Origin of the sequence: Clostridium aceticum, from assembly GCF_001042715.1 — a bacterium.
GTDB classification, from domain to species: Bacteria; Bacillota; Clostridia; order Peptostreptococcales; family Natronincolaceae; genus Andreesenella; species Andreesenella acetica.
This window is the reverse complement of sequence record NZ_CP009687.1, coordinates 1,153,428-1,384,113: the sequence shown is the minus strand read 5'-3', so window position 1 is coordinate 1,384,113 and position 230,686 is coordinate 1,153,428. Positions and strand designations below refer to the sequence as shown.

The following is a 230,686-nucleotide window of genomic DNA, read 5'->3' as shown; positions in this document are numbered from 1 at the left end:
AACTAAATCTTCAGCCCCCGCCAAAATAAATCCATCAATTCCCTGCACAATAAAAGTATCAATAGCATTCATGATTCTCATAGTATCCGCCTGTGCGTCAGTAATCAGAAGATTGATTCCCAGCTCCTCTGCTGCATCTTTAGCACCGATAATAAATGCTTGAATATACTCAGTATTAGCGTGTTTTACAATCATTCCGATGGTTTTTTGGTCTCCATTATTAGCGATATTCACTTGCTCTTCTTCATCAGCATCATTACTCCCTGTATTTTGGTTGCTACATCCAACAAATACCACAAGTGACATCATCAAAACTACCATAAGAAACAACTGCCATTTTGATTTTTTCATTACATACTCTCCCCCTTGATTTTTAAAATTTCCTGCATGATACACTCTATATTACACATTGCTGTAATATAACAAAAAAACCTTGTGGTATAGTACCACATTATAGACTGTTGGAACCACCAGCCAATTTTCGTAAATTTTCTTTGTACATGATCCAAGTATTAAGTTTATTTTTACCTAAATCCAGCATGATAGCGACAAAGATCAATAACCCCTTAGTTGCACTGACCAAATTAACATTGACACCCCTTAACGTCAGGGAATTATCTATCATTCCCAAGAGCAGAGCCCCACCCAACATACCGATAGGTTTACCTCTTCCACCCTGAAAGCTAGAACCCCCAAGGATAGCCCCGGCAAATGCCATCATTACCATACCTGTGCCCATGCTGTTAGAAACTGCATTTTGTCTACCAGCAGCAATCAGTCCAGCAAATGCTGCCAAAAGTCCAGCTATCACGAAGGCTGTTATAATTACCCGATCTGTATTAATGCCAGAAATGTAAGAAGCCTGTCGGTTGCCACCAGTAAGCATGAACTTTCGCCCAAAAATTGTCTTATAAAATATAAATTCAAAAACTAAGAAAATCAATATAAATGAAATAGCTGCTACAGGGAACATATCTCTGATCCTACCTCTACCTAAAAAGGTATAAGTGGAGTTAAGACCAGATATTGAGAATGGAAGCATAAACAAAATCAACCCTCGCATTACGATCTGAGAGGATAGGGTAAGTAGAAATGAGTTTGTTTTCAGTTTTGCCACACATACTCCATTGAAAAATCCCATAGCTGCCCCAATCGCCAGGGTAAGCAGTATACAAAGAAAAGGATTCATTTCCGTTAAAGAAGTAGCCAGAAGTATGGTCAATCCAGGAGCAAATGCTAACGTTGCGTCTATAGATAGATCCAATTCTCCCACCATCATCACGATTCCTTGAGCTAGAACAAGTATCCCCATCAAGGATGATTGGAATAATATATTGATTTGATTTCTTGCTGTAAAAAATGAAGGCGTTGCAATGGCATTATAGGTGAAGAATAATATTATTAATAACCATACCAAATTATCTAAAACAAACAATTGAAATTTTGTAATAGGTTTCATCTAATGACGCACCTCTCTATCTTGAATTATTTCTCCCTGCATTGAGCGATAAATATCTTGTTCATCAAATTCACTACGATTATACCTGGCCATAATTCTCCCCTGATATACCACAAATATCTTATCACAAATCTTGATGAGATCATCCACACCGGGAGAAGTTATCAAGACACAGGAATCTTTACGCATTTCTTCATTAATCGTATTTAAAATACTTTCTTTCGCTTCGATGTCTACTCCTCTTGTTGGCTCGTCTAGCAAGCACACCCTTGGTGCCCTCGCCATAACTTTGCCTACTAGAACCTTTTGTTTATTTCCACCACTCAGTTGATTGATTTCTTGATCACGTGAGAAAGCTTTGACACTTAAAGTACTCATCAACGCATCGGACTTTGGATTTTCTAAAGTGTTTAAAATAATCCCAAACTTGCTAAGCTGGGGCAAAATATTGATGGTTAGATTTTTCTTAATGGAAGCTATAGGAATTAGCCCTTCTGCTTCTCGCTCCTCCGCTAGGTATAGTATGCCGTCTCTGCTGGCGGCTGCAGGAGATTTATAGCTCTTTTTCATTCCCTGAAGTAAGATGCATCCCTTGTCATGGGTATCAATCCCTACTATACTTTTGAACAATTCTGTTCTGCCACTTCCCCTTAGTCCAGCTAACCCAACAATTTCACCTTTATGTAGCTGTAGATGAATATCTTCAAACCTTCCGTAACTGGTAAAGTCTTTTAATTCGAATATCACTTCATCGCAGATCATGTGGGACTTATCCTCCATGATTAAAGCATCGTAATTGGTATTCCCTACAATTAGGGCTGCTAATGTTTTTAAGTCTAGATCACTACATGGAGCACAACCCACGCTGTGTCCATCCCGCAACACAGTAACCCTATCGCATACCTCTAACAATTCCTCCGTGTGATGGGAGATAAAGATTACAGTTTTCCCTGCGGCTATCCTTTCTCTAATAATTCTATAAAGAATTTTTTTTTCGTTTTGATTTAAAGAGGCGGAAACTTCATCCATAATGATGATATTTGCATCTTCAACATAACAAGATTTGATTACAAGCAATAACTGCCTTTCACTGATAGAAAGGTCCTTCGCCTTCAAATAAACTTCAATAGGAAATTTAGCATCCTGCAAAATTTTTTTAGCCATTTCATCCATCAATTTCCAATTGATGACTCCTTTGCTGTTCATATATTTTGGCATAAATAAATTTTCAGTAACACTGCTTTCCTCGTTGACTTGAGGCTCTTGGGTTATAATAGAAATATTCAGTTTTTTTGCCTCAATTGGCGACAGGGCTCGATAACTATGGCCATTGACAAGAATCTCACCTTGACTGGGGGGGATAATACCTGAAATAATTCCCACCAAAGTAGATTTGCCGGCTCCATTTTTCCCAATAAGACCATGCACTTCTCCTTTTTTTACTGATAAGTTTACATCTTCCAATGCCACAGTGCCAGCATACAATTTTGTGATGTGTTTCAATTCCAGTGCTATATCGCTTTCTTCAAACGAAGTTGCTTCTGTCATCTACTATTTCCCTCCTTTCATTTACACTGCTGCTGCGATTTACAACTCCAATATTAGTACTCCAAGTTATTTTTCCACACGCAACCTTATAGAATCTCGGTGTGCATATAAGCCCTCTATTTCAGCAAAGTGCATGCAAGGAACAGCTAGATTTTTACATCCTTCCTGAGAAACGAATTGATGAAACGAAGTTTTAATAAAGGTTCCTACCCACACACCACTGGCAAAACGTGCGGTTGACATGGTAGGCAAAATATGGTTTGTCCCAGAAACGAAATCACCAAGTGCCACAGATGCATAGTGACCAACAAACAGAGATCCGTAGTTTAACAGTTTCTGGGCAACTTCTCTCTCATTAGCTACATGAACCTCTAAGTGTTCTGGTGCTATTTCATTTGACATCTTAATGGCTTCTTCTATATTGTCCACAAGGAAAATATCACCATTATCCAACCAAGCTTGATGAGCTATTTGTCCCGTAGGCAGTGTTGGAATCAATCTTTCTAATTCAGTCATGGATTTTTCAATAATTTCTTCACTTGTACTGACAAGAATGGACTTTGCATTAGGATCATGCTCTGCTTGAGCTAATAGGTCAATGGCAATAAAAGTGGGATTGGCGGTTTCATCAGCTATGATTAAAACTTCACTAGGTCCTGCTAAACTATCGATTCCCACATCTCCTAAGACTTGTCTTTTCGCTTCTGTCACATATTTGTTACCAGGCCCAACAATTAGGTCCACCTTGGTCACTGTTTCTGTTCCATAGGCATATGCGGCAATCGCCTGTGCACCACCCATACAATAAATTTCATCAGCTCCAGCGATGTCCATAGCCACTAAAACAGTAGGATGGATCATGCCAAATCCAGCAAAAGGCGGAGAACAAGCTGCCACATGCTTCACTCCAGCTACCTTTGCCACGATTACACTCATTAACGCCGAACTTGGCAGTGGATAGCGACCACTGGGAATATAACACCCACATTTTTCTACAGGAATAAGCCTATGACCGATCTCTAACCCACCGATTTCACTCATTAGATTTAATGGCTGTATACATTTCAGTTGTTCCTCTGCAAAGTACTTGATTTGTTTTGCAGCAAATTTAATGTGTAGGATAGTTTCCTCAGAAACTTGTTCATATGCTTTTTCAATTTGCCAACCCTCCACCTTGACTTTTTCAATGTCTATACCATCAAATTTTTTTGTCAAAGCTATCAAAGTTTCGTCACCATGCTGACGCACCTCGTCAATAATATCTGCTACGATATTGGTCAAATCCTTGGATCTTTCATAAGTTTTCTTATCCGCCTTTTTAATTACTTTCATTTCATTTATCCTTTCTTACACAGTCTTTTTGTATACAAACTTGTTTACAACATGTCGTGAAAAGCATTATATCTTAAAACGTATCCTCCACAAACCATTAAGGTTAGAATTTCTAAAATTGTAAAAATTGTTACTTTTTAGACAATAATGGTAATATGATATCATCCTCAAACTAATCTGTCAACAAAAAACGCCATAATTCTTGTTTTTGTGAAATCATCTGTTAAACTAGCATCTTTGGAAAAGTGATGTTACTATACATTATGTATTAAGAGTATTTTTCTGGTAGGTACTGAAAGTCAAGTAAACAAAAAAAAGTCGCAAAAATGCGACTCTCTTAATCCTCCAGTGACTGGATCTTTGAAAATTGGTGAAAACAGTTCCTGCCACAGTCCACTTTTTAATATTCTTCTTCATTATCATCACCTCATGATATACTTATAGATATATCATATGCTCATAAGTCATATATATTCAAGGGACGACCGTTTAATCTGCTTCATTTTGAAGCTGTGCTTTAAAATTTTGATCAACCTTATCTTCAAACAACAAGACATGCTATACTTGTTGTTTGAACAATACAGCACGTCTACCTTTTCTTAAACTTTCATCAATACTTTTATCACTATTATTTTTCTATAGACTTCCTGCTTTTATTTTATTACCAATATCTTTTGCCTTGCTTAGGGCTTCTTGTCCTTCTAAACTCGGGATTAACTGCGAAGTAATTTTAATATCATCTCCATGTTTAGCACGGACACAGCTTAAAGCACAGTTCTCTCCCTCACCACATAGGTAACAAGGTGTTGCCCCCTCCACGATAATGCTATCTACGAGTTCCATACCGTGATAAGCATTGAGGAAGGTGCTCAAAGATTGAATTGCAAATTGTCCATGACCTTCTCCACTAACTATAACAGCGATAAGTTTTTTTGCCTTTATTTTTACACCATTATGACGAAGAGCAAACCACCTCTCCAAAAAACTATGTGTTAAAGCATTAATTCCAAATGCTGCTCCATAATAAGTTGGAAATCCTAAAATAATTAATTCTGTATCTAATAGCATACTTTCAAGTTTATTCCAATCATCATTTTGCACACAACTGTTTGTTTTAACACATCCTCTACAACCCAAACAGGGCTTAATTGTTAAATTCCTTAGATTAATTATATTTTCTCCTTGTTGAGCATTGTTCAAAATGTCACTTAATATCTCCTTGGTATAGCTTTTAGGATTTGGAGATCCATTGATTGCAAGAATTTTCATTTCTTTTCCCCCTTCAATTATTTATCTAACTTAATAGTACACATTATCTATCAAAACTTCTGTAAAATATTTTACAAAAACATAAAAAAGTTGCCTTAATAGACAACCTATAATTAATTACTTATTAAATATTTCTTTCATTTTATATCAATGTGCTTTTTCCCATTCTAAACATTTTCAACATAGAAATTTTTCTTAATAAGGCTACTATTTAAAATGAAAAAAAATCGCTTATTTACTCTAATAACACCTTCTCTCTTTAACTCATTAATAGTATTTGTAACCATTACTCTTGAGGCATTCACAAGATTGGCTAAATCCTGATGATTTAATAAAAGGTTTATTCTTATTCCCTCTGGAGTCATCTCTCCATACTCTCTAGCTAATCGAATCAATACATCTAGCACTCGTCCTTTAACATCTTGAAAAGCCAAAGTAGCCATCTGTTCAGTATAATTATTCAATTTATCTCCTAAGAGTTTTATGATTTTTAATGAAATCATAGGATCTTTCAAGAGTTCAGGAAGATCTTTTTTATTACAAGTACATACAAAGGTATTTTCCAAAGCTTTAGCATTCATCGTGTGCTGAATATCATCAAAAATTGTATTTTCACCAAAAATATCATTTTCTTGTAGTATACCTAAACTTACTTCTTTTCCTTTTTCTGAAACTTTATATAGTAACACTATGCCTGACTTAATAAGGTAAATGGTATCTGCTGGATCGCCTTCAAAAAAAACCATTTCACCTTTTAAATATGTTTTTCCGTGGGCTAATTTCATAATTTCATGTTTTTCTTCAGGACTAAGAGACTGAAACAATTCTAAATCCTTCATACATTTGATTTTCTCATTCATTTTCTCACCCCAAAACATCCAATTTTTTAAGCTTCACTGTTTATGGTCTTTACAATTATTTTAGCAAACCATCACAAGATTTGCACTATAAAAATATTTGTTTTATTATGAAAAGCATGATAAAAAATGGATTAAGTAATTCTTACCAATTTATTTCCAAACCTACTCCAACTTCTTTTATAGGTATAAATTTGTGTATTGCTGCCCTAACATCGAACAAAGTACAATGACAGGGATATAGATCCTTCAAGTTGTTCTTCATCAGAAAATCAATTGTCTTATGGACCTGTTCGTTAAACTTCAAGTAAATGAAATCTCCTTATAACGCCTAATACGCTACGATCTTCACATACTTTTTTGCATACTTAAATAATATTACATATTCCACTATAAGAACATCCTGTAATAATATAGATACCTTTTTCACTTTTATATACTATTGCTGTATCATCTAATACATAATCATCAACTGCAATTTCATCAACGATTTGCTTTCCACTCAAGTTTCCATGAACAGTCATTACACATTTCAAGGGACTGTCGAGGGGACGGCAACAATACTGAAAATCAAGTAAACGCAAAAAAAGCTCCTAGTTACACCTGTATTGCTATTCTTCATAACAAATGATGGGAGTTCCCTCCACTATATTATCAAAAATTGTTTTAGCTAAATATAATGGAGCATTTACACAGCCATGGCTTCCATTTCTCTTATAGATCTCTCCTCCAAAAGAGTATCTCCAACTTGCGTCGTGTATTCCTATATTTCCGTTAAAAGGCATCCAATAAGTTACCTTAACTTCATAATTTGCTCCCGTTAAGGTTGATTCTTTTTGTTTATAGTTAAGCATATAGACCCCAGTCCTAGTAGCATTTCCTCTATTTGGATTCCCCGTTACTACAGCACCTTGAGTTATGAGCTTACCATTTTTATAAAACCATAAATGTTGCCATGTTATATTGATTTCTATATAAGTGTCCCCTATGTCATCTTTGCCCCTGGATAAAGCCTTTTGGGTATATATAGGTTCTTTTTTAGTTACTTCACCAAGCTTTATATTTTCTAGCAATGCTTCTACTTCAGCAATACGGTTAATTTTCCATCCATAAAAGCCATCCTTAACTTCTACTATTTTATTTGTGGAGGTTTTAAATTCTCTTGCTACACCAACTGTATCATATTTCTTACTCAGTCTTTGTACATATTCTAATACTGCTTTTTCACTTATTACCACTTCCAAATCTTCGTCAACGCTAAGCCATTGATTTATTATATCTCCATCTAATATCTCATTTTCATCTCCAAATATATAGGTGATTTTTGTTGATATATATTTATTTAGTAAATTCCTAGTTTCCAAAGCCTTATCAGAGCTTAAAGTGTACTTTGGATCGTCGTAACATAGATTTTCATTTAAGTTTAATTTTGTTTTTCCCTTTAATATACTCATTCCAATAGCTTTTCTCAATCTATCTTTGTTCACCCTGTTTCCATATACTTCTTTAATCATTTCATATGACCCATTGGAATAACTAAAACTTACATTCTGAGGTTCTATAATGTCTTTATTTAAACAATTTAATTTACTTATTCTATTCTCTAAATTATCTTTATTATAAATGAATAAATCATCTACATAATACTTTTGGTTCTTCAATAATGAACTTATCCATCTAAATGAACTCTGTAGATAATAAATTTTAGAAATGCTACTCTTTTCATTGTATCGCATTCCCATATCCTGTGCTGTTATTTCTTCGATTTCCATGTTTCGTTCAATTAACTGTAACTTATAATCTTTAGTATAACTTCTCATTATCTCTTCTAGATCATCATGTGCCTTTAATGAAACATCTACTCCATTTATTATTGTATTGAAAAAGAAATGATTCGTAAAATATAATGCAATAAATAAATATACTAGTAAAATTGAAGCTATTAAAATAATAATATTTCCTATAACCTTATAATTAAAAAGGTTTCTTATATTAATATTCTTCATAGAGATTTTTACCTTCCATCAATTATACATTTTATTTAGATACAACAATTAATCTATAATATGTTTGTATTTTGACTTTAAGACTTAACTATAAGGTAATAATCTTTCTAGTAAAGTTAGTTTACTTCTATTTCAGTTTCTTCCTCTTCTTCTAAAGCCCACTTTAAAGCGCGATTTACGGCTCTTTTCCAACCTTTATACATTTTTTCTCTTTCCATTTCCTCCATAGAAGGGTAAAAAGTATTGTCAACCTTCCACTTATAGGCAATTTCCTCTTTATCTTTCCAAAACCCTACCGCTAAACCTGCAAGGTAAGCTGCTCCCAGGGCTGTTGTTTCCGTTACTTCTGGTCGCTCTACTTTTACACCCAATAGGTCCGACTGAAACTGCATTAAGAAGTTGTTACTAACAGCACCTCCATCCACCTTTAAGGTTTGTAGTTGAATTCCTGAATCCTCCTGCATTGCCTCTAAAACATCCCTTGTTTGGTAAGCAATAGCTTCTAATGTAGCTCTTATAATATGTTCCGCTTTAGCACCCCTTGTTAACCCAACAATGGTTCCTCTAGCATACATATCCCAATAGGGAGCACCCATACCTGTAAAGGCTGGCACTACATATACTCCATTAGAGTTTTTTACTTTTGTAGCTAGATACTCAGTATCTTCAGCATCTCGGATGAGTCTTAATTCATCCCTTAACCACTGTACGGCTGCCCCTGCCACAAATATACTTCCTTCTAAAGCATATTCTACTTTCCCATCTACCCCCCATGCCAAGGTAGTCAGTAACCCGTTATTGGAGGGAACATGTTTTTCCCCTGTATTCATCAGCATAAAGCATCCTGTGCCATAGGTATTTTTTGTCATGCCAGGTTGGAAACATGCCTGACCAAATAGTGCTGCCTGCTGATCTCCTGCTGCACCAGCGATTGGAATATCTGCACCCCCAAAGGTTTGGTGATCAGTATAACCATATACCATACTAGAGGGTTTTACCTCTGGCAACATAGATGCAGGAATGTTTAATTCCTTTAATATTTTTTCATCCCACTTCAGTTCTTTAATATTATATAACATTGTTCGAGAAGCATTGGAATAGTCTGTTACATGTACCTTTCCCCTGGTTAAATTCCATATCAACCAAGTATCAACAGTCCCAAACAACAGCTCTCCTTTTTCAGCTTTTTCTCTAGCCCCTTCTACATGATCTAAAATCCATTTAATTTTCGTTCCCGAAAAATAAGCATCTACAACTAGGCCTGTATAATTTCTAATATATTCTTCCATGCCTTTTTTCTTTAATTCATCACATAGGTTTGCGGTTCTCCTACACTGCCATACAATAGCATTATGAATAGGTTTTCCTGTAGCTTTATCCCATACAATCGTTGTCTCCCTTTGATTGGTAATACCGATAGCTGCTATTTCATGAGGTAGTATTCCTGTTTTTTCTAAAACCTCTCTGGCTACACCACTTTGTGTTCCCCATATTTCCATTGGATCATGTTCTACCCATCCAGCCTTGGGATAAAATTGTGTAAATTCCTTTTGTGCTATCCCTATAATTTTTCCATTATGATCAAATAGTATAGCTCTAGAACTGGTTGTTCCCTGATCTAAGGCCATGATATATTTTTTCAAAGTAAACCCTCCTTTGTCATCTCCACTGCTTAGTTTTTATATCTTAACCGCCTATCAGCGCTGGTAAACCAATTCTACCCCAACCTGTTAAGGAAGTAAATAAATTTTGGCCCAAAATCTCTTGCAGGGTTCACGGCAAACAAAGAAAAGAGCCTATCTTTTCCTTGATTTTAAAAATCAGTTTAAGACAGCTCTTTTTAATAGTTTTCTATAATTCTTTTTAAATAGGTTCCCACTATGTCGGAAAATTTCTCTATATTTCTAGTATATACAAAATCTTTCCCATAAATTAGTTTTTCCGCCTGAAGTTCCTCTTCTTTTCCTGTAAATACACCAAAAAGTAAAATGCCATTTTTTCTAGCCTTTCTTACCTCAAGTGCTGTATCTTTTATTGCCGTCATTCCTTTATAGAATGCTTCTCCTCTTATGGTTCTTATATTATCGTTTGAAATTTTTACATCATTGGGTTTTCCATCACTTAAAACGATTAGTATTTTATTTTCTTCACTTCTATTTAACAAACCTTGAGATACCGCCTGAATGGCCAGCCCATCTCTATTGTTTCCAGCAGAAAAGTATTCAAATATATTTTGATTTTCACTTCGTGGAGAAGTATAGTCTCTAAATCTTCTAAGAATGGTATAGTCTAAAAAATTACAAAAGCTCATTACTCTATTTGGAATTCCTGCGAGGGTTAATGCCTCTGATATAATATATCCTTGAGAAGCCACTTTTCCTTGTCGTGCTATTTGAGAACCACTTGCATCTAGTAAAATATCTACCACATATCCACCTTTTTGATTGTCTATTACTTTTGTAAATACTTTTGGTTTTTCACTTCTTCCAATTCTCCAAAGTTTATTTACAGCCAATACCCCATTATCAGAAGGAACGATTGTCTTTTCTTGCTCTGCTGTTAATGTTTTTATGATTACTTCTTTTAGCTTTATAATGTTTCTTTTATGCACTTTTATATTGTCTCTAAACTCAGACAAGTTTTTTTCCTTTTGCCTTGTCACATATTTTATTTGAAATTTATTATCGGTGGGAGATCGTAGAACCCCTTCTGTAAAATGAACTCTACACCCTTCATGTACATTTCTACAGACTTTTTTCTCAATTTTCTTTTGCTCTTCTTTTGTAACAAAGGATTTACCATGATAATGTTCTATTTTTTTATAAATTTTCTCCACCATTTCTTGATCGATGGATAGAACTCTGTTTTCATTTGGATTGGTAGGAACCTCCTGCTTTAAGTCTCCTATCGACTCTATTAAAAGAGAAGATTGCATTCCATCTACTACATCTGAGATGGCAGTATCTTCTTCATATAATTCTTCATACATAAAAGAAGTGAAGCTTTGCTCTTTTGTAGATTCTTCTTTATACCCTTCTTCTAATTCATTTTCTTCTTCCATTTCATATAAAAAAGTTTGATTTTCTAACATCTCTTTGAAATGTGCAAGATATAAAGCATCTATATTTTCTAAAAGTGCTAAAGTATCCTCTACATCTTTACACTTTTTTATATCTGAAAGTAACTTTTTTACTTTTATATCAAAACTCGCATGCTTTCCCATTTGTTCTAATACAAGGGCATACTTTACTTTTTCCATAAAAGTGTTTAGTTTTATTTTAAAATACCGCTCAAGTAGATCGTCTAGTCCTTTCTTCCTTATATCTTCTATTCCAGGTCTTTCCTTTATAAGCTTTTCCTCAACCATTACGTCAGCACACATCTCCACAAGAGGAACAATCAAGTCTTGATCTGCCCCTTTTTGTATTCTGTGTTTTAAATATTTTTTTATCATATTCCAGTCTATGTATTTTCTTCTAGCGCCTGCCTTAGCAGCATAATACACAGCTAAATCTTTAGAGGTCTTTGTAAACTTTTCTAATTCATCTAACTCCTGATCATAATCTCCACATATGGTCCACATGAGATTTGTAAGCCTATTTTCAAAGTCATATTCTCCATATATCCAATTCATAATATTCCCCCATTAACTAGATGGAAAAACATCTTTTGCTTCCCACTTTTCCGGTATTCTAGTTCTTATTACATCCTCTACAATTTCTTTTTCAAACTGATCAAAGGTTTTCCCTGTTACGCCCATATTTATTGCAAGTCTAGGCTTAAGCCCTCGCTTTACGGTTTTAATACTGGCTATTATTCCTCTTAAATCCACAGCTTTTGTAGATATTTCAGAGTTCTGTGCTTTTGTTTGAAGATCTAAAAATATTCCTGCAAACTGGTTTAATTTATCTTCATAAGCATCTTGAAACTCTAATTTTAGTATGGTCATTAGTTTTTCTTCTTCTACTTGTGGTATGTCTACTACCATAAACCTGGAAACCAATGCTTCATTTAATTCTTTCGTTCCTGCATACTCATAATTCATTGTTCCAATAAATCTTGTTGCCTCATGAAGCTTAATTTTTTCATAGCCTGGAACATCTATGATCTTTCTATAGTCTAGTGCCGAGTGCAATACAACAATGGCATCATTTTTTGCCATATTAATTTCATCAAATACACCAAATCCCCCATAGGTTGCACATTCATAAACTGCACCTCTTCTTAACCTTACCTCATTGTCTATAAAAGTATCGGTTCCTATAAGGCTCGAACTGTCTGTATTGACATGAAAAGATACATTCCATTGAGGTCTTGCAAATATAGCACATAAGTTGTCTGAAAGGACATTTTTTCCTGTTGCTTTTGGTCCTGAGAGCAAGATATTTTCTCCTTCTAAAATTGCAGCAATACACATCGACCATATTTCTTTTCCATAAAAGAAATTTCTTGGATCAGGAATTCTATCCTTTACCGTTTCGTCTATCTGATAATACTTTCTGAAATAAAGTACATCTTGTATCAACTTTTCTTCTATCCCGTGTTTTCTTAAAAAATCAAATATATCCATAGCAGTCCACCCTTTATATTTGTTAATTTTTTGCTTATCTCTAGTACTTTTAAAGCCACTTTACATTTTCAAAATCAAAAAAACATTTTACTTACTTCCTATTTTAAAAAATGCATTTTTTTAAGAAACCCATCTAAAATTAATAGCTAAGGCAAATTCATAAAAGAATTCTTTCTATCTTTTATTGGAGTTTATAGAAATACAACATACAGTATCATCACTTAATTTACTTACCTAACAATGTTCTTATTAATATTATTACCACTATTGTTAGGGGTTGAAACTTATTTATATTACTCAAAAAATATTCCATCTGTAGTGTTTTTTTATCTATATATAGTATATCATACTCTAGTTACAGAATACATCAGTGATAATTGTTGTCATTATTATTTAGTATTATTTTAATTGATAAGATTTTATGGATTGTCGATGTTAACACAAATGATAAATTGATATTCTTTACTTAATTATTAAATGCAAGGTCTATCCTAATTTAAAACAAAATAATTTTAGAAAGAATAATTTGTTTGCAGTGTAATTATCCTTGGATAAAAACAATTCTAGAAAAAAAACAAGAAATTATGTACAATAGAAAAGCGGGCTTTTTAATGATAAAAGAAAAGAGGTACGTTTATGGTTATAGAAGATATAAAGGATATACAATTTTATAAAACTTTATTGGCTATTGCTCTCCCAATTGCACTACAAAATCTTATTTCTTCCTCTCTCAACTTGGTGGATACTATAATGATCGGAAAAGTAGGAGAGATAGAAATTGCAGCAGTAGGTCTAGCCAATCAGTTCTTTTTCATATTTGTTCTTCTTCTATTTGGAATCAATAGCGGCTCATCTATTTTTATTTCTCAATTTTGGGGTAAAAAGGATGTAGCAAATATAAGAAGAGTTTTGGGAATTGCTTTAGTATTTGGCGGAATTATTAGTCTTATTTTTGCAGGTTTTGCTTTATTCCTACCACAAATGGTTTTAAAGTTTTTTACAAAAGATGTACAGACAATTGCATTAGGCAGCACTTATTTATCTGTAGTATCTTTAAGCTATTTGGCTACTGCCGTAAGCTTCTCCTATTCTTTTGGTGCTAGAAGTATTGGTGAAGCTAAGCTTCCCATGATTATCAGTAGTATTTCTTTAGTTGCAAATACTATTTTAAACTATTTATTTATATTTGGTATGGGTTTCATTCCTCCGATGGGGGTAAAGGGAGCGGCCTTTGCTACATTATTATCTAGAATTATAGAAATGTTTTTACTTCTATGGATTATTTACTATAAAGAACATCCATTAGCTGGGAAAGTAAAAGAGATGCTGGATCTATCTAAGAGTTTTCTTAGAAATTTTTTCAAAACTACGTCTCCGGTTATTTTAAATGAAGGTTTTTGGTCACTAGGGATGACCATGTATTTGGCAGCCTATGCAAGAATCAGTACTGAGGCGGTTGCAGCAGTTCATATTTCCAGCACAGTACAAAATCTTTTTATGGTGATTGCCTTTGGTATCGCCAATGCTTGTACCATCATGATTGGAAATGAAATTGGTGCTAATCATCAGGAGAAGGCCATATCCTATGCTAAAAAGTTTTCCATTTTAGGGGTGCTCATTGGATTATTCATCGGAATTACTTTATTCCTGTCAACCCCCTTTATAGTATCTTTCTTCAATATTTCAGATGTAGTACGTCACAGTGCAATTCAAATTTTGACGGTCTTCTCTGTAGTAATGAGTGCCAAGGTCTTTAATGCTATATTAGTTGTTGGTATTCTTAGAGGCGGTGGAGACACAAAGTTTTCTTTATTTTTAGAAATGGGAAGTGTGTGGCTAATTGGTGTACCTCTAGCCTTTTTAGGAGCTTTAGTATTGAAGCTGCCAGTGTATTGGGTGGTAGCTCTAGTATCTCTCGAGGAAATCGTCAAGGCCCTTATTGGTATCCCAAGAGTAATCTCTAAAAAATGGGTCCGCAATATTATTGAAGAGATGTAGCAAAACTTTTTTTCAAGAATTAAAGTCCATATATATGACTGAAAGCCGCACAAAGTGCGGCTTTTAAACTATGCTTGTTTCTTTATGCACTACTTGTTCTCAGTTGGAATATAAATCTCACTAACAGAGTTTTCATTATATGGTCCCAAATACTGGTCACCATAATACTCAAAATTAAAATTACCTGGTAATTTATATGCAGTTGCTGGTAACCACTCTTCATATATGTATCGGTAGGTGTGTCCTACTTGATTGGCTAATCCTTTATGTCTAAATTTCAGGTAGGTTTGAGCCGGAATGGTTTTAGCTGTCAATTGAATAGGGATGAATTCAAGTTTTTCAACTGCTACTGCTACATAAAAATATATGCTGTCATTATCTTGATCTGGGAACCAAAATTGCATCTGATAAAATTCCAAGGGTTCTTTCACATTTGGAATAACAGAAAGATTTTGTGTTAATAAAGACCAATGCTCCGTCAAATCATTCCCCATGGATAAATCATAGTAAAAGGGGATTCCCACCAGCTTTATTTCATCCAAAAACACAACTTCTGGTTCTTTATCTAAGGCATGTTCAAATTCTTTAAATTTATTTTCAGTTATCGGTTGAAGTAGCAATTGTCTATTAATAGTACCTTCTTTGCGAACTTCCGAAGGGTTTTTATGAAGAATTTTGTAAAAAGCTCTTGTATAAGCTTCTGAACTTCCAAAACCGTATTCAAGTGCTAAATCAATAATACGCATATCCGTTTCAATAAGTTCTGCAACCGATTCAGTAATTTTTCTAGCCAATATATATGATTTTGGTGAATAACCCGTGATAGATTTAAACAACCTACAATAGTAATAGAAAGAAAAACCTAGTTCCTTAGATACATCTAAAACAGATAGCTTTGATTTGAGGTTATTTTCTATTATTTGTATAGATGATAAAATAAGCTCTCTATTATTCATACTAGGTTTCTCCTTAGAAATTAAAATAATTACTCCAATCAAAATCAGCGGAATCTTCAATGCAACTCGGTAAACCCTCACACCACTCCGGTAAAGCTGCCTCCCTTACTACATCAGAGCATGGATAATATGGCTTAATATCAAGAATTGGTGTTCCATCCTCTGCATCAATATAGGAAGTATATATGATTCCTTGATCATAATCAATACCTTTAACGTCAATAATGCTCATACAAATTGGATTGGGCCTAAGTGGTGATCTAGTTGCAAATATTCCTATGTTATCCGGGCCTTTCTTATATGGCTTTTCTACGGTGGTAATTTTACGGCATTCAAGATTATCCACCTGATCTGCCCACCAAAGGACAAGCAAGTGACTAAATCCATTTATCCCTGTCAGTGCTTCTTTATAGGTTTCATCAATCTTAATTTCAAAGCTATGCTTGTTATTAATTTTACCTATTAATTTTAATTCCATCATAAACTGCCTCCTTCATTAATTAATTGATACAGTTATATTATAGAATATTACCCAAAGCTATACTTGATTGAATTTGCTTATAATAAATGAAAATTTGATATTATTTGCTTAGTTGTTAAAGTGCATCCTCAGTTTGTAAAGTAAAGTTCTTATATTTCATATAGAGTATTTATAAAAAATAGATATTTAGCTTACCTTCATGGTATTGTGCAGAGATTATTTCTTTCGATTGGAGTTTCGTTGGTAGTATAAAGCTTCTTCTCTCATTCTTAACGGATATAGTGACCTCATCACCTTTTTGAGAAAGTTTTAATTCCCTTTTATCAACAAAAGGCATATTTATCGCTAGCTTATACCCTTTATCCTCCTTTTCAACTGTAAATATTTTATCTTGAAAAAGAACATTTTCTGGGTTGACATCTCCATAAATTTTATCTCCAACCCTTTTAAGCATTTCATATTTTCTCAGTTCATTATCCATTAATTGTAATTTAAAAACTGGAATTCCTTTAAAACTATCACAAAGATCCTCTATACTTTCTTTTTGGATATCCGCCCAACTTTTAAAATATCCCTCGAGAGAATCTTTTGAAAAAATCTTGTTTATGATTATTGCATCAACATTATAATCAAACAGGTGAAGATATGAAAAACTTCTCTTTGCCTCTTTGACTACTATTTTTTCTGGCGTGGTAACGATTCTTATGCTGACTATATCCTTATCTAGCATAAGATTGTGAAGCTCATTGATCTTAGAATATAGTCTTTCAATATCATCAAAAGCAGCATCTGTAGGCAGGGGTATTTTCATCGTTGCTTCAATTATAGGTTTTGTTAGCTTTGCACCTTTTCTTTTAATGGGGAAAATTTTTTCCATCCACCATTTAAACAAATCTGGAAACTTCAACAACGACATAGTTTCTCCTGTAGGTGCACAATCGACTATTAGCACATCGTATTTTCCTTCATCATATATGTCCTTAACTTTTATTAATGCCAACAATTCTTCAAAACCTGGAAATACTAATAATTCTTCACTTTCTATCGTTTTTTCTGACTTTATGGTCATTAGATTTTCAAAGTAGGCTTTTAAGTTTCCCCAAGCTTTTTCATTTTCTAATATAGCGTCTATTTCCATGGCATACAGATTTTTATCTATTTCCAAAGGATGGTTATACAATTTCATATCAAATGAATCTCCTAGACTATGGGCTTGGTCTGTACTTACTACCAATACCTTCTTACCTTCATTAGCTATTTTGCAAGCTGTAGCTGCAGCTATACTTGTTTTTCCGACTCCGCCTTTTCCTGTATATAATATTATCCTCATATAATCCCCTCCCATCTACTTAGTAAAATCTATATCAACTCTTTTAATTGACCCCTTACTTTCTTTTTTTTCCACGTCATCCTTCATCATTTCAAATACAACATCCTTTAACAGATTGAGTGCATCCTTTTCAAATTCTTCTAAGTTTTTTCTTAAATCATTTGGTAATATTTCCTTTAGAGCTTCATATTTATATTTTTCAGCCTTTATCATCTTTTTAAGAAATTTTTTATTCATTACAAACACCTTCTTCTCCCTCAAAATCAATGCTTAGTACGCCATTATTTAGTTTTGCAGAAGCGATTGAATATTTTTTGATTATGTGGGGTATGGGGATATTTCTTTTAAAATTCCCTATTTTCACTATAATGTCTGTACCTGATTCAAAAAGATCAAAATCCTTTTTATCAGCAAATGGTACATATATATCAAGGCGATATCCCTTTTCTGTTTTTTCAAAGGTCTCATTTACTGTTGTTTTCAAAACCTTGAATATATTTATATCTTCTAAGGAATCCCTCATAATCCGCTCTAAAGCATGAATTCCGTTTATATCTACTTCATACCACTTTATTTTATAGATTGGTATATTGGAAAAGGTTGCGTTTATTTCATCTAAATAACTTTTTTGAATCTGCTTCCATTGATCAAAAAAGCTATTATCGATCTCCTCTGGTATTATTCTGTTAATATATACTCCGTCAACATTAAAGTTGTATAGGTTTAAATACATATAGCTTCTCTTACTTTCCTCCACCACCATTTTTTCTGGTATTGTAACAAGCCTTACACTACAGACCTCTCTATCCTTTAACAGACTTTGCAATTTTCCAAGCTTGACATATAGTTTTTCAATATCATTCAACGCTTTTCCATCAGGCATTTCTAACTTAAACGCTAGTTTGGAAACAGGCCTTAGTATTTTCATAGCAACTTTGCCAATTGGAAATAACTTTTCCATATACCATGAAAAAAGTTCCGGGAATTTTAATAAGGAAAGAGTTTCACCAGTAGGTGCACAATCGACTATTATTAAGTCATAAATTTTTTCATCATATAATTCCTTAATCTTAAGTAGCGAAAATAATTCTTCAATACCTGGAAAAACCACCATATCCTCCAGCACTTCTTGATCCTCTTCACTTCCATGAGGAATCATCTTTTTAAAAGCTTCAGCAATATTTCCATAATGCTTAGTCATCTCATAATTCGAATCAATTTCTAAAGCCCAAAGATTGCTTAATATCCTTACAGGTTCTTCTTTTATTTCCTTCATAAATATATCACTTAAGTTATGTGCCATATCTGTACTTACTATTAATGTTTTTTTACCTTCTTTGGCAGCTTTAACTGCATGAGCTGCTGATATAGTTGTTTTTCCTACGCCACCCTTACCTGTAAAAATTATGATCCTTCCCATAATACCCCTCCTTTAATTCTTTTTATGAATAGTTCTTTCATAGAAGTATTCTTTTAAAAAAATAACTTAGTTTGCCTAAGCTATTCTATAAAAATTCGTTTCACTTTCTTCACTGAACTTTCTTCATCCTTTGTGGGATATTTCTCCTGCTTTAGTGCAGAAAAAATCTTATTAACTATATTTATAGCCATAACCTTTTCCTCTTCTGTTAATGCTTTCAAGACTTTTTCAACATAATGTTCTATTATCTTTTTTTCACGGTCTATAAATTCACTGGCTTTGCTGGTTAAAACAATATTTACAACTCTCCTGTCTTCTTCATCTCTTTTTCTTTCCACCATCAGCTTCTTCTCTAATCTACCTACCACACCAGTTGTTGTATTTAGAGGAGCACAGATGTATTCTGATATCTCAGTCATGTTTGCACTTTTCTTCCTGTAAAGAAATATAAGCACCAGTAGTTCGTTTTTGGAGTAATCTAAAAATGCACTACTCCATTGATCTGGAAAAAATAAAAGTTTTATCTCATCCATATAATCAAAAATTATTGACTCAAAGTTGACCCCTTCATTATGTTTCATAAAAAATCTCCTCAAAATAGTTCTATGTCTGAAGTATATTTTAATTCTATAACAGAAGTTTTTTTCTGTCAATAGAAGCTTATAATTTTTTTTAAAGTAACGCTTTTATCAAAAATACACATAAGTAATCTCCTAAATTCTTATACTTTATTTGTTATAAATAGGTGAAGCGGCAACTGCTTTTTCTTCTTTAGGACCTTGCTTTCTTCCAATCAGTAACATACTGAGGATAATCAAAAATCCTCCGCCCCATTGGGCATAGCTTATCGTTTCTTTCAAAAGAACCAGCGACAGGAGCATGGAGGTCAAAGGAATCATTCCTGAAAAAGCGGCAGCCGTATAAACATCGCAGCGTTTGATACCTGCATAGAAAAACACAAAGGCCAAAGCTGTTACAATCAAGCCGTACCACACCAAAGCAAACCATTCCTTCAGCCCGATCATTTGTAACGCTGCGAAAGACTGTTCCCCAAAAGCTGGTATGATGGATAAGGCAAAAGCGATTGCGGATACCAACAAGGTTTGTACCATCGGATGAATTTGTATATCTGTATCATACTGTTTCTTGGCTCTGTGTCTTCTTGAAATGATGTTAAAGATAGACTCACTTGCCGCAGCACAGAGAATAAGCACATTTCCTCCAATATGTTGTGTAGAGAACTGAACAGAAGACAGGTTAACTTTTTGTAATAGAACAATGCCCAAAACGCTACAGATAATGCCAAGTGTCGCCCAACCTGTAAGTTTTTCTCTAAGAACAAAGAAGGCTAGAATAGATGTAATCGCAGGCGTGGTTCCGGTTAGGATTCCCGCCTCCACGGTACTTGTTAAGCCCACTCCCAACAGCAGGAATGTACGGAATAAAAAGATTCCAAAGAGGGCTTGCAATATCAGCATTTTCCAATCATTTTTTTTGAGCAGGTGGATTGTGGTTACTGTTTTCCTATAATAGAATGGCGATAAGCACAACAGCATAATTCCTAAACTGACGGCGGTTACTGTAAAATTCCTTAACTTTTCTGAAAGGATATATCCTGTAATTACCGAAGTTCCCGCCAAAGAAAAAGCAAGTAACAGATATATTTTCCCCTTAATATTTTTCATTTACTGATCTCCTTCCATGGTATTGTAATAAATCTAATATTTGCTATAATTATATCGTGGAAACTGGATTGTTTTAAGTGCCACTTTGGCTATATTTTCAGAGAGCCAGTTAAAGGAGGAACTATGTGGGGAATTGAATTACAAAAGAAGAGTAAAATCAGTCTAGCACGCCAGATTTTTTTATCACTAAAACAGCGTATCCTCACGGGAGAGATTGCCCAAGGGGAAGAGCTTCCCTCCACACGAGAATTGGCAAAGGGCTTAGGTGTTTCTCGCAATACCGTTTGTGATGCGTATGATATGCTTTTGACGGAGGGTTTTATTGTCAGTCGGCAGGGGGCGCTATCCCGCGTTGCAGAAGGGTTACATATTGTACAAAAAGAAGTTGTGTCTCTAAAGGAACATAAAAAAGAACATGTTCCTGTTCGATGGGATTTCAAAACAGGTCAGCCGGATTTATCTCTCTTCCCATGGCCGCTATGGAGTCAAATGATTCGTCATGCAACCAACACTCTGTCTGCCCAACAATTGGAGTACAGTGGTCCTAAAGGCTATGAGCCTTTGTGTCAAGAAATTGCCCATTGGCTCATGCGCAATAGGAGTATCGATGTAAACCCAGAAGATATATTCATTACATCAGGTGCGACACAGGCGTTTCATTTACTCGTGGATATTCTTTACAAAGAGGACTATGCTTTCGCCTTGGAAAACCCCTCTCACCCGGGAATCCACACAGTACTTCAGGATAGAGGGCATCTATTGCAATGGATGCCGGTGGACCAGCAAGGTGCAAACATTTCATGTATTAGAGACAAAGACATTTCTGCAGTTTATGTTACCCCTTCCCATCAGTTTCCGTTGGGTGGTATTTTACCTGCCACACGTCGTGCCGCATTGATACGCCTTGCATCTGAAAAAGATTTTTATGTCATTGAAGACGATTATGACAGCGAATTCCGCTATTCCGGTGCTCCTGTCAGCCCTATCTATTCCATGGATTCTTCGCGGGTAGTTTATGTGGGAACTTTCAGCAAAACACTTTTCCCTTCTCTTCGGATAGGGTTCACGATACTGCCCAAGCCTTTGCAAGCCAAGTGGAAACATTACAGAAATTTTATGGATGTACAAAACCCTGTTTTAGAACAAGTTGCTCTGACTGAATTCCTGCGCAAACGAAAGATGGATAAACATATTCAGCATATGCGGCGAATATATGCTGAAAAACGAAATGTCCTATTGAATGCCGTAGAACATTCCTTTTGCAATGCTGTACAGTTTTGGGGAGATGCCTCAGGCTTACATGTGGCACTTCAATTTCCGGGGATGGAATTCACAAAGGAATTTATGTTAAGTTGCCAAAATGCAGGTATAAGAATACAAGCTGTATCACAGTATTGCTCTGTACAAAATAATCATACAGATAAACTCCTGATGGGCTATGGACATTTAAACAATACACAGATTCGTAAGGGAGTTAAGGCCCTATTTCAATTGATTGCAGAAAATAGCAGTCAAGGTTTAGCGTTGAAATGATTTCATTGTCAATAACCCCGTCCCCTTGACATATTGCAAAGCCTTTCCTTTTATGTGGCAATTTTTGCGTAATGATACGTTTGCTGTGCATATCCTTCAATAAAGTCCTTTATTTCTAACCAATTCATAACCCGAGTTATCCCTGAAGATAAAGGTCCTTTATTATAATAACAGTCGATCAATAGTACTTTGAACCCATATTCTGCAAGCTGTACTGCATTTTCATATCGATCCTCGATGAAAACATCACATGCCAATTCCTGAGCTTTGGCAACTTTGTCATGTTTACCTAACAAGGATAAAGTATCCAATGGTACACCATGCTGAGATAGCCACTTTTCAGTAACATCTTTCATCTTTTTTTGTCTAGCTGTGACAAAGTGAATTTCATGTTTTTCATACAGCTTAGTTAGAACTTCCTTAACGCCCCTCCTTATTTTTGCTTCTTCATGAATTACCTCTCCATATAAGTTGTAGAATTCATCATAGATTTCACTCTTAATTCCTAATACTTTATGAATATCGTAAACTTTTACATCTTTAGGTGTGACTTTAGTATTAAAATAATCATTTGCTCGGGGAATCCAGTCATAAGCTTCTGTAATCGTTCCATCAATATCAATACATAAACTTAATTTTTTCACCACATATTCCTCCTCTGTCTTTTCTATACTTGATTTAATGAAAATATAATTATCAGTAACATCTATTGAGAGGATATCTTAAGAGAAAAACAGTTTCTTCACGCTTATTTTCTATTATTTTCATTGTCTATTACAGAATATCAGCTTATAGGGGTTTTAAAATTATGAAACTGTAAAGTATTTGTTAAAAAGGGATTAAAAAAACTCACTTCTTTTGAAACTACAAATTCACATTGAGTCCTAACATTTTTTTGATTCAGGATGAGAATTTTTCAAGTAACCAATGCAAAATTATTATTTTATAAAAATAAGAACGCTTATCATAACGCAAAGTTAACAGAATTTTTTAAAACTTTACATAGTTTTAAAATGGAATTAATGTTTATATTTGGTAAATGGTGTATATTTTGAATAGGTATTTCTATTAGGAGAAAACCAACAGTAAACGAAGAGCTTTAAAAAACAAAATCAAATAATTTAAAGGAGGATTTACATGATGAATCTAAGAAAAGCACTACCAATATTAATACTAGTTTTAGTATTAATAGCAAGCATGACCACGACCGCCATGGCTTCACAAAATGTTAGGATAGTAATTGATGGCAGCAACATCAAATCAGATGTCGCTCCAGTAATTGAAAATGGTCGTACATTAGTACCAGCTAAAGTAATATTTGAAAATCTGGGTGCTAAAGTAAATTGGAATGCCAACAAAAAAGAGGTTACAGTTACAACTGCTGCAACGGATGTAAGTCTTGTGATTGACTCTAAGACTGCAAAAATTGATGGTAAAAATGTTACATTAGATGTTCCAGCTAGAATCATAAATGGTAGAACCTTTATACCATTGAAGTTTATTGCTGATGCTGTAGGAGCAAAGGTTAGCTGGAATGCAGGTACTAGTACTGTAGACATTAAGTATTTTACAGATATGCAAGGGACTGTAAAAATAGGTGGTTCTACTACACTACAACCTATCTCCCAAGCAGCAGCTGATGTATTGATGAAAAAAAATCCAGGAAAATTATCTGTAACAGTAACAGGTGGTGGCTCAGGCAATGGGGTTAAAGGTGGTGCAAGTGGTGAGTATAATATCGGAAATGTTTCTAGAGAAATTAAAGACGCTGAAAAAACAGAATACCGTGATCTACAAGATTTTCAAATTGGTAGTGATGGAATAGCAATAATAATACATAAAAATAATAGTGTAAAGAACCTTACTAAACAACAAGTTTTCGATATTTTTACTGGTAAGATTAAAAACTGGAGTGAAGTAGGTGGAAGTAATGCACCAATTTTTGTCCAAACCCGTGAAGCTGGCTCTGGTACATTGGGGGCATTTGTTGAATTAGCATTAGATCCTATTCAAAAGGATCAACAAGTAGTTGTAACTGCCACTCCACACAGCTCTAACCCAGGAGTAAAGCAAGCAGTTGCAAAAGAGGTAAATGCTATTGGATTCCTTTCATTTGGTCATATTGATAATAGTATTAAAACACTATCTATTGATGGAGTGGAACCTACTGTTGCAAATGCACTTAACAAGAAATATCCAATTGTCCGTCCTCTAGTTGTTTGTACTAAAGGAAGACCAAGCGGTGCTACTGCAAAACTCATTGATTTCTTTACTTCTCCTGAAGGCAAGAAAATAATAGATAAGGAAGATTTTATTAGTTTACCATAATCGTAATATCCGGACTACTGATAAAGAAAAATTTAGTTAATATTAACCACCAGGGACTGATAAAACAATGTAGTATCATTATTGTCCGTGGTGGTTTCATACTTGTGGGGGTGAAAATTTGGAAAAGATACAGCAATATGATGTTAGCGAATCTTATCATTACGGAAGAAAAGCAAGAGCCTACAAAATCAATAGAATTAAAGAAAAGATATGTGAGAAACTAATTCTCTTATTTACTATGCTTAGTGCAACAATGATCATTTTTATTTTTACTTTTATTCTTCAAAAATCATGGAATGTATTTATGGTTAATGGCATTGGATTTCTAACGCAATCTGGTTTTGACCAACAAATTATAACTGCCTTTAATTCATTGGCTAGCGAGCGTTATTGGGAATTTGGATTGCGTAATCTAGTAGTAGGTACATTAACCACTACCTTGGGAGCATTATGTATTGCAGTTCCTATGGGGGTAGGTACAGCTATTGTAATTAGCGAAATGTTAAAGGGATGGCAGAAAACCTTTATGATATCAGTAGTACGATTACTGGCTGCTATTCCTTCGGTTATTTTCGGATTCATTGGGCTCATGTTAGTAGTTCCTTATATCCGAGATACATTTATTACTGTCGATATGCAAATTGATTATTTAGAGTACTTCCAACTCAGTGGTAGAAGTATGCTTGCGGGTATCTTGGTACTAGCTTTTATGATTATACCAATCATTGTTGCCCTTTCAGTAGATGCAATCAATGCAGTGCCTAGAAAATATAGGGAGGCTGCTTTATCCCTTGGTTTATCAAACTGGAGAACTCTTATAAAGGTTGTGTTGCCAACAGCAAAATCTGGTATAATCGCAGGTATTATACTAGGAACTGGGAGAGGAATTGGAGAAGCCATTGCTTTATCTATGGTCAGTGGGAGCATAGGAGTATTGCCTAATCCTACCCATGGGGGTGTATTCTTTTTGACACCGGTACTCCCTTTAGCATCAGCGATTGTAAATAAATCAGAGGCTATATCAGTGCCCAGTATTGAATCAGCATTATTTGGGTGTGGTGTGGTGCTTCTAATTACAACTACACTACTTAGTGTTTCAGCAAGAACTGTAGAAAAAATCGTGCGAAGGAGGCAGGGACTTGTTTAGTAAGGGAGATGCTAAAGACTATTTTCAACAAAGCTTTGTTTGGTTATCAGCAATTATTGTAGTTGGAGGTTGCTTTGGGATTATTTTATTTTTATTTGTAAATGGTTATAGGACAATTAGCTTTGAATTTTTAACAACAGATCCAGGAGCTACTGCTGTAGACATATCTAGAGCAGGGGGAATCTTGACACCAATGGTAGGAACCTTTATTGTTACAATCTTTGGATCACTATTGGCTTTACCATGGGCACTAGCAACAGCCATTTATTTATCAGAATATGCAAAGACCAGCCCAATAAACTATTACTTTAAAATAGCTATTGATATTCTGGCAGGAATACCAACAATTGTAATTGCCATATTTGGTGTTGCGGTGTTTACTATCCCATCCTTAGGTTTCTTAAGTTCAATGGTGGAGGGAGTTCAAGGTGTAACAAGAGCCTTTGGTAAATCATTTTTTGTTTGTAGTATAGCCATGGCAATTATGATACTTCCTTTTGTTATAAAGACATGCGAAGAGGCTATAAAATCTGTTCCTAAATCCTATAGAGAGGCTTCTTTAGCTCTTGGAACTACGAAATGGGATACGATTATGAATGTGGTATTACCCTCCTCAGTAAATGGCATAATAACAGCAGTCATTTTAGGTATGGGAAGAATCATTGGTGATACTGCCATCGTATGGCTATTACTAGGTGGGACACTTCGTATGACTGGAAATCAACCATGGTGGCAGATGCAAAACTGGATGAGTACCCTTAAAAATACAGGGTCAACTTTAACAACTTATATTTATTTTAACTCTCCTGCTGGGGAAGGAGATATGCCTGAACTGGCTTATGCTGCGGCAATTGTATTGATTGTAATTATTGTACTATTAAATGCCTTAACAGCTTTTATTGGTAAAAGAAATATGACATTGAAGGAGGAGGATTAGCATGGGGGAAGCATCACTAAATACAGTCAAGAATCCTTCAAAAAAAGAGGTTCATCCCGAAAATTATGATTCTATTATTTCTATTCAGCAATACAATGCCTGGTACGGAAATAACCAGGCACTTTATAATGTAAATATGAACATTAAAAAAAATGCTATCACAGCATTTATCGGACCATCAGGATGTGGTAAAACCACTCTACTTCGTTCAATTAATAGAATGAATGATATCATCAGTAGTTTCAAATTCACTGGCAGAATAACCATGAATGATATGGACTTAACCTCTAATAAAGCAGACTTATTGGAGATTAGAAGAAAAATAGGCATGGTTTTTCAGGAACCAAATCCATTTCCAATGTCTGTATATGAAAATATGAAATTGCCGATTCTAGAAAACATGAAGAATATAGGTAAGACCAAAATAGAAAGCATCGTTGCTCAAAAACTTCAGGATGCTGTCCTTTATGATGAGGTGATGGAAAGACTCCATAAATCAGCTTTAAAACTATCAGGAGGGCAACAACAAAGACTATGTATTGCTAGAGCTCTTACGATTGATCCTGATGTTATACTATTTGATGAACCTTGCTCTGCCCTAGACCCAATTGCTACTTTTAAAATTGAAGACCTACTTATGGTGTTAAAACAAAAATATACAATTGTCATTGTTACACATAATATGGAGCAGGCTCGTAGAATTGCAGATGAAGTAGCTTTCTTCTATAAAGGAGAGGTAATAGAAAAGGGTCCAAGTAAAAAAATATTCACAGCACCTGATACAGAACTTTTAGAGTGGTATTTAGCTGGAAGGTTTTAATTGAAGAATCCATTTTATAAAACAACAAAAATTATTATAGAAAAACTTATTTGTTTAATTAAAATTAACAAAGGGAGGCAGCTTATCTTAAATAGCCTCCCTCAATATATCCCTATTTGACTTTTTTTCTAGCAGATCTTACCAAACAAAGCGTCCCCATAACGCTAAGTCATTTTTTCACCAATTTGTTTAGTATTCTACTTTTCCTTTAGCCTAAAAGGAACAGTCCTTATAGCTGAAATGATAGTAATCATTGTAAACACTCCTATATCCACTATTATCAGATATTCAAATATAAGTGAAATAATCGAATAGATTATAAAAATAATAGTGGCAATACAAAAGACCCTAAGATGTTTGTATGCAAAAGCCCTTCGTTCCTCCCTTGTCGCTTCTTGAGCCTCTTTATAGGTTACGTAGTTTATATAGTAGACCCTCTCTGTTTTATAAATCATCAAAAATAAGCTGATAATATACAAATGTATAAAGTAAAAGCAAAAGAATGTTACTACCTTTGAACTAAGATTTAAATTTAGCCTTATTTGTAGTACACTAAATAAGCCCGTAATCACTAATAATGAAAGAATCCAACCAACCAATAGTTTATAGGATTTTTCCAAATTCTTGTTATCTTTATTCTGTTGCAACTTGCTAGTCTCCTCTCAACTTATTTTTCCCGAGCCAGGGGGACGTTTAGCCAGTCCGAGCCAGGGGGACGTTTTGTTTGACTTGTCTCTATTAAGCTTTTTCTATGATGTTTCTAGCAATGCCCAATACCCTTTCAAGTTGCCTAATGCTGGCTCCTGTTTCATTTTTTATTCTGCTTAAAACGTTATTTCTTGTTTTTATCTCCATCATTGGTAATTTTTCTATCTCCATGATTTCTAAAATTATTTGTCTTAAATTATCATCAGTATATCTTTTCTTCTCCGCATAATCTAAGCATTTATCGTAATTTTTGGGGTTGTTAAATTCTATAAAACTTTCGGTATTGATAAAGTATCCTTTAAGAATATCCTTATCTGCTATAGTGTTTTTATTAATTAAATAATCATTATAACCTCCATTCCGCCGCTACCGCTGGCGGCACAAATAGTAATGAAAAAATGGTGCGCGGCTTTCACCAATTTGTTATTATTCTTTTAAGAGAGAAGATATACTACAAAGCACGGCGGGGTGAGTCGTAGATTACTCCTCAGTTCAAAACAGTATTATAACCAGTGTAAGAGCCATCTTTCAAGCACAGATAAGTGGTTCTATTAGACCGCACGCTAATAATTGTTTTAATTCTTACGTTAAATGTGCGATGGTTCAGTCAATGTCTTCCTCCATATTAATTATAAAAGGAGGCTATGCCGTGAAAGTTGTTTACCCTATCTGTTGTGGCGTCGATGTGCATAAGACTTTTCTCGTTGCCACACTCATTACTTCTCAAGGAATAACTCCCTATTATTCCAAGAAAAGATTCTCCACCTTTAACAACTCCATTCTTCAATTCAAGCAGTGGTTGATTGATAACAACTGCTATGATGTGTGCATGGAATCTACTGGAAAGTATTGGGTTCCTGTCTACAATCTTTTGGAAGATACTATCCGTATCACTATTGCCAACCCCAAATGGGTGAAGGCTGTAAAAGGTAACAAGGATGATAAAAAAGATTCTAAGTGGATTGGTGATCTTTTTCGCCTTGGTTTAGTCCCTGGGAGTTTTATTCCTGATAAACCAATACGTATTCTTCGTGAATACACTCGCTATCGGTCTAAACTTGTTTCTTGTAGAAGCAGTGAAAAGAACCGTTTTCAGAATGCGTTCACTGTTTGCAATGTAGCCATTGATGCTGTCGTTTCTGACATGTTTGGCAAATCTGCCACTTCTATCACGGACTATCTCATTTCCTCTGATACTTTCGATCCAGAATACTGTACTTCTCTTCTTCAAAAATCATTAAAGAAAAAAGCAGATACTGTAGTTGAATCTATTGAAGGATATCAAATGACTCAGGCTCAAAAAGAGCGTATGCTTATGGTTCGTTCCCATCTTGACTACGTAGCTAATTCCATCGCTGAACTGGATGAAAGGCTTGACAAGTTGGTTGAACCTTATGAAGATGTCATTAACCTTCTCTGTACCATCCCCGGAGTTAACAGAGCATCTGCAATCACCATTATCTCCGAGATAGGTACAGATATGTCTCAATTTACCAACTCCAAGCGTTTGTGCTGCTGGGCGGGCCTAACGCCTGGCAATAATGAATCTGCTGGTAAGAAGAAATCTGTCCGCATTACACGTGCCGGTGTATACCTCAAACCTGCATTGGTACAAGTTGCCCATGCAGCCGTGAAATCCGACAAGGCTCCTTACTACAAAATCAAGTACGAACGCATTTCTAAAAGGAGAGGTAAAAAAAGAGCAATTATTGCTATCGCAAGGATGATACTCACAGCCATCTACAATATGTTTGTTACTGGCGAAGTATGGAATCCAAGCGACCTGTATAAAATTGATATGCCACATGAAATGGTGGAAAAACAAAAGCTCAAAGCTGTTAAGCAAGCAGCAAAACTTCTAATTTCTCTTGGCCTAATAAAAGAAGGTGATATTTCTGTGGCTTAAATTAAAGCTTTATTTTTTGAGGTCTTAAAAGACCTTTATTAAGCGTGCCCTTTTTTACTTTGAGCTACGTTATTTTTCACGCTAACTACTCCATCTATAATCCTTAATATTCTTGACAATACCTGCTTTTAAAGGATTTTGGTATATATATCTTGTAACTGTCAGCAGGTGGTTATCATTGTTAACAGGCTCACTTTGATGCCTGTTTTGGAATAAATGGTCTGTTCTTCCATGTGTACTATTATGATATTAGCATATCCCACGGCAATTCTTGTAATAAAATTCCCTATTTCCTCTTTACCCCTTTTAAAAGCATGTGTACATGATTAGTCATTAAGCAATATGCCAATAAAGAAACTTCACTTTATTTCTTTAGCTAATTCAATATAATGCAAAAATTTTTTACGATTATTTTGTGTCAAAAATATATCTCTTTTATCTATCCCTTTAAGCATTATATGATATATCCCTATTTCACTTTTTTCTCTAACATATCTTGGCATTTTTACCACCTCGATTAATTCTAACAGGGGAGTATTGATAAGTATTGATAAGTCTTGATAAGTCTTGATAAGTCAAACAAAGCGTCCCCATGACTTCAGTTGCTGCGGTACTAGTCATGCATTATATTTCTATTAATCTATCAACATACTTAATTATAGATTTTGTGATGCTTAAACATTCCTCTACCTCTTCTTTTGAAACTATCATAGGGTCCTCAGCAGGATACCTTGTTTCAATATAAAAAGTATTTATAAAGGCACAATCTTTTACATAATCTTTAAAGTTTTTATCATAGTCCGATGCTTTTTTACAGAGTTTTACTAAACTATGTCCCTCTTGCAAAACTCCAGTTTGAGCAATTAAATATCCTTTTAAGTATTTTTCTATTGCTTGCTGACAATGAAAACATACAATACCTAGATCAGCATCATGTTTATAAAGTATTTCGGCACTATTTAAGTCCTTAAGAGCCATCTTAAACCAATCAATATATCTTTTTGTATCAACCACTTATACTCACTCCTGTTCTTAATATAACATTGGCAAATGTAGAATGATCATTCTTATATTTTTCCCATTCATCTAGAGTATAAATAACTATATCGATATCTATATCTATATCTATTTTCAGAAGAATTTCTTGCATCAATTTCCTCTTGTTATTTGTATTTACGACAATGCAGAGATCTATATCGCTTTTTTTAGAAACAACTCCCTTGGCATAAGAACCAAATAATATTATGTCTTCTGCCTGAAGAATACTATTTATTTGATTTCTAATTTTCTCTATTTCTTTGTAATCAACAGTCATCTAAATACACCTCAGCTACCAATTTGAAAATTATCAAAGTTTTTATATCTATATTATAACTCTATATTGATTGCATCTGACAAAAATTAGAAAAATATTTTCAGCCTCTATCTCTCTAAAACTTCTTTAGTATTCATTTTTCTCCATTGACTTCATGAGTCTAAAGTAGACATACAGTTAATTAACTATACAGAAAGATTCTTCAAAGTCATTTTTGCTCCAGTTTGCTTAGTATTCTACTTTTCTTTTAGCCTAAAAGGAACAGTCCTTTTATATTGATTTTGAAAAAGGTGTCTATTCTTCCATTTTTATTCTATCATGTGCCTAAACAGATAACAAGTAAAGCGTCACCTAGCATCTTGTTCTTTTGAATTAGGTCTGTTATTTTCTTCTTATTCTTATTTAGTTCTTCATCAGTCTTTACAGTTATATAAGTCAGAGGGACATTTTATTTGACTTGTCTCTATTAAGCTTTTTGTATGATGTTTCTACCAATGCCCAATACCCTTTCAAGTTGCCTAATGCTGGCTCCTGTTTCATTTTTTATTCTGCTTAAAAAGTTATTTCTTCTTTTTATCTCCATCAGTGGTAATTTTTCTATCTCCATGATTTCTAAAATTATTTGTCTTAAATTATCATCAGTATATCTTTTCTTCTCCTCATAATCTAAACATTTATCGTAATTTTGGGGGTTGTTAAATTCTATAAAACTTTCGGTATTAATAAAGTATCCTTTAAGAATATCCTTATCTATAATAGTATCTATGATAGTATTTTTATTAATCAAATAATCATTATCACCTCTATCTATAATCCTTAATATTCTTGATAATACCTGCTTTTAGAGGATTTTGGTATATATATCTTGTAACTGTCAGCAGGTGGTTATCATTGTTAACAGGCTCATTTTGATACTTGTTTTGGAATAAATGGCCTGTTCTTCCATGTGTACTATTATGATATTAGCATATCCCACGGCAATTCTTCTAATAAAATTCCCTATTTCCTCTTTACCCCTTTTAAAAGCATGTGTACATGATTAGTCATTAAGCAATATGCCAATGAAGAAACTTCACTTTTCAACGGTTTTTTTGCCTTTTTAGAGAAAGGTCGCATACGGGAACATGTTAATCGGTGTTCCCATTCCTGTATTCGGGCAATACCTGTTCTACGAATACCTCTACAAGCTCAGGATCAAACTGTGTCCCTGCATTCTTTTTCAGTTCTGCAACTGCATCTTCGTTTGACATAGCAGGGCGATAACTTCTATCACTGGTCATAGCATCATAAGCATCCGCGAGGGCACAAATTCTAGATGGCAGAGGAATTGAACCTCCTTTTAGGCCTTTTGGATAGCCTTTACCATCCCACCTCTCATGATGGTATAGCACGTGCTCAGCCATCTCAGACATGTCATTCACTGCGCTTAAAACCCGATAACCAATTTCAGCATGTCGACAGATTTCTTTGTATTCACTTTCTGTCAACTTATCTGGTTTGTTCAAGATATCATCAGCAATAGCAATTTTACCAATATCATGAAATAGACCTAATGCTTTTAATCTATTTATGTCATATTCCCCCATTTTTAAAGCATCTCCAATAGCAATACATAGCTGCGATACTCTTTCAGAGTGAGCTTTTTCTCTGGGACTTTTTGCATTAATCGTTGTGATAATATTATCAATAACTCTTCCTCTGACACTCGGACTTTCAAAAAGTTTATTATTGTACATGTAATCTTCGGCTTTCTTAAGTACCAAAGCTAATGATTCAGTAGAATCTATCTTGGTTTCGCAGCCAAATGAGATAGAAATTTCTATGTCTCTTACCTGTTCCTTTTTAAGGTTTGTCTGCAGTCTTTTAATGAGTTCCTTAGCTTCTGAAGCATCCGTTTTTGGTAACAGGACAGCAATTTCATCCCCTCCGACTCTTGCGACAATGTCATCCGCTCTAAAACTGTCTTTCAGGATTTTTGTCGCTTTCACCAGGAGCTCATCGCCTACAGAATGTCCGAAGGTATCATTTATCAGCTTCAAACCATTCACATCTCCCATGATAATACTAATGGGCAGATTTCTTTCGGTGTCAATCCTTTCCATCTCCACCTCAAAAAATCTTCGGTTATACAACCTTGTCAAATGGTCATGGAAACTCAGATATTTGATTTCATCCTGGCTCCTTTTCTTCTCAGTAAAGTCCCTGAATACCAAAACCACTCCACGAATATTGCCACTCTCATCTTTAATTGGCGCGGCACTGTCCTCAATTGGTCTTTCTGTGCCATCCTTTGAAATCAGCATGGTATGGTTAGCCATTTCAACAGTCTCTCCTGTTTCAAGTACTCTTTTCACAGGATTTTCACACGGCTCACGAGTAAATTCATTCATGATATAAAACACTTCTTCTATGGGTTTACCAACGGCTTCTTCTTGTGTCCAGCCAGTAAGTTGCTCTGAAACCTTGTTCATAATTAGTACATTACCTTTAATATCTGTCGAAATTACTCCATCACCTATAGAGATCAAAGTAGTTTTAAACTTCTCCTTCTCATTAAACAAATTAAATTCCATTTCTTTTAATTCCGTAATGTTTATATGTGTTCCAACTGTTAGGTTTGATAAGTTTCCATCAGTATTCTTAAGTGTCTGACCTCTCGACCATATCCAAAGCCAACTTCCATTAGCATGTTTCATACGGTAATAGTTTTCATACATCCCCACTGATCCATTCTTTAAGTATTCCATGAATATTGAAAATGCCTTGTCTCGATCATCCGGATGCAACAATTCCACCCATACTTCATTAATATTAGCTGTTCCGTCCATTATATAGTCTGACACATTTCGACCAAGCATTTCAAAATATTCTTTAGTACACCAGAGATACTTTTTTTTGTTACTATATTCCCAGACCCCTGTATTAGATACCGAAATAACTGAACGATATCTTGATTCGCTCGCTAGTAAAGATTCCTCTGTCCGCTTGCGCTCGGTGATGTCGCGGACTATGGCTAACACGCTGTTTTCAGTGCTGTAAACTATTCTGCTTTCGAAATATTCGATTTCATCCCCTATAGTCAGGCTGTACTCATATACTTGAGTCTCACCTGTTTTTAGTACAATATCCAGTTTTTCAAGAGTAATAGCAGCTAATTCAACAGGCAAAACTTCCGTTACGTGCTTATGGAGAAATCCTTCTTCCGATACCAAAATCTTATCCAAATTGCTGTTGTGAAAATCCATAAAAAAGCCCTCGTTATTAAATACAAACAGCAAGTCTGGTATTCCCTCCAGCAAGGCATGGTTTCGGGATTCACTTTCTTTAAGAATATCCTCAGTAATCAGCAAATCCTTATTTTTTTCTTCTAATGATCTAACAGCTTTTATTATATTAAACAGGACGACAATAATAATTATTGTTAATAATACTAACGCTATTATCCGAAGATTTGTTCTTGTTCTATAACTACCTAAAAATTCCTCAATATCTGTTTGAACAGATACAAATAGTAAGTGTTCTCCTACAAAAGAAAAACTCCTTATTTTTTCGGCTTCATCTATAAAACTTTTATTTCTATCGGAAAAAGGTTTGCCTCTTTCTATAACAGGGCTTAATCTTTCAACAGGAATTGAAATATCAAGTTCTAATTCATTTTCATCATAGATGCCGCTATATATAATGCCATTATAATCTGCCATAAATAGTAAAGATTTTTTTCCTATATTTAATTCCTGAAAAATATCAGTAAAGTAATATGGATTTAATGAAGCAAGTAAAACACCTTCAAATTCTCCATTTTCATTTTCTAAGCGCAGACTAATCGGAATATACCATTTTCCCGTTACTCTTCCTAATAGTGGTCTGTTCATTTTAATAGACAAATCTTCATTAGCTTTATGATAAATAAAAAAATCTCTATCTCCACTGTATGTTGGTATGAATTCTTTTTGATTTGTTACCTTTACATTTCCATCAGAGTCTATTATAGATATAAGATTAAACAAATCGGGTCTTGACACAACTATATTTTCTAAAATTTTCTGTATTTCTTCAACATTTGCTCTGTATTCATAATTTCTTAGTGAAAAAAACTGACTCTCTACATGCCACAATACACCCGATACATGTTTTTCCAAAACTAATGTAAGATTCTCATTATTATTAATAGCATTTTTAAACTCGGTTTCTTTTTCATTCCGAATGGCCACTATAGTCATAACCCATGTTACTAGAAGAATAGCTATTACAAAAATAATAAAACTTCTTACAATAGTTTTGCTAAGAATCAATTTCTTTTTCACCGCTACTCCTCCATTCTAAATGAGTATTCCTGGACTGATTATACCGGGCTAGCCCAAAGTATTTCACTTTACGTTACTTTCTTTTCGTCAGTGTTTCTTTTGTACCGACCATCTTCCAACTTCTCTGTGTCTTTAGATATATACCCCGCCTAGACGAGATACACCAAGAATTTTCCCTTACCAGCATAAGACTTGTACTCGGCGTTCAGTTAGGTCCTATTTTTCAGTGGCTTCTTTTGTTGTTTTGTAATCCATGGACCCACTTTCTTCATTAAATAATACATGCTATATATTATAATCGTCAAATCCAACAAAAACAATTAAAACTGGTATTTCTTATAGCTGCGAGCTCTACACCTATGAAAAGTCAAACGATTATTACCCACACTCCCGGCTTATACCAGCAATCACTGATGAAAATACTGAATAACATACTCCCAAAATTGAAGCAAGCGACCCCTAGATAATCTCCGGGAATCGCTTGTTTCAAGGCTTTTCAGAACAAAATAAAACCACCTGCTGATAAAACTTTTTATCAATAGATGGTAGATTATTTGGTGGAGGCGAGGAGTGGTGGGTGAAATTCACTAATTTTGTTATTCCTCTATCTTTTTGTTATGGATTTGTATCTTATTCGGCATCTTAATGAATCTGTCTTTATATACTTATCACTTCTTCTTTTTGGGCTTCGGCATAGGTAGTTCTTCACAAGTTTTGATAATAAATTCCCTCAAAGACTCTCTCTCGTCTAAAAAATCAATAACAAAATGAGGTTTTGCACCTGGGTATGGTGATGCTTCTTTTGTGCTCAATAAAGATGCTCCTGCTACTGTTTTTTTTACAAAAAATTGATTGTTGCATATAAGACCTAAAATTTTACCGTTACAGTAGATTCCATATTCACCAAACATCTTTTTATATGTAATACTACCAGCATCGCTAATTTGCTCGCACACATACTCTACAAAATTTAATGTTGATGCCATAAATACCCTGATTTCTAAAACCGTAACATAGCATAACATTACGATTTTTCACTTTGTGTACTAAACAAAGCGGTGGTATAACAGGATTCAACCACTAGGGTATCACCTCACATTTATAAATCTCGCAGAGCCTTTATTGCATTTTAACAATAAAGTACAACAAGATTACAACTGTTAGTGGTCCCTGATTTATTTCTACCATCAAAGCCTTTCCTTTTAGGTGTACTTTGGCAGTTTTATAAACTAAATATCCATTAAACGATCCCTAGTATTTGTTTTCTCTGCTGCAACCACAAATCAGGTTTTTCACCTACCTTTCGTTTTATAATTTTATTAATCATCGCTTATTTTCCCAAAGCTAGGGGGATATAAGAATTTTTTATAATCATTTTGTGTCAAAAATATATCTCTTTTATCTATCCCTCTAAACATTGCATGATATATATCCCTATTTGGCTTTTTTCTCTAGAAAATATTTGCATTTTTATCACTTCAATTAATTTTAATATTAGAATATTGATAAGTCAAATAAAACATCTCCATGACTTATTGCATAAGACCAAACCTTTAAAACAACACACTTTTTTTAGTCATGAATATTATTTACTGAGAATGACTATAACACGCAAAGGAGTGAAAAAAATGCATCAAAGACCTCACGTTAACATCGTTATCATACCAGGAGATACTCTTTTTTTTCTAGCAAGAATTTTTAATGTATCCATCCAAGAAATTTTGATAGCTAATCCTGGAATTATCAATCCTAATATCCTTTATCCGGGGCAAATTGTCACTATCCCTTCAGCGGCACCAATACCACCTAATCCTGGCTTTGCCCGGGCACAATATCTTGTAAGGTTGGGAGATACCCTCTTTTCTATTGCTCGCCGCTTCGGTCTGACGGTAGAATTATTATGGGCCCAAAACCCTCAAATCTTCGATCCTTTCCTTATTTTTGTGAACCAGGTTATAAATTTAGTGATAACCCCACCCTTGCCGCCACCGCTACCACTAAATATGATTCAAATATATGTTTCGGTAGGTGAAACCCTAATCAGTATTGCTAGACGTACTGGTGTTAGTCTGCAGGCTATCATCGCTGCTAATCCTCAGATTATTAACCCGAACATTATCTTCGTTGGTCAAATAATCAACGTACCACTCAGGTAAAAACCATATTAAGTCAGTATTTTGATAATAACTTTATATTAGGTTACAAATCTATACTTTTCCCATTTCCTTAAAGTGCTATCATGAAATAAGCGATAATACACAGAAAAAGCTGCTTCAAATGCAGCTTTTATACTTTTGTGGATTTAAATTGCATAAGAAAAAAATACAAAAGACCGTATCAAGTCAATTGACTCAATACGGTCGAAAGTTTCACTGGTGGAGGCGAGGGGACACCTTAGTCCATTGTTTCCAATGGTGCTGACTATATCTTGAACTTCCTTTGAAGTTCTCTGGCGTGTTATAGAAGATATAATGTAAGGGGATACACACCTATCTGGAGTATTCCTCTTCTGTTGGGGAAATGTCCCCAATCAAAACTTCTATCCTAGTACTCCATATCTTACGATTTAGGAGCCTATGAGTCGATACAGGGCTTTGGGATTTCTCCCTTTACCCCTCGGTATTGCCGTCGTCTTTACGTTACGGTTTCACCGATGTAAACCAGATTTTCACTTGTAGATCACTCCACAAGGCGACTCTTTTTGAATCGAACCTCTGTCCGAAGGCCCTTTACCTTCAGCTTCTACGAGCGTAGTTACTGTTTTAATTCTCGTCTCCTCTATCGTCCAGCAACATACTATAGATTCGACCAGCCCTAATTATACAACTTAAGGTCAAGGCATCCCTTAAGACGTTCCCCGCTAAGATGACGTTTCTAGCTAGACTGCGGGTGGTCTAGTAGAAACGAGCAGTTTTACTAAGCTGCTAAAACGTAATTATCGTTTGCTAGTCCAACATACTGAAATCTAAATTAGTTATAATTTCAGCTAAAGAAATATTTTTGTTAATACAATACTCTTTAATATCGCCCCACCAACCATCATAAGCGCCAGTATTTAAATATATCTTTTCTATTTCATCCCAGTCTTTTTCTATATAACACATTTTATATTTAATTAAAATAGCTAAATGCTCTTTAAGATCATTAAATGCTATTCTAGATACTTTTTGTATCTCACTTGCTGGCACTTTAAATTCTATTGCACCAACTATTTTCTCTTTTTCAACTCTTTCGCATACAATTGCCAATATAGCTCTGGTTCCGTGTGGTAGTTGCTTTAAATTCTCAGCAAAAACATTTATTTGCTTTATAGTTTCCAGTAACTCTTCTTGATCTTGTCCCCATGCAAAATATTCATTCATACCATTTAATGTCTTTGGCATGCTTATTATATCTTCCTTAGCATAATCTTTTATACTTTCAGCGATTTTCGTTTCAATATCTGTAAACTTTCTCTCATGATTTTTCTTCATTTCTCTTAATTTTTCTACTGTATATTTGTAAACATCGTTAGTTATCTTATGATGTTTATGGCACATAAGCATTAAATTTTCAAACTTTCTTCTATCTTCATTTGATTGATTTTTATTAAATCTTTCTCCACCTGGCATTGCCCCCTCTATATGACATACTTCTCCTATAAAAACACCATTCTCATCGATCATTAGTTGTGGACATCCAGTAAAAGCACATTTGTTTCCAGACTTAAGATATAGTTCTCTCAGTGTATCTGGTGTAGGTTTTAATCTTTTTACTTTTTCCGACATTATTTCCTCCTAGCTTGTATTTAGAATTCTAAAATTAATCACGGTTATTATATTGTCCTGGTTATAAATTTTTAATAAGTATCTATATTTCTTCTACTGTCAACATAGTCAGAGATAATTAAGAGATAATTAAAAACTTATTAGGGCTTCCATAAGTCAATAACATTTATGTCTTTACTGTCAGGCTTATTAGCATCCGCAAGCTCATCTACCTGAACATTTACAGGAAAATCAAGTGCTAAACCGCTACATATACATTGTCCTTGTGATAAAATTGGTATCATCTCTTGTTTAGACTTATCTAAAAAGGAAACAGACTTCCTTATAGTGAATAAATCTTCCTCGTTTACTAGTCGGTGAATGAAATAGTTATGTAGCTGCGATACCAAAGTTGCCGAAATATCCGATGGCCTTTGACTCGCTATAGTAATGAAACATCCAAACTTTCTTCCTTCTTTAATAATTTCTTCAAAAACCTCTAATCGATAATCCTTCCATGAAGCACTTTCTCTGTTTGAGTTCTCAGAAAGTATATTGTGTGCTTCATCAATAATTAGGTGAAGACTCTTACTTCCCTTAGGTGCCTCTTTTTGGTTATCATATGCTTCTTTACAAATAAGTAATGGTATTATTTTTTTCATATGTATATTACAATTAGATATAGAAACTACTTGAATAGCCATCTCATCTTGTATCTCATCTTTAAATTCAAGAACTCTAGAAATTTCATTAATTCTCTTCTCTGACCTCTTTATCATAGGAGAAATATGTTCATCATTGCTATATCCTTTTAGCAGCTCATAGACATGCTTATAATTTAGTACAATATCAAATAGAACTAAAGGATCAAGAGACTGACACTCTATTGGATCGAAAATATCAACACAACCAAGATCTTCAATCTTAGCCTTTATATAATCTTCCAGTAGTTCAATCGTATTAAAATATTGACCGCCTTCCCGATTATATAAACAAGCACCTACACTATGGTGTTCTATATCATCAAAAATCCTTTCATAATCATATGCATTACCACCATAAATTTTTTGTAAGACATTAGTAGTTTCAGTCTTAACCTTATTAAACTTAGAGGGATTTTCATGAATAACCCTAATTACATCAGTAAAACTAAAAGAACGAATTTTATAGAACTTATAGCTTTTTAACACTCTCTCAAGAAAAGGGCGTTGGGTTTTATCTGTAGCATCAAGTATTATCGACCAGAATACTGAATCTTCAATAACACTTCTTGGCAAAGGATATTTATCCCCAGTATTTGATCTCGTGTCTAGTCTATAAACCTTTTTTTGGATCACTAAAACTGCCTCCGAGGTATATTCATCATTGAAATCAATAAGGAGAAATTTGCTTTTTTCATAATTCAATCCTGATTTGAATAACTCAGTATATACCTTTGCCAAAGTATTTGACTTTCCACTACCGGTATTTCCGAATATACCGATATGACTAGCAAATAGTTTCTGAAGACTAAGGGCTAGCTTATAGTTATCATAGCCTGAGATATTACCAATCCTAATAACAGGCTCCATATCTTTTGTAAAGCAAAATATTTTTTGAACTTCATCTTCTTGCAACACATACACGTAGTTTGATATCATCGGCGTTTCATAGACACCTTTAACGAAAGCCTTATTCTGACTGAAATGTCCAAGTATCTTAACGTCTAATATCCTAGAGTAAGTATCCGTATGCTTACTATATGAATCAACATTCTTTATTTCTTTTATGTACTCACCTTCAATAACTGCAATAATTTCAGTATAACCTTTAAGTATTTTCACGTAATTTCCAACAGCAATATTCTTTATAACTTTTCCATTATATAAGAGTCTAGCTGTATTTTTTTCCTCATATACCTTTACTTTAGTACTAATTCCAATAACATCAATGACTTCACCTATTAATAAAATATCGTTCATACTTAACCCCCAAACAGGATAGAGGTAAACTCATTTAAATCAATATTTTTGTTTTGGCAATAAATATAAAAGACATTGTAATGATCTTTAAACATTTCTTTAAAGTCCCTAAGAGAACGCTCATTATATATAAAAATATACATTATCATTGAAGGATTAGCTAAGGCTCTCTTTGTAATGCTGTAGATATGCTCATCTTTAAATGAGAATCCAAATACAAAGAGAACTGAAGTATTCTTTTCTAATTCATTTGAGTACATTCTTAACAAGTCATAGTAAACATTTGCAAGTAGTGTTTCTTCGAATTTTTTCTTAGTGGGATTAATAATATGCAATTTTTGATATGCTTCAGTAAATTTATTAACCTGTTCAACCAATTCTCCACTAAATTCAGTACCTAGCATATTAATTAGATCAACGGACTCATTAATACTAGTAGTGGCTGAAGATTTATCATACTTAAAATCTGAATTTTCAAATACCATGGCGCATTCTTCAATCACACTCAAATAGTTCGCTGGGTCTGTTTTATATACAATTTCATCACATTCCTTAGACCAACTTAATGATCCATGTAATTTAAATAGGTTAACTGTAGGTATTTGAGATTCTCTCTCTGTATTCTGAACAATTTGTTTCACTATTTTATTATAATTTTGAGTAGAAAACGTTGGTACTAACCTACCTGCAAATCCATCATTATAATAAATCTTATTTTTTTCTAGAGACAACTCAAAAAACATATCGTAGTTTGTTGTAAATAAATTAATACGTTTTAGTAAGTTCTTATCATTTCTATTAGATAATAATGCTGCTAGTTTTAAAATAAATATATTCGAATTTTCAAAAGAGCATTTGCTTTCTATGTCTTCTTTATGGGGATAGATACTATTTCTGAAAAAATCATATAAGATCAACGATTCAATTGCAATTCTATTATTATCATTATCTTTATTGGTTAAGGCATTTTGCTCGATAAGAGTCTCTAAATTTCCTAAAGTCCTAAGTCTTTCATAACAATAACCAGAACCAATTAGAAAATTTACATTACACGATTCAAATAGGTTTTTGATTACCTTATTTATGTCCTCCTTCTCATATGTTTGTATACCCCTGAAACCTTCACAATAAATTTGCACAATTCCTTCATCTTCTACCGTCTCCTCTACAACATCGAATAGTTCTATCACTTCACTTTGATCAACAACTTCCATCACTTCACCTCTTTCAGCCTATAGATTATATTTTTATCTATAAAATCATCTAATTTTTATCAAATACTTAGGCTTAATACTTTTTACTTGGGTTGATTCATAGACTCTATGCAATTTATCCATCTTAGAGTATTGTTTGTAGCCAATAGGAGCTACTGATATTTAAAGTGAGTCCCCAAAAGCTGCAACCACTTCATCGCTATCTCTATTTGTTATAGATTTACCCATCGCTTGACTTATAATATCAAGTAGAGCCTTGGCCCGATATATAAGAAACTCTTGGAAATTATCTGATCTTATTGAAGATATATGTATTAAGTGGCTAGCTACATGTATATCTAATTGTGTTCCTGATACACGATTATTCTTTTCTATTTGCATCAAGTAATGGCTTGGAGCACTACCACCTAAAATACGGTTTGTGCGAGCAAATAATGGAGTCTTATTAACAATAGAGTTCCATTTTTCTTTAGGTATATTATTATCTTCGCAATAAGCCCGTGGAAATATATGGTGTATATCAGTATTCTCATCGAGGAACACTGTAAAATCCATAGCACTACCACTAATAAAATCTAGAGCACCCGCTCCAAGAATTAAAGCCATTACTCCTTTATATGCAGCACTTAGTCTAGATTGTAAAGTCAGTAATCTAGTTGGATTAAAATATGCCCTACTAACAGTTTCAGGTGGGTTCCCATTATCTTCTATCCACGACATTAACCCAACAACATCATTAGCATATCTTGTTTCATTTGCACCACCATACATTTCACCAAAGACACCACACCAATACCACCTAGCAATCTTTTCTTTAATAGTGTTATCTTTTGTTTTATCTCCAAGTAATGCAAAAATAACTGCCATTGGGATTAATTGAGTACTATATGGTAAGTCCCTTGCAGAAAAGATCCTCTGTTCCTTTAAAAAAGTAGCAGCTTTTAAGAACCCGCTAGATAATTGATCAGCGTATTGAAGATAATCTGGTAAGGTTAAAGCTAAAACATCCTTTCTTTTACAGCTAACAGCCTCTCCACCATTTTTCTTCACATAATAACGACTTAAAAGAGTAATGGCTGTTAGGAAGTCTGTTGAAGAAACAACTGATAAAACAGCTTGATTGAGGTTATTAACAGAGAGTGCTGATTTATTAATAAATTCTTCTTTTCTTTTTTCCCAGTCTTTCCTCAATTCAAAGTTATCTGCGGCAAAAGTAGCTGTTATTAACTCAAAGACTGTCAGAGATACACCACCTGTATTTACATTTTCAAATACTTGGCATACAGCTTCTTTCGGAGTCGATTTATCAAGTGTGATTACTGGTACCTTATATGTTTGTATTGGTACCAAAACATTAGCAATAAAACGCCCATATCTTTGTAGCACATCTGGTGCATATTGATGGTATACCTGATATTCATTCTGCCAGGTATTACATTTGATTAGATCATATACAATATTAAGAGGGAACATATGATTTTTAAATTCATTTTCTCGTGTACTTAAATCAAGGTCTATCTTTCTACCAAAATCAGACCTAATCATTTTGTCTTCAGGAATAGAATAAATAGCGTCAACTCTATCTGTTGTACTATTTAGACACATATCAATATTAAGATAATAATATCTTTTAATAGGTTTATTTTTATCTGTTTTTGTATTAATAGCCTCCCTGCAGTACATTGCACCAAATATTGATGTCAATCTTTGTTGTCCATCTAATACAAGAATTTCAGGTTTCACAGTTGCAGATGCACCTGTGAAAGGTCGGTATTTAAATCTCACACTATCTCCACCATACTCTAAAAACATTAGTGCCTCTACAGGGTATGAGTTAGAGATGCTGGCAACTAACGCTTTAATTCTATTATCATCCCATACCCACCCCCTCTGAAAATCTGGTAATTGATTGTTTCCATTGGCAATAGATTTAAGGATATCTGAGACATTTGTATCATTAGATTTAAATGAACTTGGCATATGCTCCCTCCTATTAGATTGATACTCTCGTATGTAACAGCTTCTTAATTAACGTATGGAAGTATGATCCTGATCCTTTTTGGAACTTATCATTCATCTATGTATGACTTGTTAGTAATTACCATTTATAATAATTAGACAAATTTTTTATAATTCCTTTATCTGAATTTGTCGAATTCTTTAAAAGTGTCTTCTAATACTTTTTAGATAGCATCTTAATCATATAAATTGATTTGTATTAAATTATTAGAAGTCATACAAAGGATTTTACCTAAAACCGTAGAAATATTTAATAATAAATAGATTGCATTCGTCTATTATGTCTAGCTTGTCTCAAATTAATTATATATGGAAGTGATAATTGTGAAAAATGGGCCTGTATTTAGTAATATCTCTATGATTAATAGATGCTTTAATGAACTAGGTAGCCCCTTACATTATAGCTTAATTATTGATTATTTACGCATTAATTGGGCAAACGGTAGAGGGATACATGAAGAGGATGCTATCAATTACTTGAATCTTGCCTTAAAAGCCGGGCATTATTATGAGGAAGTAGAGCGGCAACACTATCAACGTAGAAGTATGCATTTCGATAAACTTCATGATCTATTTGATACTTTACAAACAACCTGTATTCCCACTCAATATTTGGGTAGAAAATCACCCTATAACCTACAGGAAATAAATATGGATCCTAGGTTTGGTGTAGTAACTACGGATCAGAATCAAACTTTCATCTTACTAAGTGAATGGAATTTGCTCAACGATTTAGTAGTGAGATTTTTAAACAAGCAACCTTTAGTAAAGGCTACTATATTAACAATAACTCAACTAATTAAGGAAGAGTATCAAATTGAAGATTCTAATGCATTCTTTTTTCCTCATATAGATAATCGTTTTAAAGTCAATAAGAAAGGTCTTGTTTCACTAAGTGAGTTAGGATACGTTAATAAGGAAGATAAAATACCATCTCAAATCACTCACTTTATTAGAGAAGAAGTTGCTCTTTGTACCCCACGAATACTAAAACTGCTAGCTAGTAGATTAGGTGAAGAAGTTCGAATAAGAGATATTATTAAATCAGTTTTTGCTATAGAGGTTCATCAACCTTCTTTTTCGGCATATTTCGAAGTAGTTAGAGAGCACTTAAAATCCTATAATCATGTGTTTTTGGTACCTACTGAAGATAAGTTAATTTATTTACCAGAAGAAGCTTCTCCAGATAGCATTGAAAAATTTAGTTATCATGGAAAAACAGACGTGAAATTCATCGAAGATCTAATAAGGGGAAATTTATCTCGCCAAAAAACAAAAGAAATTTCATTATTTAAAATAGGTAATTCCTCTAATAAAGAGTCTAACTATGATAAAGATACATTAAGCTATACTTTACGCTATTACGATAGAATACAAGAAACCTTAGAATCTCACTATTTTAGTCAATGGATTCAAGATAGACGTTTAGAAGTAGTCTTAGTTAATAAAGATGATAGAATATCTCTTATCTTCTTTCATGATGAAGCAAAAAATATCTTATATGGACCACACTTAGAGGAGTTCATGAGTGATTATGCACTACAACCTGGTCAAAAGCTCAATTTTAACATGGAAAACAATGTTTTGCTTCTAACAATTGGGGAAGTAGATCTTAAAGCTGCTTCTTCGCAGGAAAGATATATTGATATTTCACGTCTAGCTGAAGAAAACATAGGTTCAAAAAAAACAATTGTACAGCTAATATCAGAAGCATTAATTTATCATCCCTCTGGATTACACGTTTCGGAGATTATAAAATATGTTTTGAAAGATTTCCCATATGCTGAAAGTAGTGTTAGTAGTACGTTGTCCACTTATCCATTTTTTCAAAAAGATTCTAATCGTAATGGTTTTTGGTATTTCAATCCCTTAAAGTGGAAAAAGAAGCTATCATTACAGGATAATACTGATAACAAGGCACCTACTAATACATATAACGATAGTCATAATAATAGTGGTACCAACAAATCTAGTGAAGCTGACAAAATACCTTTTCTAGAATTAGAAGAAACATATAGAAAACTAGCTATATACTCAAAAAATAATAGACGTAGAATAAAAAATGAATATTTTTATTTATGGGATAAAAAAGATTTTCTATTAACAGCCTTAGAATATTATGCCTATGCTATTTACATATTGGCTAAAAAATATTCCACTGATTGTATTAGCACAATGGATTTAATTCAAGAATCCTATTTTGCACTGGATAAAGCTTATGATAATTATAATCCAGAAAAAAGTGCAAGCTTTTATCATTATTCACTTAATTACGTCCATCAAAGATTTCAGCGTTATGTTAATTCTACTGACAATATAATTAGAATACCTGATCATAGAGTAGCAGAGCTAAAAAAGATATCTAAAAAGTATGAACTGGCCTTACTAAAAGGTCAAAAGTACGAAATAGAAAATGACGAAAAAGATTTATTATTATGGACCGTCAATTATATTAGCCTTGATCAGCTTTATGGATATTATAATTTACAGGGGGAATTCTCAGAAATAGATGAGATTCATCGGATAGTTTGTTATCGCCCTTTTCTTAATCCTTTAGAGTTTAACCAATGTTTCCGATATGAACATATAGACTTACTTAGAATGGAAGAACCAGAATTTATACCCAGCACCAATTATCTCTATGAAGATACCTATAATATATCAAACGACTTAGTTGATGAATTGTTTAATTATATTTCAGAAAGTGAAAAAGGATTCTCCAGTATTTCTGGATTAGATGTTTTAAAATTAAGATGTGGTTTTAACGAGGCAAATAGACGTTATACCCTCGAAGAAATAGGAAACCTATATGGAGTAACTCGTGAAAGAATAAGACAAATAGAGCAAAAAGTATTAAAGAAGGCCAGAGTTTATTTAAAAAAGCAAAAATATTTTTAGTATAATCCCAGTTTACTTACTTTGCACTGGGATTATACTAGATAGGTTAGCTATATTAGAAATACGCTAAATCCTCTTCTCCTGGCAAAGGATTTATCATCCTTCTGTCCAATAGTTGATTATTCCATTCACAGGAAGTTTCTGATATAAAGCAACAGGCATGACAAGCTGCCCCATTTATAGAGGTATGAAATTGAATATCTCCATCAACGCATAAAGGATCCGAAGAACAATATTCCATTTTATTTAATGCCTTTTCAAAAATATGAATTAATTTTTCTTCTTTAGTTAACTCTATCAATCCTCCTAGGCTACCTTCTGAGTCAGATGAAGACGTATAAATTAATACACCCATCATATTATCCCCACAATACAGCCTCTCTCGAAGTGAGGTTGTTGCATAGCCAGAATGAATCGCAAATTCTTTTATCATCATGTGGGCAAAGGTATGAATTAGAATATGTCTAGGTAATAATAAACGTTTCTCATAGCCATATATTTCTCTTTGTTTATTGTATCTTTGTATTATTTTATGCGCCTCTTCTTTTACTCTCTTATTTGATTCCCATTTCACTATGGATTCTCTACGAAATTCAAAAAACACTCCTTCACCTATTACTTCAATGGCTGGTAGCCATTCCTTCTTTTTCTTCATAATTGGCAGCATTTCTGGAGTTTCTTCTGAGAAAGGATCAGGATAATAAAGCCGTGTAAACCCTTGTAGTACTCTTACTTCCCTCAGCTTGTCTATTCTTAATAACGTGGAAAAGCTGCCCTTCATACTAATAGGCAATTTAATTTCTTTTGATAAGAATCCGGTGTTATGTCTATCATCGACTTCTTTATTTTTGAAAGTTGCCCATTCTTGTCTTCTTATTCTGTCATAGTTTAGTGCTTCTTCTTCATTATGATATATCCTCATGACTTTTTCATAAAGGGCTTCTTCTATATTAAACATTATACAAACCATATTTTTAATATTTTCTTCATTATCCCCTCTTTGAACAATATTATCTATCAATTGCCTCGATTGTTCTACTTGAAAAAACAATTCATCCCTTTCATCTAATAGCGGTATAGAAATAGCGCTTGCTACAATAGGTGTAAATACATCTGATGCTGATCGCAACGAAGTTTTCACTTGTCCCTCTTTACAGAATTCTCGATCCCCTAACCAAGGTCTCTCACCTGTACATTTTGGTAACACCTGTTTTAATTCATTCTGCTGCATTATTTTTCCTAAATTAGTTTGTCTATTACACTTAACACATCTAACAGTAATATCGGAAAGTGAGCCAGTTTCTCCCCTTGATTCATATTTCAATATTGGTTTCTCACAAGGTATACCTTTATGTACCCACTCTATCCATGGGAAATCACTAATATGTCCTTTATCGCATACAACAATAAAACGAGCTGGATAAAGTTTTATTTCTACTTTTCTTTCTTTTTCACAGTAATAACAAGTCCTCCTAACAAAAGGACTCATCATGCCACAACTTGGGCAAATTCTCCATTGAGGAAAGGGAATACCCTTTACTTTAAGCTTATCTGAGACTCCCCCAATTAATTTTAAATGATTAATTTTTAAATATCTTTGAAGCCTTTCCTCGTATATAACATTCTCATATGGGATATCCCATTGATCTGCTGAAACAATCATGACACTATCTTCTATTAAATCTACAATCGATCCAGGAGCATAGTAACTAATTAGTTGTGAGGGGCGTAACTTCCCAAGTTCTTTAGTCATAATAATTCACCTCTATTACTGGTATTTCAGGTTCTACATTTCTTAAAGAAGTAAGTGCTGGCCGTGCATCTTGTCTTTTTATTACATCATGAAATTGTTTTAACAAATAATATTTTTGATATTTTTTATGACTATAGGCTAAACTGTCATGTTCATTAGTTCTAGTCTCCCACCAATCCAGCATTTCTTTTATTTCTCCCCTTATTTCTTCTCCTCTAATTTCCTGTGTCTTGCTTCCTCTATCTACAACAAATTCTATTGCTTCTTCTATAATATTGTCAATTTGAAATCTTATTGCTGCTGTTTCTTCTGCTAAATCAGGATGATGTTGTCGCAGAAGACCGATTATTAAACCTTCTAATCCTCTATCTCTTGTACCTTGAGCAAAAGTTGTAACACTTGTAGCCTCTACATACCGATACATAGCTTGATGAAATCCTTTAAATCTCTCAAAGTGCGATAAATCTCTAGAGCGTAGGGAGTTAAAAAGCGTTAGCACTAAACCAGGGTACTTTCTACCCACTCTGCTTGTTGCTTGTATATATTCTGAAGCTGTTTTAGGTTGATTGTGCATAACCATTAAACCCAATCTTTCTACATCAACTCCCACTGATATCATATTAGTAGCTAACACTACATCAAGAGCTTGTCCTTCTTCTACACCTTGCTCCATTCTTGCTAATAATTTAGGTATATCCGACGCTTGCATTCTACTAGTCATTTCTTCAGTCCTTAGGGTGCTCCAGTCTTGTTTTTGTTGTGATACTAACTTCAGTCGAATCGGTATCTCATCCTTTAACAACATAGAAGTTCCTGACAAATCTTTTATCGTATTAAAGTATCCCAAAATGCTCCAATAAGGATCCAAGTAATTACGCTTCTTTATATTTCTAACAATAGCTAACAGTGCAGCATAAGTATATACAGAATGTATTTTTCCACTTACTCCAGGTGAACACACTCCTATATAGAGCCTGCCTGGTTTTTCTGTGATAGGTATCTCATAAGAAAAAAAGGTATCACGTGCATCTAATACAGGTAGTGGAAATTGAGAAGCTTCTCTTCCAAATAACCTTCTTATTTGTTCATCAGCTCCTTTAATAGTTGCTGTTGAAGCAATAATTTTAGGTCCTATCTTTTTTTCATTATGTTTACGTTGACATAAGAAGTCTACAGCTATTTCATATAAACCTGTTAAAGAACCTAAAGGTCCACTAATAAGATGGAGTTCATCTTGAATGATTAAGTCTGGTGGTAGCAGATTCTTAATCTTTTTTGTCTTAATACCTCCTCTATGTGAGGAGGGAAAACTTTTTTCATTTACAAATCCTTGTAATGGGCTATAATGAGTTTTTCGACCAAATAGTTCTCGTATATCTTTCCCCCAAGCAATTTGAGCAATTTTATCTACAGTACCAATAAGAAGAGTAGGTACATATCTATATATAGCTTCGTCAACTGTTAATGCAGGAATCCCCTCATTAGAAGAAAATGGACATTTCCGATTTCCACATATAGTTATCTGATTATACTGCTGTATATCATAGTTATTAACAGTTAAAGATTCTCCACACCAAGGGCAATGTTGTAATTGCATTGGATTTCCTTGTAGAACTGTATTTCCTTCACGAATTTCAGTAAGCTTCTCCAAGGCATCGGTTAGTTTATTAGGGGTAGAAGCTTGTCCAATCCATAGTCCTATTCTAAAGGGCTCCAGCCCCCAAGTTTCTTCATTTTTTTTACGAATTACTTCTGCAGCACATATCATAGCAGTGGCCCTCTGAAATTGCTGTATAGTTAATAATCTCAAAGTGTAACGCATCATAATACATACACCAGAGTAAGTTTCCGGCTGATTCCAAATCCCCTTTAATCTTCTCAAGCCCATTGTATAAGCTGAAATTCCTAGGTAAGCCTCAGTTTTTCCACCACCAGTTGGAAACCACAATAAATCTACAATTTCCCTATCTACACTTTCCAAATCAGATACACCACTAATATTCATTAATATGAAAGCAATTTGAAACAACCTCCATTCTCCCTGTGGCAACTCATGTGTTCTTTCACCAGTATTTCTATAATGATTTGCTACTTTACTTTGAGCTCTTTGCAATGCCATTACCTCATTGGCAAATTGGAAAGCTCGTAGGCATTCCTCACTGTTTTTTAATATATCTATCCCCTTTTTAATTCTACTTATAATTTTACTTACTTTTGCACTATTTTCATTAGCTATTTGATGAAGATGATGAGGTAATGAAGAAATTGTTTTTACTTGTTCTACCAACCACTTTTCATAGACCGAAGGAACATAAGAGAGTTTTTCTATTAAATCTTCTTTATTCATTTTAGCAATTTCCATCATTTCATAAGTAATGTTAGAAATTCTACGATGTTCTACAATAGGCAATTCATAATTAGGTAACCAATCGCTTTCTACATAACATTTGTCACCATCACATCTATAGTTTGTGCTTACTCCATGACCTATAGCATACTCTTGAACATATTTGTAAAATAATTCATCTTGATAATTTGATTCATCTGCTTTATTTAATATAGATAGAGCATATTTTTTATCAAAGGAAACACTAACAAAGGTTTGAAACATTACCTCACTTTGTAAGGGATAAGAATCTCTTTTATATCTATTCATGAGGAATACACTAACATGGTATACACGATTCTTTTCTTTAACTTTACAATTTAGCATTCCAGGCTCATGTAGATTAATTTTTTTATTATTTTTAGGAGTAAAAACTAAGCGTTCATTAATTGGAATTCGTTGATTGTTTTCATCGTACATTCCCCAGCTTACTTTAAGCTCAATAGGCACCAATTTTTTCATTTGGAAACTAAAACCCATAGTTGAGGGCCTAAAAGGGTTTCGATTAGAGATAATTTCATCCAAATTTTCTCCTTCAATTAGCTCTTTAGTATTTACTTCATGCTCCTGCTCATTAATAATTTCAAACGTAGAGCCAAAAGGAGCTAATTTTCCACCTAGATAAAACGACATTGGGGCTTTACTAGTATCTAATTTTTCTTTTTCTTCAAATGGACCTATAAGCATCTTTCTTAGTTCACTAACGATTTCATTTCTTTGACTTCTATAAGCATCAAAATCAATTTTCTTTGCTTCTGTCTCCGCTTCATTATATTCTTGACTAATCATTTTGTTCTTAACAAGTCCAATAAAATCATTATCTAATTGAAAAATATCAGGGTGCTTTATTATCCATTTTTCAATTGTTAATTTTTTAAGATATAATTTAGGTAAGCTAGTAATCACTTCTTCTATTGGAATCTTTTCTGCTCCTGTATTAACTAAAAATTCATATAACTGTTTAGGACCTTCCTTCAAGAGATTTCCCCCCTTATTTATATGATATTAATTCATTTTATTGTTTGCTTTTTTAGTTTGATCCTTCTGCGACGCCAGCGTTGCTTGCCTAACCTTATCGACTGCGCCGTCAGCTTTGATGACTAGGTATATAATACCTAATCCTAAAACTAATATTAAGATTGTGCTTATGATGCTAATAACTTCTAGTAGAGGAATTAAGATTATAAATTGCCTCCTATTCTATAAAGTATAATATTTATTTCTGTATAAGTACTACAATTCCTCTATAGAAAGAAAAATAGACGGGGTTGGTCCGTCTATTCCTTTTTTAAGTTAAAACTATAAATCTATACTGTAAAATGATGTATACCCTTTTAGCAGTATGGCGCTGCTTATGAGGTGCCCTTATGTCATCGGTTAACCACTTAATTACTAAGTCCCTATATGGCGAAAGTTTGCCAGATCTGATTTGTTTAGGCCGAATTTCTATGTTGAAGTTATCCTGCTCAACGTACTTTTTTACGGTTTCAAAGTCATGTCCTGTAATATTTGCTATTTTTCTTAAACTTTTCCCTTCAAATTTCTTCAAATATTTGATACGATATATTTGCTCCATTGTTAGCATCTCCTTATTCCCCTTTTCAGTTTGGTCACTAAAAAGGATAGTATTTTTTAGGGGTGCTTGCAATGGAGTTCTTCCATTTTTTGCAGGGATTTTTAACTTCCGCTGTGCTTGGTTTCTATTCTACCAAAAACAAAATAATACAAAATAAAAGTACTTACCTCTTGATATATGTTTCATCACTGTAATTGTTCATAGTACTATTAACAATTAATACAAATTTACTCTTCATCCCCCAAACAACCCTAGAAATCAATACAGAAATTAATTCTTACCAAAGGCAAAAAAAAAACAAAACGACCAGAGCCCAAAAGAATATCGGGGTCTAGTCGCTTAATTGATTTCTTATTATTTCCGCTGTCTTCGTGGAAGGGAGCATATCAATACAGAGATTGACCTTTATGTGATTATTTCTACAAATTGATTGGGTATATTCTTTCTTTAAATGTGTCCCAGACAGATAACACTAACTTTTATTCCTTGCATTTCTTACAGTATGTTTTTGTATAAGTGTTTTCTTTTGTTCTTAAAGGAGGTTTAGTACTACTATAATATTCTGTGATACGAACGACTTTCCCTTCTCCACATTTACATTTACCTATTTCTTCTTGTCTCTCGTCATCTAATTCCCAGCCTGAACTCATAAAATCACCTCTCTTAATTAATTTCTTGATAAGCTTATTAAATTTCTTAAGCTATTCAACACCAATCCACCATTTCCCTCTATATTCCAACAAAGTAATTTAAATATTTTATACCACCCACTCTACCAGTTACCCCTATATTGTGAACTTCTAATTAAATGAAAACTAGCGGATCGACCCCTGTACAACACAGCTTTATCCTTTTTTTAACCAATTTAATCATCCCTATTATTAAAGTCAACATGTTGGATGTTCAAATGCTCACATTAATTTCTGTATACTTTCATGTATGTCAATAAGATTGTCAATTGTCCAAAGATGTACTTCTTGTTCAATTCCGTTTATAAAGTGTGATACCGAGTTAGTATACTGTCCACTAGTAATAATAACACCAGCATCTATATGCTCTATTACCATCGAGCCCACTAACTGTCTAATAGTTGAAATTGAAACTTTTGAAGTAGTCCTATATTTCTTAACCTCTATCATAATTCTTTTCCCTGTTGGCGTATATAACATAAAATCATACCCAGAATCTCTGTAGTTTGTATTCATCTCAACATTTAACCCATTGGAACAAAATAAATTATAAACTAATTTTTCAAATTGAATTGGATCAATACTATCCAAATAGTTTGGTTCCCGTACTGCTCTTTCCAATATTATTGAATGTTCATTTGGATTAGAGAAGTCTTCATTCTTCACTTCCGATAAGCTTAAATATCTTTCAATATTAAATAAAATTACATTTATATCTTCACTTTGTCTAATATATGTTAAATTTTTCAAGTCATAAGGAATATCTCTATAGTCACCTATTAGAATAATCTTTTTATTTTTACCTAGTGCATAGCCCAATTCAAACATAATTTCTGAATCTCTTTTATCAATAAAACAAATAAAAAGATCACAACCATCAATTAATACTGTTGAAGATGAGAATGTACTTTCTGATGACTTATCAAATTCTTTTTTTAATATTTTTATATTTGTATCAATATAATAATCATATATTCGACTTGTTAGGTGTTCAATCTCTATACAATTAGAGGAATATGATATATAAATTTTATTCATTTTATCTCCTCCTTTGCATTGGAAATAGCCCAAAATTCATACAAAGCTGCTAACTTTAGCTGTTCATCTTCAGCTGTATCAGCACCATAAATTGTAAAAGTATTTAAAAGTTCACAACATTCATTGAATCTTATTTCTAAAATGTTGCTAATTTTGTCTTTAACCCTATTTGTTATTTCTTCCTTTTTGTCATCAAATACACCATTACAAACATTTAGGTGGGGTCTATTAATTACAACAGACCATCCTCTACATGTTTTATGTATCCAAACTGATGGATGCACCTTATACTGACTTCCTACACATTCAAAAATAATATTTAACAAGTCCTTTATTTCATTGCCTTTTAAAGGTAATGCACCCAATTCTGGATTGATTAATGATTCCATATCATATATAAATAATTGCCCTATATCAGATAATCTTTTAAGTGATTCTATAACTAATGTTACAAAACAGTTTGGATGTAATTCGTGAGCAACATTAGTACATGTTATAAAATCAAACTTTTGACTGGGTTCTAATATATTTGTAAACTTAGATAAATCACCATGATTAAAATTATAATCCTTAAAATCTAAGTTACCAGCAATCCTAGAAGCTACTTTTGTAAAACCCACGTTTATATCATATCCATCATAAACAATTTTTTTTCGATTCTCATCAGATAAGTTTTCTTTTAATTGCGATATAATTTGACCTTTGCCACATGCTAGATCTAACCATGTTATTTGTCTAACTTGAGGGTTCTGTAATGTTGTGTTTAGAAGTGTTATTGCAGATTGATGTTGGGGAAGAATTCTCTGTAATTCTAAAGTTGCATCAGAATCAGATATAATAGTCATTATCTTTACCTCCATTATTATCATTTTGCATTTTTATACAAAATCGAAATCTTTAATTAGTTATTTGATTTATAATTCAACATAATTTTGTATTTTCCTTTAAAAACATATAGTTCACTTACTATATCTTCCCTTTAAGAATAGTGTAAGGGCAAAAAAAGCACCTATCCTAAGATAGATGCCTTCCTCATTCCCTATATATCCCCCACACACACCAACAACCTCAATAAGACTATATCTCCTCTACACCTCTTGAAACCACTACCTCACTTTTAGCCTATATATATCCTTACCACACACTCCACACGGCTCATATGAGGAAACATTCCCACAAAATGTTAACGCTAAAAAGTATGCACCGTAAATCCAAAAAAAAATTTCGGTGCATTTTCGGTGCAAACAATTTAGCGTAATTGAAGCTTTTTTCTGTTTTTCAACTATCAAAATTTACCTCGAAAACACTAAAAGCCCCTGAAATCAAGGGCTTTAGATTGTATCAATATTAAGTTCTTATTTGGTGGAGGCGAGGGGACACCTTATTCCATTGTTTCCAATGGTGCTGACTATATCTTGAACTTCTTTTAAAGTTCTCTGGCGTGTTATAGAAGGCGAATTATTGTTTTGTTCCTTCCATCCTAGTACTCCATATCCTTCGATTTAGGAGCCTATGAGTCGATACAGGGCTTTGGGATTTCTCCCTTTACCCCTCGGTATTGCCGTCGTCTTTACGTTACGGTTTCACCGATGTAAGCCAGATTTTCACTTGTAGATCACTCCACAAGGCGACTCTTTCTGAATCGAACCCCTGTCCGAAGGCCCTTTACCTTCAGCTTCTACGAGCGTAGTTACTGTTTTAGATCTCGTCTCCTCTATCGTCCAGCAACATACTATAGATTCGACCAGCCCTAATTATACAACTTAAGGTCAAGGCATCCCTTAAGACGTTCCCCGCTAAGATGACGTTTCTAGCTAGACTGCGGGAGGTCTAGTAGAAACGAGCAGTTTTACTAAGCTGCTAAAACGTAATTATCGTTTGCGTTTATATTTATTGCCCAGTTTTTGGCGTGTTACCAAGCAAAACACGGCTCGCTACTAAAGACTCCAAACCCCCGTCGAAACCTGTACGCCCCCTTATATATAGAACAAAAACTATTGTTTTTGTCTTTCACGTAATACTTTTTGTATCCTTCTGTCGGCGTCTTTCTTGGCTATGTCTTGGCGTTTGTCATATTGTGCTTTACCTCTAGCTACTCCTAATGCTATTTTTACCCTTCCGTTGCTTAAATATGCACTTAAAGGAACCAGTGTAAAACCTTTCTGCTGAATATACCCAATCAGTTTTTGTATTTCCCTTTTATGCAGCAAAAGCTTTCTTATTCTAAGGGGATCTACGTTAAAGATATTTCCCTTTTCATAAGGGCTTATATGCACATTATACAGGAAAACTTCACTGTTTTCAACTCTGGCATATCCATCACGAATATTCATTTTTCCTAAGCGAATGGATTTTACTTCTGTACCCTTCAGTTCAATCCCAGCTTCGTAGGTTTCTTCTATAAAATAATCGTGTCTTGCTTTGTTATTGGTGGCTAAAACCTTTCGGCCTTCCTTGCTCATGGCTTTCACCCTTTTAATCATTTTTTAAAACAGTAAATAACTTTACTGCTGAATGTTCATTATATCATAACAATAATATCATGACAATAGGTTGTTTTTGGAAAAGCAATTATTTCTTCTTGATAAAAATCATAGAAAGTTATATCCTATAAGTCAAGGGTATATAATAAATAAAGTATTTTAGGGAGGTAGTCCTTTATGCCCGTCACCTACGGTTTTATTATCCTTATTTTTTTAGGCTTTATTGTAGAAATCTTATCTATTGCACTAAAGGTCACTGGTTTAGATATAGAGAAGGCTCGATTTCAGGTGGTATCCATCATCACTCATACAGGCTTCACCACTAGGGAGTCAGAGCTGATTACCCAACACCCTATTCGAAGGAAGATTGCTATGGGTTTGATGTTGATTAGCTATGTGGGAGCGGCTATTTTGATCAGTATTATTGTCAATGCTTTTAGAACCCAACAAGCTTTTCTGTATTTTCTCTTATATTCGGCTTTAGGCTTACTAATCATTAGGTTTCTTGTTAGAAGAAAATATCTAGTAAACAAGTTTGAGAGTTTTCTAGAAAAGTTTCTACGACATCGTATGAAGGTAAACTCCAAGTACAGATCAGTGGAGGAGGTTCTTCGTCTAAATGATGAGTATGGTGTAGTAGATTTTGTTATCGAAGAAGGTCATAGCTTAGTGGGTACCTCCTTGGTTACAGCAAAATTAAAGGAAAATCATATTCAAGTTTTAAATATTGATCGAGGCTCTTATATCATCCATTTTCCTAAGAGTGATTTTATTTTTGCCATAGGAGACAAAGTCTTAGTTTATGGTGAAGTTGAGAAAATCAATGAATTTATTCTAAGTCAAAAATTCAACCGTTTTGACCAATAATAGACCACACTCCTGTGGTCTACTATTGGTTGAAGTATTATTAACCTTACTCTTCCTCTACCAAACTAAAGTCAATTTCCCTCTGTTTAATATCTACCCTAGCAACTTCAATAGTGACTACATCCCCTATTCTAAATATCCGCTTTTTTCTCTCTCCAATTAAGAGATGCTTTTCACTGTCATAGGTATAGTAATCATCTACTAAAGAACTGAGGCGAATCATACCCTCTATAGTGTTATCCAGCTCAACAAATATTCCAAAAGAAGTTACACCAGATATAATCCCTTCAAAAACTTCACCAACTCGCTGTGCCATATACTCTGCTTTTTTCAAGTCTACAGTTTCTCTTTCTGCTTCATCTGCTATAGCTTCTCTTAAAGAAGACTGTTCTGATATATAAGCTGCTGCAGCTTTTAATTTTTGGTGACGATCTTCTGTCATTTTTCCCTGCAAATGTTCTTTGATGATCCTATGAATCGCTAAATCAGGATACCTTCTGATTGGAGAAGTAAAATGACAGTAATATTTTGCTGCAAGACCAAAGTGTCCTAGGTTATCTGAAGTATATCTAGCTTTTTTCAGTGATCGTAACATCAAAGTACTAATCACAGTTTCTTCTTTTTGACCTTTTATTTTATTTAGAAGATCTTGAAGCATTTTAGGATGTATTTCATTGGCCATTCCCTTTAAGTGATAACCAAAGTTATGGACAAATTTGTTAAACTCCTCTAGTCTCTCCACGTTGGGTTCCTCATGAACACGATATACAAAGGGACTGTTTAACCAGTAAAAATGCTCTGCTATGGTTTCGTTACATACCAACATAAATTCTTCTATAACGCGGTTTGCAATCCTGCGTTCATATTTTTTCACATCAATAGGTCTTCCTTTTGGATCTAAAACTACTTTTGCTTCATCAAAATCAAAGTCGATGGCACCACGACTTTCTCTTCTTTCCCTTAAAATCTTGGACAAATCTTCCATTCTTTTAAAGTCGTCTACCACATGCTGATACTTTTCAATAAGAGCCTTATCTTGATGTTCCAATATATCCGAAACATCTTCATAGATCATCCGCTCATTGATATTAATGACACTTTCCATAATCTCATGACTCACAACCTTGCCATCTCGATCAATCTCCATCAGCACCGACATAGTCAGTCGATCTACCCTAGGATTTAAACTACATATGCCATTGGATAGTTTCTTAGGGAGCATAGGAATAACACGATCCACTAAGTATACGCTGGTAGCTCTTTTCAGGGCTTCTTTATCCAACTCGCTTCCTTCTCTAACATAGTGGGCTACGTCTGCGATATGCACACCAAGTCTATAATTGCCGTTGTCAAGTACTTCTACTGATACAGCATCATCTAGGTCTTTCGCATCTGCTCCGTCAATGGTAACCATCTGTAAGTCTCTTAAATCTCTTCTTCTTGCTATTTCTTCTTCTGTAGCTACTTCTGGAACACCTTCGATTTCTCTTTCTACTTCCTCAGGAAACTCTGGTGTTAACTTAAACTTTCTCATAATCGATAAAATATCTGTTCCTGTGTCATGTTGATTTCCTAATATTTCTATAACCTTCCCCTCAGGATTTCTCCTTTTTTCAGGCCACTCTGTAATCTCACAGACAACTTTATCTCCTTGTTTGGCACCATTTTTATCGCCTTTGGAGATAAATACATCTACGTTAATTTTGTTATCATCTGGTACTACAAAACCAAAACTTTTACTATCCTCATAGGTACCCACAATCTCTTTGTTAGCCCGCACCAGTATTCTTATGACTTCTCCTTCTGCTCTTTTAGTACTGGTGTTGATTTGATTGACTCTTGCTATGACCCGGTCTTGATGCATAGCACCATTCATTAAATTAGAGGGGATAAATACATCCTCAACCCCTACTGTATCAGATATAATAAATCCAAAACCTTTGGTATGGCCTTGAAGTCTTCCCACAATAAGGCCCATTCTTTCTGGAACCCCATATCTTTTTTTCCTGGTTTTTATGATGAGGCCCTCTGCCACCATTTCTTCTAGTAGATTTGAAAACATTGTTTTTTGATTGGTACCTATCTCTAAGACCTCCAGCAATTCCTCCTCTAGCATTGGATTATAGGCTGAAGTTTTCATAAACTCAACGATTTTTTCTTTAATGATCAATACAATCCCTCCTGTTTATTCATGATGAAGGTGAACGCTAGTTATATCTATTATTGTCCACTTTATGATGAAATATGAAAAAACTTAGTAATTAAGTAAATAATGATAAGTAATAAACTGTATAACTTTATTTATTATGTACAATAATGGTATACCTATATAAAACTTTTTCTTACTTTGCTTATGATGAAAAGTAACCATGCCTATTAAAATCCCTATTGCTCCACCTAATAATGCCATAATCATAAAAGTAAGTTCTTGTATACGCCACTGATTCTTTTTTGCCTTTGCCTTATCTACACCCATCAGTATCATTCCAACGATATTAATGCATAGCAAATAGACATTGTAGGTTTTGAATATAGCAGGGTACTGGTTGAAAATCTCAGCTATAAAACTCATGCTTCTTTCCTCCCTTTATCATAAGTTGCTAAAAAGTTCATGTTATATACATACCCTAAAAAATGGTATAATAAAACCCCTAATCCGTAGGATTAAGGGTTTTTTCATTCTACTCAAAGAATTTAAGTAACAGACCACCAAACTGCACAAATAGTGGAGCAAATACAACGGATACGATTGTCATTAACTTAATTAAGATATTGATAGATGGTCCAGATGTATCTTTGAAAGGATCTCCTACAGTATCCCCAACAACTGCTGCTTTATGAGGCTCGCTTCCTTTACCACCGTGGTTACCTTCTTCAATGTACTTTTTAGCATTATCCCATGCACCACCGGCATTTGCCATCATGATAGCTAATAATACCCCAGCCACCAAGGCACCTGCTAATAATCCACCAACTGCTTCAGCACCTAATAAGACTCCAGTTGCAATTGGTGCAACTACTGCTAAAACACCAGGTACAACCATCTCTCTTAATGCTGCTGCTGTACTGATATCTACACAAGTAGCATATTCTGGCTTTGCTTTACCTTCCATGATACCAGGGATTTCTCTGAATTGTCTTCTAACTTCTTCAATCATTTCAAAAGCTGCTTTACCAACCGCCTCCATTGTTAAAGCAGAGAATAAGAAAGGTAGCATACCACCAATCAGCATTCCAGCTATAACACTCGGACTAGTTAAGTTAATAATATCTAATTCAACCGCTGCTGTATATGTAGCAAATAACGCTAACGCTGTTAATGCAGCTGAACCGATAGCAAAACCTTTTCCTATAGCAGCTGTTGTGTTACCTACAGAATCTAATTTGTCTGTAATTTTTCTAACTTCCTTAGGAAGCTCACACATTTCAGCAATACCACCAGCATTATCAGCAATAGGTCCATAAGCATCAACTGCGATGGTCATTCCAGCAGTAGCCAACATACCTACAGCTGCTAGTGCAATACCGTATAACCCAGCCACACCAAAAGCAATTAATATACCTGCTGCAATTAATAAAATTGGCCATGCAGTAGAAAGCATACCTACAGCAAGTCCACTAATAATTGTGGTAGCAGGACCTGTTTCTGATTGTTGAGCAATTTTTTGAACATGTTTGAAATCTCCAGAAGTATAAACTTCTGTAATTTGTCCAATAAGTAAACCTACAATTAAACCTGATACAATAGCTAAAAATCCTGTAATATTTCCTAATAAATATCTACTTAAAAAGAAAGCAACTGCTACAGTAATAACACCACTTACCCATGTACCTGTTTTTAAGGCCTTATGTGGGTCGGCATTTTCATCACCTTTAACAAAAAAAGTTCCTATAATGGAAGCAATAATTCCTACAGCTGATAATAATAATGGAAATAGTGCACCATTGATACCGTACACCAATAGTCCTAGTGCAATCGCTGAAATAATAGAACCTACATAAGATTCGAATAAATCCGCTCCCATACCAGCAACATCACCAACATTGTCCCCAACATTGTCGGCAATAACAGCTGGGTTTCTTGGATCATCTTCAGGAATACCTGCTTCTACCTTACCAACTAAGTCTGCCCCTACGTCAGCAGCCTTTGTGTAGATTCCCCCACCTACACGACCAAATAACGCAATGGATGATGCTCCTAAAGCAAAGCCTGTGATGATTTCAGCAGCTTCTACATTAGATGTCATGTTGGATAAAATAATAAATAATCCCCCTACGCCTAAAAGGCCTAAACCTACAACAGACATCCCCATAACAGCACCGCCAGAAAAAGCAACACTTAAAGCTTTGTTCATTCCACCCTCTTTTGCTGCATTGGCTGTTCTTACATTGGCCTTGGTTGCTACTTGCATTCCAAAGAATCCAGCCAAACCAGAGAACAATGCACCTACAACAAAACAGACAGCTGTCCAAACATTGATACCTACAGCCAGTACCACTGCTAATATAACAGCAAAAATTACTAGCGTTTTATATTCACGTGTTAAAAAAGCCATCGCCCCTTCATGAATATATGAGGATATTTCCTTCATTCTTTCTGTTCCAACCTCTACGCTGTTGATCCTACCTGCAAGTACATAAGCGAAGATTAACGCTATAATACCTACAATTGGTGCTAAAACAAATAAACCCATTTTACGTACTCCTCCTTTTATTCAGTTTTATTAATAAGTAAATAATTACTGTATTGCCACCAATAAAATAGCTACAATAATAAATAGTGCAGCACCAATAGCTGTCACTTTACTTAACATACCTTCATATCCTCTACTCTGTTTTCCCCATAACTGTTCTGCTCCACCTGAAATCGAACCAGAAAGCCCTGCACTTTTGCCAGATTGTAATAATATACTACCAATCAACACAAGGCTGGTAATTAATTGAAGAACCATAAGTACTATTCTCATTTGCTTTTCCACCTCCTATGCTTGTAATTGACATAGATATTGTAACATAGCACCTCTTTAAAATCAACCAAATTCTTTCAATATAAAAGAAATAAGAGGGTATTTCACTCTTATTTCTTTTATTATTATTGGTATTTATTGTATTTTTATACTTGATATGATTTTCATTTACTTCTTTATATTGTAAAATACTTCTTCTCCTAGATACTGTGCAGTATCTCCCAAAATATCTTGAATTCTTAGAAGTTGATTGTATTTCGCTACACGGTCAGTTCTTGCAGGCGCCCCTGTTTTGATTTGACCTGCATTTACAGCAACAGCGATATCTGCAATAGTAGCATCCTCACTTTCCCCTGAACGATGGGAAATAACTGCTGTATAGCCTGCTCGCTTTGCCATTTCGATAGCATCTAATGTTTCTGTAATGGTACCAATTTGATTTAACTTGATTAAAATAGCATTAGCTGTTGAAGACTTGATACCTTTTTTCAATCTTGTTGTATTGGTTACAAACAGGTCATCACCAACAATTTGAATTTTGTCTCCCAATCTTTCTGTCATAAGCTTCCATCCATCCCAATCATCTTCACTCAAACCATCTTCTATAGATATAATTGGATATTTGCCTACTAGTTCTTCATAGAAATCTACCATTTCCTCAGCTGTTTTGGTCACACCTTCTCCAGATAACTTATATACTTTTTCCTTCTCATCATATACTTCTGTAGCAGCTACGTCTAAAGCCAACTTAATCTGCTCTCCTGGCTTATAACCAGCAGCCTCAATAGCTTCAATGATGATTTTTAATGCTGCTTCGTTGGACTCAAGATTTGGAGCGAATCCACCTTCATCACCCACACCAGTAGCTAAACCTTTTTCTTTAAGAACTGCTTTAAGATTGTGATAGATTTCTACACACATTCTCATACCTTCTCCATAGCTTTCAGCACCTACAGGCATAATCATAAACTCTTGAATATCTACATTATTATCAGCATGCGCTCCACCGTTTAAGATATTCATCATTGGTACAGGCAGTTGTTTTGCATTGACTCCGCCTAAGTATTGGAATAAAGGAAGTCCCAGTTCTTCAGCTGCTGCCTTTGCCACTGCCATAGAAACCGCTAAGATCGCATTGGCACCTAATTTTCCTTTGTTTTCTGTTCCATCTAAGTCCATCATAATTTGGTCAATAAGTACTTGGTCTAAGGCATCTGCACCAACTAGTTCTGGTGCAATAATATCATTTACATTTTCTACTGCTTTTAAAACACCTTTGCCTAAAAATCTTTTCTTATCACCGTCTCTTAATTCTACTGCCTCAAAAGCCCCAGTAGACGCTCCTGATGGCACAATAGCACTACCCATTACACCACTTTCTAAATATACTTCTACCTCTACGGTTGGATTACCTCTAGAATCAAGTACTTCTCTTGCATAAACATCACTAATAATTGTCATGTTTTTCTCTCCTTTCAGTGTTGAAGTTTATTTTAATATTAAGGTATTTCCAGTCATTTCTATTGGCTGCTCCAGCCCCATTAATTCTAATAATGTAGGAGCTATATCACATAGTTTGCCATCTTCCCTTAATTTTACACCACCATGGCCGATTAAAATTAATGGAACAGGATTAGTGGTATGCGCCGTAACAGGCGTACCATTCACCTCATCAATTAACTCCTCTGAATTACCATGATCAGAAGTTACAATGGCACTACCGCCTTTTTCTAAGATTTTTTCCACAATTCTTCCTAGACAGTCATCTACCTTTTCTAATGCCTTGATGACAGCCTCCACAATTCCTGTATGTCCTACCATGTCTGGATTAGCATAGTTTAAAACAATCAGATCATATTGATCCTTATCCAGTTCTTTGAGAAGTTCTTCTGTTACCTCTTCTGCACTCATCTCTGGTTTTAAGTCATAGGTAGCTACCTGTGGTGATTGAATAAGTTTTCGATCTTCTCCTGGATTCGCTGTCTCAACCCCACCGTTGAAAAAGTAGGTTACATGGGCATACTTTTCTGTCTCTGCGATTCTTAGCTGCTTTAAGCCCTTTGCACTTACATACTCTCCTAATGTATTGACAAAACTTTGTGGTTTATAGGCAATATTTACATTTTCAATGCTTTTATCATATAAAGTCATTGTCACATAATACAACGAAAAAAAGCCTTTGTCTCTAACAAATCCATCGAAATCTTTATCCATCAAAGCTCTTGTCATTTGTCTTGCTCTATCCGGTCTGAAGTTGAAGAAGATAATACTATCATTTTCTTCAATTGTATCAATCAATCCTTCTGCATCAGGTATCACCGTAGGAAGAACAAATTCATCTGTTTCTTCTAGAGCATAAGCCATTTCTACAGCAGCTACAGGATTCTCAGCCAATCTACCTTTACCAACTGTCAATGCATCATAGGCTAACTTCGTTCTTTCCCATCTTTTATCACGATCCATAGCATAGTATCTACCAGAAATAGTAGCTATTCTTCCTACACCTATTTCCTTCATTTTCTCTACTAGCTCTTCAATAAATCCTTTTGCACTTTGAGGTGGGGTATCCCTACCGTCTAAGAAGCAATGTACATAGACTTTTTCAAGACCTTGTTTTTTTGCCATTTCCAGCAGTGCATAGAGGTGTTCAGTATGACTGTGTACCCCCCCATCAGAAACCAAGCCCATGAGATGCAATTTTTTATCGTTGCGTTTCGCATGGGAAATAGCATCGAGAAGATTTTGATTTTTTAAAAAATCCCCTTCTCTTATTTCCTTGGAAATTCTCGTTAACTCTTGATAAACAATTCTTCCCGCACCAATGTTTAAGTGTCCTACCTCAGAATTTCCCATTTGTCCTTCCGGTAGTCCCACCGCCATGCCGCTGGCTTCGATCTGAGTGTGAGGATAATTGTTGATAAATTTATTAAAATTAGGTAAATTAGCTGACTTGATTGCATTCCCTAAAGTTTTTTCCCTTATGCCGAAGCCGTCTAAAATAATCAGTGCTACGGGTTTTTTCATAATAATCTTCCTTTCATAATCAGTTGCAATACAATGCAGTTAGGAGATTAAAAATTTACAATTGCTAAAAATTCTTCCGCCTTTAAACTAGCTCCTCCTACTAAAGCACCATCTATATCCTCTTGATTCATGATTTCTGTTGCATTAGCAGCTTTCACGCTGCCGCCGTATTGAATCGGTATGATTTCTGAGGTTTCTTCCCCGTATTTTTCCTTCAAAACCTCACGAATATATGAAATTACTGCATTAGCATCCTCAGGAGAAGCTGTTTTTCCTGTGCCTATCGCCCAAATAGGCTCATAAGCCAGCACGATCTTTTCTACTTGGCTTTTTTCAATGTTTTCAAGAGCTTTTAAGGTTTGATTTTTTACAATTTCATAGGTTTTTTCAGACTCTCTTTCCTCCAAAGTTTCTCCTACACATAAAATAGGAATCAAACCCTTCTCTAAAGCCTTCTTCACCTTTTTATTTACCGTTTCATCGGTTTCGTTAAAGTACTGTCTTCTCTCCGAATGTCCAATAATAACATAATCAACACCATGATCCTTTAGCATATCTGCTGATGTTTCTCCTGTATATGCCCCATAATCCTCCCAGTGCATATTTTGTGCTCCTAAAGCTATATTAGAACCTTCTAGTGCTTTTTTTACCTCTCCTAAAACTGTAAAGGGGCAGCAAAGAACCACTTTAACATCTGTTTTTGCTACTTCTCCCTTAAGCTCTTTTACAAGGGCTACTGCATCATCTATGGTATTATGCATTTTCCAGTTGCCAGCTATAATTGGTATTCTCATAGGAAGATCTCCTCTCTATTTGTTTTCTAAAACATCAATCCCAGGTAAAATCTTTCCTTCTAAAAATTCTAAAGAAGCACCCCCACCAGTGGAAATATGGGTCATTTTATCAGCAAAACCTAGTTGTTCTACAGCTGCAGCACTATCTCCACCACCTATGATGGTGGTAGCATTACTTTGGGCTAATGCCTTTGCAACTTCTTTTGTTCCTATGGCAAAAGCTGGCATTTCAAAAACTCCCATTGGACCATTCCAGATTACTGTTTTTGCATTTTTCACTTTATCCCTGAAGAGTGCTATGGTTTTTTCTCCAATATCTAGTCCCATAACATCTTCATCTATGTTATCAATAGTTACCGTCTTGTACTCTGCATCCGCCTTAAACTCCTTTGCCACCACTGTATCCACAGGTAAAAGCAATTCTACATTCTTTTCCTTTGCCTTATTGATAAGGTCAAGAGCTAGCTGTAATTTATCCTCTTCTAAAAGAGACTTTCCTATTTGGTGACCCTGTGCCTTGAAAAAGGTATAGGCCATGCCACCACCAATCAATAGGGTATCTACTTTATCAATTAAGTTTTCAATCACACCAATTTTATCTGAAACTTTTGCTCCACCTAATATGGCTATAAAAGGTCTTTCAGGGTTTTCCAATGCTTTACCCATAAAGTTTAATTCTTTCTCGATAAGGTAACCCATAGCAGATGGTAAAAAATCTGCAACACCAGCAGTAGAGCTGTGGGCACGATGGGCTGTGCCAAAGGCATCGTTCACAAACAGATCTCCTAAAGAAGCTAATTCCTTAGAAAAATCTGCATTATTTTTTTCTTCTTCTTTTCTATAACGAACATTTTGTAGAAGCATTACTTCTCCAGCCTTTAAATTAGCAGCTAGTTCTTTCGTCTTTTCTCCTACAACTACATCGTCGTCAGCAAAAATAACATCCTTGTTGATTAATTCACTGATTCTTGTAGCTACAGGTGCTAAGGAGTATTTAGGATTTGCTTCCCCTTTTGGTCTTCCTAGGTGAGACATTAGGATAACAGCTGCGCCCTGATCCACTAGATACTGAATCGTTGGCAATGCAGCACGAATTCTAATATCATCTGTAATCTTTCCTTCACCATCCATGGGAACATTAAAGTCACATCTTACTAATACTTTCTTTCCTTCAACAGCTAAGTTTTCTACTGTTTTTTTATTAAGCAAGGACATGTATACCCCTCCTGGTTTTTGAATTAAAATTGAGGTTGAGTTAAATATTTATATCATTAGCGTTAACTTAAGCCATAATTTGTCATCCTGAGTGGAGCAAAGTGGAGATGACAGTTCAAGAGAATTTTGGTAGTAATTGTATTAAATTAACGCCTATGATATTAATTAACTACTATACAGGATGTAACACAATAGGTTACATCCTGTATAGGCTTGTCTTTATAATTATCAAGTGCTCTTGAGTTTATTATAAACCTTTGCTTACAATGTAGGAAACAAGGTCTACTACTCTTACAGAGTATCCCCACTCATTGTCATACCATGATACAACCTTCACTAAGGTACCCTCCATTACCATAGTAGATAAACCGTCAATAATAGAAGAGTTTGGATCTTGTCTGTAATCCATAGAAACCAATGGTTCTTCAGAGAACTCTAAAATTCCTTTTAATTCTCCTGCTGCTGCTGCTTTAAATGCTGCATTTACTTCTTCTGCAGTTGTACTCTTATCTAATTCAGCAACTAAATCTACCACTGATACTGTAGGTGTTGGTACTCTCATCGCCATACCGCTTAACTTACCCTTTAGTTGTGGTAATACTAGTGCCACTGCCTCTGCTGCACCTGTTGTAGTTGGTATAATAGATTGACCAGCAGCTCTTGCACGTCTTAAGTCTTCATGAGGTAAGTCAAGAATTTTTTGGTCATTTGTGTAAGCATGAATAGTTGTCATTAGCCCTTTTTTGATGCCAAACTTTTCATCAAGAATTTTAGCAAAAGGAGCTAAACAGTTTGTTGTACAAGAAGCATTTGAAATAATGTGATGGTTAGCTGGATCATATTTTTCTTCGTTTACACCCATTACTATCGTGATATCTTCTTTTTTAGCAGGTGCAGTAATTACTACCTTCTTTGCTCCAGCTGTAATATGTTTTTGTGCTTTGTCTTTACTTCTGAAGATTCCAGTTGCTTCTATTACTATGTCTACCCCTATTTTGCCCCATGGTAGGTTTTCAGGATCTCTTTCAGCGAAGATTTTTATTTCTTTACCGTTTACAACAATAGCATCTTCCTTTGCTTCTATCGTTCCATTAAATTTGCCATATAAACTATCATATCTAAGTAAATGGGCTAAAGTATTAGGATCTGTTAAATCATTGATGGCCACAATCTCCCAATCTCTTTTTTCCTCTAAAGCTGCTTTAAATGCATTTCTCCCAATTCTTCCAAAACCATTAATAGCTACTTTCACACTCATTCTTATTACCTCCTAGATTAATTTTTTCTTATAAAAGTTTATCATATATTAAACTTAATATTTGACTTTTCAAGTTGGATTATTACTATTTCCTGAAGTATTCTAATATTTTTGTAGTATTTCTACAGCCGCTGCCTCATCAGTAACTAAAATCATTGATTTTTTTAGCTTCGAGACGGCTACAATTGCCTCTGCTTTACTTTTTCCTCCTGCAACCCCTATAACGGTAGAGATTTTTTCAAAATCCTTAAAGCTGATACCAATTGTCTGCATTTCATAAATGATTTTTCCTTCTCTTGTAAAGTAGTAACCAAAAGCCTCTGCAACTGCCTTTAAATCCTTCAACTTATCAATGACATCTTTAGGAAGTTCTCTACGTTCTGCCATTCTATCTGCACGCCCAATCCCAAAGACCAACAAGTTTACAGATTTAATAATATTGGTAACTTTTTGAATTTCAGGATCTTTTAGAACGCTCTCTAATGCCTGCTGTCCTAATGTATCGGAAGCGTGCAAAAGTTGATACTGACACTTTAATCTTCTTGCTATCTCAGCAGTGATGGTATTGGCTTGCTTTTCAACTTCTCTGCCTATGCCGCCACGGGCAGGAACTACAATAATATTATTGCATTTGGTAGGCTTGGTTATTCCCTTAGCAACTGCTACCATTGTACCTCCACCAGTAATACCGATGATGCTATTGTCTTTTATATTGTTTTCTATTGCATGGGCAGCAACAATGCCCATATCAGCTGATACATACTGGTTTTCAGTAATATCTCCTGGCACAATATTTACTTGGAAAATCTCTAATTTCTTTTTTAACTTTTCCTCTAGATGCTTGATCCCATGTATTTTATATATGTATTCCTGCAGACTATTTATAATATGCTCCCCATCTAAGGTTAATGACATACCTGCCGCTGTCACTTCAATCAGCCCTTGATTCTTTAAAAGATCTACCTCTGTTCTGATAATTCTCTCTCCGATACCTAGTTTATTGGCTAAGCCTCTGCGTCCTATTGGTTGCATTTCATAAATATTCCTTAAAATGCTATAGCGTTTTTCTAAGATGGTCAAAACTTCCGGTACAATTTTTTTTTGTAAGTCAATAATATTCTGCATAATCATCCTTCTTTCTAATCAGGACTTTTTACGTCCCTCTAAAACTTATTATGTCCCTATGACCATAAAAAAATAACGCCAATTACAGGTAAATTATATAGCATAATGTGGCATTAATCAATCCTTTTTTTAATAATTCCTAGAAGAAATACTAAAAATCAACTGATTGCCCTATACTTCAAGTATAGGGCAATCAGTTGGAGACTCTATTTTATTGGTACCTTTTTCTTTTGGAAGAAGAAGCGATTCGCATATCTTCTCTATATTTTGCAACAGTTCTTCTAGAAATTACAATACCTCTTTCACCTAAAAGCTTGGCAATCTTGTCATCACTCCAAGGCTTGCAAGGATTTTCCGCATCAATGATTTCCCTCATATGGTTTTTGATACTCTCAGCAGAAATCCCATCTCCGTCTGAGCTTCCTACGCCACTGGAAAAGAAATATTTGAGTTCAAATACGCCTATAGGTGTATCTACATATTTTCCATTTGTAGCACGACTTACGGTAGACTCATGAACTTCGATTTCCTCTGCAATTTCCTTCAATGTCAAAGGTCTAAGGTGTTTTTTTCCATGTTCAAAAAAGTTTTTTTGCTTTTTAATAATTACTTCTACTACTTTATAGATTGTCTGCCTTCTTTGCTCAATACTTCTAATCAGCCAAACGGCAGAGTTAAGTTTATCATTTAAAAACTTAGCTGCATCGGTATCCCCACCCTCCGAAGCAATTAGCTTTCTATAGTCTTCTCTAATTGTTAAAGAAGGAAGATTTTTATCATTTAACATGATAATATATTCGTTTCCGATTTTTTTAATAGCCGCGTCTGGAACAATATAGTTATTACTTACAGAAGCAAACTTTCTACCAGGCTTTGGTTCTAGGGTTCTTATCAAGTCACAGATTTCCTGTACTTCCCCTGCATCTACACCCAGTTGTTTTGCAACATAAGGATATTTATTTTGTGCAACTTCTTCTAGGTATTCTTCTACAACCCTATAAACATTTTTATTGGTTATACCTAATTGCCGCAACTGAATTAACAAACACTCTTTTAAGTTTCTTGCAGCTACCCCTGGTGGGTCAAAAGTCTGTATAATTGCCAGTATATTTTCTACAGGATCTATCTCTTGGTTTAACTCCTTAGCAATTTCTTCGACAGTTCCGATCAAATAACCATTGTCATTTAAATTATCTATAATGTATTCACCAATTTCTTTATATCTATAGTCTAGAACTGCAATATTATACTGGAATAAAAGATGTTCTTGAAGCGTTGTATTTGAAGAAACAATATTTTCATAATTAAACTGATTATCTTCATTATAACTAGGTTTACTATATTCATAATTGTTAAAATCTTCCAAATATTCTTTCCAGTTGATTTTTTCTTCCATTTGTCTTTCTCTTTCAACTGTGTAGCTATCTTCTTTCAATGGAGGGGTAATTTCTAAAACGGGATTCACTTCAACCTGATGTTGAATATATTGATCTAGTTCAAAGGTTGCTAATTGAAGAATCTTTATGGCTTGTTTAAGCTGAGGTGTCATGATTAGTTTTTGAGACTGCTCTAGATGTAAATTATACCCCATCTTCATGATATCCACCCTTTCATTTAAGTCTATAGTCTCATTATATCACTAAAGGGTGATAAAATCAAAGGTATATATATAAACTTGGCATAAAATTTGCATAAAAAAAGCCTCAGAATCATCTGAGACTTTTTTCAAAGATATACCTACTAACAGTCACTTTTTTCCTTTGCCACAAAGCCCGTTTCCTGAAGCAGTGCTATTGCATCATTTACCTTTGCTTCATTTACCATTAAGATGGGTCCTGTACAGCCCATACCGCTTTCTGCATAAATCCCTTTTTTCCATAGGGCCTTTACTGCGTCTTCTAGGTCCATAATATCAATTCCTGATATGGAACCTGTTACGACTTCTTTTGGTGGTGCTGTTACTTCTTCCTCTGTTTCTTTTGCTTTTTTGTTGTCTTTTGTTAGGCTTTTTAATATTTCATCAAGCTTTGCCTTCTTGGCTGCTTGGAATTCTTCTTTGGCTACTTCTTTTAGGTTGCCCTTTACTAGTTCTGCTGCATATTGAAGGGCATTGGCGACTACTGGTACGCCGGAGGCTCTTGATAGGATCAGGATGGTTCTTTCTTGTCCTTCTCCTATTCCTGGACCATAACCATAGCCGATGGATTCGTAGTCTCCTCCTGTTGTAAAGGCGGAGAATACTTTCATTAATACGTTACCGCTTAGGGTGTCTTGTACCATGATGTCTGGTGTTCCTGCTAATAGGTCGTTACCTCTCATGATACAGCCTCCGTCACTTCGCATGGATTCTGTCAGGTTGATGGCATAACCGTTGGATTTTAGTTCTTTTAGGGCTTTTTCTACTTGTCTTGCTCCGTCTACGTTTAGAATTCCTACGGTTGGGTTTTTAATGCCGTTTGCCTTTGCTGCTATGATGCCGTAAAGGGCATTTTTTACCATGGCTTCTGTTCTATGGGGTGAGGATGTACCGGTGGTGGTGGCGATAAACATTTCTTTGCCTTTTCCGGGTGTAATCACCTTGCCTACTGTGGATACGCCTATAGGGAAGTTGTAGTGCATGGTTACGCAGCCGTCTATTTCGCCACTGTCCAGTAGTTCTTCCATTTTTTTGTGGGCTTCTTCTTCTGTGTTGGCTTCGTATTGTACTAGATGGCTTTCTACTTTAGGGCCTATTAAAACTATTTGATAGCCTGTTGAGGATTTTGCTGCCATTTGGGCTGCTTTTACTAGGTTTTCTACCCCATGTTCACTGCCTAAAGTGGTTAAGCCTACTCTGATTTTTTTTCCAAATTCGCCGGTTTCTATGGCATCGGCTATGTTGTTGAATACTTTGCCGATCATTTGTTTTACTGCTTTGTTTTCTGACATTGTATTCACTCCTTATTCTCCTAATAAGTGTGTGGCGAAGTTTCTCATGGCTTCTGCTATCATATTTTTTACTTCGCCTTCTGATACGCCTACTGTCGCCTCACCTTGCCCGTTGTTTTGTTCCATTACTATGGAAACGCCGTCAAATTGGTTGGTCATTCTTCCTAGGAATAAGCTACCTTTTCCTACGATCATTGCGCGGTTGATTTCTTTGTTTAGGAAGGCTTCTCTGGCATGGCCTATATAGGGTACACCGCTCGGGATATGTCCTTGGGTTGGTGCCCACCCTGGCATACCGTGTTTTTCGCCAAAGGTTGCTACTTCTTTTCTGTCTAGTTCTCCTCGTTTTACTCCTAGGGCTGCGATCATTTTGTAGTTGGCTTCTGGTACGTCTCCTGCTCCTGCTGGTTTGGTGACGTCTGGGTTTTGCATTTCTACGGAGTATTTGTCGATATCGGTAATTTTTAAGCCCCCACGGTCTAGTGGTGCTGTGATTAATGAGGTAATTACTGCTTGTGGTGAGGAGCCTGTTCCTACGGTGTGTCTTCCTAGTAGGTCTGTTCTTAGGATTGGGTTGATGCCATCGTTTTTACTTACGAGTACGGCAAAGCCTCCTATGATGTCTTCTAGGATTGGCATGTCTTTTTTTACATGGTCTTTTCCGTTCATGCCTAGTTTTGCTGTTGCTCCACCGGCTACGATGACTACGTTCTCAAAGACTCCTGCTTTTACTAGGGCTGCTGCTTCGATTAGTGCATGGGTTGGTGCTGCACAGAAGCCTCTTGTATCTGAACCTGTAGCGTTTACTGCTTCTGCCATTTCTGCTATGGATTTTGCAAAGTTTCCGCCGCCTCTTTGGTTCATGTCGCCGCAGGCTTCTTCTGAACATTCTATAACATAGTCTATTGTGCTTGCTTCGATGTTGTTTTTGTCTAATAGATGTAGGAAGGCTAGTACACCTGACGCCTTTGCTACTAGGTTTTCGTACATGATGTGGGCGTTTAGGTTGGTGTCTAGTTCATGGGCTCTTTTTACGCAGCCTATTAATTGATTTTCATGGTAGATGGCTTCTGCATGAAATTCTTTAATGGCTTTGTTAATTTCTTCTATGTCATTGCCTTCTTTTAGCTTCGCTATTAGGCTTTCCTTCATAAGGGGATGTTTTTTTAGTTCTTCTCTTACTTTTGTTGTAAAGTTTTTTTCTAGCATTACTAGGTCAAAGGCGTCTACGATCTTTAGTAAGGCGATGAATTCTGCCTGTGGCATAATTTCGCCGAATTTACCGTAACGGTCAGCTCCCTCAACTGCTTTATCATACCATGGCATGTCATAGTTTTTTAGTTCTTCGGGTTTTAGTTTTCCGATGTATACTTGGTTTGGTGGGTAGTTGACTACCGCTTCATAGCTTCTTAGATGATTAGGTAGTTTTTGTAGGTACTCAGAATTAGGATTAGATTGTTTTTCTGTTGTTTGTGTTGTTCCGTTGTGCATGATCATATCTGGTGTATGCATTAAAACATAGGATGATCCTTTTACTACTGCATAGGACATTGTTCGCACCTCCGTGGTATTTTTTAAAAACTACTTCTATTTAATCACATATTAACTAAATTTGCCAGCTGTTTAACCAGCTGGCAAATTTCATTAGTCTTCAAAAACAGTTTGTCCGTCTACTTCTGTAGTTAAAGCCTGTAAAGATTTTTCCACTAGTTTTCTTCTTAATACCTTTTCTTCTTTTTCCCCCAATGCAGGGTTTCCTAATGGATAAGGTATAGCCACCGCTGGAATAATTCTATTGGCACCAACTGTAAGTGAAATCGGCACTACTGTACAAATGTGAACTACTGGAATGCCAGTTCTTTCTATTTCTTTTACCATCGTTGCACCGCAACGTGTACAGGTACCTCATGTTGAGGTTAGGATAACTGCATCCACACCATCAGCCACTAATTCTTTTGCAATTTCCGCTGCAAAAGCTTTAGAATTTGCTACTGATGTACCATTTCCTACAGTACTGTAGAAATATCTATATAATTCTCCAATTTGACCTTCTTTTTCAAGGTCTCTTAATACATCAACTGGTACGACTCTATCAGGGTTATTATTTGCATAAACAGGATCGTAACCACCATGTGCTGTTTCATGATCAGCAGCTGTTAGCTCTGAAAAATTTGCAATATCATATTTACCATATTTTGAAGCACTTGAAGATTCTACTCTGTCTGGATTACCCTTTGGCACGATACCTCCAGAAGTCACTAGAGCAATTTTTGCTTTAGATAAGTCTTTAATAGCTGCTCCTGGTTCTACTCTATCAAAATCAGGCATTGGATATTCAGTGATATATTCCTCACCTTTAAGTTTTTTCATCAACATATTTACAGCTCTTGTAGAACCTTTTTCTTCAGCAAAATAATTTTTTCTAATGCCTCTTGACATATACTTATCTTCTGCCGGAGAACCTACTTCTTCACCCTTCATTAATTTTAGAGCAAGGTTCGTCATATCTGGAACTGCTTTCCGCATAGCTGCTGCTGAGTTTCCAGTTTCTATGATATAAACACTTTTTTTGTACATATCAGCTCCAGGGTTTTCTATATACATACCTGTTAATACAGGAATTCCCAGCTGATCTTGTACTGCTTTAGCTATTGTACCGCAAGCAACACCATATCTTCCAGCATTAAATGCAGGACCTGCTATGAATAAATCAGGGTTATACTTTTTAATCATTTCAATGATTTCAGTTTGTGCTTTCTCAACGTTTTCATTGAAATAAGAGTCACCGCATACAACTGTTGCTACGATTTCTGCTTCTTCTTTAAAGGCTGTATTAAAGGCCATACCCGGTCCTATAGCTTCTTCCTTCACTTCTGGTTGAATATCAGCTTTTTCTTCACCACCAACTCCAGCGAAGAATTGATTGATATAATGAACGACTCTTTTTTTACTCATATTTTCCCCCCTCTCTAAATTTTAACGGGATAGTTTATTTATTAGTCGTTGAATTTACAAAATTCATTTCTGATATTGCTCATTTCTTCGATGATTTCATCAACATTTAATACCATTTCCATCATGCCTACTTGTTCATCATAAACCTCAGCATCTACTTCGTCTTTGAATTGTGGTTCAACTACATGAAATACTCTAAGCCCTAACTGGACTCCTGCCAATGGACCCGCAAAGGTTGGATCACCTGCTGTTACAGTTTCAGCAGCAAGACCTGCTGCTTCTGCTTCCGCAGCTCCTAAAAGCACTACCATATTTTCTGCTCCGTGCTTTTCAGTTAAATCCTTTACTCTTTGTTGGTTTTCTAAGTCCATTGCTCCTGCAGCGGTTCAGACAAAACATTCAGTAGATGAGAACACTACTTCTGCTCCTGTACCCTTTAGGCATTCTTCGATGGCTGGACCAGGAATACCGTCTCTATCGCCAACAATGATGACTTTTTTATTATCATAAAATCCCATTGATATCATCCTTTCTGTGTAATTTTTTATTTGATCTATTTATGAACTCAATAATTTGAGAAGTATTAATAACCTTTTGCTGTTAATTTTCCAAAACCTGTTTCGTTAGTTGCACCAGTGATAGCTTGAATTTCTACCTCAATACTGCCATCTTCTCTTAAGCTACCTGCAAACCCTCCTGCAATAACATCAACATAATCTGTTACACCGATAATTCTTTTCATTGGAGGTAATACAATTGTTTCATTGGCGTTACCATTGGTTACTACTGCATCAGCTTTTGCATCAGCATCTGCTAAAGATTGAGACGCACCGTCTCTACCTGCATATTCATCCGTTACAATAACAGTTTTGACACCTTGATTCTCAATTTTCTTGCAGTTCATGATTAAGTCAGTATCAGGGTTACCAAAACCTTCTTGAGAAACAATAACACCATCTAATCCTAAATATTTACATAACTTTGCTGTCCAGTTAGAAGATCTCTCTTTGTCAGCAAGATAAACGTTTTCGTTGGTAATAATTACGCCAACAAAGTTGATTTCTTTCCCATGTTTTTCATAAAGGTCATTGATAATAGAATTATTTTGATGCACATAGGTTGGGTTTTTGTCACAAGCAGATACACAGTTACCGCTGATAATAGCTCCATCCATAATTTCTGTTGGATAAAGTATAGTAGGTACAATTTTCTTTGCATCTACGCCATATACATAGGTATCATGTAATAAACCTTGTGTTTGAAGCATATATACATATCCTACCTTTGGTAAATCAGGATATTTCTTCACTGACTCTAAAATAGGCTCTGTTTCAAAAGATTTAATTTCATCCGGCTCAATATTTTTAGCAAATTCGCCAAGATATTGTGCAGCCTTTAATCCTATCATTCTCACAGCTGCTTCATGGTCATATTGGTTAATACCTTCTGCAGGCTCAGCTACGATAACAATGTTATGCAGCTTAGAAAATGGAGTGTATTCAGCTCCTGGTCCTGTCATGTCGATAATTCCCTCTTGGAAACCAACGATTTTACCAGCAGTAACAACAGCAACGTTCTTTAATGCATGCGTACGACCAGTTCCAACTGTCTCAACTTTACTTAACACTCCAGGGAATATTCCACCCGGCCCCTCTACTTTAACTCTTGGCTCTATTACGTCTTTTACAGGAGTAATTCTTATTTCTTCACCTGGGTGAGCTAATTCAACATCTAAACTCTTGATGTGTTCGCTTCCACCAACTGCGCTTAATAGTTCCTCTTTGTTAATAAACAGAGTAGAATTTTCTACTTTAGTAGCTTGACCAAATTGTACATCTTTAATGAATATGTTTCCTAACTCTAATCGCACAAGCTTCACCTCCCTTTATTTATGGGTGGCCTGTAGCCAAAAAAATTACGTTACTGCTACAGGCCAAAATAACAGTGACATACTATACGTGTCTTTTAACCATTGCTTCGATATTTTCCCTTGTAGCATCGTCTTTAGTTACTTCTTCTATTTTTTCTCCACCCTTATAGATAGCGATTGTAGGTAGACCTAAAACTTTTTGTTTAATAGCTAATCTTCTAGCTTGTGTTGTATTTAATTTTACAAATTTTACCTTATCACCATAAACTCCTTCTAATTCCTCGATATCTGGTAATAATGCTTTGCATGGTTCACAACCATCGCTCCAAAAGTCTACTAATACGGTTTCTGATGCCTCTAATACTTCTTTGTCAAAAGTGTCTTTATCAACGGATAGCATTTTTTCACCTCCTTAAAAATAAACTTTATTCATGGAAAGTATGTTCAATATATTTTTCTGCTTGGATAGCTGCAATCGCTCCATCGGATACTGCTGTAACCACCTGTCTTAAGGATTTTACTCTACAGTCCCCTGCTGCAAACACACCTGGAATCTTAGTCTTCATATTATCATCTGTGATTAAGTAACCTGTTTCATCCATTTCTAATAAACCTTTAAATAAATCTGTTTGTGGAAGATAGCCAACAAAGACAAAGATACCAAATGTTCCATCTTCTTCATCTGCATGATATTCTGTTAATTCTCCACTCTTAACATTTTTAAATACAGCAGATTCTACCACGCCATCTCCTTTGACTTCCTCAATAACAGTGTCCCACATAAATTCCATTTTAGGGTTTTTAAAAGCTTTTTCTTGAATAGATTTTGCAGCCCTTAGTTCATCTCTTCTATGAACAATGGTAACTTTTCTTGCAAACTTCGTAAGGTACATTGCTTCCTCTACAGCTGAATCCCCTCCACCTATTACAAATACTTCAAAATCTGTAAAGAAGTCAGCATCGCAGGTAGCACAGTAGGACACGCCTTTACCCGTTAGTTCCTTTTCTCCTGGTACACCCATTGGTCTTGGTATCGCTCCTGGAGCTGCAATAATTGTTCTTGCCTGATAGGTTTCTTTCTCACCTACTAAAACTTTGATTTTTTCCTCTGTTTTTATTTCTTTGATGGTATCTTTTTTTATTTCTGCACCAAACTCTTTACATTGTTCCACCATTCTAGCAATCAAGCTTGGTCCTGTAGCGCTTTCAATAGATCCAGGATAATTAGCTACCTCATGGGTTGTAACAATTTGACCACCAGTTTTATCTTTTTCCAAAATTAATGTGGACATTTTCCCTCTTGAAGCGTATAACCCCGCAGACAATCCTGCTGGACCTGCTCCTATAATCACTACATCATAAATTTTTTCCATCTATCTCACTCCTTATTATTTTTAGGGCTTGTACTTTTAACTTACCCGATTCTGCTTATATTTAACATTGAGTTATACTTTGCATAGCACTATCCAATAGCCTACAATCAACTTCCTTAAAGTCTTCTAAAATACTTTCAGACCATGTGGGAGGTTTTTTCATTTCTATAAATTTTTCTGCTGTATGAATACTTTCTTCTATAATCATTAAGGAATCCATATTCATCTCTTTTTGTATATCTGAGATCAAAACACTCTTGTAAGGCGTCTCATTAGGTTTTATGCTGCCTGACAGAGGGTGGGTCAGTAAGTCATGTCCTTTATGTACCCAATCTCTAACAGTTACTAAAACTTCCATATAGGTTCCTTCGATAAAAATTATTTTATAAGCATTACGATACTTTTCCCAGGTTTTAGAATTGTTGGTAATTATAACTGGTTTCAAGAGTCTACCTCCATTTAACACACGTTTATATGAATTCAATTTATTTTATGTAAAAATGTTTATTTCATGTAGTAAGAATCAAAATAATCGCGTTTAAATTTTATACATGTTTAGCGTTATGTAAAACAAAAACAGAAATAATTTATATGCATGCCTATGCGATAAATTACCTCTGTTCATTAACCTGAGAGTTTCCTTCTAAATTTATAGAAATTGCTCCTTCGGTGCTATATCAGCTTTCCAGAGAACTGTCCAAATACGGTCCTTTTGCCTGAGATATTCACTAAAAATGGCGAATTTTCAGCTTGTTCCTTCGGCGCCTAAAGAATTTTTTTAAAAACAGATTCTTTAGATCTCTCCCGCACTTTTCTTCCAGTACTTATTTATTGATTTTTTTAATACTTTGTTAATGTGCAATCAATTTTGTCTATCTAGGTTCATTATAATGGGAAAGCGTTTCTTTGGCAACAGTTTTTTCAAAAAAATTGTATTATTTTTAACAACTAATTTGAAAAAACATCAAAAACATTAAAACTTCAACATGGATATTAATAAAGATTGTTTATTGAAAATATTTTATATTATTTTGTAAATACGAGAATTACTTATGATAAAAAATTGCTAAAGTGCCCGGACCAGCATGGGTTCCTATGGTACACCCTATCTCTGTCATAATGATCTCTTTAGGCTTCAGCTCACTAAGCACCATCTTTTTAAGTTCTTCCGCCTTTTCAGGATTATTAGCATGAGCTATTGAAACAGTTTTATTTGTAAAATCTCCACCTCTCTCTTTGGATAATTCTATCATCTTACTGATGACTTTCTTACTACCTCTAACCTTATCCAACGGCTCCACTAATCCTTCCACAACTGTTAGGATGGGTTTTACATTAAGTATTGTTGCAATGGTAGCCTTCATTGGATTCAACCTTCCACCTTTTTTTAAATATTCCAATGTATCTACAGTAAAAATATGATCAACTTTTGATTTCATCTCTTCTAGTGTATCAAGGATTTCTTTTCTTGATTTACCTTCTTCTACCATTTTTACGGCTTCATATACATAGAAACCTCCCCCAAAACATAGACTCATGGTATCAAATACATCGATTTTGTCATTTTCTAACTCCTTTTTGGCCAATACTGCTGCTTGATGGGTGCCACTGGCTTTGGAGGAGCCGTTGATACAGATAATTTCTTTCTCTTGCTTTAGCACTTCCTTAAAAGCTTCCATAAAAGTATTTGGAGAAATTTGAGAAGTTTTAGGCAGCTCCTTTACTTCTGTCAACTTTTTATAAAACTCCGCCCCCGTCAGATCTACACCATCACGATACTCCCCGTCTTCAAAGTGGATAGTCAATGGAATTACAAGAATATTATACTTGTCTACTAAGTCTTTGGGTACATCCGTCATACTATCGGTAATAATTTGAATACGCTTCATCTTAAACCTCCCTTTGACGATTTGATAATTTACCTTAACCATACATTATGGTTTACTTAATTTATTCCATAAAAACAGGATATTACCTTCTATTTTATGGGATAATTTTTAATCTAATTTTTCTATCTCATCCCTGGATAATCCCATTGCCTTAAAACTTCATAAATAGCAATAGCAACTGAATTGGATAGATTTAATGAACGAGCTTTTTCTATATTTAGCATAGGAATTCTTATGCAGGTTTCTTTATTTGCTGCAAGGATTGTTTTCGGAATCCCAGCAGTTTCCTTACCAAACATCACATATGCCTCTTCTTCATAGGCTATGTCGCTGTGTCTTTTTTCAGCCTTTGTGGTAGCATAATAGATTCTAGCACCAGGGTTTTTTTCAACAAACTCTTCATAATTGTTATAGTATCTAAAATCCAATAGGTCCCAATAATCTAGTCCTGCCCTTTTTACAGCTTTTTCATCTAATGAAAATCCAATGGGACCAATTACATGTAATACAGAGTTTGTGATTACACAAGTCCTTGCAATATTTCCTGTGTTCTGTGGAATTTCTGGTTCTAATAATACAATATGTAATGTCATTTTTCTTCCTCCCGTTAACTTTAATAGATTCATCTTGATGTTTTTATGTTTTAATTTCTAAAGTCCATCTACTGCTGTATATTTTTATCCTATCATTTGAATTATATCAAAAATTAATTTCTTTTATCACTATTATTTTCCGTGAATTGTTGGTCTGAAATACATTCATAGATATACACCGTAAATTTTAGTAGGCTAAGAACTACATTTGCAGCCCAGGTTTTTTGGGGAAACCGTAGACCCTGTATATTAAAGCTTTACTCCCTAGACTAAGATTCTCAAAAACTGCTTTGCTACCTTCTTACACAACAAAAGAAAGTGTATAATCTACACTTTCTTTTATTATATATAACATACACTCTATATAGTATATCAATGCTTCAATACTTTTTACTTTCTTTCCTTAAATATCAAGGAAATATCAAGGAAATATCAAGGATTATAGGCCTATAAGTCTCTCTGCTTTTCTTCCCTTGCCTTTTGGCATGTACTCAACCTTTTTAAGCATGTTTTTTTATTACCTATAGTCATCTTATATTGAATCTTAAACACTTACTTCTTATTCTAGGATTCCTACTTCTTTGTAGTACCTAATTGCACCATCATGCAGCGGAAGTCCTGCTAAATCTGTAACTGCATCTTCGATAGTTAAGTCTTTCAATGCATTATTGGATTGTTTTAAAGTATCTATGTTTTCCCAGAAGGATTTTGTTAAGTCATATACTACATCCTCTGAAAGGTCTGCAGTTGTAAACATTGCCATCTTTATTGCAGTAGTTGTTATGTCTTCTTCTTGTCCATCATAAGTTCCTGCTGGAATAACGTATTTAGCATACCAAGGATACTTTGCTTGTAATTTAGTAATTACATCCTCTTCAATTGAAACCAGCTTACCACCTGCTGTAGTAGTAATTTCTGTCACAGCAGCAGTAGGTAGTCCAGCCATGATCCAAGCACCATCTAATTGTCTATTTCTCATAAGATCAATGGCTTCAGTAAAACCAATAAATTGCACTTTTAATCCATCAGGATAATTAACACCTGCTTCTGTTAAATGAAGATTTGTTTCTACTTCTGTAGTACTTCCTGGAGCACCGGAAGCAAAGTTTTTCCCTGCTATATCCTTCAAACTATTAATATTTGATTCTTCTCTTACAACCACTTGATTTGGATTGTAATATAGTCCAGAAATTACTCTTAGTTTTTCATTGGGTCTTCCTTCAAAAGTAGCTTCTCCTTTATAAGACTGATACATCACACTAGTAACAGCCATACTTACTTGAGCTTCCCCACTTTGTAATAGGTTTAAGTTATCGATACCCCCGTTAGAAGCTTGTGCGTTAGCTCTTACATAGTCTAAATCATTGCTCCATAAGTTCGCTATAGATGAGCCTAATGGATAAAGTGCTCCCGTAGTTGCTGCAGTTGGAATATTAATTGTTACTGTTTCTTTTTCACCAGCCTCATTTTCAGCCATATTTTCATTTGTTTTTGTAGTACATCCTGATAAAATCATTAAAGATGCTAAGATTAATAATAATACTTTCTTCATTTAACATTTCCCCCTATTTCATTTAATTTATATTCTATATCATAGGCGTTAACTTAATCCAATTATTACTAAAACCCCTCTGGGTTTGTCATCCTGAGCATAGCGAAGGATCTTAGAATAACGAAGAATTTTAAGATCCTTCGACTTCCCTTTGCTCCTTCAGGATGACAAATCATGGCTTAAGTTAACGCTAATGTACTCTATATAGACATGCTCTTTTAAACTTTAGTAGGTAACAGCTACCTTATGTAGCTCTTAGTTCTAAAGGAAATCGTAGAACATCTATATTAAAGTTTAGTTTTTACTATATTAAACTGTTAAAGCATGCTCTTTACTTCTCATTTGTATAACAGTGATGGTTATTAATAGTATCATTCCTAAAATATCTGTCTGTAACTTTGGATCAATCGCTAAAAGCCCAACAATAATAAGTAAGACTCTAGTAATCCTAGAACATTCTTTAATCAACACTCCTTCTGTACCTGCTGCTAAACAAATCACCCCAATAGAAGCAGTAATTAATGTTCTAATCGTCAATAACAAAGATACATTCTCAACACTGCCAAACAATAAAAGAGGATTATTTAAGAAAAAGAAAGGAAGAATAAATCCCGTAATACCTAACTTGATAGCAATCAATGATGTCTTTGTTTGGTTAGATTTTGCTATACCTGCTGCTACATAAGAACTCATAGCCACTGGTGGCGTAATGTTAGATAAACAAGCATAGATTAGACAAAACATATGTGCAGCCATTGGTGTCGCACCTACATTGATCAGTACAGGTACTGCTACTGCTGCCACAATAACATATGCGGCTACGCCTGGAACCCCCATGCCTAAAATTATGCTCATAATCATTACCATAAATCCACCTAAGAAAAGTTGTCCTTCCCCTACAACTTCTAAAACCACATAACCAAAGTTTAGTCCCAAGCTAGTTAAAGAAACCGTTCCAATAATAAGACCAATCAATACACATGATACACCTACTCCAATAGCACCTCTGGCTCCTTCTGCTGTGGCTACTATAATGGTCTTTAAATCCATTCTAGTTTCTTTTCTAAAGGAAGATGATATTAATGTAGAGAAGATAGCAGCAACTGCTGCAAACAGTGGTGTATATCCCAACATCATCATTCCCATTAAAATCACCAGAGGGATAATTAAATGACCTCTTTCTTTTATCACATCTAAAGCAATTGGTATATTTTCTTTTGAAAGACCTTTCAGTCCTAGTTTTTTTGCTTCAAAGTGAACAGAAACTAGAATACCTAAGTAATATAAAAAAGCTGGTAAAAAGGCAGCAAGCATCACTTGCGTATAATTTATTCCTAAAAATTCCGCCATGACAAATCCTACAGCACCCATAATCGGTGGGGCAAATTGTCCTCCAGTAGATGCTACTGCCTCTACTGCTGCTGCAAACTCAGCTTTGTATCCTGTTCTTTTCATTAGGGGTATTGTAATAGTACCAGTGGTGGCCACATTAGCAATAGCACTGCCATTCATCATTCCCAAAAGAGCACTTGCAAGTACCGCAACCTTTGCTGGACCTCCCGGAGAACGTCCTACCAAAGTTAGTGCAATATCATTAATAAACTGGCTAAAACCGCTATACTTTAAAAAACTTCCAAAAATAACAAAGGTAAATATATAGGTAGCACTAACACCTATCCCTACACCAAAGATTCCTTGACTTCCCCAAAACATATGGCTCAACACTCTTCTTAAGGTAAATCCAGAATGTCCTAAGGGACCTGAGACAAATTTTCCAAACCAATTAAACAATAAAAAAATTACTGCTAAAACAGCTAAATTTTTACTTGTTCTTCTTCCTGCCTCTAGTACTACGATCATACCTATCCCTGCTATAATTAAATCAGTCTCATTTAAAAAACCACCTGACATAGCTACCCTCGGATAGTTTAAAATCAAATAGCCAAAAACAAATACAGTTAAAAGTATTAACAAAACATCTTGAACAGGTGGAAAATTTCTTATCCTTTTCTCTGCACTATAAGCTGGATAAAATAAAAAAGTAAATAGTAATAAGAACATCGCATGATAAGCTCTTAAGGTAATGGCATCCATCACCCCTAAAGTATTAAAATATAGCTGGAAAGCTGTCCATCCTACTAAAAGGATCACTACACCTATACTTAAAAAACCATCGTAATTTCTAATGCGCATATCCGCATCTTTTTCCTCTAATAGCTCCTGAGCATCTTTTTCTATCTCATTGAAGTCTTTATTCGCTTGTTGGCTCAAGAAGAATCCATCCTTTCTTTGTTTATAAGTTATGAATTATACTTTCTTTAATAGATATTTACATCATCCCCCCTTTTAGATGTCTCCCAAATATAAAAAAAACAAACTATTCTCCCCCACTGGAGCGAATAATCTGTTCGCGGTACCATCCAAATTTATATCTCATTTATATAACGGCATTTAACCGGCTGGGCTTAGTCTCCTTAGATTTCAGCCTGCAACTCCAGGGTGTATTCAACAACCATAGTCTATGGGTTTTCACCTTTCCCCACTCTCTTTAAGACATCTGTATTTGTTTACTTATCCCTATCACTGTTTTTAGATTATTTAATTTTATGTAATTTAAGTATCAATAAACTAAATTCGATTTTAATTTATTAATACTTATTTTAATTTATTAATACTTAAATTATCATGTTTTTTGAATCTTGTCAATAATAATAACAAAATTTCTTCAAAGTTGAAGTATCATATCAATATCTATTATACATTACTTTCTATAAAAATAATAAATGAACTACAATTCAGGAGAAGCTTTTACTCTCCCTAAATTGTAGTTCATTTTACTTTGAGGGTATCTTGCTTGATCTTTTTCCTATACAAACATTTTATCAGTATACTGAAAGCCAAAATATAGTATTTATCTTTATTGTCCTAAAACTTTGATGCAATTTTCTATCAAAGAATTTTGCTATACAGCACATAGTATGCAGCAGTCTAACAAGGCGCTAAATACAATGGATTCGTGTGTTTCTGTATAAAAATTCAAAGCAACTCTAATACTATTATGAAAGCATATTATGTCATTTATTTGGAGAGTAAAGATGAGAATGCCTAAAAAACCGAAAAAAGTAACAGCCATGGAGAATCAAAGCACAAACACTAATAATAAAAGTAAATATTCAACAACACTGCCTTCTCAACTCCTTGAAATGAGTATCTTTCCAAATATTGATAAAAATTTCGAATTTTTAAATAGTCTTATTGGAAAGGATATAGGTCTTATTGAAGGAAAGTATGCGGTTTTAAATGGCAAAGTACAAATAGGCGTGGTTTACATAGCCAGCATCACCGACAACCAATTAGTGAGCAGACAAGTCATAGAACCTCTTCTTCGGGGAGAATTTGGTTTAAATACGGACTTCGATGATATCCTTACACAAATACAATCAAAGTTTATCTATACATCAGATATAGAAAGAACCACTGAAATGAAACAGATTGTAGATAATCTTTTCATCGGATCAACGGTGCTTTTCGTTGATGGGATAGCTACTGCTTTTATTATAGGAAGCCGTAAAATAGAACAACGTCCTATAGAAAAACCTGATAATGAAGTAGTGGTATTTGGAGCAAAGGAGTCCTTTATAGAAGATCTACAAACCAATATCAGTATGGTTATTAAAAGACTTCCAACTCCTGATCTATGTTTTGAAAGCTTTACGATAGGTACCCTCTCTCGTACAGAAGTAAAGTTGCTATGGATGAAAGATATTGCTAATACAACAATTGTTGAGGAAGCTAGACAGCGTTTAAAAAGTATAGAGATAGATATGATCAATGATTTAGGGGCTTTAGCAGAATTGATAGAAGATAAACCCTTATCTATCTTTCCTAAATGGAGACAAACCCAACGTCCTGATATGGTAGCAAAATCCCTGTCAGACGGGTACTTTGCTATTCTATGTAATAATACCCCTTTTGTCCTTATAGGACCAGGATTGTTTTGGGATAATTTTAAAACAATGGATGATTATACTGAAGGAAGTATTGTTTCTTCTTATTTAAGAAGTACCCGGTATATAGCTTTTTTATTATCTATAATTGTTTCACCTTTATATCTGTCATTCGTAGCCTATAATCATGCCATCGTACCTCCTCCCCTTGCCATAAATATAGCGGCAGGAAGGGAAGGTGTCCCCTTACCTTCTGTTGTAGAGCTGCTGATCCTGTCATTTGCCATTACCGTCATCCGTGAGGCATCTATACGTATGTCAGGGGCAGTGGGTTTTTTCATAGGGGTGTTGGCAGCTTTGGTGATAGGAGATGCTGCTGTGACTGCTGGTTATGTAAGTTCCTCGGTTATTATCGTAGTGGCTATTTCAGCCATATCAGCCTATGCCATTGCCACCACAGTTATGGTAATACCCTCAAGGCTGATCAATCTTTTTCTCATTCTACTGGCGGGATTATTTGGCATGTTTGGATTAATTAGTGGTATTGCCATTATCCTTTGGCACGCAGTATCTCTAGAATCCTTTGGTGTCCCTTATTTATATCCTTTAGTACCCTTTGACCTTGAAGGCATGAAGGATACTTTTATACGTGCCCCTATAAGGGTTCTAAAAAAACGCTTAAACATGTTGGCTCCTTATAACCCCACCAGAATAAATAATAAGAAGCATGAGGGAGAATGATCATTTATGCCAGAGAATATCAAACTTACAAGAGAGCAAGTTATTTTTTTATGTTTTATTGGGGTTATAGGCAATATCGTATACAGCCATACATGGATTGATGATTATGTAGATAGATCTGCCTGGGTAGCAGGTTTATTGGGGGCTTTATTAATCATCCCTTTTGCAATGTGGATTTTATATCTTAGTAACCGCTATCCCCAAAGTACGATTTTCGATATTTTAGAAAGAGGATTGGGAAAGTTTTTAGCCAAGACTGTGAGTATAGCATTTATTTTAGTAAATATTGCAGTAGCAGTTGCACAGCTAAATATGTTTACACAAATGCTTAATGTGTTTTTCTTACAGTATACCCCTGTTTGGGTTACCATGATGTTATTAGTATTACTTGGGGCAATGTTTTCATATGGTGAAATTCAATCCTTTGCAAGATTGACTGAAATACTAGCTGTATTAGGTGTTGTTAATTATTTTGCTGCCTTTATCTTTGCATTTCCAAATTTTTTTAAAATCGAATATATTATTCCTGTATTTAATATGCCCTTCACTGGGTTCTTGAAAGGAACCCTATTTATGATAGGAGCCGCATCTGAATGTTTACTGATTTTAATGATTTTAGTACGCTTTATACCTAGTCCTGCAAAACACTACATGTGGGTTGTACAGGGAATAGCCCTAAGTGCTGTTGTTATTTCTTCAGCAATATTCGTAATCATAGGAGTGATGAGCCCTGAACTTGCAAAAGGTGTAGCATTTGGAGGAGTGAATGCAGCTAGAATTATAAAAATGGGAAATTTTTTGCAGGGATTAGAAATATTTATTTTCGCAAGCTATCAAATTATTGCTATTGGTAAAATCACAATGTGTATATACTGTGCATGGACATCTGCAAAAAAAATTTACAACAAAAAACCCCTGTTATTGTTGTTCATAACAGCCATCATGACATTTATCCCTGCAGTATGGTTAAGTTCCTATAATAAGGCCTATTTCCTTGCAGTCCTGTTGGCAAACTATATCATTTTACCCTTTTCTGTGTTTGTCCTGCTTCTTACTTCTATTAGCATATTTAGGACAAGGTCTTCCATTGAAAAATTCAAAGGATGATCAAGTATAGAATTTCCTATGGATTATAAAAAAACAAAAGAACTGAAAGGGTTTAATTATGAAGAAAAAACATACTTTTTTAGCACTGCTTATATTCTTTCTACTCATCTTACAAGGTTGCTGGGATTATATAGAATATGAAAATATGATACAGCTCGCCACTTTGGGGATTGATTATAATAAAGATTCCAATGAAATTACAGTAACAATTCAATATATTCCTATAACAAAACAAGACAGCAATGAAGAAGCCTCCCAAGGTTCTTCGACACAAAACGGTGTTATCTATTCAATTACAGATAACACAATATTTGGTGCTTTATCAAAACTTAGAGATAGAACTTCTAAGTATTTATTTTGGGGTTATTTAAAAGTCATTGTTGTTGGTGAAGAAGCAGCAAAGCATATTATGGTGGATTTAATAGAGTTCTTCAACCGCACACCAGCTATACGAGATACTACCTATCTTGTCATCGCATCAGGCAAAGCTGAGGACACAATCAATACCTTTGACGTTAATCACCCAATACCCTCCAGTGAACAAATCTATAATTCAATTGTTCTCTCCAAGGACACAGGTGTCATCTTCCCTGTTTCAATCCAAGATTTTACAGCGATGCTGGCTGTCCCTGGAATACAAGCTACAGCACCACGTATCATTACAGTCGATCCCAAACTACAGTTGGAGAAAAACGAAGCAGCTCAAAGACCCTCAAATCTTGCTGTTTTTAAAAAAGGTGAATTTGTAGGATGGCTTAATGAAAAAGAAAGTTTTGGATTTTCGTGGATCACAGGAAAGGATACCCGTGCTTACAAAGTATCCGAAGAATCAAATACCACTGATCTACAGGATATACTCTATTACCATATAGATAGATCAAACAGCAAAGTAAGTGCTGAAATAGACAATGGCAAACCAGTTATCAATATTGCAGTAAAAGTAAATGCTGAATTAAGAAAGTATTATAGTAGCAAAGGTTCCAATATATTGCTGCCTGAAGACATCAATATCATGGAAATGAAACTTTCCGAAAGCATACATTCAGATATCGAAGCTGCGTTAAAAAAGAGTCAAAAAGAGCTTCAATCAGATATATTTGGATTTGGTTTTGCCTTTTATAGAAAGCATACAAGATTATGGCAAACTGAACTTGAGGATCAATGGGAGGATGTTTTCCCTGACATTGATGTAAATGTCAAAGTAGATGCAAAAGTAGAAAATACTGATCAAAATATAAGAAGCTTAATAATAAAATAATCAACGCCTCCAGCTAAGGCTAAACATCGGGGAAGCAGAGGTATTAAGATGACAACATTCCTTTGGATAGGATATTTATTTATAGTAGATACTATAGATAAACAACATCAGGACTTAATTTTGATATACTAAGGGCTACATTTGTAGCCCACGGTTTTGGGGAGAAACCGTAGACCCTGTATATCAAAATTAAAGTTTGAACTTGCTTATCTATATATTTTATACACCTTTTATAGTAGGAGGAATATAGCATGGCAGAAAATACCCACAATTTTTATATGCCTAAAACTAATCTCGTTGGCGTTGGTGCTATTAAGGATCTTCCGGATGAGATAAAGCATTTAAAGATTAAAAAAACATTAATTGTTACTGACAAAAACATGATATCTTTAGGCTATGTTGAAATGATCGAAAGAATCTTGAAATCCTTATTTATTTCCTATGACATATTTGATGGGGTACTTCATTCTAACCCAACGGTGTCCTTCGTTGAAGATGGATTAAAATACTTTCCAAATAAGCTGAATGTACTTGCAAGAGACTACGATTTTCTAATATCCATTGGTGGTGGAACAAATCATGATTGTGCAAAAGCCATAGCCACCGTAGCTACCAACGGTGGTTCCATCACTGATTATGAAGGTTGGAAGAAGGTCACCAAGCCTATGATTCCTTTGATCTGTATTAATACTACTTCAGGGTCTGGTGCTGAGGTGACAATGTTTACTGTAATAACCGACAATTCCAGAAAAGTAAAAATGCTGATGGGTTCACCGAATATGATGCCCATTATGTCGGTGAATGATCCTATGTTCATGGCATCCATGCCTAAAGAATTAACGGCGGGGGTGGGATTTGACGTTATAACCCAGGCAATTGAATCATTTTTATGTACTGAAGCTTCTCCTATAACCGATGGTCTGGCTCTCCATGCTTTAAAAATTGCTATTGAATACCTACCTAGAGCCTATGAGAATGGGAACGATTTAGAAGCAAGGGAGAAGATGATGTTTGCCAGTATGATGACAGGAATGACCTTAAATAATTCCGGCTTGGGATATGCTCATTCCTTGGCCCATCAATTAGGCGGTTTTTATAATGAATATCATGGAAACTACGATGCCGTTTTATTGCCGTTTGTACTAGAGTATAATGCTGTATCTATACCAGATGAAAGAATAATAAAGATCGCTGAAGCTATGAATATTACAGCAGATAAAAAATCTCAAGCTCTTGATAAAATTATAGCTTCCCTATTAAAGATGCGGTATGATTTTAAAATGCCCAATGGATTAGCGGAAATGGGTGTTCAAGAAAAGGATATCCAGCAAATGTCCCAAAATGCACTAAAAGATCTAACAGCTTTAGTAAATCCAAGACAGGGTACAGTTGAAGATATCATAGATCTGTTTAAAGCAGCAATGTAGAATAATTTAGTATGCAATAATACCCAACCTCTACTTTTATAATAGGTAGAGGTTATTTTATGTGGAAGCATCTTTTAGCTAAAATACTTCTTGACTATTTTTTCTGCCGTACGAGTGGCTAAAGCTTGGGTTGTAAGTGTAGGATTTGATCCCCCTAAGCAGTTGTAGTGTGCGCTATTATCCGCTACAAATAGCCTTTTTACTTGATAGGCTTCACAATCAGTATCTATAACATATCCCATACGCATTGTGCTTTCGATATGAGCAAGTAAATTAGATAGGGCATCGGAACGCAGAATTTTTTTAGCTCCTGCTTTCTTTAACATATCAGCAGCAATGACAGCCAGCCTATCCCTCTTTTCTTTATCTTTTTTACTTGGTTGGTACTTAATTATAGGTATATGACCATATTCATCCTTTAAGATAGGATCAAGTGTAACTCCATTATTTTGATTTACTTCATCATCAGTAAGAATTAATACACTTAAGGTTCTTGGATATTCCAGCATATATTCTTTAAGTTCTGCACCTACTACTCTGCCTCTAACATCCCAAGGCTCATCTGGGTAAGGTTTACGCAAAAAGTTGTAGTCTCTGCTTAAAGCATACAGCAATGCAGCACTTAATCCTGGACTAAGACCAACTCCCTGAATTACGCCAAGCCCAGGATAAACAAATCTTGCTGCTGAAGTTTGTCCAACATAAGGTTCTACACTAGGGACACCTAATATTTTCAACAAAACCTTCTCATCAAATATTCCAGAAATAGTATCATACCAATGATTGGTCAGCCCCTTTCCCACCCACGGATTATCAGGTAGCTTTGAGTTCATCCAAAGTCGAGGTGTTTCTATACTGCCTGCTGCCATGACTACTGCTTTTGCCTTGAATTCAGAGATTTCCCCTGTCCATGTATTTTTACACCGGACGCCAATCGCCTTAAGACCTTTTTTATCGCTTTCTGTCAATATTTTAGTGACGAAGGTATTTGGTTGAATTTCCACATTTCCAGTTTTAAGAGCAAGGGGAATATAACTCACCATGGTTGAACGTTTCGCTACTTTTTCGATTGTTGGCCCAACATGACAGCCATTAATACAATGACCGCTAAGGGTACAACCTAGGTTCTTGCCGTCAAACTTATAATTTAGATCGTTTATATTTGGGTCTGGTGGTAATATGGCATTTTGTTGGGGCTGATAACCAGGACTAGTTATATTAAGGGTTTTTAAAAGTGACCAACCAGCTTTTCTAGCACCATAAAAAAACAGTTCTTCCTTAGTTGTCATTGGTGCAATCGAAACAGGAAGGGTAGCTTCAACTTTTTCGTAATATGGCATCAATTCACGATAAGAAATAGGCCAGACTTTATCCACTGCAATGGGTAAAGCTCTGGGGGAATTGGCAAAGTAATGGAGTGTCGTTCCCCCAACCCCAGAATTCTGCCAAGAAAAACCCCCTTGAGGAATGTTTCGAAACCAAGGAGGTTTACTTCTATCAGCAGGACCCCAACGAAATTTTCCTGATATAGTGTTATTCATGTCATCTTCATAATCGGTAAAATGCTTTTCCAGAATCTCATGACTTAAGTTATCTGGATTTGAATCACTTATAGCACCTTGTTCCCGATTTGGATGAGGCCATTTTTTATGTCCATACCAGGGTCCAGCCTCAAGCAACAACACTTTTATTCCTGTTTCCCCAAGTTCTTTGGCAACAACAGGACCTCCTCCACCTGCTCCGATAACTATAACGTCTATTTCATGCATCATTTGCACCCTTCCTATTTTAGATTACTCAAGTAAATAACCCCGAAGGGCACGATAGCCCTTAGATGGACCAGGATAACCCACCTCTTTCCAAGTTGCAGGAAATTCTTGTATTATACGATTCTCTGCTGTTTCCAATTTTGTTGAGTCATATGCACACCATTCAGAATAGTGTCCAAAGGTACTCAACAGGGTTAGTACAGTTGTGATAGCAAGTACAACGCCAGAATTATTCCAAAAAGGAATGGGCAAACTTTCAAGATTTAACCGAAGCTCCTCCAAGAGAGAAATAGCACGGAAACGGTCACTTGGAGCAAGGGCTGCAAAAACACCTTTTTCCTGTATTATATCGGGGGTTACAGGCTTTTTATTTTCTCCCTTATCAATTAGCTGTTTTGCAGCTATATTAAGCATTTCAGCAGTTACATTAGCCATTGGAATATTCACATTTTTCTTAAAAATCGTTAGTGATAGAAGATGATCCAGCACCCAGATTAGAAATTCTTCAGTATGTAAATCCAGTCCCCCACTGGATTCTTCATGGGTCCTGGGAAAAATCGCATCCACGAATGCTTTGAAAGTTTCTTGTGTTTGCGGCAAACTTAGTTCTTTATTTTTTTTGAGATGTACTATATCAAAAAGTAGTTGAAAAGAATTCAATTTATCACACCTTTTCTACCTATCTAAATATATCCATCAAACGAATAAACTTAATAAATATTTTCTCAAAAAAATCTTAAAATAATACCCTTAATTATGGAGAAACTATGAATAGACTTAGGAGGCATATAAATGATGAAAATTTGGATTTCTGTAATATTCTTAGTACTTCCATGGATAATATGGCTCATTTTGCGTAAAAAAGAAAGTACTGGACGACTTTTGCTGGCAGGTCTTTTTATAGCTTCTATAAAAATTTTTTTCGATTCCATGGGAGTTCTTTTTAGATTATGGCATTATAATTTGCCTCCCTCCCATCACCATCATACTTTTTATATACCTTGGGGGTTTAGCATTATTCCAGTTACAACAATGTTGTTGATTCAATTCAAACCTAAACTCTCTCCTTACTTAAAAGCAGTATTTTTTTCCCTATTTGTTGTTTTTGTAGTAGAACCCTTGTTTCATTGGTTTGATATTTTTGAACCTCTTCGCTGGGAGTATTATTTAGGTTTGCCCTTTTTCTTTACATATTATTTGTTAGCCTATAAGGTCAGTAAAATAGATACTTTCGCTGATCTGTCATAAAGTGTTTGTTTATTGTAATGAATCCATAATATACCTCTATAACTTTCTTTCTTCTGGATAATAATATTTATTAAGAATCATTAGGAGGGATAAGCAATGCGCCAAATAACAACATCAGAAATGTTAGATTTAACATCGTTACTTTCAATGGAGACAGTTAGCCTTGCGGATGCTAAGGCTGTTAGAGAATTGGTTCAGGATACTGAGTTGAAAAATCTATTAGATTCATTTATCCAAATCAGCGAAGGCAAAATAAAAAGTATGCAACAATTTATTAATGAAAACAATATCATCAAGGGGGTGCACTGATGGGCTTAATATTAAGGAACTTGATGGGGATGACAGATATAAAACTAAATGATCAGATAATTGCCTTAAGCACAGATCTAGCTATGAAAAGTGCAGCAAATACTTATCTAGCAGCAAACTTACGTGCCACTACCCCTGAAGTAAGACAGTTTATTGCTGGTTTATTAACCCAGAAGGTCACTGCCCATGACTCATTAACAGCCCTTATCTTAAAGAAAGATTGGGCACAACCCTATATTAGTCCAACAGAACAAATGTCTCATGCTAATCAACAATCAAGCTGGGTTTTAAATCAAGAACAGCAACATAAGTAACACCTAATCTTTACGGAAGAATCAAATCACTCCTTAGTGAAAATATGCATATGTACTAAACAAAAGAAATTAAGACCTCCTGATGGGTTTTAGTTTCTTTTTTTATTCATTTACTTTTGTTAAAAATTTTTTCATAAATAACTTGACAAGCCTCCGTATATACTGTATATATAATATATATACAGTATATACGGAGGGGATCCAATGAAAATAATTATCTCCAATGCATCCCAAGAACCTATTTATGAACAAATTCTTAATCAAGTAAAAGCCATGATTTTGAAGGGGGAAATTCAGGAAGGTGAGCCTCTCCCCTCTATTAGAAATCTAGCTAAAAACCTACAGATCAGTGTTATCACCACAAAAAGAGCCTATGAAGAACTAGAGAAAGAAGGTTTTATTGAAACAGTAGCTGGCAAGGGTTCCTTCGTAGCTCCTCAGAACAAAGAGCTTTTACGAGAAAAAAAGCTTAAAATCATCGAAGAGAAACTAATAGCAGTTGTGAAAGAAAGTAGGTTTTTAGGTCTTGAGGAAGAAGAGTTACAGTCTATGCTGGCGATACTATATAGGGAGGTTGAGTAGTAATGGAAAATATTTTAGAAGTGAAGAATTTGTGCAAAAGTTATGATGGATTTTCCTTAAAAGGAATAAACTTTTCTCTAGAGCCTGGATATATTATGGGGTTTATAGGACCTAATGGTGCAGGTAAGAGCACCACTATTAAAGCTATTATGAATCTGATAAAGACGGATGCAGGAAAAATTGAAATCTTTGGCAAAGATCATCTCAAGTACGAAAAGGAAATTAAAGAAAAAATAGGTTTTGTCTATGACGAGAATTATTTTTATGAGGAACTTACCTTAAATGAGATGAAAAAAATCATTGCTCCTTTTTATAAAAATTGGAATGAAACTATTTTTGAAAAATATATGAAACAATTTAATTTATCTTTAAAATTGAAAGTAAAAGAATTATCTAAAGGAATGAAGATGAAGTATTCTTTAGCACTGGCTTTATCTCACGATGCTGAGCTTATCATTATGGATGAGCCTACTTCTGGTTTGGACCCTATTGTCAGAAGCGAGCTACTGGATATGCTCTATGAGGTTATTCAGGATGAAAGAAAAAGCATTCTATTTTCTACACATATTACAAAAGATTTAGATAAAATTGCGGATTATATCACCTTTATCAACGATGGAAAACTAGTCTTTAGTCAAGCAAAGGACGAAATCATCGAATCCTATCAAATTATTAAAGGAGATACAAGTGCCTTAACAGAGAATATTATAAACCAGTTTATCGGATTAAAACAGCATAACTTCGGATTTGAGGCCTTAGTAAAGAAAGAAGTAATTAAAAAAAGTGTTTTAAAAGATTCTGTTATTTACGAAATACCGACATTAGAGGATATCATGGTTTACACAGTAAGGGGGAAAATCAATGTTTAGTTTAATTTTCAAAGAAGCAATTATACAAAAAAAATCTTTTTTATTTGCAATATTATATGGCATGTTTATTTTCTTTGTCTTTGGCAGAGGCGGGGGAGGCTTAGCACCTACGGCTTATATTATGGGGATAGTGGCAACTACTTATATTTTTATTCAAACGGGATGTGCTAATGATGATAAAAATAAAACAGAGATCATATTCAATAGTCTCCCTATCAGTAGAAGAGAAATTGTCACTGCAAAGTATATTTCCGCTATCCTATTTTCTATCATTAATCTTTTTATGATGATGCTACTAGGAAGTATTTTATCTAGACTGCTTTTAGGGAAAATTCACATGATTACCTACGGCGATATCATTATGGGACTTTTTAGTACATGGTTACTGATAGCCTTCTATCTCCCTTTTTACTTCAAATTTGGTTATATTAAAACCAAGTACTTTAATATGTTTATCTTTTTTCTATTTTTCTTCGGTCCCAGTAGTTTAATACCTTTGATTGTAGGTAATCCTCATCATCCTATAGCAAAGATGATGATAAGTTTAGCACCAGGTCACTCAGCTATGCTTTTAGGAAGCTTATTTTTAGCAATAGCAGCTATCATTACTTTCATCTCAATAAACATTTCCTTTTTAATTTACAGAAAACGGGAATTATAGATAGTGGGTAGTTAATAAAACAAACGGAGGTGAGATGATGAATTTGCTGGAATTGAAGTCAGTATCCGCTGGATATGATAGTGAAGTTATTCTTAAACAGGTTTCCTTTAATGTACAAAATGAAGAAATTGTTGGTTTAATTGGCCCCAACGGTGCTGGAAAAACAACGATCATTAAAAGCATCTTAGGTATTCTACCAATTCTTTCTGGCGAAGTAATCATTGATGGAGTAAGTATAAAGAAATCTTTAAGTCAAATGAATGAAAAAATTGCATATATACCAGAAATCCCCCTACTGTATGATGAGCTTACTTTGCTAGAACACTTAGAGTTTACTGCTATGTCCCATGGGGTGAATCCAGAAGTCTTTGAAGAAAGAAAAAAACAGTTACTAAAAACCTTTTGGCTAGAAGACAAACAGCATCATTTTCCTAATGCTTTTTCCAAAGGTATGCGACAAAAAGTCATGATTATGTGTGCTTTTCTTTATGCACCCTCTATTTATATTGTCGATGAACCCTTCGTGGGGTTAGATCCTAAAGCAATTCGTGCTTTTATTGACATGATTCAACATAAAAAAAACGAGGGGGCAGGTGTTTTGATGTGTACCCATGTTTTAGATACAGCAGAGAAAATTTGTGATCGTTTTATATTATTTAATCAGGGAAAAGTAGTAACCCTTGGAACTTTAGAAGCATTGAGGAAACAAACAAATCTACCTCAGGGAAGCTTGAGTGATATATATGATCAGTTGGTGGAGGATCAAGCATGAATGCTGTTCTAGGTATTTGGAAAAAAAGAATAAAACATTTACTTAAATTGCATTATCGTTTTATTCGCTTTCAGGTGGATTGGGTTATTCTTATCTATACAATACTACTGCTGGGCTTAGCAAGCTATGCTGTTTATCCCTTGGTATTAAGTGGGTTTTTAAAGGAAAATAATACTTTGTGGAAAATCTCCATAGATCTGTTAGTAGTAGTAAGTTTAGTACAGGGTCAACTGAGGGGGTATCTAAAAGAAGCCGATGAAGTGTTTTTTTCTCCATTAAATATTATTGGAAAAGCATTTCTTAAATATTCCCATAGAGCTAGTATGTTGCTTTATACAGGGGTATGGACACTTTTTTGGAGTTTTGGGTATTTATTTTATAGATACCATTATTCTATGGATAGAAAAATCTATATAGCTGTATGGCTTTGTGGCACCTTATTTAAGCTGAGCCTAATGAACTTTAAATTTATTGTAGAAAACCAACGAGGAAAATGGAAAAGAAGAATAGTACAACAGATGCTTTCTGGATTTTCTATTTTTCTTCTAGGCTATTCAATATCTAAACATTCTCTAGAAACGCTGAATTTACCTCTACTCATCACTTTATTTATCTTGTTGTTGATACTATTTATCCTGTCCCTTATTATAAAAGATAAAGTTTCTATTGATTGGCAGAGGTTAATTAGTAAAGATGTCAACACAAGGGTGCAGCATTTACAGTTTTTTTTAGGAGAAAGTTCTAGAGAGAAGAAAAACACCAGAAAAAAAACCTTCTCTTTTCTTAGTGGTAGAAAACAAATCCCCTTTACTAAGAAAGGATCTCTACTACTTCTCTACTTTAGGGTCCTGCAAAGGGGACAAGGAAATCTGTCTTTACTGATAAAAATTATGACAGCTATTTTTGCAGGAGAATATCTATCTCGTAGATATTTGTGGGTAACAGATATGGAGGATATAAAAAAAGTCAGTGCTATAGGTATTGTATTTACTGCCTATATTCTTGGAGACTTTTTATTATCCTTGTGGCTTCGTTTAAGAGAAGATATTTGGCTTAAAATTTATCCCTTTAGTTTTCAGGATAAAGTGTTTGCAATGAAATTGGGCTCCATCATAGCATTAAGTATTTGTTTGCTTGTGCAAACTGCATTCATTATTTTTCTTACAGGTGCCTTTCTACACCCACTTCTAGACTTGCTGGGAGCAGTAATTTTAGCAATTTTCATTATTCATCTACAAATTAAATTGCTTTCTATAAAAATAAAATAAGCTATAATTCAGGGGGCGTTTTTATTCCTCTGAATTATAGCTGCATTTACTTCCAGTATATAGTGTTTGATCTCTATACAAGCAAATATTTTAGTAAAGAAGTGTAAAATATAGTATTTATCTTTGTTGTCCTAAGACTTTAATGCAATTTTCTATCGGAGGATTTTGCTATACTGCCCCTTTGTAATAAAATAGAATATGCCGTATACAATGCCATAAGCACCATACATCACAGCAGAAAAGGCAAGCACGGCAAGGTAAGAATTGTCCACCGCTATCATATTAGAAAACACCATAGTATCTGCCGCCTTCATAGCAAATATACTGTGGAGAATCCCCAGTAAAAGAGGTATCAAAAAAACCGGCAGCAATCTCTTAGCAATTACCCTTTTCTCAGTTTCACTATCCATACCGATCTTCCTAAGCATTTTATACTGATGACGTTCCTCTTCTGCCGCCATGACCTGTTTAAAATATAAAAGACTTGCCGTCATCAACATAAATACCCCACTCATAAAGAAACCAATAAAGCATACTAGCCCGAAGATCTCCAGTGATTCCACATAATGATGGTAGGCGATCCTATAGCTTCCTACCCTTCCCCTTAAAAGTTCTCCTAATGCACCATGAAAATCATGGTTTTGCAGAGGATCTATATATCTAAAAACACTTACCTGATCATAGGGTTCGCCGCTTTCTTTCCTATTTGTAATATCCCCTTGTTGGAGGAGTGCTGCAAATTCATTATCATTTAAGACAATAATATGCATTGCCCCAAAGGATAATGTGCTGGAATTTAATACAGCGTTAATCTTTACTTCTCTATCAGAAAAAGTCAAATTTTCTCCAAGAACTGCTTTTTCAATGATTTTACTGCTATTGGATACAGTATTAAAAGCCTGTATATATACTGCTTCACCGGGATTGATTTGAAGTACCTTTAATTGGCTTCTTGACAAAGAAATTAGTTTGTTATAAACGGATTCAGAATACACTCGAAAATAATCATTCTCACTTGAAAGATACGCTCGTCCCTCTATCATAATGGTTTGCATCTGAGGAACTGCCTGATATCTTTCGGTAGTATAACTTTCTATACCAGCAATATTATATCTTTCAAAGGCATCATAAACCTCCTTCAGCAGTTCTTCCTGCCCCCCATAAAAATACATGTCATAGCCAACCATATCATAGGTGTTTTTTTCTATGTTTCGATAAAGAGTAAATCCAGTTGCAATGGCAGTGGTGGCTACTGCCGATAAGACAGCGATGGTAGCCATAACAGAGGCTATAGACTTCATCCTATGAGAAAAAGCTGATGTTGCTATCAAGTTCACGCCTTTATAATAATTGTTCTTATCACTTTTTACCAGATGCAATACCTTTGGCAGACCCCCCCAAAAGAAAAGATAAGTTCCTACAATAACAAGAATTAGAATAGGTATCGCCGCCATTACCACCCTTTGTGGATTACTACTAGAGGCTAGATAATACCCAGCGCCTATGAATAAAACTGATAAAATCAATAGGGTAATAGATCCCTTTGACTTTCCCTCAGATACCTTCTCTCCTTTAAATAGATCCACCAGTTCAAACCTACAAATTACCCACAGTCCCGATAAACCCATAAGAGAAAATATTGTTAAGAATAATAACACAGTTATATAAATCGCCTTTAAATCCAAACTAAAATTTATATCTCCAGTAAAAGCCGCCAAAGAAATATCCAACAAAACCATTGCCGTTAATTTTGAAAAAAATATTCCCGCCCCAATTCCTATAACAAGAGCTGTAAAACCAACCATCATGGTTTCTATAAAAAGTAATTTACCTATCTTGCTATTTGTCATCCCAAACAAAGCATAAGTTGAAATTTCCTTTTTCCTTGCCTTAATAAAGCTATTATTAGAGCTTATTAAAAAGAACATCACAAACACCATGATGATTACACCGAAACTAGCTAACATCGATTTGTATCTATTATCATGGGTAAAGGCCATGATTACTTGGTGATTCTGCATCAAGGCAAGAAAAGAATAGGCTGTAAAAACACTGAAACTTAGTGAGAAGAAATACATCATATATTTTGAAAAACTTTGCCTTATATTTCGAAGGGCTAATGTGGTAAGTTTCATTTTCCCTCCCCCCCAAGAACACTCATTACTTCTATGATGGCATCAAAAAATTTCTTTTTGCTATCTCCTGCATACAATTCATTGTAGATTTCCCCATCACGAATAAATAAAATCTTTTGGCAATAACTGGCGGCAAATACATCATGGGTCACCATTAAAATAGTTGCTTTGTACTCTTGGTTGATAAAGCTTAAAAGAGTCAGCAGATCTTTGCCTGATTTAGAATCAAGATTGCCGGTAGGTTCATCAGCAAGTATCATCTTAGGATTGGTAATTAAAGCACGACATGCAGCAGCCCGCTGTTGTTGACCTCCAGAAACCTCATAGGGATACTTATCAAGCTCTTCTATAATTCCTAAGTCCTTAGCGAAGCGAAAAAGTTTCTCTTCCATGATATCTGCCTTGCACCCCTTCAAAGCCAAGGGTAATAAAATATTTTCCTTCAACGTCATGGTTTCCAAAAGGTTATAGTCCTGAAAAATAAAACCTATATGATTGATTCTATGGGCAGCCAACTCATTTTTCTTTAGGGTTGCAATATCCTTTCCATTCATCATGTATCTACCACTTGTGGGTTTATCAATACTTCCTAAAATATTTAGAAGGGTGGTTTTTCCCGATCCAGATGCTCCCATCACCCCTATAAATTCCCCTTCACTTACTTCAAAGCTAATATTTTTAAGTGCAGTGTATTGCTTAAAACTTTTTTTGCTTCCGTATACTTTACTAATGTTTTCTACTTTTAATATTTCCATTGCTCTTCCCTCCATATAATTATTCTTAAGATAATTATATTTTAATCCTAGGCTCAGCAAAATCGAATCATCTTACATTTTCCCTCTTTCATCTTACATTTTTGTCACATGATGCAATGTTTCCTTTTCTATAAAAACTAAATGAAAAGCAGCATACTTACCATATTGAGATTCTACTAAGAGTCTATGTCCTAGCATATTGCTCAGTTTTTTTGAAAGATATAGCCCATAGCCGGTGGCCTTCATACCACTTCTCTCTTCAGAAGAGGTGTATCCCTTACGAAATATCTGTCCTATATCCTTTTGAAGGATTCCTTGTCCAGTATTTTTTATGGATATGATGGTTTCATCTCCCTTTCTTTCAGTTGTGATGGTTATTTTCCCTTCAATCGGTGTATGCTTTACAGCATTGGATATGATTTGGGATAACACATAGCCACTCCACTTTTCATCCGTCAGAACATCATAATTTTCACCTATAAAGAAAATCTTAATCTTCTTATAACTAAAGAAGTTAGAATATCCCTTCAATGCCTGAGCAATTAACCTTTGGGTACTTACTTTTGCTATTTTATAATCATCATGGAGACTATTTGACTTTATTTCATAAAAAATTCTTTGTACTGACTCCTCTATTGCAAATATTTCTTTGTACATACCTTTATAAAAATCACCTGGAATATCACTTTCATGGTTTTCCAGTATAAGTCTTGCAGCAGAAATAGGCACCTTAACATCATGAAGCCATCTTGTAATAAACTCTAATTCCTCTGATGCCTTGTTATGTATATCCAATTTATACTTTTCATATTGGGTGGCTATACTATATACCAATTCAGCATATTCCCTATCTAGAGGATAACTGAAATCCTCCATATCCTCTGAAGAAGCATTTAACTGACAATATTTCTTAAAATTTTCTACACGATGATTAAATATGCTGTAGTCAATCCCTATAAAACATATAAACATCAATAGCCAGGCTACTAAAATATAGTTGGCATTGGATGCTGTTATATTAAAGTTTGTGTCCAATCTATAAATTACAGCAGCAAAAACAAAAGCAATGATGATAAAACCATAGACAATCCACCGCTCCTTTAAATACTCAGTAAATTTCATATTAATCTATACCCTTCTCCTTTAATGGTTTTCACATATCCCTCTAAACCAATGGCTTGTAATTTTCTGCGTAAGCGATTTATATTTACTGTCAAGGTATTATCATCTACAAAACTCTCATCATCCCACAATGCCTTCATCAAACGGGTACGACTTACAACTTTATCATGATTCCTAATCAACATTGTCAATATCCTTCCCTCATTTCGGGTAAGAGCTGCTTCTTCTTCCCTATAAAATACTTTTAAGTGTTCTACATCCAGCAACATATCCTTGTGCTGTAATATATTTAGCGTTTGATCGCTATAAGAATAGCTTCTCCGTAATATAGCCTGTACCTTAGCAATCAGTAAATCTATAGAAAAAGGCTTTTCAATATAATCATCTCCTCCTTGTGAAATCGCCCGTATCTTATCACCGTCTGTATCCCTAGAGGAAATAAAAATAATAGGGACATTAGATAACTGCCTAATTCTTCCGCACCAATAAAATCCATCATAATAGGGTAAGTTGATATCCATAAGTATAAGGTGGGGCTCAAAAGAGGCATAGTCCCCAAGTATATCATGAAATTCCTCAATTCTGGAGGTCTTATATCCCCATTTTTCTAACTCTTTTTCAATAATAGACGATATGGTATGATCATCCTCAATAATCAATATTTTATACATAACTTCCGCTCCTTATAATAATTATAGTTTCTTATCATATGACTTAAGTTAATTCTAATGAGTTTCTTATAGAAAAAATAACTCATTAGAAGTATTTTACCATAAGAAGTCCCTCCTATTTAAATATAGTTTTCCAGCATTTCACACTTTTGCTTATATATTTCAAGTTTTTTCTTGACATACTATTTTTATTGGTGTAACATATTTTATAATATTGGTTTAATATATTAAACTTTTTAGTCATTATATTGTACATTAACTCGTGGAGGCTTCTTTCAATGATCAACGCGGCTGTAGGAGAAAATATAAGAAAAGTTCGAAATTCTAGAAATCTGACAATAGAAAAATTAGCAGAAGTTACCGGGGTAAGTAAAAGTATGTTAGGCCAGATTGAACGTGGTGATGCTAATCCAACCATTACAACCGTGTGGAAAATTGCAAATGGCCTTAAGGTCCCTTTTTCAGTACTTATCCAATTGCCAGAGGTAGAAACCCGTGTTATTGATAAAAGTCAAATAGCACTGATGCTCAGTGATGATGGACTTTATGAATGTTGTCCATTTTTCCCATTTGATTCAAAACGAAACTTCGAAATGTATGAAATGACACTTCAACCAACCTGCAAAGCACCGGGGGAACCCCATCCAAAAGGTACGTTAGAGTATATTATCGTTTTTGATGGGGAAATCACTATTGAACATAACAACCAAGTAGATAAAGTAAAAAAAGGACAAGCTATTAAGTTTAATGCTGATACAGCCCATTGCTATTATAATGCAGGTGTAGAAGTTGCCCGCTTTGTTCTACTCATCCATTACTTATACGACATCATTTAAAATTTCAAGGAGGTTTAACCTATGATAACCAGAGAACATGCTTATGAATTACTAACAAAGTACAATAAAACCAAGTCATTGATCACCCATGGCCTTGCTGTAGAGGCTGTAATGCGTTATTTCGCTAGAAAAAATAATGAAGATGAAGATTACTGGGGTGCTGTTGGCCTTCTACATGACATTGATTATGAGCTTTACCCAGATGAACATTGTCATAAGAGCAAAGAAATTTTAGAAAAAGAAGGGGTCGATGATGATATCATTCATGCAGTCATCTCCCATGGATGGAATATCTGTATCGATGTAGAACCTACCCGTAAAATGGAAAAGGTATTGTATGCAATCGATGAACTTACAGGGCTGATAACAGCGGCGGTTTTAATGCGACCAGATAAAAGTATATTAGAACTTGAAGTTAAGTCAGTAAAGAAAAAATTCAAATCAAAGAGTTTTGCCGCTGGTGTAGATCGCGAAGTTATTCTTGCTGGTTGTGAAATGATAGATATGGATTTAGACACAGTCATTCTTTGGACAATTGAAGGCATGAAGGAAGCTGCAACTGAACTTGAGCTTGCTGGGATATAAAAAATCTTATTAAACAAAATTATAAATTTTCTACGTGATGCTGATAGTTATCTAAACACTATCAGCATCATGATTTTTTAGTCTCTTCAGCTACATTTCTTTTCTCTTTTATGCATACTTAGATAGCAACTAGATTTTATGTGCATTCTGAGTTTTTAGTAGGATCAACAAGATTATTGGCTGGTTATAGTTAACTGCTATTGCGGGAAACTATATGAATACCTTCGTCTTGTTTCCAATCTGCATAGAAAATATCTTCAACATTTTGTATTCCAATCATATGTATCTGATTAAGTAACCATGCTTCATCAAATCCAATAGCATACAGGTGATCTCTTAAGATTTCTCCATCTAATATTAAAGTTATCGGAAGGTATACCCCCTTAAGAGGCAAGTTTAAATCTTCTATGGTAGGCGTCTCATATTTTGATTTTTTTAGCACACTAATATTTCCACTCTGTTCTAAAATTGCAAATTCAATTTCTCGTATTGAAAAAGCATCTTTTTGTCTTAAAAGACTTAATAACTCATTTATGTCTAACTTTTCTTTTTTTATTACGTTAAAATCGATTTTACCATTTCTAACGATAATAGCTGGTTCTCCCTCTAAAAGCTTTCTTGTTCTTCTAAACTTTTGCGTTATTTTTTCAATAATAAACATTAAAGTTCCCCAAACTATCAATGCATAAATGATCGTCCAAATTTTAACTTTTTCATCGTAAATTGCGTTACCCAATAATTCACCAAGTACAATAGCTGATATAAAATCAAAAGGAGTAATCTGATTTATTTGTGATTTTCTTGTAAGTTTCGTGACAGCAAATAAAGCGAAAAATCCAATGGTTAGTTCCACTGTCAATTGAAAAATTGATGATTTAAACAATATCTCCACCTTATACTTTTTTATCCTATTTCTGCGACATACTTCTCTCCTCCAGTCACATTTTGAAGTAGAGACTTTTTATCCGATAGGCAAATGTATTCCTTTCATAGTTAGATTATTTTTTTACAGTTATTATTTCCTACTTCTAAAGAAATTTTCTTCCTATTTCGTTAAAATTAATCGCTCTTTGCCTTATATTTCTTTGTATAATGCATAGACACATACAGTAAAGGAAAAATAACTACAATACAAAAGACTGGAGGTGAAGTACATGTACCAACAAAATTTAACTTTACATGAGACGATGAATATTGCCTCTCCTTAAAGCACAAAATATAATTGGCAATAAAATTAAATCATTCTGGGAGGTAATTATGAGTAAATTCTTTGGAATTTTTGATAATGACGATGAAAGAATAGAAAAAGAAGAAGAAATGATAAAAGAAAAGGAAGATGATAGTCTTAAAAATGTTGACGACGAAAAGCTTCGTCTTCGACGTGAAGAACTGGATATCTCTAAAAATCGTGTACAAGTAGGAGAAGTAGAAATTAGCAAAGAAATCATTGAAGAGCAAAAAATTGTTGATGTACCTGTTACTCATGAAGAAGTTGTTATAGAAAGAAGAGCAATCAATAACGAAGATAGTGATTCCCCTATTACTGATGAAGAAGCTATTCATATTCCTATCAGTGCCGAAGAGGTTCAAGTAGGGAAACATACAGTAGTAACAGGAGAAATCGAAGTCCACAAACGTCAAGTAGAAGATACAAAGCATATAGAAGAAACTCTTAAAAGAGAAGAAGCTCATGTAAATAAAGATGGTAACGCTAGAGTCATTGATAAGGAAAATGATGAAGAGTTCCACTAAAATAAACCTATTGGCCAGGTTAAAACATCCTCAAATCCATAAGATTTGAGGTGTTTTAAAAATTTTTCTAAATAACTAAGAAAGTACTTGGAGGATAAGTTATGGAAAAAAGACCTTTACTAGATAAGAACAAAATTCTTGATTCATATAAGTTACAGCTTCGTGAAGAAAGGTTAGATATATCTAAAAACAAGGTGCAAGTTGCATCGGTAAATATACGTAAAGAAACCATAAAGGAAGAAAAAACTATCACAGTCCCTATTATTAGAGAAGAGATTATCATTGAGAAAAAATTTCTTGACGATAAAGACCATGAACATACTGATACAATTCGAATCCCTCTCACTAAAGAACGCATTGAAGTTACTAAGCATCCTGTTGTTCTAGAAAATATTAATATTTATAATAAAAAATCTCAAGATATTAAGCAAATTGAGGTAACACTAAAGAAAGAAAAGTTACGTATACAAACACAGGGAGATGCTAAAGTCATAGATCATCAAGTAGATGATCAGTACTCCTAGTGTATTTACTAAATGGAATAAAGATGTATTTTATCAGGTATTTTTTATGTTTTCTTAAGTACTCATGCATTAATTATTTAAAGAAAACTGTTTCTATTCAATATACTGAGTATTCCTTTCTAATACTTCTACAAATACATCAACGATATCAGGATCAAACTGAGTTGATTTGCATTTTTTCAGCTCTATTACTGCCTCTTCATAGCTTCTTCTCATCTGATAAGGCCGATTAGAAGTCATAGCATCAAAACTATCTACGACACTAAGGATTCTGGTAAGGTATGGTATATTTTCTCCTTTGAGCCTTAAAGGATAGCCTTTACCGTCATATCTTTCATGATGATGAAGAATTAAGGGCATCACTTTTTTCAGAGAAGCAACGGATTTGATAATTTCTATCCCGCTTTCAGGATGTTTTTTTATGTACTCCACCTCTTCGCCTGTTAATCCCATCTTCTTATTCAAAATTTCTTGTGGGATCTGTATTTTTCCTATGTCGTGTAGGTATGCACCATATTTCAGTATTTTTCTATCTTCTTCTAAAAGCTCTAGCTTATTAGCAATTAAGTCACAGTAAATAACAACCCTTTCCGTATGTCCATAGGTATATCGATCTTTTGCATTTATAACACTAATCAATGTTTTTATTGAACTAATTATATCAATATGTTCTTCTTGTATATCTTCCTTCAATTCTTCTAGCACCGAATAATATACTTCCACTCTATTTTTATTAAAAAACTTTGCCCGGTAAAGGGCATCATCGGCACTGTTTATTAATTCAGCTTTTGTTTTTGCTTTATCTGGGAAACAAGATACGCCTATGGATACAGTTAATTTCTTTTTTGGTAAGTTTTCTTCTCCTTTAAAAGGCATTAAATCTATCGTACTTCTAATTCGCTCTCCTATTGAAGAGGCTTCTTCTTCATTTGTACATGGCAAAATGACAGCAAATTCTTCTCCACCATATCTAGCTACAATATCTTGACCTCTTACATTCTTTTTAATTAAAGCAGCTAACTCAGCTAGTACTCTATCACCCTCTAAATGACCATAAAGGTCATTATAATTTTTAAAATAGTCAATATCTATAAATAGTAGGGAAACAGGTTTGCACAGCTGTTGACCTTTTTCAATTTCATAAGTCATAGACTGCTGAAAAAATCTGTGATTATAAACACTTGTTAATTCGTCTATATTTGCAATGTTGGTTAATTGTTCTCTATGTTTCTTTTCTATTTCCACATAATCTCCTAGGAGCCACGCCGTTAGTATGAAAAGTCCTGATAAAACTAAGTCAGATTCAAAATATATATTATTTATGTTAATCGGCTTAAAAATAATATCCATAGTTAAAATTATCCCACTACATATAGATGCACTAGCAACTCCCCATTTTTTCCCAAGTTCAATAGTACTGGTAATAATAATAAACAAAAATATAGTTTTATATCTGCTTGCATATGCTCCTGATATATATATTAAAACTGAAAAAGCTAAAATGAATAAACCAATTTCAGTTATAATTACTCCTTTTTTTAGAAAGCAACTTTCCTTACTATCTTGACTAGAAATTCTCCAGTTTGTGTACATAAGTACTAGAGCAGCAATACAAAAAAAACATACTACTCTAATATCTATATAATTGTTTTTAAGCTCTAATTGAGAGGTAACTTTAGTCCCATAAGTGCTAAAAAATATAACTCCGCAAAGTAATATTGAAAGTAGTTTTGTTATAGACACAACTTCATAGATCTTTCTACTTCTCTTTAGTTCGTAGTTTTTCATTTTTTCACCTGCTTAGACCAATGTTTCATATTATACATATTAATATACCCTACCTTGTTTATATCTTCTTAAGGATTTTATTGTAACACCTATACATATTAACAATAATAAAGATGGCATGCCTAATAATATACTTGACAGAGATTGATTTAATATTTTTTCAGTAGATATACCCAATATATTTACGTAAAAAATAATTGTAATCGATTCACAAATTACAATGAGAATAAAACTCACAATACTGGCTGTAACAGCCTTATAAAAATCTATATGATTTATTTTATTTAGTAGAAATATAACTATGATTAAAATTAGTATCAAATGCACTCCAAAATGAATTGGAAACATCCTTATAACATAAGTAGCTATACCTAAAAGTCCTCCTGCTATGCATATCTTTTTTTCTAAAGGTTTATTTAGAATCATATAGACTACTGAAACTAATATAATCCCTTCAGGAATTGTCCTTAAAAACAATGCTAGTATTGGTAGTCGTAACATTTTAATGTCATCTCCTCACTTTAAATGTTTTTCAATAACGTTATATATGTTGATGTACATTCTTTATATCCTTCAAGGATACTTTTCGATACCTTATAACAAAATCCCTTCTTTATTTGTAAAAATTGGTTATCAAGAGGCTAATCTCAATTTTCCTGGGCAATATCTTCCTTAGTGCATTAGTTACTTTATCCATATTTGATAAAGTAAATTACCCCGATAAATAGACGTAAGGTTAGACTATTTTATCGGGGTAAGTTTATTAAAATTGTTTACATGTCTAATATTAAGAAACAGAAAACTACTTTTTGATAATCATTTCTCTGAATCAGATGTGTTTCATATTACTTTTAATGCTCTTAATAATATTCCTTCCCTCTCTGGTACATATCTAAATATAAATCGGAAGGTACAAAAGATCCTCCTGTGGCCCAACAAATATGTGTGGTATTTTTGTCAGTGCCTACAACTGCTGGTCCTAAAAGGCTTGAAGCAGCTGATGGTTCAATTTTTATATCCTGCGTATCTTTTAACATTGCAAGAAGTTTAAAAAGTTCATCATCATGAAGAGTATATACACCATCAATAAGCTTTTCTGCTAAATCTGACACGAGCTTTGATGGGGAGCCTACCGCAAGTCCATCTGCCTCTGTTAAGTTATCTATGCCATATTCCCTGATATGCATATCACTCTTTTTTTCTGTTATAAGCCCCAATAGCATACAAGGAGCATGGGTAGGTTCTACGAAATAGCATTTAACATTATCTGAAAAAACGTGTTTTAGTCCGAAGGAAATTCCCCCAGGGGCCCCACCTACACCACATGGTAGATATACGATTAGCTGATGACTTTCATCAACCTTAACCCCAACGTCTTCTAGTTGTTTTTTTAGCCTTAAAGCTGCGACACTATATCCAAGGAACAAATCCTTGGAGTTTTCATCATCAACAAAGTGTGCATGATCATCTCCCATACACTGCTTTCTTCCCTCTTCAACAGCTTTACTATAGTCATCGGCGTATTCAATAACATTTGCTCCTTTTTCTCTCAAGAGCCTCTTTTTCCACGCTTTAGCATCCCTTGACATATGGACAGTAACGTTAAAACCCATTGCTGCTGATATAATTCCTATACTTAATCCTAAGTTCCCAGTTGAACCAACGGCAATTTTGTATGCAGAAAAAAAGTCTTTAAATTCCTTATCTGCAAGTTTTGAGTAATCATCTCCAATTTCTAATAATCCTTTATTGATTGCGATACCTTCAGCATACTTTAAAACTTCATAAATACCACCTCTAGCTTTTATTGAACCCGCCACTTTAAGATGACTATCACACTTTAAATACATCGTACCCTTTATATCTCTTCCATATGTTTTTTGAACTTCCTCCTTCATGTATGGAATTTCAACAAGAGGAGATTCGATAATACCATCATCTGTTTCTGGAAAAAGCTTTTTGATCAATGGAGCAAATCTTTGAAGTCTTTTTTCTGCATCCAAAATATCTTCATAAGTTATATCCATGGCAGATAAGGCTTCTTCTGCCCCTTGCTTTTTACTATTTATCCAAACAACAGGTTGTAGGGCTACTATTTTATCAAATAATGTTTTGTTATAATTATTCATAATCTAATTCCTCTCTTAGTTTCTTATAACTACTTACCTGAAAGCAAGAATATCTATTTCCTCTGCTTATAATTTAGATGTAGACTTTTTTTAATTGTCACTTCCTATAATTCCTCAGAATAAAATTTAACTAAAGGAGGAGATACTATGTCAGTTAAAAGAATTCTATCTAAACTATTAAAGAAAAAAGAACATCAATCCGACCATATTCAAGTGGAACTCAACGGATTAGATATCAGAATGCAAAGAGTTACCAGTCCGGAAATTCCTCATGAAGTAACTGTAGTCGTCCCAAGAGCAGAGATTCGTGAAAAATATGATGATAATGGACATTTAATAGAAAAGGAAATTATCCTAAACAGCATTACTGTTGTTCATGCTCCTAGGCATCCTTTGGCTGATCCCCCCTCTCCCCCTCCTGAAATACCAGTTAGACGTCAGGTAAGTAATTTTCAACAGAAGGTATAGGAGAGAGCCACTAATTTTCCACTTGAAATAATCTATAAACTTCCTCAAAATGCCTTGCCTCATGAGGATTCCCCATTTTTTCATATACTTGAGATAACAAATAGTAGGTATAGGCATGGGCAGGGTCGATGGATAAGGCTCTCTTTAAAATAGTCAAGGCTTCCTCCATGTCATCAGCAGCAAGTTTGCCCTTTGCAAGTTCTAGCAAGCCTCCTAAAGACTTGTACTGCTCACTGTCATTGATTACTTCCTGTAATACTTGTTTTACTCTATTCGTCGTAAAAGGTTTTTGCACATAAGCCACTGCACCCATTTGGGTACATTCTACAGCATTTTTTACAGTTGCAAAGGCTGTAATAATTATTACAGGAGTTTTTATCCCCATGCTTCGAATTTGACGTAAAACCTCCGTTCCACTGACTTTAGGCATTTTAATATCTATAAAAGCTAGGTCAAAAACCTCCTGCTTAAATGCTTCTATTGCCGCTTCTCCATTTTCTACACTAGTGACGTCATAACCCTCGTGTTGCAAACAGGTAATTAGTAGTTGCCTAATATTTTTTGTATCATCAGCTATTAATACCTTTCTCATTTTTATCCTCCTCGCCTAGTGAAGTTTTTCAACTTCTAGCTTCTCATTATCTATTGGTAATGTAAAAATAAAACTACTTCCAAAATCTATGATACTTTCACACCATATTTCTCCTCCATGAGCTTCAACAATATCCTTTGCGATAGACAGGCCTAAACCAGTGCCCCTAACTTCTAACCCTGAATCCTCCACTTGAACAAATTGATGGAAAATTTTCCCTAAATATTCCTGTGGTATGCCTATACCAGTATCTTTTACAGTAATAAAAATTTTTTCTTCCTTTTCTTCAGTATAGATAGATATTTCATCTCCCTCACTGGTGTATTTTAAGGCATTTACGATAAGATTGTTGATTACCCAAGTAATTTTTTCTTGATCAATATATACTTTAGATAAGTTTTCAGAAAGCATAATGCCCAGTTTTACTTTTTTGCTAAATGCTTGGGGCTGAAATGGCTTAACCGCCTGCTGAATAACGTTAATAATAGAAGTATACTTTTTATCATACACCGCTTTTGTTGATTGAATCTTAGACATATACAGTAGATCATCCACTAAGTTAGCCAAGCTTTGACAATCTTCTTCCATAGAAGTTAAAACATTTTTTTGTTCTTTATTAAGTTCTCCTATAGCACCATCATTTAATAGACTTGTACCCATCATAATAGAAGTAAGAGGTGTTTTAAATTCGTGAGAAATGGTAGATATAAAATTTGTCTTCATTTTTTCTAATTCTTTAAGTTCAGTAATATTTTGAAAAAGAACAACCACACCCTTCATATCTGCGGCTGTGTCAATAATCTTTGTGACGATGATATTAAAATAATAATGATTACTATCAGATTCAAAGTAAAAGATGTTTTCTTTATGTTTTGATACTTCATCATCCAGAATACTGGTAATATCGTTGTATAAGTTTTCTTTATAGATAATTTCAAAAAAATATCTATTATGTGCCTCCTTCTCTTTAATATGAAAACAATCTTCAAACGCCTTATTTACTAAAGTAACCCTATAGTTATTGTCCAGTACCATCAATGGGTCTGATATGCTTTTTACAATTGCAACAGACTTGTTTTTTTCAGTAATAACCTTTCCCAAAGTACTTTCTTCAAAGACCAAGAGTCTTTCTGTCATTTTATTAAACTCTTGAGCCAATATTCCTATCTCGTCATTAGAAGTAATCTCTATTTGCTTATCTATATCCCCCGCTTCAACCAACCTCATCGTCTTTGTAAGTTGCTCAACAGGTTTTGTAAACTTGTCTGCCATATATCTTGAAATAACAAATCCACTAATAACAGAAACGATAGATAAGAAGAAAATTATTTTTGTTGAAGTCTGCGAATTTTTTACTACCTGCGTTTTCCTACGAAACATAGCTGTCTCGTTAATTTCCTCTAAGGCCCTCAAATCCTCTTTAAGCTGAAGAAACTTAGGCGTAATTTCATTTAAGTAGCGTTCCATTAACACAACCTGTGGATAGGCAGCTTGAATACCTTCTAATTGCTGAAAAGAATGAAGATAGTCGTTGTAATGCTGATTTATCAATACTATGATTTCTTCTTCTCCAATTTCCGTTATATTATTACTGGCTTTCTCGTAGTATTGATAAAAATTTTCTCTATTAAACTCAAAACTTTTTAAACCCATTTCTTTTTTCCCACTATTATAAATCAATATTGCACTATCTTGTCTTTCTAATGCCTCAATCATTTTACTAATGGTTTCTAAACTATTGTAATTGTCTACAATCAACCCTTCAATTTCCCTTGTTAATCCATAAAAATTTACAACCGATACTATACCTACAATGCCGATAATCAAAACTAGCATCAAATAAACCGAAGATATCTTATGCTTTAAGCTTTTCATTCACTCACCCACTATTTTATTTTATCACTTAAGTATATATTACCCCTTTTACCACTTCAAATTTAACTACTGAAGCAAAATAGAAGAACAACGAGAAAACTCTATGAAATAACGAGCTAATCCTATTTCTTCACCTTATATCGGTAGGATAAAAAACAAAAAAGAGCTGTAGATTATTTGGGATTAAAGATTGCATTCGATATAATATGATCATGTACCCAAAAAATATCAAAATTATGTTCTATAAAAATAATTATGTAGATAGGTAGGATGATGGATATGAAACAAGTGGCTGTTATTGGACTTGGACATTTTGGTGAAGGGTTAGCCTATAGCCTTGTAAAACTTGGCAACAAAGTGACAGCTATAGATAAAAATATAGAATTAGTTAATAAGGTTTCTACTTTGATTAGCTCTTCTTTTTCTTTGGATGCTACTAACTTCAATAGTTTAAAAACATCTGGCATTAGCAACTTTGATACCGCAGTTATTGGATTTTCCTCCAGTCTAGACGCTTCTATTACTACTACTATGCACCTGAAAAGTTTAGGAGTTCGATATATTATTGCTAAAGCTCATGATGAAATCCACGGAAAGATTCTGATGAAGGTTGGAGCAAATGAAGTAATTCTGCCAGAAAAAGAAATGGGGCAACGATTAGCTAACAATTTAAAATACAGCAGTTTTTTTGAACTCATGTACTTATCTTCCGAATATAGTGTAGTTGAAGTTAAGGTTATAAAAGAATGGCATGAAAAAAAACTGCTAGAGCTAGAAATAAATTCAAAATACAATGTAAATATTATTGCTATTAAAAGTACTGGCAATATTAATATTTTGCCTAAAGCTAATGATATCATTAAAGTTACTAATACTTTAATTATTGGAGGTTCTATAGCTAATCTTGAAAATTTTAAAGACAAAGTTTTTAGAGAAAAAGTAAATAGTAAACAATACAATTGATACTTATCTTTTAAAAAGACTACTAACTTAAGTAATATATTACATAATGAGTAGTCTTTTTTATATTTTACTAAGTTAATAGTCTGCATTTCTACTACAAAAATTCTCTCTACTCCTCCTCTATTGAACAATCTTTTCTTTGCTTAAAAGCATAATTCTAATATCTTTAATCAGTTTAATGCTTGCAAAGAATATTACGATAAACTCCAATCTTCCTAGCATCATACCAATAATTTGTGTCCACAAAATACCTACTGGAGCATCAGGAGAAGTAATACCCATTGAAAGACCTACCGTGCTTAAACTTGATGCAAATTCAAACATAGATTCTTTTAGCGGATAACCATAAAATAAGAATATAAGAACACCAATAGCATAAGTTAGCATATAAATCATTGCAAAATTAGCCGTTTGAATAATATGGCTCTGCTCAACATAATATTTTCCTTCGCTTCTCCAAACATAATTCTGCCTAACAGACTTTGACGGCAAGAGATAACCTTTTAGTTCCCACCATAATGACTTAAATAATAAATATACTCTATATAATTTTACCCCCCCAGCAGTAGACCCTACGCCTCCACCGATGATCATTAAAACAATCATAATAAATACAGCAGACGTTGCCCACTCTTGATACCCTACTGTTGAAAAACCTGTCGTTGATAAGGCTGAAACTAGTTCAAAAGCAGTAATTCTAAAACTCTTAGTAAGCGTTCCATAAAGAGGTAATAATGCTCCTATTGCTACTACTGGAATAGTTAAAGCCAGCAAAAACCCTAGAATTCTTACTTCTCCATTTCGTAGTACTGATTTAAATTCTCCTTTTAATAGCAAAAAATGAACCCCAAAGTTTGTTGTACCCAAAAGCATAAATACAATAGTAAGAGCTTCTATTAAAGGACTATTATACGCCCCTATACTATCAGCCTTAGTTGAAAAACCTCCAGTAGATAAGGCGGCTATTGCATGATTGATGGCATCAAACCAGTGCATACCGGCTAAAATATATAGTATCGTTGCAGAAATAACATATCCACTATATATTGTCATAATTAGCTTTGTTGATTTTCTCACATTTGGAAGTAGTTTATCCGTCCTCCCCTCAGCATTGTAAAGCCCCTGCCCATTAGGCCCAATAATTGCTGAAACCATTACAACAGTTATACCGGCTCCACCAAAAAACTGCATAATACTTCGCCAAAGTAAAAAAGTATTAGGTGCTTCAGTTACATCTACTACAGATAAACCAGTAGTCGTCCAACCACTGACGGTTTCAAAGGTTGCTTGCGTAAAGTTCAACATTCCTGATAAGATGAAAGGTAATGTAGATAAGAGTGCTGTAATAAACCATGACAAAATAACAATAATGCCACCTTGTTGGAAGGTTAAATTTGTGGTTTTTTTCAACTTTAATCGCCTGGATGCAATGAATCCTACAGCAACGGTAATCATCGCTGAAATTAAAAAATATTTTGCTGTACCTATTTCTTGAGGATATGCTGGTAAAATCAATAGAGGTAACAATAAAGTTATCCCCAAGCCAATTAAAATGATACCAACATATCCTATAATCATATTATATTTTTCCTTCAGTATTTTTAGATAAAGCATCTTACTCCACCCTTCCGCTTAGTGCTTGCAAAACATAAGACTGACTTCTTGGTAAAGCAAGAATAATCAATCTATCTGCTTCCATGATCATGGTGTCTCCCCTTGGAATTAATGCTTCTCCTTTCCTTAAAATGCATCCAACTACTGCATCCTTCGTTAAGTCTAATTCTGCAAGAGTTTTATTCATAGTTGGGTAGTCTTTTTGTACCTCTAACTCTATCAGGGCTACTTTCCCTTCTTCTATGGGAGTCAAATTCACAATATCCTCCAAAAAGACTTTTTGTTCAATCATGGAAGAAATAATTTGCGCAGTACTGATCACCGTCGTTACACCAAGACGCTTAAAGACATCAACATTTCTTGGATCGTTTACCATGGCAAATGTTTTGGGCACTTGATAAAGTTTTTGCGCCACTTGGCAAACCACTAGGTTTTCTGGATCATTTAAGGTTACAGCAATAATTGCATGGGTATAAGCTGCTCCCGCCTCCTCCAATACTTCAGGATTTGCACCATCTCCCCATACTACTATTGTGTCAGGATGTTTTTTCGCCAGTTTTCCACAATATTCTTTATCATTATGAATAATCGTTACTTCATACCCTTTCGAAACAAAAGACTTTGTGAGGAAGTGAACAATCTTTCCACCGCCAACAATAATTACCCTCATTATTTTTCCTCCTTATGTTTACCCACAATAAGTTCATAAAGCAACTGCGCTGACAAAATCGTCGGAGAAATAATTTGAATTTCTAAAGCCTCATATACTGGTATTTCAGCAGGGTCAATCACCCTTGCCAAAACCAACGGTACTTCATAAATCTTCGTTGCCACTTGAGCAATCATCATGTTGGTACTATCATCAGCAGCTGCTGTAATCAAAACATCGGCTTTGGCTATCTTGGCCTGTTCTAGTACATCTATTTCAATGGCATCCGCCTCTAACATGAACCCACTAAATTCTTCACTCAATTTTTGAAATTTCTTCTCTTCTTTATCTATAATCACAACACTTTTCCCAGCCTTCGAAAGAAGATTGGCTAGATGAGAGCCTGTTCTCCCACAGCCAACCACAATAATATATTCCATATTATTCTTCTTCATTAGTGCCATCTCCTAAATTCATACCGTGCTGTGTATAGATAAACTGCGCTGTTCTTTCCAAATTCTGTTGTGCTGGACTAAAGGTAGGTTCTAAAGCTAAAGCTGCACGATAATGTTTTTGAGCCTCGCTGACTTTTCCATAAAACTCCAAAATAATTCCTAATAAATTATGCGGTTCAGGCGCTTCTGTATTTTTTACAATCGCTTTTCCTAAAAATTCTCTAGCCTTCTCATAATCTCCACTTAATATACTCTTTTTTGCATATTGTATCATTTCATGATAAGTAGTTACTTCTTCCTCCAATAATTTCTCTCTGCTTAATACATCTTTAACAATCGTACGAATTTCTTCTGGTGCAAAAGGCTTACTTAAAAAGTCTATTGCTCCTAGTTTCATTGCTTCAACAGCTTTTTCTATTGTGCCGTAAGCTGTCATCATAATAATATTAACCAGTTTTCCTTGACTTCGAGCCTTTTGTAGTACTTCTATTCCTGTTAAACCTGGCATCTTCATATCTAAAAGTACCACAGCAAAATCCCCTGCCATAATTTTTTCATAACCTTCCAAACCATTCACAGCTGTCTCTACCTCATAGTGCTCAGCTAGTAAACACTGTTTTAGAGCAAGACGTATGTTTTTTTCATCATCTACAATTAAAATTTTAATCATTTTTATCCCTTCCTTATTAAATATATTTTTCTATAATTTCTTGTACCTGTGTATGGGTAAACGGCTTAACAATATAATCAATACCCCCTATTTCATAAGCCTTTTTAATATCTTCTTCTTCTGTTTTAGCACTCATAAAGATAATGGGAATGCTGGCTAATGCGGTTTCTTCCTTTAAAGCTGCACAAACGAGATACCCGTTCATTTTAGGTAGTAAAATATCTAACAAAATTAAATGAGGTAAAGTCCGTAATGCTTTATCGATTGCCTCAATCCCATTATAAGCTACAGTCACCTCATATCCTCTGCTCTCCAAGTACATCCTAAGACCTAGTACGATGTTTTTTTCGTCTTCTACAATCAGTATTTTTTTCCTCATCAAAATCTCCCCAGTTTCTAAGACTTTTCAATAGCTAAGGTGAAATAAAAGCTACTACCTTTACCAAGCTTACTTTTTACCCATATTTGTCCACCATGCGCTTCAATAATCTCCTTACATATTGCTAATCCTAAACCTGTTCCACCAGTTGGATTTCCTTCTCTATCTTTTACTTGAACAAATTTTTCAAATATCTTCTTTCTATATTCCTGAGGAATACCTATACCATTGTCTGAAACAGAAACCAAAACAATACTTCCTGTACGTTTTCCCTCTATCTGAATTTTGCCACTGCCATCCCTAGGTGTATATCGCATGGCATTGCCAATTAAATTGATCAAAATCCAACTTACTTTGTTAAAATCAGCCCTTACTAAAGGAAGATTTTCTTCAATGCAGTAAGACAATTCAATGTTTTTATCCCTTGCTTGATGTTCAAAGGCTTTTACAGATTCCTCAAGGATTTTTTTCAATTCATTTCCCCGAATATTCATTTCAATTTTTCCCGATTCAATTCTTGATAAATCTAGCAAATCATTGACTAGATTTTTTAATCTCTCCTGATCCTCCTTCATAGCTTCAACCAATTCTTTTTGGTTCTCTGTCAGTGGTCCCGGTATACCCTCCAATAATAATCCCGTTCCCATGCTCATGGAAGTTAATGGGGTTCGAAATTCATGGGATACGGTAGAGATAAAGTCAGATTTCATTTCATCAATTTCTTTTAGTTTCGTAATATCTTGGATCAATGTTACAACGCCGATAAACTCTTTAAACTTATCTCCTATAGGTAGCACTTGAATTCTATAGTGCTTGTATTTTTCATTCTGTCTTAATGAAATAGCAGCTTCCCTCAATGGTTTTTTATCTGTGTTCTTCTGTAGATTCTCTACTTCTTCAACAATCTTAAAAACTTCCTCATGTTTAACGATTTCTAAAAAATGTCTTTCCAAAGCATCCGTTTCCTTAACATTAAAAATTCTTTCAGCAGCTCTATTTACTAATGTAATCTTATGATTGATATCCGTAACAATAATTCCATCGCTAATGCCCTCAACAATGGCTTCTGCCTTCTTCTTTTCTTTCATTAATCGTTTAATATTTAGTTGTTCATAACTACTTAGCTTTTTAGCCATTACATTAAACTCATCAGCCAACACAGAAATCTCACCACTACCTTTTATATAAATTTGTTGATCATAATCTCCTTCTGCAATTTTTTTAACCTTCTCAATTAATTCTTGAATAGGTTGAATGGTTTTATGAATAGATACCCAAGCTAGTATACTCCCTACAATTGTTGTAATTAGTGCAATCGATAAGGTAGAATAGGTAGCTTTTTCAGCTGTATTATGAGCTTCATCCTTTAACCTTAACATCGCTTCTTGATTTAATAACTGCAAATTCCTTGAAAGCTCTTTTGCTCTTTCAAAGGCTGGAAATACGTTATTGAAATAAAAATTCTTAGCTGCTTCTTGGCCCTCGCTAGACTGAATATTACTCAGCAACCTTACTTTTTCTAAAAAAATCACATAAGCATCATGAATCTCCTCAACAACTTCTTTCTCTCCTCTTTCTGTTATATTGCCTTCTGCAATAGCCAAATCTCTTAAAAACTTTACTTCATTTTCCTTAAAATGAATAAAGGTTTCATTTTCATTGGTAAACATATAGGATAATATCGCGCTATCCTGTCTTTCTAAAGCTACCACCATATTTTGAGCTGCAACAACACTTTTATAATTGGCACGCATAATATCATCTATAGAATTGCTTAATGTAAAAAAGTTTTTACTTGACCATAGACTTGTCAAGGCAAATATAACTAACACTACTAAAAACAATAATAATATTTTAGATTTAATACTTCTTTTCAATGCTTTATCACTTCTTTTCTATAATAATTGCATTCTATTTTTTATTTATTAATTATCTTACTTATTATATTCTTATACCTACATTTCCTCAAACAACTATCCATATTAAATCATTGCGTATTGATTTATATCCTACTAATCGTTGGGCAATATTTTATTACTGCTTCACTATATCTTCTTTTTTCTTAAAATATCTCTATTTTTCCTAAGTGTATTAAATTTTTTCATAAAATAGATAGTAGTAGAGATAAGCCTGTTTGTCACAGGGAGGAGAAGCTATTTCTTGAAACAAAGATATATAATGTAATTTTATTACTTTTTTTACATATAATCCCTGTATTTTGGGAAATTTGCACATATATCAACCTTGCTTATTCCTATAGAAAGCATATAATTTCTTTAGGAAGATATCTTCCATCCAATGAAAGGGGAAATTAACTATGTATTTACAAAAAACAAAAAAAGCAAAGAACTACATAATTTCTACAATCCTTGTAATTGCTTTAATAATGCTATTTGGATGTACACCTCAGCAGTCTGAAGCTAGTTCTGAAAATCCTGAGCCTATTGAAACGATAGTAGAAGTATCTCCAGCAAATTCACTAAAGTTACTGGAGGAAGGAAACGCACGATTTTCAGAGTTGAAAATCGGTGATAAAGATATTAGTGTTGCAAGACGCGAGAATTTATCCAAAGATGGTCAACATCCATTTGCAGTTATTGTGAGTTGTTCAGATTCTCGTGTTCCTCCTGAAGTGATATTTGATCAAGCATTAGGGGATTTATTCGTAGTTCGTATAGCAGGAAATGTCATTGATTCGGTGGCTTTAGGCAGCATAGAATATGCCGTTGAACATCTTGAGACCCCACTTGTTGTTGTTATGGGACACGAAAAGTGTGGTGCTGTAAAAGCGACAGTAGACGGAGGAGAAGCCCCTGGTAGTATAGGTTCTATCGTAGAAAAAATTCAACCATCTGTTGAAAAAGTTAAGGCATCAAGTACTACTGGAAACGATTTGTATGAAGAAGCTACTGATGAAAACATTCTACAAAGCTTAGCAGAAATAGAAAAAAGCCCTATCATAGAACATTTTATAGAAAATGGTACTTTGAAGATTATCGGTGCTAAATATCATCTTGAATCTGGAAAAGTAGAATTTTTTTCAGACCTACATTAATTTAAACAAACAAAAAAAGGTAACGTTCTGCAATAGGATAAGCCCAACGTTTCCTTTTTTTGTTAAGATTTTATACTTTAAATTGTTCTACCTGCTTATTTAACTCTTCAGCAATTCTTGCAAGATCCTCACTGGAGCTAGCAATCTCCTCCATAGCAGCTGTCTGTTCTTCTACGGATGCTGAAGCTTCCTCTGTTGCAGCTGCATTTTCCTGTGAAATAGCTGACAAACTTTCTATGATTCTAATAATTTCTTCTTTCTTGCAGCTCATCTCCTCACTAGCATGATTCACTTCATAAATACTTTTTTTCATTACTTCTATAGCTTCTGCGATTCCCGCAAACTTACTATTTGTCATTTTGACACTTTCTGTCTGAGAAGAAATTATTTTTTCTAGTTCCTCCATAGTTCCTACAGCATTTGATGTTTTGTCTGTAAGCTCATGAATAACAACATTAATTTCCTCAGTAAATTTATTGGACTCTTCTGCTAACTTTCTTATTTCATCTGCCACAACAGCAAACCCCTTACCTGCTTCTCCTGCCCTCGCTGCCTCTATAGCTGCATTTAAAGCTAAAAGGTTTGTTTGAGCAGCTATGTTTTTTATCATCTCACTGGCACTGGCGATCTTTCCTGCACTTTCACTGGTATTAACAATCACTCTTTGAACCTCTGCTGATGACTTACTGCTAACATCTGTCTTTTCCACAAGACCTTCAACGATTTTAAGACCTTCACTTTTTAGTTGGTTGACTCTTTCAGTAGAATCATTTAAGTGCTGAATATAGTCTTTATTTTTCTCAACCATATTTCCTAGATCCGTAATAAATAAAACGCCTTCTTCTGTATCTCTGGCCTGGTGGTTTGCTCCTTTTGCTATTTCCTCAATAGTGCTAGCTACTTCATCAGCAGCTGTAGCAGACTGTTGACTTGTGGCTGTTAATTGTTCTGAAGAAGCAGCTACTTGCTGAGACTTGTCTATAACACTTTTAATGATATCTCTTATAGCATTTTGCATAATAGCCATCGCTTGTGAAATTTCTCCAAATTCGTTCTGTTTATTGATTAAATCCTCTGCCACATTATTACTAAAGTCTCCTGAAGCCATAAAGTTAATTTGTTCTTTTAATCTATTAATTGTTTTTATAGCATCACTAGATACATTAAATAAAATCAGTCCTAAGATTATAAAGGCTATGATTCCTGAAATAGCAACGATAAGCATGTTTCTATTTATAGCAGCATGAACCTCCTCCATAGAAAAGCCTATAGCAACTGCCCCTATATAGTCTCCTTGGATGGTTACTGGATAAATAATATCATATACAGTAACCTCTTCTGTTTCATAAGGCCATATCTGTGCATAGGGTATACCATCGATTGCAGCTGATTTGCTCCCCTCATCATCAAAAACTACACCTATTTCATTTTTATTACTATGGGCAATGACCTCTAGATTTCTGTCCATCAACAATGCATAAACCACTTCTTGATTTACAGCCAAATCCTCCACAAGTCTTTGGTAGCTAAAGGTTTCTGTTAATTCTTGAACCCTATCTGCTATCACCCCCACTTGTACAAAGGTACCATCTTCCCCTCTAACATAACCGTATTTAAGATAATTTCCAGATTCCGTATCTTGCCTAATATCCTCTACTAATTCATTTCTACCACTTATCATAAAATTGTGTACAGGATGCCCTTCAGTTGCCATCCATCCTACATATGCTGCAACAGTAGAATATATAATCTCTCCCTCTGCATTGTACCAACTGATTTCTTCGACATTCCATTCTTCTGCTAAGCTTTTTAACAACTGATTGTTTAAATTTCTACGATCTCGTACAACATCTCTTCCCACACTGGTGATTTTTTCCTCTAACATCATATTAATAGTTTCTAATGCTCTAGAGTTATCTTCTAACCTGTCTACAAAGATTTCGGCTATGTAAAACCCATCTTCTCTCATCTGATTCAGTAAGCTTGTCCTTGTAAAGTAAGAAGAAATAATACCTACTCCTGCCAAAGTACCAAGTACAACGATTAACGGTATGACAATTAGTTTACTTTTAATGGAGCCTCGCTTTGCTGTTTTTTTCTGTTTCATTTATCAAACTTGCCTCCTTTCAATTCTCTTGTCACCTGTACTATACTTCTATACTCAAACTATGTATTAATTTAATTATACCAATTCTCAACAAAATCAGCAATGCGTTTTAATCATGTTTATAATATAAATGCTATCTTATAAGTATTCATAGACTGAAATCATAAAAACACAAGGGAAAACCCCCTTAGTGGATTTTCCCTTGTGCTAATACTTTTTAAAGTACAAATCTAAGAATTAAATTGATTTATAATCGGAATTCAAAAAGTTTTTTATAAACTTACTATTTTGCAAAAGTTGACTCTCTTTTTCAAGGTTGTTTATGTACCAATCATTAAAATCTTTATCCTGTTTAGAAAACACTTCGAAGATTTCTTGACCCTCCGCTAGACCATACTCTGGATGGAACTGTACCCCCCACACTGGAAGATCCTTATATTGAAATCCATGTATATTACAATGAGGAGAAGTAGCTATTGCTTTGAATTCCTCTGGTAAATCAAAAACTTCATCGTAGTGAGCTACCATAATTACCGGATTTTCAATATTTTTAAACAGCAAGTTATCATATAACTGTATCATCTCCCATCCCATTTCTGGCTTTTGGGCTTTTCTGATAAAGTTTTTTCCTGCGATACTTCTTACAATAAACTGATGACCATAACAGATACCCAACACTGCCTTACTACGGGATATAAAGTCCACCACTATCGTTTCTAGTTTTTTTTCCCAACCACTATCCTCTAGTGTAGAAGCCTCTGAACCCGATATAATTAAATGAGTGTAAGTATCAAGATCTTGAAGACTATTTTCAGCTTCTTTCATATTTATAGCCCTTACAAAATTGCATTTTTTGTTACATCCCGCCAGTTGCCGTATAACTGCTTCATCAAAAGACTTAGCAAACTGATCATCTATAAAACAATTTAAAATTAAAACCACTGTATATCCCCCTCATGTTAAAACTACCTTTAAAATAATTCTACTTCTTTTTTAAAAATTCCTTCAAGGTTTTTAAATTTTAACAGGAATATGCTGATTTTTTATTTCCTTCCTGCATAAATAAAGGCACTATGTTTGTGAATAACAAACCAGCACCTTCTTTAATAAAAGTCTTTATTTTAATTATTTTTAATACTGATAACCAAAATTAAAAGCCTCCATATTCATATCGATTGTCTTGTAGGGCACATTATCCTTGATTGTTTCCTTCCATGTATGCACTTGGATCTCTAAATTTTTAGCTAAAATTCCTAGAAGAATTACATTAGATACTTGCTTTTTGCCAATTTTTGTAGCTTCCTCAAAAGCATTAATTTCTATCACCTTAAATTTAGACTTAAGTTCCTCTATCTCCTCTTCTGGATATGGATATTTTTCCTGCTGCACCATGGTAGGATAAAATCTCTTGCTATTTAATATAATCTTACCTTCATCCTTTAACATAGAGCTCCATCTTAAAGCTTCTAATGGTTCCATCGCCAATAATATATCTCCCTCTCCTGGAGGAATGTTAGGAGAAAGTACTTTTTTACCTATCTTAACATTTCCCCAAACCATTCCTCCTCTTTGAGATAGGCCTACTACGTCATTGCTTTTTACATCAAAGTCATCTTTTAGGGCTGCTTGACAAATAGTCCTTGTCATGAGAATCAATCCTTGACCACCTACTCCACCTAACATAATATTAGTTGTCAACTTTCTCATCCTCCCTACCTATATTTTTCGAAGACTTAATAGCATTTACGGGACAGACTTGAGCACATACACTACACCCTACACACATGTCTTTATCAATAGAAGACTTTAATTTTTCTATACCTTCATATTTTATCATTCTAAGCGGTGGACAATTGGTTCTTATACAAGCTCTACAGCTAATACATATATTAGGGTCCACGTAAAAGTGGGGTTTTTCCATATTATATTTTAGTGCACATGGACCATTTGCCACGATAATAGATAGCCCTTCATAGGCGATTTCTTCCTTAAATATTTTTTCCGCAGCTTTGTAATCATATTGATTGATTTCCTTGACTCTGTCAAATCCCAAGGATTCTAAGAGGGTTTTAATCCCCACTTTCATATCGTCTCTTTCATTGTAAAGACCAGAACTGGCATTAGGCTGACCGCCAGTCATAGCCGTGGTTCTGTTATCTAAAACAATCAAAGTGATATTCTCCTTGTCTTCCTTCCTATGTAACATATTCACAAAGGTAGATAATCCAGAGTGAAAAAAGGTACCATCTCCAATCACCGCCACCAAAGGCTCATCTTGATCATCTTTTGACATAGCCTTCCTCAGTCCCTTTGTTATGCCAATACTAGCACCCATACTGATAATAATATTGGACTGTTCAAAGGGGAACAACATCGCTAGAGAATAGCAGCCAATATCTCCAATTACAACCTTTGCCTTAGATTTTTTTAGTAGATCAAAAGTAGGCCTATGGGGGCATCCTGTACAAAATAACGGTGCTCTAGGAACAGTCTCTACAAAACGTTTTGCATAAACCTTCTTTTCTGGCAAGATTCCTGCTTCATAAAGCCCTTCGGCTATATTTTGTATATCTAATTCCCCTGTAAAGGAAAAGTGTTTCTTACCTTCACAATGGATACCCATGAGCTTCAATTCATTTTCTATAAAGGGCATCATTTCTTCTATAACAATAACTTTTTTAAACTTGCTGGTAATTTCCTTCGCCTTTTTTTCGGAAATAGGATAAATTAAACCTAGTTTCCATATGCTTGCATTGGGATCTAATTCCTTAAGGTTATAATATACTAAGCCCGATGTAATGATAAGGGTATCTGTATCTTCCTTCAGTTCCAGCCTATTTAAGTCCGTAGTATAAGCATACTCTTCAAGTTTGTTTAACCTTTCTCTCATGAAAATTTGTGCTTTTATAGAGCCCGGGGGGATCATACAAAATTTTTCTTTATCATAGTTAATACCTTTAGCTTTTACCTCTTGTCTTTCTTCTACCGTAACAGTACTTCTACTGTGACATACTCTACTGGTAATTCTAAGCATCATAGGAGCAGAGAAGGCCTCGCTGATTTCCAAAGCCTTTTTTGTAAAATCCTTTGCCTCTTGACTATCGGCGACATCTAATATCCCCATATTAGCAAACTTCCCTAGCAATCTATTATCCTGTTCATTTTGTGAACTAGCTAATCCTGGATCATCTCCTGTTACTAGTAAAAATCCTCCATTGGTAGGGGTTTGGGTAAAAGTCATCAGGGGATCTAATGCTATATTCACACCTACATGCTTCATGATAGCCATAGACCTGGCACCGTAAAAGGAGCCTCCAATAGCTACTTCTAATGCTACCTTTTCGTTTGTAGAGAATTCTGCATAAAGTTCTTTATATTCCTTTAGCTTTTCTAGGACTTCTACCGTTGGAGACCCTGGGTAACTGGCAGCTATCGTCCCTCCAGCTTCATAGAATCCTCTGGCAATTGCTTCGTTCCCCGTCAATACCCTTTTATGTTTTAAACTTGTTTCCATTCCACCACTCCCCAAGTTTATTTTATTTCTTTTAAATTTTATGAAATGATGAGATTTATTTTTATCTGTAATTATGATACCCATAATATTCCTCTACATTCACCTATCTTAACAAAAAACCATGAAGCCTGAGGGTTTAGATTTTTTTTATTATTTTAATGAAAAGATTGCCAAAATGCCCCTTTAACATCAATCAAACTCATAATCTCTTTAAAAGGTATTGTGAAGGTAGGAAAACCTGCAGCATAAGGGGCTATCTCATAGGGCAGGAAATAGATATTTAAAGCATCTTCTGTTATAAAGAAGGGCTGATCTGGCTTAATCCCTTTATACTCATCAAGCCAAACTGGAGAATCTTCTCCCTGCTGAATAATCTGCTGTTTTATAATATCGCTTAATACTTTTACATAATCGCTGTCCTTTTTGAAAAGATCTGTAAGTTCATAGAATTTTCCTGTCTTTAGATCAATATGAGCATAAACCCGTGAAGGCATACCATGAGCTGCACCATAAGGATATAAATAACCGGATATTTCTATTATCACTAAGTCTTTTTTAAAAAAGGTCACAGTGAAATCACTGTCATAACTATACTCAAAATCTTCTCCATCCATTCCCTTACTTAAAGACATTTCCTTAAGTCGCTTATTGACTTTTCTTTGTGCTTCACGATCCTTCATTCCTTCTATTTGAGGATAATATACGATATAATCCCTTCTAGGTTTGTACTTTATGCTTCTTACTACATACTGGTGATTCAACACTACATCCTTACTTTGCTTCCATACGATCTCTCCACTTAAATCTAAGTAAGCAGTTCTATTATCAATATTTACTTTGATCAAATCATCAATAAAGGAAAGGGTGCCTTCCCCCTCCACCCTAGGTAATTCTAAGGCTCTTCTTCCATACTTATCAATAAAGAATGTTGTTACGCCATCACTTACAGATAAGTATCCCCGTTTGTATTCTGTGATATAGGTGTAAAGAAAGTCTGTAACAAATTTGCCATTTAAATCTGCAATAGCACATTTAGAACCTGCAAAACTGCTTTCTCTACTAAGGGGTATTCCAACTGCCACTCTACCCTCACCTATAAACTTGACTTCATTATATTTTAGCGGTATAACTTGATTTCCCCTAGTATCTATCAAACCATAGTAAGGCCAATAATCTTTGTAATTAACAACCACAGCTCTGCAATTTTCAAAGGGTTGTGCTCCGTCAAATTGTGGAGATATAATGACTTTCCCTTTTTCATCTATAAACCCAAATTTCCCATCCGTAGTTTCTTTATAAGGCAATAACCCATTACCCAAGTCACCAACGAAGGCATAGTTAAATGTATTAAGTATTTTCCCATCTAGATCTATAATGGCGTAACCTTGGCTGTTTTTCAATTCAACAACAGCTTTACCACATTTAAAGTCACCAGTGGCTGAGTATTGGGGAGAAACAATTACGTTTCCATCTCTATCCACATATCCTCCCAACCAACTGCTATCATCGATATTTTTATTTAACCATGCTCTATTTTCTTTCATAGCACCGATGGAGCCTTCTGTCTGGAAAATTTCTTTCCCTTTTTCATCTATCATTTTCGCAAGACCTTTTTCCCAAACCACAGCTCTTCCTTCACTATAAGCAGAAATATTATCATACTTTGGCTCAACAATATAACACCCAGTAATATCAATAATTCCTGAAAGACAATCTTTTGTGACGATAGCTAATCCATTATCTTGAAAATCTTCTGCTGCATCAAAGGTTGGTTGGATAAAAAACTTTCCGCTCCTATCTATATATCCCCACTTTGTACCTCCTACTTCAGTAATCGCTGCAGGATATAGTCCTGCACCTGAAAATCTTTCCCTGCCCCTTAATTCCTTTGAATCCAAAAACATACACATTTCCCTCCTACCTTTTTTACATATACCATCATAATATGTACTTAACTAAAAAGGGTGCTAAAAGACAGACAAGAAAGGAAGACTTTGTTCTATTTTTATGCTTTTTTTGGTATAATTACTAAATGAAGTGAAAACCTTACTTATATTACCGATTAAAAACGAAGTCTTATATTTTAACAACAAGGTCAGAATATAGCTACATACCCTTAAACTTAAATTTTAATATCCAGAGTCTAAGTGTGACCCTTAGTATATTAAAATTTATAGGCGTATTTCTATAATGAATAGAGAGGAGAAGATATTATTGTATAAAGAGGTTAAATTTACAGATGTTTCAAAGGAACTTTTAGAACAACTTCAAAAAGGAGGGTTCTTAACTGTTAAGAGAGATGACGAAGTAAATACGATGACAATAGCTTGGGGTTCTCTAGGCTTCATGTGGAAAAAACCCATTTTTACTGCCATGGTTAGATATTCCCGTCATACGTATGAACTTATGGAAAGCACCAAAAATTTTACTGTAAGCCTTCCTTTAAAAGGACAGTTGGAAAAAGAGTTGAAACTATGTGGCTCAAAATCCGGTAGAGATACGAATAAAATTCAAGAATGTAATCTTACCTTAAAAGAGGGTTTTCTTGAAGATTCAGTTATCATAGATGAATGTGATCTGCACTTAGAATGTAGGATTGTCTATAAGCAGGGGATGGATGCAGCTACGCTTTCTTCAGAAATCAATGATAGCTGCTATGCCAACAATGATTATCATGTGCTGTATTACGGTGAGATTGTAAAGGCATATATAAAATAAGCCTATTTAAAGAAGAGATAAATAAAGGTAGTGGGATGAAAAAGACTTCTATCCTACTACCTTACTATGTTTTAATTAGGCTCTTTAAATAATTTATTTAATACTCTATTAATTAGCATAATCAGTATGCCTTCTTACAACTTTTTTCTGACTTAGTCAACATAAACTTCTACCCGAATTCTTCCCTCTTCAGGATCGTTTATATCTACATCTACTAACTTTCCATCCGATAACCCTTGGTCCATTAGTTGTATTAATTCGTCAAAATCAATTTTTGATATATCAACGCCATTTTTCTCCATCTCTTCTTTTGCTTCTTTGGGAATCATACCCATCCCCATATTCACAAACTTTGAAGCTACCTTTAAAAGACTCAAAGGAATATTAACATCTACCTTTTTAACCCCTATGCCATCTCCGGATACCCGTACTCTTAGAAACCTTTCTTTGTTTTTTGCATTACTTTTATCCAAGAGGATGCTTTTCGCCGTTTTATCTCCTTCCTGTAGTGCATTAAGCAATTCCAGCCCTTCTTCAGAGGATATCTTTCCCTCCTGAATCATTTCAAGAATTTTAAGCTTTTCATTTTGCATTACAATCCCATCCCTTCAATTTATTATTTTACTTACCTAGTTTTCGAAGCTGTTGTGCCGCTTCCTCTGAAGTTAATTCACCATTTTCCAATGCAGTAAGTATACGTTGTCTTTTCTCAGCCATATTTTGTGAAAATCTATCGTCAGTCCGATCCTCTATTTTCTCAACGCCATATCCCAAAGCCTGTATGACTCCCTCAAGTCTATTTCGCACTGTAGGGTAAGAAATTCCCAGTTCTTTTTCTACGTCCTTAATATTCCCTCTGCATTTTATAAAAACCTCGATAAATTCAAGTTGTTCTCCTGGAAGTTTACAAAATTTGCAGCCTGTAAAATCCCCCTCTAAACTACTTTTACATGTAGAACAACTCATTTTAGTAATACTTAACTCATCACGACAGATAGGACATTGACTTGGAGCTTTATACTTCATCTTTATCACCTCACTTATACTGCAACTTATCTTTATATTTAGAGAATATACTTTTTTTCCAGCTTTGTCAATATTATTATTAATATTATTAATGTATTTATTAATAATATTAATAATAATATTTAATTTATTAATAATTTTAATCAGGACCTCATAAAAATCATATAACTGAAAACTTTTTATATAAAAACAAGTCCCCTTGAAAGGAGACTTACTTTAATCAATAGATAATTTTACTTTTTATTTCTTTTTTAACTAAAATTACAAATAAGTAGACATCAATCTATATTTCTTTATTTTCCACCCTTTTAATAAGATCTTCTACCTTTGCCTTAATTAAATCTCTAGTTTTTCTAAAGCCTTCAATAGGTCCACCTGATGGGTCTTCAAGTCCCCAATCCTCACTATGACTGCATGGAACAAAGGGACATGCTACATTACAACCCATGGTAATCAAAATATCTAGTTCCTCTGGAATATCACTTAAAAGCTTAGGATAGTGTCCACTCATAGCTACACCAACTTCCTCCATTACCTGAACTGCTCCTGGCTTTACTTCTGGATAATTTTCTGTCCCAGCTGAGTATACCTCCAATACATGGCCCCCTAGCTTTTTTGCCCATCCTTCTGCTATTTGCGAACGACAAGAGTTATGAACACATACAAATGCTACTTTTTTCTTCATGATAATTCCTCCTAGTATTTTTCTGCTAATAACCTGCAAGAGTTAGTTCTTTTCATTTCAATCCTTTTGAAATCAGCGTTTTATTTTATGTGTAGACCTTTACTATAGCTAGTATCCTGCTGCTCTTTATTCATATAGATACATCTCAATGTATTTATATAAAGTATATTGATTTTTTGTTTTTTTGTCAATATCTTTCAAAGATATCGCATTATTTATTAAAAATAAGTTTAAAAATTTGTTAAAATTCTATAAATCTGTTATGAAATTAGCAAATTAGTGTCATAATACAGTATATTTATCTCTAGGAGGATTCGACTGATAATGGAAACAATTATAGAGTTTTTAGATACTTATAACTTACCATGGCTTATTTTAGCAGGTATTACTTGGTTAACTATTTATTTTTCTTGTTCTTTGCAACAGTTCTTCCATGCACTGCCTGTTGGTCTTTGGACCATGACCATTGGTGGCACTTTAGAAAACTTTTTTATTGATAATAAGTTCTGGGAGCAACACTTTATTATGATTCAAGTTGGTAAATTAGACTTATTTGTTTTGGTTGGTCCATTTTTCGCTGTAGGACTACTATTAATAAGGTTTTTGCCTAAAGGTCGCTGGCAGAAGTTTTTTATGGTACTAGTCTTTTCAGCCCTATCAACAGCAATAGAGTTGATTGCTATAAAGTTCGGCTTTCTCACATATCATCCAGAAAACTGGTCAGCAATATCTTCCTTAATAGCCTATTATCTAGGACTGATGAGTGGCTTAGGTTTTTATTATGTCTATTATAATAAAAATATTTCTGGCTCAACCTACTATTAAGGCATAGAGATCAAAAGTTTCAAAGAAAACTTTATGCCTTAGTTTTCTCTTTTACCTTTTTGTATACTTATCATGATTTGGGTTTTTGGAGTGTAGATTTCAATCCCTTTTTCCATAAAAAAGCAATAGCTGCTAAAATAAAAATCATATAGGGTATCAGAGTAATATTTTTAGAAATCATAAAATTATGTACATAGGCAGCTAAACCACTGAAAATTCCCACAGCAAACATCGTAATGATGCTATTATGTTTTACATATTCGAAGTCTTGACTAAAAGGAAGCTTATTATCAAAGAAATAAAAAATCAAAACAATGGATAAGATCATATTTAAAAACATCAAAGTAATATCCATGAGTATAACAAACCCATAAAAAAAGAGAAAAATCAAGCTAAGCAACAGATACACTGGCAACATCAATTTCACTACAAAGCCTTTTAAAGCTCCTTTGTAAACCACAGAAGGATTTTCGATGGGCAGTATTTTATAAATCCAAGCCGCCCCATAGCCCTCACTGGTACTTAACATAGGTATACTGGTGGCAAGGAGTGTTATCGTAAAATAAATGGCTAAATAATATCTGCCTCCTGAAAGAGCAACAGTAATTTCTCCAAAGGATGTTAAATGAGCAAAGCTCCTGACAACAAACAGCAAAGGGAGGATGGCTGCAAAAGCTAGATTAGGATATAATTTTAGTTTTAAGTTTCTTTCATTTGAAAGTATATTTTGAGTGAATCGAAAAAAAGTATTTTCTATAGGATGCCAACAAAATAAAGCAGCTATTTTTTTATGCAGCTTTTTCTTTTTTTCTATACTTTCATTTCTTTTGGTGCCATTGGTATTGAGCTTTTGTAATTTTTTTTCAAAATAAGGAGCTACTCTTTTAAAGTATAAAACTAATGTTACTATTGGTGCAATGATGCCCAAAAAAGTAAAATGTACATAATATGCCTCATAATGCCCTTCTAAAAACAAACTGAAGGGAGCCGCAAACCAAGTGGAGGGAATGAAATAACTCCACCATTTGGGGATAAAAACTATATCATACTGAAACACTTGAAAGATATTCCCTATTAATTGATAAACTACTATCATAAATATAGCTAAAATAATTTGAAAATAATTAATAATATCCTTCAACTTTTCTCCATCAAAAAAAGATAAAATCAAAAAATATAATAATGAAGTAAACAATATAATAAGACCTGGAATGATACACAACTGAAAAAGAAAAATCCCTCCAAAACCCAATCCATACTTTATAGAACCTGCTACAAGGGTAGGTGCAGCGATCACCATAGTAATTGTAATCAAATGAGCTAAGATGTGTGTGATCTTAGCAGCATTTATTGTTTTGGAATCTATCGGTTTTGAAAGCAAGATATTTTTTTCTTTTATGTCCAACAGCAAAGAAGAATAATCAGAGATCATAATCATCATCACCATAAAAACCAGCATAGCATAGATCATATTCATCTTCATAAACAAAGAAAAGTCAGGAAAAATAAAGAACATAATGACAAAACCCATCAAAGCATACATTAAGAGAGATTTTTTAAACATATTTTCACTTTCTTTGACGGTGTCCTTTATCATCATTGTAGGCTTTCTTCTTTGATCTATAGTTAGCTTTACTTGTAGTATCTTCCTCATCAGATCATAGTCAATGCCCAACTTTTCATAAAAAAAACTCAAATAATCTAAAAATCGTAGAAACTTAAATTCCTTCATCCTTTACCTCCCTATCCTGTAGTACATCCACAAAAGCCTTAGCAATTTCCTTGTGTTGATTAAAGCCTGTAAGCTGATTAAATATTTCTTCAAGAGAACCCTCTACGCTTTGTTTCTTTAATTCCTCAAAGCTACCGTCAGCCACAATTCTACCATCATTTAATAGTATAATCCTACTGCTGATTTTCTCTACAACCTCCATAATGTGAGAAGAATAAAAAATTGTTTTCCCTTGCAGTGCCAACGCTGCTAGAATCTCTTTAAAGATCATCACACTGTTGGCATCTAAGCCGCTGAGGGGTTCATCTAAAAACAAAATGTCAGGATCATGTATTAGACTAGCGATGATAAGAATTTTTTGTTTCATTCCCTTTGAAAAAGATGCAATCCGTGAATGATACACCTCTTCGATCCCAAAGAGATGCATTAGTTTTTTCGCCCTTTCGTTGGCCATCTTCAACGCCATACCATATACTTCTCCAATAAAGGTAAGATATTCATATGCCGTTAGGCTATCGTATATTTCTGCTGTCTCTGGTATGTACCCTATTCTCTTCTTATACTGTATAGGGTCTTGGGAAATATCTTTCCCAAATATTTTTATTTCTCCTTCGTATCCTTCTACGATGCCCAATAAAATTTTAACAGTTGTGCTTTTTCCAGCTCCATTAGGACCAATATAACCTATAATTTGACCCTCATATACTTTGAGATCAATACCCTTCAGTACCTCTTTTCCTTCATAGCTTTTCTTTAAACCCTTGATATCTATAATAGGCTGTCTTTCCATCAGAACCCTCCTATGTTGCATTTTTTTCTCACAAGACTTTTTAATTTTTCCTTTATTATTCAGTATTATAACATACTCACTATAGACTTCAAATTTAGCAACATACATATATCTATTAGATTTCACAAATAATTGAGCAAATATTTCTTTTTGCTATGTAAAAACTATAAAAATAAAACCCCCACAAATTATGTAGGAGTTTTATCCACCAGCAAGCCTTCGATTGTAGCGAAGTTTCTGGTGACTTTATATATATTTAGGGGGAAAAGCTATTTAGTACACATATTTTTTTAAGGTTTCTCTAACTGCTCCTTTAGATGCTACTAATTCTTCAAAATACTTCTCTACTACTTCTCCTAAGCCAGCTTCATAAAGATTTACCCCAAAAATTGCAGAATTAGATAAAATCGGCTTTAAGGCTTCATGGAAGGGCCCTTTGTCTCCGAGAGTAATCGATGCAACATAAGGGGTTATCTCCTCAAGGAGAGGATCAGGACTTAGTTCCATTTTATTTCCATTGTCATCCATGCCCATAAGATATCTACACCATCCAGCTAAAACAAGAGGGATGAGTTTTAAATCTGTAACGTCTAGATCTTCTCTTTGCATATATGCCTTTATGGTTTCTCCAAAGCGAATCCCTAACTTTTGAGAAGTATCCGTTGCAATTCTTTGTGGTGTATCCGGCATAAATGGATTAGGAATTCTCACTTGCAGTACTTCATCGATAAACTTCTTTGGCTCGATAATGCCTGGATTTACAACCACAGGCAAGCCTTCTACATAACCTATCTTCTCTACAAGTCTTTTTAATTCATTATCCTTCATTTCCTCGGAAATCAAAGTGTAGCCTAATAGACAGCCATACACAGCAAGTGCTGTATGGAGAGGATTAAGGCAGGTACAAACCTTCATTTTTTCTACTTTATCAACGGTTTCTCTATCCGTAAAAATGATACCACCCTCTTGAAGGTTTGGTCTGTCATTTGGGAATAAATCCTCTATGATTAAATACTCTGGTTCCTCTGCATTTACAAAGGGAGCTACATAAGTATTTTTCGATGTAATCACATCTTCTACATCCTCAAATCCATCCTTTTTAAGCATCTCTTTTACGCTGGGATCAGGTCTTGGGGTGATTTTATCGATCATGGACCAAGGAAAAGCTATACATTTTGGATCATTGATATATGCTGTAAAGCCCTCATTTACTAGACCCTTTTCTTCCCATGTTTCAGCAAAGGCCTTTACCGCCTCATGAAGTCTCGTACCATTATGTGAACAGTTATCCATGCTTACTAAAGCAAGTGGTTGTTTACCATGGATATATCTTTCGTAAACAAGGGAGGATAATTTACCAATATAGCTTACGGGAGCCTGAGGGCCCTTTTTAAAATCCTCTGCTACAGCTGATAAGTATTCGCCTTTAGCATCCTTTAAGCTATAGCCCTTTTCAGTAATTGTAAAACTTGCCATTTGCAGGCTTGGATTTATAAAAATGTCCTTTAATCTATTCCAGTTTTCTTCATTCTCTGCATCTACTACCAAGGATTCTACAATACTAGCAATGACGGTCTTCTCAATACTTCCATTGGCCTTTAGGGTAACAAGTGCTGTTAAGTTGTCATGAGGTCTATACATTTTTTCTATGATCTCATAGTCAAATCCCTCTGCTACAATAATTCCTTTATCACTTTTTCCCTCATTTAAAATATTTTGCTGAGCATTTGCTGTAAGGGCTCTAAAAATATTTCCTGCCCCAAAATGAATCCAATTAGGATTTGCTTTAGTATTTGCTGTTACTTTCTCTAGATCAAATTTAGGAAGCTTAAACCCGGCAGTTTCCCAAGCTGCAACATCCTTTAGGGCATTTAAATTTAGTTTCATTGCAGTCACCTACTTTCTGCTATTTATATCTTCTAAGTGATGTTATTAAAACTGCTTACTTCTTATCTGCTTTATCAATGGCTTCCCATATACCATTTAAGTAGGTTGCCCCTAAAGCTCTATCGTATAAACCATAGCCCGGCATAGCCTTTTCTCCCCAAATCATTCTTCCGTGGTCGGGTCTGATAGGTCCCTCCATACCGATGTCGTAGAAGGCCTTCATGATTTCATACATATCCAATGAGCCATCGGAAGAAAGATGGGCTGCCTCATCAAACTTGCCTGGTCCATAATGAATAAGGTTTCTAACATGACCAAAATGAACTCTTCCTTTAAAACTTCTAATGATATCTGGAATATCATTATTGGGGTCAGATCCAAGTGATCCTGTACATAAGGTTAGCCCATTGTTTACCACAGGTACTGCATCCAACATTCTTTGAATATTTTTCTTATTGTTTATAATTCTTGGCAAACCAAATACAGACCATGCTGGATCATCCATATGAATAGCCATCTTCACCCCGTATTTTTCACAAGTTGGCATGATTGCCTTTAGGAAGTATATAAGATTTTCAAATAATTTTTCTTCATCCACACCTTTGTACATTTCAAATAATTCCTTAATCCTTGCAAGTCTTTCTGGCTCCCAGCCCGGTAAAGGAAATCCATTAGAGTTGGCATCCATTTCTTCAAACATCCTCGTAGGATCGATTCTATCAATAAGCTCTTGATCATAAGAAAGAACTGTAGAACCATCAGGTCTTTCCTTAGCAAGGTCAGATCTCGTCCAGTCAAATACCGGCATAAAGTTATAACATACTAAATCTATCCCTTCCTTGCCTAAGTTTTCAAGGGTTTCAATATAATTTGCGATGTATTTATCTCTTGTTGGAAGACCGATTTTTATATCATCATGGATATTTACACTCTCAATACCACTTACTTCTAGACCTGCTGCTTCTACCTCTTCTTTCATTACCCTAATTGCTTCTCGACTCCATACTTCTCCAGGCTTAGCATCATAAAGAGTTGTAATAACACCTACACAACCAGGAATCTGTCTGATTTGTTCTAGTGTTACAGTGTCATACTTGCTCCCAAACCATCTTAGTGTCATTTTCATGTTTCCATCTCCTATCTTCATCCCTCTGATCATACTAGTATACCAGTATGATCTTGTTATCACATATAAAACTATCTTTTAGCTAAATCTATATCCTTTTAGACCTCAAAGTATCTTCTTGCGTTATTTAGGCAAATATCTTCTATAATTTTTCCTACCTCGTCCAAGTCATCTGCATATTCTCCGTTTTCTATCCACCCGCCTATAAGATTACACAGTATACGCCTAAAATATTCATGTCTGGTATAAGAAACAAAACTTCTAGAGTCAGTAAGCATCCCTATAAATCTACCTAACAGACCAGAATTAGCAAAACACTTCATATGCTCCTGCATCCCATCTCTATGATCCTGCATCCACCAAGCAGTTCCAAACTGCATTTTGCTTATTGCTTCATCCGATTGAAAGTTACCTGCCATACTGGCTATAACCCAATTATCTTTGGGATTCATGGTAAACAGTATTGTCTTAGGTAAGTCCCCTTGCTTTTCAAGGTGATCTAAAAGCTTTGAAAGATTCACTGCCATATCAGCATCATGAATAGAATCAAACCCTGCATTAATGCCTACTTTCAATAAACTTCTTGTACTGTTGTTACGTAGAGCACTTATGTGCAACTCCATAACCCAGTTCTTTTTTTTGTATTCACTTCCTAAGAAAATCAATAGCGCTGTCTTGTATTGATCCACTTCCTTTTGCGTAAGTTTACTGCCCTTCATTGCCTTTTTAAAGATTGTCTCTATTTCATCCTTTGTATAAGCTTCATAAGGAAGATCGGTAAATCCATGATCGCTTGCTTTACAGCCTACCTCATGAAAAAAAGCAATTCGCTGTTTCAATGCTATACAAAGTTCTTCAAAGTTTGAAATTGGCATATTGGCAACATCAGCTAATAGGTTCATATAATCTATAAACCCTTCGCTGGTTATATCTAAAGCCTTATCCGGTCGCATTGCAGGTAATACTTTTGTTTTAAAACTAGTATCATTCTTAAGCTTTAGATGATATTCAAGACTATCAGCTGGGTCGTCCGTAGTACAAAGGGCATGTACATTGGAATCCTTTATTAATTGACGGGCAGAAAAGTTCGGCTGCTTAATTCTAGCATTTGCTTTATTCCATATGTCTTTAGCGGTCTTTTCACTAAGTGTTTCCTCTATGTTAAAATATCTTTGCAGTTCTAAATGAGACCAATGGTAAAGTGGATTACCCATCGCATAGGGCATGCAGGAAGCAAATGCTCTAAACTTTTCATAGCCACTACCTTCTCCTGTTATGAATTTTTCTGCTGTTCCATTGGCCCGCATTAGACGCCATTTGTAATGATCTCCCCCAAGCCATAATTCTGCTAAATCTTCAAAATGCTTATCTTCATAAATTTCTTTTGGATCTAGGTGACAATGATAATCAAATATTGGTACATTTTTGGCAAATGTATGAAACAATATGTTTGCTGATTTACTTTCTAGAAGAAAATCTTCATTCATAAATTTTGTCATAACTTGAAACCGCCTTTCTCTTACTGGCTTAATTACCTTGGAGGTTTTCAGTACAAGGTCCACTACTTAAAGAAAACCTTATATGGTACCATAAAAGGATTTTGCTGTTAAGTTGTGATGATCTTGCTCCTTAAAGTAATCAGGATATTTTTCGAGAAGTTCCATCTCTTCTGTTGAAATTTTAGTAAGATGTTTTCTTAAAATCTCTACAGCCCCTTCAAGATTATTATTGCATATATTTTCTAAAACCTCTTGATGTTGTAAAACTACATTAGAAAGTATTTTTTCATCCCATAGTGACATAAGACGTATTCTTTTATAGTGCCCCGACATACTTTCAATAATCTCCCAGCACATATTTTTATCAATACTTTTGAAAAATACACTATGAAAGCTGTCGTCAAATGCTAAAAAAGAGGTATAATCATTATCCTTAAGACTTTGCAACTGCATTTCGATATAATGTCTTAATATGGCTATGTCACTTTCTTTATAAGTTTTAATAAACTCCCTTACAGCATGCTCTTCAAGGCTTTCCCGTAGAAACCTTTCTTCCGCAACTCGTTTTAGGTCTATTTTAGAAACAATGGTCCCCTTTTGCGGGATAATATCCACAAGCCCTTCTTTTTCTAATTTGATCAATGCATCTCTTACAGGAGATCTGCTTACATTCCACTGATCGGAAATATCTTTTATACTTAACGCCTCTCCGGGTTTTAAATTTAAAGCTACAATGTTTTTACGAAGAGTGTAATATACACTATCTCCTATATTAAAAGATGAATGTTTAAATAAAGCTATCTCATTAATGTTCATACAACCCTCCATAAAATTATTATAGTTACTGACAAAATACTACCTTCGTTGTGTATTTGAGTATGAACTTAATATATAAAACGAAGGTATAGTGACAGGTATTATTTATTTTTTGTGTTATCCACTCAGTTTTCGCTATTTAAAATTGCAACAAACAGAGTAGAAAATCATTATACCACTTTGTGCTAAATTATTATTATTTTACCATACTGACTTGGTTTTGATAAGTTAATATTTATACTGGAAACAATAAGTTTGGTAACCATAGTACGATTTGTGGGAAGAGTGCTAAAATGGCTACTTGTACAACGATCACTGCAACAAAGGGAACCGATTCCTTTACATAGTCCTCCGTTGGACAACCTATAAGCTGACATGTTGTATACATAGTAACCCCTACTGGCGGTGTCATTCCCCCCATAGTAATTATAGTCATCATAAGGATACCGAAATGCACTGGGTCAATACCTACACTTCTAACAATGGGTAGAAAAATAGGTGTTAGTAGTAAGGTGTTTACCGTCGCCTCCATAAACATACCTGATACAAACAAGAATGTAAGAATGATAAATAATAATAGATGAGGCTGCGTTGTAATTCCAGTAACAAACTGTGCCATCGTTTGAGGTAATTGGTTATAAACAATAACATAACCAAAGATTCCTGAGCATGCAATAATAAGCATGATCATACCATTATCATTAATTGTTTGGCTTAACACTTCAATAGCGCCTTTAAAGCTAAGTTCTCGATAAATAAAAGTACCTACAATAAATGCATAAACTACTGCAAAAGCTCCTGCCTCTGATGGAGTAAAAATACCAAATCTTATAGTAACAATCATGATCACTGGAAATAATAGTGCCCAAAAGCTTTCAATAAAGGATTTGAATATTTCCTGTCCTGTAGCCTTTTCCATTTTAGGAATAACACATACCCCTTTTTTCTCTTTTGATTTCATCGTAAAGTGTACAGTACCCATCAAAATAGTACACATCATAATTCCAGGTACAATACCTGCAACAAACAATCTACCAATGGATACTTCACCAGTAAAGCCGTATAAGATCAATCCTACACTTGGAGGGATTGTTGCCGTAATCAAAGAAGTCAGTCCAATTACTGCCGCACTATATCCCTTTGGGTAACCCTGCTTTGTCATATCAGGGCCAAGTAATCTAGACTCCATAGCAGCATCAGCAACAGCTGAACCTGAAACCCCTCCCATTAATGTAGATAATATAACGGAGACCTGAGCAAGTCCTCCAGTCATGTGTCCTGTCAAAGTAATTGAAAACTTAACAAGTCTTTCTGTAATCCCTGCTGCGTTCATCAAATTCCCTGCCATAACAAAGAATGGTACCGCTAAAAGTGGAAATGATTGTGTTGCTGAAATCAATCTTTGTACAGCTATGGCTAGAGGAAGATTAGATTGTACAAAAAAGAATGCTAAACTTGATATACCCACTGTGAAAGCAAGGGGCATTCCACTAAATAGAAAAACAATAAAAAGTGCTCCTAATATTAACATAAGCTATAATCTCCTCTCTTACCACGCCGATTTATCAGGCAATGATACATGATCCTCTTTTTCAGTAATTGCTTTTTTTAGCTTTTCACACATTGTAAGAAACATGAAGGCACAACCCACTGGAACACTGATTGTTGCATAGGAGTAACTAAGTTTTAATGTGTTGAAAAGTCTTTGATAATTTTGTATAGAAAGACTTATACCATAATAAACAATAATTAGTAAAAATGCTTGAATAAAAATGTAATTAATAATTTTAACTGTTTTTCTCACTTTGAAGGGAAACTTATTTATAATCATATCGACTCCAATATGGCTGTCATTTTTAAGGGCAATATCTGCCCCTAAAAATACAACCCAGCCAAATAGCAGCTGTGCAACATCTATTGACCATGCGATTGGAAACCCAACCCATCGTACAACAGCTGCTGTAAATACTAGAAGGACGATAAGAATAATAAGTATTACTCCTATAAACGTTTCAACTTTTTTAATAGCGTTTAAAACTGCATTCACTATATCACTCCTTCTATAAAACTACTGTAAAACTATTTTCCTAATAATGCATCAACCTGAGCCTTAGCCTCTTGAAGATTATTTTTTTGGTATACTGATTCACTTGCTTCTTTAAATGCTGTTATATCTACTTCTGTAATGGTTACGCCTTGAGCCTTCATATCTTCTTCGTTTTGTACAAGTCCGTTTAATGTTTGCTCCGAAGCATATTTTCCTGCTTTTTCAGCTTCCTCTAATAAGATTTCTTGAATATCTGCAGGTAAAGACTCAAAGAATCCATTTCCTACTACTAAAGGAGACATTAATTGGAAATGTCCAGTTTTAGCAATGTATTTAGAAGTTTCATAAAGTCTTGCTCCAACAATTGCTGGATACTGTGCTTCAAATCCGTCTATAACTCTCTGTTGTAAACCTGGATAAACTTCACCCCATGCAAGGGCAGTAGCGTTAGCTCCCATAGCATTAATAGAGTCAATGAAGATTGGTGAACCAGGCGTTCTAATTCTTAATCCTCTTAAATCTTCTGGTGTTTCTACAAGTTTATTCGTCATAAAGTGTCTATCCCCTTGATACCAGTTAAAGGAAAGAACTCTATAGCCACTATCGGCTACGTTTTCATACCAGCCTTTAAATAAATCTGAAGTTACAAGAATTTCTGCTTCTTCATAGTTATCAACAACATATGGTGCAGCAAGTACACCAATTTCCGGTACTATTTCAGACATCAGTGCTGCATCAGAAATTGCGGCAACGTTTGCTCCTACTTTAGCTTGTTCCATAATATCCTTTGTGTCACCTAACTGAGAACTCGGATATACTTCAACCTTTAATCTACCTTCAGTACGTTCTTCAACATTTCTCTTAAGTTCCATAGCGCCTAAGTACATTGGGTCCTGCTCAGTAACAACCATACCTATTTTTAAAGTGTAGGTATCGCTATTGCCACCTTCTCCTGTCTGTGAACCACCAGTTCCACATGCTGAAAGCATCGTTAAAACCAGCATTAATGATACTACCATTAACAGTTTTTTTCTCATTTTCAACACTCCCCATATTTATTTGCTAGTACTAATATATTACTACACTAATATATTACTATACTAATATATTAGTGTCAATAGTATTTCACATAAATTATAGGACATGAATAAAATAGCCAACGAAAAGTTCATAAGTGAAGATTTTCGTTGGCTATCTAAATTGAGGGGGAGTTTTCAGTTTTTAGATGCTTCAACAAACTGAAGCAAATTTATTAAATGTTCTCAACTTCTTCAAAAAGTGGAGTAGATAAATATCTTTCTCCTGTATCAGGTAGTAGTACTACGATATTCTTACCTTTGTTTTCTGGTCGTTTAGCAATTTCTGTTGCCGCATAAACCGCTGCTCCTGAGGATATACCTACTAATAATCCTTCTGTTTTAGCAAGGTTTCTGGTGGCTTCAAAGGCTTCTTGGTTTTTGACTTGGTAAACCTCATCAATAATTTCCGTATTTAAAATACTTGGAACAAAACCTGCTCCGATTCCTTGGATTTTATGAGGTCCTGGCTGTCCTCCTGATAATACTGGGGAATCGGTAGGTTCAACAGCAATGATCTTTATATTTGGATTTTTTTGTTTCAATGCTTCGCCAACACCTGTAATTGTACCTCCTGTACCTACACCACCAACAAATATATCTACTTTTCCATCAGTGTCTCTCCATATCTCTTCAGCAGTAGTTACTCTATGAAATTCAGGATTTGCTGGGTTATTAAACTGCTGTGGTATAAAGGCATTGGCAGTATTAGCCGCCAACTCTTCTGCCTTTTTAATAGCTCCCTTCATACCTTCAACTCCCGGAGTCAACACAAGTTCTGCACCTAGGGCTTTAAGCAAGTTTCTTCTTTCAATACTCATTGTATCTGGCATAGTAAGAATTAATTTATATCCTTTAGCTGCTGCTACAAAGGCTAAAGCAATTCCTGTATTTCCACTGGTAGGTTCGATAATAATAGAATCTTTATTAAGTAATCCTTTTTCCTCAGCATCTTTAATCATAGCATAACCTACTCTATCCTTTACACTGCCTCCTGGATTAAAGTATTCCAATTTCGCAATTAATGTAGCTTCTAACTTCTCTGTTTCATTATAAGCTGCTAACTCCAGTAAAGGGGTATTTCCTATTAAATCAGTTAAATTTTTTGCTATTTTTGTCATATCAAAACCTCCTATAATTTTTTAATTCCGAGTATTCCTATGTGATTATAATAAATAATACTACAATTTATGTATCAATGTCAATAAGTTTCCAAAAATTTATTTTTTTATGTAGTTTTTTTTAATTTACTGTTCTACTGGAAGGATTAATTATTGATTAGGATTTATTCTCTAAATCTTTCCGAAAGTTCGAAAAAACCATTGACTTTCTTCTTAGAAGTTAGTTTTTCTAGTGATTTTGAAGGGAAAAGTAGTCTTTAAATCTCTATCTATTCTCCTAAACTTTTTTGGTGTTTTATGGTATAATTTATATATTAAGGAATACTTATTCCTAGAAGAAAATAGATATAAAAGATTTTATTTTTTTATCAAAGGTAACTTAAATCTACGAAAACTATCTGCTTTATATTATAAATATCTTAAAGACGATTGATTTTAAAAATTGATTTATTTAATTTTTGATAATGAGGAGAGATCGAAAATGAGCAACTCATTCCATTCCGTTATTTTTAAGGAAGAGCTCTGTATTGGCTGCACTCATTGTATAAAAAAATGTCCTACCGAAGCCATCCGAGTAAGAGAAGGCAAAGCAAAAATTATCGCAAGTAAATGTATCGATTGCGGTATGTGTATTAGACATTGTCCCGAACACGCAAAGGAAAGTGTAACAGATTCTTTAGATTGCATTCAGGCTTACAAATATAAAATAGCATTACCAGCGCCTAGTCTTTATGGTCAGTTTGGAGATATGGTAGATCCAGGGCGGGTTGTTTCTGCCCTTAAATCTTGTGGATTTGATCACGTCTTTGAAGTATCCAGGGCAGCTGATGCTGTTTCAGAACTGACCAAGGAGATACTTCTTATCTCTAAAAAAAGACCTTTACTTTCATCTTCCTGTCCTGTTATTGTTACATTATTACAAGTAAGATTTCCTAGCTTGCTAGGTAATATTATCCCTTTAGAATCTCCTATGGAAATAGCCGCTAGAACTGCAAAGTATGAAGCTATTTATGAGATGAATCTAGATCCTTCGGATGTGGGGGTATTTTTTATAAGTCCTTGCCCTGCTAAAGTAACAGATGTTAAAAATTCCTCTAGATGTGCAAAATCTTCCGTTGATGGCGTTATTTCCTTTAGAGAAATTCATGGTGCTATTCTAGCCAATATCGATAAGTATCAAGAACCACAGCCCTTTTATATGTCAGGAGGGGGAATTGGCTGGGCTAGAGCAGGTGGGGAAACCATCTCTTTAGGAATTGATGAATATATTTGTGTAGATGGCGTGGAAAATATAATAAAAATCCTGGATGACATCGAAAATGAAAGGCTTCCCAATATTAAATTTGCTGAACTTCTAGCTTGTACAAACGGCTGTGTCGGTGGAGTAATGACAATTGAAAATCCCTTTATTGCAAGAAATAGAATCCGTAAGTTGTCAGAAAAATACTTTGTTCAAGATCCTTCGCCTAATATTAAAATCAAACATCAAAATATGTTTATAGAAAATAAGATCCAACCTAGGATTATCAAAATCTTCGGTGATAATCTTTCAGAAGCCATAAAAAAAGTAGAGGAAGCGATTCAAATAAAAGAAAATTTACCCATGCTTGATTGTGGAGCATGCGGCTCACCTTCTTGTCAAGTTATGGCTGAGGACATTGTGTTAGGAGAAACTACATTAGATGACTGTATGGTATTATTTAAGAAAAAATTTGCTCATTTAATTGAGAAATGATGAATGAAAAAAGAGGCTGTAGTGAGAGATGTATTTATTATAAAAACATCTCTTTTTTTATGGGGAAAAATATACGGAAAAAATTCTAAAAAAATGAATAGTATTATTTAAAGAAAAGATTGCTGTAATAAAACCTCAAAAGGAAGGTGGGCGATGAAAAAGTATATCATTTTATTATTGTTGATACTAATAGGGATTTTTTCTGTAAAGGCACTAAGTGACTTTAAGAAAACAACGGAAATAGGATCTACTTATACTAGTAAGGAATATGCTGAAACACTGAGAAAAGACCTTTTCTCCCTAATGATGGCCTATCCAGAATATATTGTAGATATAGAAGTAGTAAACAATGATGAAGTCTATCTAGTATTAAAATCTGGCCAAAAACTATTGTATGACGACAAAAAAGAAAAAAGTCCTTCAGAAAAGCTGGAAAACCCAGATTTACAGGATATGATGGAAGAAATATATGTTCTTGGTTCCATTGATAAACTTATGCCTGAAGATTATAATCCTGGTAGATTGAGGGTTTATCCCCTGTTAAAAGGGGTGTATGGAGGACATCAGTCCGAAATAGAGAAAAATCTTACAGGGGTAACAATCAATGGTGCACAGCATCGTTTTAATGGTAATAATTCAGCCGCAGACTTTCTTAAAGATGCTATAGCAGAATTAAATGATTTAGCCCAGCATCACCCTACCCTTTGGGGTTATATGTATCCTATAGGAGGGACTTATAATTTTAGACGTATAGCCAAAACCAATCGATTAAGTCCCCATGCCTTTGGTATTTCCATCGATCTGGCCAGCAATAAAAATGATTACTGGCAGTGGACAACAAGAGCAGAAGGAGAAAAACGTTTGAAGACTTACCCTAAAACCCTCGTAGAAGTAATGGAAAAAAACTTTTTTATATGGGGAGGAAAATGGGGACAGTTTGATATTCTCCATTTTGAATACCGACCGGAAATCATAATAAAGGCTCTATACTTTGGCAATGAGGAAAAACGTCTCTGGTATGAAGACCTTCCCGTAGAGGATTTGCGGGTATCTAACACAATATGGTTAATAGAAGAAAGACTTCAACAGCTTTCTTATACAAGTACACAATAGCCTTACCAATGCATAGTAAACTCCCCTCATCTCATAGGGTGAGGGGAGTTTATTTCTTACTTACTCTTCATGATAATCATCTAAGTAAGAATAGCTTTTTCCATCTTTTTGCCACCCTAGGATTGCTTCCATGTTGACGTTTTGCGTTGCTCTAAAAATGGACCTATCTACACTTTCAAATTTGGTTTTCATCTCTTTTATTAAGGCCTTTACTTCATGTCGTTTTGTCCCAATTTTTTTGGCTGCCACCATACAAGCACAATTTAGAGGCCAAATACCGCTATGATCTATAAAGTCAATGATCGCCTCCTCTTCTACGTGATATAGAGGTCGAATCAGCTCTAATCCTTCAAAGTTTAAGGACTTTAGTTTCGGTAACATGGTGCTAAAATTCCCTGTGTACAACAGATTCAACATTGTGGTTTCGATGACATCATTAAAATGATGTCCAAGGGCAAGCTTATTGCAGCCTAACTCCTGCGCTTTCTTATATAAGGCACCACGCCTCATCTTTGCACACATATAGCAGGGATAATCCTTCGCCACATTGTCTACGATTCTAAAGATGCCGGAATCAAAAACATGAACAGGAATATTTAAATACTGACAATTATCCAGCAGCAACTGCTTAATACTATCATGGTACCCAGGGTCCATCGCAATAAATTCCAGCTGGAAATTATCTCTGCCATGACGTTTTAACTCTTGAAATAATTTTGCCATCAAAAGACTATCCTTACCACCAGAAATAGCTACAGCAATTTTATCCCCATCTTCTATCAATTGAAATTCTTTGATAGCTTTAATAAACTTTCCCCATATATCTTTTCTATGTTTTGTAATAATGCTGCGCTCTATTTCTTGAAGAGATTTTCTATCACTAAGAGGAATCAGTTGCTCGCAACCTTTGCCTGCAATATCACTCATTTTATCACCTCTTTTAAAACTTAAGCTTAGAAAGAGCATCCGCTAAAGCGGTATTAATTGGTTCCTCTGCTTGCTTTTTTTGCTCTTTTAAATATCTAGATACTTCTTTCTTAGAAACCTTATCCCCCGTATTTTTCTTTCTTTCATTAAAGGCAGAAAGTTTTTCTCGATGACCACAGCTGCAGACAAATATCTGACCCTCACCTTCACCTCTTAATTCAAGCTTTTTATGACAGTTTGGACATCTGGCGTTAGTAAGCTTCGCCACAGCTTTTCTATGACCACACTCTCTATCTTGACATATCAACATCTTACCTTTTTTCCCATTGACCTCTAACATGTATTTTCCGCAGTCAGGACACTTGGTTCTTGTAAGATTATCATGTTTAAATACATCTTCGCTATTTTTTATTTCCCGAACAACCGTTTTAGTATACTCTCTCATTTCCTGAATAAAGCTTTCCTTTTTTAGATTACCTTTGGAAATGGCTGCTAGTTTTTGTTCCCATTCAGCAGTTAAAGCAGGAGATTTTAAATCTTCAGGAACCAGCTGTAGTAGCTGTTTGCCTTTAGAGGTAATAAAAATATCCTTGCCTCTCTTCTCAATTAAGAAGGTGTTAAAAAGTTTTTCTATAATATCTGCCCTTGTGGCTACTGTCCCGATACCACCTGTCTCTCCAATAGTTTTAATTAAATCCTTGCTTTCATTTGCCATATATTTTGTTGGATTTTCCATAGCAGAAAGAAGACTTCCTTCATTAAAGGGTGCTGGGGGCTTTGTTTCTCCCTTCGTTTGAAAAACATTAGCTATCTTCAAAATATCCCCTTGTTTTAGATTGGGTAGTAATTGATCTGAGATATCTTCCTGTGCTTCTTCGTCTTCAAAATGATTTTGATAAACTTCCTTCCATCCTGCTGCAATGACCACTTTCCCCTTAGCTACAAAGTTTTCTTCCCCTATTTTAGCTTTTATCGTTGTCTGCTCATACTCAAAGGGAGGATACAGCACTGCAAAAAAGCGTTTAACAACCAGATCATAGATTTTTCTTTCCTTGTCACTCAAGACCCCTAAATAAGCTGGCTCTTCCGTTGGTATAATGGCGTGATGATCCGACACTTTAGCGTTATCTACAAAGGACTTATTTGCTTTTATGGAAGTCTTCAGTATTTTGGCGGCTATAGATGTATAGGGTCCTACACCACATGCTTTTACCCGATCCTTTAATGTATCTACGATATCTGAAGAAATATACCTAGAATCTGTTCTAGGATAAGTCAATAGTTTATGACTTTCATATAGCTTTTGCATAATAGAGAGGGTTTCCTTTGCTGAGTAGCTAAAGATTTTATTTGCATCCCTCTGTAGCTCCGTTAAATCATATAACTGTGGGGCGAAGCTTTTCTTATAAGCTTTATTTACTTCTATAACCTTGGCATCCTTTTTCTCCACTGACATTAGGATTTTATCACATTTATTCTTATCAAAGGTTCTCATATCCTTCGTCTGAGGGTCCTGCCACGTTAGTTTTAACTTATCTGATACAGCTGTAATACCATAAAAACTTCTTGATTTAAAATTTTGAATTTCTTCCTCACGTCTTGCAATCATAGCTAAGGTAGGGGTCTGAACCCTGCCGCAGGAAAGCTGTGCATTATATCTACAGGTCAAAGCTCGTGTAGCATTGATACCTACCAGCCAATCTGCCTCTGCCCTTGCCACCGCCGAAGCATAGAGATTTTCATACTCTTTGCCATTTCTTAATTTACTAAAGCCTTCTTTAATAGCTTTATCAGTAACAGAAGAAATCCAAAGACGTTTCACTGGCTTTTTCACATGGACTTTTTCGATAATCCATCTAGCCACAAGCTCCCCTTCCCTCCCAGCATCAGTAGCTATGACAAGCTCATCAACATCTTTTCTACTGAGCTGTTGTTTTACAACGTTAAACTGCTTGGCACTTTGTTTAATGATCACAAGCTTTAAATGTGATGGCAGCATAGGTAAATCTTCTATTTTCCATGACTTATATTTCTGATCATAGGCCTCTGGGTCTGCCAATGTCACCAAATGTCCTAAGGCCCAAGTAACAATATATTTTTCTCCTTCTATAAAACCATTTCCTTTTTTATGACAGTTTAAAACTCTAGCTAAATCCCTTCCAACAGAAGGTTTTTCAGCAAGTACTAATATTTTTTTCATAACAACAATCCCTTCAAAATAACTGCGATTTATAATATAGACATAGGTCCTTAAATTTTAATATACTAGGGGCTACATTTGCAACCCAAGACTTGAGGCGAGACCGTAGACCGAGTATATTAAAATCTAGTTTTAAAAACGTATGTCTATAACATGCCAAATGAAACATACATACTACATTATAACAAATCCTTCTTTATCTATCTAATATTAACATAAAACACTAATCCTATGAAGTCTTACGTATGAATCTATGATTTTTCCTAAATCTTTCTCATTTTTAGGTGTAATTTTCATGAATATATGATATAATACGCAAAGATTGTCAAATTCTAAGAAGAGGAAGGTAATAACGTGATTACTGTAACAAATGTCAGCTTACGCTATGGAGATCAAAAACTTTTTGAAGATTTGACACTCCCACAGCTAAAGCAGTGGGATTCTTGAGTGATTAAACCGAAGTACATTTCTGCTATCGGAGTATGACCTCAAGCTTAGGGTATGCCATTACCCCTCCTAGAGCAGTACATATAGTACCCTAGGCTAGTAGACTTTTACCATCTACTACAGGTGCATTAATTATATTTATAGCACCTACTCTATCCCTATGTGTTTTAAAACCACAGGAGCATTTATATTTTCTATCTCTTGCTTTATTTAGTTTCTTACATTCAGGGCATATTTGAGAAGTGTATTTAGGATCAACATATTCAACCTTTATCCCCTTCAATAGTGCCTTATACTCTATGAATTGAGCTAGACGATAGAATGACCATGTATGTAGATTTTTTTCGTTTTTACGGCTTGTTCTTGCCGTGTTTCTGATATTCGTTAATTTTTCAAGCCGAATATCAGAAACATTATTATTTACTGCAAAATTAATTATTTCTCTACTTACTTTGTGGTCTTGGTCTGTCATCCAACGTTGTTCTTTATCATCAAGCTTTTTAATGACTTTAAGCTTCTTGGCTTTTCCAAGTTTTTTACGTTTCGCTTTATATTTACGTTTGACGTATTTATTTTGCCTACCGTTTCCAAAAAAAAACGTTTTTCCTGAATCGGTTACAGCTACAGCAGGAACTTTTAGGCCTAAGTCAACACCCATTACAACATCACCTTTAACTATATGAGATACTTTTTCAACACTTATTTGAGCGATATATTTATTGCTTTTCTTAGTTATACGCAATGCTCCCAAATGACCTTCTAGTTGTTTTAGCTGATAGTCTGTCATGATAGTTCTAGTTTGAATACGCTGCGATTTCCCATCTATAATAACGGGAAAACTGAGAATACCGTCTTTAAGTGAATAATTTTGATTATTCCATATACAGACAGGTTTTTTAAGGGTAGCTACATTGATTACTTTTTGTTTATCAGTAGGCAGTTTGGAATTAGCCTTGATAGCTTTCTTGTACTTAGTACAGATACTTTTGGCATCTCTAATAGATTGATTTTTCACTGCACTTGGCATATTTGCAAAAACATCTTTAGATGATAGCTTTACTCTTTCTCCTGATTGGAGCGTAGATGAAACAAGGCTATTAACAGTATGGATATATTCTTTTGATATAGATTCTATTAGTTGTACTTGTTCTTTTGTCAAAATAATATTAAATTTTACTGTTATCTGCATTGTTTCACCCCCTTGTTTTTTGTTCTTCAACATATCGTTTTATAGTTTCACTTGATACATTTCCTGCGGTAGATACAAAATAGCTTCTTGTCCAAAGACTTGGCAAATGTCGCAGATGTTTAAATTCCTGCCTTAATAATCGAGAAGTCACTCCTTTCACTTTTGCCATTATGTCTGCTGGACTTAAATGAGGAAGTGCATTGACAAAAAGATGGCAGTGGTCTTTATCACATTCTATTGCCAAAATTTCTATTTCAATGTCTTTACAAATCTCATTGAGAAGCTGTTTAAATTTTATTTCAACTTCTCCAACTAGAACTTTACGTCTGTACCTTGGACAGAAAACAAAATGATAGTTTATTAAAGATACTGTTGTTTGTGTTCTTCTATAATCTTGTCCCATATATTTATAGTATCAGTTTTAAACTGAAACTGCAACAAGAAGATTAAAAGAAACGCCTTTCATCCCACGATTGAAACCGTGGGCTTTCAGGCGAATTTACTGTAAATATAAAATTCACTCCCGGTAATTGCTACGGTGTTATAGGGGCTAATGGTGCGGGAAAAAGTACTTTTTTAAAAATCTTATCTGGTGAGATTGACCCAAACACTGGAGAAATAAGTATTCCCTTTGGTGTACGTATGTCAGTTTTAAAGCAGGATCATTATCAATATGATGCCACACAAGTATTAGAAACTGTTGTCATGGGTAATGCAAGACTTTACGAAATCATGAGGGAAAAAGATGCTATTTATGCAAAGGCAGACTTTACTGATGAAGATGGTATAAGAGCCTCCGAGTTAGAGGGGGAATTTGCAGAGCTTAATGGATGGGAAGCTGAAGCAGAAGCTTCTTCTCTGCTGCAGGGGCTTGGGATTAAAACAGATCTGCATGATAAAAAAATGAGTGAGCTTTCAGGTGCTGAAAAAGTAAAGGTCTTGTTGGCACAAGCTTTATTTGGAAAACCTGGAATTCTGATTCTAGATGAGCCTACCAACCACTTGGATATTAAGTCTATCAACTGGTTACAGGAATTTTTAATTCAGTTTGAAGGGACAGTGATTGTTGTTTCCCATGATAGACATTTCTTAAATCATGTATGTACTCATATTACGGATGTAGACTTTGGTCAAATTAGGTTATACATGGGGAATTATGATTTTTGGTATGAATCAAGCCAATTAGCTCTTCAAATGATGAAGGATCAAAATAAAAAGAAGGAAGAAAAAATCAAAGAGCTTCAAGAGTTTATTGCACGTTTTAGTGCAAATGCTTCTAAGTCCAAGCAAGCTACTTCAAGAAAAAAGTTGTTGGACAAAATATCTATTGATGATATTCAACCTTCTACCAGAAGATACCCTTATGTAGGTTTTACACCTTCAAGAGAAGTAGGTAATGAAATTCTAACTGTAGAGAACCTAACTAAAACCATTGATGGAAAAAAGGTACTGGACAACGTCAGTTTTAGAGTGAATAAAGGGGACAAAATTGCATTTGTGGGAGAAAGTGAAATTGTTAACACTACTCTATTCAAAATATTGATGGGGGAAATGGAGACAGATAGTGGAGAATATAAGTGGGGCGTTACCATCACCAATGCGTATTTTCCTAAAGACAACTCCCAGTTTTTTAACGATGTTGACCTTAATTTAGTAGACTGGTTACGTCAGTTTTCTGAGGAGAAATCTGAAAGCTATCTTCGTGGTTTCTTAGGTAGAATGCTTTTTTCAGGAGAAGAGGCTTTAAAACAAGCCAATGTGCTTTCTGGAGGAGAAAAAGTACGCTGTATGCTTTCTAAGATGATGTTAAGTAGTGCCAACGTCTTAATCTTAGATCAGCCTACAAACCACTTGGATCTTGAATCTATCACCGCTTTAAACAATGGTCTTAAAGATTATAAGAGTAATATTCTTTTCACATCCCATGACCATGAATTTATTCAAACCATAGCTAATAGAATTATTGAAATTACAGATTCAGGAGTAATTGATAAAGTAATGACCTATGATGAGTATTTAGAGACTAAAAACCTATAATTAGTGATACACAACTTTAAGGAATCCTAGAGACATAAAAATAGTGGCCAATGCCCCTCAGCATTAGCCACTATTTTCTATGTATAAGCTTGTATTCTATCTATAATGCCTCTGAACTGCAAAGGCGTTTTTTATCATTACAGGTTCGACCACATTTACTGCATACGTGGGTAGCGTCTTTTACTATTTTTTTATAATCCATTAAGTTCTCCTTTAACTCTTTCTTTTTAAGTTTACACAGCTTTTTTTGTCTCCCATCCTTATCCTCCTCAATGTAAAAATACGCTGTATTTATTAGGGCTTCATTATTACAATTACATGCATCCGCTACGCCAAGGGGACACTGGCACATAAAAAACATACGTGCCAAACAAAACGTCCCCATGACTTGCTTAAACGTCCCCATGACTTGCTGTAAGAAATATTTATAATTGATAATTTTTATCACACTTTCTTTTATACCATTATAATAGAAAATCTAAACTTTGTCACTGATGAATAAATAACTTTTTGCAAGTTAAAAACCATACTAGTCTTTGTAGTATGGTTTTAGCTTTTTGCATATCACTTATTTTGCTTTTTTCTTTCAATCTCATCTGCTAGGTCATTAAGATATACCCATCTTTCCATCTTTTCCTCTAGCTGCTTTTCTAACGCTTCTTTTTCTGTCAGTAGCTGTTGCAAAAGTGTATAGTCCGCAGATGTTTCATTAATTTTCTCTTCTTTTTCTAATATCTTTTCTTCAAGTTCAGCGATAATATCATCTATTTCTGCATATTCCTTCTGTTCTTTAAAAGAAAATTTTAATGGTCTTTCTTTTCTTTTGTTAAGATCCTCTTCCTTCGCTGTATTTTGGGCTTTGACGTCAACTTCTCGAGACTTATTTGCTGGAGGATTCACGGTTTTTTCTGTTTTATTGATGGCCTGCTTTGCCTTGAAATCTGAATAATTTCCTGTATACTCGATAATTTGTCCCTGATTTTCAAATGCAAATATTTTCTCTGCTACTCTGTCCAAAAAGTACCGATCATGTGAAACAGAAAGCACTGCTCCTGGAAAATCCTCCAGATAGTCTTCTAATATGGTTAGGGTTTCTATATCAAGATCGTTGGTAGGTTCATCCAAGAAGAGGACATTTGGTGATCCCATTAACACCCTAAGCAGATACAGCCTTCTCTTTTCTCCACCAGAAAGCTTTGCTATAGGTGTCCATTGCAGATCTGAAGGAAATAAAAATCTCTCCAGCATCTGTGAAGCAGTTATTTTATCTCCTTCTGCTGTTGTTACATACTCCGCTACTTCCTTAATGTATTCTATTACCCTTAAATCTTCTTCCATATGTTGATTTTCTTGAGCATATACGCCGATCTTTACAGTTTCCCCTATTTCTATATTACCACTATCTGGTTGAAGTCTACTGCTCATGATATTTAAAAGGGTTGATTTCCCCATACCGTTTGGTCCTACAATCCCAATCCTGTCATTTCTAAGCAAGGTGTAGCTAAAATCATCTATCACCTTTGTACTGTCAAAGGATTTGCTTATATGCTGCATTTCAATTACTTTTTTACCCAGGCGAGTTGATGCCACCGATATTTCTACTTTTTCATCAGTGATATAATCATCTGTTTCATTGAGCTTTTCAAAACGCTCTATACGGGCTTTTTGTTTGGTGGTTCTTGCTTTTGCACCTCTTTTTATCCAAGCTAGTTCTTTTCTCAGCAGATTTTGTCTTTTTTTCTCACTGGCTGTTTGAATTTGTTCTCGTTCTAGTTTTTTTTCTAAAAAAATGCTGTAATTGCCCTTATAAAGATAAATGTTTCCTTTATCTAACTCCAGCATCTCATTTACAACTCTATCTAAAAAGTATCTATCATGGGTAATCATTAAGAGAGCACCTTTTCTCTTATTAAGATACTGTTCTAACCACTCAATGGTATCATTGTCAAGATGATTGGTAGGCTCATCTAAAATTAACAGTTCCGAAGGGTTAATCAAGGCTGATGCAAGAGCAATCCTTTTTCTTTGCCCTCCTGACAGTATACCTACTTTAGCATTATAATCAGTAATACCCAGCTTGGTTAATATCATTTTTGCTTCACTTTCTATATTCCATGCCTCCATTGTATCCATGTCATGGGTAAGTTTTATGATCTTTTCATTAGGTGTATTAGGATCATGAATCGCTTCTTGATATTCTCTGATCAGTGTCATCACAGGTGAGTTTCCCCTAAATACCTGCTGCAATACTGAAGCCTCTGGATCAAAATAAGGGTTCTGAGGAAGGTATTCTATCCTAACAGTATTTCCTTTGATGACTCTTCCTTCATCTGGTATCTCCAGTCCTGCAATAATTTTTAATAAAGTAGTTTTCCCTGTACCATTGACCCCTATTACCCCTATTTTGTCCCCTTCATTGATACCTAGATTAACCTTATCTAATAATTGCTTCTCACTATAGCTTTTTGAAATGTTTTCTGCACTTAAAAGATTCATTTTATTTCCTCTCTCTATGACCATTTGTTATTCTATTTTCTTTTATAACATATTAGAGAGAAAAGAGCAAATACTTTCCTATAAATCTAATATCTTGAGGATTTCCTAGTATTTTTATTTCTAGATCTTGAATCCTTGCCAGCGGGCTTTCCTCCTGATTTAGGCTTCTCTTTAAAGCTACTGCGATTCTCATCACCTCTATTGTTTTTAAAGCTCTTTTTACTATCGGTACCTTTGCCTTTGCCAAATTTCTTATCTTTAGAATAATTTTTATCTCTAAAGTCATTGCTTTTCTTATGTTTTCCCTCTCTAGCATCTTTAGTATCTCTTGTATCTCTTGTATCTCTTGTGTCTCTAGTGTCTTTTCTGTTTCTTTCTTGTTTTTCCTCATCTGATTTTTGTCGCTGAATCTTCATGTCTATTCCTTTTTCTATGATACTCAAATTGTGCTGATCCTTGGGTGTCACAAAGGTGATGGCCATTCCCCGCTGTCCCGCACGACCTGTTCGCCCTATACGATGAATATAGGCTTCAGCATCTTGAGCTATATCATAATTGAATATATGTGTTACACCTTCTATATCTAGCCCTCTAGCCGCCACATCTGTGGCTACAAGAAGTTGTATCTCTGCTTTCCTAAAAGCCTTCATCACCTTTTCACGCTTTGCTTGGCTTAAATCTCCATGCAATTCATCTGAAGCGTAACCACCCTGTATAAGTGCTTCATTTAAAGCGCTGGCACGACGTTTTGTACGGCAAAAAATAATAGCTAAAAAGGGATTATGCTTACCAAGAGCTTCAAACAATGCATCTTGTTTACGTCTATCGGTGGTTTCAATAACAAGTTGTTTGATCTCATCTAAGGTTATTTTTTCACTCTTCACCCGTATATGAACAGGTTTATTCATGTATTGGGCAGCTAAATTATGTATTTCCTTTGGCATAGTGGCAGAAAACAGCATGGTTTGACGGTTTTTTGAGGTTTGGTGTATGATTTCTTCTACTTCTTGTAAAAATCCCATATGAAGCATCTGGTCAGCCTCATCCAACACCAACATCTTTAATTGACGAAAATCGATGGTTCTTCTTCTAAGATGGTCTAAAAGTCTTCCCGGCGTACCAATTACCATATGTACATCCTTTTTTAGTCTCCGAATCTGTTTTTCCACATCTTGTCCACCATAGGCTGCTAATACATTGATCCCCTTAGCTGAGATCAATTTTTTAGCTTCGTTTGTGATCTGAAGTGCTAATTCTCTGGTAGGCGTCATGATTAAAGCCTGTATAGAAGACGTTTTTGTGTCAATATTTTGCATGATAGGCAGCATGAAGGCTAGGGTTTTTCCAGTGCCTGTTTGGGCTTGAGCGATCACATCCTTACCTGTCAAAAGTGGTGGAATAGTCTGTGACTGTATAGGAGTTGGTTCAACAATACCATTTTTATTTAATAAATTCTCTAATTCCATATCGATTCCAAGGTTAAAAAAGTTTTTTCTCATATTGATTTCCTCTCTTGTTTTTAATTGTTTTCATTATTATTGGTAACAACAGCTTAGTTCATTCTACCACAGTTGTTATTTTAAATAAATTGTTGCACAATATAAGAGCTGTTTTAATTTTCAACAGCTCTTTTGCTCCTGCCGTAGCGGATGTGATAATTAACTTATTAGAATATCACAGGCGTTAACTTAACACAATTATTACCAAAATTTTCTCAACTGTCATCCTGAGCGTAGCGAAGGATCTTGGAATAACGAAGAACTTTGCTAATTTCGACTCCCCTCAGGATGACAAGTTATGGTTTAAGTTAACGCTAATGATTAGAGTATAAAATTCTTATAGCATTAATTGCTCAAAAATATCATTATAGCCATTCCTATAATAATGGTAATCAACACGTTTTTAGTTTTATAAGCAGCAAATGCAGCAATGCCTCCTGCCAAAAGATAACTATTGTTGAAGGATATATCTAAATAACCCTTAGGCAGTAAAATAGCTGGAGTTATTAAGGCTGTTAAGAAGGCTGTTGGCACATGTTTCAACCACTTTTCCAGCCAAGCTGGTGTTCCTCTATTGGCAAAAGCAATCTGTGCTCCAGCACGGGTGATGAAGGTTACTAAAGTCATACCTACTATTATAGCGATTAATTTAAAGTTCATTCTTTCTTCCCCTTTCAATAAATCCTCCAACAACACTTGCAGCAACAGCAGCTACAATAATATACCACTTACCAGGCAGGTGTAGAGCCCCTGCAACAGCTGCTACAGCAGAAACTAAAGCCACAAGCAGAGCAGTGGGATTAATCAATCGAGGTATTAACAAAACCATAAAGGTTAGCGGTATGACAAAATCAAGTCCCCATTCCAAAGGGTTTGGTATATTGTGATAAAGAAGAGCTCCTATAAAAGTAGAAGAAACCCATATCATGTATAAAAGATAGCTTATTCCCAGCTGGTAATATGCATCATAGCCCTTTTTCTCAGTTCTATTGATGGTTAAGGCATAGCTTTCATCTGTCATACTGAAGGCTAAGAGGTACTGTAGGCTTCGGGACTGTTTCAAAAGGTAAGGTGATAATGACGCACCCATTAGTAAATGTCGTAAGTTAACTAATAAGGTGGTAAAAACAATTACCCCCCAATTGGTAATACCAGAATTTATCATGGCAATAGCCATAAATTGGGCTGCTCCAGCAAAAACTGTCATAGACATAAGGGTTATTTCTAAGGCTGAGAAGCCTGCTGTTCTGCCCATTATACCACAGGTCAAGCCAAAAGGGATGACACCTGCAGTAATGGGTAGACAGTCTTTTAATACTTCCTTGACGGTAAGTATATTCCAACTTTCCAAAGCGTAAGATGCATTTCTGTTCACGATTCATTTCAACTCCTTTATTATTTATTATAATTTAGAAGGAAATGCCAGATAAATATCCAATTATAATATTATTCATTTAAATTGGATACCAAAGGAGGAAAAAATAGAAAATGGATATATCCAAATTCATTGTTAATACACGATTAAGCAATACTTCTCCATACTATCTGCAAATAGCTTCCCTTATAAAAGCTAAGATTATTGACGGTTCCCTTGCAGTGGGTGAAAAACTTCCTGCTGAAAGGGAACTAGCTATATTGTTTGAGGTCAGTAGAACTACAGCCATCAATGCCTATCGTGATTTAGAAAAGGATGGTTATGTAAGTATAAAAAAAGGTAGTGGTACATACGTCAGGGACAGATATAGTTTGGTAAGCAACAGCACCTATGAAATGCCTTGGCCTCAATTATTAAGACCCTATTCTGAACCTTCCATGGCTTCCCTTATGAGCGAATTGATGGTTAGTAATATGCTGGAGGATAAGATTTCCCTTGATGCAGGTATGCCAGATCCTAACTATTATCCTATCGATATCTTTTCTAATCTTCACAGGGATTACTTGAGAAGGTTGGATCCTAGAGACTTTGGACATATACCTATTCATGGATATGAACCCCTAAGACATACTATTAGTGAAATGTTAGTTTCTAAGGGTATCAAGTGTCACCTTGATGAAACAATTATTCTTTCAGGATCTCAACAAGGTTTGTATCTTACTGGAAAAGTTCTGATTGATCCTGGTGACTATGTGATCCTTCAAACCCCTACTTATCTAGGAGCTATTCAATCTTTTCAAGCTTTAGGTGCAAGGGTATTAAACCTACCTCAAAGAGAGGATTTTCCCTTTGAAATATTGGAAGACTATTTAGCTCGCTACAGACCAAAATTGTTATACTGTATTCCTACCTTCCGAAATCCCAATGGTGATGTTATGCGCATTGAGGAGAGAAAGAAGCTTATCCAGCTTGCAGCACGTTATAGACTAGCCATTCTGGAGGATGATCCTTATAGTAGTTTCTACTACGAAGACATTCCACCCTTGAGCTTGAAGGCGATGGATAACTATGGAGGGGTAATATACTTAAGCACTTTTTCAAAAATCTTGATGCCAGGTTTAAGAGTTGGATATATGGTTGCCCATCCATCATTGATCCAAAGAATCGTTTTGGAGAAACAATATGTTGATTTGCACAGTAATAATATTTCTCAATGGTTGCTTGATCTATTTATTAAGGAGGGCTATCTGGAGGAACATCTAATAAAAATGTGTGGAATCTACAAGCGTCGTAGAAACGCCATGGCTGAAGCCCTTAACCTAAGTCTAGCTTCAAAACTTTCCTTTCATATACCTGTAGGTGGGTTTTACATATGGTGTAGTATCAATGAAAATATTTCATCAAAAAAACTCCTGCAAGAAGCTTTAAAAATGGGGGTATCCTTTATACCAGGGGATGCATTTTATGCTGCGGCAGGAGAAGACAAAGAATTTCGTCTCTGTTTTTCCCAACATGATGAAAAGGTAATAGTAGAAGGGATAAGTAGATTAGAAAAAGCAATGGGAAAGTTAAAAAAAGGTCAAGTTTCTGCCTCAAAAGGACATATAAAACCCATCATCTAAAGGGTTTTTGATTAACACCCTTTCTCACTTCAGAATAAAATAATCTATAAGCTTCTATTTTTATCATTTAATTTGAAGGGAGAGGGCAACGATGGGTGGAATTAGGGATTTAATTGCTGATCGCTTTAGAGACCAAAGTTTTGATATTGCAAAACAAGATTATAAGTTTATGAGGATCAAAAATGCAAAGGAGGAAGCGATCAAGAAGTATCCTGATATAGAATTTATTGATATGGGTGTTGGTGAGCCTGACTTAGCGGCTGATAAGCGTATTGTAAACTTCCTATGCAATGAAGCAGCTAAAAAAGAAAATAGGTTGTATGCTGATAATGGAATACCAGAATTTCAAGAAGCGGCGGCAAATTATCTCTATAAAATTTTTGGCATAAATCATCTCGACCCTTACCAAGAAATTCTTCATGGTATTGGGGCAAAATCTATTTTATCAATGCTGCCTTTATGTTTTATTAATCCAGGGGACATTACTTTAACAACATTACCGAGTTATCCTATTATCGCCACCCACACCAAGTATCTTGGGGGCGTTGTTTATGAGCTTCCATTGACTAAAGCAAATAGTTTCTATCCAGACTTTTCTAATATTCCTAACTTTATTTTATATCGTTCTAAACTTTTATATATAAATTATCCTAATAATCCCACTGGTCAAGTGGCCACTAAGGACTTTTATAAAAGGGTTGTGGACTTCGCCCACAAAAACAATATCATTGTAGTAGCTGATTCTACCTACGCCACTATCGTATTTGATGGTGAAAAACCCTTAAGTTTTCTATCTATCGATGGCGCCAAAGATGTAGGTATTGAAATCCATTCTCTTTCAAAAGCTTACAATATGACGGGCTGGCGCATAGCTTTTGCTGCTGGGAGCCCTCAAGCAATTGGTATTTTAAGTACTGTAAAGGCTAACTCAGATTCTGGGCAGTTTCGTGCTATTCAGAAGGCCGGTGCATATGCTTTAGATCATCCTGAAATTTCTTTATGTAACTGCAAACGTTATTCCAGAAGACTTGATCTTCTCATTTCTGCCTTAAGGGAGGTAGGCTTCAGTATAGAAAAACCTAAGGCCACCTTCTACTGCTATCTACCCATTCCTAAAGGAACTCGAAACGGTATAAGATTTAAAGATGCAGATGACTTCTCCATCTTTTTATTAACCCATGCTCAAATTTGTACTGTACCATGGAATACTCCTGAACCTTACGTCAGACTATCTGTTACATTTGAGGCTAAAGATTTAGAAGATGAGAAAAGGATTATTCATCTTATAAAGGAACGGTTATTGCGACTCGAACTAGTTTTTTAGTATTAAATAAAAAAGGTTAACAGAATATATTCTGCTAACCTTTTTTATTGTTATTTAACAATATGGATTTCTCCGTAAAGTCGTCGTAATTATTAAAAATACCCTTATAAATTTTCTTAAGCTATTGCTTTTTTATTTTTGTCTTTTTTATCTAAATAAGATACCAACAGTGGACAAAGAATTGCTGTTACTATAACGGAGGCAGCTATTTGTGCTGTTGCCACAGCAGCTATAGATGCTAGCGATGGATCAGCAGCAGCAATGGCTGCTGGTGTTCCTACAGCATTTCCTGCTGTTGTACCTATGGAGGCTCCAACAGCCTTTTGCCCACCAAAAAGCTTATAAGTATAGTAACCTCCAAGTCCCGTAACAAGAACAGTGATTACTCCTAAAAGTATACCTGGTATGCCTGCCTGAACTACTGTTCTAAAATCAAGAGCTGCACCCAGTGGAAATGCAAAAAATGGTACAAGAAGCGTTTGTCCTTGGGCTAAAAGCTTTCTCCAATCTTCATCCAAATTACCTAATATAAATCCTAAAACTATTGGCACTAGTACAGCAACAAAGGCTATCAATGGAATTTTTGCCATTCCTGTTGCCCCTAGGGCTATCATTGTAAAAAAAGGTCCATCGTTTAATGAGAGTATTGAAACAGCTCCAACATCTGTAGCATCTCCGTACTGTCCCGTTAATGCTGCAAATAAGCCTCCGTTTGAGTTTGTCATGGCTGAGATTATAGCAAGAGGGGTTAAACCTAGTATCCCTGCTGGACCAAAGGCTCTACCTACTCCCCCTCCTATTAATACGCCCATTAGCAGTTTTACTGCAGTAAGAGATACACCTTTATATAAAGGAATACCTGCCTTTTTAATATCTATTTGGGCCCCCATGCAAAGAACAAATAGTGCTATTAATGGTAATGCTCCATTTTTGAAAAGTGCTGTCGTAAAACCTCCAATTTCAAGAAAGTTTGGTGCTATCGTATTAAGGATTGCACCTAGTAATAGGGGAACTACCATCATCCCTCCAGGAACTTTTTGAATCGTTTTCAATATTTTCATTCAAATCCCTCCTTTTTATTAAACTATATTAATTCCTTAAATAATTATGCAATGAATATGCCAATTGTATTATGATATATGTATATAGTAACAAAAGCATCTCATAAGAGATGCTTTTGTTACTATATACAATTAATTTTTTTAGGCTATACTCATTCAATTAGTTCTCAACAACTTTATAGATAGTTCCTTAGCTATAAATGAGTTGTTATCGCCTATCTACACAACAAAACAACAATGTCATTTACATTTGTTCCTGTTGCCCCTGTTATAATCAAATCGCCACTTGCCTTTAAGGCATTATAAGAATCATTGTTATCTAAATATACTTCGGGAAGTATATTTACTGATCTCATTCTTTCTGAGGTTTTTCCATCCACCATGCCTCCAGCTGCATCTGTCGGTCCATCTGTTCCATCTGAGCCGATAGAAAACAGAACAATATCTTCCATTCCTTCGATTCCTAAGGCTGCGGCTAAAGCCATCTCTTGATTTCTTCCACCTTTGCCCTTTCCTGTTAAACGCACTATAGTTTCTCCTCCAGCGATAACTGCACATGGAGGCTTTAGAAATGATCTACTGCCATTACCATTTTTGATTTCCCTAGCAATAGAAGCCATAAATTTACCAGCTTCCTTTGCTTCGCAATCTAGCGTTGAAGATATAATTACTGGCTGGTATCCAAGTTTTTTTGCATTTCTAGCAGCTGCTTCACATAAAGCAGTGACGCTTCCTGTAATGACGGTTTCACAATTATCTACTTTTTTAGGGGTTTCAATCTTTAATATCTCTTTTAGTTCCTCCGCCACTTGCAACTTATACTTTTCTATAATGCTTAAGGCTTCTTCTGACGTAGAAGAATCAGCATAGGCTGGTCCAGAGGCAATAGCATCTAATCTGTCTCCAACCACATCTGATAAAACAATAGCATAGATACTGGCTTTTCCACAGTGAGATGCAAATCTTCCTCCCTTGACAGCAGAAAGATGTTTTCGTATGGCGTTGATTTCAACAATATCCGCTCCACAGGCTAATAGTTGATTTGTCATATCCATAATATCTTCAAGACTGACTCCCTCCATGGGTTTCTCGAATAGTGCTGAACCCCCTCCAGATATTAAAAAAATCACATGATCCTTTTCTGTTAGATTTTCTACTAAAGCTAAAGCTTTATCTGCTCCTTTAATAGAATTTTCATCTGGAATTGGGTGTCCAGCTTCAATAATTTCAAAGCCCTCTATAGGGCCCTTGGAATGATGATACTTTGTCACTACCACACCTTTTGAAACCTTATCTCCTAGAGTAGCTTTTGTGGCTTGAGCCATATTCCATGCAGCCTTTCCGATAGCAACAACAACAATATTCCCTGTAAATTTCTTTTTTTCTAGTGCTTTTACTACCGCCGCTTCTGGCAAGACAGATTTTATAGATTCATCTATTATGGTTAAAGCATCTTCTCTCATTGTACTCATATAGGCACCTACCTTTTTATGATATAAAATTGTTTTATTAAGTCTTAGTCTGCAAAAATCTTTTGCTACTTAAAAAGCATTGGATAATATTATTTTAAAACACAGCTACCTTCTTTGCTATGTTTCATTTGTATCAAATTGCTAGGTTTTATCATACTCTATATACAATTCTATCTATATAATTCTTTCCCCACGTAAAGCATTATTTAAACGCAGCCTTTTTCAAAAAAAAAGAAACCCCTATGAAGGAATTTCTTTTTCACAATAATATAATATTTAAAAAGATTCGTTTATTTGCGACTAAAATAATACGCTAGTTCATTTAAGAATTCTCTATCTGCTGCATTCCCAATAGGGTCAATGTTTAGCACATCTTTAATCTTATTTAGCCTAAAGAGCAGTGTATTTCTATGAATGTATAGTTCTTTTGCACTGTTTACTACATTATAGTTGTTCCTACTTAATACTTCAACTGCTTGAGTAATTAGCTTCTTATCTTCTTCATTAAACAATATATCATATACATTGAAAATATTATCATAAGTCTTTATCGTAACAAGGTTTCTGTAATAACTTAATACATGGTCATTAAAAAAGTAAATACCATCACTTTCTTTTGCTTGCAATGCCAAACTTTGAGCGTGAAGATAAGATCCCCTATACTGGTTAATTTTATTCTGTAGAGAACCTACAAAAAAGCTAAATTCATTTTCATCATACTCATCTGGGAGTTTTTTAATAAATTTACTGATATATTCTTCTATAGTATCTTTGTATTCTTTAATAGCCTCTGGAAACTTAAGATTAATAGACTTAAACACAATAATTTCACCATTTCTGGCTACTGTGATAATATCTTGATGTGAATAATCCTCTATACCTGTTAAAGCTTGTACAATTTTTTTAGCACTATAATCAGCATTGTACTTTATAATCACACAAGTCCTTAACAAATCCTTTGTAATTCCTAAATCATTTGCCATAGTACTGGCCACAGCTACATCAATATTTTCTTCAGATAACAAATAGTGCAAAAACTGTTCTGTCTTATCTTTTCGGCGGCGTTCTCCTTCAACCTGCAACTCATACTCCAACATTGCCTCCATAAATGTTTTTATCATTTCGGCAAAAACTTGTACCGTATCAGGATTACCTGTTACACAGATTACGCCTACATGCTTACTTTTATAGTCAATAAACAAATTAACGCCAGGTTTTGTCCCTAAAAATTTCTGATTTTCTTTTACAACGCCGGAAACAAGGGTGCCGCTTAACATGTTGTAGGCAACTTCATGGAAATCTCCCACTCTAGAGGCATCTTTGCTGGCAATAATAATCCCCTTATCATTCATTACATTGATGTTATATTCAAAAAGTCTTGCTGTCTTATCAATAAGTTTTTGTGCTAATGCGGGTTCTAAAATTGACATATCGTACCTCCTCCTTTTGATAGAACAATGATGTTTACATTTTATAGAGAATACGATTGTTTGTCAATGCTATCTGCTTTAAGTGTGTAAATTAATTAAATATTTTAAAACACAAGCCACCTAACATTAGATGACTTGTGCTTTTATTGATTACCGTACTAAACAAGGTTTTTTGTTATCAAATTTCCAACCTGGAATTAAATATTGCATAGCTATTGCATCATCCCTAGCACCCAGGCCTTCTTTTAAATATAATTCATTTGCTTCTTTTACCTGTTCCATATCAATTTCAATACCTAATCCTGGTTTGTTTGGTATTTGAATATGTCCATCTCTAATCAGCATAGGTTCTTTTGTTAGTCTTTCAGTTCCCTCCTGCCATATCCAGTGGGTGTCTATTGCAGTAACCTTACCAGGTACAGCTGCTGCTACATGGGTAAACATAGCTAACGATATATCAAAATGATTATTTGAGTGGGAACCCCAAGTTAATCCAAATTCATTACACATTTGCCCTACTCTAACTGACCCCGACATAGTCCAAAAATGGGGGTCTGCCAATGGAATATCTACAGATTGTAATGCTACTGAATGTTGCATTTGTCTCCAGTCTGTTGCGATCATATTGGTTGCTGTGGGAAGGCCAGTAGCTTTTCTAAACTCTGCTAATACCTCACGACCTGAAAAACCATCCTCTGCACCACATGGATCTTCACAATAACTCAAAATTCCATGCATATCCTTACATAGCTCAATGGCATCCTTCAACAACCATCCTCCATTAGGATCTAAAGTAATTCTTGCCTCAGGAAATCTCTTCTTTAAAGCTTTGATTGCCTTTATTTCTTCAGAACCCTCTAATACTCCACCTTTAAGTTTAAAATCTTTAAATCCGTACAGCTCTTGGGATGCTTCTGCTAAACTTACGATAGCCTCTGGTGTCATAGCCTCTTCATGACGAATCTTGTACCACTGATTTTCAGCATTTGGATTCCTATAGTAAGGAAGATCTGTCTTATCTGGATTAGCAATATAGAATAAATATCCTAATACTTTTACTGCATCTCTTTGTTGCCCATCCCCTAATAAAGCTGCTACAGGAACTTCTAAGTGTTTACCAAGTAGATCTAATAGTGCAGCTTCAATAGCCGTTACTACATGAATGGTTGTTCTAAGGTCAAAGGTTTGCAGACCACGACCTTCAGCGTCTCGATCACTAAAGACTTTACGAACTACATTCATGATGTTTTTATAATTTCCGATAGATTGCCCAAGAATATATTCTTTAGTATCCTCTAAGGTTTGACGGATTTTTTCTCCACCTGGAACTTCTCCAATTCCAGTATTGCCGCTGCTATCCGTCATAATGACGATATTTCTAGTAAAGTACGGTGCATGGGCACCACTTAGGTTTAATAACATGCTGTCTCTACCTGCTACTGGAATAACCTGCATTTCCACTACTTTAGGTGTGTTTCCCATATTAATAATCTCCTTGTCTTTATATTCATAAAGTTATATTAACGAGTTACTTCAATGTTTGCTAATTTTTCATAGTATTTCACTATACTTGCATGATCCTCTACACCACAACCATCAACCTTAATAGCTTGCATAATCTCCATTACTTGGGCAGTCAGTGGCAGTGGAACACCTACACCATGGGAAGTTTCAAGGACATTGTTTAAATCTTTTATGTGAAGATCAATTCTAAAGCCTGGTTGAAAGTTTCTATCCATGATCATTGGTGCCTTTGCTTCCATCACAGTGCTTCCTGCTAAGCCGCCTCTTATTGCTTGATAGACTAAATCTGGATCAACACCTGCTTTTTTAGCAAGGATTAACGCCTCTGAAACAGCTGAAATGTTAAGAGCCACTACTACTTGGTTACAAAGCTTTGCAACATTTCCTGCACCGCTCTCCCCAACATATACTACAGAAGCAGCCATCACCTTCATAACATCATAGTATTTATCAAAAACTTCTTTTTTACCTCCTACCATCACTGCCAGTGTACCCTCTATCGCTTTTGGCTCTCCACCACTTACTGGAGCATCCAACAGATGAATTTCTTTTTCTTCTAAAGCTGCATAGATTTCTCGACTAGCTAAAGGAGCAATAGAGCTCATATCGATTACAACGGTTCCAGGTTTTGCTCCTTCAATCACCCCATTTTCTCCTAAGACTACTTGTTTTACCTGAGGTGAATTAGGCAACATGGTAATAATTACCTCACATTTACTTGCTATATCTGCATTAGATGTTCCTACTTCTGCTCCTAATGCCTTTAACTCTTCTACTGCTGGTTTATTTAAATCTAATACCACTAACTGGTATCCAGCTTTTACTAAGTTTTTTGCCATAGGCTTTCCCATAATTCCAAGTCCTATAAATCCTATTTTCATTTTCATCGTCTCCCTTTTCTTTATATTATTTCTATTATAATTGTCATGTTGTTTGCTTTTATAGCTACTTTATCAAATCTAAATCTCTAAGAATTTTTTTCAGTTCCTCTAATTTTTCTTCTGTACAATGTTCAATTGGCTTTACTGGGTCCCCTACCTTTACACCGATTAAGTTCATGCAATCCTTCATTACAACAGGGAAGCTTCCGTAGCTATAAGCATTTCTCAATGGAATTAACTTATATTGTGCCTCCATAGCTCCTTCATAATCGCCTGCCATATACTTGTCGTAGATCTCCACCACCAGCTTCGGAGCTACGTTTGCTGTCCCTGCAACACAACCTGCTCCACCATACGCTAGGGTACCATAAATAAGATAATCAGAACCACTAAGAACTTTAAAGTTTGGGATATCCTTTGTAACTCGTATATATTCAATTGTCTGAGCAAAGTCAAAAGAAGTATTTTTAATCCCTACAATATTATCAATTTTTGCTAGTTTTTCTAATAATGAAACCGAGATGTTGTTTGTTGTCTTATCTGGATTATTATATAGAAGGACAGGAAGTTTTGTAGACTTTGCAATTGCTTCAAAATGATTATATAATTCTTTCTCGTTAGGCTTAATAAACATTGGTGTCAACACCGTTAGTGCATCTGCCCCTGCCTCTTCTGCCATCTGAGCCAGTTTTATACACTCTTTTGTTGTAATAGCACTTGCTCCTGCAAACACTGGAACCCTTCCATTCACATGGTTTACTGTGATTTCTACAGCTTTTTTCTGATTTTCAAAATCCAAAGCATAGAACTCACCGTTGCTTCCAAGCACGAAAACCCCGTGCACACCTCCATCTAAAACATAATCTATAACATTTTTAAGCCCTTGTTCATCAACATTTTCTTGTGCATCAACTGGTGTAACAATGGGGGGCATAACTCCTTTTAAATCTTCTATTTTTAGCATTTTTAGCCTCCTTATGGGTAAATATATGCATCTGTTCTTATCATTTATCTTACTTATATTCTAAAACACTAAGCGTCTGTTGACCATGTTTCCTCTGTATTAAACTGAGAAGTATATTTGTGCTTTGTATACAATACTAGGTGATCTATAGAAAATCAGATAAGTCTAATGAATTTTCAATCTTTATCTGTGAATCTCTTGCACTTACTTCTATCTAACATTAGGTCACTGGTGCCGGATTAAATAAGCATAAAGCATTTTCAATACCCCAATAATCTGCCCAAGCCTTTTTCTTACCGCTGGCAATTTCAAGGATCAGTTCAAAAATTTCTTGACCAACATCTTCTATCGTTGCTTCTCCTGTGGCGATTTTTCCTGCATCTACATCTATTAGATCCTTCCATTTGTTTGCTAACACTGTGCGACTTGAAACCTTAATTACTGGTGCCATGGCTAAGCCATAAGTAGTTCCTCTGCCTGAAGTAAACACTTGCAAAGTAATTCCTGAAGCCAATTGACAGGTTCCACATACAAAATCACTTGCAGGAGTAGCTGCATAGATTAACCCTTTTTTCTCTACTTTTTCACCAGGAGATAAAACATCTACAATAGCACTACTTCCTGACTTTGCAATAGATCCCAAAGACTTTTCTACAATATTGGCTAATCCACCCTCTTTGTTGCCTGGGGATGGGTTTGCATCCCTATCCACACATCCTGCGTCTAAATAATTATCATACCAGGCCATCTCATCCTTTAACTTTTGCCCCACCTCTTCATTAATAGCCCTCGGAGTTAAAAGATGTACCCCGTCTCTGACTTCTGAAACCTCTGAAAAAATAACGCTAGCTCCTGCTCTTACCAGTAAATCTGCTGCATACCCAACCGCTGGGTTTGATGTAACACCTGAGAATGCGTCACTCCCCCCGCACTGTAGACCTATTACAAGCTCTGAAGCAGGACATACTTCTCTACTTCTTTGATTTAAACGTTCTAATCCTTCTTTGGCTTTTTCAAGGATTCTTTCAATCATAGCTTCAAAACCCATCTCTTCTTGGAGGGTGATCACATTTTCTTCCTTAATATCGGGAAATAATTTATCTGGAAGAAGTTTTTCACAGCCAAGTCCCACTACCAATAGCTCTCCACCAAAATTAGGATGCATAGCAAGGTTTCTTAAAGTTCTGATAGGTATTATTGCCTCCGGTGCATGAATAGCTACGCCACATCCATAAGCATGATTGATGGGTACAACACCATCGACATTTGGATAATTAGGCAGTAACTCTTTTTTAATTTTGTTTACTGCAATATTTAGTACACCTTCAACGCACTGTACACTTGTTGTTATTCCTAACATGTTTTTTGTCCCTACACTTCCATTGGGATTACGATACCCTAAAAAAGTATATCCCTCTAATGGCAGCATTGGAGCTGGTACCTTAGTAGCTACTGGAAGTTCTTCTAATACTGGTGCTTGAGGTAGCTTTACCTTATGTTCATCAATCCAGCTTCCCTTGAGAATGTCCTCCTTTGCATAACCTATCACTTCACCATATCTAACGATTTCATCTCCTGCTTTAAAGTCTATTAAAGCTATTTTATGACTCTGTGGAATGTCTTCAGTAGCCGTAAGGTCATCAGCAATAATCGTACCTGCTGCTATCCCCTCTTCATTCACCACAATTTCTACATTATCTATGGGATGAACCTTAATTAGTAATGGTTTTTGATTCTTTTCATTTCCCATAATATTCGCCTACTTTCTATCAAGTGTAGTATTCTTATTTTCTTCTCATTAGCGTTAACTTAAACCATAATTTGTCATCTCTTCCTTATCCCAAGATCCTTCGCTACGCTCAGGATGACAGTTCAACAGAATTGTGGAAACAATTGTATTAAGTTAACGCTTATGATTTTCTTGTTAGTCTTATAAAAATACTGGCTACATATCCTTCATCTATTTTCCTCTATAGGAGTTTTGATTGTAGGTAGCCAGTATCTTTTATACTCATTCAATTATTTAGTCATATCAGCCTGCCTTATTGTAATAAGTCAGCGTATTTCATATAATCTTCAAGAAGCTTACTTAAAAGTTCAACTGCATCTTTGCTATTGAAGTAAGTCACAGGTTGCTTATAAGTGTCTTCAAGTTCTTTGGCATAGTTAGGATCTTTTCCTATTTCCTCCATAACCTTAGCTACTTCAGCAACTAACGCAGCATCTGTTCCTTTAGGATAAGCTGCAATATAAGGTTTATCCATTGCAAAGTCATATCCTTGCTCTGTAATTGTAGGGATATCTCCTAGTAACTCATTACGTGTTTCACTTACTTGTCCGATCACGACCATATCTCCAGTTGTCACATAATCTTGTACTGCTCCATAGGCAATTGACATAAGGTCTATTCTTCCGCCTAAAAGGTTTGTGATCTTCTCAGCAGCAGGTCCAACGTCAACAACATTTAGATTTGTTCCAGTTAAATCTCCGAAGATAAGTCCTTGAAGGTGTGTGTATCCACCTAGCTCTGAGCCATAAACGATTGGCTTTGTCTTTGATGCTTCAGCAAGTTCAGCAACTGAAGTGATACCTGACTTACCACTTACAACGAAAACTGTGCTCTTATCAACAGCTGGGATTGAAACGATTTCGAATTCGTCTATACCATAATCTGCAAGACCAGATACCTGATTCACAAGCAATTGTCCTGTGTGTCCGAAGAACATAATGCTTCCATCATTTCTTGCTTCTTTAACATGAGATGATGCTATTGTTCCTCCACCACCAGTCATATTGGTGATTACCATTGTTACACCTGTAGCTTTTTCAAAATATTTCGCCATAGTACGAGCATTAAAGTCTGTATCTCCTCCAGCACTAGCAGGTACGATTACTTCTATTGTTCTAACTGGCCATTGATATCCATCACCTGATGTATCTGTTCCTCCATTTGGAGCTGGGGCAGGTGTTTCCTTTGGTGCACATGCTGCTAAAGATCCTACCAATACAACAAATGCCAATAATAACATTAATTTTTTCTTCATGGTTTCTCTCTCCTTTTTATGATTGTTTTTTTTAGCTTGCATTACACTTTATTTAAGTATTCTTTTTAGAGAATACAATAAATCACCTTTTAACTACCTAACTAAACAAGGCTTTTTACTATCAAATTTCCAGTTAGGGATAAGATGCTGCATTGCTATGGCATCATTTCTATCCCCTGAATCTAATTTCTTGTACAACTCATTAGCCTTCATGACTTTATCCATATCAAGTTCAAGTCCTAAACCTGGTTTCTTTGGCATAGCCAGATATCCACCTTTAATCTCCATTGGTTCTTTCGTTAGATATTGACCATCCTGCCAAATCCAATGGGTATCCATTGCTGTAATTTCTCCTGGTGCTGCTGCTGCACAATGAGCAAATATTGCTAAGGAAATATCAAAATGATTGTTTGAATGGGAGCCCCATGTCATTCCCCAGTCATTGCATACTTGTGCTACTCTTACAGAACCACTCATGGTCCAAAAGTGGGGATCTGCTAAAGGTATATCTACAGCTTTTGATACGATACAATGATGGAATTGTCTCCAGTCAGTTGCTATCATATTGGTTGCTGTCTGTAATCCTGTTGCCATTTTAAATTCCGACATAATTTCTCTACCGGAGTATCCTTTTTCTGGACCACATGGATCTTCTGCATAGGATAATACTCCCTTAAGCCCTTTACATAAGTTAATTGCTTCTTTTAATGACCAAGCTGCATTAGGATCTATATTGATACGAGCATCCGGAAAAGCTTTTGATAAAGCTACAATAGCATCAATCTCTTTTTCACCTTCTAAAACCCCAGCCTTTAGTTTAAAATCTTTAAAACCATATCGCTCTTTTGCAGCATGGGCTTGCTCTACAATAGCTTCTGGTGTCAGGGCAACATTTCTTCTAGTTCTAAACCATCTATCTGAACTATTGCTCTCATCCAAATAAGGTAAATTGATCTTATTTTTATCTGCAATATAGAATAAATAACCTAATATCAATATTTTATCCCTCTGCATACCATCTCCCAGTAGGGCTGCCACTGGTAGGTTCATAAACTGTCCTAATAAGTCCAACAGAGCACATTCCACCGCTGTTTCTGCATGTACAACGAATTTTAAATTTTTCAGATCTAGCCCCTGTAGTCCTTCGCCACTATCGTCAGCAGTACTATTACCATTTCTTAGAACATTAATAATGTTTTTGTAGTTGCCAATCTCTTGTCCTACAACAAATGGTTTATAGTCTTCTAATGCTTTCGTAATATCATCTCCTCCATGAACCTCCCCTAGACCCACGTTACCGGAGTTATCGGTTAAAATTACGATATTACGGGTGAAGAAGGGTCCATGACAGCCACTTAAGGTTAAGAGTGCACTGTCATATCCTGCAACTGGTATTACTTTCATGTCTGTTACAATTGGTGTTCCTTGCGTCTTCATCGTTTCATCCCCTCACATCTACATACTTCTATTGCTTCTTTCCTTATCTTTCTAAAGAGATTAACTTAAGTTGTCTACACACATCTGTTTTTTTCTCTGTAGATAACTACTAATACCTGTCCATAAAATAGATCCTACTGCTAACATAAGAAATATTCCTGATATAGGATTTGAAATAAACCCACTAAATTCACCATTTGAAAGCATAAGTCCTCTTCTAAAGTTTGTTTCTGCCATTGGTCCTAGAATAAAGCCCATGATAAATGGTGCATTTGGTACATCAAATTTATAGAACATATAGCCCAAAAGACCAAATACTATAATGGTCCAAACATCAAATACACGACTGTTAATTCCAAAGGCTCCCACTACACATAGTACAAAAATGATTGGTAATAACAGATGTTTTGGTACATTCAACAATCTTGTAAATATTCTTAACCCATAAAACTCAAGAATAAGCATTGCAATTGATGCTACAAACATTGCGATAAAAATCGTATAGACTAATACAGAGTTGTTCACAAAAAGTAGTGGTCCTGGTTGAATACCGTGGATCATAAATCCACCCAATAGTATTGCTGTAACTGCATCTCCTGGTATACCTAGGGTCATAAGTGGAATCAAGGCTCCTCCTATACCTGCATTGTTAGAGGTTTCTGAGGCAACAATACCATCAATAACACCAGTTCCATATAACTCTCCACGCTTTGATCTCTTCTTGGATACGGTATAGGCAACAATATTGGAGGTTCCTGAGCCAATTCCCGGTAAAATCCCTATTGCTATACCTACAATTGCTGATAAAATTCCATTTGGTATCTGATCTTTAAATTCCTTTAGGGAAAATCCAAAGCCTTTAATCTTTTTCATGCTGACTTGAGCAACTTTCATTGATTCTCTTTGTTTTGCTTTTTCAGCAGTTTTAATAACTTCTGAGATAGCAAACAATCCTATCAATACAGTAAGTGTTGTAAATCCTGCCTTAAGCTGTGTTGTTCCAAAGGTATATCGGATGGTTGCATCAACAGGTGCAATCCCTACTGTTGCAAATACAAAGCCTATTACCCCTGCAAAAACACCTTTTACCATTGACCTACAAGACAGTGTAGCAATTAGTGTTAAAGAAAACACAGCAATAGCGAAATATTCATGAGGTCCAAATCTAATAGCTATGCTAGCTAGTTTTGGAGCTATTAGCATTAATGCAAAAACACTTACAATTGTACCTAAAAATGAGAATACGATACCAACACCTAGTGCCTTTGGTCCTTCTCCTTTGTCCAGCATAGGATGTCCATCAAAACAGGTTGCAACGGAACTTGGTGTTCCAGGAATTTTTAGTAAAATTGCTGAAATAAGTCCTCCTGAGGTAGCTCCTATATAAAGTGCCATAAGAATAGAAATAGCTACTCCCGGAGACATGCCATAGGTAACTGGTATAAACAAGGCTACTGCCATAACCGCTGTAAGGCCTGGCACTGCTCCAAATACAATGCCTACAGCAACCCCAATGATAATAAAAATTAAAGTTTGTAAAGCAAATACCGCCTGCGCTGCCTGTAAAATATCTGCCACGTCATCTACCTCCCTAACCTCAGTATGCCTTCTGGTAACATAAGATTTAATCCGTTTCTAAATGAAAAGTAAATTACTGCTGAAGCAATCACAGCAATCACCATGTACTGCACATAATTCTTTTTTTCTCCAGCTGGTGCTAACAGACTAAATCCGAAAACTAAAAATACTGCTGTGCAAATTAAAAAACCTATTGGTTCTAATAAAGCGATATATATAACAATAAGTGCTATAATTTTTATTACTGTCAAATAATCCAGGTTTTCTGGCACATAGCTTTTCTCACTAAAGTTTTTGCTTGCTTTGATTCCTGCTATCAGCTGTAAAATCCCCAACACCCCCATAAATACAACTAATATATATGGGATGAAGGTAGCATCTATTGCTGCTTTACGTGGCAACTGTGTTGTCAGTATAAAATAAAACATTCCAAATGCTAAAATAAAAATTCCAAAAATTAGCTCCGAATATTTTTTAAATTTCATTGTTTTCCTCCTTGATGAATATTTCTCCTTACTGGTTTTTTAACTATGCCTTTTAAGATAAAACTTCTACGTCCCCCCTTGCTTTTTATAAATTTTAATTTTATGATTTTTTTAAAAATTTGTTGGTTTCTCTTGAATAAACAATACTAAACTACTGTACATTGGATCAATGAAGACCTAGTTATAGGAAAACCAAACAATAGTGAAGGATTTGTCATAGATAGCGTTTTCCTACTTCCACAAAGTTCAATAATCCAATTGCATATCACATTATGTCTACTTATCATTTTACAGTTTATATTAAATAAGTACAACTCTTAATATAATTTTAACGGCTTTAACACTTTTTTAACATGTTCTCTATATACTAAAAAAGACCAAATAGTTATATGTTTTGTACAACTATTTACTCTAGAGGCTATTTACCCTCATACATATATTTAAAATTCGATGAAATACCAAGTATTTAGCCTTCTAGTGTTATATCTAAGAAGCTAGTATCTACCACAAAAAAAAGACCGAACAATCGGTCTTTTTTCCTACTTTCTAATCCTCCCACATATGTTGAAATCTATCCTTAATCTCTTTCTTTCTTTTTTTAGTAGCTTTATCATCCCTATAGTATATCCCTTCCTTTAGAAGTAGGACATCGCCTTCTTTTACCTTTGAATCTATAAATTCTTTTTTTACATCCAGCATTTTTCCATCTATTTCAATAACACCATAATCTCCTTCAAAACGGTCTAATATCATCATTTTTATATCCTCCTCCCTACTGTGGGGTAAATGAAGTTGTTGTAGCAGCTTCTATATCACCCTTCTTTGCAGTAGCCTCTACCTTTACCTCATACCCAATACTGGCTCTACCGATGCTATAAGATATTTCAACTATACCTTCTTCATCTGTTACTCCTTCATAAGGTGTAGTTGTAGATTTAAAATGATTCAGTAATTTTACCTCTGCGTTAGGTACTGGATGACCCTTAGATGTCACCTGTACTGTCACGGTTACTCTAGCATTTTGGCTTGGTGTAGGATCGTTTATAAAAGCCTCCACGTCTAAGTCTTCTATAACATTTTCCATACTTTTTCCTATGGCTTCTTCGGTCTCTTCGTCAACTGCTTTTTCCTCATTAACTTCCATCTTTTTTTCTGTCAGTGTCCCACCTATTTGAGTACCCTCTGCTAGATAAATTCCTACTTCTTCACCATCTAAAATTACAACAATCGTTCCAGTTTCCGCCGTATTATAAAAAGCTATATTGTTTTCTCTCAAGCGTTCCACCACTTCTCTATGGGGATGACCGTACTTATTGTCTCTTCCTGAAGAAATGATGCCATAGCGAGGGTTTGTTTTATCTAAAAACGCCTGTGTACTGGAGGAATTAGATCCATGATGAGGAATTAGTAATACATCTACATTCAAGTTCTCGTCACTGGCCACCATTTCTTCCTCTGAAGCATTTTCCACATCTCCTGTTAGTAACAAAGAGGTATTTCCCCAAGTGACTTTAACCACTGCACTATAATCGTTGAGATTATCATAAGTATCAGATATGGGGGCCACCAACACTGCATCCACATTCCCAAAAGGGATTTTTACACCTGCTTTAGCTGTTTTAAATTTCAATCCTGCCTTCTCAACTGCCTCTACAAAATTTTCAAAGGTTCTTGTGGTATGGGTTACCTTAGGATAGTATACTGCACCTACTTCTAGTTCTCTAAAAACAGTAGGTGCCCCATTGATATGATCTGCATGGGGATGGGTAAATACTGCTACATCAATTTTCTCATGACCTAGACCCTTTATGTAATCAACAACAATCCTACCTACATCTCCATCTCCCCCAGCGTCATGGAGCATCGTCTGACCTTCTGGACCTACTATAAAGGTAGCATTTCCCTGACCCACATCAATGAAGTGAGCTTCTAAACCTTCTCCATCTAACATAATAACTTCTTGATCTACTTGTACTCCTGTTGTCTCTTGCAAATTACTACTTTCATCTATTCCACCACATCCAACCAATAACATTAGAATCATAGAAAGAACTAGTAATACACTTAGCTGCTTTTTTCTGTACATATTCGATTAGCCTCCATAATCATGTCTTTTTGTTAAATTTTTCATAAGTGATAATTTTTTTCTAATCAAGTCTAACTGCAAAAACTACAGTATTAGGTTTCTAGTACATGTTTTTATATAATATAAGTTGTAGTAAATACGTTACATTCGCTACGCCACGGGGACACTGGCACATAAAAACATACGTACCAGATGAACCGTCCCCATGACTCCGCTATCTGACACTAAGCTGTAAAAGTTTTATTGCAACTTATAAAATAACTTGAGTTGTGCAATTATTAAATGTAGAGCCCATGGTTTTCAGTAAAACCACAAATCCTGTATATTTAAATTTTCAATCATGTATCTATACTACTTAAGCAAAAACCTACTTACACTGGGGTGACTAAGTATTAAAAATAGTGTAATATACATAACTACTGTTATACTACTTAAAATGTACTCTTTTGAAGTTTTAAGATATTTCCATTCCATAAAAGTTCGAAAACTGAATAAAACAAAAAAATAAACAAATACTAAACCCCCTGGATGAATCGGAAAATTTGGTCTTCCTGCTAAGGATATAAGAACCAAAAGGAATACAACCATTAGTACTCTTTCTCCAATTTTATGAAGCTTATTCACATGCGTATATATTAAACCTCCCCTCTTTTCGATCCCAAGCCGCTTCCTCAATAACTTTTCAATGAAGAGAAATAAAAGAAAAAGAGGAAGCAGTAAGATAAAAACTCTTAATAAAAGCATAGTATTTCACACTCCTTTTGTTTTTAGAACCGCTATAGTGAAAATCTGATCCAAATAAATTTATTATTTACTATAGATTCATAGGCGTTAACTTAACACAGTTATTAGCAAAATTCTCTGGAACTGTCATCCTGAGCGTAGCGAAGGATCTTGGGATAAGGAAGAGATGACAAATTATGGTTTAAGTTAACGCTAATGGTTACAGTTACAGATTATCAGCTACAGCTCACTATAAACTTCTACATACAACCTCTAAAACCCTTTGAAAATATTCACCTTATTGTTGATACAACCTAAAAATATCTCGATGGCAAAATAGCTTCTTAACTCCTCCTGCAGTTTAACAAGGAAAATTTTGGGCTAGAATATAATCAATACTATTAAAATATAAGGCGGAGATATGATGAAGGATTACTTTGATAATCTAGATGCTATTGAAAAAAATCTTAAATACTTCACTGAAAATCACAGTGAAATCTATGAGGCTTATGAAAAGTTTGGAAAGTTAGTGCATGTAAAGGGTGGGCCTTTAGATGAGAAAAGTCGTTGGCTTATTAAGGTAGCCCTGTCTACTAATTCTCAATATGAATATGCCTTAAGAACTCATATTCTTAAAGCTTTAAAAGCTGGCTGCACAAAGGAAGAGATAGAACATGCTATCCTGTTGGTGGCACCCACCTGTGGATTCCCTAGAATGATGCAGGGTTTGCTCATATTAAGACATGTTCTAAAACAGCAAGAATAACTTTTCTTTTAAACTAATAAAGGAGCCCTGAAAATTCAGAGCTCCTTTGCTGGTTCTTTATTTATACACTGGTTACTTCACTCTTTGTCATTGCTTTACTGTTTTTAACAGCAGACTTTTGAATAATAGTTTTCTTCTCTTCAGGTAGAATAATGTTCAATACTAAAGCTATAATACAAGAAACCACCATACCGGAACCTGAAAAAATAAGATTTACTGACTGTGGTAAATGTTGTAATGCTTCAGGAACGGACCCTAGTCCCAAACCTAAGCCTAAAGAAACAGCAATAATTAATAAATTTCTCTGATTTAACTCATCCTTAGAAACCAATACAATACCAGAAGTTGCTATCATAGCAAACATTACAACAGCCGCTCCTCCTAAAACACTTTGAGGCATTACCGCCAGTACCGCCCCCAACTTAGGCACTAAACCTGCTAAGATTAAGAAAACAGCCCCAACACTAACTACATATCTACTCATAATTCCTGTTAAGGAGACAATACCAACATTCTGACTAAAAGAAGTATTAGGAAATGCATTAAAAAGTGCAGCAAAACTACTGGCTAAACCATCGGCGATAATACCACCTGAAAGTTCTTCATCTGTGGCTTCTCTTCCAGCACCACCAACTGTAATACCTGAAATATCTCCAACTGTTTCAACAGTTGTTACTACATATAAAATAAGCATTGCAATGATGGCAGATCCATGAAAAGTCATTCCATAAGCCATAGGTCTTGGAATAGAGAACCAAGCAGCCTCAGCTACAGAAGTAAAATCAATTATACCCATGAAAATAGCCGCTACATAACCTACTACCAATCCTATTAAAATAGCTGCCATTCTTAAAATTCCTTTAAAATACTGATTAAAGAATACAACTGTCACCAGTACTAAACTTCCTAATGCTAGATTCTGCAAAGAACCAAAATCTGCTGCTCCAGCACCACCAGCAAAATATCGAATACCTGTAGGCAATAAGGATAAACCAATGGTAAGTAGCACGGTACCAGTAACAACCGGTGGAAAGTATTTACGCAAAGGCTTTAGAAAGGAACCTAAAACAGCCTGAAAAAGTCCACCAACAAAAGATGCTCCTAATATACCTGATAAGCCAAACTGACTACCAATCGCTATAGAAGTAGGAACGAAGCCAAAGCTAGTACCCATAACAATCGGCAAATTAGCACCTACTGGACCAATACGATTTGCTTGAATAAGGGTGGTAACCCCTGCTACAAGCATAGCACATTGAATTAAAAAAGTAACTTCACCCACTGTTAATCCAAGAGCACCAGCGATGATTAATGGTACTGTAACATTACCAGCAAACATAGCTAATACGTGTTGTAAACCAAGAGGAATAGCTTCTTTTAAAGGTGGCTTACCATCTAAATCGTACTTTGGATCAAGATTTCGATTGTTCTCTGTAATATTTGACATTTTACTTGCCTCCATTTTCATATTATCGTTTTTTATATAAACTTAATTTTTCTCCATCGCTAAGAATACTTTTTCAGGGGTTATTGGAAGATCCGTTAACCTAACCCCTACTGCGTTATACACCGCATCAATAATTGCTGGTGCTGGTGTATTGATAACAACTTCTCCTATTGACTTGGCTCCAAAGGGTCCTGTTGGTTCAAAGCTTTCTTCAAAGACGACTCGAATGTTTCCAATATCTTTTCTGGTTGGAATTTTATATTGCATAAAGCTGTTTGTTGTCATTCTACCGTCTTGGTCATATCTTATGTCTTCATACATAGCTAAGCCAATCCCTTGGACAAGTCCACCTTCCGCCTGAATCCTTGCTAGATTTGGATTAATTACTGTACCGCAATCGATGACGGCTACATAATCTATTAATTTAACCTTACCTGTTTCCTTGTCAACCTCCACCTCTGCAAATCCAGCTATGAAGGGAGGGGGAGACACTGGACTGCCATAGGTTGCATTACCCACTAACTGCCTTTTACCGCCAAAGCCTAAAACCTGAAGTTCTGCAATTTTTTCTAAAGGCACTTCTTTATCGCCATCAAAAGTCACTACTTTTTCTCCGTCAAATTCCACTTCATCTATTGAAACCTCTAGTATACCTGCTCCACTCTCAATAATCTGCTTTTTTAAGTCTTCAGCAGCTCTTACAACCGCCATCCCCGTCACATAAGTGGTGCTGGAAGCGTAGGAGCCTGGGTCATAGGGTGAGATATCTGTATCTGCGGCATGTACAATAATCTTATCTATAGGTATTTCTAAAACCTCCGCAGCCATCTGATTTAATATGGTATCACTACCTGTTCCCATATCTGTAGACCCTATTAGGAGGGTGAAGTTTCCATCATCATTTAACCGAATCTCAGCCGAGGCTGTATCTATATTAGCAATCCCTGACCCCTGCATTGTTACTGCCATTCCTAAGGCCCTCACCTTATTGTCCCCGATTTCTTGCCTTGGGTACTTATCCTTCCAGCCTATCATTTCCCGACCTCTTGCTATACATTTATGCAGTGTTGAACTCCCCAATTTTACTCCATCAGATACTAAGGAGGTCTCCCCTTCTTTGATTAGATTCTTTAATCGAATCTCCGTAGGATCCATCTTTAATGCTTCAGCTAGCTTGTTAACAGCTGTTTCCAAGGCAAAGGTTCCTTGAGTAGCCCCATAACCTCTAAAGGCTCCTGCTGACATCTTATTGGTATAAACCACTTCTCCCATAAATCGAACAGCCTTTGTCTTGTTATAAAGGGGAAGCGTCTTCTGACCTACAACCCCAAAGGTAGTAGAAGCATGTTCACCATAAGCCCCTGTATCCGATAACCCCTGAATGTCCACTACTCTAATATAACCTTCCTTGTCTGCTCCCAACCTCACCTTTAACCTCATGGCATGCCGACTATTTGTTGCAGTAAAAGTTTCTTTTCTATCGTAAATAATCTTCGCTGGCTTTCCAGTAGTTTGTGTAACGATTGCTGCAAACATCTCTACCGCTCCTGTTTGCTTCCCCCCAAAACCTCCACCTATTCTAGGCTTAATTACTCTAATTTTGCTGGCAGGCATCTTTAAAGCCTTGGATAATTGTCTTCTTACATGAAAAGGGATCTGTGTTGAACTAACAACTACAAGCCTGTTTGTATGATCAAAATAACTAAAAGCGCGATAGGTCTCCATCATGCCGTGGGCCTGAGCTTGTGTGTAACAAGTCTCTTCCACTACTACATCACATTTTTGCAATTCTTCTTCAACATCACCAACCTCCACCTTTTGAGAAGAGACGATATTTTTTTCCTTCTGCATGCCTATATCGAAGTTGCAATGCAAGTCTATCTCTGGATGTATAATGGAGGGATGATCTATAGCTTTCTCAAAATCTAAAACAGGTTCAAATACTTCATAATCAACCTTTATTAGCTTCATGGCTTTTTCAGCTGTTTCCTCATCGATAGCTGCAATAATAGCCACTTCATCCCCTACATACCTTACTATTTCCTCTAAAATTAATCGATCATAGGGGGAAGGTTCTGGGTAAGACTGTCCTGCTAAAGTAAATCGATGACCAGGCACATCCTTGTAAGTAAGGATACATTCTACACCCTCTACCTTTTCAGCTCTTGAGATGTCTATAGACTTAATTTTGGCAAAAGCATGGGGACTTCTAAGGAGCTTTACCACTAATGCATTTGGTGGTACCATATCTTCTGTATAAACAGGTTTTCCTGTGGTGATGGCCATTCCATCTATTTTAGGTATGCTCTTACCTACAAAACTCATGTTAGACCACCTCCAAATATTTTTTTATTGCTCTTAGTTGTCCCAAGTAACCTGTACATCTACACAGGTTTCCAGTCAAATAATGGATAATTTCTTCCTCTGTAGGATTTTTAAGCTCCCTTTTCATTGCCAGTACCGTCATAACAAAACCAGGACTACAGAAACCACACTGATCTGCACCTTCTGCCACTAAGACCTTCGCAAACTCCTCTGCTTCCTTTTGAAGTCCTTCTATAGTAGTGATATTTTTACCATTGGCTCTGATAGAAAGTGTTGCACAAGATAACGTAGGTTTTTCTTCAATCCATACAGTACAAAGCCCACAACATGCTGTATCACAGCCTTTTCTTACGCTGGAAACACCATGCTTTCTTAAAGTATCCGCTAAGAATTCATCGTTTTTTACATCTAAGGCTACTTTTTTACTGTTTAAGATGATTTCTATTTGCATTGTAGTACCTCCATAATCCCCCTCTTAACCAATACCTTACACATTGCTTGTCTATATTTAGCTGTACCTCTTTCGTTGGTTCCAAAAGTTAATTCTTCAGCAGCCGTATTTATATAATCCTCTAACTGATTAAAGGTTAAGGTATTAGAAAGCTCTTCTGAAGCTTTTTTAGCAATAACAGCCCTTTGTGGTCTTGCCCCCACTACAATCCTCCACTGATGATCAAGTCTTGAAACCGCCACATTTAGTATAGGATAATCACTTGCGGAATTTCTTAAATCCTGATAGGAGGCTTGTCTTTGATTTTTCTTTATAAATAAACTAATTAAGATATCTTTCTCATAAGGCTTTTTTAAAAAATCATCTAAAGACATTCTGCCGGCTTTATATAGTTCTACTTCTGTATCTAAAGCTAGTAATGCTGTGATTAAATCTGAAAAACCATATCTTGAAAAAACTGAAGCCCCTACTGTAACGATGCTTCTGAATTGAACACCAATAATATTCTTTACTGAGCTAGCAAGTACACCATTAAAATGCTTCATTAGCAATGGACTAGTCTCAAGTGCTCTGAAGGTTGTATATCCTCCAATTTCAATAGAATCATCTTCATCTTTTATATAATTCAGTTCCAGCTTAGATAAATCTACTGCTGTTCCGATTTTCTTTGAGCCCATTCTTAAAAAAGCACTTCCGCCTAGTATTGTGTTATTTCTGTTGTTTATAAGTGTGTTATAGGCCTCCTCCATTGTTTCTGGCTGTAGGAACTCTTTTACCGTAAACATACTATGACCCCCTTGTCATCCACCAATAGACTGTTAATAAAAAAATAAACGTGCTAGGTTCTACTCGAGCAAAGAGTAAAACCTAACACGTTTAGAATATTCCCTATTGTGTAGGTTAGAATGGTACAGCTAAGATTATTTCTTAGATACACCTTTGCTCATAGTGAGACCATTTACGGTAGCCTCGTAGAAACTTGCAGACCATATTTCTGCGATTATATGAACCATATGCTTTTTTCTTGTAAGTACATTTTACGACAAACATAGACAATTAGTCAACCTTTTTTCGTACATTTTAATTAGAAAAAATATTTATCGTTCGGAAAACGTATTTTTCATGTAAAAGATCGCTTCTAATACACCACCTGCGATATTTCTAGATTTGTCAGAAATAGTATAACAATTAGTTTTTTCCGAGATCCGAGGGTCTATATCTGCTATTTTTAATCCTGCCTTTACCTCACTTCTATTTCTGATGATGCCTCTTAGTACGCCATTCATTGTTGCTTTGATAGGCATATTCTCCACATAAGCAATCACTTCATCTTTTTCTACAATTTCTCCTATATCCTTTATATTCTCTATCTTTCCATCACAGGGAGAATAAAAAACCCTTTCCTTTGAATATCCTCCAACCACACCTGGTATACCGGTATTCTTTTCTGCTTCTCCTTCAAAAATCAGTCTCCCTAAGTTATGTCCTCTAGATGTTTCAATTACCACATCCACATCTACTCCTGCGGTAAACCCTGGTCCCAAGGCTATCGTTATCTCCGCCATATCCTTGGTCGTTCCTAGATTTTTTTTAGCTAGAATAGCGTCAACTACGACTCTTGCTTTTAGTTTTTGTATATAGGTCCCTTTTGGATCTATCATAACTGGTATGTTTTTATTATCCCATGTCTTCATCATCTCATTTAAGTCCTTCACGTGAACTGCTGTAATACCCTCGACTTGTATTTTGCCCTCATAAATGGCTTCACTAAATGAAACTTTTCTTCTAATGGAGGTAGGTTCCGGTGTTTCTAAAACCAATACTCTAAATCCACACCTGTGAAGCTTATGGATTGTACCAGTAGCTAAGTCTCCTCCGCCCCGTACAACAATGATCTCATCAAATATCATATCCGCTGCCACCTACTTGTAATATTTTTTCATAATCATCTTGGGTATCAACGTCAAATAAGGTTTTTTCATCATCAATTTCTACAAAGCGTACTTCCTCTAAATATTTATTTATGATGACTTTCCCCCCTATATCTCCTTGTAATGTCATAAGGTCTTGCTTGAACTTTTGGGGAAATATAACAGGGTTGCCTCTTCTTCCTTTATAATGGGGAACAATGATATAAGTTTTATTTTCCCTAAAGCATTGTAATAGCTTATGGATCATACTGGTACTCAAAAAAGGTTGATCTGCTGTAAAAAACATATAACCCTCACAACCATTGGCATAAGTAAGCCCTAACTTAATGGATTCACTGATTCCTCGATCTGCATTTTTATTTTCAACTACTTTTATCCCACTTTCTTCCCCAAGTTGTAGAATTTTTCTTTCTCTAGCCACTAAAATAGTCTGTGAAAAATCACACTGTAAAACCTTATTAATCGTTTGCTGAATCAGAGTTTCTCCTCTATACTCTAAAAAAAGCTTATCCTTTTTCATCCGTCTAGAGTAACCTGATGCCATTATAATAGCAGCAATCATAGGATCTTATCTTCTCCTTTTGTATATAGATAGCCAACTACAAAGCTTAACAAAATGCAGACTGGATGCATTTGCAGGAAATGACTACAATGTTCAATTCATGGAAGTGGAAAATCCGTAAAAAAATTTGCATGTTTGAGCGTTAGCGAGTTTGCAAATTTTAGGATTTTTCACTGGAACGAATTGTTAACATTGTTCATTTCTGAAACCGCAGGAGGTCGTATTTTGTTAAGGTATAAAATTGGTTATCTATAGATATGTAATTATAAATTTTAATATATCTGGAGCTATATTGCAACCCTTGCCTACATGCTTGTTTTAGGTGGGAGAAGTCTTATACGATATATCCACTTACACATAATATAGCTTATTTTTAATACTTCCAATAAGGATTTTATTTAGAAGCTTGGGATAATACTTGTTGATCTTATTTTTTAATTGTGCTGCTTTATTTAAATAATATATATCATCAGTTTTATTAACAAATAATATCCTTTCACCTTTGGCATTTTTAAATAATCCCTGGGGATGTATAATAATATCTAGCAAGTGTTTAAGTGTAATACTTTCTCCTTCCTGTGAAGAAGTAATTTTACAAAACTTCTCACTTCTGTGGACATTATTTTCACATATTCTCATCTCAAGTGTTTGAATATCTATTATTCCTATTGTTTTTGTAGTTCCTTTATATACAACAGGTTCATGATCATCCCATGCTTTGATGGGCTTCTTTTTAGCACCATCTGCTTCTATCAAGGTATAATCAAAATATCCTACTAAATTATCTAATTCTTCTTCTGCCAATCCAATGATTTTATTTTCTGTATTTACTTCTGATCCATAAACATAAATTCCTTTCTTGTTGATCTTTAGATACTTAGAAAATTCATTTTGCCCTATACAAATAAAATCATAGGCTTCTTTTTGTGGAACATAAATCTTTGTTGTGGTTGTCAGCAAGACTTTACCATTATTTTTCTTGATATCTTGTGCTAATTGGAGCATAAGAGATGTTTTTCCCCCTGCCCCTACAACTGATACAATATCTTTTTCTTTTAACCCAATGTAACCAGACAGTTCCATTAAATCACTCTTTTCTTTATATTAAGATTAAGCAAGTTCAAACTTTAATTTTGATATACACGGTCTACGGTTTCGCCCCAAAACCGTGGGCTGCAAATGTAGCCCTTAGTATATCAAAATTAAGTCCTGATGTTGTTTATCTATAACATGAGAAAGTATATCCTATCCTAGTTACGATAATCTTTAGGCAAACATATTTTTTCACACCTTTATACCTTCTCATTGTTAAAACGCCTCACAAGCCCGTGGTTTTATAGTAAAAAAAGAAAGCCTGCCGATAGAAGACCTTCTCTTGTTTGTCTATATTAATTATTAAGGATATAGCTCTCAAAACAATATGACCAAGCCATAGACTCAATTAGTAGCAGAAGTAATTTTAAGCAAAAATAGATAAAATCACTTTTCCATCATTAAGCTCTTTAGTGACCAATCAATATGGTTTTCTATGAAAGGGATCAATTCTTTTAAGTTTCTATTTTTTAATAGTCTGATCATTTCCAAGTGTTGAGATATGCTTTCTTTACTATCGTTTAAGGATTCATAGGATATATATTGATATTGTTTGATTTTCAAACTCATTTCTTCAAATATTCCTTTAGCATAATTATTTTCACATTTAGTAAAAATTAGCTGATGCAGCTTCATATCAATACTTGCGAATTCTTCCTTTGTTAAAGCCCCAATATTATATTTTCTTTCCAGTTCCATAAAATTCTTTTCAAGTTCAGCAATTTCTGATTCTGTTATCCTATAGATTGCAGTTTTTATTGCAATCACTTCTAATGCCTTTCTTACTTCATAAATATCTTTAATATTTTTAAAAGATAACATTTTGACATAAGTACCAACACCATCTTTTACTTCGAGGATATCCTCACTTGCTAGCATTCTAAGAGCTTCTCTCACAGGGGTTCTGCTTATACCTAACTCTTGTGCAATACTAATTTCGTTAATTAATTCCCCAGGTTCTATCTCATTGTGATAAATTCTATCCCTGATTTTTTCATAAGCGTCTTGGGCTAAATTTTTTCTTTTATTTTTATTTGTTTTTACTATCACCTTGTTTTCTCCTTTAACATAGTAATTATACACTATAGTAATTGTACGCTTTGACTTAGATAAGTATCATTAGGTGAAGGAAGGTGACATAACTCCCACCACCTACGCAATCGCTTAGAGGTGGGGGCTTCTTGGGATGTATCAGCTATCGCTGATATAATTACCAAGCTATCCCCATTTGCCCAACGGTTTTTTCCTATATACTAAGCTACCCCAAGAATTCTACATCCTTCATTTTTGATATCGATTGCAGCGTTTAGGTCTCTATCTATTGCATCACTCTATACACAAGTCCAAACCCCTTCTTTAAGGATAAATCGACTATTCACTGTAGCACAGAATCCGCAAAGTTTTCTGGAGGGATACCATTTGTCAATGACTACCAGCTGTTTTCCCTGTTCTTTTAGCTTGTATTCTTAAAATGTTCTCAGTATACCAAAGCTATTCTCATTGGTAGACTTTCATCTAAAAGTTTTCTTGATGAGTTCTTCTTGCTTTTTATTAGGATACACTGGATATTTATAGGCTTTGTTCATAGTTTTTCACTTTGGCTTTCGATATATCTTTTTATAACTTCTCCAGGTGCTCCCCCAGTGGTTAATAAGCAGAAACTCTTTGACCAAAAGTATTCTTTCCACAGCTTTTTTCGTATGTCAGGAAACTCTTTTTTGACTAACCTCGAACTTGCACTTTTATAGGCATTGATGAATTTTGATAGTTCTGAGTTAGGATGTGCCTTGAAGAAAATGTGCACATGATCTGTCTCGTGGTTCCATTCTTGCATGCTGATATTATAATTTGAAGAAATTCTCACAAATATTGCTTTCAACTTTTCAGAGATAGCATAGTCTATTACTTTACGTCTGTATTTCACCACCATAATAAGATGATAATACATCAAGAATACCGAGTGGTTATTATTATCTAGTTCCATGAGTACACCTTCTTTATATGATATATGACTGATCATATACATCATAACATATATTCGGATATTCCTCAAGACACTACAATTCATCCCCACCTATAAAGGCTGGGGATGAATTGTAGCATGATGAATTGTAGCATCAGGTTAAATTTTAGTAAGTCCTAAAAGTCCTAGTATTGCTATTTTAATCTCTAAAATCATCCAATTATTTCTATCGTTCCATTATCTGCATCTACTCTAATTCTATCTCCATCCTTTACTATTTTATAAAATTCTGGGTCTACTTTATCTACCATTGGAATTTCCATGATAATTGCACTTGACACAAGTACAGTTTCAGGATGTTGTATAATCATAGCCTTCGGTGCATTCTCTCTTTGATTAAGTTGATATAAGCCATCTGCCTGTACTACTGAACTTCCTTTTCCACTAGGAAAAATCAATATCTTTTGTGCTATTGATCGTCCTTCTAAATCATGAGCTTGTTCAATAACCTTACCGGTTTCTGGTTCTATTAGATAGAACATGATATCGTCTTTTGATAGAATTGCTTCAGCTTCCGCAACACCTTCTGATATTTTATGACAACTAAATTTTTTATTTTCCATTTAATTCACCTCGCCTGTTATTGCAGCATTTATACAAGTATCTAAGTCTCTAATTACAAAATGTATACCTCGTCTTTGTGGATAGTATGCACACTTCGGTGACTCTGTTACGCCTATTTTCCCATTTAAGTGTCTCCAACAGGGTTGGTCTGGACAAGTATCTGGTACGATAAATCCCCCCGACTCTAAAATTATTTTATCTAACCCCATTCTTTCAGCCATTTCTTTAACATGGCTTGATGTAAGTATCCACATTTCTTTTTTTAGTTTTTTACCCTCTATTCTTTCCGAAATATGTTTAACTTCTTCTAAGGTAAAATGAGGGCAACCAAACATGACAAAATCGATTTCTCTGTTTCCTTCTAGTGAGATTTCTTCTAGAATAGCTTTCATATCTTCATTAGTGATGGTAACTTTTCTTTTCGGTGCTTTTCCACCAAAGGCAGCCTCTACCGTTGGTGCTTCAGGAGTGAAACCTACTATATGGTACATTCCATACGCACCAGAGGTGTTTAATTCAGCGCCTAAATTTCTTAAGGCTTCTTTCGAGATATATTTAGGTAATCCTACAAATACAGGAATTCCTTTTCCTATTTTTTTCCCAAGCATACCTAGTATATGGTAATCAAAATCTGTCTTTATATCTGCCTTTACTTCTACTAAGATATCCCCTTTCCTATTTTCATCAAATAGCAGTCCATATTCAGGTACAAACCCAGTAATAGCTGCGCAAAGCGCACTGTTTGCTCCCTCTCTATTGCTTCTTGCACCCCAAATTGAATTTACATACGGAGTCGCACTTGACTCTGAGAATGCAATTACTTCCCCATAGTTAGGTACATTCGTATCTATATATGGTGTACAGTTATAGCTTAAAACTGCTCCTAATCCCTGATAAGCATCATGGGTTTTTTGCATTAATTCTGCATCCTTTTCAGAAACCATCTCTTTATTTTTAAAAAATGATAAACAAAATCCTGGATTGACGGTTGGAGCAACTCTACATTTTGCACCTGCATTTAATAATTTTTCTGCAAACCATAAGTCTGCTTCTTGATTACTTAAAGCAACATGTGCTCTAGTTATTGGTACTAGCCTGTTTGCATCAAAGGATTCGCCAATAGCTACTTGAATTTTCATCGCAATAGCTGTACCTTCACCATATTTACCATCTAGCATATCCTGTTGTTCTTTCGTTAACTTCATTACGCACCCTCCTCATATTGTATAAAGCCCAAGGTGATTTACCAGGACTCAAGGATCATTCCTACAACCAGAGCAGTTAGTCTTATAATAACTACTGCTTAGATATCAAAGAATTATTATAAGATCATAGATCGAATGAACCTAATTCCAACCTACTATCACTTTTTACATATTCTAATAATGCATCTGAAACCTCGATATATTCCAACTCTAGGGTGTTTTTAATTTTTACAATTTTTAAATTCTTTTTATCTACTCCCCTAAGTACTTTAATGGCTATTTTTATAGCCTCATCTTGATTTTTAGCTATCAAAGGTATTTTGCAATCATCAATACACTTAATAGCTATTCCGTTTGTATAAATTGACTCAAAGTCTAATTGTTCAAATACTTTCTTTGTTATAATATCAAATATTCCCATACCTATGGCATTGCCATGGGATTCTTCCGATATATCTAATAAGATCATTTTATTTATCTCAGGAACTTCTAAAACAAAGTCTTTTAAAATATAACTTTTTCCTAATATATTTGGATCATATCCTGCACCCGAGATGTTTTTACCTATTTCCTCCACAATTAATATATCTATTTTAGGAATCATCAGTATTGGCATGTTCTTTTTAGCAATTTTAACTAACTCAATTTCTCTAGGAATTAGCTCTTTAGCAGGGATAAATTCAATTTTTGATGTTTTATCATAGGCATTCTCTAATATTGCTACACCAAATCCAATCTTTGCCTTTGCCATTATCATTGAAGCAGCTTCTTTGATGATTTCTCCAAAGAATTCAAATTCTTCCTCATGAATAGCGGAGCAACCTATATGATTTCCTAGCCCTATAACTAACATTTTACATAGTCCACTCTGTATGTCTGCAACAAAATCTGTATGCAGCTTTATTCTATTTATAGGCACCACTACATCAGCTTCATATGCTGTCTTATCAAAGTACACGTTAATACCTTTTTTTGTCTTGCCAAGATGAACAACATCTGTTTTTGTAATTACCGGTACCCCCATATCTTCTTCATTGATCCCATAACCATAAAGTATTTCTCTTTGACCCTTCTCCGTTCCTCCGCCATGACTTCCCATTGCAGAAATTATATAGGGATTTGCTCCCATTGCTTTTATATTATCTATTGTTAGTTTTACTATTTCTTTTAAATTTTTTATGCCTCTACTTCCTACAGCAACTGCAACCTTCTGCCCTGGTTTGATAATAGATACAATAGATTCTTTTTTCGCTTCAGAAGTTATGATACTTTCAATATCTTCTAACCCTTCCTTTTCAAAAATTTGTCTAACCTTATGCATCTTTGGTAGAAGAATATTTGAATCTTCTTCAAGCAATATAGGCATTTTATCAGCTCCATTCTATAGTGAAACACTTAACCTTTAAAAAGTTTTACTAAAAACATAGTTGTTGGTTCAAAATACGTAGTAAGCACTAATACAATAAATAATGCTAGGATTAGCCACTTGATGTATTTAACCATTTGTTCCATTTTCACACCAGCTACAGCTTGAGCTACAAATAGGTTGATTCCATAAGGGGGGGTTACAAATCCAATGGCTAAGTTCAAAGTCAACATAACCCCGAATTGTGTAGCACTCATGCCTAGCTGCCTTACTACTGGCAATAATATTGGTGCTAATATTATCGTAGCAGGTATATTATCGATAAAACACCCTACCACTAATAGCAAAATATTTATTAATAATAGTACAATTATTTTATTGGATGTAAGATTGAGGATTGCCTCAGCTAACATCGCTGGTATTTGTTCCATGGTTAAAAAGGTTGCGAATACAGTTGAAAGCCCCACCATAAATACAGTAGTACCATTGACTTCCATACTGGTGAATAAAGTTTTGTAGAGTTGTTTAAACGTTAACTCTTTATATATAACAACGCTGACAATAGTTGCATATACACATGCTACAACAGCTGCTTCTGTTGGTGTAAAAACTCCTCCATAAATTCCTCCTAAGATAATTACAGGGGTTAGAATGGCCCATATTGCATCATTAAAAGCTTTTAAGAATTCTTTTAGGGATAAAGACGGTGCATTTTTATCTCCTAGATTGCCATTTTTCTTAGATACAACATAATTAACAGTCATTAGTGCTAAACCCATTAATATTCCTGGTATCATCCCCGCTATGAACAGATCGCTAATGGAATTTCCTGTAACAACACCATATAATACAAAAGGTATACTCGGAGGAATAATGACACCTATCGTACCGGCTGCTGCAGCCAAAGAAGCACTGTAGGCTTTACTATAACCTCTTTTTTCCATTTCGGGTATCATAAAACCCCCGATTGCTGCTGTAGTCGCCATCGCTGAACCAGAAATAGCTGCAAAGAACATACAAGCCACGATTGTTACCATTCCTAAAGCACCGGTTCTTTTTCTCAATAATAAGTTAAAAAACTCTATAAGACGCTTTGCAACCCCACCTGTACTCATTATATTTCCAGCAAAAATAAAGAAGGGTATTGCCATCAAAGGAAATGAGTCAATCCCACTTACGGCATTTTGGCTAATCATTATTAATGGGATGTTTGAAAAATTCATCATAGTTAATAACGTAGCAACACCAATGGCATATCCTATCGGTATCGCTAAAAATAATAAAATAAAAAATGAAGAAAATAAAAATATAGTAGCTTCCATTAAACTTTACTCCCTTCAGATTTTATTGGTATGAATCCTTTAGCATCATTATACATCTTTCCAATTATTCTAAATACTATGGCTAAAGAGCTTACCGGAACACTTAGATACACAATATATAAAGGCATTCTCATTCCTGAGGAAACTGTGCCTCTAGTAATCATCGTTTCTACTAACTGAAACCCATACCTAACTAGAAATATATTAAAAGCTAACGTAATACTATTGCTTACTAAACTATATATAATCTTACTTTTACCCTTCAACTTATCATAGATCATCTCAATAGCAATATGGTTATTGGTCCTAAATCCCAAACTAGCACCTAGCCAAACTTGCCAAACAAAAATATATCTACATAATTCTTCACTCCATGAAAGAGATTGATTAAATATATATCTCATAACAACTTGAATAAATACTAATATTACTGTAAAAGCTAGACTTACAACCAATATGTACTCTTCTGCCTTATTATAAAAGTTTATTATTTTTTCAAGAATATTTTTCATATACTCACCTTCTCAATAATTAAAGTTTTGTTAAAATTTTATGTATTTTTTGCACTTTAATTTTAACATTACTGTATTTTACACAATCTTCAAAGCATCTCCAAACTTAATACTGTAGTTTATACAAGTAATGAAAAGTGTTTTTCCCTTTTGAGCTTTAATACTATCACTGAGGCAAACCCAAAAGGGAAAACAAGTACCTTAAAAGAACATTGTATGAAGCTTACATTTATGCACCTTATTAAGCTATAAACTTTAAACTATCTCTTATCTAAGTTCCGGGGGGGAATACATGACAATCTATTTATAGGCTTCTCCACACATCTATGCCTATATAAAAAACAATCAAGATGCAAATCTGCTTACAACTTCTTTTAAGTTCAGTCTATGTTAATTAAATTTCTATCTATACTCTTCTAATAAATTAAATATTTCATCACCCATTTGGTCTCTATACTTTTCATACATCGGTGCTACAGCATCCGCAAACTTTTTATGATTTTCTTCAGAAATTTCATTAATCTCCATGCCATCATCTATTAACTTCTGAATGTAGTTAGCATCATTACCATCTTCTTCCGCTATCTGCCAATCAACCAACCATATCTTAGCACCCTCGTCAATAATTGCTTTATGCTCATCTGATAATCCGTTATAAAAATCTTTATTTATTATATTTGCACAGAAACCATAAACGTGTTTCGTCAGACTCATATAGCTTTGCACCTCTTGAAATCTAGAATCATATACCAAAGATGCAGCATTTTCTTGTCCATCAACAGTTTTTTGTTGCAATGCTGTAAATAGTTCTCCGAAACTTATAGGCGTAGGATTGGTTCCTAGTAAAGTAAACATATCTATAAATATTGGACTTTCCATAACCCTCATTTTTACACCCCTCAGGTCATCTGGTTCTGTGATAGGTCTTACATTGTTTGTTATATTTCTCACACCATTAAAACTATATCCTGCGTTTTTGATTCCAACTCTTTCAAGTTCCTTATTTAACAATTGACCAACTTCTCCTTCAAGTGCCTCAAATGCTTTTTCAGTATCTGAAAACATAAATGGCATGTCCAATGCACCAAACATAGGAGAGTACATAACCAATGTAGAAGTTGCAGGTAGTGCCATTTGAATCGTTCCTAAAGCTACCGCCTCTGTCAACTGGACATCTCCACCTAGTAAAGCATTGGGATACACTTCTAACTTCAGTTCTCCCTGGGATTCTTTTTCTATGTATTCTCCAAATTTAATAGCTGCTTGAGTTTGTGAATGGGACTCTGGTGCGATCAAACCATATTTAATTATAATTGGATCTTTGCTTCCTTCTGCACTTGTATCTCCGCTGTTGGATGTATCAGTTGTAGAATTATTGCTGCATCCTGTTGCAGCAACTAATAATACTACCAATACCAACAATATACTTACTAACTTTTTCATTTTAATACCCCCATTTTTTATAAATTTTATTTTTAAAACTTAATTTTCTTAATAATCAATAAAGGCTCCACCTCCAAATAAAATAGATAAACATAGAAATTATATTGGAAATATCTATTTTGATTTAATAATTAAAATCATAAACAACTTGAAATCACTGAGTTTCAAATAAAACATAGCATAGTGTACACTAAAGAAAATCCTGTCTGAAAAAACAGATATATCTGAATATTAGATGTATATAGGTATTATACATGTTGTATTATATAGTGTCAACAAGCAAATGACTTTTTTCACAAATTTATCGAAAGCAACCGATTGCAGTATTAGATGTTGCTCTATCCTAGACTTCTAGGTTGTATCGGCACCTTTAGGGAAGGTCTTTCATCTTCGAGAATTTTTAAGTTTTCACACTCCCGATTCATTTTTACTATACGTAGTAACGTTATCGCTGTTCTTAATACCTAAAATTCCATAGGCTATGGCCTATGAGTATGCGACCGCCTGTTGCACAAAAAAGAAAAAAGAATGGATATGATTTTTATCCATTCTTTTTCAATATATAAGTTGCCGTAAAACTTTTACAACTTAATTACTACAACTTATATATCTATTTTTTATATTACATATCTAGCTAGGCTTAACCACTTGTTCAGCATCACATTTTGGGCATACTATTTGAAACCTTGTAAAGTGTGCTAACATTTCTGTAAATATTACTCCATATACACAAAAAATAATGATACCTATAGGAGTATTCAAAAAAGCAATGATCATAAGCGCTCCAATGATTGTAGCAATCCAAATTGTTATAGGTTTGCAAGCGGAAACTTTTCGTTTCAAACCCATTACTCCTGTGTATTGGCAACTGGTACATTCAGTATCTTTAATATAGCTATATTCATATTTTTTTAGTTCTTCTAAAACATCTGGTGGTATTTGTGCTGCTATTTGATTGATTTGCATTTCCATCCCCCCATTCCTCATTTTTTTGAATATTTATAAAATTCTACACCTGACCATATAATACCTTCCTTAAACTATAAATTAATTAAAGAATTTTTTTTGGCTAAACTTCCTGTTTTTGGAATATTCTTTTAATTTATTTCTTAATTAAAAGAATGAGCGAAACCATAGACCGTGTATATTAAAATTTAACTTTAATTATGTGTGTTTCACTTGTCACAAATTATAGTAAGGTTAAAAGTTATTTTTTACACTGATAAATAAAAGCTGGAGGTATGTTGAATAGTTGAATTCCTAGCTTAACTTCTGGAAACACCCCTTTTAAAATGTTTAGGAACTGTAATGAGTATTGGAACGTTACAAATTTCCCTCTCTCACTAAGTGTTTGGTAAGTATTAGTAAGTATCTTCTGACTTACCTCCTTGGATAAAACTGCAAAGGGTAAGCCAGAGATAACAAAGTCCACTTCTCCAATACCTTGCTTCACTAAGTAATTTATCAAATTCTCAGCAGAATCGTTTATTATATAAACATTATTCTCAGGATCATGTAGGGTTTTTACTATGTCAAACAAATTCTTATTCAATTCGAAGGATATAAACGTAGTATCTTTTTTCTTTTTACTAACTATTTGTTTTGTAAATATACCCGTTCCGGCTCCGTACTCCACAATACATTTACAGCTTTCAAAATTAATATGTTTCAGCATACTAAGACATAAATACTTTGAACTTGGTACTAACGAACCTACTATACTAGGCTGTTGAATAAAGTTTTTTAAAAATAATCTTTGTTCATAATTCAAATAACTCACCTCATTTTATCCATTTTCATTTCTGTACTATTTATACCATTATACCATTTATACCATTTCTGTCTTCAGGTAAAACAGCTATCTATTATTGAAGAACTTTATTTTCCTCATATACTGTACAATCAACATATCTAATTATTCACCAATACATAAGATTTTATAGGCTAAATACTATGAATAAAGTAATAGAAAACTATAGATATAATTATAGCTCCTAAGGTAATAGCAATACACCTCCAATCCAGTTGTGTATTAACAATAGTATTACTTCCTACACATGACTGTAGGTTATGATACTTTTTGTTTAGTATCATAACTACTCCAATAATAATTAAATAATTCCAAAACTAATAGATGTACCATAAGCTACACCTAAAAACCATAGGATTGGTTATAAAGAATTCAACGATAAACACTTGATTGAGAATCCAATAATAAAGTTAAAAAATATTTACCCATCATATTCTGTGTTTTTTCTTTTATTTGATAAAATAAAAAATAGGATATAGTTTAATAGTGCTTCATATTACTTTATAGCAATATTCGTGCCAAAATAAAAAAGAGTAGAAATTCTACTCTTCCTTGTTTCTGTTGGCAAATTGTCTTTCTGCTTCCTCGATTATTTCTCTAGAGATGGGATCTCCACTATGTACATATATAAAATCACCATCCTGAGATTTATCTACATGTCCTATTTCAGTACCCATTTCTGCATTAAACTCTTCTATAGCTTTTGCCGCTTTAGGATCTAATAACTTTTTTTTATTCAAGTAATTCACCTCATTAATAAATATTTGTTCCTTAGCCATTATTATTTACAGGGATTTATTTTCAATACTATACAAAATAAGGATATCCAAAACTATCCTGGGCTTTTGAAAGATCCTATAAATCTATCTCTAAAATCGCTACTATTAAACAATAAAAAAAGGTAGCCTAAACTGCTTCAATGCCATAGATCATTATGACGATTTTCCTTGTGTATTATACCATAAGAACTATTAGAAAAATATTAAATAGTCCTATAGAAAAATCAAATCAAAAAAATATATTATATAAAAGATTTCAATTAGCAAATTTTAATAAAACAAAGTACAATAATAATGCAATACAATAAAATATATACAAACAATAACTTAAACTGGGGTTGAAGCTATGTTTATTGATATCCATATACATGAAAAAACCTATTCTAATGATAGTCATATTGCTCTAGATGAAATAATAGACAGGGCTAAAGAGATGGGCCTTGACGGCATATGTATTACAGATCATGATAGTAATGATTTAATGGATAAAGCCCATAATATAGCTAAAAAACGAGATTTTTTAATAATTGTTGGGGCAGAGATTTTAACCTATGAAGGTGATATGTTGGTCTTTGGACTAGATCACCTCCCAAAAGAAAAGCTTCATGCTGATGAATTGCTGAAATTGGTGGAAAAAAGTAAAGGAGTAGCCATTAGTGCCCATCCTTTTAGACCAAGCAACAGAGCCACGGGAAATTACAATAGAAGTTTACGAGGTTTTCGAGGAATTGAAGCCTTTAACGGTACTACCAAGTCCCAGTATAATACCTTAGCATATTATCTTGCCCAAGAGCTTAACCTACCTGCCTTAGGAGGAAGCGATGCCCACCATATTCATCAAATAGGACAGTGTGCCACTTTGTTTCCTGATGGCATTAGGGATGAGAAGGATTTGATACAGGCTATTGTGTCTAGGGAGGTATCTCCTATAATTTATAGAAACAATACTTTTCAATCCATCGTAAAACAAGATTCTCTATCGATGATAATTTCATAAAAGAAAATCCCCTCCTGTAGTAGGTGGGGGTTTATTATTTAAGATAACTATAACTTTAATTTTTTTATTGTCTTAGGTATATGATTCAATCTTCTAGCTCCCGGTCGGAAATTATAAAAAAGTGCTCTTTCCGTAAGATTTAAAATCATTTGTATAAGATCACACCCCTCCATACGAATACTTCCCTTTGAACAGCTTCTTTCTCCAAAGGTCTTCACATCGTCCACTCTCACATTTTTCCCAATAAACATAATTGGCAAAGACTCTCCAGAATGAATCATTTCTCCAGAACTAGGGGTGGTATGGTCACCAGTGACGACTAAAAGAAGGTCTTCCTTTAATGCAGCATCAACTAATGGCTTTAAGTAACCATCAATTTCTTCTAGTACCTTCACTTTATTGTGGGGATTTTTTGTGTGGGCTGCCTCGTCCGGTGTCTTCGTATGAAGATGAATGAATTCATAGTCACTATTTAGGGCTAAATCTACACCCTCTTTAAGATCTTTATAGTTTATATAATCCATTCCTAGTAGCTTTGAAATCCCTAGCATTAGTTGACTAGAACCAACAATACAACCCTCCATGCCATGTTTTTCCTCAAAAGGTCTTAAGTTAGGCTTTCGCCCTGCCCACTTCGTTAGAAGAAAGTTGGCTGGTTGCTTTCCCTTATGTACTCTATCAAGGTTGATGGGATGGTGCTTAAGGTAGGCATAACTCTCCCTTAAATACCTATTTAAAACCTTGGCTGTGTGTTCAGCATTACTGGCATTTGTCTCAAAGGCTTCTATCGCCATGACATACCCTTGATCATAGAAGGGATCACTGTCAGAAATTTCACTGCTGATACTATCCCCCTTCAGCTTCAATACCCCATGGGGTCCGATAGAATAGTCCCATTGGAGGGTAACACCTTCTATTTCCCTTGGCAAAACTTCCTTTAATGCCATTATTTCTTCTAGGGATATATCCTTCGTCCATCTCTCCTTAATAAACAGTCCTTCTTTTTCTTCAACATAGGCCCAGGAAGTTACCATATAGACAGCATCTTCCTCTAAAAAAAAATTTCTAGATAGAGCATTAATAATCCCCCTACCTGGAAAATCCTTTATCTCATATCCAAAGAGAATAAAATGTGCAACTTCAGTTCCTAATGGAACCCCCTGCCGCCAAGGTATCATCATTCCTGTTTCAGCCTGTTGACATAATATATCTAAATTAGGTGTATTTGCAGCCTCAAGAGGGGTTTTTCCATTTAGTTCTTTTTGAGGTCTATCTCCTAAACCATCCAAAAGCAATACTATCGTCTTCACCATGTATCACCTATCCTCTTTAAAGCCTCCACCATCTCACTTTTATTTGGATTTTCTACCTTTAAAATCACTTCACCTAGCTGGATACATACAGGATATAGAAAATTTTTTAAATAAGCCTGAATTTTTTCTTCATCATAGATAGTCCTACCATGTATATCCTTATAGTTCCCACTATAGACACAGCTGGGGTGATCCTTACCCTCTTGCCATTCCCAGCCTATTAACTTCTCCACTTCATCTCCATCCTCCATATATCTTAGAGGAATTAAAAGCTCTACCCCAAAATGCTCAGTAATTTTTTTATAGGCAGAAAGACTACTGGATAGTTGATTTATTTTAATTCTACCATCATGACTTTCTCGTTCCCCAGAAATAATCTTTTTACCTAACTTTAAAGCCATAGGAACCCTTAGTAAATGAAAATATGCATGGCACCCTATACAGGGACTATAGAAATCAAATTTTCTATGAATATCGTTTACGAACCTACCATTAATTATACTCCATAAGTCAGGATTACTGTAATAAATTAAGGGAAAGATTGTTTTATCTTCACCGTATAAATCCTTTACTCTTATTACTAGCTGTTGATAATTTTTCTCTAAACTTTGAAAATCCCCATATTCTGTAGGTGCAAGGGAAGCAACTGGTAAGATATGTTGAATAGAAGCATCCTCTAAGGCTTTTAGAATAGCTGCTACACTATCCCTTCCTGAAAATTCCCCAATAACAGTATCATTAGGTATGGTTTCTAATATGTTTTTTATATCCTGTTGGCTTGTATTCTGCTTTGTCATATTCCCATCTCCTACTTATAATCTTTTTCAAATTTTTATATAAACCTTTTATAAATTTTATCATACGTTTTAGTTTTTAGCTACTGACTTTAAGTGTCAAATTATTAGCGTTAACTTAAACCATAGCTTATCGTCCTGAGTGAAGCAAAGCGGAGTCGAAGAATCTTAGCATTAACAAAATGACAGTTCAAGAGAATTTTGGTAATAACTGTGTTAGGGTAACGCCTTAATAGTAGGACTGCATCTTTTTTTCTTATAGATATCAAAATTACCTACTAGTGCTAGTACTAGGTAAATTTGATTACTCAATAGAAATCAAATTTACTATTGAATAATATAATAAAAAGCATGGGGGAAGAAACCCAATAATATATATCTTACTAGTCAAAATATCTATTTAATAATTTAGGAGTGATGTCATGAGTCAAAACTACTATAAGTGGGAGAAAGAGGCTTTCTTAGGTTCTACTATCCTCCACTCTAATTCTGACAAAAATCGTTATGATGTTGTCTTTGCTGGTGCTGAAAAATTAGGTAATACATTACAATACAAAGTTCATTTTATTTATAACTTCCATTCAATAGGAAATTCTCCTAATTGTCACTGCATGTTTCCATCAAGTTCTAATATGACTGTTATGGCAACTTATGGACAATCCATTAGATTGGCTAGACATTTAGGGATCAATGAAGAAGTAACTATTACTTATAGGCCTGAAGATCATGGTTCATGTCTTCGTTTTTTTCCAGTAAAGCAGCTAAAATTCCTAGAGATAAAAACCGATTATATTCGTTATGAATTTCATAGCATATAAAGCTTAGCTACAGTTTTTTTACTTAATTAAGAGATCAAGTAGGCTATAAACTAAAAAAACACCTACAAGATAAAATCCTGTAAGTGTTTTAATTACTGGTGCGCCCAGAGAGATTCGAACTCCCGACCTTCTGATTCGTAGTCAGACACTCTATCCAGCTGAGCTATGAGCGCATTTTTTTGGAGGCGGCACCCAGATTTGAACTGGGGAATAAAGGTTTTGCAGACCTCTGCCTTACCACTTGGCTATGCCGCCTTGTTTTGGTGATCCATCCGCGACTCGAACGCGGGACACCCTGATTAAAAGTCAGGTGCTCTACCGACTGAGCTAATGGATCTTAATATGGCTGGGATAGCAGGACTCGAACCTGCGGATGACGGAGTCAAAGTCCGTTGCCTTACCGACTTGGCTATATCCCATTGTTATTTAATTATGCTTCTTTTATATGGGGTGGATGATGGGATTCGAACCCACGCATGCAGGAGCCACAATCCTGTGTCTTAACCACTTGACTACACCCACCATATATGTTTATACATAAAATAAGTACACGATCTAAATCGACCACCTACTTATAGCATAAAAATGGAGCGGAAGACGGGACTCGAACCCGCGACCCTCGCCTTGGCAAGGCGATGCTCTACCACTGAGCCACTTCCGCATACTAAATACTAATTTTTATATAATTGGTGCGGGTGGAGGGACTTGAACCCCCACGGTCGCCCGCTAGATCCTAAGTCTAGTGCGTCTGCCAATTCCGCCACACCCGCATGTGTGATATATATTATGGTGGAGGGAGAAGGATTCGAACCTTCGAAGTCGTTGACAACAGATTTACAGTCTGCCCCCTTTGGCCACTCGGGAACCCCTCCAGTATTTCTAATTAATGGAGCTGGTGATGGGATTCGAACCCGCGACCTGCTGATTACAAATCAGCTGCTCTGGCCAACTGAGCTACACCAGCATGTGTTTTATAATGTTGTTAGCTTTTTCACAATACATTTTACATAAATAAATCATTGAAATGTGTTGCAAAATGCTAAGTAAGTGACCAACACAAGATCAAAGATTTTATTCATCTACTTTTGGTGGGCGCAACAGGACTTGAACCTGTGACCCCCTGCTTGTAAGGCAGGTGCTCTCCCAGCTGAGCTATGCGCCCATTTTTTTTGGTGACCCCTAGGGGAATCGAACCCCTGTTACCGCCGTGAAAGGGCGGTGTCTTAACCGCTTGACCAAGGGGCCAAAATGGTTGCGGGGACAGGACTTGAACCTGTGGCCTCCGGGTTATGAGCCCGACGAGCTACCAACTGCTCTACCCCGCGATGTTTTTCATAGTGGTGCCGAAGACCGGAATCGAACCGGTACGATCTTGAAGGACCGCAGGATTTTAAGTCCTGTGCGTCTGCCAGTTCCGCCACTTCGGCATTTTGTTTTGGCTCCAGAGAGAGGACTCGAACCTCCAACCTACCGGTTAACAGCCGGGTGCTCCACCATTGAGCTACTCTGGAACTTCTATATCGCAACGACCTACTCTCCCAGGCAGCTTCCCGCCAAGTACCATCAGCGCTGAAGGGCTTAACTGCTGTGTTCGGTATGGGAACAGGTGTGACCCCTTCGCTATTGTCACGATATTCTTTTGAAGGATTGTTCCCTCAAAACTAAACAATGTATGAGTTATTTTTGGTCAAGTCCTCGACCTATTAGTATCGGTCAGCTTAATACATTACTGCACTTACACCTCCGACCTATCTACCAGATAGTCTTTCTGGGGTCTTACTCACTTGCGTGATGGGAAATCTTATCTTGAGGGGGGCTTCGTGCTTAGATGCCTTCAGCACTTATCCCTTCCGTACATAGCTACCCAGCGGTGCCTTTGGCAAGACAACTGGTACACCAGCGGTACGTCCATCCCGGTCCTCTCGTACTAAGGACAGCTCCTCTCAAATTTCCTACGCCTGCGACGGATAGGGACCGAACTGTCTCACGACGTTCTGAACCCAGCTCGCGTACCACTTTAATGGGCGAACAGCCCAACCCTTGGGACCTACTTCAGCCCCAGGATGTGATGAGCCGACATCGAGGTGCCAAACCTCCCCGTCGATGTGGACTCTTGGGGGAGATAAGCCTGTTATCCCCGGGGTAGCTTTTATCCGTTGAGCGATGGCCCTTCCACTCGGTACCACCGGATCACTAAGTCCGACTTTCGTCCTTGCTCGACTTGTTGGTCTCGCAATCAAGCTCCCTTATGCCTTTGCACTCTTTGCACGATTTCCGACCGTGCTGAGGGAACCTTTGAGCGCCTCCGTTACTTTTTAGGAGGCGACCGCCCCAGTCAAACTGCCCGCCTGACAGTGTCCCAAAACCAGATCATGGTTCATGGTTAGAACTTCAGTACTACAAGAGTGGTATCCCAACATCGACTCCTCCAAGACTGGCGTCCTAGGTTCTCAGTCTCCCACCTATCCTGTACATCTAGTACCAAAATCCAATGTCAAGCTGCAGTAAAGCTCCACGGGGTCTTTCCGTCCTGTCGCAGGTAACCAGCATCTTCACTGGTATTACAATTTCACCGGGTCCATTGTTGAGACAGCGCCCAAATCGTTACGCCTTTCGTGCGGGTCGGAACTTACCCGACAAGGAATTTCGCTACCTTAGGACCGTTATAGTTACGGCCGCCGTTTACTGGGGCTTAAGTTCTGTGCTTCGCTTGCGCTAACACTTCCCCTTAACCTTCCAGCACCGGGCAGGCGTCAGCCCCTATACGTCGTCTTTCGACTTTGCAGAGACCTATGTTTTTGCTAAACAGTCGCTTGGGCCTGTTCTCTGCGACCGAAGTGTGCTTACAGCGTATAGCCTTCACACCCTTCGGCACCCCTTCTCCCGAAGTTACGGGGTCATTTTGCCGAGTTCCTTAACAATGGTTCTCCCGCTCGTCTTAGGATTCTCTCCTCACCTACCTGTGTCGGTTTGCGGTACGGGCACCTAGTTTCTCAATAGAGGCTTTTCTCGACAGTGTGGAATCAGTTGCTTCGCTACTTGTTTTTCGCTCCCCATCACCTCTCAGGATTATGCTAAAACGGATTTGCCTGTCTTAGCTCCCTACTGGCTTAGACCCACTCAACCAACGGTGGGCTCAACCTATCCTTCTGTGTCACCCCATCTCTCAAACGATTCTAGGTGGTACAGGAATCTCAACCTGTTGTCCATCGCCTACGCATTTCTGCCTCGGCTTAGGTCCCGACTAACCCTGAGCGGACGAACCTTCCTCAGGAAACCTTAGGTTTTCGACGGGTAGGATTCTCACCTACCTCTCGTTACTCATGCCAACATTCTCTCTTCTATGCAGTCCACTACTCCTTACGGTATAGCTTCAACCCACATAGAATGCTCGCCTACCGAATATTTCTATTCCCATAGCTTCGGTGATACGTTTGAGCCCCGGACATTTTCGGCGCAGAATCACTCGACCAGTGAGCTATTACGCACTCTTTAAATGAGTGGCTGCTTCTAAGCCAACATCCTGGTTGTCTGTGCAACTCCACATCCTTTCCCACTTAACGTATACTTTGGGACCTTAGCTGATGATCTGGGTTCTTTCCCTCTTGACCACGGATCTTATCACTCGTAGTCTGACTCCTGAAAATAAGTTAACGGCATTCGGAGTTTGATAGGTTTTGGTAACCGGTGAAGGCCCCTAGACCATTCAGTGCTCTACCTCCGTCACTCTCATTTCAAGGCTAGCCCTAAAGCTATTTCGGCGAGAACCAGCTATCTCCGAGCTCGATTGGAATTTCTCCGCTACCCACAGGTCATCCAATGACTTTTCAACGTCAACTGGTTCGGACCTCCACGAAATTTTACTTCCGCTTCATCCTGCCCATGGGTAGATCGCACGGTTTCGGGTCTATAGCATGTAACTAATCGCCCTATTAAGACTCGGTTTCCCTTCGGCTCCGTACCTGAAGTACTTAACCTTGCTACATACCATAACTCGTTGGCCCGTTCTACAAAAAGTACGCGGTCACGCATATATAGCGCTTCCACAGCTTGTAGGCAAAAGGTTTCAGGTTCTTTTTCACTCCCCTTCCGGGGTTCTTTTCACCTTTCCCTCACGGTACTATGCGCTATCGGTCACTAGGTAGTATTTAGCCTTGGGGGGTGGTCCCCCCTGCTTCCCACAGGGTTTCACGTGTCCCGTGGTACTCTGGATCATTCTCAAAGATTTTCAGTGTTTCGCTTACGGGACTTTTACCCTCTACGGTGGAGTTTTCCAACTCTCTTCAACTACACTTACCAATCTTCTTAATGAAAATGTCCGCAACCCCAAAAACTTAAGTTCTTGGTTTGGGCTCTTCCCCTTTCGCTCGCCGCTACTGAGGGAATCGATTTTTCTTTCTCTTCCTCGGGGTACTTAGATGTTTCAGTTCCCCCGGTCTACCTTCTATTACCTATGAATTCAGTAATAGATACTTGGACATTACCCCAAGTGGGTTTCCCCATTCGGATATCTACGGATCAATGCTTGCTTGCAGCTTCCCGTAGCTTTTCGCAGCTTACCACGTCCTTCTTCGGCTCCTAGTGCCAAGGCATCCACCCTTTGCCCTTAATAACTTGACCTTTGATGAATTACTTTAGCTTTGTTTCTTTTCTCATATCATTGTTTAGTTTTCAAAGAACAATTTAAGAATCGTCAAGAATACTATTCTATCAAATTCTTTTCTTTTTGTCAATCTTCTAAACATGGTGCTTTCTACCATATTCTTTGGTGGAGACGAGGAGAGTCGAACTCCTGACCCCCTGCTTGCAAGGCAGGTGCTCTCCCAACTGAGCTACGCCCCCACTTTTGTTCTTGCTTTATAGAGAAACAAAAGTCCCTCAAAATTAAACAGTATAGTATTGCCATTTCTCCTTAGAAAGGAGGTGATCCAGCCGCACCTTCCGATACGGCTACCTTGTTACGACTTCACCCCAGTCATCGGCTTCACCTTCGACAGCTCTCCCCTTACGGTTGAGCAGCTGGCTTCGGGCGCTTCCGACTCCCGTGGTGTGACGGGCGGTGTGTACAAGACCCGGGAACGCATTCACCGCGACATTCTGATTCGCGATTACTAGCAACTCCGACTTCATGTGGGCGAGTTTCAGCCCACAATCCGAACTGAGACCGACTTTATGAGATTCGCTCCAGATTACTCCTTCGCTGCCCTTTGTATCGGCCATTGTAGCACGTGTGTAGCCCTGAACATAAGGGGCATGATGATTTGACGTCATCCCCACCTTCCTCCGAGTTATCCCCGGCAGTCTCTCTAGAGTGCCCATCCGAAATGCTGGCAACTAAAGACAAGGGTTGCGCTCGTTGCGGGACTTAACCCAACATCTCACGACACGAGCTGACGACAACCATGCACCACCTGTCACTTCTGTCCCCGAAGGGAAAACTTCTGTTAAAAAGCGGTCAAAAGGATGTCAAGTCCAGGTAAGGTTCTTCGCGTTGCTTCGAATTAAACCACATGCTCCGCTGCTTGTGCGGGTCCCCGTCAATTCCTTTGAGTTTCACACTTGCGTGCGTACTCCCCAGGCGGAGTGCTTAATGCGTTAGCTGCGGCACTGAGGTTTGACCCCCAACACCTAGCACTCATCGTTTACGGCGTGGACTACCAGGGTATCTAATCCTGTTCGCTCCCCACGCTTTCGTGCCTCAGCGTCAGTTACAGTCCAGAGAGTCGCCTTCGCCACTGGTGTTCCTCCTAATATCTACGCATTTCACCGCTACACTAGGAATTCCACTCTCCTCTCCTGCACTCAAGCCAATAAGTTTCTAAGGCTTACTACGGTTGAGCCGTAGCCTTTCACCCTAGACTTTATTGGCCGCCTACGCACCCTTTACGCCCAGTGATTCCGGATAACGCTTGCCCCCTACGTATTACCGCGGCTGCTGGCACGTAGTTAGCCGGGGCTTCCTCCCGAGGTACCGTCATTATCTTCCCTCGAAACAGAGCTTTACGACCCGAAGGCCTTCATCGCTCACGCGGCGTCGCTGCATCAGGGTTTCCCCCATTGTGCAATATCCCCCACTGCTGCCTCCCGTAGGAGTCTGGACCGTGTCTCAGTTCCAGTGTGGCCGGTCACCCTCTCAGGTCGGCTACTGATCGTCGCCTTGGTAGGCCTTTACCCCACCAACTAGCTAATCAGACGCGGGCCCATCTTGTACCAATAAATCTTTGGCTATTCTAAGATGCCTTAGAATAGCTTTATGCGGTATTAGCAATCGTTTCCGACTGTTATCCCCCTGTACAAGGTAGGTTGCCCACGCGTTACTCACCCGTCCGCCGCTAGGCAAATATCTAACATTCAATACTCGATTCTCATCCTGTGTTGGCACTTTATGGCGTAAAGCTAGCCTTTGCTCACAAAGGGTCTACAGGCCTGCTTAACGCTGCCTCTCTTTCTCCCTTATCTCTCAAGTACTCAATGTTAGATATTTGCCTCGCTCGACTTGCATGTGTTAGGCACGCCGCCAGCGTTCATCCTGAGCCAGGATCAAACTCTTAATAAAAAATATCTGGGTTCTATCATTAACTGATAGATGTATTTTGCTGGCTTAATATCTATACTGTTTAATTTTCAAAGACCTTTTTTTCTGCCGCCCTCATTCGGCGACTTAACTACTATATCATACTTCACTATATTATGTCAACACTTTTTTTAATTTCTTTTTCTTCTGTGTCGAACTTTCTTCTATCCCGTCGCCCCTTCGCTAGCGGCGACTTTTACTACTATATCAAATTTATTGCTTCTTGTCAACATTTTTTTGAAAAAATTATGACACCTAACTATTCTAGCTATTATGCCCTAAGCATGACACCTATAATACTATGTAAAGTTATCGCTTTTAAACAACAACGGAAGGGCCAAGACCCTTTCTACCTTCACTTCTCTTCTGATACTTCTAGGTTAGGGATTTCTATCTCTTTCATCTGAAAATGCCATTTACCAATATCACTTTCCTCTCCTTTAAAAACTATTGTATCTAAATATAGATATTTATGAAGTTCACCTTTGTATCTCCCACCCTCTGGGTAAAAAATGTAGTTTAAATGATTTTCATTCTGTCGAAGATCTTCGATGGTTAAGCCTTGGGGATACATTAAGTAAGGGTCTAAATATATCCCTTGATAAACATCCCTTTGGTTAAATCCCTCAATCCTTTGAAGTTCTTCTATAAAACCATTTTCCCAATTGTTATCTCCTTCTTTATCCCTGTTCTGATTTTCATAATTTAGAACTACTAATCCAAAGTTTGCATGATATATTGCCCTATCTTGAGGAGTTATTATATCCAAGGGGTAACCGTTATTAGGTATTTTATTATTCCTCCCCTCTATAGCATCTATCTTTTGTAGTAATCTTTCTAATGCTTCCTCGTAATATGTTCCCTGTTCCTTTAGTATTTCATCTTTATAAATGTTAAAGGTCTTTTCTCTAGTATTTAATAGTAGATGTCTTCTTATAAAAAAATATGTTTTCATATAATCTCCCCTTCTCTAATTCACTATTTAAACTTCTGTGCACCTAAAAATTATGCTTATTCTCTATCCTTGTATTTGTACCTAAGACAATTTTCTATTGCTTCTAAAGATTGAGGGAAGGTAACAGTATATAATCTTTCAAAATAATCATAACTAATTTCATAGCCTATTTTACTAAGCTCTTGAAAGTCTCTCTGCATAGTCCTTTTACTCACATTAGGGAATTTCTTTTTATACCAACTGCTGCAAGTTTCTTGTTCTTTAGGACTACAATCATAGTAGGAGATTTCAGTATGGCCTGCTAACTCAATCATAATAGTAGCTAATCTTATTAGTTTTTCAAGGTGCCTATTATTTGCCTTGTTTTCAGAAAAAACAAGTGGCTGCTTAGCACATGGATAACGATTATCTTGATGGATATATCCTTTTTCTTTTTTAGAAAATACTACATTTATTAGACCAGCCCTTTGCAATTCATGTAGATCTCGTGCTATGGTTCTATTACTAACCTTTAATAAGCTTTTAATTTCTATAGGCTCTAGTACTTCACTATAATAAAACATGTGAAATAACAGAAGCTGACGTAAGGTTTTATTAAACATATCTTTCTCCCTCCTTAATTGTATTTTACTATAATTACCAACACCATAAAGCCAATTGTATGTCACCTTTGATTTTCTTCTTTTTACATCTATTCTAGTAGAACAATTTACTGGAGTACCTTTTGTATTGTAGGTACCAAAGAATTGACCTATAGAAATCATAAGCAATAGTTAATACAATAAATCAAGCAGAAAACTAACTTCTACTGGATTTATTCTATCAATGATTATATCTAGTTTCCTCCCATAGCTCCACCTAAAAGACAATTTCCGAAGTGTTTTTTTGAGGTTTTTATTCTTTATTTATACATTCTCCTCTTTTCACCTTACCGACTCTTTAGTTCCCGCCTGCTTGTCACCTTACCGTCCTTTATATATATTTTCATCCCTCTATGAATTACGTATTGTTTTCCATCCTCCGGCATAATAATATCAAAATCATCCGTTAGTAATCCCCATTGCTTATACTTCTTAACAGTATAAAAACTAACAACCTCTGCATTGTAGCCAAAGAAGGTCTTTTCTTTATTGACGTTTTTCCTTGTTATAAAGCCATCACTCCCGCCAACATCATCAAATTGAAGGGCCACTACAAATTCTCCTCTTCCATTAATAAACCCCCATTTTCCCCGGACCATTACTGCAGCATAACCAATATCCCAAAATTCCTTTGCATCATCAAAGCTAGGCTCAAAGATATATGTACCCTTTTTATCTATATAACCGTATTTTCCGTCTTTTTTAACAAGGGCTGCATATTGACGTTTCTCTTGACTATGTACAGTAAAAACATCAAGGCATCGAAATTCCTTTGCTACCTCAAATTGGGGAGATAATATTACTTCTCCATTTTTATCAATGTAGCCAAACTTATCTTCTTTCTTTACCCAGCTTAGGGCTTTATGAAAAGCATCAGCTGTATCATCCCATACTATCTCTACAACCTCCCTTCCTTCAGGATCTATAAAACCGTATCTGTTGTTTTTCTTAACCTTTGCACGGTCGCCATAGAAGGGATAGGCATAATCATAGGTAGGAGGAACAATTATTACGCCTGTGGACAATAGAAAGTATCCCCATTTTGATGTATCCTTTTGAGGTTCTGTATTGCTTTCATCATAGCAACCTATATAAAACTGAACCATATCAAAACTTATGTGCTGACATACATATTCTTCTGCTGCTTTATAATTGCCCTCTTCATCTACTACATAAACAACTTTATCCTTGATTCTCCCTTTATAATATAGGTCGAACTCGCAGTCATATATGGTACAACACCCAGCTCTCATCAAACCCCTCCTTGTAATTGCAACAAAATAACCCTCATCCCTTATCATCACTGTAGCAACAAATCTTATTTAAAAGCTACTCTACAATCCTTGAAAATTCCTTCAAAAACCCCATAAAGATATCGTACCTAGTACTACAGACTTCCTTATAAGTAACAAAATTATCTAAATCCGCCATAAACACAGGAAATTCTTCATAACCCGATTCTACAAATTCAATTAATGCACTTCTAAAATTATCTTTACTAAAATTAAAAACTTCTACATTTAACTCATAGTCACTATTCACCTTGACCCATGCCCTCACCATCTCCCTTAGAGTCATATCATAGTAGGGTGCCAAATCATCGTCCCCACCACTTGGATTTACACAAGGAAGTCTTATGAAATCCTTATAGGAAATAGGTATAACTTTAGACCCTTCCCCCCATTCAATATGTTTGTAACCATTTCTTTTTATAATTTTAGCTATCATCTTTTACCTCCAATACCTAAATTATTTAAAAACAAATTTATAAAGATTTCTTTAAAATCTGTAGAAAACAAGGCTTATCCTCATGCCCCTGTAATCCTACCACTATTTTTGCTATCTTCATTAATTTTTCAAACCACACTCCCGACTAAACGTGTATTTTCACATCCTTAATGTCACGGATGATTGTTCTATGACTTATTTTTAAGAAATGAATAATCTCAGTATTTTTTACCGCCTGATCGTGTAAAAGCATATGGAATGGTATAAGTTTCCAAAACATTTTACTAAATACTTTATCCTCAACTTTTCTTGTAATCCTATTATACTACGGATGTTAGCAAGTAGTAGACAACAGTCTGTCGTGGTGATGATTAATAAAAAGCAGAGAATATTCTCTGCTTTTTATATGTTTCACGGTATTCCAAAAGTACCAAACTTTTAAAACTGAGTTTATTGGTACATTCCAAGCTCTATTTTATTCAGTCCAGTACTTTTCCACTAAATATTTTCTTAGTTGATCATATTTTTTAACCTCAATACAGGATAAAGGTTCTTTTTGTATATTGACCTCATTTATATCCCCTCTGTAAATTCCACGAATCCAGGTGAGTTAACACACTTGCTTAATAAATCGGCAAACAATGGGTCTTTTGGTTTAATTAGTGTTGAAATTGATGAAAAATCAATAATGTTATCCTTATCTTGGGTTTTTTGGGGTTGGATAAAAACAGATTTAACCTTTGCATCAATTTCTTCATTCACTATAATTTCACTAATTGCACGTTTATAGCCATAAGGGGTGCTTCCATAATTTAAGGTCCATAGTTTTTTAGGTGCTTCTATATAACCAATATAGTTAAGATAGTAAATTAATGTAGCATATTTCGAATACTCTTTCGTCACTTTAGCAATATCAACTAAACCTTTTAGAACATCCGCAAATGGCATTCCATCACATATCTTCATAAGGTCATTCTGGTCTTGTCGAATAGACTTCATATCAGTTTTAAGCTCAACAAAAAAAACAGTTTTTAAATCCTTTGACGATACTACAAAATCTATGTTATCCGAGTATTCACCTTTTCTTTTTTTTGTTGTCAAATTTTGATTTATAGGAAATTCTGGTATAACATAATCGCTACTATCAATCCCATATTTATGTTTTATAATATCTCTTAAATGAAATGAAAACAATATATCGATATGACGCTCCAGTTGATAACCTGGAAAATTACGCCAATATTCTAAGCGTACAAGAAGCTCTTTAGTTCTATCCATATGATCACCTCATTGATTTATTTAAAATTGATAGTTGTAATGTACATTTTGCTTAGTGCTTCACATTTGCGACTTTCGTAAACCCAATCCGCAAAGATCAACACTTTGACGGAGCTTCATTCCCAGTGAATAGGTGTAGTGCTGAACTTCTCCTTAAAACGTGCTTCCAACAGCTTTATGTAATTGAAAGTGTCAATAAATAGGCAGCTTTTGCATTAGAGGATTTATTAGATAACAAAAGTGATAATTCAAATTTAAAACAGTCATAGTAGCCTGTTGTTTGTGTATAAGAATAGTATTATTTATTGATAGGCGTTTGGCATTATGTAAACAAATTAACAAAAAAAAATCAAAAAACCCTATAACCGTTATGGTTACAGAGCTTCACTTGGTGCGCCCAGAGAGATTCGAACTCCCGACCTTCTGATTCGTAGTCAGACACTCTATCCAGCTGAGCTATGAGCGCATTTTTTTGGAGGCGGCACCCAGATTTGAACTGGGGAATAAAGGTTTTGCAGACCTCTGCCTTACCACTTGGCTATGCCGCCTTGTTTTGGTGATCCATCCGCGACTCGAACGCGGGACACCCTGATTAAAAGTCAGGTGCTCTACCGACTGAGCTAATGGATCTTAATATGGCTGGGATAGCAGGACTCGAACCTGCGGATGACGGAGTCAAAGTCCGTTGCCTTACCGACTTGGCTATATCCCATTGTTATTTAATTATGCTTCTTTTATATGGGGTGGATGATGGGATTCGAACCCACGCATGCAGGAGCCACAATCCTGTGTCTTAACCACTTGACTACACCCACCATATATGTTTATACATAAAATAAGTACACGATCTAAATCGACCACCTACTTATAGCATAAAAATGGAGCGGAAGACGGGACTCGAACCCGCGACCCTCGCCTTGGCAAGGCGATGCTCTACCACTGAGCCACTTCCGCATACTAAATACTAATTTTTATATAATTGGTGCGGGTGGAGGGACTTGAACCCCCACGGTCGCCCGCTAGATCCTAAGTCTAGTGCGTCTGCCAATTCCGCCACACCCGCATGTGTGATATATATTATGGTGGAGGGAGAAGGATTCGAACCTTCGAAGTCGTTGACAACAGATTTACAGTCTGCCCCCTTTGGCCACTCGGGAACCCCTCCAGTATTTCTAATTAATGGAGCTGGTGATGGGATTCGAACCCGCGACCTGCTGATTACAAATCAGCTGCTCTGCCAATTGAGCTACACCAGCATGTTTTTTAGTAATATTTATGGCGACCTGGAAGGGACTCGAACCCTCGACCTCCAGCGTGACAGGCTGGCATTCTAACCAACTGAACTACCAGGCCGCATTGTTTTTAAATGGTGGGCGCAACAGGACTTGAACCTGTGACCCCCTGCTTGTAAGGCAGGTGCTCTCCCAGCTGAGCTATGCGCCCATTTTTTTGGTGACCCCTAGGGGAATCGAACCCCTGTTACCGCCGTGAAAGGGCGGTGTCTTAACCGCTTGACCAAGGGGCCAAAATATGGTAGCGGCAACAGGAGTCGAACCTGTGACCTTTCGGGTATGAACCGAACGCTCTAGCCAGCTGAGCTATGCCGCCAAAATGGTTGCGGGGACAGGACTTGAACCTGTGGCCTCCGGGTTATGAGCCCGACGAGCTACCAACTGCTCTACCCCGCGATGTTTTTCATAGTGGTGCCGAAGACCGGAATCGAACCGGTACGATCTTGAAGGACCGCAGGATTTTAAGTCCTGTGCGTCTGCCAGTTCCGCCACTTCGGCATTTTGTTTTGGCTCCAGAGAGAGGACTCGAACCTCCAACCTACCGGTTAACAGCCGGGTGCTCCACCATTGAGCTACTCTGGAACTTCTATATCGCAACGACCTACTCTCCCAGGCAGCTTCCCGCCAAGTACCATCAGCGCTGAAGGGCTTAACTGCTGTGTTCGGTATGGGAACAGGTGTGACCCCTTCGCTATTGTCACGATATTCTTTTGAAGGATTGTTCCCTCAAAACTAAACAATGTATGAGTTATTTTTGGTCAAGTCCTCGACCTATTAGTATCGGTCAGCTTAATACATTACTGCACTTACACCTCCGACCTATCTACCAGATAGTCTTTCTGGGGTCTTACTCACTTGCGTGATGGGAAATCTTATCTTGAGGGGGGCTTCGTGCTTAGATGCCTTCAGCACTTATCCCTTCCGTACATAGCTACCCAGCGGTGCCTTTGGCAAGACAACTGGTACACCAGCGGTACGTCCATCCCGGTCCTCTCGTACTAAGGACAGCTCCTCTCAAATTTCCTACGCCTGCGACGGATAGGGACCGAACTGTCTCACGACGTTCTGAACCCAGCTCGCGTACCACTTTAATGGGCGAACAGCCCAACCCTTGGGACCTACTTCAGCCCCAGGATGTGATGAGCCGACATCGAGGTGCCAAACCTCCCCGTCGATGTGGACTCTTGGGGGAGATAAGCCTGTTATCCCCGGGGTAGCTTTTATCCGTTGAGCGATGGCCCTTCCACTCGGTACCACCGGATCACTAAGTCCGACTTTCGTCCTTGCTCGACTTGTTGGTCTCGCAATCAAGCTCCCTTATGCCTTTGCACTCTTTGCACGATTTCCGACCGTGCTGAGGGAACCTTTGAGCGCCTCCGTTACTTTTTAGGAGGCGACCGCCCCAGTCAAACTGCCCGCCTGACAGTGTCCCAAAACCAGATCATGGTTCATGGTTAGAACTTCAGTACTACAAGAGTGGTATCCCAACATCGACTCCTCCAAGACTGGCGTCCTAGGTTCTCAGTCTCCCACCTATCCTGTACATCTAGTACCAAAATCCAATGTCAAGCTGCAGTAAAGCTCCACGGGGTCTTTCCGTCCTGTCGCAGGTAACCAGCATCTTCACTGGTATTACAATTTCACCGGGTCCATTGTTGAGACAGCGCCCAAATCGTTACGCCTTTCGTGCGGGTCGGAACTTACCCGACAAGGAATTTCGCTACCTTAGGACCGTTATAGTTACGGCCGCCGTTTACTGGGGCTTAAGTTCTGTGCTTCGCTTGCGCTAACACTTCCCCTTAACCTTCCAGCACCGGGCAGGCGTCAGCCCCTATACGTCGTCTTTCGACTTTGCAGAGACCTATGTTTTTGCTAAACAGTCGCTTGGGCCTGTTCTCTGCGACCGAAGTGTGCTTACAGCGTATAGCCTTCACACCCTTCGGCACCCCTTCTCCCGAAGTTACGGGGTCATTTTGCCGAGTTCCTTAACAATGGTTCTCCCGCTCGTCTTAGGATTCTCTCCTCACCTACCTGTGTCGGTTTGCGGTACGGGCACCTAGTTTCTCAATAGAGGCTTTTCTCGACAGTGTGGAATCAGTTGCTTCGCTACTTGTTTTTCGCTCCCCATCACCTCTCAGGATTATGCTAAAACGGATTTGCCTGTCTTAGCTCCCTACTGGCTTAGACCCACTCAACCAACGGTGGGCTCAACCTATCCTTCTGTGTCACCCCATCTCTCAAACGATTCTAGGTGGTACAGGAATCTCAACCTGTTGTCCATCGCCTACGCATTTCTGCCTCGGCTTAGGTCCCGACTAACCCTGAGCGGACGAACCTTCCTCAGGAAACCTTAGGTTTTCGACGGGTAGGATTCTCACCTACCTCTCGTTACTCATGCCAACATTCTCTCTTCTATGCAGTCCACTACTCCTTACGGTATAGCTTCAACCCACATAGAATGCTCGCCTACCGAATATTTCTATTCCCATAGCTTCGGTGATACGTTTGAGCCCCGGACATTTTCGGCGCAGAATCACTCGACCAGTGAGCTATTACGCACTCTTTAAATGAGTGGCTGCTTCTAAGCCAACATCCTGGTTGTCTGTGCAACTCCACATCCTTTCCCACTTAACGTATACTTTGGGACCTTAGCTGATGATCTGGGTTCTTTCCCTCTTGACCACGGATCTTATCACTCGTAGTCTGACTCCTGAAAATAAGTTAACGGCATTCGGAGTTTGATAGGTTTTGGTAACCGGTGAAGGCCCCTAGACCATTCAGTGCTCTACCTCCGTCACTCTCATTTCAAGGCTAGCCCTAAAGCTATTTCGGCGAGAACCAGCTATCTCCGAGCTCGATTGGAATTTCTCCGCTACCCACAGGTCATCCAATGACTTTTCAACGTCAACTGGTTCGGACCTCCACGAAATTTTACTTCCGCTTCATCCTGCCCATGGGTAGATCGCACGGTTTCGGGTCTATAGCATGTAACTAATCGCCCTATTAAGACTCGGTTTCCCTTCGGCTCCGTACCTGAAGTACTTAACCTTGCTACATACCATAACTCGTTGGCCCGTTCTACAAAAAGTACGCGGTCACGCATATATAGCGCTTCCACAGCTTGTAGGCAAAAGGTTTCAGGTTCTTTTTCACTCCCCTTCCGGGGTTCTTTTCACCTTTCCCTCACGGTACTATGCGCTATCGGTCACTAGGTAGTATTTAGCCTTGGGGGGTGGTCCCCCCTGCTTCCCACAGGGTTTCACGTGTCCCGTGGTACTCTGGATCATTCTCAAAGTTCTTCAGTGTTTCGCTTACGGGACTTTTACCCTCTACGGTGGAGTTTTCCAACTCTTTTCAACTACACTTACCAATCTTCTTAATGAAAATGTCCGCAACCCCAAAAACTTAAGTTCTTGGTTTGGGCTCTTCCCCTTTCGCTCGCCGCTACTGAGGGAATCGATTTTTCTTTCTCTTCCTCGGGGTACTTAGATGTTTCAGTTCCCCCGGTCTACCTTCTATTACCTATGAATTCAGTAATAGATACTTGGACATTACCCCAAGTGGGTTTCCCCATTCGGACATCTACGGATCAATGCTTGCTTGCAGCTCCCCGTAGCTTTTCGCAGCTTACCACGTCCTTCTTCGGCTCCTAGTGCCAAGGCATCCACCCTTTGCCCTTAATAACTTGACCTTTGATGAATTACTTTAGCTTTGTTTCTTTTCTCATATCATTGTTTAGTTTTCAAAGAACAATTTAAGAATCGTCAAGAATACTATTCTATCAAATTCTTTTCTTTTTGTCAATCTTTTAAACATGGTGCTTTCTACCATATTCTTTGGTGGAGACGAGGAGAGTCGAACTCCTGACCCCCTGCTTGCAAGGCAGGTGCTCTCCCAACTGAGCTACGCCCCCACTTTTGTTTTTGCTTTATAGAGAAACAAAAGTCTCTCAAAATTAAACAGTATAGTATTGCCATTTCTCCTTAGAAAGGAGGTGATCCAGCCGCACCTTCCGATACGGCTACCTTGTTACGACTTCACCCCAGTCATCGGCTTCACCTTCGACAGCTCTCCCCTTACGGTTGAGCAGCTGGCTTCGGGCGCTTCCGACTCCCGTGGTGTGACGGGCGGTGTGTACAAGACCCGGGAACGCATTCACCGCGACATTCTGATTCGCGATTACTAGCAACTCCGACTTCATGTGGGCGAGTTTCAGCCCACAATCCGAACTGAGACCGACTTTATGAGATTCGCTCCAGATTACTCCTTCGCTGCCCTTTGTATCGGCCATTGTAGCACGTGTGTAGCCCTGAACATAAGGGGCATGATGATTTGACGTCATCCCCACCTTCCTCCGAGTTATCCCCGGCAGTCTCTCTAGAGTGCCCATCCGAAATGCTGGCAACTAAAGACAAGGGTTGCGCTCGTTGCGGGACTTAACCCAACATCTCACGACACGAGCTGACGACAACCATGCACCACCTGTCACTTCTGTCCCCGAAGGGAAAACTTCTGTTAAAAAGCGGTCAAAAGGATGTCAAGTCCAGGTAAGGTTCTTCGCGTTGCTTCGAATTAAACCACATGCTCCGCTGCTTGTGCGGGTCCCCGTCAATTCCTTTGAGTTTCACACTTGCGTGCGTACTCCCCAGGCGGAGTGCTTAATGCGTTAGCTGCGGCACTGAGGTTTGACCCCCAACACCTAGCACTCATCGTTTACGGCGTGGACTACCAGGGTATCTAATCCTGTTCGCTCCCCACGCTTTCGTGCCTCAGCGTCAGTTACAGTCCAGAGAGTCGCCTTCGCCACTGGTGTTCCTCCTAATATCTACGCATTTCACCGCTACACTAGGAATTCCACTCTCCTCTCCTGCACTCAAGCCAATAAGTTTCTAAGGCTTACTACGGTTGAGCCGTAGCCTTTCACCCTAGACTTTATTGGCCGCCTACGCACCCTTTACGCCCAGTGATTCCGGATAACGCTTGCCCCCTACGTATTACCGCGGCTGCTGGCACGTAGTTAGCCGGGGCTTCCTCCCGAGGTACCGTCATTATCTTCCCTCGAAACAGAGCTTTACGACCCGAAGGCCTTCATCGCTCACGCGGCGTCGCTGCATCAGGGTTTCCCCCATTGTGCAATATCCCCCACTGCTGCCTCCCGTAGGAGTCTGGACCGTGTCTCAGTTCCAGTGTGGCCGGTCACCCTCTCAGGTCGGCTACTGATCGTCGCCTTGGTAGGCCTTTACCCCACCAACTAGCTAATCAGACGCGGGCCCATCTTGTACCAATAAATCTTTGGCTATTCTAAGATGCCTTAGAATAGCTTTATGCGGTATTAGCAATCGTTTCCGACTGTTATCCCCCTGTACAAGGTAGGTTACCCACGCGTTACTCACCCGTCCGCCGCTAACCTCATTATCTTCCACCCGAAGGCTTCTGATAAATCGGTTCGCTCGACTTGCATGTGTTAGGCACGCCGCCAGCGTTCATCCTGAGCCAGGATCAAACTCTTAATAAAAAATATCTGGGTTCTATCATTAATTGATAGATGTATTTTGCTGGCTTAATATCTATACTGTTTAATTTTCAAAGACCTTTTTTTCTGCCGCCCTCATTCGGCGACTTAACTACTATATCATACTTCACTATATTATGTCAACACTTTTTTTAATTTCTTTTTCTTCTGTGTCGAACTTTCTTCTATCCCGTCGCCCCTTCAGTAGCGGCGACTTTTACTACTATATCAAATTTATTGTTGTTTGTCAATACTTTTTTTAGTGGACTTGCTTGAAAATTTTCGAAACAGAGTATTTTCAATGCACTCACTACTTTTTTATGTCGTTTTTGTCATTGACGACTTTTATTACTATACCAGAATCACTTGCATATGTCAATAGATTTTTTTATCATATTTTATCACATATCCGAGAAATATATAGTGGCAAATTAGAATTGCCACTATATTTACCCACTAAAATATAGTATAGTTAGTTTTTGTTCTTTTATACATTAAAAAATATAAATAAAATATAAAAACCTATTTATTAAAAGCAGCAATAACACTTCCTAAAGCAATAGAATATAGTTTTGTTTCTGCATCGTCAGCTCTTGAGGTTAAAACTACTGGAGCCCTAGCCCCCATAATGATACCAGCTGACTTAGCCTTTGCCATATAGGTCAGTGCTTTTCCTATACCATTTCCTACTTCAATGGTAGGAACCAACAGCACATCTGTTTCTCCTGCTACTGGGCTGCTAAATCCCTTTATTTCAGCAGCATTTTTAGAAATAGCTAAGTCAAAGGCTATAGGTCCTTCTACTATAGCATCTTTTCCAAAGTAACCTCCCTCTGCTAATTCCTTTAGTGCCTGTGCATCTATTGTGGCCTGCATTTTGTCACTTACCTTTTCTTTAGCAGCTAAGCAAGCCACCTTTGTTTTTTCAATACCTATAGCTTTCGCAGAAGTGATGGCATTCTTTAAAATACTCTTTTTTTCTTCTAATGTAGGTGAAATATTCATTCCCCCATCAGTTAAAAAAAGTAGTTTATGATAGGTTGGTACCTCATATACCATAACATGACTTAGTAGGCTTTCCGTTCTTAATCCCACTTCCTTATCTAGTACTGCCTTTAATAAAATAGATGTATCTAATATCCCTTTCATAACAAAATCAGCTTTACCGTTAGACACCATTTTGACCGCCTCTAAAGCAGCCTCCACTAAATCAGGTATATGAATTATAGTACAGTTTAGATCTATTGCTAGGTATTTGGCTATGGCTGTTATTTTAACTTGATCACCAATTAATATGGCTTCTATAATCTTCTTCTCTTGTGCTTGTGCCACTGCTTGAAGTACATCTTTATCTTCAGCAGCTGCCACCACTAATCTCATTTTGGCCTGCTCTTGAGCAGTTTTTACTAATTCTTCTAAAGTTTTTATCATAGGTCACCTCATTTTTTATTAATTTTACTCATATATCATAGGCATTAACTTAACACAATTATTGTAAAAATTCTCTCGCACTGTCATCCTGCAAAATTTTTATTGCAACTTATTATATTTAAAAGTTTTTAAGAATTATAATTGCTATATTCATTCTATATATATTTTTGTTTTCCTTCTATAGCTTTATAAAGTCGCTGAAGATTAGAATAATGCAAACTGTGCATGATATATTTTAAGTGTAGTTAGATAACTGGTTTAAGATGCACTTGAGACATAAAAAAGTTGATCGAAGCCACTATAATTGATGCTATTAGTAGATTATGTGTAAAATTTAACTTATAATGTATTTATATATCCTATTCTGCATCACTTACTTCAAAATAACAAAGCTACGTGATATATTAAATAGTTTAAAACGCTTAAAATCACTTTTGCTATTTATAGTAAAATAGTAACGGTCATTTTTTATCTGTTAAAGTATAGGTTGTCAGCAGGCAACTGTGAGTATTTGTCTACAAATACATGTACTTTTGTTGTAGTATTGAAGAAATATTAAGAATGGAGAGTGATACAGCATGAAAAATTTATATAAGGCATTGCTGTCAAAAATTAATGAAGGTAGTCAGTGTATCATGCTAACTTATCTGAATGTACATAATACCCGAAAGGGCTCTATTGAAAAAAAAATTTTTTTAACAAATCATGAAATTGAAAAAAAATCTTTTCCTTTTTGCGATGATGTTTATGAAAAAATGTGTCTTTCTTTAGAAACTGGCAAGCTTCAAATGGTGAGTGTTGAGGAAAATAAAACTGTTTTAATAGAACCATTTCTTCCAAAACCTCGTTTAGTTATCTTTGGTGGTGGACACATAGCCAAGCCTTTATCAGAATTCGCTTCAAGGGTAGGCTTCGCTACTACTATTGTAGATGATAGACCCTCTTTCGCTAATACGCAGCGTTTTCCTGAAGCTGAAAAAGTAATTTGTGAAAACTTTCAAAAATCTTTTGACTTAATTCAATTAACAAAGTCAGATTATGTAGTGATTGTAACAAGAGGTCATAGACATGACGGCATAGTCTTGCGTGAAGTCTTAAATTATGATCTTAGTTATATAGGCATGATAGGGTCAAGACGCAAAGTGAATGCTATGATGAAAGAACTATTAAGCGAAGGCTTTTCCCAAGATAAACTGGACTTAGTTAATTCCCCTATAGGATTGGATATAGCCGCTATTACCCCCGATGAAATAGCTATTTCTATAGTATCTCAACTTATTAGTTTTAAAAACAAAGTTGTCTTAAGTAAGTTCGGCAAAAATTTTATCCTTCCTGAATTTGATAGATCGGTAATGGAAGAGATATCTACAGAGTCAGCAATTCCCAAAGCTGTCATAACGATATTGTCCTCTAAGGGGTCTGTGCCTAGAAAAGCTGGTGCTAAAATGGTAGCATATTTTGACGGAAGAACTATCGGAAGCATCGGTGGAGGCTGTAGTGAAGCAGCTGTTTTATCTAAAATAAGAGAAAATATGACGGAAAAGTTTTTTTGCATTGAACATGTTGATATGACCGGCGATGTAGCTGAATCCGAAGGAATGGTATGTGGTGGAGTTATGGAGGTGCTTGTGGAAATCTTTTAGATAAAAACCCGTATTGAAATACGGGTTTTTATCGTTAAGCTAGACTATATTCATGTGCCCAGTTATTTCTTCAACATAAGTAAAAACTTTTTAACCCATAGCCTCCAATTTTTCTTTACATGCCAACGTAATCTCATCCTCTGGGTTTAACCTTAAAGAAACATCCATGTACTCTTTAGCCCTTTGTAGATCTCCAACCTCCATATACATCATGGCTAAGTTGCATAATATCTCACTATCTTCCCCGCCGATTTCTATCGCCTTATGAAAGCAAGCTATAGCCTTTTGCAGTTCTCCAAGGCCCCCATAGCATAGACCTAATTCCACAGTAGCGTCTAATTGATCTTCCTTTAGCTCAATAACTTTTTTAAAGTATTGAATTGCCTCATGAAAATTCCCTAGCTGTCGATATCCTAAACCAATAAAGAACACTAAATTCCACCATGTTTGATACCTTTCATATAGTCCTTCCAATAAAGGTACACCTACTTCTGGTCTTCCCGCTAATATAGCCTCATAACCCCTCTCATATTGAACCATATCCTCCAGCTGGAATAAACATTCTTTCGTTTGTTCCTTTAGTCCCTCATCTAAGTCTAATTCCATTGCTTTTTCCCAATGTAGTTTTGCTTTATTAAACTCTTTATGATCTTTATAAATAAATCCTAAATAGTAGTACGCCAGAGGTTCTTGAGTGTCTAGGTTCAATAATTCCTCTAACTTCTCTTGAGCTTCTGCAGTAAAAAGTTTATAAGCTTTTTTCTTGTTGTTAAGCTCTTGATCCCTATAATCTAACAACACTAAGGCATAATTCAACAAACCTTTTATGCTATGAGGATTTAAAGAAACTAAACTTTTGAAAAATATGATGGCCTCTATCAGCCTATTCTTATTTAAGTACTTTAATCCTTCAATCAGTATATATTCTTCTACTTGGGGGTTAGCAGCATATAAAAATTTCGTATATGCCTCTTTATACTTAAAATTAGGATCTATACCTAGAAGATATACCATACCCCGTATGATACCACCAACAGTAATAATTTCACTTTCCTTTTTCTTTTTAATGTTCTCTGCTAGCTCCTCTGTCAGTATAGGTACATCCAAGCCTTCTTTAGGCAAATAATAATTTTCAATATTTAAGACGGCACCATATTTTAAATGAACAAAAGATAATTCTTCTGTTCTTTTCAATAAATATTCATCTATTAAGAACTTCATTTTTTTCCTCCGTATCTTTAGATATTCACTAGGTATTAAAACTCCCTCATAAATAATCTTTTTCTTCTATTGCTGGTGCTTAGTAGATCAAATAGGTATCCCCTATAAACCATGATATAAGAAAACCAAATTTGTCCCAACAAATATAGTACAATGCCTCTAGAAGAAAAAAGTAGTCTAAAGGGTACCTGATAGTTAAAGATTCCTGTTAGTAAGGTTCCAGTCAGCAAATAAAAGACCCCGATTAACACCAAATTAGGAATAAACCATTCTATCCAATTATCTCTTACAAAAGCTACAGCATAGGTGATAGATTCCCAAGGGTTATAATGTTTTTGATAAACTGCCTCTGGCAAGGCATTGAATAATGCAAATGCTAGGAAGTTGATTATTATGCCTAACCCCATAGGCTGAAAACCCCGTCCAAACCCCGGCATTAAAAAAGTATTGAGAATCAACATTGCTACCCAGCCTATAAAAGATACTCCCCAAACTTTTCTTAAATATACCGTAAACCCATCTTTAAAATCTTGAAAAGTTAATCTATCTTTTCTAATAATGCAATAAATCAAGTATAAGTAATTCGAGAGTATCGCACTCATAAAAATAATACCTACTAAGCCACCCAGTATCCAGAAAAAAGGTAAAATCGTCATTAATACAAAACCTGCTAAAGAATAAAATAATCCCGTAAAAATGATAGGCCAATTTTTTAGTGTGCTGGATAATGCTGTTTTACCAATTTTTTTATTGGTATAAAAGATATCTTTAATAATTTCCATTTTTCTCCTCACCTCTTTATAGTATTCTATTATATACTGTTCTTTACCTAAGTTTCAATAGTATCCAACAGAAAATATCTACAATGATCTATTGCTTTATTATCGATATCATAATCAAACAATAAAACAATCCTTTCCTCTACTATATGTTTTAAATCCTCTGGTTTTTCTTCTAACTTTGCTACATTATAATTGAACTGTTGAAAGTGCACTTTTTTAATGATCTGTTTAGCCGGTAAGTCAACATACTGCGGCAAATACTGTTGCAAGTTTTCTGGCTGCTGTAAAAACTTATGACAATGATCTTTAAAACCAGCTTCCTCTACTATAGCAAAAAACTTTGGAATAGATGAGGTTTTGTTATGTTTAATATAGTCAAGTTTCAATAAGTCTTTAAAAGCTTCTATATTTACAAAACTCTTATATTCATAAAAGTCTATTAAAATCTCATATAGCTTGTTTCTACTATGGGCTTGGTGCTGATATCCTAATCCCTCCCAATACCTCCATAAGTCTTCAAAGAATTTAAAAGAACTGGTGTAAAAACTACTTATGATTGCCTCAATAGCAGCAGAAAACATTCTAGTGTTCCAGTAAGTTTCCACCATTTCCTCTATGCCCTTTAAACTCATGATTTCCCCATAAGCTATATGATCATTTTCTAGTACTTCATAAGGAGGAGAATCATCATAAATATAACCATATTCTATAGCATCTCTTCTAAGCCCAGAACCCTTCAGCAGTTTTAAAAAACCCACCTGCAATTTTTCAGGTCTTAAAGAAAAAACATCATCAAAGGATTTTCGAAAGCTAAAGTAATCTTCTTTTGGTAAACCTACGATTAAATCTAAATGCTGATGAATGTTTCTTCCACTAGCTACTCTTTTAACAACTTCTTTTAGTCTTGAAAAGTTCATCTTTCTTTGAATGGCTTCTAAAGTATCCCCATTGGTGGATTGAACCCCTATCTCAAATTGAAATAATCCGACAGGAACCTTTTGCAAAAATTCCAACATATCCTCTTCCATTAAATCAGCCGTTACTTCAAAATGAAAATTAGTTTTACCTCTATTGTGTTCAACAATATACTGCATAATTTCCATAGCATAACTTTTTTTTGTATTGAAGGTTCTGTCCACAAATTTTACCTGCTTTACTTCCTGATCTATAAAAAACTTTAATTCTTCTTTAACCATTTCAATCGGTCTGAACCTTACCCCTGTAAAGGATGAAGATAAGCAATACTGACAGTGAAAAGGACACCCCCGTGAGCTTTCATAATAGACAATCTTATCCGAATCCAATATTTCTTCATTATAGCCAAAAGGAACTTCTTCCATAGGTATAGCTGATGAAGATATTTCATTCATGAAAACTTTGCCCTTTGCTCTGAAGGCGATAGATAAAATTTCTGAGTAATCTTCATCCCTTTGCATCGCAGCCATTAGCTGTCTAAAGGTTTTTTCTCCTTCTCCTATGACTACGATATCTATAGCATCATTTTCCTCCATCACCTTTACTGTCTCAAAAGAAACCTCCGGCCCTCCTAAAACAATCATAACCTGGGGCATAACTTTTTTTAATAACTTGCTTATTTGATGGATCATTTCTATATTCCATATATAGCAAGAAAAACAAACAATCTCTGGTTGCATTTTATATATTTCATTCAATATGTAGTGCTGACTGTGATTAATGGTAAACTCAGCAATTTCTATATGATCTACTAAATCCTCTGCACTTTTTTTCAAATATCTAACAGCTAGATTTGTGTGTATATATTTAGCATTTAATGCTGTCAATACTACCTTCATGCTTTTGAAGCCTCTTTTCTTTATTTTTATTTTTTTTGGAAATCTATGTACATTATAACATAGTTCTTCATAGGTTAAAAAATATATGGATTTTTTGCTAAACAGTGCATACTTATATGTTTGCCTATTTATACCTTAAGTTTTAAAGTCGTATAATTGTAAATTAATTGTAAACCCTATTGTATTATTGACACTTATTCAATATAATACTAGTTAGCGAGATTATTTATAAGAAAGGGTGGTACTTTTTTGTTACCTCAAAGTCACGTTATTATTGCAAAACACCTTCATAAGAACGTCAAGGAAAAGTTTGGCGTAGTTTTAGATCGAGGCAGTCTAATCTATGGTAGTGTTAAGCCAGATATACCTTTTCACTTAAAAGGATTACGTCACTTTAAGCCTCAATCCTTTGACTACATTTGTAGAGAAATACAAAAGTTATCTCAGTACACATTGAATAATAATAAGCAGCATATCAAACTACTATCCACTGAAATAGGCATTGTTACACACTTTATTTCTGATTACTTTTGCGTACCTCATAACGATAGGAAAACCTATAAGAATCATTTTCTTGAACACCTTGCTTATGAAAACAACCTCCATCAACAGTATAGAAACTATAATAAAAAGATAGAGGTCTCTAATTCTTTTTTTAATATAGATAACGACACTACTGATACTATACAATCCCTTATAGACCATCTACATCAAATCTATACACTGAAAAAAGAAAGCTATATCAACGACTTAGAAAGTTCTCTTCAAGCATCTACTGCTGTGGCTTTCTATATCATTTATCATAATAAAATAAATGGCAAAAGCAATAGAGCTGCTTAGCTTTAGCAACTTTGAAGAACTAGTTTTTTTGAAGCACTTGAAAAGACAAGTGCTTTTTTCTTTTGTAGCAAAATTGTTGTAAAAGCTTGAAGGTTTTTCTCTATTCATGTAGAAATAGTAACTTAAATAAACTTTAGTCAGTCTATAGGGGAGGAAGATAGTAGTATGGATGAATTTTCTAGAATATCGGTAGAAGAAGTTTCAAAGCGTGATATGCTGATGATTATTAAAGCCCTTGAATATACAGGTGAAAATACCAAGGTAGCATCATTTATTGAATTAAAGGATGCGATTGTAAAACAATTAAGTTCTTTAGCAAATACCAGTGAAGAAGAATTTATTCGTTACTTGGAGAAAAATTGCTGAAAATATAGTACAAGGCAGTGAATTTTACTGCCTTGTTTTTTCTTTGATAAAAGTATAGATTCCCGACTTTGTTTCAACCAATAGCTTTGTATAATAAGGG

At 35.6% G+C, this 230,686-nt stretch carries 190 protein-coding genes, 32 tRNA genes, 6 rRNA genes, 1 other RNA gene, 2 pseudogenes, 3 riboswitches and 1 other annotated feature (2 of these 235 only partly in view); of the genes and pseudogenes, 42 read left to right on the top strand and 189 right to left on the bottom strand.

From position 1 onward, the window contains the following. The 11 genes from CACET_RS06340 to CACET_RS06290 form a co-directional block, all read right to left on the bottom strand. Window positions 1–351, bottom strand: the beginning of a protein-coding gene (locus CACET_RS06340) for a sugar ABC transporter substrate-binding protein (RefSeq protein WP_044823549.1). Its footprint begins 762 nt before the window's first position; only the first 351 of its 1,113 coding nucleotides appear in the window; it begins with the start codon at window positions 349–351; its stop codon lies beyond the left edge, outside the window. Between the two features lie 100 nt (window positions 352–451). Further along, window positions 452–1,459, bottom strand: a complete 1,008-nt coding sequence (locus CACET_RS06335) for an ABC transporter permease (RefSeq protein ID WP_044823548.1) — start codon at window positions 1,457–1,459, stop codon at window positions 452–454. After that, on the bottom strand, window positions 1,460–3,007 hold the full coding sequence (locus CACET_RS06330) for a sugar ABC transporter ATP-binding protein (protein WP_044823547.1): 1,548 nt from the start codon (window positions 3,005–3,007) through the stop codon (window positions 1,460–1,462). A gap of 66 nt (window positions 3,008–3,073) precedes the next feature. Beyond that, window positions 3,074–4,339, bottom strand: a complete 1,266-nt coding sequence (gene hisD / locus CACET_RS06325; protein WP_044823546.1) for a histidinol dehydrogenase — start codon at window positions 4,337–4,339, stop codon at window positions 3,074–3,076. Between the two features lie 636 nt (window positions 4,340–4,975). Then, on the bottom strand, window positions 4,976–5,608 hold the full coding sequence (locus tag CACET_RS06320; protein ID WP_044823545.1) for a flavodoxin family protein: 633 nt from the start codon (window positions 5,606–5,608) through the stop codon (window positions 4,976–4,978). Window positions 5,609–5,775: 167 nt separating this feature from the next. After that, on the bottom strand, window positions 5,776–6,447 hold the full coding sequence (locus tag CACET_RS06315; protein WP_242849929.1) for a Crp/Fnr family transcriptional regulator: 672 nt from the start codon (window positions 6,445–6,447) through the stop codon (window positions 5,776–5,778). Window positions 6,448–6,833: 386 nt separating this feature from the next. Continuing rightward, window positions 6,834–6,989 carry a hypothetical protein gene (locus CACET_RS21420; protein ID WP_479722653.1) on the bottom strand — a complete coding sequence of 52 codons (156 nt, stop codon included), beginning with the start codon at window positions 6,987–6,989 and terminating at the stop codon, window positions 6,834–6,836. 87 nt (window positions 6,990–7,076) lie between these two features. After that, window positions 7,077–8,471: a L,D-transpeptidase family protein gene (locus tag CACET_RS06305; RefSeq protein ID WP_044823543.1), complete on the bottom strand. Its 1,395-nt coding sequence runs from the start codon at window positions 8,469–8,471 to the stop codon at window positions 7,077–7,079. A gap of 116 nt (window positions 8,472–8,587) precedes the next feature. Next, on the bottom strand, window positions 8,588–10,114 hold the full coding sequence (glpK, locus tag CACET_RS06300) for a glycerol kinase GlpK (RefSeq protein WP_044823542.1): 1,527 nt from the start codon (window positions 10,112–10,114) through the stop codon (window positions 8,588–8,590). 197 nt (window positions 10,115–10,311) lie between these two features. Next, entirely contained in the window at window positions 10,312–12,105 is a 1,794-nt protein-coding gene (locus tag CACET_RS06295) for a cobaltochelatase CobT-related protein (protein WP_044823541.1), read from the bottom strand. 12 nt (window positions 12,106–12,117) lie between these two features. Continuing rightward, a complete protein-coding gene (locus CACET_RS06290; protein WP_044823540.1) occupies window positions 12,118–13,041 on the bottom strand; it encodes an AAA family ATPase in 924 nt (307 codons plus the stop codon). A gap of 636 nt (window positions 13,042–13,677) precedes the next feature. Here CACET_RS06290 and CACET_RS06285 point away from each other — a divergent pair. Continuing rightward, window positions 13,678–15,039: an MATE family efflux transporter gene (locus tag CACET_RS06285; RefSeq protein WP_044823539.1), complete on the top strand. Its 1,362-nt coding sequence runs from the start codon at window positions 13,678–13,680 to the stop codon at window positions 15,037–15,039. An 89-nt stretch (window positions 15,040–15,128) separates the two neighbouring features. Here the strand turns inward: CACET_RS06285 and CACET_RS06280 are convergent, their stop codons facing one another. The 7 genes from CACET_RS06280 to CACET_RS06250 form a co-directional block, all read right to left on the bottom strand. Next, window positions 15,129–15,995, bottom strand: a complete 867-nt coding sequence (locus CACET_RS06280; RefSeq protein ID WP_044823538.1) for an AraC family transcriptional regulator — start codon at window positions 15,993–15,995, stop codon at window positions 15,129–15,131. A 13-nt stretch (window positions 15,996–16,008) separates the two neighbouring features. Next, window positions 16,009–16,476 carry an SAM-dependent methyltransferase gene (locus CACET_RS06275; RefSeq protein WP_242846879.1) on the bottom strand — a complete coding sequence of 156 codons (468 nt, stop codon included), beginning with the start codon at window positions 16,474–16,476 and terminating at the stop codon, window positions 16,009–16,011. A 169-nt stretch (window positions 16,477–16,645) separates the two neighbouring features. Next, complete coding sequence (locus CACET_RS06270; protein WP_044823537.1) at window positions 16,646–17,806, bottom strand: ArsA family ATPase; 1,161 nt, start codon at window positions 17,804–17,806, stop codon at window positions 16,646–16,648. A 15-nt stretch (window positions 17,807–17,821) separates the two neighbouring features. Beyond that, window positions 17,822–18,043, bottom strand: a complete 222-nt coding sequence (locus tag CACET_RS06265) for a hypothetical protein (RefSeq protein ID WP_044823536.1) — start codon at window positions 18,041–18,043, stop codon at window positions 17,822–17,824. Next, window positions 18,036–19,226, bottom strand: a complete 1,191-nt coding sequence (locus CACET_RS06260) for an ArsA family ATPase (protein WP_044823535.1) — start codon at window positions 19,224–19,226, stop codon at window positions 18,036–18,038. Before CACET_RS06260 ends, CACET_RS06265 begins: the two co-directional genes overlap by 8 nt. Before the next feature lie 80 nt (window positions 19,227–19,306). After that, entirely contained in the window at window positions 19,307–19,807 is a 501-nt protein-coding gene (locus tag CACET_RS06255) for a MarR family winged helix-turn-helix transcriptional regulator (protein ID WP_044823534.1), read from the bottom strand. A 147-nt stretch (window positions 19,808–19,954) separates the two neighbouring features. Then, complete coding sequence (locus CACET_RS06250) at window positions 19,955–20,911, bottom strand: DMT family transporter (RefSeq protein WP_044823533.1); 957 nt, start codon at window positions 20,909–20,911, stop codon at window positions 19,955–19,957. A 123-nt stretch (window positions 20,912–21,034) separates the two neighbouring features. Here CACET_RS06250 and pdxR (CACET_RS06245) point away from each other — a divergent pair, with 123 nt between their 5' ends. Further along, on the top strand, window positions 21,035–22,444 hold the full coding sequence (pdxR, locus tag CACET_RS06245) for a MocR-like pyridoxine biosynthesis transcription factor PdxR (protein WP_044823532.1): 1,410 nt from the start codon (window positions 21,035–21,037) through the stop codon (window positions 22,442–22,444). Between the two features lie 50 nt (window positions 22,445–22,494). Here the strand turns inward: pdxR (CACET_RS06245) and CACET_RS06240 are convergent, their stop codons facing one another. Further along, window positions 22,495–23,088 (bottom strand): 5' nucleotidase, NT5C type, encoded by a 594-nt coding sequence (locus CACET_RS06240; protein ID WP_044823531.1) that lies wholly within the window; start codon window positions 23,086–23,088, stop codon window positions 22,495–22,497. A gap of 493 nt (window positions 23,089–23,581) precedes the next feature. On the opposite strand from CACET_RS06240, the gene CACET_RS06235 reads away from it, so the two are divergent. From CACET_RS06235 to pstB, 4 genes are all read left to right on the top strand, one after another. Next, window positions 23,582–24,772 carry a phosphate ABC transporter substrate-binding protein PstS family protein gene (locus CACET_RS06235; protein ID WP_052661239.1) on the top strand — a complete coding sequence of 397 codons (1,191 nt, stop codon included), beginning with the start codon at window positions 23,582–23,584 and terminating at the stop codon, window positions 24,770–24,772. A 118-nt stretch (window positions 24,773–24,890) separates the two neighbouring features. After that, window positions 24,891–25,919: a phosphate ABC transporter permease subunit PstC gene (gene pstC, locus CACET_RS06230; protein WP_044823530.1), complete on the top strand. Its 1,029-nt coding sequence runs from the start codon at window positions 24,891–24,893 to the stop codon at window positions 25,917–25,919. Next, on the top strand, window positions 25,912–26,856 hold the full coding sequence (gene pstA / locus CACET_RS06225; protein ID WP_052661238.1) for a phosphate ABC transporter permease PstA: 945 nt from the start codon (window positions 25,912–25,914) through the stop codon (window positions 26,854–26,856). The genes pstC and pstA overlap by 8 nt, the downstream gene beginning before the upstream one ends. Window position 26,857: 1 nt before the next feature. Continuing rightward, a complete protein-coding gene (gene pstB / locus CACET_RS06220; RefSeq protein ID WP_082058106.1) occupies window positions 26,858–27,676 on the top strand; it encodes a phosphate ABC transporter ATP-binding protein PstB in 819 nt (272 codons plus the stop codon). A gap of 738 nt (window positions 27,677–28,414) precedes the next feature. On the opposite strand, the gene CACET_RS20380 is transcribed toward pstB, so the two are convergent. Then, window positions 28,415–28,555, bottom strand: a complete 141-nt coding sequence (locus CACET_RS20380) for a hypothetical protein (protein ID WP_158385981.1) — start codon at window positions 28,553–28,555, stop codon at window positions 28,415–28,417. Between the two features lie 478 nt (window positions 28,556–29,033). Between CACET_RS20380 and CACET_RS06210 the strand changes: the two genes are divergently transcribed. Next, complete coding sequence (locus CACET_RS06210) at window positions 29,034–30,290, top strand: IS110 family RNA-guided transposase (protein ID WP_044823528.1); 1,257 nt, start codon at window positions 29,034–29,036, stop codon at window positions 30,288–30,290. 359 nt (window positions 30,291–30,649) lie between these two features. Here CACET_RS06210 and CACET_RS20680 read toward each other — a convergent pair whose 3' ends face one another. The 6 genes from CACET_RS20680 to CACET_RS06185 all read right to left on the bottom strand — a co-directional run bounded on the left by CACET_RS20680 (window position 30,650) and on the right by CACET_RS06185 (window position 36,895). Next, window positions 30,650–30,793: a hypothetical protein gene (locus CACET_RS20680; RefSeq protein WP_169750044.1), complete on the bottom strand. Its 144-nt coding sequence runs from the start codon at window positions 30,791–30,793 to the stop codon at window positions 30,650–30,652. Window positions 30,794–30,914: 121 nt separating this feature from the next. Next, window positions 30,915–31,304 (bottom strand): HEPN domain-containing protein, encoded by a 390-nt coding sequence (locus tag CACET_RS06205; RefSeq protein WP_044823527.1) that lies wholly within the window; start codon window positions 31,302–31,304, stop codon window positions 30,915–30,917. Continuing rightward, window positions 31,297–31,605, bottom strand: a complete 309-nt coding sequence (locus tag CACET_RS06200) for a nucleotidyltransferase domain-containing protein (protein WP_044823526.1) — start codon at window positions 31,603–31,605, stop codon at window positions 31,297–31,299. The genes CACET_RS06205 and CACET_RS06200 overlap by 8 nt, the downstream gene beginning before the upstream one ends. A gap of 466 nt (window positions 31,606–32,071) precedes the next feature. Continuing rightward, the gene (locus CACET_RS06195; RefSeq protein WP_044823525.1) at window positions 32,072–32,392 is read right to left on the bottom strand and encodes a hypothetical protein; all 321 of its coding nucleotides are present in this window, start codon (window positions 32,390–32,392) and stop codon (window positions 32,072–32,074) included. Between the two features lie 340 nt (window positions 32,393–32,732). Then, window positions 32,733–35,909, bottom strand: a complete 3,177-nt coding sequence (locus CACET_RS19380) for an HD domain-containing phosphohydrolase (protein WP_052661237.1) — start codon at window positions 35,907–35,909, stop codon at window positions 32,733–32,735. A 668-nt stretch (window positions 35,910–36,577) separates the two neighbouring features. After that, window positions 36,578–36,895, bottom strand: coding sequence for a TfoX/Sxy family protein (locus CACET_RS06185; protein ID WP_044824033.1), 318 nt, complete (start codon window positions 36,893–36,895; stop codon window positions 36,578–36,580). A 642-nt stretch (window positions 36,896–37,537) separates the two neighbouring features. Between CACET_RS06185 and CACET_RS06180 the strand changes: the two genes are divergently transcribed. After that, on the top strand, window positions 37,538–38,065 hold the full coding sequence (locus CACET_RS06180; protein WP_052661236.1) for a LysM peptidoglycan-binding domain-containing protein: 528 nt from the start codon (window positions 37,538–37,540) through the stop codon (window positions 38,063–38,065). A 789-nt stretch (window positions 38,066–38,854) separates the two neighbouring features. Here the strand turns inward: CACET_RS06180 and CACET_RS06175 are convergent. The 4 genes from CACET_RS06175 to CACET_RS06160 form a co-directional block, all read right to left on the bottom strand. Further along, window positions 38,855–39,676: a hypothetical protein gene (locus tag CACET_RS06175; protein ID WP_044823524.1), complete on the bottom strand. Its 822-nt coding sequence runs from the start codon at window positions 39,674–39,676 to the stop codon at window positions 38,855–38,857. 140 nt (window positions 39,677–39,816) lie between these two features. Beyond that, the gene (locus tag CACET_RS06170) at window positions 39,817–41,616 is read right to left on the bottom strand and encodes an ATP-binding protein (protein WP_044823523.1); all 1,800 of its coding nucleotides are present in this window, start codon (window positions 41,614–41,616) and stop codon (window positions 39,817–39,819) included. A 2-nt stretch (window positions 41,617–41,618) separates the two neighbouring features. After that, a complete protein-coding gene (locus tag CACET_RS06165) occupies window positions 41,619–42,830 on the bottom strand; it encodes an SIR2 family protein (protein ID WP_044823522.1) in 1,212 nt (403 codons plus the stop codon). A 162-nt stretch (window positions 42,831–42,992) separates the two neighbouring features. Beyond that, complete coding sequence (locus CACET_RS06160; RefSeq protein ID WP_044823521.1) at window positions 42,993–44,810, bottom strand: DUF262 domain-containing protein; 1,818 nt, start codon at window positions 44,808–44,810, stop codon at window positions 42,993–42,995. A 363-nt stretch (window positions 44,811–45,173) separates the two neighbouring features. Here CACET_RS06160 and CACET_RS06155 point away from each other — a divergent pair, with 363 nt between their 5' ends. Then, the gene (locus CACET_RS06155) at window positions 45,174–47,747 is read left to right on the top strand and encodes a sigma factor-like helix-turn-helix DNA-binding protein (RefSeq protein WP_044823520.1); all 2,574 of its coding nucleotides are present in this window, start codon (window positions 45,174–45,176) and stop codon (window positions 47,745–47,747) included. Between the two features lie 55 nt (window positions 47,748–47,802). On the opposite strand, the gene drmB is transcribed toward CACET_RS06155, so the two are convergent. From drmB to smpB, 8 genes are all read right to left on the bottom strand, one after another. Then, window positions 47,803–49,500, bottom strand: a complete 1,698-nt coding sequence (drmB, locus tag CACET_RS06150) for a DUF1998 domain-containing protein (protein ID WP_044823519.1) — start codon at window positions 49,498–49,500, stop codon at window positions 47,803–47,805. Next, window positions 49,493–52,864, bottom strand: coding sequence for a DISARM system helicase DrmA (gene drmA / locus CACET_RS06145; protein ID WP_044823518.1), 3,372 nt, complete (start codon window positions 52,862–52,864; stop codon window positions 49,493–49,495). The genes drmB and drmA overlap by 8 nt, the downstream gene beginning before the upstream one ends. 310 nt (window positions 52,865–53,174) lie before the next feature. After that, window positions 53,175–53,462 carry a hypothetical protein gene (locus CACET_RS06140; protein WP_144414729.1) on the bottom strand — a complete coding sequence of 96 codons (288 nt, stop codon included), beginning with the start codon at window positions 53,460–53,462 and terminating at the stop codon, window positions 53,175–53,177. Window positions 53,463–53,941: 479 nt separating this feature from the next. Beyond that, window positions 53,942–54,112 carry a hypothetical protein gene (locus tag CACET_RS20375; RefSeq protein ID WP_158385979.1) on the bottom strand — a complete coding sequence of 57 codons (171 nt, stop codon included), beginning with the start codon at window positions 54,110–54,112 and terminating at the stop codon, window positions 53,942–53,944. 261 nt (window positions 54,113–54,373) lie between these two features. Then, window positions 54,374–55,189 (bottom strand): restriction endonuclease, encoded by an 816-nt coding sequence (locus CACET_RS06135; protein WP_044826402.1) that lies wholly within the window; start codon window positions 55,187–55,189, stop codon window positions 54,374–54,376. Then, window positions 55,186–56,034, bottom strand: coding sequence for a class I SAM-dependent methyltransferase (locus CACET_RS06130; RefSeq protein ID WP_044826401.1), 849 nt, complete (start codon window positions 56,032–56,034; stop codon window positions 55,186–55,188). The genes CACET_RS06135 and CACET_RS06130 overlap by 4 nt, the downstream gene beginning before the upstream one ends. Before the next feature lie 793 nt (window positions 56,035–56,827). Next, window positions 56,828–57,157: a transfer-messenger RNA gene (gene ssrA, locus CACET_RS19795) on the bottom strand. Window positions 57,158–57,183: 26 nt separating this feature from the next. Beyond that, entirely contained in the window at window positions 57,184–57,651 is a 468-nt protein-coding gene (smpB, locus tag CACET_RS06125) for an SsrA-binding protein SmpB (protein ID WP_044826400.1), read from the bottom strand. Between the two features lie 198 nt (window positions 57,652–57,849). Between smpB and CACET_RS06120 the strand changes: the two genes are divergently transcribed. Next, entirely contained in the window at window positions 57,850–58,539 is a 690-nt protein-coding gene (locus CACET_RS06120; protein WP_052661590.1) for a TrkA C-terminal domain-containing protein, read from the top strand. A 46-nt stretch (window positions 58,540–58,585) separates the two neighbouring features. Here CACET_RS06120 and rnr read toward each other — a convergent pair whose 3' ends face one another. From rnr to CACET_RS06000, 23 genes are all read right to left on the bottom strand, one after another. Then, window positions 58,586–60,709 carry a ribonuclease R gene (gene rnr / locus CACET_RS06115; RefSeq protein WP_044826399.1) on the bottom strand — a complete coding sequence of 708 codons (2,124 nt, stop codon included), beginning with the start codon at window positions 60,707–60,709 and terminating at the stop codon, window positions 58,586–58,588. Window positions 60,710–60,793: 84 nt separating this feature from the next. Further along, a complete protein-coding gene (locus tag CACET_RS06110; protein WP_044826398.1) occupies window positions 60,794–61,111 on the bottom strand; it encodes a DUF1294 domain-containing protein in 318 nt (105 codons plus the stop codon). A gap of 109 nt (window positions 61,112–61,220) precedes the next feature. Further along, window positions 61,221–63,233: a sodium-translocating pyrophosphatase gene (locus CACET_RS06105; RefSeq protein WP_044826397.1), complete on the bottom strand. Its 2,013-nt coding sequence runs from the start codon at window positions 63,231–63,233 to the stop codon at window positions 61,221–61,223. 45 nt (window positions 63,234–63,278) lie between these two features. After that, window positions 63,279–63,506, bottom strand: a complete 228-nt coding sequence (gene secG / locus CACET_RS06100) for a preprotein translocase subunit SecG (protein WP_044826396.1) — start codon at window positions 63,504–63,506, stop codon at window positions 63,279–63,281. 168 nt (window positions 63,507–63,674) lie between these two features. After that, window positions 63,675–64,967, bottom strand: a complete 1,293-nt coding sequence (gene eno, locus CACET_RS06095) for a phosphopyruvate hydratase (protein WP_044826395.1) — start codon at window positions 64,965–64,967, stop codon at window positions 63,675–63,677. A 27-nt stretch (window positions 64,968–64,994) separates the two neighbouring features. Further along, window positions 64,995–66,530, bottom strand: coding sequence for a 2,3-bisphosphoglycerate-independent phosphoglycerate mutase (gene gpmI, locus CACET_RS06090; protein ID WP_479722652.1), 1,536 nt, complete (start codon window positions 66,528–66,530; stop codon window positions 64,995–64,997). Window positions 66,531–66,577: 47 nt separating this feature from the next. Next, a complete protein-coding gene (gene tpiA, locus CACET_RS06085; RefSeq protein WP_044826393.1) occupies window positions 66,578–67,324 on the bottom strand; it encodes a triose-phosphate isomerase in 747 nt (248 codons plus the stop codon). A gap of 15 nt (window positions 67,325–67,339) precedes the next feature. After that, complete coding sequence (locus CACET_RS06080) at window positions 67,340–68,539, bottom strand: phosphoglycerate kinase (RefSeq protein WP_044826392.1); 1,200 nt, start codon at window positions 68,537–68,539, stop codon at window positions 67,340–67,342. A 247-nt stretch (window positions 68,540–68,786) separates the two neighbouring features. After that, the gene (locus CACET_RS06075; protein ID WP_044826391.1) at window positions 68,787–69,797 is read right to left on the bottom strand and encodes a glyceraldehyde-3-phosphate dehydrogenase; all 1,011 of its coding nucleotides are present in this window, start codon (window positions 69,795–69,797) and stop codon (window positions 68,787–68,789) included. A gap of 102 nt (window positions 69,798–69,899) precedes the next feature. After that, the gene (locus tag CACET_RS06070) at window positions 69,900–70,922 is read right to left on the bottom strand and encodes a sugar-binding transcriptional regulator (protein WP_044826390.1); all 1,023 of its coding nucleotides are present in this window, start codon (window positions 70,920–70,922) and stop codon (window positions 69,900–69,902) included. A gap of 211 nt (window positions 70,923–71,133) precedes the next feature. Continuing rightward, window positions 71,134–72,519: an RNA polymerase factor sigma-54 gene (gene rpoN, locus CACET_RS06065; RefSeq protein WP_044826389.1), complete on the bottom strand. Its 1,386-nt coding sequence runs from the start codon at window positions 72,517–72,519 to the stop codon at window positions 71,134–71,136. A gap of 143 nt (window positions 72,520–72,662) precedes the next feature. Continuing rightward, window positions 72,663–73,850: a glycine/sarcosine/betaine reductase complex component C subunit alpha gene (gene grdD, locus CACET_RS06060; RefSeq protein ID WP_048407525.1), complete on the bottom strand. Its 1,188-nt coding sequence runs from the start codon at window positions 73,848–73,850 to the stop codon at window positions 72,663–72,665. A 12-nt stretch (window positions 73,851–73,862) separates the two neighbouring features. After that, complete coding sequence (gene grdC / locus CACET_RS06055) at window positions 73,863–75,401, bottom strand: glycine/sarcosine/betaine reductase complex component C subunit beta (RefSeq protein ID WP_048407532.1); 1,539 nt, start codon at window positions 75,399–75,401, stop codon at window positions 73,863–73,865. Window positions 75,402–75,494: 93 nt separating this feature from the next. Further along, window positions 75,495–76,805, bottom strand: a complete 1,311-nt coding sequence (gene grdB / locus CACET_RS06045; protein ID WP_082058235.1) for a glycine reductase complex selenoprotein B — start codon at window positions 76,803–76,805, stop codon at window positions 75,495–75,497. Between the two features lie 41 nt (window positions 76,806–76,846). Continuing rightward, window positions 76,847–77,323, bottom strand: coding sequence for a glycine/sarcosine/betaine reductase complex selenoprotein A (gene grdA / locus CACET_RS06040; protein WP_082058236.1), 477 nt, complete (start codon window positions 77,321–77,323; stop codon window positions 76,847–76,849). Between the two features lie 65 nt (window positions 77,324–77,388). Then, on the bottom strand, window positions 77,389–78,675 hold the full coding sequence (locus CACET_RS06035) for a glycine/sarcosine/betaine reductase component B subunit (protein WP_044825372.1): 1,287 nt from the start codon (window positions 78,673–78,675) through the stop codon (window positions 77,389–77,391). 82 nt (window positions 78,676–78,757) lie between these two features. Further along, window positions 78,758–79,075: a thioredoxin TrxA gene (gene trxA / locus CACET_RS06030; protein WP_044825373.1), complete on the bottom strand. Its 318-nt coding sequence runs from the start codon at window positions 79,073–79,075 to the stop codon at window positions 78,758–78,760. Window positions 79,076–79,100: 25 nt separating this feature from the next. After that, a complete protein-coding gene (gene trxB, locus CACET_RS06025; RefSeq protein ID WP_044825374.1) occupies window positions 79,101–80,048 on the bottom strand; it encodes a thioredoxin-disulfide reductase in 948 nt (315 codons plus the stop codon). A gap of 61 nt (window positions 80,049–80,109) precedes the next feature. After that, a complete protein-coding gene (locus CACET_RS06020) occupies window positions 80,110–80,493 on the bottom strand; it encodes a GrdX family protein (RefSeq protein ID WP_052661488.1) in 384 nt (127 codons plus the stop codon). Window positions 80,494–80,663: 170 nt separating this feature from the next. Then, window positions 80,664–80,739: riboswitch (glycine riboswitch) on the bottom strand. Between the two features lie 3 nt (window positions 80,740–80,742). Next, window positions 80,743–80,865: riboswitch (glycine riboswitch) on the bottom strand. A 229-nt stretch (window positions 80,866–81,094) separates the two neighbouring features. After that, on the bottom strand, window positions 81,095–81,937 hold the full coding sequence (locus tag CACET_RS06015; RefSeq protein ID WP_044825376.1) for a DegV family protein: 843 nt from the start codon (window positions 81,935–81,937) through the stop codon (window positions 81,095–81,097). A gap of 122 nt (window positions 81,938–82,059) precedes the next feature. Continuing rightward, a complete protein-coding gene (locus CACET_RS06010) occupies window positions 82,060–82,530 on the bottom strand; it encodes a tRNA (cytidine(34)-2'-O)-methyltransferase (RefSeq protein ID WP_044825377.1) in 471 nt (156 codons plus the stop codon). Between the two features lie 559 nt (window positions 82,531–83,089). Continuing rightward, window positions 83,090–84,082, bottom strand: a complete 993-nt coding sequence (locus CACET_RS06005; RefSeq protein ID WP_052661489.1) for a TAXI family TRAP transporter solute-binding subunit — start codon at window positions 84,080–84,082, stop codon at window positions 83,090–83,092. Between the two features lie 309 nt (window positions 84,083–84,391). Continuing rightward, window positions 84,392–86,353, bottom strand: coding sequence for a TRAP transporter permease (locus CACET_RS06000; protein ID WP_044825378.1), 1,962 nt, complete (start codon window positions 86,351–86,353; stop codon window positions 84,392–84,394). A 117-nt stretch (window positions 86,354–86,470) separates the two neighbouring features. After that, window positions 86,471–86,675 (bottom strand) — a binding site (T-box leader). Window positions 86,676–87,177: 502 nt separating this feature from the next. Between CACET_RS06000 and CACET_RS05995 the strand changes: the two genes are divergently transcribed. The 4 genes from CACET_RS05995 (at window position 87,178) to CACET_RS05980 (ending at window position 92,562) form a co-directional block, all read left to right on the top strand. Then, the gene (locus CACET_RS05995) at window positions 87,178–88,770 is read left to right on the top strand and encodes a spore germination protein (RefSeq protein ID WP_242846942.1); all 1,593 of its coding nucleotides are present in this window, start codon (window positions 87,178–87,180) and stop codon (window positions 88,768–88,770) included. Between the two features lie 6 nt (window positions 88,771–88,776). Then, window positions 88,777–89,877 (top strand): GerAB/ArcD/ProY family transporter, encoded by a 1,101-nt coding sequence (locus CACET_RS05990; protein ID WP_044825379.1) that lies wholly within the window; start codon window positions 88,777–88,779, stop codon window positions 89,875–89,877. 58 nt (window positions 89,878–89,935) lie between these two features. Beyond that, a complete protein-coding gene (locus tag CACET_RS05985) occupies window positions 89,936–91,135 on the top strand; it encodes a Ger(x)C family spore germination protein (RefSeq protein WP_044825380.1) in 1,200 nt (399 codons plus the stop codon). A gap of 251 nt (window positions 91,136–91,386) precedes the next feature. Continuing rightward, on the top strand, window positions 91,387–92,562 hold the full coding sequence (locus CACET_RS05980; protein ID WP_044825381.1) for an iron-containing alcohol dehydrogenase: 1,176 nt from the start codon (window positions 91,387–91,389) through the stop codon (window positions 92,560–92,562). A gap of 74 nt (window positions 92,563–92,636) precedes the next feature. On the opposite strand, the gene CACET_RS05975 is transcribed toward CACET_RS05980, so the two are convergent. Both CACET_RS05975 and CACET_RS05970 read right to left on the bottom strand, forming a co-directional pair. Beyond that, a complete protein-coding gene (locus CACET_RS05975) occupies window positions 92,637–94,334 on the bottom strand; it encodes a GMC family oxidoreductase N-terminal domain-containing protein (protein WP_201774954.1) in 1,698 nt (565 codons plus the stop codon). A 21-nt stretch (window positions 94,335–94,355) separates the two neighbouring features. After that, on the bottom strand, window positions 94,356–94,991 hold the full coding sequence (locus CACET_RS05970) for a hypothetical protein (RefSeq protein ID WP_044825382.1): 636 nt from the start codon (window positions 94,989–94,991) through the stop codon (window positions 94,356–94,358). Window positions 94,992–95,123: 132 nt separating this feature from the next. Here CACET_RS05970 and CACET_RS05965 point away from each other — a divergent pair, with 132 nt between their 5' ends. From CACET_RS05965 to CACET_RS05930, 8 genes are all read left to right on the top strand, one after another. Further along, window positions 95,124–95,579: a CBO0543 family protein gene (locus CACET_RS05965; protein ID WP_052661490.1), complete on the top strand. Its 456-nt coding sequence runs from the start codon at window positions 95,124–95,126 to the stop codon at window positions 95,577–95,579. A 96-nt stretch (window positions 95,580–95,675) separates the two neighbouring features. Further along, a complete protein-coding gene (locus CACET_RS05960) occupies window positions 95,676–95,888 on the top strand; it encodes a hypothetical protein (protein WP_044825383.1) in 213 nt (70 codons plus the stop codon). Beyond that, the gene (locus CACET_RS05955; RefSeq protein WP_044825384.1) at window positions 95,888–96,202 is read left to right on the top strand and encodes a spore coat protein; all 315 of its coding nucleotides are present in this window, start codon (window positions 95,888–95,890) and stop codon (window positions 96,200–96,202) included. The genes CACET_RS05960 and CACET_RS05955 overlap by 1 nt, the downstream gene beginning before the upstream one ends. Before the next feature lie 204 nt (window positions 96,203–96,406). Then, window positions 96,407–96,784 (top strand): GntR family transcriptional regulator, encoded by a 378-nt coding sequence (locus CACET_RS05950; RefSeq protein ID WP_044825385.1) that lies wholly within the window; start codon window positions 96,407–96,409, stop codon window positions 96,782–96,784. 2 nt (window positions 96,785–96,786) lie between these two features. Next, window positions 96,787–97,653 (top strand): ABC transporter ATP-binding protein, encoded by an 867-nt coding sequence (locus tag CACET_RS05945; protein ID WP_044825386.1) that lies wholly within the window; start codon window positions 96,787–96,789, stop codon window positions 97,651–97,653. Continuing rightward, on the top strand, window positions 97,646–98,314 hold the full coding sequence (locus CACET_RS05940) for an ABC-2 transporter permease (protein WP_044825387.1): 669 nt from the start codon (window positions 97,646–97,648) through the stop codon (window positions 98,312–98,314). Before CACET_RS05945 ends, CACET_RS05940 begins: the two co-directional genes overlap by 8 nt. Before the next feature lie 37 nt (window positions 98,315–98,351). Continuing rightward, entirely contained in the window at window positions 98,352–99,086 is a 735-nt protein-coding gene (locus tag CACET_RS05935; protein WP_278287092.1) for an ABC transporter ATP-binding protein, read from the top strand. Continuing rightward, window positions 99,083–100,354, top strand: coding sequence for an ABC transporter permease (locus CACET_RS05930; RefSeq protein WP_044825389.1), 1,272 nt, complete (start codon window positions 99,083–99,085; stop codon window positions 100,352–100,354). Before CACET_RS05935 ends, CACET_RS05930 begins: the two co-directional genes overlap by 4 nt. Before the next feature lie 152 nt (window positions 100,355–100,506). Here CACET_RS05930 and CACET_RS05925 read toward each other — a convergent pair whose 3' ends face one another. The 4 genes from CACET_RS05925 to CACET_RS05910 form a co-directional block, all read right to left on the bottom strand. Then, window positions 100,507–102,489, bottom strand: coding sequence for an FtsX-like permease family protein (locus CACET_RS05925; protein ID WP_044825390.1), 1,983 nt, complete (start codon window positions 102,487–102,489; stop codon window positions 100,507–100,509). Then, window positions 102,486–103,244, bottom strand: a complete 759-nt coding sequence (locus CACET_RS05920) for an ABC transporter ATP-binding protein (protein ID WP_044825391.1) — start codon at window positions 103,242–103,244, stop codon at window positions 102,486–102,488. The genes CACET_RS05925 and CACET_RS05920 overlap by 4 nt, the downstream gene beginning before the upstream one ends. A gap of 93 nt (window positions 103,245–103,337) precedes the next feature. After that, complete coding sequence (locus CACET_RS05915; protein ID WP_044825392.1) at window positions 103,338–104,366, bottom strand: sensor histidine kinase; 1,029 nt, start codon at window positions 104,364–104,366, stop codon at window positions 103,338–103,340. After that, complete coding sequence (locus CACET_RS05910; protein ID WP_044825393.1) at window positions 104,363–105,037, bottom strand: response regulator transcription factor; 675 nt, start codon at window positions 105,035–105,037, stop codon at window positions 104,363–104,365. Before CACET_RS05910 ends, CACET_RS05915 begins: the two co-directional genes overlap by 4 nt. 278 nt (window positions 105,038–105,315) lie before the next feature. On the opposite strand from CACET_RS05910, the gene CACET_RS05905 reads away from it, so the two are divergent. Then, window positions 105,316–105,873 (top strand): helix-turn-helix domain-containing protein, encoded by a 558-nt coding sequence (locus tag CACET_RS05905; protein ID WP_044825394.1) that lies wholly within the window; start codon window positions 105,316–105,318, stop codon window positions 105,871–105,873. A 21-nt stretch (window positions 105,874–105,894) separates the two neighbouring features. Further along, on the top strand, window positions 105,895–106,458 hold the full coding sequence (locus tag CACET_RS05900; RefSeq protein ID WP_044825395.1) for an HDIG domain-containing metalloprotein: 564 nt from the start codon (window positions 105,895–105,897) through the stop codon (window positions 106,456–106,458). A gap of 190 nt (window positions 106,459–106,648) precedes the next feature. Here CACET_RS05900 and CACET_RS05895 read toward each other — a convergent pair whose 3' ends face one another. Then, window positions 106,649–107,341, bottom strand: coding sequence for a DUF421 domain-containing protein (locus CACET_RS05895; RefSeq protein ID WP_044825396.1), 693 nt, complete (start codon window positions 107,339–107,341; stop codon window positions 106,649–106,651). A 374-nt stretch (window positions 107,342–107,715) separates the two neighbouring features. On the opposite strand from CACET_RS05895, the gene CACET_RS05890 reads away from it, so the two are divergent. Next, window positions 107,716–108,210 (top strand): YsnF/AvaK domain-containing protein, encoded by a 495-nt coding sequence (locus tag CACET_RS05890; RefSeq protein ID WP_082058237.1) that lies wholly within the window; start codon window positions 107,716–107,718, stop codon window positions 108,208–108,210. A gap of 101 nt (window positions 108,211–108,311) precedes the next feature. Next, the gene (locus CACET_RS05885) at window positions 108,312–108,734 is read left to right on the top strand and encodes a YsnF/AvaK domain-containing protein (protein ID WP_044825397.1); all 423 of its coding nucleotides are present in this window, start codon (window positions 108,312–108,314) and stop codon (window positions 108,732–108,734) included. A gap of 93 nt (window positions 108,735–108,827) precedes the next feature. Here CACET_RS05885 and CACET_RS05880 read toward each other — a convergent pair whose 3' ends face one another. The 3 genes from CACET_RS05880 to CACET_RS05870 all read right to left on the bottom strand — a co-directional run bounded on the left by CACET_RS05880 (window position 108,828) and on the right by CACET_RS05870 (window position 112,651). Further along, complete coding sequence (locus CACET_RS05880; RefSeq protein WP_044825398.1) at window positions 108,828–110,522, bottom strand: bifunctional diguanylate cyclase/phosphohydrolase; 1,695 nt, start codon at window positions 110,520–110,522, stop codon at window positions 108,828–108,830. A 39-nt stretch (window positions 110,523–110,561) separates the two neighbouring features. Continuing rightward, a complete protein-coding gene (locus CACET_RS05875) occupies window positions 110,562–111,023 on the bottom strand; it encodes a hypothetical protein (RefSeq protein WP_044825399.1) in 462 nt (153 codons plus the stop codon). A gap of 359 nt (window positions 111,024–111,382) precedes the next feature. After that, window positions 111,383–112,651, bottom strand: coding sequence for a D-serine ammonia-lyase (locus CACET_RS05870; protein WP_044825400.1), 1,269 nt, complete (start codon window positions 112,649–112,651; stop codon window positions 111,383–111,385). A 147-nt stretch (window positions 112,652–112,798) separates the two neighbouring features. On the opposite strand from CACET_RS05870, the gene CACET_RS05865 reads away from it, so the two are divergent. Beyond that, complete coding sequence (locus CACET_RS05865; RefSeq protein WP_044825401.1) at window positions 112,799–113,119, top strand: hypothetical protein; 321 nt, start codon at window positions 112,799–112,801, stop codon at window positions 113,117–113,119. Between the two features lie 10 nt (window positions 113,120–113,129). Here the strand turns inward: CACET_RS05865 and CACET_RS05860 are convergent, their stop codons facing one another. Both CACET_RS05860 and CACET_RS05855 read right to left on the bottom strand, forming a co-directional pair. Further along, the gene (locus CACET_RS05860; protein WP_044825402.1) at window positions 113,130–113,711 is read right to left on the bottom strand and encodes a response regulator transcription factor; all 582 of its coding nucleotides are present in this window, start codon (window positions 113,709–113,711) and stop codon (window positions 113,130–113,132) included. Between the two features lie 15 nt (window positions 113,712–113,726). Beyond that, entirely contained in the window at window positions 113,727–115,586 is a 1,860-nt protein-coding gene (locus tag CACET_RS05855; RefSeq protein WP_044825403.1) for an ATP-binding protein, read from the bottom strand. Between the two features lie 279 nt (window positions 115,587–115,865). Here CACET_RS05855 and CACET_RS05850 point away from each other — a divergent pair, with 279 nt between their 5' ends. Beyond that, a complete protein-coding gene (locus CACET_RS05850) occupies window positions 115,866–116,549 on the top strand; it encodes a potassium channel family protein (RefSeq protein WP_052661491.1) in 684 nt (227 codons plus the stop codon). A gap of 120 nt (window positions 116,550–116,669) precedes the next feature. Here CACET_RS05850 and CACET_RS05845 read toward each other — a convergent pair whose 3' ends face one another. From CACET_RS05845 to CACET_RS05820, 6 genes are read right to left on the bottom strand one after another with little or no spacing between them, the layout of a single operon-like run. Continuing rightward, on the bottom strand, window positions 116,670–118,163 hold the full coding sequence (locus CACET_RS05845; RefSeq protein ID WP_044825405.1) for a TrkH family potassium uptake protein: 1,494 nt from the start codon (window positions 118,161–118,163) through the stop codon (window positions 116,670–116,672). 1 nt (window position 118,164) lies between these two features. Then, on the bottom strand, window positions 118,165–118,833 hold the full coding sequence (locus tag CACET_RS05840) for a potassium channel family protein (protein WP_044825406.1): 669 nt from the start codon (window positions 118,831–118,833) through the stop codon (window positions 118,165–118,167). Then, window positions 118,833–119,267: a potassium channel family protein gene (locus CACET_RS05835; protein ID WP_052661492.1), complete on the bottom strand. Its 435-nt coding sequence runs from the start codon at window positions 119,265–119,267 to the stop codon at window positions 118,833–118,835. Before CACET_RS05835 ends, CACET_RS05840 begins: the two co-directional genes overlap by 1 nt. Next, window positions 119,254–119,937, bottom strand: coding sequence for a sigma-54-dependent transcriptional regulator (locus CACET_RS05830; RefSeq protein ID WP_044825408.1), 684 nt, complete (start codon window positions 119,935–119,937; stop codon window positions 119,254–119,256). The genes CACET_RS05835 and CACET_RS05830 overlap by 14 nt, the downstream gene beginning before the upstream one ends. 16 nt (window positions 119,938–119,953) lie before the next feature. Continuing rightward, window positions 119,954–120,316 (bottom strand): response regulator, encoded by a 363-nt coding sequence (locus CACET_RS05825; RefSeq protein ID WP_044825409.1) that lies wholly within the window; start codon window positions 120,314–120,316, stop codon window positions 119,954–119,956. 17 nt (window positions 120,317–120,333) lie between these two features. Next, window positions 120,334–122,193, bottom strand: coding sequence for an ATP-binding protein (locus tag CACET_RS05820; RefSeq protein ID WP_044825410.1), 1,860 nt, complete (start codon window positions 122,191–122,193; stop codon window positions 120,334–120,336). Between the two features lie 440 nt (window positions 122,194–122,633). Between CACET_RS05820 and CACET_RS05815 the strand changes: the two genes are divergently transcribed. After that, window positions 122,634–123,371, top strand: a complete 738-nt coding sequence (locus CACET_RS05815) for a carbonic anhydrase (protein WP_044825411.1) — start codon at window positions 122,634–122,636, stop codon at window positions 123,369–123,371. A 70-nt stretch (window positions 123,372–123,441) separates the two neighbouring features. On the opposite strand, the gene CACET_RS05810 is transcribed toward CACET_RS05815, so the two are convergent. From CACET_RS05810 to CACET_RS05790, 5 genes are all read right to left on the bottom strand, one after another. Continuing rightward, window positions 123,442–125,478, bottom strand: coding sequence for a methyl-accepting chemotaxis protein (locus CACET_RS05810; RefSeq protein ID WP_052661493.1), 2,037 nt, complete (start codon window positions 125,476–125,478; stop codon window positions 123,442–123,444). 237 nt (window positions 125,479–125,715) lie between these two features. Continuing rightward, window positions 125,716–126,420: a type 1 glutamine amidotransferase gene (locus CACET_RS05805; protein ID WP_044825412.1), complete on the bottom strand. Its 705-nt coding sequence runs from the start codon at window positions 126,418–126,420 to the stop codon at window positions 125,716–125,718. Window positions 126,421–126,609: 189 nt separating this feature from the next. Further along, on the bottom strand, window positions 126,610–127,185 hold the full coding sequence (locus CACET_RS05800; protein ID WP_044825413.1) for an indolepyruvate oxidoreductase subunit beta: 576 nt from the start codon (window positions 127,183–127,185) through the stop codon (window positions 126,610–126,612). After that, window positions 127,166–128,992, bottom strand: coding sequence for a thiamine pyrophosphate-dependent enzyme (locus CACET_RS05795; RefSeq protein WP_044825480.1), 1,827 nt, complete (start codon window positions 128,990–128,992; stop codon window positions 127,166–127,168). Before CACET_RS05795 ends, CACET_RS05800 begins: the two co-directional genes overlap by 20 nt. Before the next feature lie 155 nt (window positions 128,993–129,147). Continuing rightward, the gene (locus CACET_RS05790) at window positions 129,148–130,896 is read right to left on the bottom strand and encodes a WG repeat-containing protein (protein WP_044825414.1); all 1,749 of its coding nucleotides are present in this window, start codon (window positions 130,894–130,896) and stop codon (window positions 129,148–129,150) included. 310 nt (window positions 130,897–131,206) lie between these two features. On the opposite strand from CACET_RS05790, the gene CACET_RS05785 reads away from it, so the two are divergent. Continuing rightward, window positions 131,207–131,710: a flavin reductase family protein gene (locus CACET_RS05785; RefSeq protein WP_144414728.1), complete on the top strand. Its 504-nt coding sequence runs from the start codon at window positions 131,207–131,209 to the stop codon at window positions 131,708–131,710. Window positions 131,711–131,862: 152 nt separating this feature from the next. Here CACET_RS05785 and CACET_RS05780 read toward each other — a convergent pair whose 3' ends face one another. From CACET_RS05780 to CACET_RS05770, 3 genes are all read right to left on the bottom strand, one after another. Then, on the bottom strand, window positions 131,863–132,303 hold the full coding sequence (locus CACET_RS05780; protein ID WP_044825416.1) for an SHOCT-like domain-containing protein: 441 nt from the start codon (window positions 132,301–132,303) through the stop codon (window positions 131,863–131,865). Window positions 132,304–132,331: 28 nt separating this feature from the next. Further along, window positions 132,332–132,736, bottom strand: a complete 405-nt coding sequence (locus tag CACET_RS05775) for a DUF2089 domain-containing protein (protein ID WP_044825417.1) — start codon at window positions 132,734–132,736, stop codon at window positions 132,332–132,334. A 283-nt stretch (window positions 132,737–133,019) separates the two neighbouring features. After that, the gene (locus CACET_RS05770; protein ID WP_044825418.1) at window positions 133,020–133,421 is read right to left on the bottom strand and encodes an arsenate reductase ArsC; all 402 of its coding nucleotides are present in this window, start codon (window positions 133,419–133,421) and stop codon (window positions 133,020–133,022) included. Between the two features lie 324 nt (window positions 133,422–133,745). On the opposite strand from CACET_RS05770, the gene CACET_RS05765 reads away from it, so the two are divergent. Then, on the top strand, window positions 133,746–134,246 hold the full coding sequence (locus CACET_RS05765) for a hypothetical protein (protein WP_044825419.1): 501 nt from the start codon (window positions 133,746–133,748) through the stop codon (window positions 134,244–134,246). A 70-nt stretch (window positions 134,247–134,316) separates the two neighbouring features. Here CACET_RS05765 and CACET_RS05760 read toward each other — a convergent pair whose 3' ends face one another. The 10 genes from CACET_RS05760 to cysK form a co-directional block, all read right to left on the bottom strand. Beyond that, a complete protein-coding gene (locus CACET_RS05760) occupies window positions 134,317–135,978 on the bottom strand; it encodes a hypothetical protein (protein WP_044825420.1) in 1,662 nt (553 codons plus the stop codon). Beyond that, entirely contained in the window at window positions 135,965–136,768 is an 804-nt protein-coding gene (locus CACET_RS05755) for an ABC transporter ATP-binding protein (protein WP_044825421.1), read from the bottom strand. Before CACET_RS05755 ends, CACET_RS05760 begins: the two co-directional genes overlap by 14 nt. 273 nt (window positions 136,769–137,041) lie before the next feature. Further along, a complete protein-coding gene (locus CACET_RS05750; RefSeq protein WP_044825422.1) occupies window positions 137,042–138,655 on the bottom strand; it encodes a mannitol dehydrogenase family protein in 1,614 nt (537 codons plus the stop codon). Window positions 138,656–138,710: 55 nt separating this feature from the next. Further along, complete coding sequence (gene uxuA, locus CACET_RS05745; RefSeq protein WP_044825423.1) at window positions 138,711–139,781, bottom strand: mannonate dehydratase; 1,071 nt, start codon at window positions 139,779–139,781, stop codon at window positions 138,711–138,713. A 98-nt stretch (window positions 139,782–139,879) separates the two neighbouring features. Next, window positions 139,880–141,280 (bottom strand): glucuronate isomerase, encoded by a 1,401-nt coding sequence (gene uxaC, locus CACET_RS05740; protein ID WP_044825424.1) that lies wholly within the window; start codon window positions 141,278–141,280, stop codon window positions 139,880–139,882. A 78-nt stretch (window positions 141,281–141,358) separates the two neighbouring features. Then, window positions 141,359–142,096, bottom strand: coding sequence for a GntR family transcriptional regulator (locus CACET_RS05735; protein WP_044825425.1), 738 nt, complete (start codon window positions 142,094–142,096; stop codon window positions 141,359–141,361). 235 nt (window positions 142,097–142,331) lie between these two features. Beyond that, window positions 142,332–143,627, bottom strand: coding sequence for a TRAP transporter large permease (locus CACET_RS05730; RefSeq protein ID WP_044825426.1), 1,296 nt, complete (start codon window positions 143,625–143,627; stop codon window positions 142,332–142,334). An 18-nt stretch (window positions 143,628–143,645) separates the two neighbouring features. Then, on the bottom strand, window positions 143,646–144,143 hold the full coding sequence (locus CACET_RS05725; RefSeq protein WP_044825427.1) for a TRAP transporter small permease: 498 nt from the start codon (window positions 144,141–144,143) through the stop codon (window positions 143,646–143,648). Between the two features lie 32 nt (window positions 144,144–144,175). After that, entirely contained in the window at window positions 144,176–145,180 is a 1,005-nt protein-coding gene (locus tag CACET_RS05720) for a C4-dicarboxylate TRAP transporter substrate-binding protein (protein WP_044825428.1), read from the bottom strand. Window positions 145,181–145,395: 215 nt separating this feature from the next. Further along, entirely contained in the window at window positions 145,396–146,340 is a 945-nt protein-coding gene (gene cysK / locus CACET_RS05715; protein WP_044825429.1) for a cysteine synthase A, read from the bottom strand. Between the two features lie 481 nt (window positions 146,341–146,821). Between cysK and CACET_RS05710 the strand changes: the two genes are divergently transcribed. Next, complete coding sequence (locus CACET_RS05710; protein WP_044825430.1) at window positions 146,822–148,075, top strand: [Fe-Fe] hydrogenase large subunit C-terminal domain-containing protein; 1,254 nt, start codon at window positions 146,822–146,824, stop codon at window positions 148,073–148,075. Window positions 148,076–148,228: 153 nt separating this feature from the next. Next, on the top strand, window positions 148,229–149,188 hold the full coding sequence (locus CACET_RS05705; RefSeq protein WP_044825431.1) for a M15 family metallopeptidase: 960 nt from the start codon (window positions 148,229–148,231) through the stop codon (window positions 149,186–149,188). Window positions 149,189–149,248: 60 nt separating this feature from the next. On the opposite strand, the gene CACET_RS05700 is transcribed toward CACET_RS05705, so the two are convergent. The 4 genes from CACET_RS05700 to tnpA (CACET_RS05685) form a co-directional block, all read right to left on the bottom strand. Further along, window positions 149,249–150,115 carry a tRNA 2-thiocytidine biosynthesis TtcA family protein gene (locus CACET_RS05700; protein WP_044825432.1) on the bottom strand — a complete coding sequence of 289 codons (867 nt, stop codon included), beginning with the start codon at window positions 150,113–150,115 and terminating at the stop codon, window positions 149,249–149,251. Window positions 150,116–150,128: 13 nt separating this feature from the next. After that, complete coding sequence (locus CACET_RS05695; RefSeq protein ID WP_044825433.1) at window positions 150,129–152,315, bottom strand: DNA topoisomerase III; 2,187 nt, start codon at window positions 152,313–152,315, stop codon at window positions 150,129–150,131. 538 nt (window positions 152,316–152,853) lie between these two features. Continuing rightward, the gene (locus tag CACET_RS05690) at window positions 152,854–153,951 is read right to left on the bottom strand and encodes an RNA-guided endonuclease InsQ/TnpB family protein (RefSeq protein WP_201777346.1); all 1,098 of its coding nucleotides are present in this window, start codon (window positions 153,949–153,951) and stop codon (window positions 152,854–152,856) included. Between the two features lie 4 nt (window positions 153,952–153,955). Beyond that, entirely contained in the window at window positions 153,956–154,354 is a 399-nt protein-coding gene (tnpA, locus tag CACET_RS05685) for an IS200/IS605 family transposase (RefSeq protein WP_044826404.1), read from the bottom strand. 101 nt (window positions 154,355–154,455) lie between these two features. On the opposite strand from tnpA (CACET_RS05685), the pseudogene CACET_RS05680 reads away from it, so the two are divergent. Next, window positions 154,456–155,988 (top strand): annotated as a pseudogene (locus tag CACET_RS05680) (ABC-F family ATP-binding cassette domain-containing protein); the annotation flags it as partial. Between the two features lie 100 nt (window positions 155,989–156,088). On the opposite strand, the gene CACET_RS05675 reads toward CACET_RS05680, so the two are convergent. The 5 genes from CACET_RS05675 to CACET_RS05655 form a co-directional block, all read right to left on the bottom strand. After that, entirely contained in the window at window positions 156,089–156,358 is a 270-nt protein-coding gene (locus CACET_RS05675; protein ID WP_044825435.1) for a hypothetical protein, read from the bottom strand. A 194-nt stretch (window positions 156,359–156,552) separates the two neighbouring features. Then, window positions 156,553–158,484: an ABC-F family ATP-binding cassette domain-containing protein gene (locus tag CACET_RS05670; RefSeq protein WP_044825436.1), complete on the bottom strand. Its 1,932-nt coding sequence runs from the start codon at window positions 158,482–158,484 to the stop codon at window positions 156,553–156,555. Window positions 158,485–158,570: 86 nt separating this feature from the next. After that, complete coding sequence (locus CACET_RS05665; protein ID WP_044825437.1) at window positions 158,571–159,983, bottom strand: DEAD/DEAH box helicase; 1,413 nt, start codon at window positions 159,981–159,983, stop codon at window positions 158,571–158,573. Between the two features lie 345 nt (window positions 159,984–160,328). Next, window positions 160,329–160,643, bottom strand: coding sequence for an AzlD domain-containing protein (locus CACET_RS05660; protein ID WP_044825438.1), 315 nt, complete (start codon window positions 160,641–160,643; stop codon window positions 160,329–160,331). Continuing rightward, the gene (locus tag CACET_RS05655; protein ID WP_242846943.1) at window positions 160,633–161,358 is read right to left on the bottom strand and encodes an AzlC family ABC transporter permease; all 726 of its coding nucleotides are present in this window, start codon (window positions 161,356–161,358) and stop codon (window positions 160,633–160,635) included. The genes CACET_RS05660 and CACET_RS05655 overlap by 11 nt, the downstream gene beginning before the upstream one ends. A gap of 113 nt (window positions 161,359–161,471) precedes the next feature. Between CACET_RS05655 and pdxR (CACET_RS05650) the strand changes: the two genes are divergently transcribed. Beyond that, entirely contained in the window at window positions 161,472–162,980 is a 1,509-nt protein-coding gene (gene pdxR, locus CACET_RS05650) for a MocR-like pyridoxine biosynthesis transcription factor PdxR (protein WP_044825439.1), read from the top strand. A 91-nt stretch (window positions 162,981–163,071) separates the two neighbouring features. Continuing rightward, window positions 163,072–164,304, top strand: a complete 1,233-nt coding sequence (locus tag CACET_RS05645) for an LL-diaminopimelate aminotransferase (RefSeq protein ID WP_044825440.1) — start codon at window positions 163,072–163,074, stop codon at window positions 164,302–164,304. A gap of 116 nt (window positions 164,305–164,420) precedes the next feature. Here CACET_RS05645 and CACET_RS05640 read toward each other — a convergent pair whose 3' ends face one another. From CACET_RS05640 to CACET_RS21290, 14 genes and pseudogenes are all read right to left on the bottom strand, one after another. Then, window positions 164,421–165,365, bottom strand: a complete 945-nt coding sequence (locus tag CACET_RS05640; protein WP_044825441.1) for a 2-keto-3-deoxygluconate permease — start codon at window positions 165,363–165,365, stop codon at window positions 164,421–164,423. Between the two features lie 215 nt (window positions 165,366–165,580). After that, on the bottom strand, window positions 165,581–166,837 hold the full coding sequence (locus tag CACET_RS05635; protein WP_044825442.1) for a glycerate kinase type-2 family protein: 1,257 nt from the start codon (window positions 166,835–166,837) through the stop codon (window positions 165,581–165,583). A 290-nt stretch (window positions 166,838–167,127) separates the two neighbouring features. Then, on the bottom strand, window positions 167,128–168,267 hold the full coding sequence (locus CACET_RS05630; RefSeq protein WP_044825443.1) for a CdaR family transcriptional regulator: 1,140 nt from the start codon (window positions 168,265–168,267) through the stop codon (window positions 167,128–167,130). A 150-nt stretch (window positions 168,268–168,417) separates the two neighbouring features. Next, window positions 168,418–169,749, bottom strand: a complete 1,332-nt coding sequence (gene gudD, locus CACET_RS05625; RefSeq protein ID WP_044825444.1) for a glucarate dehydratase — start codon at window positions 169,747–169,749, stop codon at window positions 168,418–168,420. 38 nt (window positions 169,750–169,787) lie between these two features. Next, window positions 169,788–170,711: pseudogene (garR, locus tag CACET_RS05620) on the bottom strand (2-hydroxy-3-oxopropionate reductase); the annotation flags it as partial. A 25-nt stretch (window positions 170,712–170,736) separates the two neighbouring features. Continuing rightward, a complete protein-coding gene (gene dapA / locus CACET_RS05615; RefSeq protein ID WP_044825446.1) occupies window positions 170,737–171,636 on the bottom strand; it encodes a 4-hydroxy-tetrahydrodipicolinate synthase in 900 nt (299 codons plus the stop codon). A 220-nt stretch (window positions 171,637–171,856) separates the two neighbouring features. Beyond that, the gene (gene garD / locus CACET_RS05610) at window positions 171,857–173,386 is read right to left on the bottom strand and encodes a galactarate dehydratase (protein WP_044825447.1); all 1,530 of its coding nucleotides are present in this window, start codon (window positions 173,384–173,386) and stop codon (window positions 171,857–171,859) included. A gap of 292 nt (window positions 173,387–173,678) precedes the next feature. Further along, a complete protein-coding gene (locus tag CACET_RS05605) occupies window positions 173,679–174,680 on the bottom strand; it encodes a tripartite tricarboxylate transporter substrate binding protein (RefSeq protein ID WP_082058242.1) in 1,002 nt (333 codons plus the stop codon). Between the two features lie 93 nt (window positions 174,681–174,773). Next, window positions 174,774–176,117 carry an enolase C-terminal domain-like protein gene (locus CACET_RS05600; RefSeq protein WP_044825448.1) on the bottom strand — a complete coding sequence of 448 codons (1,344 nt, stop codon included), beginning with the start codon at window positions 176,115–176,117 and terminating at the stop codon, window positions 174,774–174,776. A 60-nt stretch (window positions 176,118–176,177) separates the two neighbouring features. Then, window positions 176,178–177,695 carry a tripartite tricarboxylate transporter permease gene (locus CACET_RS05595; protein WP_044825449.1) on the bottom strand — a complete coding sequence of 506 codons (1,518 nt, stop codon included), beginning with the start codon at window positions 177,693–177,695 and terminating at the stop codon, window positions 176,178–176,180. 5 nt (window positions 177,696–177,700) lie between these two features. Then, window positions 177,701–178,180 carry a tripartite tricarboxylate transporter TctB family protein gene (locus CACET_RS05590; RefSeq protein WP_044825450.1) on the bottom strand — a complete coding sequence of 160 codons (480 nt, stop codon included), beginning with the start codon at window positions 178,178–178,180 and terminating at the stop codon, window positions 177,701–177,703. A 546-nt stretch (window positions 178,181–178,726) separates the two neighbouring features. Then, complete coding sequence (locus CACET_RS05585) at window positions 178,727–178,936, bottom strand: DUF3006 domain-containing protein (protein WP_052661494.1); 210 nt, start codon at window positions 178,934–178,936, stop codon at window positions 178,727–178,729. A 16-nt stretch (window positions 178,937–178,952) separates the two neighbouring features. Beyond that, window positions 178,953–180,266, bottom strand: a complete 1,314-nt coding sequence (locus tag CACET_RS05580; RefSeq protein WP_082058243.1) for a ComEC/Rec2 family competence protein — start codon at window positions 180,264–180,266, stop codon at window positions 178,953–178,955. 351 nt (window positions 180,267–180,617) lie between these two features. Next, entirely contained in the window at window positions 180,618–181,010 is a 393-nt protein-coding gene (locus tag CACET_RS21290; protein WP_052661495.1) for a DUF4181 domain-containing protein, read from the bottom strand. Between the two features lie 403 nt (window positions 181,011–181,413). Here CACET_RS21290 and CACET_RS05570 point away from each other — a divergent pair, with 403 nt between their 5' ends. Next, window positions 181,414–181,755, top strand: a complete 342-nt coding sequence (locus tag CACET_RS05570; protein WP_044825452.1) for a carboxymuconolactone decarboxylase family protein — start codon at window positions 181,414–181,416, stop codon at window positions 181,753–181,755. 61 nt (window positions 181,756–181,816) lie between these two features. On the opposite strand, the gene CACET_RS05565 is transcribed toward CACET_RS05570, so the two are convergent. The 19 genes from CACET_RS05565 to CACET_RS05480 all read right to left on the bottom strand — a co-directional run bounded on the left by CACET_RS05565 (window position 181,817) and on the right by CACET_RS05480 (window position 200,587). Beyond that, a complete protein-coding gene (locus CACET_RS05565; RefSeq protein ID WP_044825453.1) occupies window positions 181,817–183,202 on the bottom strand; it encodes a uracil-xanthine permease family protein in 1,386 nt (461 codons plus the stop codon). Window positions 183,203–183,244: 42 nt separating this feature from the next. After that, window positions 183,245–185,527, bottom strand: coding sequence for a xanthine dehydrogenase family protein molybdopterin-binding subunit (locus CACET_RS05560; RefSeq protein ID WP_044825454.1), 2,283 nt, complete (start codon window positions 185,525–185,527; stop codon window positions 183,245–183,247). A 1-nt stretch (window position 185,528) separates the two neighbouring features. Further along, window positions 185,529–185,978 carry a (2Fe-2S)-binding protein gene (locus CACET_RS05555; protein WP_044825455.1) on the bottom strand — a complete coding sequence of 150 codons (450 nt, stop codon included), beginning with the start codon at window positions 185,976–185,978 and terminating at the stop codon, window positions 185,529–185,531. After that, window positions 185,969–186,763, bottom strand: a complete 795-nt coding sequence (locus CACET_RS05550) for an FAD binding domain-containing protein (RefSeq protein ID WP_044825456.1) — start codon at window positions 186,761–186,763, stop codon at window positions 185,969–185,971. The genes CACET_RS05555 and CACET_RS05550 overlap by 10 nt, the downstream gene beginning before the upstream one ends. Window positions 186,764–186,904: 141 nt before the next feature. Continuing rightward, window positions 186,905–187,006, bottom strand: a riboswitch (purine riboswitch). Between the two features lie 69 nt (window positions 187,007–187,075). Beyond that, the gene (gene yqeB, locus CACET_RS05545) at window positions 187,076–187,888 is read right to left on the bottom strand and encodes a selenium-dependent molybdenum cofactor biosynthesis protein YqeB (protein ID WP_044825457.1); all 813 of its coding nucleotides are present in this window, start codon (window positions 187,886–187,888) and stop codon (window positions 187,076–187,078) included. Further along, on the bottom strand, window positions 187,878–188,471 hold the full coding sequence (gene mocA, locus CACET_RS05540; protein ID WP_044825458.1) for a molybdenum cofactor cytidylyltransferase: 594 nt from the start codon (window positions 188,469–188,471) through the stop codon (window positions 187,878–187,880). The genes yqeB and mocA overlap by 11 nt, the downstream gene beginning before the upstream one ends. Before the next feature lie 351 nt (window positions 188,472–188,822). Then, window positions 188,823–189,554 (bottom strand): selenium cofactor biosynthesis protein YqeC, encoded by a 732-nt coding sequence (gene yqeC, locus CACET_RS05535; protein WP_044825459.1) that lies wholly within the window; start codon window positions 189,552–189,554, stop codon window positions 188,823–188,825. A gap of 396 nt (window positions 189,555–189,950) precedes the next feature. Next, the gene (locus CACET_RS05530) at window positions 189,951–190,613 is read right to left on the bottom strand and encodes a GntR family transcriptional regulator (RefSeq protein WP_052661496.1); all 663 of its coding nucleotides are present in this window, start codon (window positions 190,611–190,613) and stop codon (window positions 189,951–189,953) included. A gap of 461 nt (window positions 190,614–191,074) precedes the next feature. Then, window positions 191,075–191,149, bottom strand: coding sequence for a helix-turn-helix domain-containing protein (locus CACET_RS21280; RefSeq protein WP_082058247.1), 75 nt, complete (start codon window positions 191,147–191,149; stop codon window positions 191,075–191,077). Further along, the gene (gene tnpA / locus CACET_RS05525) at window positions 191,146–191,547 is read right to left on the bottom strand and encodes an IS200/IS605 family transposase (protein WP_044825461.1); all 402 of its coding nucleotides are present in this window, start codon (window positions 191,545–191,547) and stop codon (window positions 191,146–191,148) included. The genes CACET_RS21280 and tnpA (CACET_RS05525) overlap by 4 nt, the downstream gene beginning before the upstream one ends. 191 nt (window positions 191,548–191,738) lie before the next feature. Further along, complete coding sequence (locus CACET_RS05520) at window positions 191,739–192,149, bottom strand: aconitase X swivel domain-containing protein (RefSeq protein ID WP_044825462.1); 411 nt, start codon at window positions 192,147–192,149, stop codon at window positions 191,739–191,741. Then, on the bottom strand, window positions 192,150–193,355 hold the full coding sequence (locus CACET_RS05515; protein ID WP_044825463.1) for an aconitase X catalytic domain-containing protein: 1,206 nt from the start codon (window positions 193,353–193,355) through the stop codon (window positions 192,150–192,152). A 124-nt stretch (window positions 193,356–193,479) separates the two neighbouring features. Then, on the bottom strand, window positions 193,480–194,721 hold the full coding sequence (locus CACET_RS05510; RefSeq protein ID WP_044825464.1) for a nickel pincer cofactor-dependent isomerase, group 22: 1,242 nt from the start codon (window positions 194,719–194,721) through the stop codon (window positions 193,480–193,482). Window positions 194,722–194,750: 29 nt separating this feature from the next. Beyond that, a complete protein-coding gene (locus CACET_RS05505) occupies window positions 194,751–196,043 on the bottom strand; it encodes a TRAP transporter large permease (protein ID WP_044825465.1) in 1,293 nt (430 codons plus the stop codon). Further along, window positions 196,043–196,555 carry a TRAP transporter small permease gene (locus CACET_RS05500; RefSeq protein ID WP_044825466.1) on the bottom strand — a complete coding sequence of 171 codons (513 nt, stop codon included), beginning with the start codon at window positions 196,553–196,555 and terminating at the stop codon, window positions 196,043–196,045. The genes CACET_RS05505 and CACET_RS05500 overlap by 1 nt, the downstream gene beginning before the upstream one ends. Window positions 196,556–196,957: 402 nt before the next feature. Beyond that, a complete protein-coding gene (locus CACET_RS05495) occupies window positions 196,958–197,998 on the bottom strand; it encodes a TRAP transporter substrate-binding protein (protein WP_044825467.1) in 1,041 nt (346 codons plus the stop codon). Between the two features lie 630 nt (window positions 197,999–198,628). Beyond that, window positions 198,629–198,964 (bottom strand): hypothetical protein, encoded by a 336-nt coding sequence (locus tag CACET_RS05490; RefSeq protein WP_044825468.1) that lies wholly within the window; start codon window positions 198,962–198,964, stop codon window positions 198,629–198,631. Window positions 198,965–199,205: 241 nt separating this feature from the next. After that, a complete protein-coding gene (locus CACET_RS05485) occupies window positions 199,206–199,673 on the bottom strand; it encodes a class I SAM-dependent methyltransferase (protein WP_158385977.1) in 468 nt (155 codons plus the stop codon). Between the two features lie 677 nt (window positions 199,674–200,350). Next, window positions 200,351–200,587: a hypothetical protein gene (locus CACET_RS05480; RefSeq protein ID WP_158385975.1), complete on the bottom strand. Its 237-nt coding sequence runs from the start codon at window positions 200,585–200,587 to the stop codon at window positions 200,351–200,353. 346 nt (window positions 200,588–200,933) lie between these two features. Here CACET_RS05480 and CACET_RS05475 point away from each other — a divergent pair, with 346 nt between their 5' ends. Continuing rightward, entirely contained in the window at window positions 200,934–201,584 is a 651-nt protein-coding gene (locus CACET_RS05475; RefSeq protein WP_044825471.1) for a PHP-associated domain-containing protein, read from the top strand. A 47-nt stretch (window positions 201,585–201,631) separates the two neighbouring features. On the opposite strand, the gene CACET_RS05470 is transcribed toward CACET_RS05475, so the two are convergent. Continuing rightward, window positions 201,632–202,894: a BPG-independent phosphoglycerate mutase family protein gene (locus CACET_RS05470; protein ID WP_044825485.1), complete on the bottom strand. Its 1,263-nt coding sequence runs from the start codon at window positions 202,892–202,894 to the stop codon at window positions 201,632–201,634. Next, window positions 202,891–203,694 (bottom strand): hypothetical protein, encoded by an 804-nt coding sequence (locus CACET_RS05465; RefSeq protein WP_052661497.1) that lies wholly within the window; start codon window positions 203,692–203,694, stop codon window positions 202,891–202,893. Before CACET_RS05465 ends, CACET_RS05470 begins: the two co-directional genes overlap by 4 nt. Before the next feature lie 419 nt (window positions 203,695–204,113). Between CACET_RS05465 and CACET_RS05460 the strand changes: the two genes are divergently transcribed. Continuing rightward, on the top strand, window positions 204,114–204,509 hold the full coding sequence (locus CACET_RS05460; protein ID WP_044825472.1) for a hypothetical protein: 396 nt from the start codon (window positions 204,114–204,116) through the stop codon (window positions 204,507–204,509). A gap of 96 nt (window positions 204,510–204,605) precedes the next feature. On the opposite strand, the gene CACET_RS05455 is transcribed toward CACET_RS05460, so the two are convergent. The 44 genes from CACET_RS05455 to CACET_RS05240 form a co-directional block, all read right to left on the bottom strand. Beyond that, a tRNA-Arg gene (locus tag CACET_RS05455) sits at window positions 204,606–204,682 on the bottom strand. Window positions 204,683–204,689: 7 nt separating this feature from the next. Further along, window positions 204,690–204,764, bottom strand: a tRNA-Cys gene (locus CACET_RS05450). Between the two features lie 6 nt (window positions 204,765–204,770). Further along, window positions 204,771–204,846, bottom strand: a tRNA-Lys gene (locus tag CACET_RS05445). A gap of 6 nt (window positions 204,847–204,852) precedes the next feature. Continuing rightward, window positions 204,853–204,928: transfer RNA gene (locus CACET_RS05440), tRNA-Gln, on the bottom strand. 27 nt (window positions 204,929–204,955) lie between these two features. After that, window positions 204,956–205,031, bottom strand: a tRNA-His gene (locus CACET_RS05435). Window positions 205,032–205,095: 64 nt separating this feature from the next. Then, window positions 205,096–205,170 (bottom strand) — tRNA-Gly (locus tag CACET_RS05430). 26 nt (window positions 205,171–205,196) lie between these two features. Next, window positions 205,197–205,279: transfer RNA gene (locus CACET_RS05425), tRNA-Leu, on the bottom strand. A gap of 17 nt (window positions 205,280–205,296) precedes the next feature. Further along, a tRNA-Tyr gene (locus CACET_RS05420) sits at window positions 205,297–205,381 on the bottom strand. A 15-nt stretch (window positions 205,382–205,396) separates the two neighbouring features. Further along, window positions 205,397–205,473 (bottom strand) — tRNA-Thr (locus CACET_RS05415). Window positions 205,474–205,595: 122 nt separating this feature from the next. Next, a tRNA-Val gene (locus tag CACET_RS05410) sits at window positions 205,596–205,671 on the bottom strand. An 8-nt stretch (window positions 205,672–205,679) separates the two neighbouring features. Beyond that, window positions 205,680–205,754, bottom strand: a tRNA-Glu gene (locus CACET_RS05405). A 4-nt stretch (window positions 205,755–205,758) separates the two neighbouring features. Beyond that, a tRNA-Met gene (locus CACET_RS05400) sits at window positions 205,759–205,834 on the bottom strand. 13 nt (window positions 205,835–205,847) lie between these two features. Next, window positions 205,848–205,936 (bottom strand) — tRNA-Leu (locus CACET_RS05395). Window positions 205,937–205,945: 9 nt separating this feature from the next. Beyond that, a tRNA-Asn gene (locus CACET_RS05390) sits at window positions 205,946–206,020 on the bottom strand. Window positions 206,021–206,026: 6 nt separating this feature from the next. Further along, window positions 206,027–206,143: ribosomal RNA gene (gene rrf, locus CACET_RS05385) — 5S ribosomal RNA — on the bottom strand. Between the two features lie 49 nt (window positions 206,144–206,192). Beyond that, window positions 206,193–209,129 (bottom strand): 23S ribosomal RNA (locus tag CACET_RS05380). 146 nt (window positions 209,130–209,275) lie between these two features. Next, window positions 209,276–209,351, bottom strand: a tRNA-Ala gene (locus CACET_RS05375). A gap of 74 nt (window positions 209,352–209,425) precedes the next feature. Beyond that, window positions 209,426–211,065 (bottom strand): 16S ribosomal RNA (locus CACET_RS05370). Together the 16S, 23S and 5S rRNA genes with 15 tRNA genes alongside form the textbook arrangement of a ribosomal RNA operon. 373 nt (window positions 211,066–211,438) lie before the next feature. Next, window positions 211,439–212,038: a hypothetical protein gene (locus CACET_RS05365; RefSeq protein ID WP_044826528.1), complete on the bottom strand. Its 600-nt coding sequence runs from the start codon at window positions 212,036–212,038 to the stop codon at window positions 211,439–211,441. A 56-nt stretch (window positions 212,039–212,094) separates the two neighbouring features. After that, a complete protein-coding gene (locus tag CACET_RS05360) occupies window positions 212,095–212,640 on the bottom strand; it encodes an HTH domain-containing protein (protein WP_044826527.1) in 546 nt (181 codons plus the stop codon). Between the two features lie 326 nt (window positions 212,641–212,966). After that, window positions 212,967–213,932, bottom strand: a complete 966-nt coding sequence (locus CACET_RS05355; RefSeq protein WP_044826526.1) for a WG repeat-containing protein — start codon at window positions 213,930–213,932, stop codon at window positions 212,967–212,969. Between the two features lie 76 nt (window positions 213,933–214,008). After that, window positions 214,009–214,407, bottom strand: coding sequence for a hypothetical protein (locus CACET_RS05350; protein WP_044826525.1), 399 nt, complete (start codon window positions 214,405–214,407; stop codon window positions 214,009–214,011). Window positions 214,408–214,980: 573 nt separating this feature from the next. Beyond that, the gene (locus CACET_RS05345; protein ID WP_044826524.1) at window positions 214,981–215,685 is read right to left on the bottom strand and encodes a hypothetical protein; all 705 of its coding nucleotides are present in this window, start codon (window positions 215,683–215,685) and stop codon (window positions 214,981–214,983) included. Window positions 215,686–216,074: 389 nt separating this feature from the next. Continuing rightward, a tRNA-Arg gene (locus CACET_RS05340) sits at window positions 216,075–216,151 on the bottom strand. Between the two features lie 7 nt (window positions 216,152–216,158). Then, a tRNA-Cys gene (locus tag CACET_RS05335) sits at window positions 216,159–216,233 on the bottom strand. Between the two features lie 6 nt (window positions 216,234–216,239). Next, a tRNA-Lys gene (locus tag CACET_RS05330) sits at window positions 216,240–216,315 on the bottom strand. Between the two features lie 6 nt (window positions 216,316–216,321). Continuing rightward, window positions 216,322–216,397, bottom strand: a tRNA-Gln gene (locus CACET_RS05325). Between the two features lie 27 nt (window positions 216,398–216,424). Further along, window positions 216,425–216,500, bottom strand: a tRNA-His gene (locus tag CACET_RS05320). A 64-nt stretch (window positions 216,501–216,564) separates the two neighbouring features. Further along, a tRNA-Gly gene (locus CACET_RS05315) sits at window positions 216,565–216,639 on the bottom strand. 26 nt (window positions 216,640–216,665) lie between these two features. Next, window positions 216,666–216,748: transfer RNA gene (locus tag CACET_RS05310), tRNA-Leu, on the bottom strand. A 17-nt stretch (window positions 216,749–216,765) separates the two neighbouring features. Next, window positions 216,766–216,850, bottom strand: a tRNA-Tyr gene (locus CACET_RS05305). Window positions 216,851–216,865: 15 nt separating this feature from the next. After that, window positions 216,866–216,941: transfer RNA gene (locus tag CACET_RS05300), tRNA-Thr, on the bottom strand. Window positions 216,942–216,961: 20 nt separating this feature from the next. After that, a tRNA-Asp gene (locus tag CACET_RS05295) sits at window positions 216,962–217,038 on the bottom strand. Between the two features lie 14 nt (window positions 217,039–217,052). After that, window positions 217,053–217,128 (bottom strand) — tRNA-Val (locus tag CACET_RS05290). A 7-nt stretch (window positions 217,129–217,135) separates the two neighbouring features. Next, a tRNA-Glu gene (locus CACET_RS05285) sits at window positions 217,136–217,210 on the bottom strand. A gap of 6 nt (window positions 217,211–217,216) precedes the next feature. Beyond that, window positions 217,217–217,293 (bottom strand) — tRNA-Met (locus tag CACET_RS05280). A gap of 4 nt (window positions 217,294–217,297) precedes the next feature. Further along, a tRNA-Met gene (locus tag CACET_RS05275) sits at window positions 217,298–217,373 on the bottom strand. 13 nt (window positions 217,374–217,386) lie between these two features. Further along, a tRNA-Leu gene (locus CACET_RS05270) sits at window positions 217,387–217,475 on the bottom strand. A 9-nt stretch (window positions 217,476–217,484) separates the two neighbouring features. Continuing rightward, window positions 217,485–217,559: transfer RNA gene (locus CACET_RS05265), tRNA-Asn, on the bottom strand. Between the two features lie 6 nt (window positions 217,560–217,565). Further along, window positions 217,566–217,682 (bottom strand): 5S ribosomal RNA (rrf, locus tag CACET_RS05260). 49 nt (window positions 217,683–217,731) lie between these two features. Further along, window positions 217,732–220,668: ribosomal RNA gene (locus CACET_RS05255) — 23S ribosomal RNA — on the bottom strand. Window positions 220,669–220,814: 146 nt separating this feature from the next. Continuing rightward, window positions 220,815–220,890: transfer RNA gene (locus tag CACET_RS05250), tRNA-Ala, on the bottom strand. A 74-nt stretch (window positions 220,891–220,964) separates the two neighbouring features. Further along, window positions 220,965–222,492, bottom strand: a 16S ribosomal RNA gene (locus tag CACET_RS05245). Window positions 222,493–223,011: 519 nt separating this feature from the next. Then, a complete protein-coding gene (locus CACET_RS05240; RefSeq protein ID WP_044823306.1) occupies window positions 223,012–223,920 on the bottom strand; it encodes a bifunctional enoyl-CoA hydratase/phosphate acetyltransferase in 909 nt (302 codons plus the stop codon). Window positions 223,921–224,498: 578 nt separating this feature from the next. On the opposite strand from CACET_RS05240, the gene CACET_RS05235 reads away from it, so the two are divergent. Next, window positions 224,499–225,563: an XdhC family protein gene (locus CACET_RS05235; protein WP_044823307.1), complete on the top strand. Its 1,065-nt coding sequence runs from the start codon at window positions 224,499–224,501 to the stop codon at window positions 225,561–225,563. 90 nt (window positions 225,564–225,653) lie between these two features. On the opposite strand, the gene CACET_RS05230 is transcribed toward CACET_RS05235, so the two are convergent. From CACET_RS05230 to CACET_RS05220, 3 genes are read right to left on the bottom strand one after another with little or no spacing between them, the layout of a single operon-like run. Further along, window positions 225,654–226,784, bottom strand: coding sequence for a tetratricopeptide repeat protein (locus tag CACET_RS05230; RefSeq protein ID WP_044823308.1), 1,131 nt, complete (start codon window positions 226,782–226,784; stop codon window positions 225,654–225,656). Window positions 226,785–226,819: 35 nt separating this feature from the next. Next, window positions 226,820–227,566, bottom strand: coding sequence for a hypothetical protein (locus CACET_RS05225; protein WP_044823309.1), 747 nt, complete (start codon window positions 227,564–227,566; stop codon window positions 226,820–226,822). A 47-nt stretch (window positions 227,567–227,613) separates the two neighbouring features. Continuing rightward, window positions 227,614–229,380: a B12-binding domain-containing radical SAM protein gene (locus CACET_RS05220; protein WP_044823310.1), complete on the bottom strand. Its 1,767-nt coding sequence runs from the start codon at window positions 229,378–229,380 to the stop codon at window positions 227,614–227,616. Between the two features lie 249 nt (window positions 229,381–229,629). Between CACET_RS05220 and CACET_RS05215 the strand changes: the two genes are divergently transcribed. Together CACET_RS05215 and CACET_RS05210 are read left to right on the top strand one after the other, a co-directional pair. Beyond that, window positions 229,630–230,220: a zinc dependent phospholipase C family protein gene (locus CACET_RS05215; RefSeq protein WP_044823311.1), complete on the top strand. Its 591-nt coding sequence runs from the start codon at window positions 229,630–229,632 to the stop codon at window positions 230,218–230,220. Window positions 230,221–230,385: 165 nt separating this feature from the next. After that, window positions 230,386–230,586, top strand: coding sequence for a hypothetical protein (locus CACET_RS05210; protein ID WP_044823312.1), 201 nt, complete (start codon window positions 230,386–230,388; stop codon window positions 230,584–230,586). A 24-nt stretch (window positions 230,587–230,610) separates the two neighbouring features. Here the strand turns inward: CACET_RS05210 and CACET_RS05205 are convergent, their stop codons facing one another. Further along, window positions 230,611–230,686, bottom strand: partial view of an ADP-ribosylglycohydrolase family protein gene (locus CACET_RS05205; protein ID WP_044823313.1) — the 3' portion only. It continues 1,067 nt past the right edge of the window; the window shows 76 of its 1,143 coding nt (coding positions 1,068–1,143); its start codon lies off the right edge, out of view; the stop codon is at window positions 230,611–230,613.

Excerpts from the sequence above, each read along its gene's own strand:
- CACET_RS06275 (WP_242846879.1), bottom strand. The coding sequence starts at position 16,476 with ATGATGGAATTAAAATTAATAGGTAAAATTAATAACAAGCATAGCTTT.
- CACET_RS06200 (WP_044823526.1), bottom strand. The coding sequence starts at position 31,605 with ATGACTGTTGATTACAAAGAAATAGAGAAAATTAGAAATCAAATAAAT.
- CACET_RS06105 (WP_044826397.1), bottom strand. The coding sequence starts at position 63,233 with ATGGGTTTATTTGTTTTAGCACCAATTGTAGGTATTATAGCGTTAATC.
- CACET_RS05605 (WP_082058242.1), bottom strand. The coding sequence starts at position 174,680 with ATGAAGAAAAAATTAATGTTATTATTGGCATTTGTTGTATTGGTAGGA.
- CACET_RS06250 (WP_044823533.1), bottom strand. The coding sequence starts at position 20,911 with ATGAAAAATATTAAGGGGAAAATATATCTGTTACTTGCTTTTTCTTTG.
- CACET_RS05755 (WP_044825421.1), bottom strand. The coding sequence starts at position 136,768 with ATGGAAAGACAGCCTATTATAGATATCAAGGGTTTAAAGAAAAGCTAT.
- CACET_RS05220 (WP_044823310.1), bottom strand. The coding sequence starts at position 229,380 with ATGAAGGTAGTATTGACAGCATTAAATGCTAAATATATACACACAAAT.
- CACET_RS06180 (WP_052661236.1), top strand. The coding sequence starts at position 37,538 with ATGCATCAAAGACCTCACGTTAACATCGTTATCATACCAGGAGATACT.
- mocA (WP_044825458.1), bottom strand. The coding sequence starts at position 188,471 with ATGATTGCTGCTATTATAATGGCATCAGGTTACTCTAGACGGATGAAA.
- CACET_RS05720 (WP_044825428.1), bottom strand. The coding sequence starts at position 145,180 with ATGAGAAAAAAACTGTTAATGGTAGTATCATTAATGCTGGTTTTAACG.
- tpiA (WP_044826393.1), bottom strand. The coding sequence starts at position 67,324 with ATGAGAATACCAATTATAGCTGGCAACTGGAAAATGCATAATACCATA.
- CACET_RS06110 (WP_044826398.1), bottom strand. The coding sequence starts at position 61,111 with ATGAGTTTTATAGCTGAGATTTTCAACCAGTACCCTGCTATATTCAAA.
- CACET_RS05855 (WP_044825403.1), bottom strand. The coding sequence starts at position 115,586 with ATGAAAAGCTTAAAGCATAAGATATCTTCGGTTTATTTGATGCTAGTT.
- CACET_RS05955 (WP_044825384.1), top strand. The coding sequence starts at position 95,888 with ATGGGCTTAATATTAAGGAACTTGATGGGGATGACAGATATAAAACTA.
- CACET_RS06130 (WP_044826401.1), bottom strand. The coding sequence starts at position 56,034 with ATGACTATTATATCTGATTCTGATGCAACTTTAGAATTACAGAGAATT.
- CACET_RS06070 (WP_044826390.1), bottom strand. The coding sequence starts at position 70,922 with ATGCAGAATATTATTGACTTACAAAAAAAAATTGTACCGGAAGTTTTG.
- CACET_RS06265 (WP_044823536.1), bottom strand. The coding sequence starts at position 18,043 with ATGAATAAAAAATTTCTTAAAAAGATGATAAAGGCTGAAAAATATAAA.
- CACET_RS05665 (WP_044825437.1), bottom strand. The coding sequence starts at position 159,983 with ATGAGAAAAAACTTTTTTAACCTTGGAATCGATATGGAATTAGAGAAT.
- CACET_RS05915 (WP_044825392.1), bottom strand. The coding sequence starts at position 104,366 with ATGAAATTTACTGAGTATTTAAAGGAGCGGTGGATTGTCTATGGTTTT.
- CACET_RS20680 (WP_169750044.1), bottom strand. The coding sequence starts at position 30,793 with ATGCCAAGATATGTTAGAGAAAAAAGTGAAATAGGGATATATCATATA.
- CACET_RS05900 (WP_044825395.1), top strand. The coding sequence starts at position 105,895 with ATGATAACCAGAGAACATGCTTATGAATTACTAACAAAGTACAATAAA.
- CACET_RS05795 (WP_044825480.1), bottom strand. The coding sequence starts at position 128,992 with ATGGAAACAAGTTTAAAACATAAAAGGGTATTGACGGGGAACGAAGCA.
- CACET_RS06015 (WP_044825376.1), bottom strand. The coding sequence starts at position 81,937 with ATGAAGCGTATTCAAATTATTACCGATAGTATGACGGATGTACCCAAA.
- gpmI (WP_479722652.1), bottom strand. The coding sequence starts at position 66,530 with ATGAAAAAACCCGTAGCACTGATTATTTTAGACGGCTTCGGCATAAGG.
- smpB (WP_044826400.1), bottom strand. The coding sequence starts at position 57,651 with ATGAGCAAGGAAGGCCGAAAGGTTTTAGCCACCAATAACAAAGCAAGA.
- CACET_RS05825 (WP_044825409.1), bottom strand. The coding sequence starts at position 120,316 with ATGAGGAAAAAAATACTGATTGTAGAAGACGAAAAAAACATCGTACTA.
- secG (WP_044826396.1), bottom strand. The coding sequence starts at position 63,506 with ATGAGAATAGTACTTATGGTTCTTCAATTAATTACCAGCCTTGTGTTG.
- CACET_RS05875 (WP_044825399.1), bottom strand. The coding sequence starts at position 111,023 with ATGTTACGACTACCAATACTAGCATTGTTTTTAAGGACAATTCCTGAA.
- CACET_RS05670 (WP_044825436.1), bottom strand. The coding sequence starts at position 158,484 with ATGAATCTTTTAAGTGCAGAAAACATTTCAAAAAGCTATAGTGAGAAG.
- CACET_RS05660 (WP_044825438.1), bottom strand. The coding sequence starts at position 160,643 with ATGAACTTTAAATTAATCGCTATAATAGTAGGTATGACTTTAGTAACC.
- yqeC (WP_044825459.1), bottom strand. The coding sequence starts at position 189,554 with ATGGAACTGTCTGGTTACATTGGGTTAAAAGAAAAAGATATTGTATCA.
- CACET_RS05935 (WP_278287092.1), top strand. The coding sequence starts at position 98,352 with ATGAATTTGCTGGAATTGAAGTCAGTATCCGCTGGATATGATAGTGAA.
- CACET_RS06285 (WP_044823539.1), top strand. The coding sequence starts at position 13,678 with ATGGTTATAGAAGATATAAAGGATATACAATTTTATAAAACTTTATTG.
- CACET_RS05510 (WP_044825464.1), bottom strand. The coding sequence starts at position 194,721 with ATGCCTATATTGCTTGAAGAAGATTCAAATATTCTTCTACCAAAGATG.
- CACET_RS05645 (WP_044825440.1), top strand. The coding sequence starts at position 163,072 with ATGGGTGGAATTAGGGATTTAATTGCTGATCGCTTTAGAGACCAAAGT.
- CACET_RS05735 (WP_044825425.1), bottom strand. The coding sequence starts at position 142,096 with ATGAACATTAATGAGATAGCTTTATTTAAACATTCATCTTTTAATATA.
- CACET_RS06075 (WP_044826391.1), bottom strand. The coding sequence starts at position 69,797 with ATGAGTGTGAAAGTAGCTATTAATGGTTTTGGAAGAATTGGGAGAAAT.
- CACET_RS05585 (WP_052661494.1), bottom strand. The coding sequence starts at position 178,936 with ATGATGATATTAGACCGTTTTGAAGGAGATTATGGTGTTATTGAAATA.
- CACET_RS05635 (WP_044825442.1), bottom strand. The coding sequence starts at position 166,837 with ATGAGTACAATGAGAGAAGATGCTTTAACCATAATAGATGAATCTATA.
- CACET_RS05960 (WP_044825383.1), top strand. The coding sequence starts at position 95,676 with ATGCGCCAAATAACAACATCAGAAATGTTAGATTTAACATCGTTACTT.
- CACET_RS05810 (WP_052661493.1), bottom strand. The coding sequence starts at position 125,478 with ATGAAACAGAAAAAAACAGCAAAGCGAGGCTCCATTAAAAGTAAACTA.
- CACET_RS05800 (WP_044825413.1), bottom strand. The coding sequence starts at position 127,185 with ATGAGAAAGTTGACAACTAATATTATGTTAGGTGGAGTAGGTGGTCAA.
- CACET_RS05885 (WP_044825397.1), top strand. The coding sequence starts at position 108,312 with ATGGAAAAAAGACCTTTACTAGATAAGAACAAAATTCTTGATTCATAT.
- CACET_RS05235 (WP_044823307.1), top strand. The coding sequence starts at position 224,499 with ATGAAAAATTTATATAAGGCATTGCTGTCAAAAATTAATGAAGGTAGT.
- CACET_RS21290 (WP_052661495.1), bottom strand. The coding sequence starts at position 181,010 with ATGCTTTTATTAAGAGTTTTTATCTTACTGCTTCCTCTTTTTCTTTTA.
- CACET_RS06135 (WP_044826402.1), bottom strand. The coding sequence starts at position 55,189 with ATGAATAAAATTTATATATCATATTCCTCTAATTGTATAGAGATTGAA.
- CACET_RS06170 (WP_044823523.1), bottom strand. The coding sequence starts at position 41,616 with ATGAACGATATTTTATTAATAGGTGAAGTCATTGATGTTATTGGAATT.
- CACET_RS05750 (WP_044825422.1), bottom strand. The coding sequence starts at position 138,655 with ATGAAACTAAATTTAAATGCCCTAAAGGATGTTGCAGCTTGGGAAACT.
- CACET_RS05775 (WP_044825417.1), bottom strand. The coding sequence starts at position 132,736 with ATGAAGTATAAAGCTCCAAGTCAATGTCCTATCTGTCGTGATGAGTTA.
- CACET_RS05890 (WP_082058237.1), top strand. The coding sequence starts at position 107,716 with ATGAGTAAATTCTTTGGAATTTTTGATAATGACGATGAAAGAATAGAA.
- uxaC (WP_044825424.1), bottom strand. The coding sequence starts at position 141,280 with ATGACAAAATTTATGAATGAAGATTTTCTTCTAGAAAGTAAATCAGCA.
- CACET_RS05705 (WP_044825431.1), top strand. The coding sequence starts at position 148,229 with ATGAAAAAGTATATCATTTTATTATTGTTGATACTAATAGGGATTTTT.
- pdxR (WP_044823532.1), top strand. The coding sequence starts at position 21,035 with ATGTGGGGAATTGAATTACAAAAGAAGAGTAAAATCAGTCTAGCACGC.
- CACET_RS05465 (WP_052661497.1), bottom strand. The coding sequence starts at position 203,694 with ATGACAAAGCAGAATACAAGCCAACAGGATATAAAAAACATATTAGAA.
- CACET_RS05500 (WP_044825466.1), bottom strand. The coding sequence starts at position 196,555 with ATGAAAAATATTCTTGAAAAAATAATAAACTTTTATAATAAGGCAGAA.
- CACET_RS05990 (WP_044825379.1), top strand. The coding sequence starts at position 88,777 with ATGCCAGAGAATATCAAACTTACAAGAGAGCAAGTTATTTTTTTATGT.
- CACET_RS06010 (WP_044825377.1), bottom strand. The coding sequence starts at position 82,530 with ATGACATTACATATTGTATTATTAGAACCAGAAATTCCACAGAACACA.
- CACET_RS05700 (WP_044825432.1), bottom strand. The coding sequence starts at position 150,115 with ATGAGTGATATTGCAGGCAAAGGTTGCGAGCAACTGATTCCTCTTAGT.
- CACET_RS05460 (WP_044825472.1), top strand. The coding sequence starts at position 204,114 with ATGAGTCAAAACTACTATAAGTGGGAGAAAGAGGCTTTCTTAGGTTCT.
- CACET_RS06120 (WP_052661590.1), top strand. The coding sequence starts at position 57,850 with ATGCCCGTCACCTACGGTTTTATTATCCTTATTTTTTTAGGCTTTATT.
- dapA (WP_044825446.1), bottom strand. The coding sequence starts at position 171,636 with ATGCTAAAAATAGAAGATTTAAAAGGAGTTATGCCCCCCATTGTTACA.
- CACET_RS05765 (WP_044825419.1), top strand. The coding sequence starts at position 133,746 with ATGGAAACAATTATAGAGTTTTTAGATACTTATAACTTACCATGGCTT.
- CACET_RS05560 (WP_044825454.1), bottom strand. The coding sequence starts at position 185,527 with ATGAGTTTTGTAGGTAAGAGCATACCTAAAATAGATGGAATGGCCATC.
- CACET_RS05580 (WP_082058243.1), bottom strand. The coding sequence starts at position 180,266 with ATGTACAGAAAAAAGCAGCTAAGTGTATTACTAGTTCTTTCTATGATT.
- CACET_RS05950 (WP_044825385.1), top strand. The coding sequence starts at position 96,407 with ATGAAAATAATTATCTCCAATGCATCCCAAGAACCTATTTATGAACAA.
- CACET_RS05230 (WP_044823308.1), bottom strand. The coding sequence starts at position 226,784 with ATGAAGTTCTTAATAGATGAATATTTATTGAAAAGAACAGAAGAATTA.
- CACET_RS05630 (WP_044825443.1), bottom strand. The coding sequence starts at position 168,267 with ATGTCAATTTTAGAACCCGCATTAGCACAAAAACTTATTGATAAGACA.
- CACET_RS05925 (WP_044825390.1), bottom strand. The coding sequence starts at position 102,489 with ATGAAACTTACCACATTAGCCCTTCGAAATATAAGGCAAAGTTTTTCA.
- CACET_RS05695 (WP_044825433.1), bottom strand. The coding sequence starts at position 152,315 with ATGAAAAAAATATTAGTACTTGCTGAAAAACCTTCTGTTGGAAGGGAT.
- CACET_RS05815 (WP_044825411.1), top strand. The coding sequence starts at position 122,634 with ATGTATTTACAAAAAACAAAAAAAGCAAAGAACTACATAATTTCTACA.
- CACET_RS06165 (WP_044823522.1), bottom strand. The coding sequence starts at position 42,830 with ATGGAAGTTGTTGATCAAAGTGAAGTGATAGAACTATTCGATGTTGTA.
- CACET_RS05550 (WP_044825456.1), bottom strand. The coding sequence starts at position 186,763 with ATGTTTACGGTAAAAGAGTTCCTACAGCCAGAAACAATGGAGGAGGCC.
- CACET_RS06175 (WP_044823524.1), bottom strand. The coding sequence starts at position 39,676 with ATGTCGGAAAAAGTAAAAAGATTAAAACCTACACCAGATACACTGAGA.
- CACET_RS05345 (WP_044826524.1), bottom strand. The coding sequence starts at position 215,685 with ATGGATAGAACTAAAGAGCTTCTTGTACGCTTAGAATATTGGCGTAAT.
- CACET_RS05945 (WP_044825386.1), top strand. The coding sequence starts at position 96,787 with ATGGAAAATATTTTAGAAGTGAAGAATTTGTGCAAAAGTTATGATGGA.
- uxuA (WP_044825423.1), bottom strand. The coding sequence starts at position 139,781 with ATGAAAATGACACTAAGATGGTTTGGGAGCAAGTATGACACTGTAACA.
- CACET_RS05830 (WP_044825408.1), bottom strand. The coding sequence starts at position 119,937 with ATGATTAAAATTTTAATTGTAGATGATGAAAAAAACATACGTCTTGCT.
- CACET_RS06005 (WP_052661489.1), bottom strand. The coding sequence starts at position 84,082 with ATGAAGAAAGTATTATTATTAATCTTAGCATCTTTAATGATTTTATCA.
- CACET_RS06140 (WP_144414729.1), bottom strand. The coding sequence starts at position 53,462 with ATGGAGCAAATATATCGTATCAAATATTTGAAGAAATTTGAAGGGAAA.
- CACET_RS06290 (WP_044823540.1), bottom strand. The coding sequence starts at position 13,041 with ATGGATATATTTGATTTTTTAAGAAAACACGGGATAGAAGAAAAGTTG.
- CACET_RS06080 (WP_044826392.1), bottom strand. The coding sequence starts at position 68,539 with ATGTCCTTGCTTAATAAAAAAACAGTAGAAAACTTAGCTGTTGAAGGA.
- CACET_RS05975 (WP_201774954.1), bottom strand. The coding sequence starts at position 94,334 with ATGATGCATGAAATAGACGTTATAGTTATCGGAGCAGGTGGAGGAGGT.
- CACET_RS06260 (WP_044823535.1), bottom strand. The coding sequence starts at position 19,226 with ATGGGAAGGATCATAATTTTTACAGGTAAGGGTGGCGTAGGAAAAACA.
- CACET_RS05930 (WP_044825389.1), top strand. The coding sequence starts at position 99,083 with ATGAATGCTGTTCTAGGTATTTGGAAAAAAAGAATAAAACATTTACTT.
- CACET_RS06280 (WP_044823538.1), bottom strand. The coding sequence starts at position 15,995 with ATGAATAATAGAGAGCTTATTTTATCATCTATACAAATAATAGAAAAT.
- CACET_RS05490 (WP_044825468.1), bottom strand. The coding sequence starts at position 198,964 with ATGCAAATCAATCAAATAGCAGCACAAATACCACCAGATGTTTTAGAA.
- CACET_RS05555 (WP_044825455.1), bottom strand. The coding sequence starts at position 185,978 with ATGCAAATAGAAATCATCTTAAACAGTAAAAAAGTAGCCTTAGATGTA.
- CACET_RS05850 (WP_052661491.1), top strand. The coding sequence starts at position 115,866 with ATGAAACAAGTGGCTGTTATTGGACTTGGACATTTTGGTGAAGGGTTA.
- CACET_RS05515 (WP_044825463.1), bottom strand. The coding sequence starts at position 193,355 with ATGAAGTTAACGAAAGAACAACAGGATATGCTAGATGGTAAATATGGT.
- CACET_RS05985 (WP_044825380.1), top strand. The coding sequence starts at position 89,936 with ATGAAGAAAAAACATACTTTTTTAGCACTGCTTATATTCTTTCTACTC.
- CACET_RS05360 (WP_044826527.1), bottom strand. The coding sequence starts at position 212,640 with ATGTTTAATAAAACCTTACGTCAGCTTCTGTTATTTCACATGTTTTAT.
- pdxR (WP_044825439.1), top strand. The coding sequence starts at position 161,472 with ATGGATATATCCAAATTCATTGTTAATACACGATTAAGCAATACTTCT.
- CACET_RS06235 (WP_052661239.1), top strand. The coding sequence starts at position 23,582 with ATGATGAATCTAAGAAAAGCACTACCAATATTAATACTAGTTTTAGTA.
- CACET_RS05480 (WP_158385975.1), bottom strand. The coding sequence starts at position 200,587 with ATGGCTAAGGAACAAATATTTATTAATGAGGTGAATTACTTGAATAAA.
- trxA (WP_044825373.1), bottom strand. The coding sequence starts at position 79,075 with ATGCTATCCGTTGATAAAGACACTTTTGACAAAGAAGTATTAGAGGCA.
- CACET_RS05840 (WP_044825406.1), bottom strand. The coding sequence starts at position 118,833 with ATGAGGGTAATTATTGTTGGCGGTGGAAAGATTGTTCACTTCCTCACA.
- CACET_RS05730 (WP_044825426.1), bottom strand. The coding sequence starts at position 143,627 with ATGTTAATATTAGGAGCACTTTTTATTGTTTTTCTATTTAGTGGAATG.
- CACET_RS05600 (WP_044825448.1), bottom strand. The coding sequence starts at position 176,117 with ATGAAGACGCAAGGAACACCAATTGTAACAGACATGAAAGTAATACCA.
- garD (WP_044825447.1), bottom strand. The coding sequence starts at position 173,386 with ATGGGAAATGAAAAGAATCAAAAACCATTACTAATTAAGGTTCATCCC.
- CACET_RS05710 (WP_044825430.1), top strand. The coding sequence starts at position 146,822 with ATGAGCAACTCATTCCATTCCGTTATTTTTAAGGAAGAGCTCTGTATT.
- CACET_RS05240 (WP_044823306.1), bottom strand. The coding sequence starts at position 223,920 with ATGATAAAAACTTTAGAAGAATTAGTAAAAACTGCTCAAGAGCAGGCC.
- CACET_RS05905 (WP_044825394.1), top strand. The coding sequence starts at position 105,316 with ATGATCAACGCGGCTGTAGGAGAAAATATAAGAAAAGTTCGAAATTCT.
- CACET_RS05475 (WP_044825471.1), top strand. The coding sequence starts at position 200,934 with ATGTTTATTGATATCCATATACATGAAAAAACCTATTCTAATGATAGT.
- CACET_RS05790 (WP_044825414.1), bottom strand. The coding sequence starts at position 130,896 with ATGTTTTTGGATTCAAAGGAATTAAGGGGCAGGGAAAGATTTTCAGGT.
- CACET_RS05980 (WP_044825381.1), top strand. The coding sequence starts at position 91,387 with ATGGCAGAAAATACCCACAATTTTTATATGCCTAAAACTAATCTCGTT.
- CACET_RS06305 (WP_044823543.1), bottom strand. The coding sequence starts at position 8,471 with ATGAAGAATATTAATATAAGAAACCTTTTTAATTATAAGGTTATAGGA.
- CACET_RS20380 (WP_158385981.1), bottom strand. The coding sequence starts at position 28,555 with ATGGAGATAGAAAAATTACCAATGATGGAGATAAAAACAAGAAATAAC.
- CACET_RS05760 (WP_044825420.1), bottom strand. The coding sequence starts at position 135,978 with ATGAAGGAATTTAAGTTTCTACGATTTTTAGATTATTTGAGTTTTTTT.
- CACET_RS06255 (WP_044823534.1), bottom strand. The coding sequence starts at position 19,807 with ATGAAACATAATGAAGGGGTCAACTTTGAGTCAATAATTTTTGATTAT.
- CACET_RS05350 (WP_044826525.1), bottom strand. The coding sequence starts at position 214,407 with ATGATAGCTAAAATTATAAAAAGAAATGGTTACAAACATATTGAATGG.
- CACET_RS06315 (WP_242849929.1), bottom strand. The coding sequence starts at position 6,447 with ATGAAGGATTTAGAATTGTTTCAGTCTCTTAGTCCTGAAGAAAAACAT.
- gudD (WP_044825444.1), bottom strand. The coding sequence starts at position 169,749 with ATGGGAAACACACCTAAAGTAGTGGAAATGCAGGTTATTCCAGTAGCA.
- CACET_RS05865 (WP_044825401.1), top strand. The coding sequence starts at position 112,799 with ATGTCAGTTAAAAGAATTCTATCTAAACTATTAAAGAAAAAAGAACAT.
- CACET_RS06270 (WP_044823537.1), bottom strand. The coding sequence starts at position 17,806 with ATGAGGATAATATTATATACAGGAAAAGGCGGAGTCGGAAAAACAAGT.
- CACET_RS05495 (WP_044825467.1), bottom strand. The coding sequence starts at position 197,998 with ATGAAAAAGTTAGTAAGTATATTGTTGGTATTGGTAGTATTATTAGTT.
- CACET_RS05520 (WP_044825462.1), bottom strand. The coding sequence starts at position 192,149 with ATGGAAAATAAAAAATTTAGTTGTCATAAAATATCAGAAGGTGTTGCG.
- grdC (WP_048407532.1), bottom strand. The coding sequence starts at position 75,401 with ATGTCCTATGCAGTAGTAAAAGGATCATCCTATGTTTTAATGCATACA.
- hisD (WP_044823546.1), bottom strand. The coding sequence starts at position 4,339 with ATGAAAGTAATTAAAAAGGCGGATAAGAAAACTTATGAAAGATCCAAG.
- trxB (WP_044825374.1), bottom strand. The coding sequence starts at position 80,048 with ATGGAAAAAATTTATGATGTAGTGATTATAGGAGCAGGTCCAGCAGGA.
- CACET_RS05965 (WP_052661490.1), top strand. The coding sequence starts at position 95,124 with ATGATGAAAATTTGGATTTCTGTAATATTCTTAGTACTTCCATGGATA.
- CACET_RS05870 (WP_044825400.1), bottom strand. The coding sequence starts at position 112,651 with ATGAATAATTATAACAAAACATTATTTGATAAAATAGTAGCCCTACAA.
- CACET_RS05225 (WP_044823309.1), bottom strand. The coding sequence starts at position 227,566 with ATGGAAATTATTAAAGATATCTTTTATACCAATAAAAAAATTGGTAAA.
- CACET_RS06320 (WP_044823545.1), bottom strand. The coding sequence starts at position 5,608 with ATGAAAATTCTTGCAATCAATGGATCTCCAAATCCTAAAAGCTATACC.
- CACET_RS05920 (WP_044825391.1), bottom strand. The coding sequence starts at position 103,244 with ATGGAAATATTAAAAGTAGAAAACATTAGTAAAGTATACGGAAGCAAA.
- pstB (WP_082058106.1), top strand. The coding sequence starts at position 26,858 with ATGGGGGAAGCATCACTAAATACAGTCAAGAATCCTTCAAAAAAAGAG.
- yqeB (WP_044825457.1), bottom strand. The coding sequence starts at position 187,888 with ATGATATTTGATGAGATCATTGTTGTACGGGGCGGAGGAGACTTAGCT.
- CACET_RS05210 (WP_044823312.1), top strand. The coding sequence starts at position 230,386 with ATGGATGAATTTTCTAGAATATCGGTAGAAGAAGTTTCAAAGCGTGAT.
- CACET_RS05590 (WP_044825450.1), bottom strand. The coding sequence starts at position 178,180 with ATGAAATTTAAAAAATATTCGGAGCTAATTTTTGGAATTTTTATTTTA.
- CACET_RS05770 (WP_044825418.1), bottom strand. The coding sequence starts at position 133,421 with ATGAAGAAAAAAGTAGCATTTGTATGTGTTCATAACTCTTGTCGTTCG.
- CACET_RS05835 (WP_052661492.1), bottom strand. The coding sequence starts at position 119,267 with ATGAAGAAGAATAATATGGAATATATTATTGTGGTTGGCTGTGGGAGA.
- CACET_RS06295 (WP_044823541.1), bottom strand. The coding sequence starts at position 12,105 with ATGAATTGGATATATGGAGAATATGACTTTGAAAATAGGCTTACAAAT.
- eno (WP_044826395.1), bottom strand. The coding sequence starts at position 64,967 with ATGACAATTATTAGTGATGTTTATGCAAGAGAAGTACTTGATTCTAGA.
- CACET_RS06335 (WP_044823548.1), bottom strand. The coding sequence starts at position 1,459 with ATGAAACCTATTACAAAATTTCAATTGTTTGTTTTAGATAATTTGGTA.
- tnpA (WP_044825461.1), bottom strand. The coding sequence starts at position 191,547 with ATGGAACTAGATAATAATAACCACTCGGTATTCTTGATGTATTATCAT.
- CACET_RS05860 (WP_044825402.1), bottom strand. The coding sequence starts at position 113,711 with ATGAGAAAGGTATTAATAGCTGATGATACAAAAAATATTAGGCAACTA.
- CACET_RS21420 (WP_479722653.1), bottom strand. The coding sequence starts at position 6,989 with ATGACTGTTCATGGAAACTTGAGTGGAAAGCAAATCGTTGATGAAATT.
- CACET_RS05565 (WP_044825453.1), bottom strand. The coding sequence starts at position 183,202 with ATGTCAAATATTACAGAGAACAATCGAAATCTTGATCCAAAGTACGAT.
- CACET_RS05365 (WP_044826528.1), bottom strand. The coding sequence starts at position 212,038 with ATGAAAACATATTTTTTTATAAGAAGACATCTACTATTAAATACTAGA.
- drmB (WP_044823519.1), bottom strand. The coding sequence starts at position 49,500 with ATGACTAAAGAACTTGGGAAGTTACGCCCCTCACAACTAATTAGTTAC.
- CACET_RS05640 (WP_044825441.1), bottom strand. The coding sequence starts at position 165,365 with ATGAAAATATTGAAAACGATTCAAAAAGTTCCTGGAGGGATGATGGTA.
- CACET_RS20375 (WP_158385979.1), bottom strand. The coding sequence starts at position 54,112 with ATGAGTTCAGGCTGGGAATTAGATGACGAGAGACAAGAAGAAATAGGT.
- rpoN (WP_044826389.1), bottom strand. The coding sequence starts at position 72,519 with ATGAAGATGGGGTATAATTTACATCTAGAGCAGTCTCAAAAACTAATC.
- CACET_RS06185 (WP_044824033.1), bottom strand. The coding sequence starts at position 36,895 with ATGGCATCAACATTAAATTTTGTAGAGTATGTGTGCGAGCAAATTAGC.
- CACET_RS05690 (WP_201777346.1), bottom strand. The coding sequence starts at position 153,951 with ATGCAGATAACAGTAAAATTTAATATTATTTTGACAAAAGAACAAGTA.
- grdD (WP_048407525.1), bottom strand. The coding sequence starts at position 73,850 with ATGTCAGAAAACAAAGCAGTAAAACAAATGATCGGCAAAGTATTCAAC.
- CACET_RS05570 (WP_044825452.1), top strand. The coding sequence starts at position 181,414 with ATGAAGGATTACTTTGATAATCTAGATGCTATTGAAAAAAATCTTAAA.
- CACET_RS05505 (WP_044825465.1), bottom strand. The coding sequence starts at position 196,043 with ATGGAAGCTACTATATTTTTATTTTCTTCATTTTTTATTTTATTATTT.
- cysK (WP_044825429.1), bottom strand. The coding sequence starts at position 146,340 with ATGACAAAAATAGCAAAAAATTTAACTGATTTAATAGGAAATACCCCT.
- CACET_RS05845 (WP_044825405.1), bottom strand. The coding sequence starts at position 118,163 with ATGCTTTATCTAAAAATACTGAAGGAAAAATATAATATGATTATAGGA.
- CACET_RS05940 (WP_044825387.1), top strand. The coding sequence starts at position 97,646 with ATGTTTAGTTTAATTTTCAAAGAAGCAATTATACAAAAAAAATCTTTT.
- CACET_RS05910 (WP_044825393.1), bottom strand. The coding sequence starts at position 105,037 with ATGTATAAAATATTGATTATTGAGGATGATCATACCATATCGTCTATT.
- tnpA (WP_044826404.1), bottom strand. The coding sequence starts at position 154,354 with ATGGGACAAGATTATAGAAGAACACAAACAACAGTATCTTTAATAAAC.
- CACET_RS05995 (WP_242846942.1), top strand. The coding sequence starts at position 87,178 with ATGAGAATGCCTAAAAAACCGAAAAAAGTAACAGCCATGGAGAATCAA.
- CACET_RS05780 (WP_044825416.1), bottom strand. The coding sequence starts at position 132,303 with ATGCAAAATGAAAAGCTTAAAATTCTTGAAATGATTCAGGAGGGAAAG.
- CACET_RS06330 (WP_044823547.1), bottom strand. The coding sequence starts at position 3,007 with ATGACAGAAGCAACTTCGTTTGAAGAAAGCGATATAGCACTGGAATTG.
- CACET_RS06160 (WP_044823521.1), bottom strand. The coding sequence starts at position 44,810 with ATGCCAAGTTCATTTAAATCTAATGATACAAATGTCTCAGATATCCTT.
- CACET_RS05355 (WP_044826526.1), bottom strand. The coding sequence starts at position 213,932 with ATGAGAGCTGGGTGTTGTACCATATATGACTGCGAGTTCGACCTATAT.
- CACET_RS05880 (WP_044825398.1), bottom strand. The coding sequence starts at position 110,522 with ATGAAAAACTACGAACTAAAGAGAAGTAGAAAGATCTATGAAGTTGTG.
- CACET_RS05485 (WP_158385977.1), bottom strand. The coding sequence starts at position 199,673 with ATGCTGAAACATATTAATTTTGAAAGCTGTAAATGTATTGTGGAGTAC.